This window comes from Serpentinimonas sp. SMBJO2 (genome assembly GCF_056341105.1).
In genome coordinates this window covers 1413997-1641117 of the sequence record NZ_CP150628.1, presented here as the reverse complement: position 1 = coordinate 1641117, position 227121 = coordinate 1413997, and the positions used below count along the sequence as shown (strand labels likewise).

At 67.3% G+C, this 227121-nt stretch carries 201 protein-coding genes, 2 tRNA genes, 1 other RNA gene, 4 pseudogenes and 1 CRISPR repeat array (2 of these 209 cut by a window edge); of the genes and pseudogenes, 120 read left to right on the top strand and 88 right to left on the bottom strand.

Features of this window, described 5'->3' with window-relative positions; all coding sequences use genetic code 11:
* Positions 1 to 409: the 3' portion of a DUF4124 domain-containing protein gene (locus tag AAAZ40_RS07610; RefSeq protein ID WP_476659804.1), read on the top strand. Its footprint begins 206 nt before the window's first position; only the last 409 of its 615 coding nucleotides appear in the window; its start codon lies off the left edge, out of view; it ends in the stop codon at positions 407 to 409.
* 11 nt (positions 410 to 420) lie between these two features.
* Here the strand turns inward: AAAZ40_RS07610 and AAAZ40_RS07605 are convergent, their stop codons facing one another.
* Both AAAZ40_RS07605 and AAAZ40_RS07600 read right to left on the bottom strand, forming a co-directional pair.
* Positions 421 to 753 (bottom strand): RnfH family protein, encoded by a 333-nt coding sequence (locus AAAZ40_RS07605; RefSeq protein WP_476659803.1) that lies wholly within the window; start codon positions 751 to 753, stop codon positions 421 to 423.
* Positions 750 to 1193, bottom strand: a complete 444-nt coding sequence (locus tag AAAZ40_RS07600; protein ID WP_476659802.1) for a type II toxin-antitoxin system RatA family toxin — start codon at positions 1191 to 1193, stop codon at positions 750 to 752. Before AAAZ40_RS07600 ends, AAAZ40_RS07605 begins: the two co-directional genes overlap by 4 nt.
* A gap of 59 nt (positions 1194 to 1252) precedes the next feature.
* On the opposite strand from AAAZ40_RS07600, the gene smpB reads away from it, so the two are divergent.
* Positions 1253 to 1738 carry an SsrA-binding protein SmpB gene (gene smpB, locus AAAZ40_RS07595; RefSeq protein WP_476659801.1) on the top strand — a complete coding sequence of 162 codons (486 nt, stop codon included), beginning with the start codon at positions 1253 to 1255 and terminating at the stop codon, positions 1736 to 1738.
* Positions 1739 to 1795: 57 nt separating this feature from the next.
* Here the strand turns inward: smpB and AAAZ40_RS07590 are convergent, their stop codons facing one another.
* Together AAAZ40_RS07590 and xseA are read right to left on the bottom strand one after the other, a co-directional pair.
* A complete protein-coding gene (locus AAAZ40_RS07590) occupies positions 1796 to 2377 on the bottom strand; it encodes a superoxide dismutase (protein ID WP_476659800.1) in 582 nt (193 codons plus the stop codon).
* 96 nt (positions 2378 to 2473) lie between these two features.
* The gene (gene xseA, locus AAAZ40_RS07585; protein ID WP_476659799.1) at positions 2474 to 3646 is read right to left on the bottom strand and encodes an exodeoxyribonuclease VII large subunit; all 1173 of its coding nucleotides are present in this window, start codon (positions 3644 to 3646) and stop codon (positions 2474 to 2476) included.
* 287 nt (positions 3647 to 3933) lie between these two features.
* Here xseA and AAAZ40_RS07580 point away from each other — a divergent pair, with 287 nt between their 5' ends.
* From AAAZ40_RS07580 to adk, 6 genes are all read left to right on the top strand, one after another.
* Positions 3934 to 4572, top strand: coding sequence for a MotA/TolQ/ExbB proton channel family protein (locus AAAZ40_RS07580; protein WP_476659798.1), 639 nt, complete (start codon positions 3934 to 3936; stop codon positions 4570 to 4572).
* Positions 4573 to 4595: 23 nt separating this feature from the next.
* Positions 4596 to 5018 (top strand): ExbD/TolR family protein, encoded by a 423-nt coding sequence (locus AAAZ40_RS07575; RefSeq protein WP_476661712.1) that lies wholly within the window; start codon positions 4596 to 4598, stop codon positions 5016 to 5018.
* Positions 5008 to 6183 carry a tetraacyldisaccharide 4'-kinase gene (gene lpxK, locus AAAZ40_RS07570; RefSeq protein ID WP_476659797.1) on the top strand — a complete coding sequence of 392 codons (1176 nt, stop codon included), beginning with the start codon at positions 5008 to 5010 and terminating at the stop codon, positions 6181 to 6183. Before AAAZ40_RS07575 ends, lpxK begins: the two co-directional genes overlap by 11 nt.
* Positions 6184 to 6277: 94 nt before the next feature.
* Entirely contained in the window at positions 6278 to 6484 is a 207-nt protein-coding gene (locus AAAZ40_RS07565) for a Trm112 family protein (RefSeq protein WP_476659796.1), read from the top strand.
* A gap of 52 nt (positions 6485 to 6536) precedes the next feature.
* The gene (kdsB, locus tag AAAZ40_RS07560; RefSeq protein ID WP_476659795.1) at positions 6537 to 7394 is read left to right on the top strand and encodes a 3-deoxy-manno-octulosonate cytidylyltransferase; all 858 of its coding nucleotides are present in this window, start codon (positions 6537 to 6539) and stop codon (positions 7392 to 7394) included.
* A gap of 120 nt (positions 7395 to 7514) precedes the next feature.
* Positions 7515 to 8171, top strand: a complete 657-nt coding sequence (adk, locus tag AAAZ40_RS07555) for an adenylate kinase (protein ID WP_476659794.1) — start codon at positions 7515 to 7517, stop codon at positions 8169 to 8171.
* Here the strand turns inward: adk and AAAZ40_RS07550 are convergent.
* Positions 8137 to 9333 (bottom strand): asparaginase, encoded by a 1197-nt coding sequence (locus AAAZ40_RS07550; protein WP_476659793.1) that lies wholly within the window; start codon positions 9331 to 9333, stop codon positions 8137 to 8139. The genes adk and AAAZ40_RS07550 overlap by 35 nt on opposite strands.
* Before the next feature lie 237 nt (positions 9334 to 9570).
* Here AAAZ40_RS07550 and aroE point away from each other — a divergent pair, with 237 nt between their 5' ends.
* The 12 genes from aroE to AAAZ40_RS07490 all read left to right on the top strand — a co-directional run bounded on the left by aroE (position 9571) and on the right by AAAZ40_RS07490 (position 23870).
* Entirely contained in the window at positions 9571 to 10410 is an 840-nt protein-coding gene (gene aroE / locus AAAZ40_RS07545; protein ID WP_476659792.1) for a shikimate dehydrogenase, read from the top strand.
* Positions 10411 to 10466: 56 nt separating this feature from the next.
* Complete coding sequence (tal, locus tag AAAZ40_RS07540; RefSeq protein ID WP_476659791.1) at positions 10467 to 11426, top strand: transaldolase; 960 nt, start codon at positions 10467 to 10469, stop codon at positions 11424 to 11426.
* 11 nt (positions 11427 to 11437) lie between these two features.
* Complete coding sequence (pgi, locus tag AAAZ40_RS07535; protein ID WP_476659790.1) at positions 11438 to 13045, top strand: glucose-6-phosphate isomerase; 1608 nt, start codon at positions 11438 to 11440, stop codon at positions 13043 to 13045.
* A 23-nt stretch (positions 13046 to 13068) separates the two neighbouring features.
* On the top strand, positions 13069 to 15819 hold the full coding sequence (ppc, locus tag AAAZ40_RS07530) for a phosphoenolpyruvate carboxylase (RefSeq protein WP_476659789.1): 2751 nt from the start codon (positions 13069 to 13071) through the stop codon (positions 15817 to 15819).
* 197 nt (positions 15820 to 16016) lie between these two features.
* Positions 16017 to 16286, top strand: coding sequence for a hypothetical protein (locus AAAZ40_RS07525; RefSeq protein WP_476659788.1), 270 nt, complete (start codon positions 16017 to 16019; stop codon positions 16284 to 16286).
* Complete coding sequence (locus tag AAAZ40_RS07520; protein WP_476659787.1) at positions 16276 to 16908, top strand: Fic/DOC family protein; 633 nt, start codon at positions 16276 to 16278, stop codon at positions 16906 to 16908. Before AAAZ40_RS07525 ends, AAAZ40_RS07520 begins: the two co-directional genes overlap by 11 nt.
* Positions 16909 to 16921: 13 nt before the next feature.
* Positions 16922 to 17161 carry a hypothetical protein gene (locus AAAZ40_RS07515; RefSeq protein WP_476659786.1) on the top strand — a complete coding sequence of 80 codons (240 nt, stop codon included), beginning with the start codon at positions 16922 to 16924 and terminating at the stop codon, positions 17159 to 17161.
* Positions 17151 to 18434: a restriction endonuclease subunit S gene (locus AAAZ40_RS07510; protein ID WP_476659785.1), complete on the top strand. Its 1284-nt coding sequence runs from the start codon at positions 17151 to 17153 to the stop codon at positions 18432 to 18434. The genes AAAZ40_RS07515 and AAAZ40_RS07510 overlap by 11 nt, the downstream gene beginning before the upstream one ends.
* Positions 18431 to 18721: a DUF4411 family protein gene (locus tag AAAZ40_RS07505; RefSeq protein WP_476659784.1), complete on the top strand. Its 291-nt coding sequence runs from the start codon at positions 18431 to 18433 to the stop codon at positions 18719 to 18721. Before AAAZ40_RS07510 ends, AAAZ40_RS07505 begins: the two co-directional genes overlap by 4 nt.
* Positions 18714 to 19706 (top strand): virulence RhuM family protein/type II toxin-antitoxin system death-on-curing family toxin, encoded by a 993-nt coding sequence (locus AAAZ40_RS07500; RefSeq protein WP_476659783.1) that lies wholly within the window; start codon positions 18714 to 18716, stop codon positions 19704 to 19706. The genes AAAZ40_RS07505 and AAAZ40_RS07500 overlap by 8 nt, the downstream gene beginning before the upstream one ends.
* A gap of 10 nt (positions 19707 to 19716) precedes the next feature.
* Positions 19717 to 22926 (top strand): type I restriction endonuclease subunit R, encoded by a 3210-nt coding sequence (locus tag AAAZ40_RS07495; protein WP_476659782.1) that lies wholly within the window; start codon positions 19717 to 19719, stop codon positions 22924 to 22926.
* A gap of 158 nt (positions 22927 to 23084) precedes the next feature.
* Positions 23085 to 23870, top strand: coding sequence for a glutathione S-transferase family protein (locus AAAZ40_RS07490; protein ID WP_476659781.1), 786 nt, complete (start codon positions 23085 to 23087; stop codon positions 23868 to 23870).
* A gap of 87 nt (positions 23871 to 23957) precedes the next feature.
* Here the strand turns inward: AAAZ40_RS07490 and AAAZ40_RS07485 are convergent, their stop codons facing one another.
* Together AAAZ40_RS07485 and AAAZ40_RS07480 are read right to left on the bottom strand one after the other, a co-directional pair.
* A complete protein-coding gene (locus AAAZ40_RS07485) occupies positions 23958 to 26546 on the bottom strand; it encodes an ABC transporter permease (protein ID WP_476659780.1) in 2589 nt (862 codons plus the stop codon).
* Positions 26547 to 26684: 138 nt separating this feature from the next.
* The gene (locus AAAZ40_RS07480) at positions 26685 to 28499 is read right to left on the bottom strand and encodes an acetate--CoA ligase (RefSeq protein ID WP_476659779.1); all 1815 of its coding nucleotides are present in this window, start codon (positions 28497 to 28499) and stop codon (positions 26685 to 26687) included.
* A gap of 25 nt (positions 28500 to 28524) precedes the next feature.
* On the opposite strand from AAAZ40_RS07480, the gene AAAZ40_RS07475 reads away from it, so the two are divergent.
* The 8 genes from AAAZ40_RS07475 to AAAZ40_RS07440 all read left to right on the top strand — a co-directional run bounded on the left by AAAZ40_RS07475 (position 28525) and on the right by AAAZ40_RS07440 (position 38130).
* Positions 28525 to 29508: an alpha/beta fold hydrolase gene (locus AAAZ40_RS07475; protein ID WP_476659778.1), complete on the top strand. Its 984-nt coding sequence runs from the start codon at positions 28525 to 28527 to the stop codon at positions 29506 to 29508.
* Between the two features lie 89 nt (positions 29509 to 29597).
* Positions 29598 to 30702 (top strand): peptide chain release factor 2 gene (gene prfB, locus AAAZ40_RS07470; protein ID WP_476659777.1). Its coding sequence is split into 2 segments (ribosomal slippage): positions 29598 to 29678 and positions 29680 to 30702, totalling 1104 coding nucleotides; the frame shifts between segments, so codons are not numbered across the junction.
* 69 nt (positions 30703 to 30771) lie between these two features.
* Entirely contained in the window at positions 30772 to 33504 is a 2733-nt protein-coding gene (gene pepN / locus AAAZ40_RS07465; RefSeq protein ID WP_476659776.1) for an aminopeptidase N, read from the top strand.
* A 48-nt stretch (positions 33505 to 33552) separates the two neighbouring features.
* Positions 33553 to 34602, top strand: coding sequence for a class 1 fructose-bisphosphatase (locus AAAZ40_RS07460; RefSeq protein WP_476659775.1), 1050 nt, complete (start codon positions 33553 to 33555; stop codon positions 34600 to 34602).
* Between the two features lie 25 nt (positions 34603 to 34627).
* Positions 34628 to 34843 carry a DUF3460 family protein gene (locus AAAZ40_RS07455; RefSeq protein WP_476659774.1) on the top strand — a complete coding sequence of 72 codons (216 nt, stop codon included), beginning with the start codon at positions 34628 to 34630 and terminating at the stop codon, positions 34841 to 34843.
* Between the two features lie 61 nt (positions 34844 to 34904).
* The gene (locus AAAZ40_RS07450; protein WP_476659773.1) at positions 34905 to 35771 is read left to right on the top strand and encodes a segregation and condensation protein A; all 867 of its coding nucleotides are present in this window, start codon (positions 34905 to 34907) and stop codon (positions 35769 to 35771) included.
* Positions 35768 to 37402 (top strand): L-aspartate oxidase, encoded by a 1635-nt coding sequence (gene nadB, locus AAAZ40_RS07445; protein ID WP_476659772.1) that lies wholly within the window; start codon positions 35768 to 35770, stop codon positions 37400 to 37402. The genes AAAZ40_RS07450 and nadB overlap by 4 nt, the downstream gene beginning before the upstream one ends.
* Before the next feature lie 74 nt (positions 37403 to 37476).
* Entirely contained in the window at positions 37477 to 38130 is a 654-nt protein-coding gene (locus AAAZ40_RS07440; protein WP_476659771.1) for a hypothetical protein, read from the top strand.
* A gap of 12 nt (positions 38131 to 38142) precedes the next feature.
* Here the strand turns inward: AAAZ40_RS07440 and panD are convergent, their stop codons facing one another.
* The 4 genes from panD to AAAZ40_RS07420 form a co-directional block, all read right to left on the bottom strand.
* Positions 38143 to 38523: an aspartate 1-decarboxylase gene (panD, locus tag AAAZ40_RS07435; RefSeq protein WP_476659770.1), complete on the bottom strand. Its 381-nt coding sequence runs from the start codon at positions 38521 to 38523 to the stop codon at positions 38143 to 38145.
* Between the two features lie 102 nt (positions 38524 to 38625).
* Positions 38626 to 40557 (bottom strand): phosphomethylpyrimidine synthase ThiC, encoded by a 1932-nt coding sequence (gene thiC / locus AAAZ40_RS07430; RefSeq protein ID WP_476659769.1) that lies wholly within the window; start codon positions 40555 to 40557, stop codon positions 38626 to 38628.
* 138 nt (positions 40558 to 40695) lie between these two features.
* Positions 40696 to 41793 carry a quinolinate synthase NadA gene (nadA, locus tag AAAZ40_RS07425; protein ID WP_476659768.1) on the bottom strand — a complete coding sequence of 366 codons (1098 nt, stop codon included), beginning with the start codon at positions 41791 to 41793 and terminating at the stop codon, positions 40696 to 40698.
* Positions 41794 to 41832: 39 nt separating this feature from the next.
* Entirely contained in the window at positions 41833 to 42081 is a 249-nt protein-coding gene (locus AAAZ40_RS07420) for a TIGR04438 family Trp-rich protein (RefSeq protein ID WP_476659767.1), read from the bottom strand.
* Between the two features lie 126 nt (positions 42082 to 42207).
* On the opposite strand from AAAZ40_RS07420, the gene AAAZ40_RS07415 reads away from it, so the two are divergent.
* Positions 42208 to 42531 (top strand): c-type cytochrome, encoded by a 324-nt coding sequence (locus tag AAAZ40_RS07415; RefSeq protein WP_476659766.1) that lies wholly within the window; start codon positions 42208 to 42210, stop codon positions 42529 to 42531.
* Between the two features lie 148 nt (positions 42532 to 42679).
* On the opposite strand, the gene acs is transcribed toward AAAZ40_RS07415, so the two are convergent.
* On the bottom strand, positions 42680 to 44674 hold the full coding sequence (acs, locus tag AAAZ40_RS07410; RefSeq protein ID WP_476659765.1) for an acetate--CoA ligase: 1995 nt from the start codon (positions 44672 to 44674) through the stop codon (positions 42680 to 42682).
* A 164-nt stretch (positions 44675 to 44838) separates the two neighbouring features.
* On the opposite strand from acs, the gene AAAZ40_RS07405 reads away from it, so the two are divergent.
* Entirely contained in the window at positions 44839 to 46389 is a 1551-nt protein-coding gene (locus tag AAAZ40_RS07405; RefSeq protein WP_476659764.1) for a fumarate hydratase, read from the top strand.
* A gap of 14 nt (positions 46390 to 46403) precedes the next feature.
* Here AAAZ40_RS07405 and AAAZ40_RS07400 read toward each other — a convergent pair whose 3' ends face one another.
* On the bottom strand, positions 46404 to 47030 hold the full coding sequence (locus AAAZ40_RS07400; protein ID WP_476661711.1) for a DUF6806 family protein: 627 nt from the start codon (positions 47028 to 47030) through the stop codon (positions 46404 to 46406).
* A 231-nt stretch (positions 47031 to 47261) separates the two neighbouring features.
* On the opposite strand from AAAZ40_RS07400, the gene AAAZ40_RS07395 reads away from it, so the two are divergent.
* Both AAAZ40_RS07395 and mnmC1 read left to right on the top strand, forming a co-directional pair.
* Entirely contained in the window at positions 47262 to 47537 is a 276-nt protein-coding gene (locus AAAZ40_RS07395) for an oxidative damage protection protein (RefSeq protein WP_045535615.1), read from the top strand.
* A gap of 57 nt (positions 47538 to 47594) precedes the next feature.
* Complete coding sequence (gene mnmC1 / locus AAAZ40_RS07390) at positions 47595 to 48869, top strand: FAD-dependent 5-carboxymethylaminomethyl-2-thiouridine(34) oxidoreductase MnmC1 (RefSeq protein ID WP_476659763.1); 1275 nt, start codon at positions 47595 to 47597, stop codon at positions 48867 to 48869.
* On the opposite strand, the gene AAAZ40_RS07385 is transcribed toward mnmC1, so the two are convergent.
* The gene (locus AAAZ40_RS07385) at positions 48857 to 50743 is read right to left on the bottom strand and encodes a PHA/PHB synthase family protein (RefSeq protein ID WP_476659762.1); all 1887 of its coding nucleotides are present in this window, start codon (positions 50741 to 50743) and stop codon (positions 48857 to 48859) included. The two genes, mnmC1 and AAAZ40_RS07385, sit on opposite strands and share 13 nt — an antisense overlap.
* A gap of 200 nt (positions 50744 to 50943) precedes the next feature.
* Between AAAZ40_RS07385 and AAAZ40_RS07380 the strand changes: the two genes are divergently transcribed.
* The 7 genes and pseudogenes from AAAZ40_RS07380 (at position 50944) to AAAZ40_RS07350 (ending at position 58147) form a co-directional block, all read left to right on the top strand.
* Positions 50944 to 52830 carry a nitrite/sulfite reductase gene (locus AAAZ40_RS07380; RefSeq protein ID WP_476659761.1) on the top strand — a complete coding sequence of 629 codons (1887 nt, stop codon included), beginning with the start codon at positions 50944 to 50946 and terminating at the stop codon, positions 52828 to 52830.
* Between the two features lie 46 nt (positions 52831 to 52876).
* Positions 52877 to 53311, top strand: a complete 435-nt coding sequence (locus AAAZ40_RS07375) for a DUF934 domain-containing protein (RefSeq protein ID WP_476659760.1) — start codon at positions 52877 to 52879, stop codon at positions 53309 to 53311.
* Positions 53308 to 54075 carry a phosphoadenylyl-sulfate reductase gene (locus AAAZ40_RS07370; RefSeq protein WP_476659759.1) on the top strand — a complete coding sequence of 256 codons (768 nt, stop codon included), beginning with the start codon at positions 53308 to 53310 and terminating at the stop codon, positions 54073 to 54075. The genes AAAZ40_RS07375 and AAAZ40_RS07370 overlap by 4 nt, the downstream gene beginning before the upstream one ends.
* A complete protein-coding gene (gene cysD, locus AAAZ40_RS07365; protein ID WP_476659758.1) occupies positions 54072 to 55019 on the top strand; it encodes a sulfate adenylyltransferase subunit CysD in 948 nt (315 codons plus the stop codon). The genes AAAZ40_RS07370 and cysD overlap by 4 nt, the downstream gene beginning before the upstream one ends.
* Before the next feature lies 1 nt (position 55020).
* Positions 55021 to 56425 (top strand): annotated as a pseudogene (locus AAAZ40_RS07360) (sulfate adenylyltransferase subunit 1).
* Positions 56426 to 56593: 168 nt separating this feature from the next.
* Positions 56594 to 56923: a ferredoxin FdxA gene (gene fdxA, locus AAAZ40_RS07355; protein WP_476659757.1), complete on the top strand. Its 330-nt coding sequence runs from the start codon at positions 56594 to 56596 to the stop codon at positions 56921 to 56923.
* Between the two features lie 9 nt (positions 56924 to 56932).
* Positions 56933 to 58147 (top strand): NAD(P)/FAD-dependent oxidoreductase, encoded by a 1215-nt coding sequence (locus tag AAAZ40_RS07350; RefSeq protein WP_476659756.1) that lies wholly within the window; start codon positions 56933 to 56935, stop codon positions 58145 to 58147.
* A 106-nt stretch (positions 58148 to 58253) separates the two neighbouring features.
* Here the strand turns inward: AAAZ40_RS07350 and AAAZ40_RS07345 are convergent, their stop codons facing one another.
* Positions 58254 to 58922: a Crp/Fnr family transcriptional regulator gene (locus AAAZ40_RS07345; protein ID WP_476659755.1), complete on the bottom strand. Its 669-nt coding sequence runs from the start codon at positions 58920 to 58922 to the stop codon at positions 58254 to 58256.
* A gap of 237 nt (positions 58923 to 59159) precedes the next feature.
* Here AAAZ40_RS07345 and AAAZ40_RS07340 point away from each other — a divergent pair, with 237 nt between their 5' ends.
* Positions 59160 to 59714, top strand: coding sequence for a DUF302 domain-containing protein (locus AAAZ40_RS07340; RefSeq protein ID WP_476659754.1), 555 nt, complete (start codon positions 59160 to 59162; stop codon positions 59712 to 59714).
* A 121-nt stretch (positions 59715 to 59835) separates the two neighbouring features.
* A complete protein-coding gene (locus AAAZ40_RS07335; RefSeq protein ID WP_476659753.1) occupies positions 59836 to 60255 on the top strand; it encodes a DUF302 domain-containing protein in 420 nt (139 codons plus the stop codon).
* Positions 60256 to 60333: 78 nt separating this feature from the next.
* On the opposite strand, the gene thiD is transcribed toward AAAZ40_RS07335, so the two are convergent.
* Positions 60334 to 61206 (bottom strand): bifunctional hydroxymethylpyrimidine kinase/phosphomethylpyrimidine kinase, encoded by an 873-nt coding sequence (thiD, locus tag AAAZ40_RS07330; protein ID WP_476659752.1) that lies wholly within the window; start codon positions 61204 to 61206, stop codon positions 60334 to 60336.
* A 172-nt stretch (positions 61207 to 61378) separates the two neighbouring features.
* On the opposite strand from thiD, the gene AAAZ40_RS07325 reads away from it, so the two are divergent.
* The 12 genes from AAAZ40_RS07325 to rsxB all read left to right on the top strand — a co-directional run bounded on the left by AAAZ40_RS07325 (position 61379) and on the right by rsxB (position 72964).
* Complete coding sequence (locus tag AAAZ40_RS07325) at positions 61379 to 62506, top strand: FAD-dependent oxidoreductase (RefSeq protein WP_476659751.1); 1128 nt, start codon at positions 61379 to 61381, stop codon at positions 62504 to 62506.
* A gap of 60 nt (positions 62507 to 62566) precedes the next feature.
* Entirely contained in the window at positions 62567 to 62803 is a 237-nt protein-coding gene (thiS, locus tag AAAZ40_RS07320; RefSeq protein WP_476659750.1) for a sulfur carrier protein ThiS, read from the top strand.
* A 16-nt stretch (positions 62804 to 62819) separates the two neighbouring features.
* Positions 62820 to 63692 carry a thiazole synthase gene (locus AAAZ40_RS07315; RefSeq protein WP_476659749.1) on the top strand — a complete coding sequence of 291 codons (873 nt, stop codon included), beginning with the start codon at positions 62820 to 62822 and terminating at the stop codon, positions 63690 to 63692.
* A gap of 29 nt (positions 63693 to 63721) precedes the next feature.
* A complete protein-coding gene (locus AAAZ40_RS07310) occupies positions 63722 to 64873 on the top strand; it encodes a thiamine phosphate synthase (RefSeq protein WP_476659748.1) in 1152 nt (383 codons plus the stop codon).
* Between the two features lie 116 nt (positions 64874 to 64989).
* Complete coding sequence (locus AAAZ40_RS07305; RefSeq protein WP_476659747.1) at positions 64990 to 65454, top strand: cupin domain-containing protein; 465 nt, start codon at positions 64990 to 64992, stop codon at positions 65452 to 65454.
* Between the two features lie 48 nt (positions 65455 to 65502).
* The gene (locus AAAZ40_RS07300; protein WP_476659746.1) at positions 65503 to 66468 is read left to right on the top strand and encodes an ABC transporter substrate-binding protein; all 966 of its coding nucleotides are present in this window, start codon (positions 65503 to 65505) and stop codon (positions 66466 to 66468) included.
* Complete coding sequence (locus AAAZ40_RS07295; RefSeq protein ID WP_476659745.1) at positions 66465 to 67262, top strand: ABC transporter permease; 798 nt, start codon at positions 66465 to 66467, stop codon at positions 67260 to 67262. Before AAAZ40_RS07300 ends, AAAZ40_RS07295 begins: the two co-directional genes overlap by 4 nt.
* The gene (locus AAAZ40_RS07290; protein ID WP_476659744.1) at positions 67259 to 68023 is read left to right on the top strand and encodes an ABC transporter ATP-binding protein; all 765 of its coding nucleotides are present in this window, start codon (positions 67259 to 67261) and stop codon (positions 68021 to 68023) included. Before AAAZ40_RS07295 ends, AAAZ40_RS07290 begins: the two co-directional genes overlap by 4 nt.
* Positions 68014 to 69213 (top strand): NnrS family protein, encoded by a 1200-nt coding sequence (locus tag AAAZ40_RS07285; RefSeq protein ID WP_045535801.1) that lies wholly within the window; start codon positions 68014 to 68016, stop codon positions 69211 to 69213. Before AAAZ40_RS07290 ends, AAAZ40_RS07285 begins: the two co-directional genes overlap by 10 nt.
* Positions 69214 to 69465: 252 nt before the next feature.
* A complete protein-coding gene (locus AAAZ40_RS07280; protein WP_045535802.1) occupies positions 69466 to 70662 on the top strand; it encodes an amino acid aminotransferase in 1197 nt (398 codons plus the stop codon).
* A gap of 156 nt (positions 70663 to 70818) precedes the next feature.
* Positions 70819 to 72225: a polyhydroxyalkanoate depolymerase gene (locus AAAZ40_RS07275; protein WP_476659743.1), complete on the top strand. Its 1407-nt coding sequence runs from the start codon at positions 70819 to 70821 to the stop codon at positions 72223 to 72225.
* On the top strand, positions 72218 to 72964 hold the full coding sequence (gene rsxB, locus AAAZ40_RS07270) for an electron transport complex subunit RsxB (RefSeq protein ID WP_476659742.1): 747 nt from the start codon (positions 72218 to 72220) through the stop codon (positions 72962 to 72964). The genes AAAZ40_RS07275 and rsxB overlap by 8 nt, the downstream gene beginning before the upstream one ends.
* On the opposite strand, the gene bioB is transcribed toward rsxB, so the two are convergent.
* The 8 genes from bioB to AAAZ40_RS07230 all read right to left on the bottom strand — a co-directional run bounded on the left by bioB (position 72949) and on the right by AAAZ40_RS07230 (position 87593).
* Positions 72949 to 74061: a biotin synthase BioB gene (gene bioB / locus AAAZ40_RS07265; protein WP_476659741.1), complete on the bottom strand. Its 1113-nt coding sequence runs from the start codon at positions 74059 to 74061 to the stop codon at positions 72949 to 72951. The genes rsxB and bioB overlap by 16 nt on opposite strands.
* Positions 74062 to 74092: 31 nt before the next feature.
* Positions 74093 to 74848 carry a dethiobiotin synthase gene (gene bioD, locus AAAZ40_RS07260; protein WP_476659740.1) on the bottom strand — a complete coding sequence of 252 codons (756 nt, stop codon included), beginning with the start codon at positions 74846 to 74848 and terminating at the stop codon, positions 74093 to 74095.
* Positions 74845 to 76125 carry an 8-amino-7-oxononanoate synthase gene (locus tag AAAZ40_RS07255; RefSeq protein WP_476659739.1) on the bottom strand — a complete coding sequence of 427 codons (1281 nt, stop codon included), beginning with the start codon at positions 76123 to 76125 and terminating at the stop codon, positions 74845 to 74847. The genes bioD and AAAZ40_RS07255 overlap by 4 nt, the downstream gene beginning before the upstream one ends.
* Positions 76091 to 77494, bottom strand: coding sequence for an adenosylmethionine--8-amino-7-oxononanoate transaminase (gene bioA / locus AAAZ40_RS07250; protein ID WP_476659738.1), 1404 nt, complete (start codon positions 77492 to 77494; stop codon positions 76091 to 76093). The genes AAAZ40_RS07255 and bioA overlap by 35 nt, the downstream gene beginning before the upstream one ends.
* Positions 77495 to 77520: 26 nt before the next feature.
* Positions 77521 to 77895 carry an ArsR/SmtB family transcription factor gene (locus AAAZ40_RS07245; protein WP_476659737.1) on the bottom strand — a complete coding sequence of 125 codons (375 nt, stop codon included), beginning with the start codon at positions 77893 to 77895 and terminating at the stop codon, positions 77521 to 77523.
* Positions 77896 to 77953: 58 nt separating this feature from the next.
* Positions 77954 to 79885: a propionate--CoA ligase gene (locus AAAZ40_RS07240; protein WP_476659736.1), complete on the bottom strand. Its 1932-nt coding sequence runs from the start codon at positions 79883 to 79885 to the stop codon at positions 77954 to 77956.
* Positions 79886 to 80008: 123 nt separating this feature from the next.
* On the bottom strand, positions 80009 to 82612 hold the full coding sequence (clpB, locus tag AAAZ40_RS07235; protein WP_476659735.1) for an ATP-dependent chaperone ClpB: 2604 nt from the start codon (positions 82610 to 82612) through the stop codon (positions 80009 to 80011).
* A 145-nt stretch (positions 82613 to 82757) separates the two neighbouring features.
* Complete coding sequence (locus AAAZ40_RS07230) at positions 82758 to 87593, bottom strand: AAA domain-containing protein (protein ID WP_476659734.1); 4836 nt, start codon at positions 87591 to 87593, stop codon at positions 82758 to 82760.
* A gap of 131 nt (positions 87594 to 87724) precedes the next feature.
* On the opposite strand from AAAZ40_RS07230, the gene AAAZ40_RS07225 reads away from it, so the two are divergent.
* The 6 genes from AAAZ40_RS07225 (at position 87725) to cas2 (ending at position 94732) form a co-directional block, all read left to right on the top strand.
* A complete protein-coding gene (locus AAAZ40_RS07225; protein WP_476659733.1) occupies positions 87725 to 88018 on the top strand; it encodes a type II toxin-antitoxin system RelE/ParE family toxin in 294 nt (97 codons plus the stop codon).
* A 4-nt stretch (positions 88019 to 88022) separates the two neighbouring features.
* Positions 88023 to 88355, top strand: coding sequence for an addiction module antidote protein (locus AAAZ40_RS07220; RefSeq protein ID WP_476659732.1), 333 nt, complete (start codon positions 88023 to 88025; stop codon positions 88353 to 88355).
* A 244-nt stretch (positions 88356 to 88599) separates the two neighbouring features.
* Complete coding sequence (gene cas9, locus AAAZ40_RS07215) at positions 88600 to 91650, top strand: type II CRISPR RNA-guided endonuclease Cas9 (protein ID WP_476659731.1); 3051 nt, start codon at positions 88600 to 88602, stop codon at positions 91648 to 91650.
* Between the two features lie 85 nt (positions 91651 to 91735).
* Complete coding sequence (locus AAAZ40_RS07210) at positions 91736 to 93097, top strand: IS1380 family transposase (RefSeq protein WP_476659730.1); 1362 nt, start codon at positions 91736 to 91738, stop codon at positions 93095 to 93097.
* 365 nt (positions 93098 to 93462) lie between these two features.
* Positions 93463 to 94392 carry a type II CRISPR-associated endonuclease Cas1 gene (gene cas1 / locus AAAZ40_RS07205; RefSeq protein WP_476659729.1) on the top strand — a complete coding sequence of 310 codons (930 nt, stop codon included), beginning with the start codon at positions 93463 to 93465 and terminating at the stop codon, positions 94390 to 94392.
* Between the two features lie 4 nt (positions 94393 to 94396).
* Positions 94397 to 94732, top strand: coding sequence for a CRISPR-associated endonuclease Cas2 (gene cas2 / locus AAAZ40_RS07200; protein ID WP_476659728.1), 336 nt, complete (start codon positions 94397 to 94399; stop codon positions 94730 to 94732).
* Between the two features lie 70 nt (positions 94733 to 94802).
* A CRISPR array of direct repeats spans positions 94803 to 98402; the repeat unit is 36 nt; unit sequence AGTCTACACGATTGGGATATGAGCTCTGGCCGGAAC.
* A gap of 74 nt (positions 98403 to 98476) precedes the next feature.
* Here the strand turns inward: cas2 and AAAZ40_RS07195 are convergent.
* The 4 genes from AAAZ40_RS07195 to AAAZ40_RS07180 all read right to left on the bottom strand — a co-directional run bounded on the left by AAAZ40_RS07195 (position 98477) and on the right by AAAZ40_RS07180 (position 100126).
* Positions 98477 to 98728 carry a hypothetical protein gene (locus AAAZ40_RS07195; protein WP_476659727.1) on the bottom strand — a complete coding sequence of 84 codons (252 nt, stop codon included), beginning with the start codon at positions 98726 to 98728 and terminating at the stop codon, positions 98477 to 98479.
* A 252-nt stretch (positions 98729 to 98980) separates the two neighbouring features.
* Complete coding sequence (locus AAAZ40_RS07190; RefSeq protein ID WP_476659726.1) at positions 98981 to 99181, bottom strand: hypothetical protein; 201 nt, start codon at positions 99179 to 99181, stop codon at positions 98981 to 98983.
* Positions 99182 to 99662: 481 nt separating this feature from the next.
* Positions 99663 to 99869: a hypothetical protein gene (locus AAAZ40_RS07185; RefSeq protein ID WP_476659725.1), complete on the bottom strand. Its 207-nt coding sequence runs from the start codon at positions 99867 to 99869 to the stop codon at positions 99663 to 99665.
* Between the two features lie 23 nt (positions 99870 to 99892).
* Positions 99893 to 100126 carry an HD domain-containing protein gene (locus AAAZ40_RS07180; RefSeq protein WP_476659724.1) on the bottom strand — a complete coding sequence of 78 codons (234 nt, stop codon included), beginning with the start codon at positions 100124 to 100126 and terminating at the stop codon, positions 99893 to 99895.
* 133 nt (positions 100127 to 100259) lie between these two features.
* On the opposite strand from AAAZ40_RS07180, the gene AAAZ40_RS07175 reads away from it, so the two are divergent.
* The 5 genes from AAAZ40_RS07175 to AAAZ40_RS07155 all read left to right on the top strand — a co-directional run bounded on the left by AAAZ40_RS07175 (position 100260) and on the right by AAAZ40_RS07155 (position 101853).
* Positions 100260 to 100454, top strand: coding sequence for a hypothetical protein (locus tag AAAZ40_RS07175; RefSeq protein WP_476659723.1), 195 nt, complete (start codon positions 100260 to 100262; stop codon positions 100452 to 100454).
* A 69-nt stretch (positions 100455 to 100523) separates the two neighbouring features.
* Positions 100524 to 100751, top strand: coding sequence for a type II toxin-antitoxin system RelB family antitoxin (gene relB, locus AAAZ40_RS07170; RefSeq protein ID WP_476659722.1), 228 nt, complete (start codon positions 100524 to 100526; stop codon positions 100749 to 100751).
* Positions 100735 to 101001, top strand: coding sequence for a type II toxin-antitoxin system RelE family toxin (locus AAAZ40_RS07165; RefSeq protein ID WP_476659721.1), 267 nt, complete (start codon positions 100735 to 100737; stop codon positions 100999 to 101001). The genes relB and AAAZ40_RS07165 overlap by 17 nt, the downstream gene beginning before the upstream one ends.
* Positions 101002 to 101263: 262 nt before the next feature.
* The gene (locus tag AAAZ40_RS07160) at positions 101264 to 101446 is read left to right on the top strand and encodes a type II toxin-antitoxin system HicA family toxin (RefSeq protein ID WP_476659720.1); all 183 of its coding nucleotides are present in this window, start codon (positions 101264 to 101266) and stop codon (positions 101444 to 101446) included.
* Between the two features lie 14 nt (positions 101447 to 101460).
* Positions 101461 to 101853 (top strand): type II toxin-antitoxin system HicB family antitoxin, encoded by a 393-nt coding sequence (locus tag AAAZ40_RS07155; RefSeq protein ID WP_476659719.1) that lies wholly within the window; start codon positions 101461 to 101463, stop codon positions 101851 to 101853.
* Positions 101854 to 101995: 142 nt separating this feature from the next.
* Here AAAZ40_RS07155 and AAAZ40_RS07150 read toward each other — a convergent pair whose 3' ends face one another.
* Both AAAZ40_RS07150 and moaD read right to left on the bottom strand, forming a co-directional pair.
* Complete coding sequence (locus AAAZ40_RS07150) at positions 101996 to 102541, bottom strand: molybdenum cofactor biosynthesis protein MoaE (protein ID WP_476659718.1); 546 nt, start codon at positions 102539 to 102541, stop codon at positions 101996 to 101998.
* 2 nt (positions 102542 to 102543) lie between these two features.
* Positions 102544 to 102798, bottom strand: a complete 255-nt coding sequence (gene moaD, locus AAAZ40_RS07145; RefSeq protein WP_476659717.1) for a molybdopterin converting factor subunit 1 — start codon at positions 102796 to 102798, stop codon at positions 102544 to 102546.
* Between the two features lie 83 nt (positions 102799 to 102881).
* Here moaD and AAAZ40_RS07140 point away from each other — a divergent pair, with 83 nt between their 5' ends.
* A complete protein-coding gene (locus AAAZ40_RS07140; RefSeq protein ID WP_476659716.1) occupies positions 102882 to 103412 on the top strand; it encodes a pyridoxamine 5'-phosphate oxidase family protein in 531 nt (176 codons plus the stop codon).
* Positions 103413 to 103471: 59 nt separating this feature from the next.
* Here the strand turns inward: AAAZ40_RS07140 and AAAZ40_RS07135 are convergent, their stop codons facing one another.
* The 4 genes from AAAZ40_RS07135 to AAAZ40_RS07120 all read right to left on the bottom strand — a co-directional run bounded on the left by AAAZ40_RS07135 (position 103472) and on the right by AAAZ40_RS07120 (position 108087).
* A complete protein-coding gene (locus AAAZ40_RS07135) occupies positions 103472 to 104461 on the bottom strand; it encodes an NAD(P)H-dependent flavin oxidoreductase (protein WP_476659715.1) in 990 nt (329 codons plus the stop codon).
* A 38-nt stretch (positions 104462 to 104499) separates the two neighbouring features.
* Positions 104500 to 106290, bottom strand: coding sequence for an acyl-CoA dehydrogenase (locus AAAZ40_RS07130; RefSeq protein WP_476659714.1), 1791 nt, complete (start codon positions 106288 to 106290; stop codon positions 104500 to 104502).
* A gap of 98 nt (positions 106291 to 106388) precedes the next feature.
* Complete coding sequence (locus AAAZ40_RS07125) at positions 106389 to 107321, bottom strand: electron transfer flavoprotein subunit alpha/FixB family protein (protein WP_476659713.1); 933 nt, start codon at positions 107319 to 107321, stop codon at positions 106389 to 106391.
* Positions 107322 to 107337: 16 nt separating this feature from the next.
* The gene (locus AAAZ40_RS07120; RefSeq protein ID WP_476659712.1) at positions 107338 to 108087 is read right to left on the bottom strand and encodes an electron transfer flavoprotein subunit beta/FixA family protein; all 750 of its coding nucleotides are present in this window, start codon (positions 108085 to 108087) and stop codon (positions 107338 to 107340) included.
* A gap of 446 nt (positions 108088 to 108533) precedes the next feature.
* Here AAAZ40_RS07120 and modA point away from each other — a divergent pair, with 446 nt between their 5' ends.
* The 4 genes from modA to AAAZ40_RS07100 all read left to right on the top strand — a co-directional run bounded on the left by modA (position 108534) and on the right by AAAZ40_RS07100 (position 111611).
* A complete protein-coding gene (modA, locus tag AAAZ40_RS07115; RefSeq protein ID WP_476659711.1) occupies positions 108534 to 109298 on the top strand; it encodes a molybdate ABC transporter substrate-binding protein in 765 nt (254 codons plus the stop codon).
* 30 nt (positions 109299 to 109328) lie between these two features.
* Positions 109329 to 110015, top strand: a complete 687-nt coding sequence (modB, locus tag AAAZ40_RS07110; RefSeq protein ID WP_476659710.1) for a molybdate ABC transporter permease subunit — start codon at positions 109329 to 109331, stop codon at positions 110013 to 110015.
* Positions 110016 to 110022: 7 nt separating this feature from the next.
* Positions 110023 to 110694, top strand: a complete 672-nt coding sequence (locus tag AAAZ40_RS07105) for an ABC transporter ATP-binding protein (protein WP_476659709.1) — start codon at positions 110023 to 110025, stop codon at positions 110692 to 110694.
* A 110-nt stretch (positions 110695 to 110804) separates the two neighbouring features.
* Positions 110805 to 111611: a TOBE domain-containing protein gene (locus tag AAAZ40_RS07100; protein WP_476661710.1), complete on the top strand. Its 807-nt coding sequence runs from the start codon at positions 110805 to 110807 to the stop codon at positions 111609 to 111611.
* Here the strand turns inward: AAAZ40_RS07100 and AAAZ40_RS07095 are convergent, their stop codons facing one another.
* Positions 111612 to 112475 (bottom strand): mechanosensitive ion channel family protein, encoded by an 864-nt coding sequence (locus tag AAAZ40_RS07095; RefSeq protein WP_476661709.1) that lies wholly within the window; start codon positions 112473 to 112475, stop codon positions 111612 to 111614.
* A gap of 515 nt (positions 112476 to 112990) precedes the next feature.
* Positions 112991 to 113942: pseudogene (locus tag AAAZ40_RS07090) on the bottom strand (histone deacetylase family protein).
* Positions 113943 to 113974: 32 nt separating this feature from the next.
* Here AAAZ40_RS07090 and AAAZ40_RS07085 point away from each other — a divergent pair.
* The 5 genes from AAAZ40_RS07085 to AAAZ40_RS07065 are packed head-to-tail and all read left to right on the top strand — an operon-like array spanning position 113975 to position 120321.
* The gene (locus AAAZ40_RS07085) at positions 113975 to 114898 is read left to right on the top strand and encodes an AAA family ATPase (RefSeq protein ID WP_476659708.1); all 924 of its coding nucleotides are present in this window, start codon (positions 113975 to 113977) and stop codon (positions 114896 to 114898) included.
* A gap of 21 nt (positions 114899 to 114919) precedes the next feature.
* Complete coding sequence (locus AAAZ40_RS07080; RefSeq protein WP_476659707.1) at positions 114920 to 115909, top strand: DUF58 domain-containing protein; 990 nt, start codon at positions 114920 to 114922, stop codon at positions 115907 to 115909.
* Positions 115900 to 117969 carry a transglutaminase TgpA family protein gene (locus AAAZ40_RS07075; protein WP_476659706.1) on the top strand — a complete coding sequence of 690 codons (2070 nt, stop codon included), beginning with the start codon at positions 115900 to 115902 and terminating at the stop codon, positions 117967 to 117969. The genes AAAZ40_RS07080 and AAAZ40_RS07075 overlap by 10 nt, the downstream gene beginning before the upstream one ends.
* A 2-nt stretch (positions 117970 to 117971) precedes the next feature.
* Positions 117972 to 119159, top strand: coding sequence for a lytic murein transglycosylase B (gene mltB / locus AAAZ40_RS07070; RefSeq protein ID WP_476659705.1), 1188 nt, complete (start codon positions 117972 to 117974; stop codon positions 119157 to 119159).
* A 4-nt stretch (positions 119160 to 119163) separates the two neighbouring features.
* Complete coding sequence (locus AAAZ40_RS07065) at positions 119164 to 120321, top strand: hypothetical protein (protein WP_476659704.1); 1158 nt, start codon at positions 119164 to 119166, stop codon at positions 120319 to 120321.
* Between the two features lie 4 nt (positions 120322 to 120325).
* Here the strand turns inward: AAAZ40_RS07065 and AAAZ40_RS07060 are convergent, their stop codons facing one another.
* Complete coding sequence (locus AAAZ40_RS07060) at positions 120326 to 122875, bottom strand: DNA internalization-related competence protein ComEC/Rec2 (protein ID WP_476659703.1); 2550 nt, start codon at positions 122873 to 122875, stop codon at positions 120326 to 120328.
* Positions 122876 to 123088: 213 nt separating this feature from the next.
* Between AAAZ40_RS07060 and AAAZ40_RS07055 the strand changes: the two genes are divergently transcribed.
* Positions 123089 to 123568 (top strand): RidA family protein, encoded by a 480-nt coding sequence (locus tag AAAZ40_RS07055; RefSeq protein WP_476659702.1) that lies wholly within the window; start codon positions 123089 to 123091, stop codon positions 123566 to 123568.
* Here AAAZ40_RS07055 and parC read toward each other — a convergent pair.
* The 3 genes from parC to AAAZ40_RS07040 form a co-directional block, all read right to left on the bottom strand.
* Entirely contained in the window at positions 123565 to 125973 is a 2409-nt protein-coding gene (gene parC, locus AAAZ40_RS07050; RefSeq protein WP_476659701.1) for a DNA topoisomerase IV subunit A, read from the bottom strand. The genes AAAZ40_RS07055 and parC overlap by 4 nt on opposite strands.
* Positions 125974 to 126052: 79 nt before the next feature.
* A tRNA-Pro gene (locus AAAZ40_RS07045) sits at positions 126053 to 126129 on the bottom strand.
* Between the two features lie 45 nt (positions 126130 to 126174).
* On the bottom strand, positions 126175 to 126633 hold the full coding sequence (locus tag AAAZ40_RS07040) for a MerR family transcriptional regulator (RefSeq protein ID WP_476659700.1): 459 nt from the start codon (positions 126631 to 126633) through the stop codon (positions 126175 to 126177).
* A 196-nt stretch (positions 126634 to 126829) separates the two neighbouring features.
* Here AAAZ40_RS07040 and AAAZ40_RS07035 point away from each other — a divergent pair, with 196 nt between their 5' ends.
* The gene (locus tag AAAZ40_RS07035) at positions 126830 to 127042 is read left to right on the top strand and encodes a (2Fe-2S)-binding protein (protein WP_476659699.1); all 213 of its coding nucleotides are present in this window, start codon (positions 126830 to 126832) and stop codon (positions 127040 to 127042) included.
* Positions 127043 to 127142: 100 nt separating this feature from the next.
* Here the strand turns inward: AAAZ40_RS07035 and AAAZ40_RS07030 are convergent, their stop codons facing one another.
* The 9 genes from AAAZ40_RS07030 to AAAZ40_RS06990 form a co-directional block, all read right to left on the bottom strand.
* Positions 127143 to 127856, bottom strand: a complete 714-nt coding sequence (locus AAAZ40_RS07030; RefSeq protein ID WP_476659698.1) for an ABC transporter ATP-binding protein — start codon at positions 127854 to 127856, stop codon at positions 127143 to 127145.
* 3 nt (positions 127857 to 127859) lie between these two features.
* Positions 127860 to 128639, bottom strand: a complete 780-nt coding sequence (locus AAAZ40_RS07025) for an ATP-binding cassette domain-containing protein (protein WP_476659697.1) — start codon at positions 128637 to 128639, stop codon at positions 127860 to 127862.
* A gap of 4 nt (positions 128640 to 128643) precedes the next feature.
* Positions 128644 to 129477 carry an ABC transporter permease gene (locus tag AAAZ40_RS07020; RefSeq protein WP_476659696.1) on the bottom strand — a complete coding sequence of 278 codons (834 nt, stop codon included), beginning with the start codon at positions 129475 to 129477 and terminating at the stop codon, positions 128644 to 128646.
* Positions 129474 to 130418 (bottom strand): ABC transporter permease, encoded by a 945-nt coding sequence (locus AAAZ40_RS07015; protein WP_476659695.1) that lies wholly within the window; start codon positions 130416 to 130418, stop codon positions 129474 to 129476. Before AAAZ40_RS07015 ends, AAAZ40_RS07020 begins: the two co-directional genes overlap by 4 nt.
* Complete coding sequence (locus AAAZ40_RS07010) at positions 130418 to 131974, bottom strand: ABC transporter substrate-binding protein (RefSeq protein ID WP_476659694.1); 1557 nt, start codon at positions 131972 to 131974, stop codon at positions 130418 to 130420. The genes AAAZ40_RS07015 and AAAZ40_RS07010 overlap by 1 nt, the downstream gene beginning before the upstream one ends.
* A gap of 14 nt (positions 131975 to 131988) precedes the next feature.
* Positions 131989 to 132813 carry a DUF4198 domain-containing protein gene (locus AAAZ40_RS07005; RefSeq protein WP_476659693.1) on the bottom strand — a complete coding sequence of 275 codons (825 nt, stop codon included), beginning with the start codon at positions 132811 to 132813 and terminating at the stop codon, positions 131989 to 131991.
* Positions 132813 to 134945 carry a TonB-dependent receptor gene (locus AAAZ40_RS07000; RefSeq protein WP_476659692.1) on the bottom strand — a complete coding sequence of 711 codons (2133 nt, stop codon included), beginning with the start codon at positions 134943 to 134945 and terminating at the stop codon, positions 132813 to 132815. Before AAAZ40_RS07000 ends, AAAZ40_RS07005 begins: the two co-directional genes overlap by 1 nt.
* A 197-nt stretch (positions 134946 to 135142) precedes the next feature.
* Positions 135143 to 135598 carry a nickel-responsive transcriptional regulator NikR gene (gene nikR, locus AAAZ40_RS06995; protein ID WP_476659691.1) on the bottom strand — a complete coding sequence of 152 codons (456 nt, stop codon included), beginning with the start codon at positions 135596 to 135598 and terminating at the stop codon, positions 135143 to 135145.
* Positions 135599 to 135617: 19 nt separating this feature from the next.
* A complete protein-coding gene (locus AAAZ40_RS06990; RefSeq protein WP_476659690.1) occupies positions 135618 to 136022 on the bottom strand; it encodes a GlcG/HbpS family heme-binding protein in 405 nt (134 codons plus the stop codon).
* Positions 136023 to 136145: 123 nt separating this feature from the next.
* On the opposite strand from AAAZ40_RS06990, the gene AAAZ40_RS06985 reads away from it, so the two are divergent.
* Both AAAZ40_RS06985 and AAAZ40_RS06980 read left to right on the top strand, forming a co-directional pair.
* Entirely contained in the window at positions 136146 to 136844 is a 699-nt protein-coding gene (locus AAAZ40_RS06985) for a Bax inhibitor-1 family protein (protein WP_476659689.1), read from the top strand.
* 177 nt (positions 136845 to 137021) lie between these two features.
* Complete coding sequence (locus AAAZ40_RS06980) at positions 137022 to 137681, top strand: hypothetical protein (protein WP_476659688.1); 660 nt, start codon at positions 137022 to 137024, stop codon at positions 137679 to 137681.
* A gap of 20 nt (positions 137682 to 137701) precedes the next feature.
* Here the strand turns inward: AAAZ40_RS06980 and rlmD are convergent, their stop codons facing one another.
* From rlmD to surE, 4 genes are read right to left on the bottom strand one after another with little or no spacing between them, the layout of a single operon-like run.
* Positions 137702 to 139270 carry a 23S rRNA (uracil(1939)-C(5))-methyltransferase RlmD gene (gene rlmD / locus AAAZ40_RS06975; RefSeq protein WP_476659687.1) on the bottom strand — a complete coding sequence of 523 codons (1569 nt, stop codon included), beginning with the start codon at positions 139268 to 139270 and terminating at the stop codon, positions 137702 to 137704.
* Entirely contained in the window at positions 139270 to 140214 is a 945-nt protein-coding gene (locus AAAZ40_RS06970; RefSeq protein WP_476659686.1) for a peptidoglycan DD-metalloendopeptidase family protein, read from the bottom strand. The genes rlmD and AAAZ40_RS06970 overlap by 1 nt, the downstream gene beginning before the upstream one ends.
* Before the next feature lie 41 nt (positions 140215 to 140255).
* The gene (locus tag AAAZ40_RS06965) at positions 140256 to 141110 is read right to left on the bottom strand and encodes a protein-L-isoaspartate(D-aspartate) O-methyltransferase (protein WP_476659685.1); all 855 of its coding nucleotides are present in this window, start codon (positions 141108 to 141110) and stop codon (positions 140256 to 140258) included.
* Entirely contained in the window at positions 141107 to 141952 is an 846-nt protein-coding gene (gene surE / locus AAAZ40_RS06960; RefSeq protein WP_476659684.1) for a 5'/3'-nucleotidase SurE, read from the bottom strand. The genes AAAZ40_RS06965 and surE overlap by 4 nt, the downstream gene beginning before the upstream one ends.
* Before the next feature lie 215 nt (positions 141953 to 142167).
* Between surE and AAAZ40_RS06955 the strand changes: the two genes are divergently transcribed.
* The 6 genes from AAAZ40_RS06955 to gcvP all read left to right on the top strand — a co-directional run bounded on the left by AAAZ40_RS06955 (position 142168) and on the right by gcvP (position 150534).
* Entirely contained in the window at positions 142168 to 143334 is a 1167-nt protein-coding gene (locus AAAZ40_RS06955) for a cytochrome-c peroxidase (RefSeq protein ID WP_476659683.1), read from the top strand.
* Positions 143335 to 143599: 265 nt separating this feature from the next.
* On the top strand, positions 143600 to 145288 hold the full coding sequence (locus AAAZ40_RS06950; protein ID WP_476659682.1) for an electron transfer flavoprotein-ubiquinone oxidoreductase: 1689 nt from the start codon (positions 143600 to 143602) through the stop codon (positions 145286 to 145288).
* Positions 145289 to 145435: 147 nt separating this feature from the next.
* Positions 145436 to 145654, top strand: coding sequence for a hypothetical protein (locus AAAZ40_RS06945; protein ID WP_476659681.1), 219 nt, complete (start codon positions 145436 to 145438; stop codon positions 145652 to 145654).
* Between the two features lie 143 nt (positions 145655 to 145797).
* Positions 145798 to 147015, top strand: a complete 1218-nt coding sequence (gcvT, locus tag AAAZ40_RS06940) for a glycine cleavage system aminomethyltransferase GcvT (RefSeq protein WP_476659680.1) — start codon at positions 145798 to 145800, stop codon at positions 147013 to 147015.
* A 76-nt stretch (positions 147016 to 147091) separates the two neighbouring features.
* Positions 147092 to 147457 (top strand): glycine cleavage system protein GcvH, encoded by a 366-nt coding sequence (gene gcvH, locus AAAZ40_RS06935; RefSeq protein ID WP_476659679.1) that lies wholly within the window; start codon positions 147092 to 147094, stop codon positions 147455 to 147457.
* Positions 147458 to 147507: 50 nt separating this feature from the next.
* Positions 147508 to 150534 (top strand): aminomethyl-transferring glycine dehydrogenase, encoded by a 3027-nt coding sequence (gene gcvP, locus AAAZ40_RS06930; protein ID WP_476659678.1) that lies wholly within the window; start codon positions 147508 to 147510, stop codon positions 150532 to 150534.
* 16 nt (positions 150535 to 150550) lie between these two features.
* On the opposite strand, the gene AAAZ40_RS06925 is transcribed toward gcvP, so the two are convergent.
* The 11 genes from AAAZ40_RS06925 to gyrA form a co-directional block, all read right to left on the bottom strand.
* The gene (locus AAAZ40_RS06925) at positions 150551 to 152203 is read right to left on the bottom strand and encodes an acetolactate synthase large subunit (protein WP_476659677.1); all 1653 of its coding nucleotides are present in this window, start codon (positions 152201 to 152203) and stop codon (positions 150551 to 150553) included.
* Positions 152200 to 153834 (bottom strand): FAD-dependent oxidoreductase, encoded by a 1635-nt coding sequence (locus tag AAAZ40_RS06920; protein ID WP_476659676.1) that lies wholly within the window; start codon positions 153832 to 153834, stop codon positions 152200 to 152202. Before AAAZ40_RS06920 ends, AAAZ40_RS06925 begins: the two co-directional genes overlap by 4 nt.
* A 37-nt stretch (positions 153835 to 153871) precedes the next feature.
* Complete coding sequence (gene lapB / locus AAAZ40_RS06915) at positions 153872 to 155020, bottom strand: lipopolysaccharide assembly protein LapB (protein ID WP_476659675.1); 1149 nt, start codon at positions 155018 to 155020, stop codon at positions 153872 to 153874.
* The gene (locus AAAZ40_RS06910; protein ID WP_476659674.1) at positions 155010 to 155300 is read right to left on the bottom strand and encodes a lipopolysaccharide assembly protein LapA domain-containing protein; all 291 of its coding nucleotides are present in this window, start codon (positions 155298 to 155300) and stop codon (positions 155010 to 155012) included. The genes lapB and AAAZ40_RS06910 overlap by 11 nt, the downstream gene beginning before the upstream one ends.
* Before the next feature lie 240 nt (positions 155301 to 155540).
* Positions 155541 to 155840: an integration host factor subunit beta gene (locus tag AAAZ40_RS06905; RefSeq protein ID WP_476659673.1), complete on the bottom strand. Its 300-nt coding sequence runs from the start codon at positions 155838 to 155840 to the stop codon at positions 155541 to 155543.
* Positions 155841 to 155847: 7 nt separating this feature from the next.
* A complete protein-coding gene (rpsA, locus tag AAAZ40_RS06900; RefSeq protein ID WP_476659672.1) occupies positions 155848 to 157527 on the bottom strand; it encodes a 30S ribosomal protein S1 in 1680 nt (559 codons plus the stop codon).
* 122 nt (positions 157528 to 157649) lie between these two features.
* Positions 157650 to 159719 (bottom strand): bifunctional 3-phosphoshikimate 1-carboxyvinyltransferase/cytidylate kinase, encoded by a 2070-nt coding sequence (locus AAAZ40_RS06895; RefSeq protein WP_476659671.1) that lies wholly within the window; start codon positions 159717 to 159719, stop codon positions 157650 to 157652.
* A 47-nt stretch (positions 159720 to 159766) separates the two neighbouring features.
* Complete coding sequence (locus AAAZ40_RS06890) at positions 159767 to 160678, bottom strand: prephenate dehydrogenase (protein WP_476659670.1); 912 nt, start codon at positions 160676 to 160678, stop codon at positions 159767 to 159769.
* A gap of 14 nt (positions 160679 to 160692) precedes the next feature.
* Positions 160693 to 161778, bottom strand: a complete 1086-nt coding sequence (pheA, locus tag AAAZ40_RS06885) for a prephenate dehydratase (RefSeq protein WP_231851238.1) — start codon at positions 161776 to 161778, stop codon at positions 160693 to 160695.
* 142 nt (positions 161779 to 161920) lie between these two features.
* A complete protein-coding gene (gene serC / locus AAAZ40_RS06880) occupies positions 161921 to 163027 on the bottom strand; it encodes a 3-phosphoserine/phosphohydroxythreonine transaminase (protein ID WP_476659669.1) in 1107 nt (368 codons plus the stop codon).
* Positions 163028 to 163060: 33 nt separating this feature from the next.
* Positions 163061 to 165784, bottom strand: coding sequence for a DNA gyrase subunit A (gene gyrA / locus AAAZ40_RS06875; RefSeq protein WP_476659668.1), 2724 nt, complete (start codon positions 165782 to 165784; stop codon positions 163061 to 163063).
* Between the two features lie 296 nt (positions 165785 to 166080).
* Here gyrA and ompA point away from each other — a divergent pair, with 296 nt between their 5' ends.
* From ompA to ssrA, 4 genes are all read left to right on the top strand, one after another.
* A complete protein-coding gene (ompA, locus tag AAAZ40_RS06870) occupies positions 166081 to 166815 on the top strand; it encodes an outer membrane protein OmpA (RefSeq protein ID WP_476659667.1) in 735 nt (244 codons plus the stop codon).
* 159 nt (positions 166816 to 166974) lie between these two features.
* Positions 166975 to 167688 (top strand): bifunctional 2-polyprenyl-6-hydroxyphenol methylase/3-demethylubiquinol 3-O-methyltransferase UbiG, encoded by a 714-nt coding sequence (gene ubiG, locus AAAZ40_RS06865; protein WP_476659666.1) that lies wholly within the window; start codon positions 166975 to 166977, stop codon positions 167686 to 167688.
* Positions 167689 to 167698: 10 nt separating this feature from the next.
* Positions 167699 to 168373, top strand: coding sequence for an HAD-IA family hydrolase (locus AAAZ40_RS06860; RefSeq protein WP_476659665.1), 675 nt, complete (start codon positions 167699 to 167701; stop codon positions 168371 to 168373).
* An 8-nt stretch (positions 168374 to 168381) separates the two neighbouring features.
* Positions 168382 to 168770: a transfer-messenger RNA gene (gene ssrA / locus AAAZ40_RS06855) on the top strand.
* Between the two features lie 207 nt (positions 168771 to 168977).
* On the opposite strand, the gene AAAZ40_RS06850 is transcribed toward ssrA, so the two are convergent.
* The 6 genes from AAAZ40_RS06850 to AAAZ40_RS06825 all read right to left on the bottom strand — a co-directional run bounded on the left by AAAZ40_RS06850 (position 168978) and on the right by AAAZ40_RS06825 (position 171565).
* The gene (locus AAAZ40_RS06850) at positions 168978 to 169472 is read right to left on the bottom strand and encodes a GNAT family N-acetyltransferase (RefSeq protein WP_476659664.1); all 495 of its coding nucleotides are present in this window, start codon (positions 169470 to 169472) and stop codon (positions 168978 to 168980) included.
* Positions 169469 to 169741 carry a type II toxin-antitoxin system TacA family antitoxin gene (locus AAAZ40_RS06845; RefSeq protein WP_476659663.1) on the bottom strand — a complete coding sequence of 91 codons (273 nt, stop codon included), beginning with the start codon at positions 169739 to 169741 and terminating at the stop codon, positions 169469 to 169471. The genes AAAZ40_RS06850 and AAAZ40_RS06845 overlap by 4 nt, the downstream gene beginning before the upstream one ends.
* Before the next feature lie 366 nt (positions 169742 to 170107).
* A complete protein-coding gene (locus AAAZ40_RS06840) occupies positions 170108 to 170521 on the bottom strand; it encodes a PIN domain-containing protein (protein WP_476659662.1) in 414 nt (137 codons plus the stop codon).
* Complete coding sequence (locus AAAZ40_RS06835) at positions 170518 to 170769, bottom strand: type II toxin-antitoxin system Phd/YefM family antitoxin (RefSeq protein ID WP_476659661.1); 252 nt, start codon at positions 170767 to 170769, stop codon at positions 170518 to 170520. Before AAAZ40_RS06835 ends, AAAZ40_RS06840 begins: the two co-directional genes overlap by 4 nt.
* 118 nt (positions 170770 to 170887) lie before the next feature.
* Positions 170888 to 171244, bottom strand: coding sequence for a helix-turn-helix domain-containing protein (locus AAAZ40_RS06830; protein WP_476659660.1), 357 nt, complete (start codon positions 171242 to 171244; stop codon positions 170888 to 170890).
* A gap of 18 nt (positions 171245 to 171262) precedes the next feature.
* A complete protein-coding gene (locus tag AAAZ40_RS06825) occupies positions 171263 to 171565 on the bottom strand; it encodes a type II toxin-antitoxin system HigB family toxin (RefSeq protein WP_476659659.1) in 303 nt (100 codons plus the stop codon).
* Between the two features lie 212 nt (positions 171566 to 171777).
* Here AAAZ40_RS06825 and hsdR point away from each other — a divergent pair, with 212 nt between their 5' ends.
* The 7 genes and pseudogenes from hsdR (at position 171778) to AAAZ40_RS06790 (ending at position 183008) form a co-directional block, all read left to right on the top strand.
* Positions 171778 to 174159, top strand: coding sequence for an EcoAI/FtnUII family type I restriction enzme subunit R (gene hsdR, locus AAAZ40_RS06820; RefSeq protein WP_476661708.1), 2382 nt, complete (start codon positions 171778 to 171780; stop codon positions 174157 to 174159).
* A gap of 14 nt (positions 174160 to 174173) precedes the next feature.
* Entirely contained in the window at positions 174174 to 175970 is a 1797-nt protein-coding gene (locus AAAZ40_RS06815) for a class I SAM-dependent DNA methyltransferase (protein WP_476659658.1), read from the top strand.
* A complete protein-coding gene (locus AAAZ40_RS06810) occupies positions 175967 to 177160 on the top strand; it encodes a PDDEXK nuclease domain-containing protein (RefSeq protein ID WP_476659657.1) in 1194 nt (397 codons plus the stop codon). The genes AAAZ40_RS06815 and AAAZ40_RS06810 overlap by 4 nt, the downstream gene beginning before the upstream one ends.
* Positions 177157 to 178305, top strand: a complete 1149-nt coding sequence (locus AAAZ40_RS06805; RefSeq protein ID WP_476659656.1) for a restriction endonuclease subunit S — start codon at positions 177157 to 177159, stop codon at positions 178303 to 178305. Before AAAZ40_RS06810 ends, AAAZ40_RS06805 begins: the two co-directional genes overlap by 4 nt.
* Positions 178306 to 182109 carry an anti-phage defense-associated sirtuin Dsr1 gene (gene dsr1 / locus AAAZ40_RS06800; RefSeq protein ID WP_476659655.1) on the top strand — a complete coding sequence of 1268 codons (3804 nt, stop codon included), beginning with the start codon at positions 178306 to 178308 and terminating at the stop codon, positions 182107 to 182109.
* Positions 182110 to 182272: 163 nt separating this feature from the next.
* A pseudogene (locus tag AAAZ40_RS06795) lies at positions 182273 to 182424 on the top strand (IS3 family transposase); the annotation flags it as partial.
* Between the two features lie 26 nt (positions 182425 to 182450).
* Complete coding sequence (locus tag AAAZ40_RS06790) at positions 182451 to 183008, top strand: hypothetical protein (protein ID WP_476659654.1); 558 nt, start codon at positions 182451 to 182453, stop codon at positions 183006 to 183008.
* 96 nt (positions 183009 to 183104) lie between these two features.
* Here AAAZ40_RS06790 and AAAZ40_RS06785 read toward each other — a convergent pair whose 3' ends face one another.
* Positions 183105 to 183911: an enoyl-CoA hydratase/isomerase family protein gene (locus AAAZ40_RS06785; protein WP_476659653.1), complete on the bottom strand. Its 807-nt coding sequence runs from the start codon at positions 183909 to 183911 to the stop codon at positions 183105 to 183107.
* Positions 183912 to 184631: 720 nt separating this feature from the next.
* On the opposite strand from AAAZ40_RS06785, the gene grpE reads away from it, so the two are divergent.
* The 8 genes and pseudogenes from grpE to AAAZ40_RS06745 all read left to right on the top strand — a co-directional run bounded on the left by grpE (position 184632) and on the right by AAAZ40_RS06745 (position 195507).
* On the top strand, positions 184632 to 185222 hold the full coding sequence (gene grpE / locus AAAZ40_RS06780) for a nucleotide exchange factor GrpE (RefSeq protein ID WP_476659652.1): 591 nt from the start codon (positions 184632 to 184634) through the stop codon (positions 185220 to 185222).
* A gap of 118 nt (positions 185223 to 185340) precedes the next feature.
* Positions 185341 to 187293, top strand: a complete 1953-nt coding sequence (dnaK, locus tag AAAZ40_RS06775; RefSeq protein WP_476659651.1) for a molecular chaperone DnaK — start codon at positions 185341 to 185343, stop codon at positions 187291 to 187293.
* A gap of 118 nt (positions 187294 to 187411) precedes the next feature.
* Positions 187412 to 188547, top strand: a pseudogene (gene dnaJ / locus AAAZ40_RS06770) (molecular chaperone DnaJ).
* 20 nt (positions 188548 to 188567) lie between these two features.
* Positions 188568 to 189932 (top strand): MBL fold metallo-hydrolase RNA specificity domain-containing protein, encoded by a 1365-nt coding sequence (locus tag AAAZ40_RS06765; RefSeq protein WP_476659650.1) that lies wholly within the window; start codon positions 188568 to 188570, stop codon positions 189930 to 189932.
* A gap of 70 nt (positions 189933 to 190002) precedes the next feature.
* Positions 190003 to 191406, top strand: a complete 1404-nt coding sequence (gabT, locus tag AAAZ40_RS06760; RefSeq protein WP_476659649.1) for a 4-aminobutyrate--2-oxoglutarate transaminase — start codon at positions 190003 to 190005, stop codon at positions 191404 to 191406.
* 159 nt (positions 191407 to 191565) lie between these two features.
* Positions 191566 to 192759, top strand: a complete 1194-nt coding sequence (locus AAAZ40_RS06755) for an acyl-CoA dehydrogenase (protein WP_294068170.1) — start codon at positions 191566 to 191568, stop codon at positions 192757 to 192759.
* Between the two features lie 15 nt (positions 192760 to 192774).
* On the top strand, positions 192775 to 193983 hold the full coding sequence (locus tag AAAZ40_RS06750; RefSeq protein WP_476659648.1) for a CaiB/BaiF CoA transferase family protein: 1209 nt from the start codon (positions 192775 to 192777) through the stop codon (positions 193981 to 193983).
* Positions 193984 to 194013: 30 nt separating this feature from the next.
* On the top strand, positions 194014 to 195507 hold the full coding sequence (locus tag AAAZ40_RS06745; RefSeq protein WP_476659647.1) for an NAD-dependent succinate-semialdehyde dehydrogenase: 1494 nt from the start codon (positions 194014 to 194016) through the stop codon (positions 195505 to 195507).
* Positions 195508 to 196040: 533 nt separating this feature from the next.
* Here AAAZ40_RS06745 and hrcA read toward each other — a convergent pair.
* Positions 196041 to 197081, bottom strand: coding sequence for a heat-inducible transcriptional repressor HrcA (hrcA, locus tag AAAZ40_RS06740; RefSeq protein ID WP_476659646.1), 1041 nt, complete (start codon positions 197079 to 197081; stop codon positions 196041 to 196043).
* Between the two features lie 37 nt (positions 197082 to 197118).
* On the opposite strand from hrcA, the gene AAAZ40_RS06735 reads away from it, so the two are divergent.
* The 3 genes from AAAZ40_RS06735 to rapZ are packed head-to-tail and all read left to right on the top strand — an operon-like array spanning position 197119 to position 200560.
* Positions 197119 to 198054: an NAD kinase gene (locus AAAZ40_RS06735; protein ID WP_476659645.1), complete on the top strand. Its 936-nt coding sequence runs from the start codon at positions 197119 to 197121 to the stop codon at positions 198052 to 198054.
* On the top strand, positions 198051 to 199706 hold the full coding sequence (recN, locus tag AAAZ40_RS06730; protein WP_476659644.1) for a DNA repair protein RecN: 1656 nt from the start codon (positions 198051 to 198053) through the stop codon (positions 199704 to 199706). The genes AAAZ40_RS06735 and recN overlap by 4 nt, the downstream gene beginning before the upstream one ends.
* Positions 199691 to 200560 (top strand): RNase adapter RapZ, encoded by an 870-nt coding sequence (rapZ, locus tag AAAZ40_RS06725; protein ID WP_476659643.1) that lies wholly within the window; start codon positions 199691 to 199693, stop codon positions 200558 to 200560. The genes recN and rapZ overlap by 16 nt, the downstream gene beginning before the upstream one ends.
* Here rapZ and mutY read toward each other — a convergent pair.
* The 3 genes from mutY to mutM are packed head-to-tail and all read right to left on the bottom strand — an operon-like array spanning position 200557 to position 204519.
* Positions 200557 to 201639, bottom strand: coding sequence for an A/G-specific adenine glycosylase (mutY, locus tag AAAZ40_RS06720; RefSeq protein ID WP_476659642.1), 1083 nt, complete (start codon positions 201637 to 201639; stop codon positions 200557 to 200559). The genes rapZ and mutY overlap by 4 nt on opposite strands.
* Positions 201640 to 201649: 10 nt before the next feature.
* Complete coding sequence (locus AAAZ40_RS06715) at positions 201650 to 203650, bottom strand: dynamin family protein (RefSeq protein WP_476659641.1); 2001 nt, start codon at positions 203648 to 203650, stop codon at positions 201650 to 201652.
* Between the two features lie 53 nt (positions 203651 to 203703).
* Entirely contained in the window at positions 203704 to 204519 is an 816-nt protein-coding gene (gene mutM / locus AAAZ40_RS06710) for a bifunctional DNA-formamidopyrimidine glycosylase/DNA-(apurinic or apyrimidinic site) lyase (RefSeq protein WP_476659640.1), read from the bottom strand.
* A gap of 80 nt (positions 204520 to 204599) precedes the next feature.
* Between mutM and AAAZ40_RS06705 the strand changes: the two genes are divergently transcribed.
* The 7 genes from AAAZ40_RS06705 to pth all read left to right on the top strand — a co-directional run bounded on the left by AAAZ40_RS06705 (position 204600) and on the right by pth (position 210499).
* A complete protein-coding gene (locus AAAZ40_RS06705; RefSeq protein WP_476659639.1) occupies positions 204600 to 206456 on the top strand; it encodes a tetratricopeptide repeat protein in 1857 nt (618 codons plus the stop codon).
* Positions 206453 to 207013, top strand: a complete 561-nt coding sequence (locus AAAZ40_RS06700; protein WP_476659638.1) for a lipoprotein insertase outer membrane protein LolB — start codon at positions 206453 to 206455, stop codon at positions 207011 to 207013. The genes AAAZ40_RS06705 and AAAZ40_RS06700 overlap by 4 nt, the downstream gene beginning before the upstream one ends.
* A gap of 40 nt (positions 207014 to 207053) precedes the next feature.
* Complete coding sequence (gene ispE, locus AAAZ40_RS06695) at positions 207054 to 207926, top strand: 4-(cytidine 5'-diphospho)-2-C-methyl-D-erythritol kinase (RefSeq protein WP_476661707.1); 873 nt, start codon at positions 207054 to 207056, stop codon at positions 207924 to 207926.
* Positions 207927 to 208023: 97 nt separating this feature from the next.
* Positions 208024 to 208100: transfer RNA gene (locus tag AAAZ40_RS06690), tRNA-Gln, on the top strand.
* Between the two features lie 27 nt (positions 208101 to 208127).
* Positions 208128 to 209111: a ribose-phosphate pyrophosphokinase gene (locus AAAZ40_RS06685; RefSeq protein ID WP_476659637.1), complete on the top strand. Its 984-nt coding sequence runs from the start codon at positions 208128 to 208130 to the stop codon at positions 209109 to 209111.
* 119 nt (positions 209112 to 209230) lie between these two features.
* Positions 209231 to 209854: a 50S ribosomal protein L25/general stress protein Ctc gene (locus AAAZ40_RS06680; protein ID WP_476659636.1), complete on the top strand. Its 624-nt coding sequence runs from the start codon at positions 209231 to 209233 to the stop codon at positions 209852 to 209854.
* A 27-nt stretch (positions 209855 to 209881) separates the two neighbouring features.
* Positions 209882 to 210499: an aminoacyl-tRNA hydrolase gene (pth, locus tag AAAZ40_RS06675; protein ID WP_476659635.1), complete on the top strand. Its 618-nt coding sequence runs from the start codon at positions 209882 to 209884 to the stop codon at positions 210497 to 210499.
* 43 nt (positions 210500 to 210542) lie between these two features.
* Here the strand turns inward: pth and AAAZ40_RS06670 are convergent, their stop codons facing one another.
* The 5 genes from AAAZ40_RS06670 to AAAZ40_RS06650 are packed head-to-tail and all read right to left on the bottom strand — an operon-like array spanning position 210543 to position 214683.
* Positions 210543 to 210809 (bottom strand): YfhL family 4Fe-4S dicluster ferredoxin, encoded by a 267-nt coding sequence (locus AAAZ40_RS06670; protein ID WP_476659634.1) that lies wholly within the window; start codon positions 210807 to 210809, stop codon positions 210543 to 210545.
* Positions 210810 to 210822: 13 nt separating this feature from the next.
* Entirely contained in the window at positions 210823 to 211374 is a 552-nt protein-coding gene (gene coaD / locus AAAZ40_RS06665; RefSeq protein WP_476659633.1) for a pantetheine-phosphate adenylyltransferase, read from the bottom strand.
* Complete coding sequence (gene rsmD / locus AAAZ40_RS06660; RefSeq protein WP_476659632.1) at positions 211371 to 212021, bottom strand: 16S rRNA (guanine(966)-N(2))-methyltransferase RsmD; 651 nt, start codon at positions 212019 to 212021, stop codon at positions 211371 to 211373. The genes coaD and rsmD overlap by 4 nt, the downstream gene beginning before the upstream one ends.
* Positions 212018 to 213400: a M16 family metallopeptidase gene (locus AAAZ40_RS06655; protein ID WP_476659631.1), complete on the bottom strand. Its 1383-nt coding sequence runs from the start codon at positions 213398 to 213400 to the stop codon at positions 212018 to 212020. The genes rsmD and AAAZ40_RS06655 overlap by 4 nt, the downstream gene beginning before the upstream one ends.
* The gene (locus AAAZ40_RS06650) at positions 213397 to 214683 is read right to left on the bottom strand and encodes a M16 family metallopeptidase (RefSeq protein ID WP_476659630.1); all 1287 of its coding nucleotides are present in this window, start codon (positions 214681 to 214683) and stop codon (positions 213397 to 213399) included. The genes AAAZ40_RS06655 and AAAZ40_RS06650 overlap by 4 nt, the downstream gene beginning before the upstream one ends.
* A 202-nt stretch (positions 214684 to 214885) precedes the next feature.
* Here AAAZ40_RS06650 and ftsY point away from each other — a divergent pair, with 202 nt between their 5' ends.
* The 4 genes from ftsY to AAAZ40_RS06630 all read left to right on the top strand — a co-directional run bounded on the left by ftsY (position 214886) and on the right by AAAZ40_RS06630 (position 218683).
* The gene (gene ftsY, locus AAAZ40_RS06645) at positions 214886 to 215956 is read left to right on the top strand and encodes a signal recognition particle-docking protein FtsY (RefSeq protein ID WP_476659629.1); all 1071 of its coding nucleotides are present in this window, start codon (positions 214886 to 214888) and stop codon (positions 215954 to 215956) included.
* Positions 215957 to 216305: 349 nt separating this feature from the next.
* Complete coding sequence (locus AAAZ40_RS06640; RefSeq protein ID WP_476659628.1) at positions 216306 to 216671, top strand: c-type cytochrome; 366 nt, start codon at positions 216306 to 216308, stop codon at positions 216669 to 216671.
* A gap of 16 nt (positions 216672 to 216687) precedes the next feature.
* Positions 216688 to 217971 (top strand): FCSD flavin-binding domain-containing protein, encoded by a 1284-nt coding sequence (locus AAAZ40_RS06635; RefSeq protein ID WP_476659627.1) that lies wholly within the window; start codon positions 216688 to 216690, stop codon positions 217969 to 217971.
* Positions 217972 to 218095: 124 nt separating this feature from the next.
* Positions 218096 to 218683, top strand: a complete 588-nt coding sequence (locus AAAZ40_RS06630) for a c-type cytochrome (RefSeq protein ID WP_476659626.1) — start codon at positions 218096 to 218098, stop codon at positions 218681 to 218683.
* 16 nt (positions 218684 to 218699) lie between these two features.
* Here AAAZ40_RS06630 and AAAZ40_RS06625 read toward each other — a convergent pair whose 3' ends face one another.
* From AAAZ40_RS06625 to AAAZ40_RS06590, 8 genes are all read right to left on the bottom strand, one after another.
* The gene (locus AAAZ40_RS06625; protein WP_476659625.1) at positions 218700 to 220022 is read right to left on the bottom strand and encodes a DUF3422 family protein; all 1323 of its coding nucleotides are present in this window, start codon (positions 220020 to 220022) and stop codon (positions 218700 to 218702) included.
* A gap of 44 nt (positions 220023 to 220066) precedes the next feature.
* Positions 220067 to 220423, bottom strand: coding sequence for a 50S ribosomal protein L19 (gene rplS, locus AAAZ40_RS06620; protein ID WP_476659624.1), 357 nt, complete (start codon positions 220421 to 220423; stop codon positions 220067 to 220069).
* A 156-nt stretch (positions 220424 to 220579) separates the two neighbouring features.
* Entirely contained in the window at positions 220580 to 221329 is a 750-nt protein-coding gene (gene trmD / locus AAAZ40_RS06615; protein ID WP_476661706.1) for a tRNA (guanosine(37)-N1)-methyltransferase TrmD, read from the bottom strand.
* A gap of 32 nt (positions 221330 to 221361) precedes the next feature.
* The gene (rimM, locus tag AAAZ40_RS06610; protein WP_476659623.1) at positions 221362 to 221946 is read right to left on the bottom strand and encodes a ribosome maturation factor RimM; all 585 of its coding nucleotides are present in this window, start codon (positions 221944 to 221946) and stop codon (positions 221362 to 221364) included.
* A gap of 39 nt (positions 221947 to 221985) precedes the next feature.
* Positions 221986 to 222255, bottom strand: coding sequence for a 30S ribosomal protein S16 (gene rpsP / locus AAAZ40_RS06605; RefSeq protein WP_476659622.1), 270 nt, complete (start codon positions 222253 to 222255; stop codon positions 221986 to 221988).
* 154 nt (positions 222256 to 222409) lie between these two features.
* Complete coding sequence (locus AAAZ40_RS06600; protein WP_476659621.1) at positions 222410 to 223381, bottom strand: AEC family transporter; 972 nt, start codon at positions 223379 to 223381, stop codon at positions 222410 to 222412.
* A 37-nt stretch (positions 223382 to 223418) separates the two neighbouring features.
* The gene (gene msrA, locus AAAZ40_RS06595) at positions 223419 to 224012 is read right to left on the bottom strand and encodes a peptide-methionine (S)-S-oxide reductase MsrA (RefSeq protein WP_476659620.1); all 594 of its coding nucleotides are present in this window, start codon (positions 224010 to 224012) and stop codon (positions 223419 to 223421) included.
* On the bottom strand, positions 224009 to 224158 hold the full coding sequence (locus tag AAAZ40_RS06590; RefSeq protein WP_476659619.1) for a hypothetical protein: 150 nt from the start codon (positions 224156 to 224158) through the stop codon (positions 224009 to 224011). The genes msrA and AAAZ40_RS06590 overlap by 4 nt, the downstream gene beginning before the upstream one ends.
* 391 nt (positions 224159 to 224549) lie before the next feature.
* On the opposite strand from AAAZ40_RS06590, the gene AAAZ40_RS06585 reads away from it, so the two are divergent.
* The 3 genes in view from AAAZ40_RS06585 to AAAZ40_RS06575 are tightly spaced (each overlapping or abutting the next) and all read left to right on the top strand, a layout consistent with a single transcriptional unit that may run on beyond the window.
* Positions 224550 to 226367 (top strand): NAD(P)H-dependent oxidoreductase subunit E, encoded by a 1818-nt coding sequence (locus AAAZ40_RS06585; RefSeq protein WP_476659618.1) that lies wholly within the window; start codon positions 224550 to 224552, stop codon positions 226365 to 226367.
* Positions 226364 to 227086, top strand: coding sequence for a 2Fe-2S iron-sulfur cluster-binding protein (locus AAAZ40_RS06580; protein ID WP_476659617.1), 723 nt, complete (start codon positions 226364 to 226366; stop codon positions 227084 to 227086). The genes AAAZ40_RS06585 and AAAZ40_RS06580 overlap by 4 nt, the downstream gene beginning before the upstream one ends.
* On the top strand, positions 227070 to 227121 hold the start of the coding sequence (locus AAAZ40_RS06575) for an NADH-quinone oxidoreductase subunit B family protein (protein ID WP_476659616.1). The gene runs 587 nt beyond the window's last position; the window shows 52 of its 639 coding nt (coding positions 1–52); its start codon is at positions 227070 to 227072; its stop codon lies off the right edge, out of view. The genes AAAZ40_RS06580 and AAAZ40_RS06575 overlap by 17 nt, the downstream gene beginning before the upstream one ends.

Genomic DNA, 227121 nt, shown 5'->3' with positions numbered 1-227121 from the left:
GCGCCGGCCGCCAGCGGGTCCGGTGCCCAGCCTTGCGCTCAATGCCGCGCCCGCAACCGCCCCAGCCGCTGCCCCCACCCGCCCTGCCCCACCCGTGGCTGGCGCAGCAGGCACAGGCCGCTTGAGCGACGAGCAACTGCGCCAGCAAGTCGAGCAACGCAACGCCCAGATCCGGGCCGACAACTGCCAGCGGGCCCGCGCCTCGCTCGAGACCTTGCAAGCCGCCGCCAGCCAGCCCCTGTACATGGTCAACGAGCAGGGCCAGCGCGTGACGATGGATGAGGCCATGCGCCGCGCCGAGAGCGTGCGCCTGCGCCAGATCGTGCGCGACAACTGCCCAGCGGCGCCAGCCGTGGCCGGCAGCCCGCAAGCCGCACCAGCGCCAGCAGCCGCACCCAACCGACCTTGATGGGCTGGGCTTCAGCGCGCCTGGGGTTGGGCGCGCTTGCGGTAGCGCTCGCGCCGCGCCGTTTTGGGGTCCACCCGCAGCGCCCGGTAGCGCTCGATGCGGTCGCCGTCGTGCAAGGGGGTCGAAGCGGGCTCGACGCGGCCCCACACCCCGACCTCGCCCGCAGCCGTGGCTTGCAGCCAGGCCTCGGCGGTGCCGGCGGGCGCGGCGGCACGCAAAGCCCCGGCCGGCCCAAACGCCAGTTGCAGCGCCTGCCCCAGGGTGGTGCCGGCAGGCACCTGCAAGCGCCACTCCTGCACCTTTGAGGGTGCGCAGGCGTGCAGCAGTGTGATCTCAAGCGTCATTCGCCATAGACCTGATCGGCGCGCTTGACGAAGGCATCGACCAGATTGGCCGCGATCTTGTCAAACACCGGCCCCACCAGCGTGGCCAAGGTGTTGCTGGCAAAGCCGTAGTTGAGGGTGAAATCGACGCGGCAGGCGCGCTGGCTGCCGTCGCCCACCGGTTTGAACTCCCAGATGCCGTCGAGGTGTGAGAACGGGCCGTCGATGAGCTCGAGCTGGATGCGTCGGTCTTCGACGTGGGTGTTGCGCGTGGTGAAGCTCTTTTTCATGCCGGCCATCGACATGCCGATGGAGGCCACCATGCCCTGCGCGGTGCGCTCCAGCACCACGCCGGCGCTGCACCAGGGCAAAAATTCGGGGTAGCGCGGCACGTCGCTGACCAGCGCGAACATTTCGTGGGCGCTGTGCCAGAGCAGAACCGACTTGTGGATGCTTTTCATACAATGCAAGGCCGTGCCGGGATTGTAGAGCCGCCGGCCGCCCCGCTTGCCCCCGCCCCATGTCCACCCCCAACAAAAACACCGCCGCCACTGCTGCCCGCATCGCGGAAAACAAAAAAGCCGCCTTCAACTACCACCTCGAGGAGCGCCACGAGTGCGGCTTGGTGCTGCAAGGCTGGGAGGTGAAGGCGCTGCGCGCCGGCAAGGCCCAGCTCACCGAGGGCTACGTGGTGATCCGCGACGGCGAGCTGTACCTGATCGGCTGCCTCATCAGCCCCCTGCGCAGCACCAGCAGCCACTTGCCGGCAGACAGCGCGCGCACGCGCAAGCTGCTGATGCACAAGACCGAAATCCAGCGCCTGATCGGCAAGGTGGAACAAAAGGGCTACACCCTGGTGCCGCTGAACCTGCACTGGAAAAACGGGCGCGTGAAATGCGAGCTCGCGCTGGCCAAGGGCAAGGCCGAGCACGACAAGCGCGACACGCTCAAAGAGCGCGAAGGCAAGCGCGAGGTGGAGCGCGCCATGAAGCAGCGCCAGCGCTGAGCGACTGAACCTCCCGGCCTCTGAGGCTGGAAGGGGCCAGCCCAGCGCGGCCCGCAATCAGGCGAAATTGGCCTGCGCAAAGCGCCAGTTGACGAGCTGGTCGAGGAAGGTTTCGACAAACTTTTGCCGCAGGTTGCGGTAGTCGATGTAGTAGGCGTGCTCCCACACATCGACGGTGAGCAGCGCGGTGTCGGCCGTGGTCAAGGGCGTGCCGGCGGCGCCGGTGTTGACGATATCGACCGAACCGTCGGGCTTTTTCACCAGCCAGGTCCAGCCCGAGCCGAAGTTGCCGACCGCGCTCTTGACGAAGGCTTCGCGGAAAGCGGCGTAGCTGCCCCATTTGGCCGTGATGGCTGCAGCCAGCGCGCCGCTGGGCTCACCCCCGCCACCGGGGCACATGCAGTTCCAGAAAAAAGTGTGGTTCCAGATCTGGGCCGCGTTGTTGTAGATGCCGCCGCTGGATTTCTTGATGATCTCTTCGAGCGTCATGGACTCGAATTCGGTGCCCTTTTGCAGGTTGTTGAGGTTGACGACGTAGGCGTTGTGGTGCTTGCCGTGGTGAAACTCGAGCGTTTCCTGGGAGTAATGCGGCTGCAGCGCGTCAAGGGCATAGGGCAGCGGGGGCAGGGTGTGTTGCATGGGCAAAGGCTCCGGTGGGATTGGTGAACGGTACGCGAGCGGCAACTGTGCGCCTGGGCGCGCAGCCACAGCCACCACGCATTGTAGGCAGAGGCTCTAGTTCCCCGCAGCAGACACGGTCAAATCCAGCTGGCCGTCGGCCAAGCGGGCGCGCAGCGCCTGCCCCACCTGCACGCCGCTGCAGCGCAGCACCGGCCGCCCGCTGGCGTCGCTGAGCAAGGCGTAGCCGCGCTGCAACACGCCATGCGGGTCCAGCGCCTGCAGTCGCGCCGCCTGGTGGTCGAGGCGCAGATGGCGCCGCTCGAGGTCGCGCGCGGCGCTGCTCAGCCAGTCTTGCTGCCAGCGCCGCAAGCGCTGGCGCTGCTGCTCCAGTTGCCCTGCCACGCCTTGCTGCAGGCGCTGCGCACAGCGCTCGAGGTGGCGCAGCTGGGCGCTGCGCTCGGGTGCGCAGAGCTCGGCGGCCGCGGTGGGAGTGGGAGCGCGCAGGTCGGCGACAAAATCGGCCAGGGTGAAATCGGTTTCGTGCCCGACGCCGCAGATCACGGGCATGGGCATTTGGGCGATCTGGCGCACCAGCGCCGGGTCGTTGAAGGCCCACAGATCCTCCAGCGAACCGCCGCCGCGCACCAGCAGCAGCAGCTCGCAGCCACAGCCGGCCTGGAACTGCGCCGCCGCCGCCTGCAGCGCCTGGCACAGGGCCTGCGGCGCCCCCTCGCCCTGCACCCGCGCCGGATACAGGCGCACCGGCAGATGCGGCACGCGCCGGCTCAGGGTGGTGATCACGTCGCGCAAGGCCGCTGCGTCTGGCGAAGTGACGACGCCGATGCGCGTGGGCCAAGCGGGCAGCGGGCGCTTGCGCGCCGGGTCAAACCAGCCCTCGGCCTGCAACTGGGACTTCAGGCGCATGAACTGCTCGAACAGGCCGCCCTGCCCGGCCAGACGGGCCGCCTCGACGATCAGCTGCAGCTCGCCGCGGGCGCCGTAGATGTCGATGCGCCCTTGCAGCTCGACTTGCACGCCGTCGCGCCAATCGAGCGCCGCCGCCGCCGCCGCGCGCTTGAACAGCGCACAGCGCAGCTGCCCGCGCTCGTCCTTGAGGGTGAAGTAGCTGTGGCCGCTGGCGGCGCGCACATAGCCCGAAACCTCGCCCACCACGCGCACCGGATTGAACTGCGCCTGCAGCGCCTCGGACAGGGCTGCCAGCAGCTCGCCCACGGCCCACAGCGGCGCCTCAGCGCCCCTCTGAAAGAGTCCATCAGCCGCGGCCATGCGCGCTCCAAAATTGAAACTGTCCACAAGGGAGCCACACACCACTTAGCTCGACTCGGTTCTCGCCCCGCCTTGCATTCATTTTTCAACCTTTTGATTCAAAACAGCTTTTAAAAAAATTTGCGAGGCCTGAAAAAAATATCGCAGCAACCAAGCCAGACAAATGCAAATCAGCCAGATCGTTACCCACAAACTTATCCACAGGCCCGCTGGACGCTGCGCAGCACGGCGCTGGGCGATAATCAGGGCCCTGCAAGCGCCGCGCCGCGGCCGCAAGGAGACCCGCATTGTTTACGATCATACAAGCCGCCGGCTGGCCGATCTGGCCCCTCATGGCCTGCTCGGTGGTGGGTTTGGCGCTGATCGTCGAGCGCTTTCTGAGCCTGCGGGTGGCCCGCGTGGCGCCCCCCAAACTGCTCGATGAAGCGATTGCGGTCTCGCTCAAGGCCGTGCCCCCGCCCCAGGTGGTGCAACAGCTGGCCCAAAACTCGGTGTTGGGCGAGCTGCTCGCCGCCGGCTTGCAGCAGTTGCACCAAAAACCCGCCAGCACCGAAGCCGAGCTGCGCACCAGTCTCGAGGCCGCCGGGCGTTTTGCCGCCGCCAAGCTGGAAAAACACCTCGGGGCGCTGGCCACCATTGCGTCCGTCGCGCCGCTCATCGGCCTGCTGGGCACGGTGGTGGGCATGATCGAGATTTTTGCCTCTCAGGCCGGGCCGGGCGGCCTCACACCGGGTGGCGGAAATCCGGAGCAGCTCGCGCACGGCATCTCGATCGCGCTCTACAACACCGCCTTTGGCCTGATCATCGCCATTCCAGCGCTGATGTTCTGGCGCTACTTTCGCGCCCGCAACGAAGCGTGGCTGCTGCAGATGGAGGTGGCCGCCGAGCGCTTTGCCCAGCACCTGCTGACGCTGCGCCGCCCCTGAGAGGCTTGGAGCTGAGCATGGCCATCCGCTTTAGCCGCCGCCGCGATCGGGAAGAGCCCGAGATCAACCTGATCCCGTTCATCGACGTGTTGCTGGTGGTGCTGATTTTCCTCATGCTCACCGCCACCTTCAGCCGCTACACCCAGCTGCAGGTGCGCCTGCCCGAAGCCGACGCCGAGGCAGCGCAGACGCAAGCGCACGAGATCGTGGTCGCCATCGGCGCCGACGGCCGCTATGCCGTGGCCGGGCAAGTGCTCGCTGCGCCCAGCGTGCAGGCACTCACAGCGGCGCTGCAACAGGCCGCCCAAGGCCAGACCGAGCCCACGCTGGTGATCAATGCCGATGCGGCCGCCACCCACCAATCGGTCATCAACGCCATGGAGGCGGCGCGCAACGCCGGTTTGCAGCGCATCACCTTTGCCACCCAGCAGCCGCGTGAGCGCTGAACGCCACCGCCCTTTTCCGCCCCCAGCCAGCGCCACCTGGGTGCAGGCGCTGCAGCGCGCCTGGCTCGGGCGCGGCGCACTGGCCTGCCTGCTGTGGCCGCTCTCGCTGCTCACCCGCGTCGCTTGGGCGCTGCGCAGCGCGCTCTATCTCAGCGGCCTCAAGCGCTCCAGCCGGCTGCCGGTGCCGGTGCTGGTGGTGGGCAACGTGGTGGTGGGTGGCAGCGGCAAAACCCCTACGCTGATCGGCCTGGTGCAGCACCTGCAAGCCCAGGGCTGGCGGCCGGGCGTGCTCTCACGCGGCCACGGCCGGCACGGCACGGAGTGCCTGCCGGTGCACGCCGACAGCCGCGCCGACCAAACCGGCGACGAGCCACTGCTGATCGCACTGGCCACGGGCGTGCCGGTGTACGTGGGCCGCGACCGCGCCGCCGCCGGGCGGGCGCTGCTGGCGGCGCACCCCGGCGTCAATCTGCTGTTGTGCGACGACGGCATGCAGCACTGGGCGCTGGCGCGCGACCTCACCGTGCTGGTGTTCGACGCCCGCGGCTGTGGCAACGGCTGGCTGCTGCCGGCCGGGATGCTGCGCCAGCCCTGGCCGGCGCCGGTCTGGGGCGGTGGGCCGCTGCTGATGCTGCAAACCGGGCTGCCAGCCGGCACCCGCCCCGACCCGGCGCTGGCTGCGGGTGCCCCGGCCTTTGCCGCCACGCGCCGGCTGGCCGAACAGGCTTACGACGCCCACGGCCGGCGGCTGGCGCTGCAGCACTGGGTGCAGGGGCCCGCGCACAGCCACGACGAACCAGGTACGGCGGAGGCGGCGGCCCCGGATCCGGCGGCCGTGCGCTGCGCCGCGCTGGCCGGCATCGCCCAGCCCGACGCCTTCTTTGCCCTGCTGCGCCAGCGCGGGCTGGCGCTGCAACACACCCTGGCCCTGCCCGACCACGCCGACTGCGCCACCCTGTTGCAGGCGCTCGCCCCCTATCCCAGCGACCTGGACTGGCTGTGCACCGAAAAAGACGCGGTCAAGCTCTTTGCCGCCCTGCGCCAGCCCGGCGCGCCGGCGCACCGCGTCTGGGCCGTGGCGTTGGAGCAAGAGCCAGACCGGGGGTTTTATGCGGCGCTGGACCGGGCCTTGGGCCGGGTTGCTGCACCTTCGCCCTCGCCCTGAACCTGGCTCCTGCCGGCCACCGCCGGCTTTCGCTCTTGCGGCCATCCCCCAACGCCTGCGCCCTGGCGCGCAGCAAGCGGGTATCATCCCGGCCATGGACGCCAAACTGCTTTCACTCTTGGTCTGCCCGGTCACCAAAGGGCCGCTGGTTTACCGGCCCGAACAGCAAGAGCTGCTCTCGCGCAGCGCCCGGCTGGCCTACCCGATCCGCGACGGCATCCCGATCATGCTGGAAAACGAGGCGCGTCCGATCAGCGCCGAAGAAGCGGCGCGGCCCGACCCGTCCAGCTCTGCGCTTTGATGCGCCCCCCTTGGGCAGCCCCTTGCACAGCAGCCCCTTGCACAGCAGCCCCTTGCATTCCACCTCCTTTCACGTCCTGATCCCGGCCCGGCTCGGCTCGACCCGGCTGCCGCGCAAGCCCCTGGCCGACATCGGCGGCGCGCCGATGGTGGTGCGCGTGGCGCAGCGGGCGCTGGCCAGCCGGGCGCTTTCGGTCACCGTGGCGGCCGACGACCCCTGCATCGTGCAAGCCTGCCAGCAGCACGGCATCGATGCCATCCTGACGCGCCCCGACCACGCCAGCGGCAGCGACCGCCTGGCCGAAGCCTGCACCCTGCTGGGCTGGCCCGACGAAACCTTGGTCATCAATCTGCAAGGCGACGAACCGCTCATGGCCCCCGCACTGTTGGCGGCGGTGGCGCAGCAGCTGCAACAGCGCCCCGACTGCGTCATGAGCACCGCTGCCCACCCCTTGCACAGCGCCGCCGAGTTCCTGACCCCGAACGTGGTCAAAGTGGTGCTCGACGCCCAAGGGCGGGCGCTGTACTTCAGCCGCGCCCCGATCCCCCACTGGCGCGACCGCCCTGTCGAGCTGATTGCCGAACCAGCCGCTGAGCTGCCCGCTGATCCTGTTGCCGCCACGCCCCTGCCCGGGCAGTCCAGCGCAGCGGGTGCCGCACCGGTGCCGCAGCCCGCAGCGCTGCGCCATATTGGCCTGTACGGCTACCGGGCTGGGTTCTTGCGCCGCTTCCCGCAGTTGCCGGCCGCGCCGCTGGAGCAGTGCGAGGCGCTGGAGCAGCTGCGCGTGCTCTGGTACGGCGAGCGCATCGCGGTGCATGTCACCGACCAGGCGCCTGGGCCGGGTGTGGACACCGAGGCCGACCTGCAGCGGGTGCGCGCGTGGTGGGACGCAGGCGCTGGCCGCCTGTAAGCCAGCGTCAAGTGGTGCCGTGCTATCCTTGCATGGTTGAAACCCTTGCAGCCCAAGCGGCAGCGGGCAGGCCGGCAGCGCCGTGCCGATTCGCAATCACGACTCCAACAAAGGAAACCCATGAGACTGATCCTGTTGGGTGCCCCTGGTGCCGGCAAAGGCACCCAGGCAACCTTCATTTGCCAACAGTTTGGCATTCCCCAGATCTCCACTGGCGACATGCTGCGCGCCGCCGTCAAGGCCGGCACCCCCTTGGGGTTGCAAGCCAAAGCGGTGATGGAATCCGGCGGCCTGGTCTCGGACGACCTGATCATCGGCTTGGTCAAAGACCGCATCAGCCAGCCCGACTGCGCCCAGGGTTTTTTGTTTGACGGCTTTCCGCGCACCCTGCCGCAGGCCGACGCCCTCAAGGCCGCAGGCGTGCGGCTCGACTACGTGCTCGAGATCGACGTGCCCTTCGAGGCCATCATCGAGCGCATGAGTGGGCGGCGCTCGCACCCGGCCTCGGGACGCACCTACCACCTCAAGTTCAACCCACCCAAAGTGGCCGGGCTCGACGACCTCACGGGCGAGCCGCTGGTGCAGCGCGCCGACGACCAGGAAGAAACCGTGCGCAAGCGGCTCGAAGTCTATACCGCCCAAACGCGGCCGCTGGTCGATTACTACTCGGCCTGGGCCGCCGCCGAACCCGCCGTGGCGCCCAAATACCGCTCGATCAGTGGCAGCGGCACGGTAGAGGCCATCACCGCCCGCGTGTTCGCCGCTTTGCAGAGCTGAAGCGGGGGCTGGACTGCGGGGGCTTGCCTTCCTGCAGCTCGTTCGCCAGCAAATGCAGCTGCAGCGCCAGCCGCGCTTGCGGCGCTGGCAGTGCGGTTGCAGCAAAGCCGCTTGGGGTGGGTTCGGGCGCGGCGGCGTCCAGCGCTCCACCTGCCTCACCCAGCAACGCCCCCAGCACCCCCCGCGCCGCATCCGGCCCGGCGGGCGCACAGGAGCCGATGCGCGAACAGCGCCAGACCACCACCCCGGCCTGCTCGGCCTGCTGCAGCGCCTGCGCCAGCGCCTCGTGCAGCGTGGCGTTGCCCGTGCCGGCCACCACCAATCCGCGCAGCGGCGCCTCGCAGCCGTCGGTCTGTGCGCGCTGCAGCAGCAGCGCACGCACCAGCGCCCCGCTCTGCGCGCCGTGGCTGCTGAGCCACTCCACCCGCGGCCACGGCGCTGCGGCCAGCAGGCGCGGCAACAGGCGCGGTGACAGTGGCCACACGGTCGGGGCCAGCGCAGCGCCGGCGGTGGCCACATTGGTCGCCAGCTGCCCTTGGGCCTTGGAGGCCGCATCCCCCAACCCACCCTCGCCCGGCCACGGCCGCCAGCGCTGCAAACGCCCGCCGACCAGCGCTGCGAGCGCACCGGCGTCGCCGGCGCCAAAGGCCTCGAGCCGATGCGGGTGCAGCTTGCGCACCTCGTGTCCGGCATAAATTTGCCCCGCGCAGGGCACCAGCACCCCGCGCGCGCCGGGCGTGGCGGCCAGTTGCAGGGCGTCGGCCAGGTTTTGCGCGCCGTCGCTCAGCAAGGCCGTGCTCGGGCGCATGGCTCCCACCAGCAGCACCGGCTTGGGTGGCTGCAGCACCGCTTGCAGCAAAAAAGCGCTTTCTTCCAGCGTGTCGGTGCCATGCGTGACCACCACCGCCAACACCTCGGGCCGCTCGAGCTGGCGCTGCACCGCCTGCAACAGGGCGCGCCAATGGGCCTCGGTCACGTCTTTGCTGTCGATCTGCGCCAGTTGCTGCGCCTCGATGGCCAAACCCGGCGGCAGCGCCAGCCCGGCCAACAAATCCTGCACCGGCAACACCGCCGCACGGTAGTTCAGCGCATCGCCCGGATTTTGCGCGCAACCGGCAATGGTGCCGCCGGTGCCGACGACGGCGATGAGGCGCGGCTTCATTGTCGCACCAGCGCATCCGTGGTCAGACAGCTCGCGCAGCGGCGCGGAGCTGGGGCTGCGGCTGGTGTGGGAGCTGGGTGCAGTCTGCATCGGTTTGACCGGGAACCAAACACTGCCAATGTAGCGCAATTCGTCTGCCAGGCTGGTGCGCTGCAACCAACACACTCAGCGCATCGGCGACAATGCGGCACCTGCCCTGATCGCCTTTTTAGTCGCCACTCCATTATCCGCCTGCGCATGGACCGCTACGCCGTCATCGGCCACCCCATAGGCCACAGCAAATCGCCCACCATCCACCGCGCCTTTGCCGCGGCCACCGGCCAAGTGTTGAGCTACGAAGCCATCGAAGCCCCCTTGGGGGCGGGCCAGTTTGCCGCCACCGTGGAGCGTTTTCGCGCCAGCGGCGGCCGCGGCGTCAACGTCACGCTGCCCTTCAAGCTCGACGCCTGCGCCTACGCCACCGACCTGGCCGAGAGCGCACGCTGCGCCGGGGCCGCCAATGCACTCAAGTTCGAGGGCTCGCGCTGCCTGGCCGAAAACTTTGACGGCAGCGGCCTGGTGCGCGACCTGAGCCACAACCTGGGCCAGCCGCTGGCCGGCCGCACGCTGTTGCTGCTCGGGGCCGGCGGGGCAAGCCGCGGGGCCATTTTGCCGCTGCTGCGCGCCCAGCCGGCGCAGCTGTGGGTGCTCAACCGCAACGCCGCCAAGGCCGCGGCGCTGGTGCGCGAGTTCGTCGCGCTGGGGGCCGATGCCGCAGTGTTGCACGGTGGCGGTTTCGAGGCGCTGGCGCCGCCCCAGGGGTTCGACCTGGTGCTCAACGCCACCTCGGCCAGCCTGAGCGCCGAGGCGCTGCCGCTGCCCGCCCACGCCTTCAAGCCCGAGGGTTTGGCCTACGACATGGTCTATGGCAAGGGTCTGACGCCCTTTTTGCGTCAGGCCCAACAAGCCGGCGTGCGCCGGCTCGCCGACGGCGTGGGCATGCTGGTCGAGCAGGCGGCCGAAGCCTTTGCCTGGTGGCGCGGCGTGCGCCCAGCAACCAAAGAGCTCATCCAGCGCCTGAGCGTGCCCCTGAACTAAGGCCCACCCATCTGCTGCCACTTCGGTCGCGCAGCTGGCCTGCGCCGCACCCCACCATGAACCAGCTCGAAGCCCTCAAACAGCACAGCACCGTGGTTGCCGACACCGGCGACTTTTTGCAACTGGCGCAGTTCCAGCCGCGAGACGCGACCACCAACCCTTCGCTGATCCTCAAATCGGTGCAAAAACCCGACTACGCCCCGCTGCTGGCGCAGACCGTGGCGCGCTTTGGCAGCCGGCCCAGCGACGAGCTCGTCGATCGGCTGCTGGTGCGTTTTGGCTGCGAGATTCTGGCTATCGTCCCCGGCCGGGTGTCGACCGAAGTCGATGCGCGCCTGAGCTTCGACAGCGCCGCCACCATCGCCCGCGCCGAGCGCCTGATGGCACTCTACCAGGCCGAAGGCGTGCCCGGCGACCGGGTGCTGATCAAGATCGCTGCCACTTGGGAGGGCATCGAGGCTGCAGCGCAGCTCGAGCGCCGTGGCATCCGCACCAACCTGACGCTGCTGTTCGCGTTTTGCCAGGCGCTGGCCTGCGCGCAGGCCCGGGTGCAGCTCATTTCCCCGTTCGTGGGCCGCATTTACGACTGGCACAAAAAGCAGGCCGGCAGCCAGTGGGACGAAGCCGCCCGCGCCGGCGCCCACGACCCCGGGGTGCAGTCGGTGCGGCGCATTTTCGAGTACTACAAGCGCTTTGGCATCGGCACCGAGATCATGGGCGCGAGCTTTCGCAACTGCGGCCAGATCGTGGCGCTGGCCGGCTGCGACCTGCTGACCATCAGCCCCGAACTGCTGGCGCAACTGGCGCAACCGGTGGCCAGCGCCGACGCGCTGCCGCGCGCGCTCGACGCCCAAGCCGCGCGCACCCTCGATCTGCAACCGCAGCAGCACGACCAGGCCAGCTTTCGCCTGGCGCTCAACGAAGACGCCATGGCGAGCGCAAAACTGGCCGAAGGCATCCGCGCCTTTTGCGCCGATTCGGTGCGGCTCGAGCAACTGATCGCGGCGGCGCGCTGAAACCACCACCCATGCCCGATCCCTTCCTGCCCCCCCAACAGCGCCGCAGCTGGCAACGCCTGCAAGCGCTGGCGCAACACCCCCTACCGGATCTGCGTACGCTGCTGCAGCAGCCGGGTACGCGCCGCGCCAACCTGCAGTTGCAGGCCTGCGGCCTGCGGCTCGACGCCCGGCGCCAACGCCTTACCGACACCGTGCTCGACGCCCTGTACGACTTGGCCGAGGAGTCGGCGCTGCCGGCCCAGATCGAGGCCCAGCGCTGCGGGGCGCTGGTCAACGCCACCGAAGGCCGCGCCGCGCTGCACCCGGCCCTGCGCGCCCCGGCACAGCCCGGGCACCCCTGGGGCGACGCGCTCACGGCGCAGATCGCCGCCGAACGCGAGCGCTTCCTGCACGCCGCCCAAACCCTGCACCAAGGCCGCTGGCTGGGCCATGCCGGTCGCCCCATCCGCCACGTGGTCAACCTCGGCATCGGTGGCTCCGACCTCGGGCCGCACATGGTCTGCACCGCGCTGGCGGCGCACAGCAGCCCCGAGCTGCAACTGCACTTCGTCTCCAACCCCGACCCTTGGAGCCTGTACCAGACCCTGCGCCCGCTCGATGCGGCGCAAACCCTGTTCGTGGTGCAAAGCAAAAGCTTCACCACCCCCGAAACCCTGCTGCTGGCGGCGGCGGCGCGTGCCTGGCTGAGCCGCCACGGCATCGACGGCCCGGCCCAAGGCGCACACCTGATCGCCGTGACCGCCGCGCCCGAGCTCGCGCACGCGCAAGGCTACCTGCCGCCGCACACCTACACCTTCTGGGACTGGGTGGGCGGGCGCTACTCGGTCTGGTCGGCCATCGGGCTGCCGGTGGCGGCGGCGGTGGGGGCCACGGCCTTTGGCGAGTTCTTGGCCGGCGGTCACGCCATGGACCAGCACTTCTGGCACAGCCCGGCGCGGCACAACCTGCCGCTGCTGCTGGCTTTGCTGGGCATCTGGAACCGCAACTTCCTCGACACCCCCACGCTGTGTCTGGCCGCCTACGCCAGCCGGCTGCAGCACCTGGCGCATTTTCTGCGCCAGCTCGACATGGAATCCAACGGCAAGAGCACCCACATCGACGGCTCTGCGGTGCAAATCGACACCGGACCCATCGTCTGGGGCGGGCTGGGCGTGGAGGGGCAGCACGCTTTTTTCCAACTGCTGCACCAGGGCCGGCACCGGGTGACGCTCGACTTCATCGGCATCGACACCGACGACACGCCCCTGCCCGAAGCCCCGACCCAGCACCGGCTGGTGAACCTGAGCCTGCGCGCCCAGGCCGATGCGCTGGCCCTGGGGCGCGACGCCGCCGCCACCGCCAGCCACATGCTCCTCGAGGGCTGCAGCGAAGCCCAGGTGCAGCGCCTGCTGCCGCACCGCACCTTTGCCGGCAACGTGTCCAGCAACACCCTGTGGCTGCCGGCGCTCACGCCGCACACGCTGGGGGCGCTGGTGGCGCTGTACGAGCACAAGGTGTTTTGCCAAGCCGCCATCTGGGGCATCAACCCCTATGATCAATGGGGCGTGGAGCTGGGCAAGACGCTGGCCAAGGCCATGGAGCGCGCCGCAGACACAGCCCCCCACCTTCCTTCTTGACCCAACGCGCAGCGCAGCACCCGATGACCAACCAACCCCTGATCGACGACATCCGCCTGCTCGGCCGCCTGCTCGGCGACGTGATCCGCGAGCAAGAAGGCGCGCAGACCTTCGATCTGATCGAGCAGATCCGCCAACTGTCTGTGGCTTTCAGGCGCGATGCCGACCAGGCCGCCGACCGCCAGCTCAAAGCCCTGCTGCAAGCCCTGAGCGACGACCAGGCGGTGAGCGTGATCCGCGCCTTCACCTACTTCAGCCACTTGGCCAATCTGGCCGAAGACCGGCACCACATCCGACGCCGCGCGGTGCACGAGCAGGCCGGGCGCATCCAGCGCGGCAGCCTGGCGCACACCTGGGGCCGCTTGCAGCAGGCCGGCGTCGGCCCTGCACAGCTGGCGCAGGCGCTGCAGACCGCCCACGTGGCACCGGTGCTCACCGCGCACCCGACCGAGGTGCAGCGCAAAAGCATTTTGGACGCCGAGCGCCAACTCGCACGCCTGCTGGCCCAGCGCGACACCCTGACCCATGCGAGCAGCCTGGCCGACAACGAAGCGCAGATGCGCGCACGCATTCTGCAACTGTGGCACACGCGTTTGCTGCGCTTTACCAAACTGAGCGTGGCCGACGAGATCGAAAACGCGCTGGGCTACTACCAAAGCACCTTCATCCCCGAGCTGCCCCGGCTCTACCGCAGCGTGGAAGCGGCGCTCGGGGGCCAGCGCGTGCCGCCGTTCTTGCGCCTGGGCCAGTGGATCGGTGGCGACCGCGACGGCAACCCCAACGTGACCGCAGCCACGCTCGAGCTGGCACTGCAGCGCCAAGCCGACCTGATTCTGCGCCACCACCTGACCGAGGTGCATTGGCTCGGCAGCGAGCTCTCGCTCTCGGCCATGCTGCTGCCCGTGCCCCCGGACATGCAGGCGCTGGCCGAGCGCTCGCCCGACACCAACGCGCACCGCCAGGACGAACCCTACCGGCGCGCCCTCACCGGCATCTACGCCCGCTTGGCCGCCACCCTGACCGCGCTCACCGGCGGCCAGGCCACGCGCCACGCCGTGGCGCCGCAAGACCCGTACCCCAACGCCGAGGCCTTTCTGGCCGATCTGCGCCTGATCGACGCCGCTTTGAGCGCCCAGGGATGCGCCGCGCTGGCCGAAGCGCGCCTGCGGCCGCTGCTGCGCACCGTCGAAGTGTTTGGTTTCCACCTGGCCACGCTCGATTTGCGCCAAAGCTCGGATCGACACGAGGCCGCCTTGGCCGACCTGCTGGCGCAGGCGCGCATCGAAACCGATTACAGCGCCCTGCCCGAAACCGCAAAACAGGCGCTGCTGCTGCGCCTGCTCAACGACGTGCGGCCGCTGCGCATCCCCGAAGCGCCCTACCAGCCGCACACCCTGAGCGAGCTGGCCATCTTCGAGGCCGCGCGCAGCGTGCGCCAGCGCTACGGCGCGGCCGCGATTCGCCACGCCATCATCAGCCACACCGAGAGCGTGAGCGACCTGCTCGAGGTGCTGCTGCTGCAAAAGGAAGTCGGGCTGCTGCACGGCACGCTCGACGCCCACGCGCGCGCCGAACTGATCGTGGTGCCGCTGTTTGAGACCATCACCGACCTGCGCCAGGCCAGCGCGATCATGCAGGACTACCTGCGCCTGCCCGGCATCGAACCCATGCTGCGCCGCGCCGGCGCGCTCGAGTATGGCGAGCAAGAGGTGATGCTGGGCTACTCCGACAGCAACAAAGACGGCGGCATCATCAGCAGCAACTGGGAGCTGTACCAAGCCGAAACGGCGCTGGCGGCGCTGTTCGATGGCCTCGGGGCCGAGTTTGGTGCGCCCATCCGGCTGCGCCTGTTTCATGGCCGCGGCGGCACCGTCGGGCGCGGCGGCGGCCCGAGCTACCAAGCCATTCTGGCCCAACCCCCGGGCACCGTGCGCGGCCAGATCCGCCTGACCGAGCAAGGCGAGGTGATCGGCTCAAAATACGCCAACCCCGACATCGGCCGGCGCAACCTCGAAACGCTGGTGGCCGCGACACTCGAAGCCACGCTGCTGCCCGCCGAGCAGCCGGTGCCGGAGCGCTTCTTGCGCGCCGCCCAGCGTCTGTCCGATGCCAGCATGGCGGCCTACCGCGAACTGGTCTATGAGACACCGGGTTTTGCCGATTATTTTTTCAACGCCACCCCGATTCGCGAAATCGCCGAACTGCACATCGGCTCGCGCCCGGCTTCGCGCAAAGCCAACCAGCGCATCGAAGACCTGCGCGCCATTCCCTGGAGCTTCAGCTGGGGCCAGTGCCGTCTCATGCTGCCGGGCTGGTACGGCCTGGGCAGTGCCATCGAGGCGCTGTGCACCGAACTGGGCCAAGCGCAGGCCGCGCGCCTGCTGCGCCAGATGCACCAGCACTGGCCGTTTTTCAGCACCCTGCTGTCGAACATCGACATGGTGCTGGCCAAGGCCGACCTGGCCCTGGCGCGCCGCTACGCCGAGCTGCTGCCCGATGCCGCGCTGCGCCAGCGCATCGTCGAGCGCATCGAGGCCGAATGGCAGCGCACCCAGGCGGCGCTCGCGCTCATCACCGGCCACAGCGAGCGCTTGGCCGACAATCCGGCACTGGCGCGCTCGATCGAGCAGCGCTTCCCCTACATCGACCCGCTGCACCACCTGCAAGTTGAGCTGATCGCGCGCCACCGCAGCGGCAACACCGCCGAAAAGGTCAAGCGCGGCATCCACCTGACCATCAACGGCATCGCCGCCGGGCTGCGCAACACGGGCTGAGGCGTCCACCTGTCTGCGCACAGCCCATCGATCAGGGCCGCCACGCGCACCGTCGTCGGCATCCGCTCGGATACACTGGCGCACCAGGTTGCCCGCAATCTGTCGCGCACGCTGCGCAATCTGGAGGGGCACGGCCCGATCAGGCTGCAACGCAGCCCGGACACCCGTGCCGCACCACCAAACCACAGGAACGGCCCATGGCCAACGGCAAGGACAAGAACAACGGCGGCCATCTCGGCTTCGACGCCGAACTCTTCAAGGCCGCCACCCTGGAAGACATCCGCAAGCACGGCCATGTGCTCACCCCCGGCCGCTATGTCGGGGCGGAGGCGGCCGAGGACGACGGCGAAGCCATCACCGACAAGTTGCAGCGCCTCAGCGCGCAGTGGCGCGCGCAGCAGCAGGAAGCGGCGCGGCTGGATGTGGTGATCGAGACCAACCTGGGGGGGCTGGGGTATGGCGGCTGATCGCTATCAGGCAAGTGGCGCGCAAGCCGAGTGGCAGCCGGGTTCCGGCGACCAAGTGCTGCGCAACCTGCCAGGCATCACCGACCCGGCGCAGATGGACGAGCTCGAGCTGCAGCTGCTGTTGCAGCTCTACGAGCACGTACTGAGCGAAAGGCATTTCCCTGCACGTCGTCTGGACGCGGCCGATCTGAAGGAGTGGCATCGCCTGTGGCTGGGTCATGTGTACGACTGGGCCGGCGAGGAGCGCAGCGTCAACATTGCCAAGGGCGACTTCCACTTTGCGGCGGCGGCGCAGATTCCGCGCCTTCTGACAGAGTTCGAGCGCGACGGACTGCATCGCTACACGTCCTGCGAAGGCCTGGGCGGCGACGCACTGGCCGAAGCCATCGCCGTCTGTCATGTCGAGCTGATCCTTGTCCACCCCTTCCGCGAGGGCAACGGCCGGCTTGCGCGCCTGCTGGCGGACGTGATGGCGGTGCAGGCTGGGCGCGGGCCGTTGGACTACAGCAGCTGGGATGCCGACAAGCCGTCCTATTTCGCCGCCATACAACGCGGCATGGGGAGGGACTATGCACCCATGCAGGAACTGGTCAACCGCGCGCTGGCTTCGGCGCTGGCTTGAGGGCGAGCGACAGATGAGCAAACGTTCTCCGCCCCTCTCGCAGCGCGGCCTCGATCTCAGCGATCCGCTGGCCGGTTTCGATGGCCGTGGAGCTGGCCACGGCGCGAACAATGGCCTGATGAGAGGGCAATTTGCGATGGGCTTTGGCGTTCATGGGCGACATGCCTTGGGTGTTGGCGTGAGTTTACCGGATTCGATGCGCCTGGATGCGGCGATCGAGGCCAACTTGAGGGGGCTTGGGTATGGCCGGTGAGTGGGAAGTGCTCACACTTCACGAGGCTGGCGTTACGCTTACGGATTGTGATCATCGGACGCCACCAGCCGCAGAAGTCGGCTACCCATACGTGGCGATCCCTCAGCTGCGCAGCGGACGAATTGAGTTCAAGGATGCACGCAGGATCTCGCCGGCCCATTTCGCCGAATGGACTCGTAAAGCAAGGTCCGCTGCGGATGATGTCGTCCTATCTCGACGCTGCAACCCCGGCGAAACTGCTTTTGTAGCTCCTGGCTCCGAGTTTGCACTTGGTCAGAATTTGGTCTTGCTTCGTGCAGACGGGACACGAGTCCATACGCCCTTCCTGAGATGGCTTACCAGAGGTCCACAATGGTGGGAGCAGATCGGCAAGTTCATCAATGTAGGCGCCGTGTTCGACAACCTCAAGTGCGCTGATGTGCCCAAGTTCGAGTTGACGATTCCACCCCTCGCAGAACAGCGCGCCATCGCCCACCTTCTCGGCACGCTGGACGACAAGATCGAACTCAACCGCCGCCGCAACCAGACCCTGGAGGCCATGGCCCGCGCCTTGTTCAAGGACTGGTTCGTCGATTTCGGCCCCGTCCGCGCCCGGATGGAAGGCCGCGAACCCTACCTCCCCGCCGACCTCTGGCAACTCTTTCCCGACCGCCTCGACGACGAGGGCAAGCCTGAGGGGTGGAGTGAACGGCCGCTCGATGAGATCGCAGACTTTCTCAATGGCCTTGCCCTGCAAAAATTCCCGGCGACTGATCCTGACGACAGCCTCCCAGTGATTAAGATCGCCGAACTTCGCAATGGCGTCAACGCCAAGAGCGATCGCGCATCGCGTGAGGTGCCAGCCAAGTACATCGTCAAGGATGGCGATTTCCTGTTCTCCTGGTCCGGCAGCCTTCTGGCAAAGTTCTGGACTGAAGGTGAAGGCGCACTCAATCAGCACCTGTTCAAAGTCACTTCCGAGCGCTACCCCATATGGTTTGTCAGCCATTGGATGCATCACCACCTTGAGGAATTCCAAGCCATTGCGGCCTCAAAGGCCACGACCATGTGCCATATCCAGCGAGGTCATCTCAAGGCGGCAAAGACGCTTTGCACACCAGACGATGTACTGGAGAGACTCGGCGTCGTCATGGCCCCTTTTGTCGAGCAATCGATTCACAACGAACTCGAATCCCGCACCCTCGCCCAACTCCGCGACACCCTGCTGCCCAAACTGATCTCCGGCAAGCTGCGCGTCAAGGATGCCGAGACGTTTCTGGAGCGCGCGACATGACTACACCCAATCAGATCGACCTCTGGCGTCAGACGCCCTCCGCTGTTCCTGCCCACCCCGCCACAGGAGCCGCTGCCGATTCCCGATTTCCGCACCGTGGCGGATCGCGACATCAGCCGGCCCAGCAGGCCAAGAACCTCCATTACGGGCTGGATTTCTGCCCAGCCTTTTGGCAATGGCTGCTCGACAACCATGCCGCAAGTCGTGTGTTCAGCATCGACAAGGAGGCCGATGCTTTGCAGCTGTACTCAGGATTTACAACTCCCAGGGAGGGAACCCATGAATGACATCGTGATTTTCGAGTCCGGCGACCAGCCGGTGCAGGTGCGGTTGGAGGGCGAAACTGTTTGGCTAACGCAGCGGCAGATGGCCGAGGCGTTTTCGACCACACCTGAAAACATCTTGATGCACCTGAAAAATATCTTTTCTGACAATGAATTGGATGAGGTGGTAACTACTAAGGAAATCTTAGTAGTTCAAACAGAAGGCAGTCGCCGGGTCAAACGCCAGCTCAAGCACTACAACCTCGACGCCATCATTTCCGTCGGCTACCGCGTCAGCTCGGCACGGGCCACGCAGTTCCGCATCTGGGCGACCAACACCTTGAGGCAACACTTGGTCGAGGGCTATACCCTGAACCAGCAGCGGCTGAAGGAGCGTGGTATCGTGTTCGAGCAGGCGCTGGATCTGCTCTCGCGCACACTGGCCAACCAGCAACTGGTCAGTGCCAAAGGTGAGGCGGTGCTGGGCGTGATCGCCGATTACGCCCGCAGCTGGAGCTTGCTGCAAGGCTACGACGAACAAAGCCTTACCGGGCAGACGGCCAGACAAGGCGACATGCAGGCGCTGAATCTGCATGATGTGCTGGCGGCCATCGACCAGCTCAAGAGGGAGCTGATCGCCAAGGGCGAGGCCACGGAGCTGTTCGGCCAGTTGCGCGGCAACGGACTGGCATCGGCCATCGCCACCATCGAGCAGGGCTTTGGCGATGAGCTGTTCTATTCCAACGTCGCCAGCCGGGCGGCGCATCTGCTGTATTTCGTCATCAAGAATCACCCGCTGGCCGACGGCAACAAGCGTACCGGCTCCTTCCTGTTCCTATGGTATCTGCGCCTGAATCAGCACTTGCTGGCGCGACCGGTAGAGCGGCTGATCAACGACAACACCCTGGTGGCGCTGGCGCTGCTGGTGGCCGAAAGCAAACCCGATCAGAAGGAACTGATGGTGAAGCTGGTGGAGCATTTCGTGTTACTGAAAGAAAGCAACGAATAAAGGAGCAGCGATGGCATTTCTGACCGAAGCCCAGCTGGAATCCGCCCTGCTCGCGCAGCTTTCCCGGCTGGGCTTCGCCTGCGCCTCGGACGATGTCATCGGCCCTGACGGCAAGCAGCCGGAGCGCGATGCCTACAACGATGTCGTGCTCAAGGCACGACTCACCGCCGCCGTGGCGCGGCTGAACCCGGCGCTGCCGCCCGAGGCGCAGACCGACGCCATTCGCCGCCTGACGCAGTCGGAACTGCCCAAGCTGCTGGAGGAGAACCACCGCATCCACCGCCTGCTGACCGAAGGCGCGGATGTGGAGTACTACGCCGAGGATGGCACGCTGACGGCGGGCAGGGTGCGGCTGATCGACTTCGAACGCCCTGCCCACAACGACTGGCTCGCCGTGCAGCAGTTCACCGTGGTGGCAGGCCAGGCCAAGCGTCGGCCGGACGTGGTGGTGTTCCTCAACGGCCTGCCGCTGGCGGTGATCGAACTCAAAGCCCCCGGCGGCGAGAACGCGACGCTGGCCGGCGCCTTCAACCAGCTCCAGACCTACAAACAGCAGATTCAGGCGCTGTTTCGCAGCAATGCGCTGCTGGTGACCTCCGATGGCTTGCAGGCCCGGGTCGGCTCGTTGTCGGCAGACTTCGAGCGCTTCATGCCCTGGCGCACCACCGACGGCACCCGCGTAGAGCCCAAGGGCATGCCGGAGATGGCTACGCTGGTCGAGGGCGTGTTCGAGCAGGGGCGCTTCCTCGATCTGCTGCGCCATTTCACCGTGTTCGGTGAAACCGGCAGCGGATTGGTCAAGATCATCGCCGGCTACCACCAGTTCCATGCCGTCAGGAAGGCGGTGGCATCGACGCTGCGGGCCAGCCAGCATGCGGTGGCCGAGGACCCGGCCATCTACGGCCTGACCAGCGTGCGGGAGCAGCCGCCGGGCGACCGCAAGGCGGGCGTGATCTGGCACACGCAGGGCTCGGGCAAGAGCCTGCTGATGGCGTTCTACGCCGGCCTGCTGGTGCTGGAGCCGCGCATGGCCAACCCCACGCTGGTGGTGTTGACCGACCGCAACGACCTCGACGACCAGCTCTTTGCGACCTTCGCCATGTGCCGCGATCTGCTCCGGCAGACGCCGGTGCAGGCGCAGGACCGCGAGCACCTGCGCACCTTGCTGGGCCGCGCTTCCGGCGGCGTGATCTTCACCACGCTGCAGAAGTTCTCCCCGGCGCCGGACGAGGCCGGTTTCCCGGCGCTGACCGATCGCGCCAACGTCGTGGTCATCGCCGACGAGGCGCACCGCAGCCAGTATGGCTTCAAGGCCAAGGTGGCCAGCCAGACCGGCGAGATCGCCTACGGCTTCGCAAAGTACCTGCGCGATGCCCTGCCCAACGCCTCCTTCATCGGCTTCACCGGCACGCCCATCGAGGCGACCGATGTGAACACTCCGGCGGTGTTCGGCCACTACATCGACATCTACGACATCAGCCGCGCGGTGGAGGATGGCGCCACGGTGCCGATTTACTACGAATCGCGCCTTGCGCGCATCGAGCTGATTGATGCCGAGAGGCCGCGCATCGATGCCGAGATCGAGGCCCTGCTGGAGGACGAGGACGAGCCCAACGCCGAACGCACCAAGCAGAAGTGGAGCACGGTGGAAGCCCTGGTCGGCAGCGACAAGCGGCTCGCGCGGGTGGCCGCCGACCTGGTGCAGCACTTCGAGGACCGGGTGGCGGCGCTCCATGGCAAGGCGATGGTGGTGTGCATGAGCCGGCGCATCTGCGTGGCGCTCTACCACGAGATCATCAAGCTGCGCCCCGATTGGCACAGCAGCGACGACGCCGCCGGGAGCATCAAGATCGTGATGACCGGCGCGGCGTCCGACCCGGTTGCGTGGCAGCAGCACATCGGCAACCAGGCGCGGCGTGATCTCCTGGCCAAGCGCGCCCGTGATCCGCAAGACCCGCTGCGGCTGGCGATCGTGCGTGACATGTGGCTGACCGGCTTCGACGCGCCCAGCATGCACACCCTGTACATCGACAAGCCAATGCGCGGACACGGCTTGATGCAGGCCATCGCCCGCGTCAACCGGGTGTTCCGCGACAAGCCGGCCGGCCTGATCGTGGATTACATCGGCATCGCCCAGAACCTGAAATCGGCACTCGCCCAGTATTCCAGGCCCGACCAGGACAAGACCGGCATCGACGAGCGTGAGGCCGTGGCGGTGCTGCTTGAGAAGTACGAGATCGTGCGCGACATGTTTCACGGCTTCGACTACCGCACGGCCTTGAGCGGCACGCCCAGCGAACGGCTGGCCATGATGGCCGGTGCCATCGAATGGATTCTCGGCAAGCAGCAGCAATGGGCGGCGGCGGAAAAGACAGCAGAAGCCAAGAAGCAGGCGCAACGGCGCTTTGCCGATGGCGTGCTGAACCTGTCGAAGGCCTTCGCACTGGCGGCAAGTTCGGACGAAGCACGCGCCATCCGCGAGGAAGTCGGTTTCTTCCAGGCCATCCGTGCCGCGCTGGTCAAGACGGCGGTGGGTGTCAGCACCACCCGGCAGGATCGTGATCTGGCGATCCAGCAGATCGTCAGCCGCGCCGTGGTTTCCACCGAAATCGTCGACATCCTCGCGGCAGCCGGCCTCCAGACGCCGAACATTTCCATCCTCTCCGACGAGTTCCTGCTCGAAGTGCAGCAGCTGGAGAAGAAGAACCTGGGGCTGGAAGCGCTGCGCAAGCTGCTGGGCGACAGCATCCGCTCACGCACCCGCACCAACGTGGTCGAGACCCGCGCCTTCACCGAACGACTGGAAGACGCCATTGCCCGTTACCACGCCAACGCCATCACCACCGCCGAGGTGCTGCAGGAGCTGATCCAGCTCGCTCGGGACATTCGCGCCGCACACAAACGCGGCGAGGAACAGGGCCTGTCCCTGGATGAGATCGCCTTCTACGACGCGCTGGCGGAGAACGAGTCCGCCGTGCAGGTGATGGGTGACGACAAGCTGCGGGTGATTGCCCACGAACTGCTGGTGTCCTTGCGCGAGAACGTCGCCGTCGATTGGGCCCACCGCGAATCGGCCCGGGCCCGGCTGCGCGTGTTGGTCAAGCGCATCCTGCGCAAGTACGGCTACCCGCCGGATTTGCAGGACGCGGCGGTGCAGACCGTGCTGCAGCAGGCCGAGGTGCTGTCTGCCTCGTGGCAACCGGGGCATGCACGCGCATGAGGCCCCTTGCGGCAGAATGACCGAATCCGATCAAGCCTTGTCCAATGGCAAAAACGACCTGGCTGAACTTCCAGGATAAACTTAATCAGTTGAAGCTTTGCACAGTTTATCTGGCGCAGCCCCTGGGCTCTGTGGGGGGTGGCCAGTTGGGCCTGACGATGATGGACACACCCAGCACTGCACCCACGATCACGGCCCCCAGCCCAACCGCACCCCCCGACCCCAGCCGCCCAGCGCTGGTGCTGCACCACCTCGAGCAGTCGCGTTCGCAGCGCGTGCTCTGGCTGCTGGAAGAGATGGGGTTGCCCTACGAGCTCAAAACCTACGCCCGCCAGCGCGGCAACCGGCTGGCACCGCCCGAGCTCAAGGCGGTGCATCCGCTGGGCAAGTCGCCGGTGCTGGTGCACGGCAGCGAAGTCGTGGCCGAATCGGCTGCCATTCTGGAATACCTGGCCGAAACCTTTGCCGAACGCGCCCAAGGCGACCTGGCGCAGCTCGTGCCGGCGCCCGGCACACCCGAACACCGGCGCTGCCGCTTCTGGCTGCACTACGCCGAAGGCTCGCTGATGCCATGGCTGCTCATGAAATTGGTGTTCCAGATGCTGCCGCGCCAGCCCATGCCGTTTTTCGTGCGCCCGCTGGTGCAGCCGATCGTGCACTACGTCTGCCAGCAGGTGCAGCTCAAGCTCATCGACCCCAACCTGCAACGCGCCCTGCCCTTCATCGAGCAAGAGCTGGCGCAGCGCCCCTGGTTCGCCGGCTCGCACCTGAGCCTGGCCGACTTCCAGATGAGCTACCCGATCGAAGCCGCGCTCACCCGCCTGGGCGGCACCCCTGGCAGCGCCAGCAAAAAATGGCCGCACCTGCACGCCTGGCTCGAGCGCGTGCACGCGCGCGCCGCCTACCAGCGCGCACTCGCCAAGGGCGGGCCGGTGATGTGGTGAGGGCTTGAGCGCTGCCTCGGCTTGGCATGTGTCCATTCAGGCCGGCTGGGCCATGCACCAAACGGTGGCGCAAGATCATGCACTCGTTCACGGCGCCGCCGCGCGCAGCGTCTGCACCACCGGCGTGTGCAGCACGGCGCGCAGCCCGGCCCAGCCGGCGGCCAGCGCCAGCGCGGCTCCGGCCAGTGCGCCAACGGCGGGCGTCCACAGCGCCGGTGTCCAGTCAAAGCCAAACACCCAGCGCGCCAGCGCCCAGTTGATGGCCAGCGCCGCCAGCGCCGCCAGCAGACCGGCCAGCAGGCCGATGCCGGCCAATTCGGCCCGCTGCACGCGCCGCAGCAGGGCGGTTTGGGCGCCCAGGGCGCGCAAAATGGCGTACTCGCGCTCGCGCTCGGCGCGCGTGGCGCCGATGGCGGCAAACAGCACCACCAGCCCGGCGGCGAGCGCAAAGGCAAACAAAAACTCCACCGCGCGGCTGACTTGCGCGAGCACCTGCTGCAGCTGCGCCAGCGTGGCGCTCAGGTCGATGAGCGTGATGTTGGGGAAGGCGCGCACGAGCTCGGCGTCAAAGCCCGCTGCGGCCGGGGCGCGAAAGGCGCTCAGGTAGGTCACCGGCACCTCGGGCAGCTGCGCGACTGGGAACAGCACAAAAAAGTTGGCGCGCATCGACGACCAATCGACTTCGCGCAAGCTGCTGATGCGCGCCTGCACCGGCACGCCGGCGATCTCGAACGTCAGTCGGTCGCCCAGTTGCAGACCCAGATCTGTGGCCAGGCCGTCCTCCACGCTGATGCTGCCCTGCTCCTCGGGCTGCCAGCGCCCGGCGACGATGGCGTTGTGGCTGGGCGCCTGCGCGCTGTGCGAGAGGTTGAACTCGCGCTCGGCCAGGCGGCGGCCGCGGTCGGTGGGCAGCGTCTCGAGGTCGATGGGCTGGTCGTTGATGGCCACCAGCCGGCCGCGAAACATCGGGTACCAGTCGAAGCGCTCGAGGCCCTGTGCGCGCAGGCTGCCCTGAAAAGCCGCGGCTTGGTCGGGCTGGATGTTGATGGCAAAGCGGTTCGGGGCATCGGCCGGTGTCGCCTGCTGCCAGCTGCTGATGAGGTCGGTGCGCAACAGCACCAGCAGCAGCAGCGCCATCAGCCCGATGGCCAGGGCGCTGCTCTGCAGCACCGCATACGCTGGCCGGGCCGCGATCTGGCGCGTGGCCAGGCGCAGCCAAGTCGGGGCCGTGGCTTCGTTGACCCAGCGCCGCAGCAGGCGCACCGCGGCCCAGCTGGCGGCGGCAAACAGCGCCGCCGCCAGCGCCACGCCGCCCAGCGCGATCAGACCCAGCTGCAGGTCTGGGCTCACGGCCAGCAGCAAGGCGGCAAAACCGAGTCCGCCCAAGAGCAGCACACCGAGCGAGGCCGGCTTGATGCCGCCGACCTCGCGCCGGATCACGCGCAGCGGCGGCACCCGCGCCAGCTGCAGCACGGGCGGCAGCCCAAAGGCGAGCATCAGCGTCAGGCCCACCCCCAGACCAAACAGCGCCGGCCAGGCGCTGGGGGGCGGCAGCTCGGCGCGCAGCAGATCGGCCAGCAACAGCACGAAACCATGGTGCAACAGATAGCCCAGCAGCACCCCGATCACGCCCGCCAGCAGGCCGACGAGCATGAACGAAAACGCATAGGCGCGCGCCATGGTGGCCTGTGACAGACCGAGCACGCGCAGCATGGCGCAGCTGTCGAGGTGGCGCGTGGCATAGACCCGCGCCGCAATCGACACCGCCACCGCACACAGCAGCGCCGCCAGCAGCGCCACCAGTCCGAGGAACTGCTCGGCGCGTTCCAAGGTTTGTTGCAGCTCGGGGCGCCCGGTCGCGAACGATTCGAGCTGCGCCCCGCGCACGCCGCTGCGCTCGAGCTCGGCCTGCGCCCACGCGGTGTATTGCTGCACGGCCGCGTCTGGCCCGGCCAGCACCAGCCGGTAACTCACCCGGCTGGCCGGCTGCAGCAGCCCGGTGGCAGCCAGATCGCTGTGGTGCAGCAGCACCCGCGGCTGCAGGCTCATGAAGCCGCCGCCGCGATCGGGCTCGAGCACGATCAGGCGCTCGACCGTCAGGCGGCTGTCACCCAGCCACAGCGTCTGCCCCACTTGCAACCCCAACCCGGCCAGCAGGGCCGGATCGACCCAGACCGAGCCTGGGCGCGGCACCTCGGTGGTGGCCTGCCCGGCGTCGCCCGGCGCCATGCCCACCAGCAGTTGGCCACGCAGCGGGTAGTTGTCTTGCACCGCCTTGAGCGCCACCAGCCGCGCGGCGCCGCCTTGGGCGTCGTCGGCGCGCGCCATGGTCGGAAAGCCCAGATGCTGCGTCAGTTCCAGACCCAGTGCCTGCGCCTGCTGCACGAAGGCCGGTGGCAGGGGCTGGTCGCTGCGCACCACTGCGTCGCCGCCCAGCAGATGGCGCGCATCGCGCTGCAAACCCTGCTGCAACCGGTCGGCAAAAAAGCCCACCGCCGTGAGCGCCGCCACCGCCAGGGCCACCGCCAGCAACAGCAGGTGCAGCTCGCCCGCGCGGGCGTCGCGGCGCAGCGCGCGCCAGCCGATGCTCCAAAAGGAAGCAAGGCGGGTGGCGGGCGGCCGCGGCGGCTGGGGAGGCAAAGGCCCGGAAGCAGGGGCAGGGGCGTGGGGGTTCATGAGCCCCAGAGCCTAACCCAAAGCGCATACCCGAGAGGCTTGCGAGGCTGGAAGGGAATCGGTCCGGCGCGCCTTGACACCCCTGATCACCCCGCCTGCCAACGGGGTGGCGCTGGAGCCGTTGCCGGGGTGGATAGCCTAGCCCCGCTGCTGCGCCCGCTCCTGCTCTTGCAGCCGCAGCAGGCGGCGTTGCACCTTGCCGCTGCTGGTCATGGGCAGGGCGTCGATGAACTCGATCTCTTTGGGGTACTCGTAGGGCGCCAGCCGCTGCTTGACGTGCGCTTGCAGTTCGGCCACCAGCGCCGGGTCGAACTCTTGCTCCGGGTTGATGCAGTGCGCGCGCTGCTGCGCCGCCTCGTGCGCCAGCACCACGTAGGCCTTGACCAGGGCGCCGCGCTGCGCGTCGGGTTTGGGCACTACGGCGGCGTAGAGCACGGCGGGGTGCTTGATGAGGCAGTTCTCGATCTCGCCCGGCCCGATGCGGTATCCGGCCGACTTGAACATGTCGTCGGCGCGGCCTTGGTACCACAGATAGCCGTCGGCGTCGCAGACGGCCAAGTCGCCGGTGCGGCACCAGCTCGAGGCCGGGTCGGCGCTGAACTTGGCGCGCGTGGCGCCGGGATTGTTCCAGTAGCCCAGAAAAAACACCGGATCGGGCACGCCGTGCCGGTCCAGCCGGTGCACCGCCACCTCGCCGATCTCCCCTTCGGCGCATTCGTGGCCTTGCTCGTCGAGCAGCGCCACCCGGTGGCCGGGGTAGGCGCGGCCCATGCTGCCGGGGCGCGCCGGCCACAGGCGCGCGCAGTTGCCCACCACGTAGTTGATTTCGGTCTGGCCAAACATCTCGTTGAGCGTCACGCCGAGCTGCTGGCGGCAGTAGTCGAACACCGCATCGCCCACTGCTTCGCCCGCGCTCATGATGGCTTGCAGGCGCAGCCGGTAGCGCTGGCGCGGTTGCGGGCAGTCTTTCATCATGGCCTTGAGCGCGGTCGGGAACAAAAAAGTGTGCGTGACGCGGTGCCGCTGCAGCAGCGCAAAGGCCGTCGCCGCCGCAAAGCGCCCGTTCCAAGCCACGATCGGGCGACCAAAATACAGCGTCGGCAGCAAGGCATCGAGCAACCCCCCGGTCCAGGCCCAGTCGGCCGGGCTCCAGAACACCGCCTGCGAGGGCGCGCCGGCCGCTTGAGGGTCAAAGCCAAACCAATTCTGGCTGCAGATGAAACCGCTCAGGTTGCCGATCAGCGCCCGGTGCGGGATCAGCGCCCCCTTGGGGTTGCCGGTGGTGCCGCTGGTGTAGATCAGCAGCGCCGGGTCTTCGGCGCGGGAGGGCACCAGCGCGCATTCGGCGCTCGCCGCTTCCTGCACCGCAGTCCAGTCGATCACCTCGGGCTCCAGTGCCCCGGTCAGGCCCAGCACGTGGCGCAGCGCCGGGCACTGGGCGCGCAACGTCTGCACCAGCGCGCCGCTGTGTGGGTCCACCAGTGCCACGCTGGCGGCGCTGTCTTGCAGCCGATACTCCAGCGCCTCGGGGCCAAACAGCTGCGACAGCGGCACCGCCACCGCGCCCAACTGCAGCACCGCGATGTAGGCGACGGCGGTCTCGAAGCGCTGTGGCAGCGCGATCGCCACCCGCTCGCCACGCCGCACCCCGAGCAGGCGCAAGCCGTTGGAGAGCCGATTCGCGGCCTGCTGCAGCTCGGCGTAGCTGTGGTGGCGCGGCTTGGCGCAGTCGGGGCCGTCGGCGATCACGGCGGTCTGGCTGGCGGTCTGCGCCTGCTCGGCCCAGCGCCGCGAGCAGGCTTGGGCGATGTTGAAAAACTCCGGCACCTGCCAGTGAAAATCGGCGTGCAGGGAGGCGTAAGAATCGGCCTGGGGCGGCGGTTTGGCTGCCCGGGTCGCAGTCGATCGTTCAGGTTTGGTGCGTGGCTTGTCCGCTGTTTGACACCTGGGCATGGTTTGTCTCCTGATAATCCCTGCAATGTACCCAATTCGCCACCCCAGCCATAGCCTGTTTTTGCCCCTGCGTGGGCACCACCACCACCTGCGCCAGTGGGGCCAGCACCGGCCCGGCGCCACCCCGCTGCTGCTGTTGCACGGCTGGATGGATGTGTCGGCCTCGTGGCAGTTCATGGTCGATGCCCTGCCCCCAGCCTGGCTGACCGAGCGCCTGATCGTTGCCCCGGACTGGCGCGGCTTTGGCCAATCGCGCCCGCTGGGGTCCGGCACGGCCACCGACCCACTTGCCTACGGCAGCGCCGACCATTACCAGTTCGCCGACTACCTGGCCGACCTCGACGCCCTGATCGCGCACCTCAACGCCGACCTGGGCCGCCCCGCCGGAGCCGCCTTCGACGTGGTGGGCCACAGCATGGGCGGCAACGTGGCCATGCTCTACGCCGGCGTGCGGCCGGCGCTGGTGCGCCGCCTGGTGAACGTAGAAGGCTTTGGCATGCCGGCCAGCCAGCCCGAACAGGCCCCGCAGCGCTACGCGCGCTGGCTCGATGAAATCGACGCGTTGCGCCAAGGCACGCTGGCGCTCAAAAGCTACCCCAGCGCGCAAGCCGTGGCGCTGCGCTTGCGCAAAACCAACCCCCGCCTCGCGCCCGAGAAAGCCGACTGGTTGGCCAGCCACTGGGCCGCGCCCGACGCCAACGGCCAGTGGCAGGTGCTGGGCCATGCGGCGCACAAAATCGTCAACCCGCACCTGTACCGGGCCGACGAGGTGCTGGCGGTCTGGCGCAGCATCCGCGCCCCGCTGCTGGTGGTCGAGGCCCAAGCCGACAGCCTGGGCCAGTGGTACCGCCAAGGCGAATACACCCGCGACCAGTTCCACCAGCGCCTGCAAGCCGCGCAGCCCCAGTGCCGCATCGAGCAACTGCCCGATGCTGGGCACATGCTGCACCACGACCAACCGGCGGCCCTGGCCGCTTTGTTGCAGGCATTTTTTGCCGATGGGGCCTGAACGGGCAGCCGGCGGCGGCCATTGACGCGGCACCAAGGCTTGGCGCATGAGAAAATGCGCGCTTTACCCGAATGCCTACGCCACCGACCATGGATGCCGAACAACAGAACGCCCTCTCTGCCCTGCTTGCCGACCTGAGCGCGCGCACGCTCGAGCTGCGGAGGTATCTTTGACTACGATGCCAAAGCCCTGAAACTGTCCGAAGTCGAAAGCGCGCTCGAAGACCCCACGGTCTGGAACCACCCCAAGCGCGCCCAGGAGCTGGGCAAGGAAAAACGCAGTCTAGAGAATGTGGTGCACGTGCTGGACCAGATCGGGCGCGATCTGGCCGACCACTCCGAGCTGTTCGAGCTCGCCGCCGCCGATGCCGACACCGAGGCCCTGGCCACCATCGAAGCCGAAGCGGCGGGCTTGCGTGCCCAGGTCGAGCAACTCGAATTCCGGCGCATGTTCAACCAGCCCGCCGACCCGCTCAACTGCTTCCTCGACATCCAGGCCGGCGCCGGCGGCACCGAAGCCTGCGACTGGGCCAGCATGTTGCTGCGCCAGTACCTGCGCTACGCCGAGCGCAAGGGCTTTGTCACCACGATCGAAGACGAAACCGCAGGCGACAGCGCCGGCATCAAGGGCGCCAGCATCAAGATCGAGGGCGACTACGCCTTTGGCCTGCTGCGCAGCGAAACCGGGGTGCACCGGCTGGTGCGCAAAAGCCCCTTCGACTCCTCGGGCGGGCGCCACACCTCGTTTGCCTCGGTGTTTGTCTATCCCGAAATCGACGACTCGATCGAGATCGACATCAACCCCGCCGACGTGCGCACCGACACCTACCGCGCCAGCGGTGCCGGCGGCCAGCACATCAACAAGACCGATTCGGCCGTGCGCCTGACGCACCTGCCCACCGGCATCGTGGTGCAGTGCCAAGACAGCCGCAGCCAGCACAGCAACCGCGACCTGGCCTGGCAACGGCTGCGCTCGCGCCTCTATGACCACGAGATGCGCAAACGCATGGAAGCGCAGCAAAAGCTCGAAGACAGCAAGACCGACGTCGGCTGGGGCCACCAGATCCGCTCCTATGTGCTCGATCAGAGCCGCATCAAGGACCTGCGCACCAACGTCGAGATCAGCAACACGCAAAAAGTGCTCGACGGCGACCTGGACCCCTTCATCGAAGCCGCGCTCAAGCAAGGCGTCTGACAAACCCAGCCTCCAACAGGCCGCTCCACCCCCCATCGCCGCCCCCACCGCCCCCTCAAGAAAGCCACCATGACCCTGCGTGAAGGCCCTGCCACCGTGGTGCTGCGCCACGACTACACCGCCCCGGCCTACCTGATCGACCGCGTCGATCTGAGCCTAGACCTGGACCCGGCCAAAACCCGCGTCCTCAACCGCATGCAACTGCGGCGCAATCCGGCCGTGCCGGCGCAACCGCTGCGCCTCGACGGCACCGACCTGAACCTGGCGCGGGTGCTGCTCAACGGCGCCGGCTGCAGCTTCAGGTTCGACGCCGGCCAGCTGGTGCTGGAAAACCTGCCCGCCGGCCCCGAGCCCTTCGAGCTCGAAATCTTCACCACCTGCTGCCCAGAGCAAAACAGCCATCTGATGGGCCTTTACCTGAGCCAGGGCACCTTTTTCACCCAGTGCGAGGCCGAGGGCTTTCGCCGCATCAGCTACTTCCTCGATCGGCCCGACGTCATGGCGCGCTACCGCGTCACGCTGCGCGCCCACCAGGCCACCTACCCGGTGCTGCTGTGCAACGGCAACCTGGTCGAGCACGGCGCGCTCGAGGGCGGGCGCCACTACGCCGTCTGGGACGACCCGCACCCCAAACCCTGCTACCTGTTCGCCCTGGTGGCGGGCAAGCTGGTGCAGCGCGAGCAAAAAATCATCAGCCGCAGCGGCAGCCAGCACACGCTGCAGATTTACGTGCGCGCCGGCGACCTCGACAAGACCGAGCACGCCATGCAGTCGCTCATGGCCGCCATCGCCTGGGACGAGGCGCGCTTCGGCCTGCCGCTGGACCTGGAACGCTTCATGATCGTCGCCACCAGCGACTTCAACATGGGCGCGATGGAGAACAAGGGCCTGAACATCTTCAACACCAAATACGTGCTCGCCAGCCCAGCCAGCGCCACCGACGCCGACTACGCCCACGTCGAGAGCGTGGTCGCACATGAGTACTTCCACAACTGGAGCGGCAACCGCGTCACCTGCCGCGACTGGTTCCAGCTCAGCCTCAAAGAGGGGCTGACGGTGTTCCGGGATCAGGAGTTCAGCCAGGACATGGCGGGCAGCGCCTCGGCGCGCGCGGTCAAGCGCATCGAAGACGTGCGCGTGCTGCGCAGCAGTCAGTTTGCCGAAGACGCCGGCCCGATGGCGCACCCGGTGCGCCCCGACCAGTACGCCGAGATCAACAATTTCTACACCCTCACGGTCTACGAAAAAGGGGCCGAAGTGGTGCGCATGATGCAGACCCTGGTCAGCGACGCGGCGCTGGACCCGCTCGGGCGCGCCGGTTTTGCGCGCGGGCTCAAGCTCTATTTCGAGCGCCACGACGGCCAGGCCGTGACCTGCGACGACTTTGCCCAGGCCATGGCCGACGCCAACCCCGGCAGCGCGCTGGCCGCGCAGCTCGAAGCCTTCAAGCGCTGGTACGCCCAGGCCGGCACCCCAAGGGTGCAGGCCAGCGCCCAGTTCGACCCTGCACTGGGCCAGTACACGCTCGAGCTGCGCCAGCACTGCCCGGCCACGCCGGGTCAGCCACACAAAGAGCCGTTCGTGATCCCGGTGGCGCTCGGGCTGCTGGCGGCCGATGGCCGCGCCCTGCCCTTGCAGCTCGAAGGCGACACCGAGGCCACAGGCACCAGCCGCACCCTGGTGCTGAGCGCGCCGGTGCAGCGCTTCGTGTTCACCGGGCTGGTGGGCCTCGATCGCGCCCCCATCCCCTCGCTGCTGCGCGGCTTCAGCGCCCCGGTGACCGTGCAGACCGAGCTCGACGACGCAGCGCTGCGCACCCTGCTGGCGCACGACAGCGACGCCTTCAACCGCTGGGAAGCCGGCCAGCAGCTGATGTTGCGCCAGATGCTGGATGCCCTGCAGGCCAGCGGCCCGGTGCGCCCCGAGGTGCTCGATGCGGCCACGCTGGAGGCCCTGCGTGCCGTGCTGCGCCACCCTGAGCTCGATCCGGCCTTCAAGGCGCTGGTGCTCACCGCCCCCAGCGAGGCCTACCTGGCCGACCAGGTGCAGCAGGTGGATCCGCCACGCATCCATGCCGTGCGCCTGAGCGTGCGCAGCCAGCTCGCGCAGGCGCTCCACGGCGACTGGGTCTGGGCCTTCGAGGCCCACCCAACCGAGGGCGCCTACCGGCCCGATGCGGCCTCGAGTGCCCGCCGCGACCTGACCGGGCTGGCGCTGAATATGTTGTGCCTGGCTGCGCGCACCAGTGGCGACGCGGTCTGGCCCGGAAAAGCCTACCAGCGCTGCAAGGACGCCGCCCACATGACCGAGCTGCACCAGTCGTTGCAGGCGCTGCTGCACAGCGGCCACGCGCTGGCCGAACCGGCCCTCGAGCGCATGCACCAGCGCTACCGGCACGACGATCTGGTGCTGGACAAATGGTTTGCCCTGCAGGCCAGCGCCCCCGATTTTGACGGCATGCGGCTGGCGCGCGTGCAGGCGCTGCTGCAGCATCCCGATTTCAAACTGCGCAACCCCAACCGCGCACGCAGCCTGATCGGCAGCTTTTGCCACGCCAACCCAGCCGCCCTGCACCGCCCAGACGGCGCCGGTTACGCCTTCTGGCGCGCGCGCGTGCTCGAAATCGACGCCTTCAACCCGCAGGTGGCGGCGCGGCTGGCGCGTGCGCTCGAGCGCTGGCAGCCGCTGGTCGAGCCCTACCGCAGCGCCGCCAAGCAAGCCCTGCAAGCCGTGGCCGCCCACCCCGGTCTGAGCCCCGACGTGCACGAAATCGTCACCCGCGCCCTGGCCGCAGAGGCTTAAACTCGGGCTGCCAAACTGCCGCCCACCCCACCCCCACCCAGCTGCGCCATGAGCCCTCGCACCTCCCTCACCCGTTACCTGATCGAGCAGCAGCGCGTACACGGCAGCATCCCGCCCGAGCTGCGGCTGCTGATCGAGGTGGTGGCGCGCGCCTGCAAGCGCATCGCCATCAGCGTCAACAAGGGCGCGCTGGGCGAGGTGCTGGGCAGCGCCGGCAGCGAGAACGTGCAGGGCGAGGTGCAAAAAAAGCTCGATCTGATTGCCAACGAGGTGTTGATCGAGGCCAACGAATGGGGTGGCCACCTCGCGGCCATGGCCTCCGAAGAGATGGACGGCATCTACGCCGTGCCCAACCGCTACCCCAAGGGCGAATACCTGCTGCTGTTCGACCCGCTCGACGGCTCGAGCAACATCGACGTCAACGTCAGCATCGGCACCATTTTTTCGGTGCTGCGCCGCCACAACGACGACCCGCTGCGCATCGAGCCGGTGGCCGAATCCGACTTCCTGCAACCCGGTTCGCAACAGGTGGCGGCCGGCTACTGCATCTACGGCCCGCAGACCACGCTGGTGCTCACCGTGGGCAACGGCGTGGCCCTGTTCACCCTCGAGCGCGAACAGGGCTCGTGGGTGCTGACCCAGGACGGCGTGCAGATTCCGCCCGAGACCAAGGAATTCGCCATCAACATGAGCAACATGCGCCACTGGGACGCACCCGTGCGGCGCTACATCGACGAATGCCTGCAAGGCCGCGAAGGCCCACGCGGCAAGGATTTCAACATGCGCTGGGTGGCCTCGATGGTGGCCGACGTGCACCGCATCCTGTGCCGCGGCGGCGTGTTTCTGTACCCCTGGGACAGACGCGAACCCGACAAACCCGGCAAGCTGCGCCTGCTCTACGAGGCCAACCCCATGGGTTGGATCGTCGAACAAGCCGGCGGCGCCGCCAGCACCGGGCGCGGGCGCATCCTCGACCTGGTGCCCCACAGCCTGCACCAGCGCGTGAGCGTGATCCTGGGTTCGCGCACCGAAGTCGAGCGCATCGAGCGCTGCCACCTGGAGGATGCGGCCGCTGCGCCGCCTGTTCACCGTTCCTGAAGCCACCCTTTCAAGGCCCCACCCCATGTCCCTCTTTGCCCGCCCGCACTACCGCTCCGACGCCACCGAGTTTCTGGACGCACTCAAGGGCCGTCAGCCCGAGCTCGAGGCGCAACAGCGCCAAGGCCGCGCCTTGCTCTGGGACCAGCCGATTGACCGCCAATTCTGGCAGCAGGCCGACGCCGCCAAGGTGGCCCAAAAGCCCTACGTGTACCAAACCGAGCCCACGCTCAAAGGCTGAGCCTGCAGGCCTTGCCGGCCCTGCTGCACCTCAGGGCCTGTGCTGGGCCGTCTGCACACCGATGAGCCTTGCACCCAGCGACGGCACCGCGCTCGCGCGCCTCTACGGGGAGCCGCTGTTTGCGCTGCCACCCGACCTGTACATCCCGCCCGATGCCTTGGCCGTGTTCCTCGACGCCTTCGAGGGGCCGCTGGATCTGCTGCTGTACCTGATCCGCAGGCAAAACTTCAACATCCTCGACATTCCGATGGCCCAGCTCACGCGCCAATATCTGGGCTACGTCGAGCAGGTGCGCGCCCACAACCTCGAGCTGGCCGGCGAATACCTGCTCATGGCGGCGCTGCTGATCGAGATCAAATCGCGCCTGCTGCTGCCGCCCAAACGCAGCAGCCCCGAAGCCGAAGCCGCCGACCCGCGCGCCGAACTGGTGCGCCGGTTGCTGGAATACGAACAGGTCAAACTGGCGGCGCTGCGCATCGAGGCCCTGCCGCAACACGGGCGCGACTTCTGGTACGCCCAAGCCAGCTTGGCTGCAGCCGCGCCTGCTGCCCCCGTCTGGCCGAGCGTCGATACCACCGAACTGGCGCAGGTCTGGGCCGCCTTGCTGCAGCGCGCCCGCCTGGTGCAAAGCCACCGCATCGAGCGCCCGCAGTTGAGCGTGCGCGCCTTCATGAGCCAGTTGCTGCGCCAGCTGCAGCCGCGCCGCTTTGCCGAATTTGGCGAACTGCTCGAACCCGCGCGCGGCGTGGCGGCGCTGATCGTGAGCTTCATCGCCCTGCTCGAACTCAGCCGCGAAGGGCTGGTCGATCTCACCCAAGCCAGCGCCTATGCGCCCATTTACGTGCGCCTGAGCCCGGGCAGCTGCGCCGGCGCGGACACTGTGTACCATCCACCCCCTGCCCCCACATTGCGCCCGACCGCACCATGACCCAGCCCCCCTCCACCGCCGGCGCCGCCACGCTCGCCTTCGACGTGCTGATCGTCGGCAGCGGCCTGGCCGGCCTGGCCACCGCGCTGCTGCTGCCCAGCCACTTGCGCATCGCCATCCTGACCAAGCGCACCATCGAAGACGGCTCCAGCGGCTGGGCGCAGGGCGGCATCGCCGCCGTGCTGGCGGACGACGACAGCTTCCAAGCCCACATCGACGACACGCTGGTGGCCGGCGCGGGCTTGTGCGACCTGGCCGCCACCCGCTTCACGGTCGAAAACGCGCCCGCAGCCATCGACTGGCTGCGCCAGATGGGCACCCGCTTCACCCTGCACGAGGGCGAGCTGCACCTGACGCGCGAGGGCGGCCACAGCCACCGGCGCATCGTGCACGCCGCCGACGCCACCGGCGCTGCGGTGCAGCAAACGCTGATCGAGCGCGTGCGCGCCGCCCCCAACATTCAAGTGTTCCAGAGCCACAACCTGGTGGACTTGATCCTGAGCGACCGCCACGCCACCACGCCCACTTGGCCCAGCCGGCGCTGCTTGGGCGCCTACGCCTTTGACGAAAGCGCCGAAGAGGTGCAGGCCTTCGTGGCGCCGCACACCGTGCTGTGCACCGGCGGCGCGGGCAAGGTGTATTTGTACACCTCGAACCCCGACACCGCCACCGGCGACGGCATCGCCGCTGCCTGGCGCGCCGGCTGCCGCGTGGCCAACATGGAGTTCATCCAGTTCCACCCCACCTGCCTGTACCACCCCAAAGCCAAGAGCTTTCTGATCAGCGAAGCGGTGCGCGGCGAAGGCGGCCGACTGCTGCTGCCGGCCGCACAAGGTGGGCGCCGCTTCATGCCCGAGCACGACCCGCGCGCCGAACTGGCCCCGCGCGACGTGGTGGCGCGCGCGATCGACTTCGAGATGAAAAAACACGGCCTGGACTGCGTCTATCTCGACATCTCGCACCAGAGTCCGGCTTTCTTGCAGGAACACTTCCCCAACATCCTGGCGCGCTGCGCCGAGCTGGGCATCGACATCACGCGCGAGCCGATCCCGGTGGTGCCGGCGGCCCACTACACCTGCGGCGGCGTGCTCACCGATTTGCGCGCGCGCACCGATCTGGACGGACTGTACGCCGTGGGCGAAGCCAGCTGCACCGGCTTGCACGGTGCCAACCGGCTGGCCAGCAACTCGCTGCTGGAGTGCCTGGTGTTTGCGCGCGCCGCCGTGGCCGACATCGTGGCCGCGCCCGCCGCCGCCCTGCCGCCGGTGCGTCCATGGGACACCAGCCGCGTCAGCGACGCCGACGAACAGGTGGTGATCGCCCACAACTGGGACGAACTGCGCCGTTTCATGTGGGACTACGTCGGCATCGTGCGCACCGACAAGCGGCTCGACCGCGCCGCGCGCCGCATCGCGCTGCTGCGCACCGAAATTCTGGAGTTCTACCGCAGCTTTCACCTCACGCGCGACCTGCTGGAGCTGCGCAACCTGGTCGAAGTCGCCGATTTGATCGTGCGCAGCGCCCAGGCGCGGCACGAAAGCCGCGGCCTGCACTACAGCCTGGACCACCCACACACCCTGGCGGCGGCGCGGCCGACGGTGCTCGACCCAGCCGCCCGGGCGCGCGGCTAAGCGTAAACCCCAGCACCCTTTTCAACCTGCGGGCGCATAATGCAAGGCGTACCTTCCACGCATTCGGAGTCTGCATGTCCAAGCGCCCTTGCCTTGCCCGCACCGCTGCCTGCCTGCTGTTCGCGCTGACCAGTGCTGCGGCGCTGGGACAGAACTCGCCGTTGCAGCTCGAAGACGTGGCGCTCGAAGGCCAGTTGCGCTTCCTGGCCGAACGCCCCGACCCGCTGGCCTACCACTACGAGGCCCACACCACGCTCGATGCGCTGAGCCTGCAGACCGGCGTGGTGACGCTGCGCACCTGCCACCACCAGCTCGATCCGAACCGGCGCGTGGTCGTGGCCTTCAACCGCGAGCGCCTGCAACACCTCGAAATCCTGGAAAGCAGCGGGGTCGGCCGGGCCTGGGTCGAAGGGCACCGGGTCGAGCTGTCCGACGTGCGCCGGGGCGGCCATGTGTGCATCGGGCTGCGCACGCAGGCGCTCGAATCCAGCGGCCCTGGGCGCTGGACGCTGCACGCCGGGCCGCTGATGCGCCGCTACCTCGACGGCTACCTGCCCATGGACGCCAGGCTCAGCCTGCACTGGCAGGACGGCCTGCTGGCGGTCGAGCAGACCTTCCCGCCGGCCCAACCGGGCGTGCGCCTGAGCCAGGACGGCACCGGGGCCACCCTCGACATCACCTTTGCCGGCCGCATGACGGCGGTCTGGCAGCTCAAGCAACTGCGCTGACAGCGCAGCGCTTCAGAGCGCCTGCGTCGGCACGTGGTGGCGCAGGGCGGTCTGGCGGTTGTGTGCGTCCACGAACACCAGTTGCGGCTCGTGGCGGGCGATGCGGTCTTCGTGCACTTGGGCGTAGGCGGCGATGATCACCAGATCGCCCACCGCCGCCCGGCGCGCCGCCGAGCCGTTGAGCGAGATCATGCCGCTGCCGCGCTCGCCCTTGATGGCGTAGGTGACCAGGCGCTCGCCGTTGTTCACGTTCCAGATGTGGATCTGCTCGTTCTCGCACAGGTTGGCGGCTTCGAGCAGGTCTTCGTCGATGGCGCACGAGCCCTCGTAGTGCAGCTCGCAGTGGGTGACGGCGGCGCGGTGGATCTTGGATTTGAGCAGGGTGCGAAACATGGGATGAAACTCCGTGTGGCGCGATAAATGGCCACAAAACCGGCGCGATTGTGACAGAAAGCGTGCCGCTTGCATCGGCCTGGGCGGTTGAGCCCACCCCCTTCAGTCGACCCGCTGCAACGGGATATAGACCTCGCCCCCGGACTGCCTGAAAGCCTGCGACTGTTGCTGCAGCCCGTGCTCGAGCGCCTGCGCTTCGGCCACCCCTTGGGCGGCGGCGTAGTCGCGCACCTCCTGGGTGATTTTCATGCTGCAAAAATGCGGCCCGCACATGGAGCAGAAATGCGCCACCTTGGCCGAATCCTTGGGCAGGGTTTCGTCGTGGAATTCGCGCGCCTTGTCGGGGTCGAGCCCGAGGTTGAACTGATCGGCCCAGCGAAACTCGAAGCGCGCCTTGCTCAGCGCGTTGTCGCGGATCTGCGCCCCCGGGTGTCCCTTGGCCAAGTCGGCGGCGTGGGCCGCGAGCTTGTAGGTGATGATGCCCTCTTTCACGTCCTGCTTGTTGGGCAGGCCCAGGTGCTCTTTGGGCGTGACGTAGCACAGCATGGCGGTGCCGTACCAGCCGATGGTCGCCGCGCCGATGCCGCTGGTGATGTGGTCGTAGCCGGGCGCGATGTCGGTGGTCAGCGGCCCGAGCGTGTAAAACGGTGCCTCGGCGCATTGCTCGAGCTGCAAGTCCATGTTTTCCTTGATGAGCTGCATCGGCACATGGCCCGGCCCTTCGATCATCACCTGCACCTCGTGCCGCCACGCCACCTGCGTGAGCTCGCCCAAGGTGCGCAGCTCGCTCAGTTGCGCGGCGTCGTTGGCGTCGTAGATGCTGCCTGGGCGCAGGCCGTCGCCCAGGCTGAAGGTCACATCGTAGGCCTTCATGATGGCGCAGATGTCCTCGAAGTGGGTGTAGAGGAAGCTCTCGCGGTGGTGCGCCAGGCACCATTTGGCCATGATCGAGCCGCCACGGCTGACGATGCCGGTCAGGCGCTGGGCGGTCAGCGGCACGTAGCGCAGCAGCACGCCGGCGTGGATGGTGAAATAGTCCACGCCCTGCTCGGCCTGCTCGATCAGGGTGTCGCGGAAAATCTCCCAGCTCAGCTCCTCGGCCTTGCCACCCACCTTTTCCAGCGCCTGGTAGATCGGCACCGTGCCAATGGGCACCGGGCTGTTGCGCACGATCCACTCGCGCGTTTCGTGGATGTTTTTGCCGGTCGAGAGGTCCATCACCGTGTCCGCGCCCCAGCGGATGGCCCAGGTCATCTTGTCCACTTCCTCGCTGATCGACGAGCCCAGCGCCGAGTTGCCGATGTTGGCGTTGACCTTGACCAGAAAGTTGCGCCCAATAATCATGGGCTCGCTTTCCGGGTGGTTGATGTTGGCCGGGATGATGGCACGCCCGCGCGCGACTTCGGCGCGCACGAACTCAGGCGTGATCTCGCCTGGCAGGCTGGCGCCAAAGGCCTGCCCGGGGTGCTGGCGCAGCAGCATCTGCGCCATGCGCTCGCCCTTGGGGCCGCTGCGGCGCAGGCTGTCGATGTACTGCTGGCGGTTGAGGTTTTCGCGGATGGCGACAAACTCCATTTCGGGCGTGACGATGCCGCGCCGGGCGTAGTGCATTTGCGTCACGTTGGCACCGGCGCGCGCGCGGCGCGGCTGACGTAGCAGGCTCGGAAAGCGCAACGCCGCGAGCTTGGTGTCGGCGGCGCGCTCGCGCCCAAAGGCGCTGCTCAGGCCAGCGAGCAGCTCGGTGTCGGCGCGCTCCTCGATCCAGCGCTGGCGCAGCGCGGGCAGGCCGCGGCGCAGGTCGATCTGCGCCGCCGGGTCGCCGTAGGGGCCAGAGCAGTCGTACACGTACACCGGCGGGTTGGGCTCGGCCCCAAACGAGGCTGGGGTGTCGGACTGGCTGATGGCGCGCATGGGCACCTGCACGTCGGGGCGCGAGCCCGCCACGTAGATGCGGCGCGAATTGGGCAGCGGCGCGATGGCCGCTTGGTCCACTTGGGCGGCGCTGGCAAGGAAGGGTTCGGCAGGTGCGTTCATGAAAGGGGGATAGGTGTTCTGGATAAAAGTGCAAACGCCAGGCAGAGCGCCATTATCGAAGTCTGGGAGCGGCCACTGCAACCAAGGGCCATTTGCTGCAAAGGGTCAAACCCCTGCTGCCACTCCCACTGCTGCCGCTCAGGCGGCGCCCAGGTGCGGCACCAGCGCCCCGGCGTCGTGGCCGGCCCTTTGTGCCGCCGTGAAGGCCAGCATGCGTTCGATCGGCAAGCGCGCGCGCTCGATCAGCGCGGCCGGCACCTCGATGGCGCCGCTGCCGCTGCGCAGCGCCTGCGCCACCCCGGCCAGGCTGTTCATGGCCATCCAGGGGCAGTGGGCGCAGCTCTTGCAGGTGGCGCTGTCGCCTGCCGTGGGCGCTTCGATGAAGGTTTTGCCGGGGTTGAGGGTGCGCAGCTTGTGCAGCATGCCCTTGTCGGTGGCCACGATGAACTCGCTGGCATCGAACTGCTGCGCGGCGCGCAAAATGGCGCTGGTCGAGCCCACCGCATGGGCCAGCGCCACCACGTCGGCCGGGCTCTCGGGGTGCACCAGCACCTTGGCCTGCGGGTGCTGGTGCATCAGCGCTTGCAGCTCGGTGGCCTTGAACTCGTCGTGCACGATGCACGAACCCTTCCACATCAGCATGTCGGCGCCGGTTTCGCGCTCGATATAGGCCCCTAGGTGCTTGTCTGGGGCCCAGAGGATTTTGTGCCCGCGCGCCTTGAGCGCGCGCACGATGTCGAGCGCGCAGCTCGAGGTCACGAGCCAATCGGCACGCGCCTTCACCGCCGCGCTGGTGTTGGCATAGACCACCACCGTGCGCTCGGGGTGCTGGTCGCAAAAAGCGGCAAATTCGTCGATCGGGCAACCCAAGTCGAGCGAACAGGTGGCGTCGAGATCCGGCATGAGCACGGTTTTCTCGGGCGACAGCAGCTTGGCGGTCTCACCCATGAAGCGCACCCCACTGACCACCAGCGTCTGGGCCGCATGGTCGCGGCCAAAGCGCGCCATCTCCAGGCTGTCGCTCACCAAGCCGCCGGTTTCCTCGGCCAAATCCTGCAAGTCGGGGTGCACGTAGTAGTGCGACACCATGACGGCATTGCGCTCGAGCAACAGCTGCCTGATCTGCGCCTTGAGGGCTTGGCGCTCCTGTGGCGCGGGCTCGACCGGCACCCGCGCCCAGGCGTGGCGGGTGCTGCAAGCGGGCTGCTCGAAATCGACTGCGATGCGTGGTTCCATGGACGGCGATTGTCCTACAGTCCACTCGTTGGTGCCGCCTCAGTGCCCTTGGCCCTTGGTGCCGCCGCTGTGCAGACGCTTTTTGGCCTCCGCCAAACGCTCTGCCTTGCGCTGCTCGTCGGCCTTCATGGCCAAGCGAGTGGTGCGGCCCGACAGGTCAGACCACAACCACCACAGCGCTGCCAGCGCAAAGGGGCTCAGCACCCACCACCAGCTCCAATGCGCCACCGGCTCCACGCCGGCCAGCTTCAAACCGAGCAAAACCAGCGCCAGTATCAGCAGATACATATTCAACTCCTGTAACTTGGGTGGTATCGATTGCAACCAGACGTAATTGCACCATTTCAAGGCTGCGGATATGGATAAAATCGCACCTGCCAGCCTCCCCCGAATTATCCACCCCAGGAGCATCCCATGAAACGCACCTTGTTCGCCCTAGCCGCCGCCACCTTGGTTGCGCTGCCTGCCGTCACCGTCCCGGTGCTGGCCGACGAAGCCGCCTTCGCCCGCGCCAGCGGCTGCATGGCCTGTCACGCCGTCGATCGGCGCATGGTCGGCCCCTCGTTTCGCGATATTTCGGCCCGCTACGCCGGCCAGGCCGACGCCGTGGCGCGCATGACGACCAAAATCCAGCGCGGCGGTTCGGGCGTCTGGGGCCCGGTGCCCATGCCCGCCAACCCGCGCCTGAGCGAAGCCGACGCGCGGCGCCTGGCCACCTGGTCGCTCAGCCACCGCTGAACTGCGGCCACACGCCCCGTTCCGGCCACCACCGGTTTGGGCGCAAACGAACCAAGGGGGCCGTGTGGCCCCCTTGTATTTTGGGCAGTGGACACAGGCCTGCCCAGCCACCACGCGCGCGCCCAAACGCGGGCGCGCGCCAGCCCGATCAGTTGCTCTTGGCCAACTGCTCCAGGATGTGCGGGTTTTCCAGCGTCGAGGTGTCTTGCGTCAGCGCCTCGCCCTTGGCCAGCGAGCGCAGCAGGCGGCGCATGATCTTGCCCGAGCGCGTCTTGGGCAGGTTCTCGCCAAAACGAATCTCTTTCGGCTTGGCGATCGGCCCGATCTCTTTGGCCACCCAGTTGCGCAGCTCGGTGGCCAGCGCCTTGGCTTCGTCGCCAGTGGGCACCGGGCGTTTCAGCACCACGAAGGCCACGATGGCCTCGCCGGTCAGGTCGTCCGGGCGACCGACCACGGCGGCTTCGGCCACCAGATCGGTCTTGCCAACCAGGGCTGACTCGATTTCCATCGTGCCCATGCGGTGCCCAGAGACGTTGAGCACGTCGTCGATGCGGCCGGTGATGCGAAAGTACCCCCGATCTTCGGAGCGCACCGCGCCGTCGCCCGCCAGGTAGTAGCCGCGCAGTTCTTCGGGGAAGTAGCTCTTCTTGAAGCGCTGCGGGTCGCCCCAGATGGTGCGGATCATCGACGGCCAAGGCTTCTTGACCACCAGAATGCCGCCTTGGCCGTTGGGTACGTCGTTGCCCTGCTCGTCCACGATGGCGGTGCTGATGCCGGGCAGCGGCAGCGTGCACGAACCCGGCACCAGCGGTGTGGCACCCGGCAGCGGGGTGATCATGTGGCCACCGGTTTCGGTCTGCCAGAAGGTGTCCACCACCGGGCAGCGCTCGCCGCCGATGTTGCGGTAGTACCACATCCAGGCTTCGGGGTTGATCGGCTCGCCGACCGAGCCCAGCAGGCGCAGGCTGCTCAGGTCCCAGTTCTTGGGGTGCACCTTGGCGTCGGTTTCGGCGGCCTTGATGAGCGAGCGGATGGCTGTGGGCGCGGTGTAGAAGATGGTGCAGCGGTGTTTCTCGATGGTCTGCCAGAAGCGCCCGGCGTGCGGGAAAGTGGGCACGCCCTCGAACACGATCTGCGTCGCCCCCGCAGCCAGCGGCCCGTAGGCGACGTAGCTGTGACCGGTGACCCAGCCGATGTCGGCGGTGCACCAGAACACGTCGTTGGGTTGGAGGTCGAAAGTCCAGTCCATGGTCTGCTTGGCCCACAGCAGGTAGCCGCCGGTGCTGTGCTGCACGCCCTTGGGCTTGCCCGTGGAGCCCGAGGTGTAGAGGATGAACAGCGGGTGCTCGGCGCCCACCATTTCGGGCGCGCAGACGCTGGACTGCGCGGCCATGACCTCGTGCATCAGCACGTCGCGCCCGGCCACCAGGTTGCAGGCGCTGGCGGTGCGCTGGAACACGACCACGTTCTTGATCGATTCGCAGCCGCCCAAGGCCAGACCTTCATCGACGATGGCCTTGAGCGGCAGCTCCTTGCCGCCGCGCATCTGGTAGTTGGCGGTGATCACGGCCACGGCGCCGGCGTCCTGGATGCGCTCTTGCAGCGCCTTGGCCGAAAAGCCGCCGAACACCACGCTGTGCGTGGCGCCGATGCGCGCGCAGGCCTGCATCGCCACCACGCCCTCGATCGTCATGGGCATGTAGATCACGACGCGGTCGCCTTTTTTCACCCCCATGGCCTTGAGCGCGTTGGCCAGTTGGCTCACTTTGGCCAGCAGCTCCTGGTACGTGACCTTGGTCACGGTGCCGTCGTCGGCCTCGAAGATGATGGCGGTCTTGTGCTCGGTCGGGGTGCCGATGTGGCGGTCGAGGCAATTGGCCGAGGCGTTGAGCTCGCCGTCCTGGAACCACTTGTAGAAGGGCTGGTTGGACTGGTCGAGCACCTGGGTGAAGGGCTTGTGCCAGACCAGTTGCTCACGGGCCAAGCGGGCCCAAAAGCCTTCGTAGTCGCGTTCCGCTTCGGCACACAGGGCGTGGTAGGCCTCCATGCCGGACACACGCGCGGCGGCGACGGTGGCGGCGCTGGGCTCAAACACGCGGTTTTCGATCAAGGTGGACTGAACGGCAGACGACGATGCGGACATGAAAAGCTCCTCTGTTGGGTGAAATCGACAACCTATGACTGTGCTCAAGCTCTCTGACGAGGCTCTTACATCCTACCGCATCACCAGAAAGCCGCCGACACGCATATACCCGAATTATTTACACTCAACCCCTTAGCCGAAAATTTTTAACCAGTCACCCGACCATGACCACCATCCGCCCACAAGACCTGATCGATTCCATCGCCGACGCCTTTCAGTACATCAGCTTCTACCACCCGCTCGACTACATCCAGGCCTTGGGCCGGGCTTGGGAGCGCGAACAAGGCGCCGCCGCCAAGGACGCGATTGCGCAAATCCTGACCAATTCGCGCCTCAGCGCCGAAGGCCACCGCCCGATTTGCCAGGACACCGGCATCGCCGTGGTGTTCATGAAGGTGGGCATGGACGTGCGCTGGGCCGACGCCACGCTCAGCCTGCAACAGATGGTCGACGAAGGCGTGCGCCGCGCCTACCTCAACCCCGACAACCCGCTGCGCGCCTCGGTGCTGACCGACCCGGCGGGGGCGCGCAAGAACACGCGCGACAACACGCCGGCGGTGCTGCACGTCGAGATCGTGCCCGGCGACCAGGTGGAGGTGACCTGTGCCGCCAAGGGCGGCGGCTCCGAGAACAAGTCCAGGTTCGCGGCGCTCAACCCTTCGGACTCGATCGTGGACTGGGTGCTCAAAACCGTGCCCGGCATGGGTTCCGGCTGGTGCCCACCGGGGATTTTGGGCTTAGGCATAGGCGGCACGCCCGAAAAAGCCATGCTGCTGGCCAAGGAATCGCTCATGGCCCCGGTGGACATCGACCTGTTGCTCGAGCGCCAGCGCGCCGGGGCGGCCCTGACGCGCCTGGAGGCGCTGCGGCTGGAGCTGTACGAGAAGGTCAACGCGCTGGGCATCGGCGCCCAAGGCCTGGGCGGGCTGACCACGGTGCTGGACGTGAAAATTCTCGACTACCCCACGCACGCCGCCTCGCTGCCGGTGGCCCTGATCCCCAACTGCGCCGCCACCCGGCACGTGCACTTTACCCTGGACGGCAGCGGCGCGGCGCGGCTCGAGCCGCCGCGCCTCGAAGACTGGCCGGCCGTGACCTGGACGCCCGACGTGCAAACGGCCAAGCGCGTGCAGCTCGACACCCTGACGCCGGCCGAGGTCGCGAGCTGGAAGGCGGGCGACAAGCTGCTGCTCAACGGCAAGATGCTCACCGGGCGCGACGCCGCGCACAAGCGCATTGCCGACCTGCTGGCCAAGGGCGAGCCGCTGCCGGTGGACTTTCGCAACCGCGTCATCTACTACGTGGGGCCGGTGGACCCGGTGCGCGACGAAGTGGTGGGCCCAGCCGGCCCGACCACGGCCACGCGCATGGACCCGTTCACGCGCACGATGCTGGAGCAGACCGGCCTGATCGCCATGATCGGCAAATCGGAGCGCGGCCCGGTGGCGGTGCAGGCGATCAAAGACAACCGCAGCGCCTACCTGATGGCGGTGGGCGGCGCCGCCTACCTGGTGGCCAAGGCGATCAAAGCGGCCAAGGTGGTGGGCTTTGCCGACCTCGGCATGGAAGCCATCTACGAGTTCCAGGTGCAGGATATGCCCGTAACCGTGGCCGTGGACAGCTCGGGCGCCAACGTACACGAAAGCGGCCCGGCCGAATGGCGCCAGCGCATCGCCAGCGGCGAGTTCAAGGGCATTGCGCTGGCGGTCGGCTGAGGCGCTGTATCTGTTCAGTGCAAATGGCGCGGCTTGCGCGGCCCGCCATGCCCGCCGGCCGGGCCCGAGCCGCGCGGCGGGCGGCCCAGCTGCATCGAGCTCACCAGCGAGTCGAAGCGGCTGCTGAACAGGCGGTCGATCGAGGCCACTACGTCGCCGAGCTCCGAGGCGTCGAAGTGGCGCTCCATCAGGTTGACCACGTCTTGCACCAGCAAGTCGCGCTGCACCTGCATGATGGCTGCGGGCGTCGGGCCGACGAAGCAGAGCACGAAGTCGTCGCGCGCCTCTTCGTCTTCGGGCGCCTCTTCTTCGTCGAACTCGATGTCGTAGAACGAGACCTCGAGCGCCGCTCCGGCGGCGGCGATCTCGTTGAGGCCCATGCAGGCCTCGTCGATGGCCAGGCGAAAATCCTCATCGCCCTCGACCGTCCAGCAAATCTGCAGCAGGCGCTCTTTGGCCTCGAAGCGGATGCCGGGCTCTTCTTCGTACTGGCTGGCCGCGGCATCGACCAGCGAGCGCGCGCCCACGTACTTCCACAGCGGCTTGAGCGCGTCCTGAATCTGTGGGTAGTCCACCTCCTCGCGCAGGGGAACGTCGCCGTGGACGTGGATCTCGAACGCAGGGGCGTTTTGGCTCATGATGGTGCTCACAGTCGAATGGGGCCTGCCCGCAAAACCCGCAGCGCTTCCCCATCCATGATCTAAAAGCCCGATTGTAAATCCCCATGCTCCGGCTGGCGCACCCTGCCGCCTTGGCCCCTCCTGCCTGGTGCCGCCCATGCCCACTGTGCGCTCATGCAGGCCGCGGGCATGCCGTGGGTGCAAAGCTTGGTAAAGTCGGGGCTGGCTTCACTCCAACTCACCCACACTCCCATGGCACGCACGGTTCACTGCATCAAACTCGGCACCGATTCCGAGGGCCTCGACTTCCCACCCTATCCGGGCGAGCTGGGCAAACGAATTTACGAGCAAGTCAGCAAACAGGCTTGGGCCGACTGGATCCGGCACCAGACCATGCTGGTGAACGAAAACCGCCTCAACCTGGCCGACCTGCGGGCGCGCCAATACCTGGCGCGGCAGATGGAGCAGCACTTTTTTGGCGCCGGGGCCGACCAAGCCGCCGGCTACGTGCCGCCCAGCGGCCCATGATGCGCACCGCTGCCGCTGGCTGCCGCCAACGGCCGCTGTGGCTTGGCAGCCTGTACCTTGCACACCCACGCCGCCCTGGCTGAACGTGCCGGCCACGCGCTGGTCGTCGGTGCCGGCTTGGCCGGCGCGGCCGCCGCCTACAGCCTGGCGCAGCGCGGTTGGCGTGTCGAGGTGCTCGACGCCGCCAGCGCCCCCGCCGCTGGCGCTTCGGGCCTGCCTGCAGGCCTGATCGCGCCCCACGTGTCGCCCGACGATGCGCCGCTGTCGCGCCTCAGCCGCGCCGGGCTGCGCGCGACCTTGCAGCGCGTGGCGGCGCTGTTGCCCCAAGGGCAAGACTGGGCCCCCAGCGGGGCGCTCGAGCACCGGGTCAAGCACAAACGCGCCCTGCCCCCGGCCACACCCGACACCCCGCGCGACGACGACTGGAGCCTGGAGGCCAGCCCAGGCCAGATCGAAGCCGCCGGACTGGCCGACCTCGATGCGCCCGTCAGCGCGCTCTGGCATCCGAGTGCGGCTTGGTTGCGCCCGGCGCAGCTGGTGCGCGCGCAGCTGGCGCACGAGCGCATCGTGTGGCGCGGCGGCGCGGCCGTGGCGCGCCTGCAGCGCACGGCCGCAGGCTGGGCGCTGCTCGACGCCCACGGGCACACGCTGGCGCAGGCCCCACACGTGGTGCTGGCGGCGGGTTTTGCGGTGCGGGCGCTGCTGGACCCATTGCCGGACCAATGGCTGCAAAGCCCGCTGCAGACCAGCCCCGAGGCCACTGCCCACACCCTGCCGCTTCAAGCCTTGCGCGGGCAAGTCAGCTGGGGGCTGCTGAGCGATCTGCCGGCTGCCGCACGCGCCGCCCTGCCCCCGTGGCCAGTGCATGGCTACGGCAGCTTTTTGCAGGGCATGCACGGCCCCAGCGAAGCGCCGCTGTGGATCGTGGGCTCGACGTTCGAGCGCGGCAACACCACGGCAGCCGTGACCGGGGCCGACCACGCCGCCAACCAAGCGCGTCTGCAGCGCCTGCTGCCCCGCTTGGGCGCGCAGATGCCCAGCGCTTTTGCAGCCGCCCAGGGCTGGGCGGCGGTGCGCTGCACCCTGCCCGACCGGCTGCCCGCCGTCGGCGCGCTGGATAGCGCACGCTGGCCCGGCCTGTATGTGCTCACGGGCCTGGGCGCGCGTGGCCTGACGCTGTCGGTGCTGGCCGGCGAGGTGCTGGCCGCGCAGCTGCACGGCGAGCCCTGGCCGCTGCCCGCGCCCTTGGCACGGGCGCTGCTGGCGCAACGCTTCGTGCGCGGCGGCGGCCAGACCACCCGCACCGCCCCTGCAGCGCATCAATCGCCGTAGCGCACCTGCACGTACTGCCCGGGCGCGCTGCCCAGCGCCGGGTCGTGCACCGGCACGCGCGCCGGCACGCGCTGGCCGCTGCCTTGCGCCTTGAACCATGCGTCCCAGGCCGGCCACCAGCTGCCTTCGTGGCGCGGTGCTTGCTCCTGCCACTCGTCTGCGGTGCGCCAGGTTTGGTGCAAGGGGCTGCTCAGCCACTGGTAATGGCGTCGCGGTCGCCCCGGCTCCGAGACGATGCCCGCGTTGTGCCCCCCGCTGGTCAGGGCAAAGGTGACCTCGGCCGACACCAGGCGGTGAATCTTGTAGACCGAGCGCCACGGCGCCACGTGGTCTTTGAGGGTGCCCACGGCAAACACCGGCACCCGGATGTCACGCAGCGAAATCGGCCGCCCCAGGTAGAGGTAGTGGCCCTCGGCCAGGTCGTTGTTCAGGAAACAGGAGCGCAGGTACTGGCTGTGCATCAGGGCCGGCAGGCGCGTCACGTCGGCGTTCCAGACCATGAGGTCATTGGGCAGCTCTTCATGGCCCAGCAGCCAGCGCCGGGTCTGGCTGGACCAGACCAGGTCGCGCGCATGGAGAAACTGAAACGAGGCCGCCATCTGCTGCCCGGTCAGGAAGCCTTTGCTGGCCATCATGTCTTCGAGCAGGCGCACCTGGGCCTCGTCGATCAGCACGCCCATCTCGCCGGGGTCGGTGAAATCGACTTCGGCCGCCAACAGGCTCAGCGAAACCAGCGGCGATGCGGCCGATTCCGGGTTCTGGCTCGACAGCACCGCGTCACCGCCACCGAGCGCGCCGGCAGCCATGGCAGCAAAGGTGCCGCCCAGACAGTAACCCACCAGATGCACCGGCGTCTGGCACTGCCCATGCACGTGGTCGAGCGCCGCCAGCACGCCCTCGCTGACGTAGTCGTCCATGCCCAGCAAGGCGTCGCTGGCATCCGGGTTGCGCCACGAAGCGATGTACACCGTGTGCCCCTGGCCCACCAGCCAGCGCACCATCGAGTTGTGCGGCGACAGGTCCAGGATGTAGTACTTCATGATGCACGAGGGGATGATCAGCACGGGCTCGGCCTGCACCTCGGCCGTGCTGGGGCGGTACTGGATCAGCTCGATCAGGCCGTTGCGCAGCACCACCTCGCCTTCGGTCATGGCCAAGCCCTTGCCCGGTGCCAGATCCACCTGGGGGGCATGGCGGGGTGGCATGCCTTGGCTGCGGCGCAGGTCGTCGAGTGCGAAGTTGAGGCCTTGCAGCAGGGTCTGGCCACGGCTCTCCCACGCCGCCTGCAGCGCCTGCGGGTTGCTCAGCAAAAAGTTGCTGGGCGAGAGCAGATCAAACAATTGGTTGCCATAAAAGCGCATTTGGTGGCGCGAGTGATCCTGCATCCCGCGCAGGTTGCAGGCATCGAACCACCACTGCTCACCCAGCTTGTTGGCGCTGGCCAGGGGCCGCCAAGGCCAGCCCTGCCACTCGGGAGCGGCGTAGCGGCTGTCGTCTTCGATCAGTTCGCTCAGGCTGCTAGGGGTGGCCGCCGCCTGGGCCTCGGGCGTCGCCGCCGCTGGGGTGGCGGCGTTCAAGTGCGGCATCAGCGCTTGCACCGCATCCTGCGACCAGCGCACGCCCGACTCGAGCGCACGGCGCGCCAACCGCGCCTGCGAGCCTGGTGAAAAGGCCAGGTGCAGCGCCCAGTCGGTCCAGGAGAGCGTGAGCGAGATGGGCGAAATGCCGGCAGACCAACGCGCCAACTGCGCCATCATGTGGCTGTCGATGTCGTAGGCACTGCGGCTGGCGGGCGAGATCGACCGACCCTCGCGGCGCTCCAGAGCGCTGGCTTGTTTCAAGGAGGCGGTTTCGTGCATATTGCTGATGTTCATGGGCTTGAAGTTAAGGCAAAAAAATGACTGCACCGTGACTGACCTATTGTGCGCGGTCGCACTGGGAGCGGCCCTGGCCTCCTTCTTTATGATCAAAAGCTATATTTCAATAAAAAAACAGTAGTTTGCAAATATGAAGCCGGGGCCTACAGTCGAACCCATTGGTTGCTGCCCCGACTCTACCGCCTTTGGCCACCTGCATGTACACCTACACCGATTTTGACCGCCAGTTCATCCGCCAGCGCGCGGCCCAGTTCCGCGACCAGTGGCAGCGCCACCGCGACGGCCGCTTGTCCGACGAGGCCTTTAGGCCACTGCGGCTGCAAAACGGCTGGTACATCCAGCGCCACGCGCCCATGCTGCGCGTCGCCGTGCCCTACGGCGAGCTGTCGAGCGCGCAGGTACGGGCGCTGGCACAGATTGCGCGCGTTTACGACCAGCCCGGCGCGGCCGTGTTCCAAGGGGCGGTGGCGGCGCAAAACCGGCTCGGCACGGTGCAGCTGCGCGACGGCCGCGCCATCGCCAGCCGCCTGCCCACCGGTTACTGCCACTTCACCACACGCCAAAACGTGCAGTTCAACTGGATTGCGCTCGAGCACGCACCCGAGGTCATGGAGCTGCTGGCCAGCGTGGACATGCACGGCATCCAGACCAGCGGCAACTGCATCCGCAACATCAGCACCGACGCGCTGGCCGGCATCGCCCCCGACGAGGTGGCCGACCCGCGCCCCTTTGCCGAAATCTTGCGCCAGTGGAGCACGCTGCACCCCGAGTTTGCCTTTCTGCCGCGCAAGTTCAAGGTGGCCATCGTCGGCGCCCGCGAAGACCGGGCCGCGCTGCACTGGCACGACGTGGGGCTGCAGCTGCGGCGCAACGCGGCGGGGGCGCTGGGCTTCAAGGTGCTGGTGGGCGGCGGCATGGGGCGCACACCGGTGATCGCGAGCACGATCTGCGACTTTTTGCCTTGGGACCAGCTGCTCAACTACATGGAAGCGCTGGTGCGCATCTACAACGCCTGGGGCCGGCGCGACAACCTGTACAAATCGCGCATCAAGATTCTGGTGCGCGCCCAGGGCCAGCGCTTTTTTGACGAAGTGCAGGCCGAGTACCAGCGCATCGTGGCGCAAGACGGGGCCCCGCACACCCTCAGCGCGGCCGAGCTGCAGCGCGTCAGCGCCGCTTTTGCGCCGCCTGCGCGCCCCAGCAGCCGCCCTTGCACCGACGAGCGCGTGGCGCGCCTGCTGCGCCTGAGCACCGAAGACGACCTGGAGTTCGAGCGCTGGCTGCAGCGCAATGTGCACACGCACCAAAACCCCGAGCTGCGCGCCGTCACGCTGGCCTTCAAGCGCCTGGGCCAAGCCCCGGGCGACGCCAGCGCCAGCCAGCTCGACGCCGTGGCCGAACTGGCCGAGCGCTTCAGCGCCGGCGAGGTGCGCGTCACGCACCAGCAAAACCTGCTGCTGCCCTGGGTGCGCTGCGACGAGCTGACCGAGCTCTGGCGCGCGGCACGCCGCCTGGGCCTGGCGCAGCCCCACATCGGGCTGCTCACCGACCTCATCGCCTGCCCTGGGGGCGACTTCTGCGACCTGGCCAATGCGCGCTCGCTGACCATCGCCGAAGCCCTGCTGCAGCGCTACCAGGACCTCGACGAGCTGCACGACCTTGGGCCCATCGACCTGCACCTGAGCGGCTGCATGAACTCCTGCGGCCACCACCACAGCGGCCACATCGGCATCCTGGGTGTCGATAAAGACGGCCAGGAGTGGTACCAGATCAGTCTGGGCGGATCGGATGGCAGCACGCTCAGCGGCGCGTCCACGCCCGGCAAGGTGCTGGGGCCGTCATTCACCTCCAGCGAGGTCTGCGACGCGATCGAGGCCATTCTGGAGGTTTACCAAGAACGGCGTGCACCGGGCGAACGCTTCGTCGATGCCCTGCAGCGCCTTGGCCACGAGCCTTTCAAGGCTGCCGCCAACGCCGTGCGCGTGGCCACCGCGCAGTGGCAGGCGCACATGGCCGCACATGCCCAAGCCGCGCACCAAAGACCGGACGGCCCGGCTGTGCGCCGCGCCGCCATGGCGCTTTGAGCCGATCAGGCGCACTCAGCCCCCCCGATTTCAACCGATTTTGCCCATGAAACTCCTCACGCCAACCGAGGCCGCCGCGGCCGCCCCCGACCCCGCCGGCAGCGTGCTCACGCTGGCCCCCGATTTCGATCTCTGGGCCGCGCAGCTTGCGTCAACGCTCGACCTGTCCGCCGTGCAGCGCATCGACTTGCAGTTGCCCAAATTCACCGACGGCCGCGCCTACAGCCAGGCGGTGCTGCTGCGCCGGCGCTGCGGCTACTGCGGCCTGCTGCGCGCCACCGGCGAGGTGCTGATCGACCAGTTGCTGCAATTGCAGCGCTGCGGCTTCGACGAAGCCCTGCTGCGCGCCGACCAAGACCCGGTGCACGGGCAGCGTCTGTTGCAACAGTTTGGCGGCTTTTACCAGGGCGACGCGCTGCAGCCGCGGCCGCGCTTTGCCCGCGCCGCCGCCCACACCACCGCCATCGGAGCACTGGCATGAGCAGCGCCCGCGCTGCCCTGCTGCAGGCCCAGCCCAGCGCCGATTTCGAGGCCAAGCTGGCGCGCAGCCGCGCCCTGCTGCAACAAGCGGCCAGCGAGCACCAGCCGCTGGTGCAGGCCTCCAGCCTCGGGGCCGAAGACGTGGTCATCCGGCACCTGATCGACGCCCTGGGTCTGCCGATTCCGCTGTTTGTGCTCGACACCGGCGCCCTGCACCCCGAGACCCTGGCGCTGCTGGCGCGCACCGAGGCGCGGGCGGCGCAGCCCGGCGCGCAGCCGCTGCGGGTGTACCAGCCACAGCCCGGCGTGGCCGAGGCCTTCGTGGCGTGCGAAGGAACCGAGGCCATGCGCCGCAGCGTGGCCCTGCGCCAAACCTGCTGCGCCATCCGCAAGGTCGAGCCGCTGCGCCGGGCGCTGCACGGCCAGCGCGCCTGGATCACCGGCTTGCGGCGCGAACAATCGGCCCACCGCGCCGAGGTGCCCGCCATCGACCGCAGCGACCTCGACCCCACACACGCCGACCGGCCCAGCGCCGGCCTGATCCAGATCAACCCGCTGGCCGACTGGAGCTGGGGCGACGTCTGGCACCACATCGCCGAGCACGGGTTGGACTACAACCCGCTGCACGACCGCTTCTACCCCAGCATCGGCTGCGCGCCCTGCACCCGCGCCGTCAGCGTGGGCGAAGACTTGCGCGCCGGGCGCTGGTGGTGGGAACAAGACAGCGCCAAAGAATGCGGCCTGCACCAAAGGAGCCACCCATGAACGCACGCCTCCCCCTGCCCCAACCCGGCCACCGCGCCGCGCCCCGGCTCGACAACAGCCAGCTCGACGCGCTCGAGGAAGAGACCCTTTTCATCCTGCGCGAAGTCGCCGCCGTGTTTGAGCGCCCGGCGCTGTTGTTCTCGGGCGGCAAAGACTCGCTGGTGCTGCTGCGCTGTGCCGAAAAAGCCTTTGGCCGTGGCCGCCTGCCCTATCCGTTGCTGATGATCGACACCGGCCACAACTTCCCCGAGGTGCTGGCCTTCCGCGACCAGCGCGCGCGCGAACTCGGGGCCGAACTGATCGTGCGCCGGGTCGAGGATTCGATGGCGCGCGGCAGCGTGCGCCTGGCGCACCCGGGCCAGAGCCGCAACGCGCACCAGTCGGTCACGCTGCTGGAAGCGATCGACGAATTCCGTTTCGACGCCCTGATCGGCGGCGCCCGGCGCGACGAAGAAAAAGCGCGCGCCAAAGAGCGCATCTTCAGCCACCGCAACGCCTTTGGCCAGTGGCAGCCCAAAGACCAGCGCCCCGAGCTGTGGGCGCTCTACAACACCCGGCTGCAACCGTGCGAGCACTTGCGCGTGTTTCCGATCAGCAACTGGACCGAAATCGACGTCTGGCAATACATCGAGCGCGAGCGCATCGCCCTGCCCAGCCTGTACTACGCGCACCTGCGCCCGGTGGTGCAGCGGCGCGGCCTGCTGGTGCCGGTGACCGAGCTCACCCCGCCCAAGCCCGGCGAGACCGTCGAGCACCTGAGCGTGCGCTTTCGCACCGTGGGCGACATCACCTGCACCTGCCCGGTGGCCAGCCACGCCAGCACCGCCGGGCAGATCGTCGCCGAAACCCTCAACGCCCAGTTGAGCGAACGCGGCGCCACGCGCATGGACGACCAGACCAGCGAGGCCTCGATGGAAAAACGCAAACTCGAAGGGTATTTTTGATATGGATGCGCTGCGCTTCATTACCTGCGGCTCGGTCGACGACGGCAAGAGCACGCTCATCGGCCGCCTGCTGCTCGACAGCAAAGCGGTGCTGCAAGACCACTTGGCCGGCATCACGCACAGCAGCCCCAGCCCCGCGCCCGATGAGGCCGACGCGGGCGCGCAGCTCGACCTCGCGCGCCTGACCGACGGCCTGATGGCCGAGCGCGAGCAAGGCATCACCATCGACGTCGCCTACCGCTACTTCAGCAGTGAGCGGCGCAAGTTCATCATCGGCGACGCCCCCGGGCACGAGCAGTACACGCGCAACATGGTCACCGCCGCCTCCAGCGCCGACGCCGCCGTGCTGCTGGTCGATGCCACCAAGCTCGACTGGCAGCGCCCCGACCTGGCCCTGCTGGCGCAAACGCGCCGCCACGCCCTGCTGTGCCACCTGCTGCGTGTGCCCAGTCTGGTGTTTGCCGTCAACAAGCTCGACGCTGTGGCCGATGCCGCGCTGGCCTTTGCCCACATCCGCGCCGCCTTGCTGCGCTTTGCCCAGCAGGCCGGGCTGGCGGCGCACGCCGTGCTGCCGCTGTCTGCGCTCAAGGGCTGGAACGTGGTCGATCGCGGCCACGGCCACGACGGCTGGTGCGGCTACCACGGCCCCACGCTGCTCGAGGTGCTCGAGCAACTGCCCAACACTGCCCCGGCGCCCGAGGCCGCACTGGCGTTGCCGGTGCAGTGGGTGGAAAAACCCGGCGCCGCCGATGTGCAAGCGGCCGAGCTGGCGCAGGCTGGCACGGCTGGAGTTGGCAACCACGAGGGGGCTGCGGCAGCGGCCCCGGCGCACGGGCGGCGCGTCTTTTGGGGCCGGGTTGCGGCCGGGCGCATCCAGGCCGGTGACGAGGTGCAGGTGTTCCCCAGCGGCCAGCGCGCGCGCGTGGTGCAGGTGCTGAACCGCTGCCGCCAGCCCCAGGCCGTGGCCGCCGGGCACAGCGCCGGCGTGCTGCTCGAGCGCGAACTCGACGTCTCGCGCGGCGACTGGTTGCTGGCCAGCCATGGCGCAGATGCCGCCACCACTCCCGCTCAAGCCCAGGTCGGCCCCTACCCAGCACGCCAAAGTTTGAGCGCCACCCTGGCCTGGCTCGACGACGAGGCGCTGCAACCCGGGCGCCTGTACTGGGCGCTGCACCAGCACCGCTGGGTCAAGGCCAAGGTCACGCGGGTGCTGCACCGGCTCGACATCCACACGCTGGAGCAACAGAGCGCCGCGCGACTCGAGGCCAACGGCATCGGCCGCGTTCGAGCTGCAACTGCAAGCGCCGCTGCCGGCGCTGACCTACGCGCAGTCGCGCGCGCTCGGGGCCTTGATATTGGTGGACAGCGCCAGCCACCGCACCGCCGCCGCGGTGTTGCTGGATTGACCACCCCTCGGACTGGCGCACCCCGAAGCCCTAAAATCCGGGCTTTCGTCCTCCTCCTCCTTTAGCCCGCGCCCCGAGCCACCGAGCCACCGAGCCACCGAGCCACCGAGCCACCGAGCCACCGAGCCACCGAGCCACCGAGCCACCGAGTCACCGAGTCACCGAGTCATGACCCACGTAGTAACCGAAGCCTGCATCGCCTGCAAATACACCGACTGCGTCGATGTCTGTCCCGTGGATTGCTTCCGCGAAGGCCCCAACTTCCTCACCATCGACCCCGACGAGTGCATCGACTGCGCCGTCTGCATCCCCGAGTGCCCGGTGAGCGCCATCTACCCCGAGGAAGACGTGCCGCGCGACCAGCAGCACATGATCGCCCTCAACGCCGAACTGGCGCGCCTGCCGGGCTGGAAAAGCATCACCAAGCGCAAGGCGCCGCTGCCCGACGCCGACGCGCACAAGGACATGACCGGCAAGCTGCCCCTGCTCAAACGCTGACATCTCCCCTTGGCCCTCACACCAGCGCCGATCGAAACGCAGGCCCTGATCATCGGGGCCGGGCCGGCTGGGCTTTTTTTGGCCTTTCAGCTCGGGCTGCAAGAGATTGCCTGCCAGCTGGTCGATGTGCTGCCCGAACCCGGTGGCCAGTGCGCCGCGCTCTACCCCGATAAACCGATCTACGACCTGCCCGGCCTGCCGGTGTGCAGCGGCCGCGAACTCAGCCAGCGCCTGCTGCAGCAACTGCGCCCCTTCAAGCCGCCGCTGCACTTGGGCCAGCTCGTGAGCAGCCTGCAGCGCCAGCCCGACGGGCGCTGGCTGGTGCACAGCCGCAGCGGGCAACATGGCGGGCAGCAGTGGCTGGCGCCCACGGTGTTCATCGCCGCTGGCGTCGGCGCCTTTGTGCCACGCAAAGTAGCCCTGCCCGAGCTCGAGCCCTTCGAGCACAGCGCGCCAGCCCAAGTCTGCTACCACGACCCGCCCCCCGAGGCCGCACTGGCCGCTGCACGGCACATCGTGGTGCACGGGGGCGACGCGGCTGCAGTGGAGCTGGCGCTGGCGCTTGAACGGGCGCCACCAACGGGGCCGAACCCCATCACCTTGCTGCACCGCAGCGAGCGCCTGCAGATCGAGCCCGCGCTGCAGGCCACCCTGGACCGAGCGCTGGCCGCGCAGACGCTGCAGCTCGTGCTCGGCCAGCCGGTGGGCATCGTCTGCGGCGCCGACGCCGGCGCGGCTGGGCCGGCTCAGGCGCAGCGGGAACCGGATGCGCCGCTGCCACAAGCGGCTGCAGCACCCGCGCCACGATCGGAGCCGCCGCCCCCAACCCTGCAGGCCCTGCTGCTGGCCACCCCTGGCGGCGGCCAAACCACCCTGCCCTGCGACCTGCTGTTGCCGCGCCTGGGCCTGAGCCCCAAACTCGGGCCGCTGGCCGACTGGGGCCTGGCGCTACAGCGCAAACTGCTGCCCGTGGACAGCGCCACCATGGCCACCGCCGAACCCGGCCTGTATGCCGTGGGCGACATCAACCACTACCCCGGCAAACGCAAACTCATCATCTGCGCCTTTCACGAAGCCACCCTGGCCGCGTTCGCCGCCGCCGCCCAACTGCGCCCCGGCCAGCGCCAGTTGCTGCAATACACCACCACCAGCCCGCGACTGCAGCAGTTGCTGGGGGTGGGGGGTGGTGCGGGGGCAGGATGGCCAGCAGCAGGGCCGGCGTGAGCGGCAAGCCGCCGCAGTTGCGCTCGCTGCTTCTGGGCCCTTGGTCAGGCGTGCTCAAGCGCTCGTGCAGCCCGACGATTGCGACCTCGCTGCCCAACGCGGGGCGCTATTGCTGGGCAAACTCGAGCAGCGCCTTCGGGTCCAGCACCGTCACCCGTTCACGCTCGAGCCGGACCCAACCCCTTTGCTCGAACTTGCGCAACAGCCGGCTCACGAACACGCGCACGCTGCCCAACTCATCCGCCAGGTTCTGGTGTGTGGCCTCGAGCACCGGGCCGCGCTGGATCAACAGCCGCGCCAGCCGCGCGTCGAGTCGTCGGAACGCGACCTCCCCGAGCAGTTCAACCACATCGGCCAGCCGGGCCCCGTACATGTCGAACACGAAGTGGAGAAAGGCAGGGTGCTGCAGGATCAGCTCCTGGAACCAGTGGGCCGGGATGCACAGCAGCGTCGCGTCGGTTTCGGCGCTACCTTGGGCCGCATACGCGGTCGCGCTCAGCAGGCGTCCGCCCGACAGGATGCAGGCCTCGCCGGGGCTGACGCGGTAGAGCACGATCTCGCGGCCATTCGGCGAGGTCTTGGCCACGCGCACGCTGCCTTCGAGCACCAGCAGGAAACCCTCGCACGGCATGGCGGGCTTGAACAGCACGCTGCCCGCAGGGGCCTGGAGCAGCGGTGCGGCGGCCAGCAGCTCAGCCAGCCGTGCCGCCGGCAACTCGGCCAACACCGGAAAGCGGGCGAGCAGCAAAGCGCCCGTGTTCAAGGTGTGGTTCATTGCTTGCTTCGTCGAGGTTCAAACGGTTGCGCACGGGATGGAGCCGCTGGGTCACGCTGACAGGATGGCATGGCAACATTCTTGCAGGATCGCGCGGGGTCAGTCTGCTACCTGGGTTGCAGACCGCAGCCTGCCAAGCCCCCATAATTCAACTCGCATCCCCATGCCGGTCGCACGAGGGCCACGAAGGCCACGACCGCAACCCCACGCTTGATCCAGAACCAACCCGAGACCTCCATGCACGCTCTGACCACGACCCGTTCGATCCGCAAACCGCTCCTGCAAGGCACCGCTTGGCTGCTGCTGGCCATCGCCCTCTGGTTCTTGACCGCAATGGCCAGTGCCCAAGCCCAGACGCAGACTCAGGCACCGGCCAAGCCTGCGATGCCAGCGCTGTTTCTGGAAGACACCAGCCCCAAGGCCTTGGTGCCCACGGTCGCGGCGTTCCGCGAGGCGTTGACGGCTGGCGGCTGGAGCGTGCTCGACGTCACCAACATGGCCGGCATCCTGTCCGAGCGTGGCTTCACGGTACACCCGGTGCTGGTGTTTGACGCCTGCAGCGCCAGGTACAGCGCCGATCTGCTGTCCAGGGACGAAACCCGCTTTGTCGCGTCGATGATTCCCTGCCGCGTCGCGATCTACCAGACCAGCACCGGCAGGGTCATCATCTCGCGCATGAATTCGGTCGCCATGGCCGCAATGGTCGGCGGCCATGCGGGTACCATCATCAGGAAGTCGGGCGAAGAGATGGAGCAAATCATCCGGGCCACGCTGAGGAAGCTCGGCTCCTGAACGAGCGTCGCGCCGAAGCTGCAAGGCTGCAGGCGCGACGGAGGCCGACGCGGGTAACATTGCGCCCTGCGCCCGACCTGCGCCACATGGTCCAGTCCAGCAACCCAAGGGGATCGCCCTCATGAACAGACCCTACGCCTTTGCCGTCGAACTCGCCCAGCCGCTGTCGGCGGCCATCGAGACGCTGCGTGCCGCGCTGGCCGCCGAGCAGATGGGCATCGTCAGCGAAGTCGATGTGCAGGCCACACTGAAGGCCAAACTCGGCATCGACTCGCACCCGCAGAAGCTGCTGGGCATCTGCAGCCCGAAGGTGGCGCACGCGCTGCTGGAGGCCGAGTCCGACATCGCGGCGCTGCTGCCGTGCGGCGGCGGTGCGTCCGAGTCCAGCCCCGGCCGCACGCGCATCGTGCTGCAGGACCCGCGCGTGATCGCCGCGCAGTCGGCCAACACCGAGGTGCACGCGGCCTGCGAACTGGCGCACGCGACGCTGCGCCGGGTGCTCGAGCGGCTCGATGCCGCAGCCCAGTCGGCCACGCCCTGAGACAGGCTATGAGCGTCGCACCCTGCCCGGTGCCGCGCCGTTGAGGATATCCCGCCGAAATTGGCCTCAGCGGCTGGTCTAGCCCTGCAGCCGCCGCAGCGCCAGCGGCGCAAAGCCGTGGTTGAGCGGGCCGTGCCCGGCGCCGATGCGCGCGCCGGCGCCGGCCTCGATGGCGGCGCGCACCCAGGCGTGCGCCGCCTGCACAGCCTGCGCCAGCGACAAGCCGAGCGCCAACTGCGCGGCTATGGCTGCAGCCAGGGTGCAGCCGGTGCCGTGGATGTTGCGGCTGGCGATGCGCGGCCCACGCAAGCGCAGCCAGGCAGCGGGGGGGGTGTCGGCGCAGGCCAACAGGTCGGTCAAATGCGCGCCCTGCAGGTGCCCGCCCTTGAGCAGCACGGCGCGCGCACCCAGCGCCAGCAGGTCGGCGGCGGCGGCGTCCAGCGCCGCTTCGTCGGGCACGGGGTGCCCGAGCAGCAGCGCGGCCTCGTCGAGGTTGGGCGTGACCAGGCTGGCGCGCGGCAACAGTTCGGTGCGCAGCAGGGCCACGGTTTCGGGCTCGATCAGCGCATCGCCGCTGGTGGCGACCATCACCGGGTCCAGCACCACCCAGGGCGGCGCGTAGCGGTCCAGCGCGCGCGCCACCACCCGCACCACCTCGGGCGCGTGCAACATGCCGATCTTGACCGCATCGACGCCGATGTCCTCGAACACCGCAGCCATCTGCTGCTCCAGAAAGCTTGCGGGCACGGCGTGGATGGCGCGCACCCCGAGCGTGTTTTGCGCCGTCAACGCGGTGATCGCGCTCATGCCGTAGCAGCCCAGCGCGGCAAAGGTTTTCAGGTCGGCCTGTATGCCGGCGCCGCCGCCGCTGTCGCTGCCGGCGATGGTGAGCACGCGCGCGCAGCGCCATGGGCGGCTGGAGGGCTGGGCCTTGTCTGGGTCGGGCAACATGAAGATAGTTTGAGCTGCGTCAAGGACGATTATGGGCGCATGGGGGCTGCGTCAGCCCGCTGGCCCGCAGGTTCAATTCATAATCGGCCTGGCTGCAAGCCGTGCTCGCGCTCGAGCGTGGCCCAATCGAACCCCACAGTCGCACCCTTTCAACAACGCCCTCTGTCCCCTTATGCCTGCGAACCGTCCCCTCCCCGCCCCGGTGCTCATCCTGGGTGCAGGCCTACTGGGCCGCTTGCTCGGCCTGGCGCTGGCGCGCAGCGGCCATGCGGTCACGCTGCACGAAGCGCGCAGCGCCGACGACCAAGGCGCTGCCGCCTGGGTAGCCGCCGCCATGCTGGCGCCGCTGGCCGAAGCCGCCGTGGCCGAACCCAACGTGGTGCGCATGGGGTTGTACGCGCTGCCGCGCTGGCGCGAGCTGATTGCCACGCTGGCGCAGCCAGTGTATTTTCAGCAAGACGGCACGCTCATCCTCTGGCACCGCCAGGACGCCGCCGAAGCCCAGCGCCTGAGCCGCGTCTGGGCGCAGACGGTGCAGCAGGTGCCCGAACTGCAGGCCGCGCAAGCGCTCAACGCGCAGCAACTCGCCGCCCTCGAGCCCAGCGTGGTTGGGCACTTCCAGAGCGGGATTTATTTGCCCCAAGAGGGCCAACTCGACAACCACCAGCTGCTGCAGGCGCTGGCGACCGAATTGCAAGCGCTCGGCGCCGACCTGCACTGGCAGCGGCCCACCAGCCTGGCCCAAGCGCAGGACTGGCAGCGCACGCACGGCGGCTGGGTGCTCGACTGCCGTGGCCTGGGAGCACAAGCCGACTGGAGCGCCGCGCAGCAGCCGCTGCGCGGCGTGCGCGGCGAAGTCGCCTGCCTGTACGCCCCCGGCGTCACGCTCCAGCGCCCGACGCGGCTGCTGCACCCGCGCTACCCGCTGTACATCGCGCCCAAGCAAGACCATTTTTTCGTCGTCGGCGCCACCCAGATCGAGTCCGAGGATGTGTCTGAGGTCAGCGCGCGCTCGGCGCTCGAGCTGCTCAGTGCCGCTTACGCCGTACACCCCGGCTTTGGCGAGGCGCGCATCGTCGGGCTGCAAAGCCAGTGCCGCCCGACCCTGCCCGACCACCAACCGCTGGTGCGCGAGTGCGCGCCGCAGGTGCTGCAGATCAACGGCCTGTTTCGCCACGGCTACCTGATCGGGCCGGCGGTGTGCGACGCGGTGCTGGAATACGTGCAGCACGGCCAGCGCGATCTGGCCGATCGGCTTGCATTGCGTTTCGAGCCCTGTGCGCAGGCGCTTGCGGCTTGATGCACACTTCGAGGTGCTCGCCTCGATGCCCGCTTGGGCCGCTCCCTGGACAATCTCCTCATGACCGCCCCATCTGCCGCTCCCTCCGCCCCCGCCCCGCTGCGCGTCTGGCTCAACCAGCAAGCGCTGGAGCTGCCCGCAAGCGCCACACTGGCCGATGCGCTGGCCGCCGCGCGCCCAACCGAGCCCTTTGCTGCCGCCCTCAATCTGCAATTCGTCCCCAAAAACCAGTACGCGCAGACTGCGCTGGCCGAAGGCGACCGGATCGAGCTCATTTCCCCCGTCACCGGCGGCTGAGCCCGCCGCCTGCAGCATGAACCCCAACCCCGCCCCCCCATCCGCCGCCCACACCGCCGCCCCCCCAGCGCCCCCCGCACATGCGGCCCCTGCGGCCCCCGCCGCCGATCCCCTGATCCTCTACGGCCAGCATTTTTCCAGTCGCTTGTTGCTGGGCACGGCGCGCTACCCCTCGCCGGCGCTGCTCGAGCAGGCCGTGGCAGCCGCGCAACCCGCCATGCTCACGGCCGCGCTGCGGCGCCAGAGTGCCGCCAACGCCGAGTCCAGCCGCAGCTTCTGGACGCTGCTGCAAAACATGCAGACGCCGCTGCTGCCCAACACCGCCGGCTGCCACAGCGTGCAAGAGGCGATCGGCACCGCCGAAATGGCGCGCGAGCTCTACGGCACCGACTGGATCAAGCTCGAAATCATCGGCGACGACTACACCCTGCAGCCCGACACGCTCAACCTCGTCGGCGCCGCCGACCAGTTGCTGCGGCGCGGCTTCAAGGTGCTGCCCTACAGCACCGAAGACCTGGTGCTGTGCCAGCGCCTGGTCGATGTCGGCTGTGAGGCCGTCATGCCCTGGGCGGCCCCGATCGGCACCGGCAGGGGGCCGCTGAACCCGCTCGCGCTGCGCACCCTGCGCGAGCGCCTGCAGGTGCCGCTGCTGATCGACGCCGGCCTCGGGCTGCCCTCGCACGCCTGCCAGGTCATGGAGTGGGGCTACGACGGCGTGCTGCTCAACACCGCGGTGGCGCTGGCGCTCGACCCGGTGCGCATGGCGGCGGCGTTTGCGGCGGCGGTGCGTGCCGGGCGCGCCGCCTTTCTGGCCGGGGCCATGCACCCGCAGGACTGCGCCCAGCCCAGCACGCCGGTGCTGGGCACGCCCTTTTGGCACCAGGCCTGAAAGGCGTCAGAACGCTCGCGCCCGCGCCGATGCACCCCAACCCCGCCGTGGCCTCCACCCCCGCCGCCCCCGCCCACCTCGACGCCTTGGTGCGCCAGCACGCCGCTTTGGCCATCGAAGCCCAGGCCGACCCCAGCGCCCTGCCCGCCAGCCACAGCGCCCACGACCTCGCCTGGGCCTTGGCGCGCCGACTCGGCTTCATCGAGGCCGACGCGACCGTGATCGCACAGGCTTGGGCCAGGCGCAGCGCACGCGAAGGCCGCTGGCGCGCCGACTGGCCCGACGATCCGCTGGACTTTGGCCTTGATGCCGAACCTGCCAGCGCCCAGCGCCCAAAGCCGCCAGACCCTCAACACCCGCCACCGCACGCCAGCGCCACCCGAGCAGGCACACCGCACGCCAAACTCGACCCCGACCCGCAAGCCGAGCCCACGTCCTTCGCCCCCTGCCCGCTGGCGCTGGGTCTGTACGCCGTGCTGCCAGATGCCGCCTGGGTGCAACGCCTGGCCGCCGCTGGCGTGCCGACGCTGCAACTGCGCTACAAACCCGACCCCGCCCTGCCCGCAGCCGAACGTGCCGCCGCCGTCGCGGCCGAGGTGCGCGCCGCCGTGGCCGCCATCGGGGCAGCAGGCGCGCCAGCCCACGCAGCCACCAGCGGCCCCGCCCAGCGCAGCAAGCTGCACCCAGCCGCGCCACCCCAGCCGCGCCTGTACATCAACGACCACTGGCAAGCCGCCATCGAAGCCGGTGCCTACGGCGTGCACCTGGGCCAGGAAGACCTCGACGCCCTGCCCGCAGCGGCGCTGCAGCAGATGCGCGCCGCCGGGCTGCGCCTGGGCATCAGCACCCACGGCTACGCCGAACTGCTGCGCGCTGCCGCCCTGCGCCCGAGCTACATTGCGCTGGGCGCCGTGTTTCCCACCACCCTCAAAGCCATGCCCACCGCGCCCCAGGGTAGCGCGCGGCTGCGCGCCTACGCGCAGTTGCTCGCGCGCCTGCAGCCACCGCTGCCCAGCGTGGCCATAGGCGGCATCGGCCTGGAGCAACTGCCCGCCATCGCCGCCAGCGGCGTCGGCGCCTTTGCCGTGGTGCGGGCCCTGACCGCCAGCCCCGACCCCGTCACCGCCGCCCAGGCGTTGCAGCGGCGCTGGGCTGAACTCAGGCCCCTGACCGGCGCTTGATTCCAAACCACTGCCAGCAGATGCCCGATCAGGCGGCTTGGCTGCGAATTGCTTATAAACATTATTGCGACTGACTCGCATTTGCCTTACAATGCGGTTGAAGCAGCACCTTGTCTATGCCGTCCACCAACCCGCCAACCATCGTGGTCAATCCCGCCGAATTGCCGCGTCAGCCGGTGCACGCCGGGGCCGCGCAGCGCTGCATCCTGCTGTCGTCCTTGCAACCCGGTGGCATCGCCGCGCTGACCGAAATCCCGCCCCACGGCCGCATCGCACCCCACGGCCACGCGCACCCCGACTTGGTGCTGCTGCTGGTGGTGCGCGGCCCGGTGCTGTATGCCGACGGCGCGCACTTTGACGCCGCCGCGCTGCGCCTGCACGAAGCGGGCACCCTGCTGCTGATTCCGCGTGGCAACACCCACTTCCTGGCCGCGCAAGAAAACGGCGCGCTGCTGTGGGCCATTCCAACGCTGCGTGCCGCGTTGCCTGCCAGCCTGGTGGCGCGACTGTCCGCGCTGGAGCACGACCCTGGGCCCGACCTCGAGCCCACCGCCGCGCGCACCGACGCGGCGCAGCCCTGATGCGCCACGCGCTGCAGCCATTTGCCTTTAACCCCCAGGAGCCATCCCATGAGCTTGTCCCGCCGCCACCTTCTGGCCAGCAGCGCGCTGCTGGCATTGCCTGCGTTGCCCGCATTCGCCCGCCCCAGCGAACTGGTGCTGTGGGGCCCACCTTCCACGCCCAGCGCGGTGCTTGCCGTGGCGGTGCAACAGGGCTTTCTGTCAACGGTCGCCGGCCAGCTCTCGGTGCGCATCTGGCGCGACCCCGACGAGCTGCGCGCCGGGCTCGCCGCCGGCACGATCCAGACCTCGATCGTGCCGACCGTGACGGCGGCCAACCTGCACAACCGCGGCTTGGGGCTGCGCCTGCTCAACGTCATGACCGAAGGCCTGAACACCCTCGTCGCAGCCGAGCCGATGGCCGACCTGAACGCGCTGCGCGGACGCTCGCTCGCCCTGCCGTTCATCAACGATTCACCCGGGTTGGTGTTTCGCCGGCTGGCCCGTGCCGATGGGCTGGACCCGGCGCGCGACCTGCGCATTCAGCCCGCCGGCACCCCGGCCGAGGCGGCGCAACTGCTGCTGGCCGGGCGTGTCGATGCCGCGATGCTGCCCGAGCCAGCGGCCAGCGCCGCCCTCATCGGCGCTGCGCGCGCTGGCCGCACGCTGGTGCGCGCCTTCGACGTGCAAGCCGCCTTCGGTCGGCACTTTGGTCATGCCAGCGTGCCCCAAGCCGGGTTGGCGCTGCGCGACGGCTGGCGCACCGAGCACCCGCAAGCGGTCGAGGCCCTGCAAGCCGGTCTGGGGCGCGCCGTCGCCTACGCGCGCGCCAACCCAGCCGCGGCGGCCCAAGCCGCAGCCGGCGTGCTCGGCCTGCCGGCCCCGGTGATCGAGCAGTCGATTGCCCACTCGCTCCTGGTCGCGCACCGCGCACGCCAGGCGCGACCGGCGCTCGAGACCTATCTGCGCGTGGTGGCCGAAGGCGATATCGGTCTGATCGGCGGCCGCCTGCCCGCCGATGACTTTTACCTATGACTTGGCTCGGTCGGCTGGGCAACTTTTTGTGGTCGGGCTGGGCCGGGCTGGCGGGGCTGTGCCTGCTGGCTGCGGCTTGGCAGGCCGGGCATGAGGCCTACGGCAGCTTCATCCTGCCGGCCCCGGTCGCGACGCTACAGCAGATCGGCGCGACCCTGAGCGACCCGCTTTTTGCCGAGGCAACCAGCACCACCGCGCTGCGCGCCGCGACCGGCTTTGCAGTCGCCGCCAGCATAGCCACCGTGGTCGGCATCGCCGCCGGTTACTCGATGGCCACGCTGCTCGCCGCGCGGCCCCTGATGACCGTGCTGCTGGGCGTGCCACCCATCGCTTGGATCGTGCTGGCGATGATCTGGTTTGGCGCCAGCGACGGCACGGTCGTGGCCACGGTGGTGATCGCCGCAACGCCGATCGTCTTTGGTGCCGCCGCCCAAGGCATCGCCACGCGCGAACGCGGGCTCGACGACATGGCGCGCGTCTTTGGCGCTTCGGCGCTGCAGCGCTTTTACCACCTGTCGCTGCGCCATTTGGCTGCGCACCTGTTCCCAGCGCTCGCGGTGGCGCTGGGCACTGCGGTCAAGGTGGCGGTGATGGCCGAGCTGCTGACCAACACCGGCGGCATCGGCACCGAACTGGCCAACGCGCGCTCGCGCCTCGACGTCACGGCGGCAATGTCGTGGGTGCTGATCGCCGTTGCGCTGCTGCTGCTGCTCGAGTACGCGCTGCTGCAACCAATCCGCTCCCAGCTCGAGCGCTGGCGCAGCGCCGCCCAACCCTGGGGGGTCAAGCGTTGAGTCGGCCGCCCGCACTGGTGCTCGAAGGCATCGGCCACGCCTACTTTGGCCGCTACGTGCTCGAAGACGTGCGGCTGCACCTGCACGCCGGCGAGGTCGCGGCGCTGCTCGGGCCTTCGGGTTCGGGCAAATCGACGCTGCTGGCGATCGCCGCAGGCATCCTCGACCCGCTGCGTGGCACGCTGGAGCGCGGCTACCGCCGGCACGCGATGGTCTTTCAGGAACCGCGCCTGCTGCCCTGGGCGACTGCGGCCCAGAACATCGCCTACCCGCTGCGGCTGTCCGGACTGGGGCGAGCGGCGCGGGACGCGCGCGTGGCCGAGGTCGCGGCGCTGGCGCATTTCGACCCCGCCGACCTCGGCAAGTACCCGGTCGAGCTCTCGGGTGGCATGCGCCAGCGCGTGGCGATCGCGCGGGCGCTGGCGCCAGCGCCCGACTTCGTCTATTTCGACGAACCCTTCACCGCGCTGGACCCGGGCTTGCGCCGTGCGATGCAAGATTTGGTGATCGAAGCCGCCAGCCGCCACGGCTTTGGCGCGCTGTTCGTGACCCACGACGTGCAAGAAGCGGTGCGCATCGCCCACCGCGTTTTGGTGCTCGACGCCGGTGGCCGTGGCTTGGCCGGCGAGCGTGTCGTGCCCGGCGTTCCCGGCGCACGCGATGCGCGCACAGTGTTCGAGACCGCCCACGGCTGGCTGGCCCACGATGCGTTGTTTCAAGCCGTCGAGGGCAGCGACGAAAGGACGGCCGGATGGAGTTGAAACCGCGCCTGCAACGCATGGGCGCGGGCCTGACGTTCGAGGCCTTGCGCCTGTTCTTCCCGCTGGCGGCGTTGCATGCCGCGCTCTGGCCGCTGCTGTGGGTGCTGCTGCTGGGCTACACCTTACCCAGCGCTGCCGGCATGCCAGCGGCGCTGTGGCACGGCAAAGAGATGATCTACGGCGCCTTTGGCGCGGCGCTGATCGGCTTCGTGCTCTCGGCCATGCCAGAGTGGACCGGCACCGCCCGCCTGAGCGGGCGCGCGCTCTGGGCGCTGGCCAGCGCTTGGTTGCTGGCGCGCCTGATTGGGCTGTGGGGCGCCGAAGCGCTGCTGCCGCTGGCTGCGGCCCTGGACGCCTTGCTCTACGGTGGCTTGGCGGCCTATGCGAGTTGGCTGGCGTGGAGGCGACCGGTGGCGCGGCTGTGGGCCTTTGCCGGCTGGCTGTGGGCCTTTGCTGCGGTGGCGCTGGGGCTGCGTTTCGCGTTCTGGCACGACGACGTCGCGCTGGCCTCGGCGGCGCTGCACGCAGCGGTGCTGGTCTTTCTGGCACTGATGGCGCTGTCGCTGGCGCGCATCTTGCCAGCGGTGCTGAACCTAGTGCTGGACCCGACGCAGGCCAGCACGCCGTTTCGGCCGCACCCGGGCCGACGCAACCTCGCGGCCGGCTTGGTCGCGGTGGCGCTGGCGGCGCATTTGCTCGGCCTGTCGAACGCGGTGCAGGCCTTCTTGCTGCTGGGCGCTGGCGCGGCCTTCCTCGACCGGATTGGCGACACCTTCATCGGCTGGCGCTTTTTCAGGCCCGAGGTGCTGGTGCTGGCCGGCGCGGCCGCACTCGCTGGCATCGGCCTGATTCTGATGGGGCTGGGGCGCCTGGGCAGCGGCGCGGCGGCACTGGCCGGGCTGCACGTCACCGTCATGGGCGGCTTGGGCTTGGCGGTCATCGGTGTGCTGGCGGTGGCCGGGCGGCTGCACACCGGGCAGTCGGTGCAGCTGCCGCCCAGCGCCGTCGCCGCCGCCCTGCTGCTGGTGGCGGCGACGGCGCTGCGTGCGGCTCCGGCGCTGGGCATGGACGCGACCTGGGCCTACGCCGCCGCCTCGGTGCTGTGGGCAGCGAGCTTTCTGCTCTGGCTCACGGGCTACCTGCCCGCCATGGCCGACCCGGCCCGGCGCGCGCACGACAAATGCGGCTAGTGTGGTGGTGCGCGCTTGATGGGACAAATAAAACCGATGGATTTTTGGCCCTGCTTAGGCGCAAACCACAGCCATAGTGCCACTATGGCGCGGATTTGCAACGACAGCAGGGACGAAAAGGCGCGGTTTTATGTTCCAGATAGCGCGCAACGCCACACTAGGGCCGTAGGCACCGGCGCCGCAACCACGCGCCGCAGCCACTGCCCAGCGCAGTAAAATTCGCGCCACCCTCAACCCACTGCCCCTACCACCATGTCCCTTTTTGCCGCCGTCGAAATGGCCCCGCGCGACCCGATTCTGGGTCTGAACGAGCAGTTTGCCGCCGACCCCAATCCGCACAAGGTCAACCTCGGCGTGGGCGTCTATTACGACGACAACGGCAAACTGCCGCTGCTGCAGTGCGTGCAGCAGGCCGAGCGCGCCATGCTCGAACACCCGGCCGCGCGCGGCTACCTGCCCATCGACGGCATCGCCGCCTACGACAACGCGGTCAAGGCGCTGGTCTTTGGCGCCGACAGCGAGCCCGTGCGCAGCGGCCGCATCGCCACCGTGCAGGCCATCGGTGGCACCGGTGGGCTCAAAATTGGCGCCGACTTTCTGCGCAAGCTCAAGCCCGGCGCCCAAGTGCTGATCAGCGACCCGAGCTGGGAGAACCACCGCGCCCTCTTTACCAGCGCCGGCTTCGACGTCGGCAGCTACGCCTACTACGACGCCAAGCGCCTGGGCATCGACTTCGAGGGTATGCTCGCCAGCCTGCAAGCCGCCAGCCCCGGCAGCATCGTGCTGTTGCACGCCTGCTGCCACAACCCCACCGGCTACGACCTCAGCCCCGAGCAGTGGGACCGCGTGGTGGCGGTGCTGCAGGCGCGCGGCCACACGCCCTTCCTCGACATGGCCTACCAGGGTTTTGGCCACGGCATCGCCGAAGACGGCGCCGTGATCCAGAAGTTCATCCAATCCGGGCTCGACTGCTTCGTCGCCACCAGCTTCTCCAAGAGCTTTAGCCTCTACGGCGAGCGCGTGGGCGCGCTGTCGGTGCTGTGCCAGAGCAAGGACGAAGCGGCGCGCGTGCTGTCGCAGCTCAAACTCGTGATCCGCACCAACTACTCCAACCCGCCCACCCACGGCGGCGCGATCGTGGCCGTGGTGCTCAACGACCCGACCCTGCGCGCCCTGTGGGAGCGCGAACTGGCCGAGATGCGCCTGCGCATCCAGTCGATGCGCGCGCGCCTGGTGGCTGGCCTCAAAGCCGCCGGCGTGCAGCGCGACATGGGCTTCATCACGCAGCAGATCGGCATGTTCAGCTACTCGGGCCTGAGCAAAGAGCAGATGGTGCGTCTGCGCAGCGAGTTCGGCGTCTATGGCACCGACACCGGCCGCATGTGCGTGGCCGCGCTCAACAGCAAAAACATCGATTACGTCTGCCGCTCGATTGCCGCGGTGCTCTAATGGCTGGCGCATGCAAGCGCCCCTCGAACCTGCCCTCTGTGGTTGCTTGTGCCGCTTTCGTCGCTCGCCCACCCGTGTTGTCGCTGAAAGGTCAGGACAAAATCAGCGCGGCCTGATATATTGTGCTGCACTGCACTATTTTTACGAGGTGAGCCGATGCTGTACCAGATTTATGAAAACCAGCGCTCGCTGATCGAGCCCTTTTCCGACTTTGCGCAAATGACCGCCAAGTTGTTTGCCAACCCGCTCTCGCCGCTGGGCCAGGTGCCGATGGCGCAACGCATCGCCGCCGCCTACGACCTCGTGCACCGCTTGGGCAAGGACTACGAAAAGCCCGAGTTCGGCATCCGCCACGTGGACATCGAGGGCCAGCACGTGGCGATCGACGAGCGCATCGAGATCGACAAGCCCTTTTGCGAGCTGCGCCGCTTCAAGCGCTTTTCTGACCACCCGGCCACGCTGACCCGGCTCAAAACCCAGCCCGTGGTGCTGATCGTGGCACCGCTGTCGGGCCACTACGCCACGCTGCTGCGCGACACCGTGCGCACCATGCTGCGCGAGCACAAGGTCTATATCACCGACTGGAAGAACGCGCGCATGGTGCCGCTGTCCGAAGGCGATTTTCACCTCGACGACTACGTCAACTATGTGCAGGAGTTCATTCGCCATCTGCAGCAAAAATACGGCAACTGCCACGTCATCAGCGTTTGCCAGCCGACCGTGCCGGTGCTCGCGGGGGTCTCGCTCATGGCCAGCCGGGGCGAACTCGCGCCGCTGTCCATGACCATGATGGGCGGCCCGATCGACGCGCGCAAATCACCCACTTCGGTCAACAACCTGGCAGCGCAGCGCAGCTTCGAGTGGTTCGAGAACAACGTCATCTACCGCGTGCCGGCGAGCTTTCCCGGCGCTGGGCGGCGCGTCTATCCGGGTTTTTTGCAGCACAGCGGCTTTATCGCCATGAACCCGGACCGCCACGCCAGCAGCCACTACGACTACTTCCGCGACCTGATCAAGGGCGACAACGAGAGCGCCGAAGCACACCGCCAGTTCTACGACGAGTACAACGCCGTGCTCGACATGGACGCGCACTACTACCTCGAAACCATCAACACCGTGTTCCAAGAGTTCAAACTCGTCAACGGCACTTGGGATGTGCGCAACGAACAGGGCGCGCTCGAGCGCGTGCGCCCGCAAGACATCAAGCACACCGGCTTGCTGACCATTGAGGGCGAGCTCGACGACATCTCGGGCTGTGGCCAGACGCACGCTGCGCACGGGCTGTGCACCGGCATCGAAGACCCGGAGCAGCGCCACTACGAGGTGCCGGGCGCCGGGCACTACGGGATTTTCAGCGGCCGGCGCTGGCGCGAGCAGGTCTATCCGGTGGTCAAGGCCTTTATTGTCGAGCACGAACCGAAGTCGGCCGCGGGCATCGAGGCGGCGCGCTTGGGCGCGGCAGAACTCGACGACGGCGATTCGGATGAGACCGCTGCCGCCCCCGCCGAACCCTCCAGCGCCCCACGCCGGCGCACGGTGCGCAAACCCGCTGCCGGTGGCTGACAACCTGGTCGAACGCCTCGATGCGCTGTTGCCGCAGACGCAGTGCCGCCGCTGCGGCTACCCAGACTGCCGCAGCTACGCCCAGGCCTTGGCCGCCGGCACTGCCGAAATCAACCAGTGCCCACCGGGGGGCGAGGAAGGTGTGGCGCGCTTGGCCGCCCTGCTGGGCCGCCCCGCCCTGCCGCTGAACACGGCCCACGGCCTCGAGGGCCCCATGACGGTGGCGGTGATCGACGAGCAGTGGTGCATCGGCTGCACCCTGTGCCTCAAAGCCTGCCCGACCGACGCCATCGTGGGCGCGCACAAGCGCATGCACACCGTAATCGACGCCTATTGCACCGGCTGCGATCTGTGCCTGCCGGTGTGCCCGGTGGACTGCATTCAGATGGTTCCGGTGGCGGCCGCAAATGGCGCTCAAGGCGATCAAGGTATCCACGGCACGGCCTCCACGGCCACCGGCTGGGCCGCCTGGAGCCCGGCGCAAGCCGAGCAAGCCCGCCAGCGCTACATTGCCCGCCAAGCGCGCCTGCAGCGCACCGAAGCAGCACACCAAGCGCGCCTGCTGGCCAAAGCCGAGGCCAAACTGGCCGACCTGCCCGCGCACTCCAAACACACCGACCCGGTGGTGCTGGAGCGTAAACGCGCGCTGATCGAGGCGGCGCTGGCGCGCGCCAGGGCGGCTCAGGCCGCCAGGGCACAGGAGCGGCCACTCAGCAGCGGGAATCAACCAGCGGCTTGATTCGGTGCCGGCTGCAGCGCCTCGGGCGCGGCACCGTGCGCGCGCAGCCCCAGGCGGGCAAACAAGGCGCGGTCGCGCGCCGCTTGCGGGTTGGCGGTGGTGAGCAGCCGATCGCCATAAAAAATCGAATTGGCCCCGGCGGCAAAGCACAGCGCCTGCAGCGCGTCGTCCATCTGCTCGCGCCCGGCCGACAGCCGCACCAGCGCACGCGGCATGGTGATGCGCGCGGCGGCGATGGTGCGCACGAATTCGAACGGATCGATCGGCGCGGCGTCGGCCAAGGGGGTGCCGGGCATGGGCACCAGGTTGTTGATCGGCACCGACTCGGGGTAGGGTTCGAGGTTGGCCAGCTGCGCCAGCAAGCCGGCGCGTTGCGTCCGGGTTTCGCCCATGCCGACGATGCCGCCGCAGCAGACCTTGATGCCGGCCGCGCGCACGTGCTCGAGCGTGTCGAGCCGGTCCTGGTAGCTGCGCGTGCTGATGATCTGGCCGTAGAAATCGGGCGCGCTGTCGAGGTTGTGGTTGTAGTAATCGAGGCCGGCGTCTTTGAGCTGCTGCGCCTGCTCGGCCTCGAGCATGCCCAGCGTCATGCAGGTTTCGAGCCCGAGCGCGCGCACGCCCTGCACCATTTCGGTCACGCGCTGCAGATCGCGCATTTTGGGGCTGCGCCAGGCCGCGCCCATGCAAAAGCGGCTCGCGCCCTGGGCCTTGGCGGCGCTGGCGGCTTGCAGCACCTCGTCGAGCGGCAGCAGCTTGCTGGCCTCGACGCCGGTATCGAAATGCGCCGACTGCGGGCAGTAGCCGCAGTCTTCAGCGCAGCCGCCGGTCTTGATCGACAGCAGGGTCGAGAGCTGCACCGCGTTGGGGTCGAAATGCTGCCGGTGCACCTGCTGCGCCTGGTGCAGCAGGTCCAGAAAGGGCAGTTCGAACAGGGCTTCGATGGCGGCCACCGACCAACGCGGTGGGGTCTCGGTTGGGCCCGCTTGGGCGGGTTGGGCCGTGGTGGCAACGGCCGCCTGGCGGGCGTCTGCACCCGGCGCAGAGCCGCCTGCACGGCGCAGGGCAGAGACATCGATCGGGGTGGCGCAAGTGCTCATGAGGTGGGTTCGTGGGGCGGAAAGGTAAGGCTCAGGCCTGCGCGGGTGGCAGGCCAAACAGGCTGCGCAGCGCGGCGTCATCCAGGTGCGTGGCCGCTGCTTGGGCCATGGGCACCGCGCCCGTGGACGCCAGGCGCGGCAGCACGCCCAGGCACGGGCTCTGGTGGCGGCGGGCAAACTCGTGCCGCAGCGTGGCGATGTTCTCGGTCAGGAAAGGCATGTCGGGGTCCAGCGTGTTGGCCACCCAGCCGCCCAGGCGCAGGTCGCGCGCACGGATGGCTTCTGCCGTGAGCAGCGCGTGGTTGATGCAGCCCAGGCGCAGCCCCACCACCAGCACCAGCGGCAGGCCGAGGGCGCGCATCAGGTCGGAGCTGTCCCAGTCGGGGCCCAGCGGCACGCACAGGCCGCCGGCCCCTTCGGCCACCACACAGTCCACCTGCTGCGCCAGCGCGTGGGCGCCGTCGCGCAGGGTGGCAAAGTCGATCTGCCGACCCTCGAGCGCGGCCGCAATGTGCGGGGCGCAAGCGGTGCGCAGCTGCAGCGGCCCCACCTGCTCGGGGCGCACCCCGGAGCCTGCGGCCCACAGGGTCTGCACGTCTTCGTTGAGCCAGCGGCCGTCCACCTGCTCCATGCCCGAGGCCACCGGTTTGTAGCCGGCGGCGCGCAGGCCTTGCGCGCCCAGCCAGTGCAGCAAGCCGGCGCTGACGCGGGTCTTGCCGACTTCGGTGTCGGTGCCGGTGACGAAGCAGCCTTTCAGCGGCTGGCCCGGGGTGGGTGGGAGGGTCATGAGGGCAGTTCCTGCAAACACGCGGCCAGTGCCGCCAACAAACGGTCGAGTTCGGCCTGCGTGTGGCTGGCGCTGAAGGTCAGCCGCAGGCGCGCGCTGCCCTCGGGCACCGAGGGCGGGCGAATGGCCGGCACGCGCAGGCTGCGGGCCTGCAAGGCGGCGTCCAGGCTCAGCGCGCGTGCATTATCGCCGACGATCAGCGGCTGGATCGGGGTGCGCGACTCGAGCAGGTGCGGCCGCAACGGCGCCCCGGTGGCGCCTTGCCCATCAGGCCCAACCCGAGCGCCTCGAACACCCTCCCCGCCCGGCCCGCGCTCCATGGGCGCCAGCAAGGCTTGCACGCCGGCGCGCCAGCGCCCGATCAGGGCCTCGAGGTGTGCGCGGCGCGCGGTGCCTTCGGCGCCTTCGATCAGATCCAGGCTGCTTTGCAGGGCCTGCGCCAGCGCGGGCGGCAGCGCCGTGGTGTAGATGTAGGTGCGGCCGCGCTGCAGCAGCCACTCGACGATGCTGGGGTGCGCAGCCACGAAAGCCCCATAGACGCCCGCCGCCTTGCCCAGCGTGCCCATATAGATCAGGCGCTCGCTGCGCAGCCCAAAGTGCTCCAGGCTGCCATGTCCGCGCGCGCCCAGTACGCCAAAGCCGTGTGCGTCATCGACGATCAGCCAGGCATCGTGGCGCTCGGCCAGTTGCAGCAGTGCGGGCAGGTCGGCCAGGTCGCCGTCCATGCTGAACACCGCATCGGTGACGATCAGTTTGAGCGCCGTGTTGCAGCTTTGCAACTGCTGCGCCAGCGCGGCCAGGTCGGCATGAGGATAGCGCTGCACTGCGGCTTTGGACAGACGCGCGCCGTCGATCAGCGAGGCGTGGTTGAGCTGGTCGCAAAACAGCGTGCTCGAGGCGTCGCCCAAGGCCGTGAGCAGCGCCAGGTTGGCGGCGTAACCGCTGCCAAAGAGCAGCGCGCGCGCGCCCGGAATGTGCGCCGCTGCCCAAGCCGCCAGCCGTTCTTCGAGCGCCGCATGGGCCTGCGTGTGGCCGCTCACCAGATGCGAGGCGCCGCTGCCCACGCCCCAGCGCCGGGCCCCGTCGGCCAGCGCCTGCGCCAGCGCCGGGTGGTTGGCCAGCCCGAGGTAGTCGTTGCTGCAAAAAGCCAGCAGCGGGGCCTCGGCCCCCAGCACCTGCAGCTGCGGCTGGCACGGAGTGGTCTGGATGCGCAGGCGCCGCCGCAGCGCCGCGGCGTCGAGTTCAAGCAACCGACGGTTCAGGTGTGCGATCAGCATCGGGGGGTGGTGCGGCGCCGGAGTCGGCAGCCGCCGCAGGGTTCAACGTCTCGTTCAGGGTCTCGATCAGGCGCGCGCCCAGCCAGCGCGCCAGCGCCGCGTCGAGCACGTAGGGCGGCATCAGATAGACGGTGCGCCCGATCGGGCGCAGCAGCAGCTCGTGCTGGCGCCCGACCAGGTGCAGGCGCTCGGCAAAGCGCGCCGGCGCGTGTTCGGCGCGCACATCAAAAGCCCAGATCATGCCGCAGCGGCGCAGGTGCTCGAGGCGCGGGTCGTGGGCCAGCGGCGCCAGTGCCGCATCGAGCACCGCCGCCACGCGGGCGTTGTCGCCCAGCACATCGCGCTGCTCGAAGCGATCGAGCACCGCCAGCGCGGCGCGGCAGGCCAGCGCGTTGCCGCTGTACGAGTGCGAGTGCAGGAAGCCGCGCGCCACCTCGTCGCTCAGGAAGGCGCGGTAGACGGCATCGCGGCACAACACCACCGACAGCGGCAGGAAGCCGCCCGTGATGCCCTTGGAGAGGCACAGCAGATCGGGCCAGATACCCGCTTGCTCACAGGCAAGGAAGCTGCCGGTGCGGCCAAAGCCGACGGCGATTTCGTCGGCGATCAGGTGCAGCTGGTAGCGCTCGCACAGCGCGCGGGCGCGGCGCAGGTAGTGCGGGTGGTGCATGGCCATGCCGGCCGCGCCCTGCACCAGCGGCTCCACGATCAGCGCCGCGATGTGGGCGTGGCGCTGCGCCAGCAGGGCTTCGAGCGCGGCAGCGGCGCGCTCGGCCACGGCGGCGGCGTCCTCACCCGGCTGCGCCAGGCGCGCATCGGGCGTGGGCACGAGGTGCGCGCCGCCATAGAGCAGCGGCGCGTAGGCGTGGCGAAACACCGGCACGTCGGTCACGGCCAGCGCACCCAGCGTCTCGCCGTGGTAGCCGCCCTGCAGGCAAACGAACTCGCGCTTGTCCGGCTGGCCGCAGTTGCTCCAGTGGTGCATGCTCATCTTGAGCGCGATTTCCACCGCCGATGCGCCGTCGCTGGCAAAGAACAGGTGCCCGAGCTCGCCGCCGGTGCGCGCGCTCAGGCGCTCGGCCAGCTCCACCGCCGGCGCGTGGGTGCAGCCGGCGAGCATCACGTGCGGCAGCTCGTCGAGCTGGGCCTTGATGGCGGCGCCGATGCCGGGGTCGGCGTGACCGAACAGGTTCACCCACCAGCTGCTGCTGGTGTCGAAATAGCGCCGGCCCTCGTGGTCGTGCAGCCACGGGCCGCTGGCGCGCGCCACGGCCAGCGGCGGCACGGCGGCGGCGCGCTGCATCTGGGTGCAGGGGTGCCAAACGCTGGCCAGACTGCGCTGCTGCCAGTCGGTGTGGGGGCTGGGCATGGTGGTGGGATCGGGCAGCGGCGCCGTCACGGCATGGTGGGCGGCGTGAGGCGCTGCGCCAAGGGCACCGAGGGCGGATCATCGAGTTCGATCGCGATCTGGGTGCAGACGTTGCGGCACAGGCTGACGGCACGCGCGCTCTGCACGCGGTAGATCACCTGCGTGCCCTCTTTGCGTTTGGCCAGCACGCCGGCGCGGTAGAGCATGTTCAGGTGCTGCGACAGATTGGGCTGGGTGGTGTCGATTTCGGTCAGCAGTTGACCCACGGATTTTTCCTGCTCGCACAGGGCGCTCAGGATGCGCAGGCGGATGGGCGTGGACAGGATGCCGAACAACTCGGCGGCGCGCTCAAACACACGCGCATCGTCGGCACCGGCCGCGGCTTCAATGGGGGTTTGCATCAGAATGAACCGATAGTTGCTCGAGTGACAGATGATAACCCCGCGCAACCTCGGCCCTTCAGCCCAGCAGATCGCGGATCTGCTGCAACACCGCTGGGTCGTCCATGGTGCTCAGGTCGCCGGGGTCGCGGCCCTCGCACACCGCCTGCATGGCGCGGCGCAGCAGCTTGCCCGAGCGCGTCTTGGGCAACGCAGCGACGAAACAGACCCGCGCCGGGCGCGCCACGGCCCCCAACTGGGCATCCACGATCTGCATCAGGGCTTGCTCTTGCTCCCGAGCCTGCTCGGCCGAAGCCGCCAGCGCCGGGTTCTTGAGCACCACAAAAGCCACCGCCACCTGGCCCTTGAGCGCGTCGGCGCGGCCCACCACCGCCACCTCGGCCACGTTGGAGTGGCTGGCGATGGCCTCTTCGATCTCGCGCGTGCCCAGCCGGTGGCCGGCGACGTTGATCACGTCGTCGGTGCGGCCCAGAATGAAGTAGTAGCCCTCGGCGTCGCGCAGGCCCCAGTCGAAGGTGTTGTAGAGGCTGCGGCCCTGGATGCTGGACCAGTAGGTTTTGAGGTAGCGCTCGTCGTCGCCCCAAACGGTTTGCAGGCAGCCCGGCGGCAGCGGCCCCTCGATGGCCAGCACGCCCTTGCGGTTGGGCTCGGTGATGTCGGCCCCAGTGAGCTCGTCGATCAGGCGCACGTCAAAGCCATAGACGGCGCGCCCCGGCGAACCGATCTTGCCCACCGCCGTGGGTTCGACGCCGCTGCACAGCGCCAGAATCGGCCAGCCGGTCTCGGTTTGCCAGTAGTTGTCGATGATGGGTTTGCCGATGGCGGCACCGATCCAACTGGCGGTGGGCTCGTCCAGCGGCTCGCCGGCCAAAAACAGGGCCTTGAGGCTGGAGAGGTCGTGGCGGCTCAGGTAGGCCGGGTCCTGCTTTTTGAGCACGCGCGCCGCCGTGGGGGCCGAGAACATCACGCTCACGCGGTATTTTTCCACCAGCTGCCACCAGATGCCGGCGTCGGGGCGGGTCGGGAGCCCCTCGTACATCAGGGTCGCCATACCGTAGAGCAGCGGGCCGTAGATGATGTAGCTGTGCCCCACCACCCAGCCGATGTCCGAGGTGGCAAAGAAGGTCTGCCCCGGCTCGCCAAGGTAGATGTGGCGCATCGAGGCCGCCAGCGCCACCGCGTAGCCGCCGGTGTCGCGCTGCACGCCCTTGGGCTTGCCGGTGGTGCCGCTGGTGTAGAGGATGTAGCTCGGCTCGCCGCTCTCGAGCCACACGCACGGCACCTGGGCGTGCAACCAGCGCTCGCGCGCGGCGGCGTAATCCACATCGCGCCCCGGCACCGGGTGCAGCTCGGCCAGGCCGCGGTTGACCATCAGCACCTGTTTGGGCGGGTGCTGGCTCAGGCGCAGCGCGTCGTCCAGCAGGGGCTGATAGGGCAGCACCTTGCCGGCGCGCATGCCGGCGTCGGCGCTGACGATCAGGGCTGGGCGCGCGTCGTCGATGCGGCTGGCCAGCGCGTGGCTGGCAAAGCCGCCAAACACCACCGAGTGGATGGCCCCGATGCGCACGCAGGCCAGCATGGCAAAGGCGGCTTCGGCGATCATGGGCATGTAGATCAGCACCCGGTCGCCCTTGCGCACGCCCAGATCGAGCAGGATGGCGGCCATGCGCTGCACCTCGGCGTGCAGCTCGCGGTAGCTGTAAACCCGCTCGGCCCCGGTTTCGGACGAAACGCAGATGAGCGCGTTTTGCTCGGCGCGCTCGGCCAGGTGCCGATCGACCGCGTTGTGGCACAGATTGGTGCGCCCACCCACGAACCAGCGCGCAAATGCCCGGTTGCGGGCGTCGCAGACTTGCTCGAAGGGCTGCTGCCAGTCGATCAGTTGCGCCTGCTCGGCCCAGAAGGCCTCGCGCTCGTCGATCGAGCGGCGGTAAAAATCGGCGTAGCGGCTGCTGGAGGAAGTGGCGTCGGCGGGGTGGCGGGCGGGCATGGGGTCTCCTGTGGCGGTCAACGCGGCGGTTGCCTTGAGCGGCTGGGCAAGCATAACCTCACGATTTTGACCGCACGGCTTGCGTGTGCCTGACGCCCGACCCGACACGGCGCCGCCCCCTCCTCACGGTGCCAGAAGCGCAAACTGGAACTGCCCTGGGGCCTGGATCGGATCGACATCGACGCCGACCGTGCTCTTGGGCGCAAAGCGCCCTTCGAGTATCTGGCGCGACAGCGGGTTTTCGATCCGTTGCTGGATCGCGCGCTTGAGCGGCCGGGCGCCAAACACCGGGTCGAAGCCCACCTTGGCCAGCTCGGCCAGCGCCGCCTCGCTCACCTGCAAGCCCAATTCGAGCCGCGCCAGGCGCTCGGTGAGCACCTGCAACTGAATGCGGGCAATGCGCGCAATGTGCCCAGCGTCGAGGCCGTGGAACAGCACGGTTTCGTCGATGCGGTTCAGGAACTCGGGGCGGAAATGGTGTTTCAGTTCGCCCCACACCGCCTCCTTGATGTCGTCGGGGTCTTGCCCGACCATGGCCTGGATCAGCGGCGAGCCGATGTTGCTGGTCATGACGACGACGGCGTTCTTGAAGTCCACCGTGCGCCCCTGGCCGTCGGTCAGGCGGCCGTCGTCGAGCACTTGCAGCAGCACGTTGAACACGTCCGGGTGCGCTTTTTCCACCTCGTCGAGCAGGATCACGCTGTAGGGCTTGCGCCGCACGGCTTCGGTCAGGTAGCCGCCTTCCTCGTAACCCACGTAGCCCGGCGGGGCCCCGATCAGGCGCGCCACCGAGTGCTTCTCCATGAACTCGCTCATGTCGATGCGGATCAGGTGTTCCTCGGTGTCGAACAGAAACGCCGCCAGCGCCTTGCACAGCTCGGTCTTGCCGACGCCGGTGGGGCCCAGGAACAGGAACGAACCCAGCGGCCGGTTCGGGTCGGACAGGCCCGCGCGGCTGCGTCGGATGGCGTTGGCCACGGCCACGATGGCCTCGTCCTGCCCGACCACGCGCTGGTGCAGCTTGTCTTCCATCTGCAGCAGCTTGTCGCGCTCGCCCTGCATCAGCTTGGCCACCGGGATGCCGGTGGCGCGCGCCACCACTTCGGCAATTTCCTCGGCCCCCACCTGGGTGCGCAGCAGCCGCGGCCCGCTGGCGCTGCCGTCGCCGGCGGCTTCCTTGGCCTGGGCCTCGCGCAGGCGTTTTTCGAGCTCGGGCAGGCGCCCGTACTGCAGTTCGGCGACCTTGTTGAAGTCGCCCTTGCGCGTCCAGTCCTCGATCTGGATCTTGATCTGCTCGATGTCCTTGCGCACCTGGTCGGAACCCTGGGCGCTGGCTTTTTCGCTCTTCCAGAGTTCCTCGAGATCGGCGGCCTCGCGCTCGAGCTTGACGATTTCCTCTTCGATCAGGGTCATGCGCTTCTGGCTGGCTTCGTCCTTTTCCTTGCGCACCGCCTCGCGCTCGATCTTGAGCTGAATCAGGCGCCGATCGAGCCGGTCCATGGCCTCGGGCTTGGAGTCGATCTCGATCTTGATTTTGGCTGCGGCTTCGTCGATCAGGTCGATCGCCTTGTCGGGCAGGAAGCGGTCGGTGATGTAGCGCTGGCTCAGTTCGGCGGCGGCGACGATGGCCGGGTCGGTGATCTCGACCCCGTGGTGTACCTCGTACTTTTCTTGCAGGCCGCGCAGAATGGCGATGGTGGCCTCGACCGTGGGTTCATCGACCAGCACGCGCTGGAAACGGCGCTCGAGCGCGGCGTCCTTTTCGATGTACTTGCGGTATTCGTCGAGCGTGGTGGCGCCGATGCAGTGCAGCTCGCCGCGCGCCAGCGCCGGCTTGAGCATGTTGCCGGCGTCGATCGCGCCCTCGGCCTTGCCCGCGCCCACCATGGTGTGCAGCTCGTCGATGAACAGGATGATGCGGCCTTCGTCGGCGGCCACCTCCTTGAGCACCGATTTCAGGCGCTCCTCGAACTCGCCCCGGTACTTGGCCCCGGCCAACAGGCCGGCCATATCGAGCACCAGCACCCGCTTGTCCTTTAGGCTTTCGGGCACCTCGCCAGCCACGATGCGCTGCGCCAGCCCCTCGACGATGGCGGTCTTGCCCACACCGGGCTCGCCGATCAGCACCGGGTTGTTCTTGCTGCGCCGCTGCAGCACCTGGATGGCGCGGCGGATTTCGTCGTCGCGCCCGATCACCGGGTCGAGCTTGCCGGCGCGGGCGCGCTCGGTGAGGTCGAGGGTGTATTTTTTCAGCGCCTCGCGCTGGCCTTCGGCTTCGGGGTTGTCAACGCTCTGGCCACCGCGCACGGCGTCGATGGCGGCCTGCAAGGCACTGCGGTTCAGGCCGGCCTTGCGCGCGGCGTCGGCCAAGGCGATTTTGCTCTCGCTCAGGGCCAGCAAAAAAAGCTCGCTGGCCACGTATTGGTCGCCGCGCTTGATGGCCTCCTTTTCCGCCGCCTGCAGCAGGCTGACGGTGTCGCGCCCGACCTGCACCTGCTCTTGCCCCTGCACCGAGGGCAACTTGGCCAGCGCCTCGTCGGCGGCCTGGGCCAGCGCCGGCACGCTGACGCCGGCGCGCTGCAGCAGCGCCTTGGGGCCATCGGGCTGGCGCAACAGAACCGCCAGCAGGTGCGCCGGCTCGATGTAGGCGTGGTCTTGCCCAAGGGCCAGCGTCTGCGCTTCGCTCAGGGCTTGTTGCAGTTTGGTGGTGAGTTTGTCGATGCGCATGGGGCGGCCTCGCTGAGGGTTTCGGATGCGATGCAGTTGAGGCTGGGGGGTGGGATTTCAAGCCTTCGGCCGTCGTATTGGTCGCCAACGTTGGCGGCCAGATCGGGTCGGCTTTGATTTGCTAAAAACACCCACTCATGCCAGACTACGCACCATCATCGTCCAAGGATCGGATGAGGCGGATCAGTCCGCCTTTGACAGCGATCTTCCCTTGCCGGGTGAGATTGGCGAGTTCATCCAGCAAAGCCTTGCGGACGTTCTTGCCCAGCCGCTGGAAACCCTTTGACTTCGCCATTTCTCGCAGAAAAACCTCAAGCGGGGCGACGCCTCCCGCACGATCAAGAATCGACTCAATCTGCCCGTGCTCGAAACCAATTGATCCCGATGGCCAAGCGACGGTATCGAGTTCGGCCTGCCCGGTCGCCACAGCCAAGGCCTGCTGCGCCGCCTCAGTTTGCTCCTCCTCCTTGAAGCCTTCGGCGATGATGGCGTCAAGCTCATGGATCAAGTGCATGTCGGTGGCAGGAGCCTCGGCAGCCGAGAACGCTTCTTGCGGAATGCCCAACTCAACGAGCTGCTCAAAGACCGGGCGCATGGCCTGCTCCGGGTTGCGGTAAAACGCGCTGCCCCGAATGCGGACGAACTGCCAGCCAAGGCGCTCCAGAACGGTTTGACGCTCCAAGTCGTCTGAGAGCTTGTCCAAGGGATGCCAGCGGTCGCCGTCGCACTCAATGGCCAGGCGCTTGCCGCCGCCCTCAACGACCATGTCAATCCTGAAGTAGCCAACCTGCCATTGCGTCCGCACAAGGTAGCCAGCACCTGTAAGCCGCTTGAGCACCTCGCGCTCAAAGGGCGACTCGGTCTTGTGTTCCTCCCTGTCGAAAGCACGTAAAGTCGCCTGCGGGTCCTTGACGTGGCGCAGCAACTGAAAGCGCAGATCATCCGACTTCAGGTTCAGGTTTGGGTCGAAGGAATGCACAACCCAAAGTTGGTCGCGGGCGCGGCTCGCCGCGACGTTGTAGCGCTTCTTGGTCTGCTCGTAGGCACCGACGCCTGTCATCCTCAGCGTCCCCTCATCGGATGAACTGTCGACCATGGACAAGAAGATCACGTCGCGCTCGTCGCCCTGGAACTCGCCCGAAATGCCCACTTGGATGCGGCGCTGCTCCAGCTCGACGCCATCAATCTCTTTGTGAAGCATCGTCTGGATCAAGGCGGCCTGCGAATCGCCAATCATGGTGATGATGCCTATCGTTTTACCCGCGTAGGCCGGATGCCGGATCATTGCCTTGATGGTAGCGATGATGTCTTCGGCCTCCCTCCTGTTGATATCGTTCTCGCGAAAGCCACTCACCCGGCGCGCGACACAGGCGGGCTTGAGGTTCGTCGAGTTCGCCTCGCGCAGCGGCTGTATCTTGCCCTCATAGGATAGCTGGTTGCTGAACGCGATGATCTCCGGGACGCAACGGAAGTGCTCAACGAGCTGAACCGTGTCGCCAAACGACTGGCGACCGATGTCGTAGATCGAGCAGAGGTTGTCGTAGAGGTGCGCGTTGGGAATGCCTTGCAACATGGTCTTAATCAAGTTCTGCAAAGTCGCTTGATTTTTGCCAACGCCCAGCGGCGTGACCTGCTCTTGGTCGCCAACCACAACGACCTGCTTTCCCAGGTAAACCGGAATCAGGGCGTTGAAATCGGCTTGGCTTGCCTCGTCGATGATGACGACATCAAAGCGCGTTGTCCGCGGGTCGAATCGTTCCGCCATGATCGAGATCGGCATGATCCAAACGGGTACCGCTTCAGAGCAGCGAACCATCAGTTTACGACTCTCTGACAGCAAAGTCTGGTGCTTGTCCGCCTTTTTTGTGTGTGCCAGGCGCTTGGTAGTGTCCAGCCAGCCGACCAGAGCTCGGCGGACAGCGTGGTTCCCTTGCAACCTCTCGAGCTGCCTGCCCCACGCCTTGCACTCAATGAGCGATTGCGTGATTTGGCGCAGGGTGTTTCGGGTTTTGTCGATCTCGTGTTGAAGATCGTGGGCGTCGAGTTTGTCCCGTTCAGCGAGTTCATCATGGAGCTGGCGCCATGTCCATGCCGTCTTGTAGTCGCCGGGAATGGACCCGCCGTCATGCGGCCGGACGCGATGCGCGATCTGCTCGGCCCAGCCCGGCGCGAAAAGCCGCATCTTTGCGAGCAAGGCGTCGCGCTCCTCGACAAGTGGCTTGACCGAATGCAAGCGCCGCGCGTATTCCAATGCCGACGTGTAGCCTTCCAGGTCGAGCGAGCGGGCCGCCGCCACAAGCCTGCCGGTACAGCCAAGGTCAGGGGCCGAAGGGTCCACTTGGGCCGAGAGGGTGGCGAGGCGCTCGAACCAAACCTCGCATTCCCTCAGCCTGCGTCGGGCTACCTCATTTGCCAGCAACTGCGGCAACATTCCGCAGGCAAGCCGCTCCATGAGCAGATATTCAAAGGTCGGGCTCGCCTCGCGTGGCTGCGCGGCGAGCAATTCGTCGAGCTTCAGGCCTGCGGCTTTGAGCTTGGCAGCCAGAGGCTCCCACACCTTGGAATGCCAGTCGAGGCAGCGCCGTATTTCCGGGATCAACGCCCGGCAAGACAACTCGGGGGCCGGTGCCAAGGAGGCAAACACAGCGCCAGATCGGGCCCCAACGAGGGCGTTCCAAAGGTCCTCCAATTCGAGCCTGGCGGCCTCCAAGCCAGCGAGCCGACCGATGGCGTCGAAGTGATCAGGATGCTTGGGCTGCCCTGCTGTTACCGAAACCGTCTTGATGAGCTGACGCCATTCCGAGCGAGTCATGAGATGCAAGAAACCGAGCTTACCGCCGCCAGACAAGTGCTCCCTGATCTCGGTCGTCACTTGCAACTGCTTTTGGACCGGCATGGATTCAGAAAGTCGCGGGCGATGGTGCAAAACCAGTACGTGTTTTCCGTTGGCCTCGGCGGCCCTCTCGATGGACGCAACGAGCAGCTCCCACGCCTCACGTTCTGAGCCGCCGCGCAAGCCAGCAACGATGGCATGTGGCCGCCATGCTTGACGAAGCAGATCGTCGGAAAACTCGGCTGCAAACTCCTTGGCGATCTCCTCCAATTCGGCGCTTGCTCCGTTTGTCTGCCGCCAGAGGTCGGCACCTTCGGAGATGTCGCGCGTGAGCAAATCGCGGTGCTCGGCAACCATGACCCGGAACTGGCGCTCCGAAGGCAGCGCCGCGAGGTCTGGCAGCGGGCAGCGGGCGTCTCGCTCCTCTTGGGCCGTGTGGGTCGCACCCAAGGCATAGAGGCGAACAAGCTCCTCCTCCGTGAGAGCGATGTCGGCACCCAGCTTTACCGGAGACGGCAACCAGGAATGTTCGGCTTCGTTGGCTGCCACGAACTTGGCCGCGTCGGAAGGTGCGTAGCGCTTGCCGCCGACCGGTATTTCCCGGTATTCGTTTTCCAACGCCTCCTTGAGCTTGTGGGCGAGCTCCCGCGACGTGGAAAGCAGCTTGCGGCGTTCTTCGGCCAAGGTCTGCGCTTTGCCAGTCAGCGTCTCGGCGGTGTCGCTGGTGAGCCGCTCGCTGATCGAGCCGATCGACAATTCGATCTGGCCCCGCTCTTTGTGGTCGCTGCCAAGCACCGAAACGCACAGCGGGCGCAGCGTCTCCGGCACCTTGTCGCGCAATACCCGCAGGGCCTTGGCCGTCTGCGCAGTCACGAGGATGGACTTGCCCTGAGCGAGCAAGTGGCCGATCAGGTTGCCGATCGTGTGCGTCTTACCAGTCCCCGGCGGCCCCTGCACGATGACGGAGCCACTACGCGCCAGCCGGCGGATGATCTGCAACTGTTCCGCGTTGGCCTCTTTGGCCAGAAGGATGTCGTCGTCATGGATAGCGGGTGCAACTGCGGCGCGAGCTGCAGTTTCCTCGCAAGCGAGCGAGTCGCCCAAGTCTGCGCCTGGCGACGTCGCCTCCGTCCCAGTGATCTGGCCCAGGGCAGGCGGGAACAGCTCCCGGCTGTCGATGTCGTCGAGGATGGCGTCAACTGCGTTGGCGATCCCGAATACCCGCTTGCGCAGCACCAACATGGGATCGCGCCAAAGCCTTGGCACCTCGCTCGGGGAACCGCCCGGCGCGTCGAGGAACTCGCCGTTCAGCGGCGAAACCGTTTGGATGAAGGCGCGCAGGAACGCTTCCGTGTCGCCCCATCCGAATGGATGGCAACTGGAAGCATCGAGCTCGCTTTTGCGGTTGCGGATGGCGACCGGCTCGACTTCTTTCAGGTCAAGACAAAGGGAGACGTACAGCTCGGGCTCGCGCTCCGCCTCATGAATGGTGAACTCGGGGACGTTCGGATTGAACCGAAGTTCAACCCGCTTGAGCAATATCGGATGGTCGATCGACACCTCGCCATCCTCGTCAGAAACGGTACGCCATGACAGACGACCGTCGGCGGCGAGCAATTCCAGTTGCTCCCCATCCTTCTCAAGCGTCGAGTGGATGTCATAGAAAGCCTCGAAGAACCACATGGCCCGGCGAGCGGCGCGCTCCGGAGCGGCCCATGCGTCGCGCGCGGCCACCCAAGCCTCCCAATCGGCCAAGCGCTCCTCGTCGTCCTCGAAGTGGACAGTGATGGTCTCCTGCGTGCCTTCGCCATCTACGTTCGGGACGGTTATGTTTTGGCTGTCGGCAACGTTGGCAGGCTTGGCCGGATCGTCCCAGCCTGGCAGCAGCCAAGGCTCAACGGTCGCAGGCGGCTTCGGGCAACGCGTGAGGTTCGGGCGCCTGACCCGAATGAGAATATCGGAGATTTCTTGGGGGCTGTCGTCGAGCACCGGGCGTGTGAACCGGATCGACTCATGGGCAGGCATCTCTGCAAGCCGGATCGTCTTGGGCTGCTCGCCGATTGATCGGACCGGTCGGAAACGCAGCTGGTTCACCTCTTTCAGGAAGCTGTAGAGCTGCCGCACCTTGGTTCTTGTAGCATCGTTCATGGTCTTGCCCCTGCTTGCTCAGACATAGTCTACGCGCAGTGTAGCGCCCGGAGTTGCTTGACAGCGGCAGCGTTACCTGAAACTGCACAAGGAAATGCAGCCACACGTAGCCCATGGGCTACAATGCACCGATGCGTGTCGAAAAGACCCACGAGTACCGCGCTTGGATCGACAAGCTCGCCGATCAAGCCGGTCGGGCGCGCGTGCTGATGCGCGTCGACCGACTGATTCATGGCAATCCGGGCGATTACCGTCACTTGAGCGAAGGTGTCTGCGAACTTAGGATCGACACCGGCCCAGGGTACCGGGTTTACTACGCCCAACGGGGTGAGCGTTTGTTGCTCTTGCTCGTTGGCGGCAGCAAGTCGACACAGACGAAAGACATTGCCAAGGCCCTGCAATTGAACCGTGACCATGGAGCATGAGCGCATGACCAGCCCCGCCGCCAAGCCTAAAAAACCGAAAGTCAGCACCACCGCCTACGACGTGGCCGAGCACCTGCGCACGCCCGAGGAGATGGCTGCCTACCTGGACGCCTGGCTGAGCGAGGCACCCGACGACGCGGCTGGCATTGCACGCGCGTTGGGCAATGTGGCGCGTGCACGGGGCATGTCGCTGGTCGCCAAAGAGGCTGGTTTGAGCCGTGAAAGCCTGTATCGGGCGCTCAGCGCCGACGGCAACCCGAGCTTTGCCACCGTACTCAAGGTTGCCAGGGCCTTGGGCGTACGCCTGCACGCGCAAGCCGCGCAGCAGCCTGCTTGATCGATCAGGCTGCGCTCAGGCCGCGTCCCACTTCGGCCTCAATGAGCGTGCACACCCATCTTCAAGCCGGTCGCTTTGAGTACCGCGTTCAGGGATAACGAAAAAGGGCCGCGTATAGCGGCCCTTCCATTTGGTGCATCTTTCAGCTTGTTAGCGTCCAGAGCTCATATCCCAATCTAGAATTGGTGTAGTATTGTACCATAACTTTTACGGACAAGAGCCTTGATCAAGGTAGGGGAACAGCATGCAGCAAAATTTTCGCTACCGGCTCGCGCTGGACCTCGGCAGCACTTCGCTCGGTTGGGCGCTGCTGAAGTTGAGCAACAATCAGCCTGCGGCACCTGTCGCGGTCATCAAGGCGGGTGTGCGCATCTTCAGCGACGGGCGCAACCCTAAGGATGGGTCATCGCTCGCAGTATCCCGCCGTGAGGCCCGTTCTATGCGCCGTCGCCGCGACCGCCTGCTAAAGCGCAAGGCTCGCATGATGCGAACCCTGATTGAGCACGGCTTCTTCCCCAGGGACGAAGGCGGGCGCAAGGCACTGGAATCGCTTAACCCCTACGCGCTACGCGCCAAAGGTCTGAACGAAGCGCTCAAGCCGGAAGAGTTCGCGCGCGCACTTTTCCATATCAACCAGCGCCGCGGCTTCAAAAGCAATCGGAAAACAGACAAGAAAGACAACGACAGCGGCGCCCTAAAGTCATCCATCAAACAACTGCACGCAGCGCTAGACCCATCTGGTGCGGATGGGAAGCCCCGCACGGTGGGCGAGTACCTTCACCGCCGATATCAAGCGGGTCAGACGGTACGAGCTCGCTTTCGTGAGCGTCGCGTAATGAAGGATGACGGGAAAACGCGGGTTGACAAAAGCTACGATCTTTACATAGATCGCGCCATGATTGAGGCTGAGTTTGATGCCCTGTGGTTGAAACAGTCGGCGCTGGACCCACACCAGTTCAACGAGCGAGCACGCACCGATCTCAGGGACTGCCTGCTGCACCAGCGAAATCTCAAGCCCGCCATACCGGGGCGCTGCACCTTGCTTCCAGAAGAACATCGGGCACCCCTTGCGCTACCCAGTCAACAGCGCTTCCGTATCTACCAAGAAACCAACAATCTGCGCTTGCTTCGTGATGGCCTTCGAGAGGAACCCTTGTCACTGGAGCAGCGCAACACCCTGGCAGATGCACTGGAACGCAACAGCAAACTCAGCTTTACGAAGATAAGAAGCATGCTCGGTCTCGGAGGCGCGGTTCGGTTCAGCCTCGAAGACCCAAAAAGACAAGAACTCAAAGGCAATGCCACCAGTGTCATTCTGAGCAAAAGGGAACACTTCGGTCAAGCGTGGTTTGGCTTCTCTGCCGTCGAGCAAGATGCCATTGTCATGCAGTTGGTGAGCGAGGAAAACGAGTCCAGACTTACCCAATGGCTGGAAATGAACACAGGAGTGGACGCGGTGAGAGCCGAAGCCATTGCCTGTGCAGCCCTGCCGGAAGGTTATGGCAGCCTATCCACTAAAGCACTGGATCGTATCCTGCCCGAGTTGCAACGCGCGCTTATCAGTTACGACAAAGCGGTATTGGCAGCAGGCTTTGATCACCACAGCCGACTCAACACCTTTGGCGAGATTCCCAACCGAACCTTTGACACCGGCGTGCAACGCATAAACCCAGCCACCGGTGAGATTCAAAACCTCCATGCATTGAAAGAATTACCCTACTACGGTGAGTTCTTGCAGCGTCATGTAGGGTTTGCCAAAGATAACCCAAAGAATGACGAGGAGCGCTTTGGCAAGATCGCCAACCCTACTGTCCATATCGGTCTGAACCAGATTCGCGTAGTTGTCAATGCGCTCATCAAGCGCTACGGTCATCCGTCAGAGGTGATCGTGGAGGTCGCGCGCGAACTTAAGCAAAATCTGGAACAGCGCAAGGAAGAAAATGAACGCCAAGCAGCGAACCAGAAGCGCAATGCTGAGCTGCGCGAGATGGCAGCATCCATTCTGCAAGTTGCCCCAGAGCGCGTGCGCCATTCCGACATTCAAAAGCTGATTCTCTGGAAGGAATTGAGCTTTGACCCAGCCGATCGGCGCTGCCCGTACAGCGGCGTCCAAATCAGCGCCACCATGGTCCTGAGCGAGCAGGTTGAAATCGAGCATATTCTTCCTTTTTCCAAGACTTTGGACGACAGCCTCGACAACAAGACGGTAGCGCTCCGAATAGCCAACCGCATTAAGGGAAATCGAACCCCATGGGAGGCGCGTGCAGACTTTGAAGCCCAGGGTTGGTTTATGGACGATGTGCTGAAGCGCGTCCAACAGATGCCCAGGAACAAGCGCTACCGGTTTGCCGAAGACGGCTACGAGCGTTGGCTGCGAGACGATAAAGATTTCCTTGCAAGGGCGCTCAACGACACGCGCTATCTGAGTCGGGTGGCGCGAGAGTACTTGAGTCTGATTTGCCCACAAGCGACTCGCGTTATCCCTGGCCGCATGACCGCAATGCTGCGCGCCCAGTTTGGCCTCAACAACATACTCGGTCTTGACGGTAAAAAGAACCGCGACAACCACCGACACCATGCTGTCGACGCCTGCGTGATCGGCGTTACCGACCAAGGCATGCTCCAACGTTTTGCGCAGGCCAGCGCAAGTGCCTCTGATCGACAACTGAACCGGCTGGTTGAGAATATGCCACCGCCTTGGGAGACTTACCGCGAGCATGTAAAGCGAGCTGTTAATTGCATCTGGGTCAGCCACAAGCCTGATCATGGCCACGAGGGGGCCATGCACAACGACACCGCTTATGCTCTACTGGGTAATGGGGTAGTGAGATACCACAAGTCCGTTGACGGCAAACGTGAAAATGTCACTGAGGCACTCAAGGTTATCGAATTTACTTGCGAGAAGGCACAAGAAAGACATGGCTTGCAGCCTGACGGTTCACTGCGGCCCTACAAAGGCTACAAAGGCGACAGCAACTACTGCATAGAGATTGTCCGTGATGAAAATGGCAAATGGCACGGAGAAGTCATTTCAACTTTTGATTCCTATCAATTGGTGCGTTTGCACGGATTATCGCGTTTGCGCCACCCAACACTGAGTATGAGTGGTAGGCCGCTCGTGATGCGCTTAGTCAATGGTGACATTATTAAGCTCGCAATTGACGACAGCATGTCTGTGATGCGAGTTGCATCAATAAGTTCTGCTGGACGCCTGAGTCTTGCTGCGCATAATGAAGCAAACGTCGACGCCCGCAATCGAGACAAAACAGGATCATGGCGCTACACATACACCTAAATCCGTGCCCCACACCCCCACTTCCTATCTCAACTCCATGATTTTGTGAGATAATCTGCGCTGTAGTGGTTTCACCCAAGCGAACATGCCGCAGTTTCAGGTACGTCAATCGGCCCAGCACACGCTGACCTCTTACTCCGGTCTGGCCCTGATTGGGCAGTGTTGCGAGGCGGCGCAAGTCGATCTGGTGGTCGACCCGCAGTTGCCGGTGTCGCAGGGCATGAAGACCTCCGACATGGTCAAGGCCCTGACCGGCTTGCTCAGCCTGGGCAAGAGCGACTTTGAAGCCATAGAGCCGTTTCGGGGCGATCGCTTCTTCAAGCAAGCCCTGGGCCTGTCCAAAGTACCCAGCAGCGTCTGGATGCGCCAGCGCCTCGATGTCAAGGCCGAAGCCTTGCGCGAGCTGCTCGACGAGCTCAGCACGCGGCTGCTCGAGCGCACGCAGGCACCCATCACGCCCCACAAGGGCTTTGTGCGCTTTGAGGTCGACACCTTTGTCATGAACAACAGCGACAGCAAGAAAGAGCACGTCAGCCGCACCTACCAGGGTGTGGATGGCTACTGCCCGATTGCCGGCTACCTGGGCAACGAAGGCTGGAACGTCGGGCTCGAGCTGCGTGCGGGCAGCCACCATTCGGCGCTCGATACCGAGTACTTCTACGAGCGCGCCTTTGCCCGGCTGCAGCGCTTGGTGCCCAGCGCTCAGGCGCTCCTGATGGTCGAAGACAGCGGCTTTGACAGCGCGCGCCTGCTGCTGGCCAAGCTCGCCCAGCGCCAGCGCTGGATGGCGCAGGATCGGGTGCTGGAGTTCATTTGCAAGTGGAACCCCAGACGCCAGGACAAGGCCGCCTGGGTGGCGCAGGCCGAACAAGCGGGGGCGTTTGAGCAACTGCGCGCGGGCAAGCGCGTGGCCGTGCTCGATCTGACGCGCGAGCGCGCCTGGGGCCAGGACAGGCGTGCGCTGCGGCTGATTGTGCGCGTCACCGAGCGCACCATAGACCGCAAGGGCCAGCATCTGCTCATGCCGCAGATCGAACTCGAAGGCTGGTGGACGAGCCTGACGCTGGCGCCCGAGGCGGTGATCGAGCACTACCGCTACCACGGCGCGCACGAGCAGTTTCACTCCGAGATCAAGTCCGACCTGGATCTGGAGCGCCTGCCCTCGGGCAAGTTTGCCACCAACGATGCCTTGTTGCACCTGGGTGCCTTTGCCTACAACTGCCTGCGCCTGATCGGGCAGTTGGGGCTCACGGGCGAGCTTGCTCCCATACGCCACCCAGCCAAGCGCCGGCGCATCAAGACGGTGTTGCAGGAGGTGATGTACCGCGCGGCCCGGTTTGTGGCGCACGCGCGCCGCCTGGTGCTGGACTTTGGCTGCACCTTTGCCGACCATGTGCGCGTGTTTGCCGCGCTGCAGCAGCGGCTGCTGCGCGCTGCCAGCCCTTGAGCGGCACACCGAGCCGCATCGAACCGTTCTGAGGCTGCGCGCAAACGCGCCAGCAAGGAGCAGACACGTCTGTACGCGCGCAGGTGCCCCCAAACTGGGCGTATCTGGGCAGTTTGGGGCTGTATTGGGCAGCAAAAATCCACCCGTGTGATGCCGTTTGCTCAAAAAGTGAGCGGGCAGACGCGCTGCGCTGGGCTCAGGGGGAGGCAGGATCATGCTGCTTGGCCTGGAAGGAGGGGGTGGCTGGGTGGGGGCACGGATTCAGGATACAAGCAAGCAGGCTCTCTGCAGAAGGCTCTAGCAAGGAAAGTTAGCATATCCCCCATCGGGGAACTGCGGGACCCCGGCTTCAAGGGGTAGCGCATATGATCGGCCGCATCATAGAGGTGGCCGATGACCGGCGTCACCTGTCCATGCACCGAGGCTTCATGGTAGTTCAGGGCACCGAGGGTGAACGCAAAGAGCTTGGGCAGGTACCTCTGGACGACATTGCCGCCGTCATCGCCAACGCGCATGGTCTGAGCTACACGAACAACCTACTGGTGGCCTTGGCAGAACGCGGCAGCCCCTTTGTGCTCTGTGCAGCAAACCACAACGCTGTGGGCATGCTGCTGCCCATCGAAGGCAATTTCGAGCAGGCGCGCCGAATCGAGGCACAAATCACGGTCAGCCTGCCAACCCGCAAGCGGTTGTGGGCGGCCATTGTTCGTGCCAAGCTCGAACAACAAGCCGCCGCACTGCAAGCAGCCGCAGCTCCCAGCGCGCCGCTTTCAACCCTAGCAAGCAAGGTCAGGAGTGGCGACCCGGACAACCTGGAGGCCCAGGGAGCGCGTCGATACTGGACCTTGCTGTTCGGCCCAGAGTTTCGCCGTGACCAGAACGCCCCAGGTACCAACGCTATGCTCAACTACGGATACACCGTCCTTCGTGCAACCACAGCGCGCGCCTTGATTGCTGCGGGCCTGCACCCCAGTATCGGCTTGCACCACAGCCACGACAACAACGCCATGCGGTTGGTTGACGATGTGATGGAGCCCTTCAGACCCGTCATCGACCTCAAGGTCTGGCAGCTTAGGCGCAACCACCAAGATCAAGTTACCCCTGACACCAAGCGTGCTTTGGTGCGCACGCTGTACGACGACATGCAAAGTGATACAGGCGCCACACCTGTCATGGTGTGCGTGCAAAAGCTTGCAACCTCGCTGGCCATGGTCTATCTGGGTCAACGTGACAAACTCGACCTACCACTGCCCGGTCTGCCTTTGGCGCTCGCGTCTGCCCTGCATGGCGAATGAAGCCATGAACCTCATGCTGACAGGATACCGGCTGATGTGGATGGTGGTAATGTTCGACCTGCCTGTGATAGAGAAGGTCGAACGCAAGGCGGCAACCGAGTTCAGAAATACTCTGCTGGACATGGGGTTCGAGATGAGCCAGTTCAGCGTGTACATGCGTTCTTGCACCAGCCCAGCGCAAGTAGACACCTACTGCAAACGGGTCGAAGCTGCCCTGCCACAAGGCGGCAGGGTAAGCATCTTGCAGTTTACTGACAAGCAGTACGAGCGCATCATCAGCTTTCATGGTCAGGCGAAGCAGCCAGCCCCAAAAACACCCGATCAGTTCGATCTTTTCTGAGTTAAGCGATGTTTTTCAAGCCCAAAAAACTGGCAAAACCACTGACAAGTCAACGAGTTACCGAAAACGGAGTCTACACGATTGGGATATGAGCTCTGGCCGGAACTGGCGAGCTCATAACATCATCGCCGCCGCCAGTCTACACGATTGGGATATGAGCTCTGGCCGGAACTCGGTGTTCAACACATCGTGCCGATGATGGAGTCTACACGATTGGGATATGAGCTCTGGCCGGAACCTGCGCCACCATTCCCGGCGTGTCCTTCCAAGTCTACACGATTGGGATATGAGCTCTGGCCGGAACCTTGGGCAGGTGCATGTAGCCCGGCCCAGGAGTCTACACGATTGGGATATGAGCTCTGGCCGGAACCTGCGCTTGATGCTGCGCCAGCGCCTGCACAGTCTACACGATTGGGATATGAGCTCTGGCCGGAACCTGATTTCCATGCTCACCTCTGCGGTGATAAGTCTACACGATTGGGATATGAGCTCTGGCCGGAACCATGCGGGCATACTCGGTCAGGTGTTCGACAGTCTACACGATTGGGATATGAGCTCTGGCCGGAACCACGGCCCAGCCGTCACGGGTTTTCAGTGGAGTCTACACGATTGGGATATGAGCTCTGGCCGGAACGCTTGATGCGCTTAGGCCGATGCCGTCTTGAGTCTACACGATTGGGATATGAGCTCTGGCCGGAACGATATGTCCAGGCGGGCGCGGCCACCGTGGAGTCTACACGATTGGGATATGAGCTCTGGCCGGAACGTGCCGGTCTTCGAAACCGTCGCGCGGGGAAGTCTACACGATTGGGATATGAGCTCTGGCCGGAACTCAGCGTATGTCACGCCAGCTCCCCCGCCTAGTCTACACGATTGGGATATGAGCTCTGGCCGGAACCTGCTTGGAGCGTATATTGGACGCGGCAGGAGTCTACACGATTGGGATATGAGCTCTGGCCGGAACCGTGACGAAAAAGACTTGAATTATCGTAACAGTCTACACGATTGGGATATGAGCTCTGGCCGGAACGGAGATGCTGGATGCGTGGGCGCAAATGACAGTCTACACGATTGGGATATGAGCTCTGGCCGGAACATGGCAATCAGACGCAGGTCATTCATTGCAAGTCTACACGATTGGGATATGAGCTCTGGCCGGAACACCACGAGTTGGCGCGCAGGGCCGAAGACTAGTCTACACGATTGGGATATGAGCTCTGGCCGGAACCCTACGGGCCTTGGGTAGCCTTCAGCCCGTAGTCTACACGATTGGGATATGAGCTCTGGCCGGAACACCGAAGCCGCGCGTGCGACCGAAGCCGCTAGTCTACACGATTGGGATATGAGCTCTGGCCGGAACCACGCGCTGGACCCGCAGTTGAAGGTGAAAAGTCTACACGATTGGGATATGAGCTCTGGCCGGAACTCAAAAGTCGGCTTGGGCTGGAGCTTGAACAGTCTACACGATTGGGATATGAGCTCTGGCCGGAACCTCCACGGTCTGCACGGCGCGCTTGGGGTGAGTCTACACGATTGGGATATGAGCTCTGGCCGGAACAGCGCGAAGGTGCCGATGCGCTGGTGCGCGAGTCTACACGATTGGGATATGAGCTCTGGCCGGAACTTGAGCGCCTTGCTGGCAGCAAAGTCGATCAGTCTACACGATTGGGATATGAGCTCTGGCCGGAACCACAGGCATCGAGCGCAGCCCGGCAGCGCTAGTCTACACGATTGGGATATGATCTCTGGCCGGAACCTCCATCCGTGTTGAAGTGTACGTGCCGGGAGTCTACACGATTGGGATATGAGCTCTGGCCGGAACTGGTCAGGCGCTTCGCGCAAGCGAAAAACAAGTCTACACGATTGGGATATGAGCTCTGGCCGGAACCGAAACGTCATCCCATTGGCCCGCATCAGGAGTCTACACGATTGGGATATGAGCTCTGGCCGGAACGAGGCCCGGGCGCTGGAGATCGAGCGCCGGAGTCTACACGATTGGGATATGAGCTCTGGCCGGAACTGAAGCCAGGTCGCTATACCAGTCGGCAAAGTCTACACGATTGGGATATGAGCTCTGGCCGGAACGTACCCCAAAACCTGAACGCCGCCTGCCAAAGTCTACACGATTGGGATATGAGCTCTGGCCGGAACGCACAACAGCGACGAGCCTATTGGCGTTTGAGTCTACACGATTGGGATATGAGCTCTGGCCGGAACTCTGCCCTGCACCAGCCATGTGGCCGCATAAGTCTACACGATTGGGATATGAGCTCTGGCCGGAACCGCCGCGCCGCCCGGCTGCTGGCCGTGCTCAGTCTACACGATTGGGATATGAGCTCTGGCCGGAACATGCGGCAAACACCGGCTCGAGCAGGCTGTAGTCTACACGATTGGGATATGAGCTCTGGCCGGAACTCGATTGCGGCTAGGCTTTGAATCGCCAAGAGTCTACACGATTGGGATATGAGCTCTGGCCGGAACATGAGTGACTGGCTTAGCAGTTTGGTTTAGAGTCTACACGATTGGGATATGAGCTCTGGCCGGAACTGCGCCATGTCTGTCCTGTGCACACCCAGGGAGTCTACACGATTGGGATATGAGCTCTGGCCGGAACGTGCCAGCCGTCCAGCACCTGGCCCTCGAAAGTCTACACGATTGGGATATGAGCTCTGGCCGGAACCTGCAGTGCATCGTGTACTGGAGGCAGGCAAGTCTACACGATTGGGATATGAGCTCTGGCCGGAACAGCGCTGGGGCTTGACCATCGACTATGGCCAGTCTACACGATTGGGATATGAGCTCTGGCCGGAACCAAGCGGCTGTTTCGTGTCTGCTCGAGGAAGTCTACACGATTGGGATATGAGCTCTGGCCGGAACCACGTCGCACAGATCGCCGTCGCTCCCGTCAGTCTACACGATTGGGATATGAGCTCTGGCCGGAACATTCGTGCGAGCGGGAATGTTTCGAGTATTAGTCTACACGATTGGGATATGAGCTCTGGCCGGAACCAGCCCTCGCAGACAAAAACCGGCTCGCCCAGTCTACACGATTGGGATATGAGCTCTGGCCGGAACGTGCGCATCATCGCCACCTGGGCACCGGCGAGTCTACACGATTGGGATATGAGCTCTGGCCGGAACACAGAAGGCGGCCACACGGTGGCGACCCAGAGTCTACACGATTGGGATATGAGCTCTGGCCGGAACTTGAACTGATAAATCCTGTTCTTCACCATTAGTCTACACGATTGGGATATGAGCTCTGGCCGGAACGCATCCTCGACCGCCATGAACGCGGTGGCAAGTCTACACGATTGGGATATGAGCTCTGGCCGGAACCACGCACGGCTGCGCGTGACGGGCAGCCTGAGTCTACACGATTGGGATATGAGCTCTGGCCGGAACGCGCTTGCACGTCGGGTCGAGCCAATGGCCAGTCTACACGATTGGGATATGAGCTCTGGCCGGAACCAGCGTTGTGGTAGACGTCCGCATCTGCTCCAGTCTACACGATTGGGATATGAGCTCTGGCCGGAACCGAATCAGCCAGCCGATGTTGGTGCGCGTCAGTCTACACGATTGGGATATGAGCTCTGGCCGGAACGATCTCGCCCAGGTGGAGCCGGCGCCGACCAGTCTACACGATTGGGATATGAGCTCTGGCCGGAACCCGCCACGCCGGTGCCACGGGCCTTGAGCAAGTCTATACAATCGTCCGGGATGGGACAATTAGGCAGCGCAGCCTCATGGGCCATGCTCCCGCTGCTCCCATTCGGTGCGCATGGCGGAAAATTCAGCTTGCAATTGCTCGCGTTCAACCTGAGGGAAGCAGTTGCGTGCTGCCCTGGCAAGAGTCAGGATATCAGTGACGGTCTTTTGGTCGTTTTCATCGTACATCACGATTACCTTGGCGCGTGAAGCATGAGCGGGCAGCTTGTCGCTGTGCAGCACCAGCCGGTGATCGACAATGGGTGCTTCAATTTCAATCGCTTGCATAAGTTGCTCCTTGGTCAAACATACCACGGGGTTTGACTGTCCATGACAACGCCAATTTCCGCATCATAAAGCGTATCCACATCCTGTGCAAAGATGCCGGATCGAGTCTCACGCACTTCGCCCGTCTCTTGCAATCGCAGGACATTGCGGCGCTGCAGGTTGACGCTGGCTCTGTTCAGGCAAGATGTGGACGAATGACCTGACACGTCTCAAGATCCCATCCATAAGCGCAGCAGTGAATGACTTTACAAATCATGACGTTAAGCGCGTAACCCGTACTACATCAACCTCTTGCTTGAACAGAGCCTTGACGCTGTAGCGCTGGAGCTTTCTCATCAGCCAGCGCTCGGGGCCATCCTTTTCGATGGCGTGAATCGCCCCTGCCGTGGAATGGTTGCGCGGCCCCGGCACGAACAACTCCACGGGATCGTAGCCGCTCTCGCGCCGGATCATCGATTGAAACTGCGGCGCATACTTGCCCAAGTCCTGCCACAGCCCGGCAAGCCGGGCCCAGTCTGCACCGAGATGGTTCGCGCATCTAGTGTGGTGTTGCGCGCTTGAGGGGACAAATAAAACCGATGGATTTTTGGCCCTGCTTAGGCGCAAACCACAGCCATAGTGCCACTATGGCGCGGATTTGCAACGACAGCAGGGACGAAAAGGCGCGGTTTTATGTTCCAGATAGCGCGCAACGCCACACTAGCGGCCAGCTCAGAGACGCCCCGCAAGTGCTGCGGCAGGCCATGCGGCTGCAGCGAACCCGACGCGTCGGTACACACATGCGCCAAAAACCGGCTGTTTTGCCGGAACCAAATGGTGCAGGCTCAATATGCCGGGTGCCAGTCTACACGATTGGGATATGAGCTCTGGCCGGAACCGTGCTGCACGCAGTACGCGCGCAAGCGCTAGCCGACAAGTTGCAAGATTAAATGGGTCACTCCCCCTTGGCATCACTGCGGGTGATGAGAATACGGATCAATTCAGGTTCACTGTCTACATCAAAATGGCAACACAAAGCATCGCGCAACTGTTCACAGAGGCTTGACAAAGTATCGGCCTCGGTGAAGATGTCAGCACCCACTGCCCTGGCAGAAAAACCGCCTTCTGCAGCTTTTTCAACGATGAAGTGGATTTCGGGCATTGTTATAGACCAGACAAGCGGTATCATTGGACAGTAGCTTCGCGCCGGATCATCGATTGAAACTGCGGCGCATACTTGCCTAGGTCGTGCCACAGCCCGGCCAGCCGGGCCCAGTCTGCGCCGTACGGGCGCGCGCGTGCAGCAGCCAGCTCAGCAACACCGCGCAAATGCTGCGGCAGGCCGTGCGGCAGCAGAAGACCCGACGCGTCGGTACACACATGCGCCAAAAACCGGCTGCTTTGCTCACAATCGTTCATCGAAGCCCCCTTGAGGGCGCATCATACGCCGGTGCGCCTACCGGTGCATGTCAAGCAAGTTGTCGCCTCATTCATGCAGCCAGGGGCTGATTGGGTTCGTGTTCGAGCTGTTTGACGACGGCATCGGCCCGCCATGGCCGCCATCGGCGAGGTGCCGGTCGAAAGCACCCAGCGGCGCTTTGTCAGCTCCACCGCGCCCGACGGCAGCCGCTGGGAGCGCAACAGCGAAGCCACCCTGGCGGCGCTGCTGCGCAGCACCAAGGGCTCCCCCGCTCACGCGGGGATTGACCGCGGCCGCCCCTGCGCGCGCATGATGCGCGCCGGGTAGCGCCCCGACTGGTCAAGACAGGCGCTTTGTGATACAGTGAATGCACGTATCTAAACCGGAGGTTTTGACATGGCCACTTCGATTCGCCTCGCTCCTGAAACGGAGCAAAGGCTTGACTACCTCGCCTCTCACACCGGGCGCACAAAGGCGTATTACTTGCGCGAAATCATCGAGCGGGGCATCGAGGAAATGGAGGACTACTACCTTGCTGCTGGCGTTCTTGAGCGTGTCCGCAAGGGGCAGGAACAGATGCATTCTGCGGCTGACGTGAGGAGAGACCTTGGCCTGGACGATTGATTACACCGACACGGCCAAAGCACAGCTTTGCCGGCTCGACAAGCAAACGGCGCGGTGCATCGTGGACTACATGGATGAGCGCATCGCCGGACTTGAGGACCCGCGCAGCACGGGCAAGCCCTTGACCGGCCCCCTTGGCGGGCTTTGGCGCTACCGGGTGGGGGACTGCTGCGTGATTTGTGACATTCAGGACGGCGCTTTGCGCGTGCTGGTGGTGCAGGTTGACAACCGGCGCGAGATTTACCGATAGCGCTCAGTTTGACTCCCCCGCTCACGCGGGGGTTGACCCCACGCGCTCACCGGCATTTCCACCGCCACCTCGGCTCCCCCGCTCACGCGGGGATAGTTTTGTCCAACGAGGTATGAGCCTGAAGTGGCGATCAGGGTCGATCATTTTCCACATGGTGATCGACATGAACGACTCTGCCCTGGGCACCATTGTCCGATGCCAATTGTCCTGATCCTGGGTGAAGCACCAGGATCATGACAGTTTGGTGGGTATAATAACCACCATGAACAGCAAGCAAGTCATCAAGCTGCTAGAAGCTGAGGGCTGGATGCTGGCCCGGGTCAAAGGTTCGCACCACCAGTTCAGGCACGCCAACAAGCCCGGACTGGTCACCGTCAGGCATCCGGACGGGGACATCCCGAAGGGAACGCTGAACAGCATCAAAAAGCAAGCGGGCTGGAAATGAACAGGAGTCATACCGTGCGATACCCTGTAGTTCTGCATAGCGACGACGGCACCCGTTGGGGTGTCACCGTGCCCGATCTTCCGGGCTGCTTCTCTGCTGGCGACAGCATGGACGAGGCGCTGGAAAGCGTGGTTGAAGCCATTGATCTGCACCTCGAAGGCATCACCGAGGACGGTGGCGATGTGCCCGTTCCCCATCCCGTGGGCAAGCATCGCACCAATCCCGACTTCGAAGGCGGCATCTGGGCGCTTGTCGAGATCGACACCAGCAAGTACGACGGCCGGGCAGAGAAGATCAACATCACCATCCCCCGGCGCATCCTCGCCAAGGTCGATGACTATGCCAAGTCTCACGGACTGACCCGCTCCGGTTTTCTCGTTCAGGCTGCGGAACGTGCAATTCGCTGAACGTGGAGTTTTCATGGCATCGATCGGCGGCCTTGCTCTGAGGTCAATCCCTGCGTATGCGGGGGGAGCATGAGCAAATCAGGCTGTGCCAGACAGCGGCTAGGTTGCGCGCGCGCAATCTGCGCCAGCGGCTGAGCGCGGCTCAGGCCGGGCCCGCCGCGTTATCCGCTTCGATGCCCCACTTGGCCAGCGCCGCGTCGTCGCTGGCGCGCGCATCGACCCAGCGCGCACCGGCGGCGCTGTGCTCTTTTTTCCAGAACGGCGCCTGGGTCTTGAGGTAGTCCATGAGGAACTCGCAGGCGGCAAAGGCCTGGCCGCGGTGCGCCGCCGTCACCGCCACCAGCACGATCTGCTCGCCCAAGCCCAGCCGCCCCACGCGGTGCAGCACGCGCGCGCCCAAAATCTCGAAGCGCTGCTGCGCCTGCTCGATCATCGCCTCGATGGCGCGCTCGGTCATGCCGGGGTAGTGCTCGAGCTCCATGAAAGCCTGGGGTAGCGTCGGCGAAGCAGCCGCCGGCCCCGCGCCAGCGCCCAGCGTGGGGGCCCATTCCCTGACCAAACCCACGAAGGCGCACGCGGCGCCCACCCGCGTGTCGGCGGCGTGCAGGGCGGCCACTTCGGTGCTCAGGTCGAAATCCTCGGTCTGGATGCGCACCCGGGGCTGTGTGGTGGCAGGCTGCGGCTCCACCCTCAGCCCCCCGTCACCGGAGGGAAGAAGGCCACTTCGTCGCCGTCCTTGAGCGCGGCGGATTCCGCCACCATCGCCTGGTTGAGCGCCGCGCGCACCGCGCGCCCACGCGCCAACGCCTCGGCATGGACGCCACCGCGTGCGATCAGCTCGTCGCGCAAGTCGGCCACCGTGGCCGCTGCGGTGCACAGCCGCAACTCTGTGGTGCCCAGCGCTTCGCGCAGGGCTGCAAAAAACCGGATCTGGATGGTGTGCATGGCTGGATTGGGCGCGCCCAAGGCGCCGGGCAAGGCTGCAACTGACCATTGTAGCGGCGCAAAATAGCGGCTACACTGCCGCCGTGAGCCTCACCGAAGCCGACCTCCATCTGCTGCAAGCCTTGTTGCGCTCGCAGCGCCTGGCCGCGCTGGCCACCCTGCACCGGGGTGAACCTGCGGTTTCGATGGTGCCTTTTGTGCTGCTGCCACCATGCGGCAGCGCGGTGGTGCATGTGAGCCGGTTGGCCACCCACACCAAAGACATGCTCGAGCAACCCGCCGTGGCGCTGCTGTTCGTGGCCGAAGCGCAGGTGGCCGAAACACAGGCGCAGGAACCGCAGCAGCCGGGTGGCGCACCACAGGATGCCCATAACCCGCTGGCCCGGCCGCGCCTGAGCCTCAAGGGCCGCGCCCTGCCCTGCCTGCCCGAGTCGCCGCGCTACGCCGCCGCCCGCGCCGCCTACCTCGAGCGGCTGCCCGAGGCGCGCGAGCTGTTCGAGTTTCCAGACTTTGCGCTGTTTGCAATCGAACCGGTGTCGGCGCGCTTTGTAGCCGGCTTTGGCCGCGCCCACTCGCTCACCGCCGAACGCTGGCGCGCCGTGCTGGCGGCATAGCGCGCCGTGCGGGCGGTAGGCCTTGCCGATCAAGCACCCCACTCTGATCTATACAAGGCTCAAGCCAGCAGCCGCTGACGCGCCTGCGCGTACTCGCGCTTGATCTGCGCCACCCGCTCGGCGGCAGGCAGCACGCGGTCGATCGCGCCGATGCCTTGGCCGCAGCCCCAGATGTCTTTCCAGGCCTTGGCGGCGGCACCGCCGAAGTTCATCGCGCTCGGGTCGCTCTCGGGCAGGTGGTCGGGGTCGAGCCCGGCGGCCACGATCGAGGCCTTGAGGTAGTTGCCGTGTACGCCGGTGAACAGGTTGCTGTAGACGATGTCGTCCGAATTGCTGTCAACCACGCACTGCTTGTATGCGGCGCTGGCGCGCGCTTCGTCGGTGGCGATGAAGGCCGAGCCGATGTAGGCAAAATCAGCCCCCATGGCCTGCGCCGCCAGCACCGCGCTGCCGCTGGCGATGGCGCCCGAGAGCGCCAGCGGGCCATTGAACCACTGGCGGATTTCTTGCACCAGCGCAAACGGGCTTTTCACGCCCGCGTGCCCACCGGCCCCGGCGGCCACCGCCACCAGCCCGTCGGCACCCTTTTCGATCGCCTTGTGCGCAAAGGCGTTGTTGATGATGTCGTGCAGCACCACCCCGCCCCAGCTGTGCACGGCCTGGTTGAGGTCGGCGCGCGCGCCCAAGCTGGTGATGACGATCGGCACCCGGTACTTGGCGCACAGCGCCAGATCGGCCTCGAGCCGGTCGTTGCTCTTGTGCACGATCTGGTTGATGGCAAATGGGGCGGCCGGTTGTTCGGGGTGCGCACGGTCGTGCGCCGCCAGCGCCTCGGTGATTTCGGCCAGCCATTCGTCGAGCTGCGACGCCGGGCGCGCGTTGAGCGCCGGCATGGAACCGACGATGCCGGCGCAGCACTGCGCGATCACCAGCTTGGGGTTGCTGATGATGAACAGCGGCGCACCGATGACCGGGAATGGCACGCGCTGCAAGGCACCCGGCAGCGGCGATTGGCGGGTGGGGTCGGGGTGGGAAGCGGTGTTGGACATGCAATGGGGCTCGTCGGTCGTGTCTGGTCGGTCGTCAATCAAAAGGCGTCGGGGCTGATCTCGGTCACGGCGGCGTGGCCGGCGACGATGCCGTCGCGCTGGCTACCGGCGCGGCTGAGCAGGTGGTCGGCGTAAAAGCGCGCGGTCAGGACCTTGGTGCGCATGAATTCGGCCTCGCGCCCCGCAGCCAGCTCGCGCTCGGCCACCAGCAGCGCACGCGCCAGTTGCCAGCCGGCCACCAGGTTGCCGCCCAGCATCAGGTAGGGCACGCTGCCGGCAAACACCGCGTTCGGGTTGCCCTTGGCGTGTTCGAGCACAAAGGCCACCACGTCCAGAAATGCCAGCCGCGCCGCCTGCAGCCGCTGTCGCACCGCCAGCGCGTGGGCGCTGCCGCTGGCTTGCAGCTCGGCCTCGGTGGCCTCGATCTGCGCCGCCACGGCGCGCGCCGTGCGGCCGCCATCGCGCAGCGTCTTGCGGCCCACCAGGTCGTTGGCCTGGATCGCCGTCGTGCCCTCGTAGATGGTGAGGATGCGCGCGTCACGGTAGTACTGCGCGGCCCCGGTTTCTTCGATGAAACCCATGCCGCCGTGCACCTGCACGCCCAGCGAGGCCACTTCGATCCCCATCTCGGTGCTGTAGCCCTTGACCAGCGGCACCAGAAACTCGTAAAAGCTGGCGTTTTGCGCGCGCGCGGCGTCCTCGGGGTGGTGGTGCGCGCCGTCGTAGGCGGCTGCGGCCACGCTGGCCATGGCGCGGCAGCCCTCGGTACAGGCGCGCATGGTGAGCAGCATGCGCTTGACGTCGGGGTGTACGACGATGGGCGCGGCTTGGGCCGAACTGCCATCCACCGGGCGGCTTTGCAGGCGCTCGCGCGCGTAGCCGACCGCCTTTTGGTAGGCGCGCTCGGCCACCGCAATGCCCTGCAGCCCGACGGCAAAGCGGGCCGCGTTCATCATGATGAACATGTACTCGAGCCCGCGGTTGGCCTGGCCCACCAGGTAGCCCTCGGCACCGCCGTGGTCGCCAAACTGCAGCACCGCCGTCGGGCTGGCCTTGATGCCCAGCTTATGCTCGATGCTGACGCAGCGCACGTCATTGCGCGCCCCAGGCTTGCCTTCGGCGTCGAGCACAAATTTGGGCACGATGAACAGGCTGATGCCCTTCACACCCTCGGGCGCGCCGGGGATGCGCGCCAGCACCAGGTGCACGATGTTCGGCGTGTAGTCGTGCTCGCCGTAGGTGATGAAAATCTTGGTGCCAAACACCTTGTAGCTGCCGTCGGCCTGCGGCTCGGCGCGGCTGCGCACCAGCGCCAGATCCGAACCCGCCTGCGGCTCGGTCAGGCACATGGTGCCGGTCCATTCACCGGCAATCATGGGCGGCAAATAAAGCCGCTGCTGCTGCTCGGTGCCCGCCGTCAGCAGGGCCTCGATGGCGCCGTCGGTGAGCAGCGGGCACAGGGCAAAGCTCAGGTTGGCGGAATTGAACATCTCCACGCACGCCGCCCCAATGCTTTTGGGCAAGCCCTGGCCGCCAAACTGCACCGGGTGCTGCAAACCCTGCCAGCCGCCCTCGGCAAACTGCCGAAAGGCCTGCCTGAAGCCCGGCGTGGTGCTGACCTTGCCATCGTGGTACGACGACGGATACCTGTCGCCCTCCCAGTTCAGGGGCGCGATCACCTCCTGGTTCAGGCGCGCGCATTCTTCCAGCACGGCCTGCGCCGTCTCCAGCCCGGCGTCTTCGAAACCGGGCAGGCGCGCCACCTGCTCGAGCCCGGCGAGGTGCTGCAGATTGAACATCAGGTCTTTGACGGGGGCGACATAGCTCATTTTTTAGTCTCCGTTTAACAGCAGATGGGCACCGTTGACGCCATGTTGAAGGCAGATACAAAAAAGGCATCGAAACCGATGCCCTTGGCCGAGCGCGCTTACAGCGCCTTGACCAGCTCCGGCAGCGCCTGGAACAAATCGGCCTCGAGCGCGTAGTCGGCCACGGCAAAGATCGGCGACTCCGGGTCTTTGTTGATGGCCACGATCACTTTCGAGTCCTTCATGCCCGCCAAATGCTGGATCGCGCCCGAGATACCGACCGCGATGTAGAGCTGCGGCGCCACGATCTTGCCCGTCTGGCCGACCTGCAAATCGTTGGGCGCATAGCCGGCATCGACGGCGGCGCGGCTGGCGCCGATGGCGGCACCGAGCTTGTCGGCCAGCGGCGTGAGCAGGGCATTGAACTGCTCGGCGCTGCCCAGCGCCCGGCCACCGCTGACGATCACCTTGGCCGCCGACAGCTCGGGGCGGTCGTTTTGCGCCAGTTCGCTGCCCACGAAGGTGCTCAGCCCGCTGTCGGCCACGGCCGCCACGGCCTCGATGGTGGCGCTGCCACCCGTGGCAGGCGCAGCGTCAAAACCGGTGCCGCGCACCGTGAGCACTTTCACGGCGTCGGTGCTTTGCACCGTGGCCACCGCGTTGCCGGCGTAGATCGGGCGCTCGAAGGTGTCGGGGGCCAGCACCTTGGTGATTTCGCTCACCTGCGCCACGTCGAGCAGGGCGGCTGCGCGCGGGGCCACGCTCTTGCCGCTGGCGGTGGCGGCAAACACGATGTGGCTGTAGCCCGCAGCCAGCGCCAGCACCTGGGCCGCCAGGTTTTCGGCCAAGCCGTGCGCCAGCGCGGGGCCGTCGGCGTGCAGCACCTTGGCCACCCCGGCAATCTGGGCTGCGGCTTGGGCGGCAGCGGCGGCGTTGTGGCCGGCAACCAATACGTGCACCTCGGAGCAGCAGGCGGCAGCGGCGCTGACGGCGTTGCGCGTTGCGCCCTTGAGTGTGGCGTGGTCGTGTTCGGCAATGACGAGTGCGGTCATGGGGTCGGTCTCCTGTTCAGATCACTTTGGCTTCGTTGCGCAGCTTGTCCACCAGTTCGGCCACGTTGCCGACCTTGATGCCGGCCTTGCGCGCCGCCGGTTCGGCCACCTTCAGGGTTTTGAGGCGCGGCGTGGTGTCCACCCCCAGATCGGCTGGTGTCAGCGTGTCGAGCGGCTTTTTCTTGGCCTTCATGATGTTGGGCAGCGTCACGTAGCGCGGCTCGTTGAGGCGCAGATCGGTGCTCACCAGCGCCGGCAGGCTCAGGCTCAGGGTCTCGAGCCCGCCATCGACCTCGCGCGTCACGCGCACCCGGCCATCCACCAGCTCGACCTTGGAGGCAAAGGTGGCTTGGGGCAGCTTGGCCAGCGCCGCCAGCATCTGGCCGGTCTGGTTGGCGTCGTCGTCGATCGCCTGCTTGCCCAAAATCACCAGACCCGGCTGCTCGCGCGCCACCAGCGCCGCCAGCAGCTTGGCCACCGCCAGCGGCTGCAGCTCGTCATCGGTCTGCACCAAAATGCCGCGATCGGCCCCGATCGCCATGGCCGTGCGCAGCGTTTCGGTGCACTGCGTCACACCGCACGACACCGCCACCACCTCGGTGGCCACGCCTTTTTCTTTCAGGCGCACCGCTTCCTCGATGGCGATCTCATCGAAGGGGTTCATGCTCATCTTGACGTTGGCGATATCGACACCGCTGCCGTCGGCCTTGACGCGCACCTTGACGTTGTAGTCCACCACGCGCTTGACCGGGACCAGAATTTTCATGCCTTGCTCCTGTGTGATTGAGTGTAAAACCGCGCGCCCACCAGCGCCCGCTGCCCACTGGGGGCGCCAGCGCCGTCACTTGACGTTAACGTAAACGTCAACATTGTACGCACGCAAAAAAAACGAACGACCGTTCTTTTTTGCGGCATTATAGAGCGGTTCGTGGCCGTGATGTCAAGCGATTGACCCTGCGCGTGAGATGCCTTGCCTCGCCAGCCCTTGTGCAGCGCATCATGACCTATGCGAGCGTCTGCGCTGCGGGCCTGCACGGGGCCTGTCGATGTGGATACAGCAGCGCAGAGGGCACGCGCAAGCGTTATGTACCGTGGTATATTACGCCTCGGGCATAGCGGACCGGCCGTCTCGCCCGCCTCTGCAAGCCCCAACCTGCAAACCCTCCCCAGCAACCCCCACCATTGGCCCCAACCGGACCCAAGCCAGTACCCATGCGCGCCCTCCTCTGCCGTCTGTTTTGCGTACTGGGCATTATGGCCGCCAGCGCCGGCGCGCACGCCGGGCAGATCACGGTCTCGGCGGCTGCCAGCCTGACCAACGCCTTCAACGACATCGGGCGCGCCTTCATGGCGCAGCAATCGGAAGTGCGGGTGGCGTTCAACTTTGGCGCTTCGGGGGCGCTGCTGCAGCAGATCGACCGCGGCGCGCCGGTGGATGTGTTTGCCAGCGCCGACGAGTTCACCATGGACTTGGCGCAGCAGCGCGGCCTGATCGTGGCCGCGCAGCGGCGCGATTTCACGCGCAACCTGCTGGTGCTGGCGGTGCCGGCCGACAGCCGCCTGCACCTGAGCGGCCTGCCCAACTTGACCCAAGCCGCCGTGCGCCGGGTGGCGATCGGCAACCCCGACAGCGTGCCAGTGGGGCGCTACACCCAGCGCGCGCTCGAGGCCGCTGGGCTCTGGCCGGCGGTGTCGAGCAAGGCGATTTTTACCCTCAACGTGCGCCAGTCGCTCAACTACGTGTCGCGCAGCGAGGTCGAGGCCGCCTTCGTCTATGCCACCGACGCCGCGCTCATGCCCGATCGGGTGCGGGTGGCGTTCCAGGTGCCCACCAGCACGCCCATCACCTACCCGATTGCGCCCACGGTGCGCGGCGCCAGCTCGGCCAACGCCGCCGCGGTGCAGCGCTTCATCGCCTTTGTGCTCTCGCCTGCAGGCCAAGCGATTCTGCAGCGCCACGGCTTTCTGCAACCCTGAGCGCGGCGCAGCGCCCACACCTGCGGCCCCATGGAAGCGCTCGACGACGTTTGGATCGTGTTGCGCCTGTCGCTCAAGGTGGCGCTGTGGGCCACGGCGATCACGCTGGTGCTGGGCGTGGCGCTGGGCTGGTTGCTGGCGCGCAAGCGCTTTGTCGGGCGCGAGCTGCTCGACACCCTGTGCACCCTGCCGATGGTGCTGCCGCCCACGGTGCTGGGCTACTACCTGCTGGTGCTGGTGGGCAGCCGTGGCCCCATAGGCGCGTGGCTGTATGAACACTTTGGCATCAACCTGATTTTTACCTGGCAAGGCGCGGTGCTGGCGGCGGCGATCGTGACCTTTCCGCTGGTGTTCAAGCCGGCGCGGGCCGCCTTCGAGGCCGTTGAGGGCCAGTATGAGCAGGCCGCACGCGTGCTGGGTGTGTCGGAATGGGCGCTGTTTTTGCGCGTCACGCTGCCGCTGGCGTGGCGCGGCATCATGGCCGGGCTGCTGCTGGCTTTTGCGCGCGCGCTGGGCGAGTTTGGCGCCACGCTGATGATCGCCGGCAACATTCCGGGTCAAACCCAGACGCTGTCGATAGCGGTCTATGAGGCCGTGCAGGCCGGGCAAGACGACGTGGCCCACGTGCTGGCAGCGATCACCTCCATCGTCTGCATTGCGGTGCTGCTGTCGGCCACGCGCCTGATGCCGGGGCGCGTCGCGCACCACCAGAACTGAGCCCGCCATGCTGCTCGACTTTCATCTGCGCAACCGGCTGCAATCGGGCACGCGCGTGTTCACGCTCGACGTGCAGCTCAAGTCGCAGGCGCAGCGCCTGGTGATTGCCGGGCCGTCGGGATCGGGCAAGAGCCAGACCCTGAAGGCGATTGCCGGCTTGGTGCGCCCGCAATCCGGCCACGTGCGCATCGACGGCCAGACCCTGTACGACGCCGCCAGCGGCGTTTTCTTGCCGCCGCAAGCGCGCCGGCTGGCCTATGTGTTTCAGGATTACGCCTTGTTTGCGCACCTGACGGTACGCCAGAACATCGCGTTTGCGCTCGCCCGTGGCTGGCTGAACCCGCGCCGGCGGGCGCGCCATCCGGCGGTGGAGTATTGGATCGAGGCTTTTGATCTCGGTGCCCTGGCGCACCAGTACCCGCACGAGCTCTCGGGCGGGCAGCGCCAGCGCACCGCGCTGGCGCGCGCGCTGGTGGCCGAACCGCGCGCCTTGCTGCTCGACGAGCCCTTTGCCGCGCTCGACGCCGACCTGCGCCAGACCATGCGCGCCGAACTCGACGCGTTGCAGCGCCGCCTGCAAGTGCCGATGGTGCTCATTACCCACGACCCGCAAGACGTGGCCCTGTTTGGCGACGAGGTGCTGCGCCTGCACGAGGGCCGATCGGGCAGCGCCCCATGAGCCCGCGCAAGCCAGGCGCCGAGCGCGCCGCGCCCAGTCGGCGCACCCAAGGCGCGGCACCGGCGCTGCCTGACCCCACCGCCCCGCTGCAACTTCAGGGGCTGGTGTGGATGACGGCGGGCGAGCGCAACTTCGGCGGCCCCGGCCGCATCGCCTTGCTCGAATACATTGGCACCTGGGGCTCGATCACGCGCGCAGCCAAGGCGGCGCAGCTGAGCTACAAGGCCGCCTGGGACGCCATCGACACCATGAACACCCTGGCCGGCGAGCCGCTGGTGCAGCGCCTGACCGGCGGCAAGGGCGGTGGCGGCACCCGCCTGACGCCGCGGGGCCTGCAACTGGTGACCAACTACCGCCGCCTCGAGGCCGAGCACCGGCGCTTTGTCGAACACCTGAGCCGCCAGGCCTGCGGCATGGCCGACGACTACCTGCTTTTGCGGAGCATGACCATGAAAACCAGCGCGCGCAATCAGTTTCTGGGGCGCGTGGCGCGCATCGTCACAGGGGCCGTCAACGACCTGATCGAACTCGACATCGGCGCCCCCCAGCCCTTGGTCGCGCTGCTCACGCGCGAGAGCACGCAAAGCCTGGGGTTGCAGATCGGGACCGAGGCCTTTGCGCTCATCGAGGCCTCCTCCATCATCCTGATGTGCCCTGACGACGCCGCCGCCGACAGCGACGGCGCCGCTGCCAAGCCCAGCCGGGCGCGTTTTTCGGCCCGCAACTGCCTGAGTGGCACGATCATGCGCATCACACCCGGCGCCGTGAACGCCGAAGTGGTGCTGCAACTGTCTGGCAGCGCCAGCCTGGCGGCCATCATCACGCAGCAGAGCTGCAGCGACATGCAGCTCGCCGTCGGCCAGCGCGTCAGTGCCCTGTTCAAGGCCTCGAGTGTGATCGTGGGCGTGAACGACTGATCAGCGCGGCGCCGTCGCCAGGGGCGCTGGCGTACTCGGCAGGTGCAGCACCCGCTGCGGAAAGGGAATGGTGATCCCGTGGCGCTCAAACGCCGCCAAAATGGCGCAGTTGATCGACGAGCGCAGGCGCAGCGGTCCATTTTCGGGATCTTCGATCCAGTAGCCCAGGGTGAACTCGAGCCCATCGGGGCCAAAAGCCGACAGAAACGCGCCCGGACCAGGGTCGCTCAACACCCGGCTCTGGGTTTGGGCCGCTTCGCACAGCAGGCGCGAGACGAGATCCACATCGCTGCCATAAGCCACGCTGACCACGGTCGATTGCCAGACCTTGGGGTCGGCCAGCGACAGGTTTTCCACCCGGTTGGTGAGCAAGATCTCGTTGGGCACGATCGATTCGCGCCCGGCCAAGCTGCGAATCACGGTGAAGCGCGCCTTGATGTCGGTGATGCGGCCCTCGAAGTTATCCACCCGGATCATGTCGCCGATGCGCATGGAGCGTTCGGTCAGGATGACGAAACCGCTGACGTAGTTGGCCGCCAAGCGCTGCAGGCCAAAACCGATGCCGACCCCGATGGCGCCGCCCAGCACCCCGAGCGCCGTCAGGTTGATACCCGCCGACGACAGGGCCACAATCAGCCCGACGAACAGCAGCAGCGCCCGAATGGCGTTGGCCCCCGCCTTGCGCAGCGACAGCGATTCGCCGCCCTGCACCTGATGCAGCAGCCGCGCTTCGATGGCCGACGAAATCCACAGCACCACGATCAACACCAGCGCTGCGCTCAGCGCCCCTTCGATCAGGGTGCGCACCGAAACCGTGCTGCCGCCCAAGGTCCAGGTGATCTGGTCGAGCTCGTGCAGCACCATGGGCAGCAGACCGCTGACCCACAGCACCAGCATCAGCCACACGCCCCACGACACCGTGCGTTCGATCGGAACCAGCCAGCGCGCCTGCGCAAACGCGACTTGCAACACCCGCACCGTGACCCGAATCAGCACCAGCGCCAGCAGCACCGGCAGGGCGATCTGAAACAAGGCCAAGGGCTGAAAGCGCATCAGCGCCACCGAGCCGGCATAGGCAAAAAGCAGCCACAGCAGCGGGAACAAGACGCCGTCGATCAGACGCCGTCCGAACCAGACCGAACCCTTGGCCTGATCGGGGCTGGGGTCGGGCACACCCATCGAGCGGCTGGCACGCCGCAACAACCAGACCGCACACAGCGCCAGCAGCAGGGCCACCAGCAGGCACAGCAACTCCAGCAGCACATTGTTTTGCTGGAACGCCCCGATCCAGACAAAAAAGCCCACCGGCTCGGGCACCGGGGTGGCAGGGGCGGCAAGCGCCGGGTTGATTGCTGCGCTCAAACTCACCAACCAGGTACTCACAGATCGGCCAGCACGCGAATGTGCGCTTCCACGCTGCGCGCCAGTGCGCTCAGGTTGTAGCCGCCCTCGAGCACGCTCACGATGCGGCCCTGCGCGTGCCTGTCGGCCACGGCCCGCAGGCGCTGTGTGATCCAGACGTAGTCTTGCTCCACCAGCCCGAGCTGACCCATGTCGTCTTCGCGGTGGGCATCGAAGCCGGCGCTGATGAAGATCATCTCGGGCCGGTGCGCCTCCAGGCGCGGCATCCAGAACGCTGTCGATCAGCTCGCGCACCTCGCTGCCGCGCGTGTAGGCGGGCACCGGCAGGTTGACCAGATTATCGGCCTCGGCGTGCGGCCACTCGGGGTAGAACGGGTGCTGGTAGTAGCTGCACATGAGGATGCGCGGGTCGCCGGCGACAATTTCCTCGGTGCCGTTGCCGTGGTGCACGTCGAAGTCGATCACCGCCACGCGCTGCAGGCCGTGGCGCTCGAGCGCGTACTTGGCCGCCAGCGCCACGTGGTTGAAGATGCAAAAGCCCATGGCGCGGTCGCGGCAGGCGTGGTGCCCGGGCGGGCGCACGGCGCAAAAGGCGTTTTGCAGCTCGCCGGCCAGCACTGCGTCGGTGGCGTTGAGCGCCGCGCCCGCGCCCAGCAGCGCCGCTTCGTAGGTGTGCAGGTTGATGGAGGTGTCGGGGTCGAGCTGCACCCGGCCCGGGCCGCCGGCGCGCACTTCCTCGCGCAGCTCGTCGGTCATGCCGCGCAGCGACGCCACGTACATGCGCGAATGCGCGAGTTCGAGCTCCGCCTGCGAGGCTGGGCTGGGGTCGCGGCGCTCGAGCGCGTCGGCCAGCCCAGTGATGAGCAGGCGGTCTTCGATCGCGCCCAGGCGCTCCGGGCATTCGGGGTGGCCCGGGCCCATGTCGTGCTTGCGGCAGGCGGGGTGGGTGTAGTAACCGGTCGGTTTCATCCTTGTCTCCATTTTCCGTTATCGTAGCCACCATGCACGAACCCCAATCCCTCGTCGCGCCGCTGCTGCGCCAACTCGAAACGGTCATCGTGGGCAAAGCCGGCGTCATCCGCGACGCCGTCACCTGCCTGCTTGCCGGTGGACACCTGCTGATCGAAGACTTGCCCGGCGTCGGCAAAACCACGCTGGCCCACGCGTTGGCGCACAGCTTCGGGCTGCAGTTCTCACGGGTACAGTTTACTTCGGACTTGATGCCGAGCGATTTGATGGGCGTTTCGGTGTTCGAGCGCGAGCGCGCCGAGTTTGTGTTCCACCCGGGTCCGCTGTTTGCCCAGGTGCTGCTGGCCGACGAGATCAACCGCGCCAGCCCCAAGACCCAAAGCGCGCTGCTCGAGGCCATGGAAGAAAAGCAGGTTTCGGTCGAGGGCGCGACGCGGCCGCTGCCGCAGCCCTTTTTTGTGATCGCCACCCAGAATCCGCACGACCAGTTGGGCACGCACGCGCTGCCCGAATCGCAGCTGGACCGCTTTTTGATGCGCCTGCGTCTGGGCTACCCCAGCCGCCCGGCCGAGCGCCTGCTGCTGCGCGGCCAAGACCGGCGCGAGCTGCTCGACACCCTGCCCGCCCTGCTCGACAGCGCCGGCCTGGCCCGGCTTCAGGCGCAGGTGCAGGCGGTGGCCCTGAGCGATGCGGTGCTCGACTACCTGCAAGACCTGCTGGAGGCCAGCCGCAACGGGCGCTGGTTTGCCCAGGGCCTGAGCCCGCGCGCTGGACTGGCGATCTTGCGCGCCGCCCAAGCGCGTGCGCTGCTGGAGGGGCGCAGCTACGTCGCTGCCGACGATGTCGCCGCCATCTTGCCGCAAACCGCAGCGCACCGGCTGCAGCCGCTGGGCAGCTCCGGGCGCGGCGCCTTCGAGCAGGTGCAGGCCATGATCGAGGCCACGGCGCTGCGCTGAGGGGCCTGGAGGCAAGATCTCATGCCCGCCTTGGTCCAACCCGCCGTGGTGCCGCGCTTGCGCGCCTGGTGGCTGCGCCGCTTGCCGCCACAAGACCAAACCGCGCTGCACCAGCACAACCTCTACCTGCTGCCCACCCGTGCCGGCTGGATGCTGGGCTTGACGCTGCTGCTGTTGCTGTTGGGCAGCATCAATTACCAGCTCAACCTGGGCTACCTGCTCACTTTTTTGCTCGCCGGCAGTGCCGCGGCTGGGGTCTGGGTGGGGCACCGCAACCTGGCCGGGCTGGAGCTGAGCCTGCACCCCGGTGCGCCGGTGTTTGCTGGCCAGAGCGCAGCGGTTGAAGTGCACTTGCGCAACCCCTCGCGGCGCGCGCGCTATGCCGTGGGGCTGCAGTGGCTGGGCAGCGGCGCTGCAGCCAGCGACGTGTGGGCCGATGTCGGCCCCCAGGAGCAGCACAGCGTGCAGCTGGCCTACCCCACGCAGCAGCGCGGCCGCCTGCCGCTGCCGGCGCTGCGGGTGCAGACCGTGTATCCGCTCGGCACTTTCAAGGTCTGGCACTGGTGGCGGCCGGCGGCGCAGCTGTGGGTCTATCCGGCCCCCGAGACCCCGGCGCCGGCGCTGCCGCTGGCCGCCACACACGAGGACGGCCCCGCCAGCGGCCCCCACGCCGCCCAGCGCAGCGGCGAAACCGATGGCGCCCGCCCCTACCGGCGCGGCGACCCGCTCAAGTGGGTGCTGTGGAAAAAAGCCGCGCGCTTGGCCGGCGGTGGGCAGGCGCAGTGGGTCAGCCGCGACTTCAGCCACCCCGCCGCGGCCGAACTGTGGCTGGAGCACGCGCGCTGCCAGCTGCACGACGAAGAGGCACGCCGCTCGCGCCTGTGTGCCTGGGTGCTGCAAGCCGACGCCCTGGGGCTGCGCTACGGCTTGCGCCTGCCGGGCTGCGACATCGCGCCCGAGCAGGGCGCGGCGCAGCGCCAGCGTTGCCTGGAGGCACTGGCATGCCGCTGACGCAGCTGGCCCCGCACTTGGCGCAGCCTTCCTGGCTGACCTTGGCGCTGGCCCCGCGCACCTGGCCGCGCGAGCTGCGCGACACGCTGTTCCTGCTCGGCGTGGTGGGCTGGATCGTGCTGCTGCAAAGCGCGCACCAGCCGCTGTGGGCCAGCGCGCTGGCGCTGCTGCTGCTGCTCGGGCGCGCCGTGTTGGCGCTGCGCGGCCAGCCCCTGCCCGGCCGCGCCGTGATGCTGGCCCTGCTGCTGCTGGTGCTGGCCGGCACCTGGCTGCACCACGGCCGCCTCTGGGGCGCCTTGGCCGGCAGCACCCTGATCGTGCTGCTGCTGGCGCTCAAAACGCTCGAGCTGCGCGCCCGCCGCGACGCGCTGGTGGTGTTTTTCCTGGGCTTTTTCACCCTGCTCACGCTGCTGCTGCACTCGCAGTCGCTGCTCACCGCGCTGGGCATCGTGCCGGCGCTGCTGGGCTTGCTCACCGGCCTGGTGCTGGCGCATCTGCCGCTGGGGCGCCCGCCGCTCACCCAGGCGCTGCGCCAGGCCAGCGCCCTGGTGCTGTTCGGAGCGCCGCTGATGCTGCTGCTGTTCGTGCTGTTTCCGCGCTTTGGCCCGCTGTGGCACATCCCCACCGACGCCCAGATGGGCCGCAGCGGCCTGACGGGGCAGATGCAGGTGGGGCAGATCGCGCGCCTGGCGCTCGACCCCAGCGTGGCCTTGCGCGTCGAATTTCTCGACGGCCGCCGCCCGCCCCAGAATCAGCTCTATTTCCGTGGCCCGGTTTTGAGCCGCTTCGACGGCCAGCAGTGGCTGCCCCAGTACGGCGAGCACAGCCTGCCCGAGCACGCCAGCGCCGCCTTGCAGACCGAGCTGCACCGCGCCGGCGCACCGCTGCGCTACCGCCTGACCATGGAACCCAGCCACCAGCCCTGGGTGCTGACGCTGCAGACCACGCCGGAACTGCCGCCCATCGGCACCCAGAGCGCGCGGCTCACGCCCGATCTGCAATGGATCCTGCCGCGGCCCCTGACCGAAGTCACCCGCTTCGAGGCCGTGGCTTGGCCCGAGCTGCGCCACCGCCCGCTGCACCCCGCCGCCACGCTGGCAGCGAACCTGCAACTCCCCCCCGGTTTCAACCCACGCACGCGCCAGCTGGCGGCCGAACTGCGCCAGCAGCTGGGGCCCGACGTCAGCGCGCCGCAGTTGATCGACGCCGTGCTGCTGCGCCTGCGCACCGGCGGCTACCAGTACACCCTGGAGCCGGGCCTGTTCGGCCGCCACAGCGCCGACGAATTCTGGTTCGATCGCCGCGAGGGCTTTTGCGAGCACATCGCCTCGGCCTTCGTGGTGCTGATGCGCGAGCTGGGCATCCCGGCGCGCATCGTCACCGGCTACCACGGCGGCGAGCTCAACCCCATCGACGGCTTCTGGACCGTGCGCCAGAGCGACGCCCACGCCTGGGCCGAAGTCTGGCTCGATGCCCAAGGCTGGACGCGCATCGACCCCACCGCGCACGTGGCGCCGGCGCGCACCGCCGACCTGCAGCGGCTGCTGCCGCCACCGGGGCCCATCGCCGCGGCCCTGATCCAGATCGACCCCGATCTGCTGACCCAGATGCGCGCCCTCTGGGAGGCCACCAACAACCGCTGGAACCAGTGGGTGCTCGACTACGGCCAGAACCGTCAGCTCGAGCTGCTGCGCCAGCTCGGCTTTGCCGCCCCGCACTGGCAGCAGCTGCTGTACCTGCTGGTGGGCCTGCTGTGCCTGGCCACCCTGGCCGCCGCGGCTTGGCTGCAGTGGTTGCGGCCGCGCCCCGACCCCTGGCTGCGCCTGCTGCAACGCGCCCGCAAGGCCGTGGCCCAGGCGGGTGGCGTGGTGCCAGCCCCAGCCACCCCGCGCCAGCTCGCCGCTGCGCTGCCCACAGACTGCCCCACCGCCACTGCCACCGCCTGGAGCCATTGGCTGCTGCGGCTCGAAGCCCAACGCTTCGACCCGACCCAGCAGATCGACCTGCGCGCTTTGCGCCGACAATGGCGGCAGTTGCCCCCTTTGCCCCGAACCCCCTGAACATGCCCCTCGACCCAGCCCTTGCCACTCTGGAACCGGCGCCCAGCCAACGCCAGCGCCGCCGCTTCACTCTCGCGGCCCTGGGCGCTGCCGCGCTGCCCAGCGCCCTGCTGCCGGCGCGGGCTCTGGCCACCCCCAGCCGCCACTCGGGAACCGCCCTTTCGGCCCATGTACCCGTGCCGACCGTGCCCACCCCGGCAGCGCCCGCCGCCCCCGGCAGCTTCGCCCAGCACGCCGCCGCGCTGGCCTTTGCGCGCCAGCTCGACGCCGAGCAGGGCTGGAACGACGGCTGGGCCGAGCGCTGGATCGGGCACGAAGCCCGGCACCGGCCGCAGATCGTGCGCCTCATGACGCCGATGCCGCGCGGCACCCTGCGCGACTGGCCGGCCTACCGGGCGCGCTTCGTTGAACCGGTGCGCATTCAGGCCGGGTTGCGCTTCTGGCAGCAGCACGCAGCCAGCCTGGAGCGCGCCGAGCGCGAGTTTGGCGTGCCCGACTGGCTCATCGTCGGCATCATCGGCGTCGAGACGCTCTACGGCCGCCACATGGGCACGCACCGCGTGCTCGACGCGCTGGCCACGCTGGGTTTCGACTTCCCCCCCGAGCACCCGCGCGCGGCCCAGCGCAGAGAGTTTTTCCGCTCCGAACTGATCGCCTTTCTGCGTTTGAGCCGCGAGCACCCGCGCCCCCCCGACTCCTGGCGCGGCAGCTTCGCCGGCGCCATCGGGCTGCCGCAGTTCATGCCCAGCAACTGGCCGCGCTTTGGCGTTGATTTCGACGCCGATGGCCGCATCGACCTGATCGACAGCGCGCCCGACGCCATCGGCTCGGTGGCCCATTTCTTGCGCGAACACGGCTGGCAGCCCGGCATGCCCACCCACTTCCCGCTCACCTTCGACCCGGCGCGGCTCGATTTGCCCACCCTGCTCGCGCCCAGCATCCGCCCCAGCTTCACGCTCGAGCAGTTGCAGGCCCTGGGCGTGCAACCCGCTGGCGCCGCGCTGCAGCACGACGGCCTGCTGGCGCTGGTCGAACTGGAACAAGGCGACCCGGCGCGCGGCGGCCAACCCGCCAGCCACTGGCTGGGCACGCAAAACTTTTTTGCCATCTCGCGCTACAACCCCAGCAGCTACTACGTCATGGCGGTGATCGACCTGGGGCAGGCGGTGCGGGCACGGCGCCGGAGTTGAATCCATGCCCACAGCCACCCCCACCCCAGTCGCTGCCCCTGCGGCTTCGATCCACCAGAGCCCGATCGATCAGCGCATCGACTGGCTGTTCGACCTGGCGCAGCGCCACGGCGAATCGTTTCGCGGCCCCGAGGCCTGGCTGGAGCGCCAGCGCTACCGGGCGCAGCACCCCAGCGCCATCGCCGCCCTGATGTGCATGGACGGGCGCGTCAACCTCGCGCTGGCCACCCAGCTGCCCGCAGGCATCATCACCCCCTTTCGCAACCTGGGCGGCATGTTCAACCTCGGCTGGCCCTACCTGAGCCAGTTGCTGATCGATTTCGTCAACAACCAAACGCAGAGCGGACGCCGGGTGTTGCTGCTCATCACCTACCACTGGTCGCGCGGCGAGCGCAAGCGCGGTTGCGCCGGTTTTCGCTACCGCCGCGACGACAGCATGGCGCACGCCTGGGCCATACACGCCCAGGTGTCGGCATTGTTTGGCGCCGCGCACCAGAGCGTCTATCCGATCGTCTGCGGCTTCGAGACCGACGAAGAAGCCCTGCTGCTGCACGGCCCCGACGGCACCGTGCTCGATCTGGCCGCCTTTGCTGCCGCGGCCACCCAGCCCGAGCCCGATGCCCGCACCCAGCCGCCGGCCGGCACCGAACCCGACCCCCTGGCGCTGGAAGCGCAACTGGTGCGCACCCTGCCCGGCCTGCCGCGCCCGGTGCGCGCCGACCTGCTGCCGTTGCTGCTGGGCAACCTGACCCACGTGGCCGGCGTGCGCCAGCAGCACGGGCGGGCGCTGGCGATCGAACACCGCGAATGGGTGCTCTGCCTTGGGCGCGGCTTTGACTTTTTGCACACCCCCAATTTGGCCCTGATGATCGGCCCCTACAGCCCAGACCTGGCGCAACCCATCCGCACCGCCGCCGACATCATCCACAGCAACATGCGCGCCGGGCGCATCCCCCCCGACGGTTTTTTGCTGCTGACCTCCATGCCCTACGAAAACCAAGGCGTCGAGCGCGCCGGTGCCGAGTTGCGCGCGCGCTTTCTGGCCCATTTCGCCAGCCAAGTGATCACCGCGGCGCACCCCGATCTGGCCCGCCTGATGCACCGGCGCTGCGCCGTGCTCGACTGGCCGGCGCGCCGGCTCGACGTGCTGCCACCGCTCTGAGAACCTAGGGCGGCGCGGGCAGTGCGCGGTGCCCATCCGGGTGCTGCCAATAGCGCTGGCGCTGCTGGCGCTGGCAGTGCAGTTCGTCCGGGCGCTGGCTGCTGCCCCAAGCGGCCCCGCACAGGGGTGTGGCCACCCACGGGATGGCGCGCTCCTGCAGCCGCGCCAGCACCTGCGGGTGCGGGTGGCCATAGCGGCTGCGGTGCGCGGCCTGGATCACCACCCACTGTGGCTGCAGCGTGTCGAGCCAGACCGGCCCGCTCGAGGTGCGGCTGCCGTGGTGCGCGGCCAGCAGCACCCCGGCGCGCAGATCGGGCTGCGCCAGCGCCAGGCGGGTTTCCTCCTCGATGTAGATATCGCCCGGCAGCAGCAGCGAAGCCGCTCCAGTCCCCACTTGCAGCACGCACGACATGGCGTTGTCGGGGCGGCGCGCGGCGTAATGGTCCGGGCCCGGGTGCAGGATACGAAACGGCACCCCGTCCCAGACCCAGCTCTGGCCCGCCAGGCAGCGCTGGCTGTCCAGGCCCCACGGCCGGGTGTCAAAAGAGGTCAGCCATTGCGCCTGCGGGTGCGCGCGCGCCAGCGTGGCGATGCCGCTGGCGTGGTCGGTATCGATGTGGCTGATCAGCACCTTGGTGGGCGCTTCGCCGTGGCGCCGCAACAGCGGCAGCAGCACGCGCTGGGCGGCGTCGCTGTGCGGCCCCATGGGCGGCCCGGTGTCGTAAACCAAGGTGTGGTTTTGGGTGCGCACGATCACCGCCGTGCCCTGCCCGACGTCGGCCGCCAGCCATTCGAAGTGCCCCGGCGGCGGGCGCGCCGGGCTGTAGGCCAGCGCCGGCCAGATCAGCAGCAGCCCCCAGGCGCGCAACGACCACGGCCAGCGCAGCACCAGCAGCAGCCCGCCCAGGGCGGCCAACAAGGCCAGCAGCAGCGGCAACGCCGGGCGGCTGATGCTGGCCCAAGGCCACTGCTGCAAGGCTTGCAGCCACAGCATCAGCGCATCGACCATCCAGCCCGCCAGCAGCCACAGCGGCCACAGCAGCACCCCGGCCAGCGCCAGCGGCGTGACCAGCAGCGTGACCCAAGGGATGGCGGGCAGGTTGGCCAGCAAGCCCACCAACGAAAACTCGCCAAACCACAGCAGCAGCAATGGGGCCAAGGCCAGCGTCATGAGCGCCTGCGTGCGCACCAGCCCCTGCACGTAGTGGCGCCCGTTGCGCCCGTCGGTGGGCAGCGGCTGGCCGCTGGCAAACAGGACCGCCACCGCCACGAAACTGAGCCAGAAACCGGGGCTGAGCAAGGCCCACGGGTCCAGCAGCACCACCATCTGCATCACCGCCAGCCACATGAAGGGCCACGGCCACTGGCGGCCGCTGAGCTGCAACAGCACCAGCGTGGCCAGCATCAGCACGGCGCGCTGCGCCGGCACGCCCCAACCCGAAAACAGCGCGTACAAGAACCCCAGCGCCAGCCCGCCCAAGGCCGCCGCCACCGGGGTGGGCACGGCCAGCAGCAGCGCCGGCAGGCGCCGCCCAACCAAGCGCCAGAGCAGGCCGATGAGCGCCATCGCCATCCAGGCAAAGAGCGTGATGTGGGTGCCCGAGACCACCATCAGGTGCGTGACGCCGGTGACGCGAAAGGTCTCCCAGTGCGCCTGCGGGATGGCGCCCTGATCGCCCACCACCAGCGCCGCCAGCACGCCGGCCGTGGCTGCGGGTTGCACGCGGTCGAGCATGCGGTCGCGCACCCACTGGCGCGCCTGCTGCACCGGAAAATCCCAGCCGTGACCGAGCAACTGCGGCGCTGGCGTGCCCGGCCCGGCGCGCACGCTGCCGGTGGCGTGGATGCCCTGCTCCCACAGCCGCAGCTCAAAATCGAAGCCACCCGGATTGGCCAAGCCGTGCGGGCGCTGCAAGCGCGCCGTCAGGCGCCAGCGCTGGCCGGCGCGCAGCTCGGGCAGTCCGGCGACGCCTGCTTGCGCGTCCGCCTGCACCGGCGGCCCACGCCCAGGGCGCGGCGCAAACCACGCCAGCCGCAGCCGCTGCGGCACCGACACCGTCTGCCCGGCTTGGCCGGGTGGTGCGGCTTGGCCCGCTGATGTGGCTTGCTGGCCCGCTGGCCCGGCGTGCCTGCTGCGGCCACCGGCCTCGGCCAGCGAGGCCTGCCGCACCACAAACTCAAACTGCCAACCCAGTTCGCCCTGGCGCGGCAAACCGGCCACGTAACCTTCGAGCACCAGCTCGCGCCCCTCGAGCTGCGCATCCAGCGCCCCGGCCTGAAACCACAGCGCCCGGCCGCCCGTGCTGGCAAACAACAGCCCGGCACCGACCAGCAGCCAGCCCAAGCTCCACAGCCTTTGCCTGGCGCCCCCCAGGTCCGGCTGGCGGCCCCACAGCAGCGCGCCCAGACACAGCGCCGCAGCCGCCAGCGCGCCATAAACCCCGCCCGACCACAGCAGCGGCTGCTGCAACTGCAGCCACGCGCCGCCGATGCCGCCCAGCATCAGCGGCAAGCCCAGCGCCAGCGCCGGATGCATCGCCACGGGTCTGTCCATCCCTGTTGCTCCCCTGCTCTTGGTTGCCGATGCGGCGCGCACGTACCCGCGCGCATCCCCGCCTGCCTCTGGGCGCATCATATCGCCCTAGAATTGCCGTGCGCCGCCACCCCGGGCGCAAGCGCGGCCGCTGCCTTCAAACGCCGCCGCTGCTTTGCCGCGCACGATTCGCACCACCGCCATCCAGCCAACCCACTTTTGCCCAAGCCCCCCATGAGCGTCTATCACACCCTGCAAGCGTTGAACATCGAACTGCCGCCCGTGGGCACCCCGGCGGCGGCCTACCTGCCCTTCGTGCAAACCGGCAACCTGGTCATGCTCAGCGGCCACATCGCCAAACGCGGCGGCCAGCCGTGGGTCGGGCAGCTGGGCCTGAACCTGAACACCGCCGAAGGCCAAGCGGCCGCGCGCGCCGTGGCCATCGACCTGCTGGGCACGCTGCACGCGGCTTGCGTGGCCGCCGGCACCGACCTCAACGGCGTGCGCCGCATCGTCAAGGTGATGGGGCTGGTGAACTCGACCGACAGCTACACCGAACAGCACCTGGTCACCAACGGCTGCTCGCAGCTGCTGGCCGAGGTCTTTGGCGCGGCCGTGGGCGCACACGCCCGCAGTGCCTTTGGCGTGGCCCAGTTGCCGTTTGGGGCCTGCGTCGAAATCGAGATGATCGCCGAGCTGGCGCCCAGGCCCTAAAGCACGCGCAGCACCCGCTCGGGCTTGAAGCCAAAGTTGCCCGGCTTGCCCTTGCCGCCCCTGGGCCCATGGGCGTTGTGCAGGCTGCGCACCTCCAGCGTCTCTTCACGCGGCTTGGCGCCCCGGCCCGTGCCCTCGATGCGCACGCTGCGCGTGTAGGGTTGCGCACCCACGAGTCGATCGCTCGCCTCGAGGCGGAGCAGCTGCAGGCCGCGCCCGCCTTTGGGCTGATGCCGCAGCTGGGCCAGATCGAAGCACAAGATGCGCCCCGTCGCCGACACCGCGCACACCTGCTGCGCCCCGGCCACCGGCGCCGGCGGACACAGGGTTTCGCCCTCGGCCAGCGCCAAAAAAGCCTTGCCGGCGCGCTGGCGCGAGACCAAATCTTCGGTTGCGGCCAGCAGACCGTAGCCGCCCGAGCCGCACAACAGCCACTGCAGCGACGCCGCTGCCGCCAGATAGTGCTGCGGCTGGGTGCCGCTCTCGAGCTCGATCAGGCTCGTGATCGGCTGGCCATCGCCACGGGCGCCGGGCAGGCTGCTCACCGGCACGCTGTAGGCGCGGCCGTTGCTGCCCAGCACGATCAGGTGGTCGACCGTGCGGCACTCGAAGGCGCCATAGAGCGCGTCGCCAGCCTTGAAGGCAAAACCGCCGGCCTCGTGGCCGTGGCCGCTGCGGGCGCGCACCCAGCCCTTGGCCGACACCACCACCGTCACCGGCTCGTCGATCAGCCGGACTTCGGCGCTGGCCTTGCGCTCGGGCTGGATCAGGGTGCGGCGCGCGTCGCCAAAGGCCTTGGCGTCGGCCTCGATCTCGCGCACCAGCAAGCGGCGCAGGCTGGCCGGTTGCGCCAGCACCTCTTCGAGCCGGCCCTGCTCGGTGCGCAACTCGCTCAGCTCCTGCTCGATGCGAATCGCCTCGAGCCGCGCCAGTTGGCGCAAGCGGATGTCCAGAATGTCATCGGCCTGGCGCTCGCTCAGGGCAAAACGCGCCATCAGCGCCGCCTTGGGTTCGTCGCTGCTGCGAATCAGGGCGATCACCTCGTCGATATTGAGCAGCACCAGCGCGCGCCCCTCCAGAATGTGGATGCGCTCGAGCACGCGCTCCAGCCGGTGCTGGCTGCGCCGCGTCACGGTCTGCTGCCTGAACGACAGCCACTCGCTCAGCATCTGGCGCAGGCTCTTGGGCAGCGGCTTGCCGTCCTGGCCCACCAGCGTCAGGTTGATCGGCACCGAGCACTCGAGGCTGGTGTGCGCCAGCAGGGCGGCGATCAGCTCGTCTGGGGCCAAGCGGCTGCTCTTGGGCTCGAACACGATGCGCACCGCCGCCTCTTTGCTCGATTCGTCGCGCACGGTGTCGAGCAGCGCCAGCAGGCTGGCCTTGAGCTGCGTCTGCTCGGGGCTGAGCGCCTTTTTGCCGGCCTTGACCTTGGGGTTGGTGATCTCCTCGATCTCCTCCAGCACCCGCTGCGCGCTCACGCCCGGCGGCAGCTCGGTCACCACCAGCTGCCACTGGTTGCGCGCCAGGTCTTCGATGCGCCAGCGCGCGCGCACTTTCAGGCTGCCGCGCCCGGTGCGGTAGGCTTGGGCAATGTCTGCCGCCGGGCTGATGACCTGCGCCCCACCCGGAAAGTCGGGCCCGGGCAGCAGGGCCAACAGCTCGTCTTCGCTCAGATCCGGGTTTTTGATCAGCGCCACGCAGGCACTGGCCACCTCGCGCAAGTTGTGGCTGGGGATTTCGGTCGCCATGCCCACCGCAATGCCGCTGGCGCCGTTGAGCAGCACAAAGGGCAGCCGGGCCGGCAGCTGGCGCGGCTCCAGAGTCGAGCCGTCGTAGTTGGGCACAAAGTCCACCGTGCCGGCGTCGATCTCGTCGAGCAGCAGCGTGCTGATGCGCGCCAGCCGCGCCTCGGTGTAGCGCATGGCGGCGGCGCCATCGCCGTCGCGGCTGCCAAAGTTGCCTTGGCCGTCGATGAGCGGGTAGCGCTGCGCAAAGTCTTGCGCCATGCGCACCAGCGCGTCGTAAGCCGCCTGGTCGCCATGCGGATGAAAGCGCCCCAGCACATCGCCGACCACGCGCGCGCACTTGACCGGCTTGGCCGCCCCCGCCGCCGCCCCAGCGCCACCGGCGCCACTGTGCCCCAGACCCATGCGCTGCATGGCGTACAGAATGCGCCGCTGCACCGGTTTTTGCCCATCGCACACATCGGGCAGCGCCCGCCCCTTGACCACGCTCAGCGCGTACTCGAGGTAAGCGCGCTCGGCGTAGTCGGCGAGGCCGTCGGGGTCATGGGTGCGGATCGGGTCTGGTGCGCCAGGCTGGGTGAAGCCGGCTTCGGGGGCGGGTGCGCTGGGCTCGGTGGATGGCGTGGGCTCGTTTGGGTTCATGCGCTGATTTTCGCGCATGGCGGTGCAAGCCTGCGCCCATGCTCGGGCAGCAGAAAAAAAGCCCGGTTCCTTGCGGTACCGGGCTTTGATCGTGGCTTGGTCGGCGTGGCGGGATTCGAACTCGCGACCCCTTGCACCCCATGCAAGTGCGCTACCAGGCTGCGCTACACGCCGAAGCCGACATTCTAGCATGCCGTCGAGGCCGCCAGCGTGGGTGGGCTAGGGGCCCTGGCTGGGCTGGGCCAGCAAACGCCGAATCGCCAGCAGTTCGGCGCGCACGGCGGACCAGTTGCTCAAGGCCGGGGTGGCGCCCACCGCAGCGTCTGCGCAGTCGGCGTGCTCGGGTGCGTCGTGGTCTTCGTGCTCCGGCTCCATGGGCGCCAGGGTGGAAACCCCGCTGCGGCGCAGCTCGCGCTCATGCTGCACCTGCTCTTGCAAGCGGTTGCGCGCGCCCTGGATGGTGAAACCCTGCTCGTACAGCAGCTCGCGGATGCGCCGGATCATCAGCACCTCATGGTGCTGGTAGTAACGCCGGTTGCCGCGCCGCTTCATGGGGCGCAGTTGCGTGAACTCCTGCTCCCAGTAGCGCAGCACGTGCGGCTTGACGCCGCAGAGTTCGCCCACCTCACCGATGGTGAAGTAGCGCTTGGCCGGGATGGGCGGCAGCTCCGTAGTCATGGCGTATCAGCGTGGTAAATCGTAAAGCTGTGAATCTACCCCAAGCGCAGGCCAAAACATCGGTTGCCGGGCCCAGAAAAACCCGCAGTCTGCACAAAATCCCCGATGGCCATGACGCTGCAAGGGTTATCAACAAAATGTTTGCGGACTTTAGTGCGAATCATTATCATCCATCCAATCCCTCAGGAGCCCTCCCATGATCGTCTGTGTATGCCGCCGGGTCAGTGACAAGACCATCGCCGCCTGCGCCCAGCAAGGCGAAGGCTTCGACGCCATCCAGTTCGAGCACGGCGTGGGGACCCAGTGCGGCCAGTGCGTGCACACGGCGCAGCGCATCTGGTCGGAGTGCCACCCAAGCCAGCGTTTGTTGCATTTGCACCAAGAGCTGGCCGCGGCAAGCCCGCGTTAACCCCCTGCACAGACGGCACCCTAAGGCACGAACGCTCACAGCCCACACACACCGTCGAGATTGATCACCATGTGGCTCGGCTTGTTGCTCCCCTTGCTCATCACCACCGCAGTGGCCTGGTGGCTGCTGCGGCGCTGACCGCTTTCAGCTGCCCGCCCTCGAGCCACAGCACGCGCTGCGCCAGACGGCGCACCAGGCTGCGGTCGTGCGCCACCAGCAGCACCGCCGCCCCTGCACCCGCCAGCAGCTGCGGCAGATCGTCGAGCAGCGCCAGCGTGGTGACGCTATCCAAGGCCGAAAACGGTTCATCGAGCAGCAGCACCTCGGGTTGCGCCAGCAGCGCACGCGCCAGCACCACGCGCTGGCACTGGCCGCCCGAGAGCTGATGCGGCCGGCGCTGCTGCGCGCTGGCGGGCAGACCCAGCCGCTCCAGCATCTGCGCGGCGGTGGCGCGCCGCTGCCCGGGCGCGCCCAGCCCAAAGCCTTGCAGCGGCTCCAGCGCGCTCTCGAGCGCGCTGCGGTAGGGGCTGAGCGCCAGTTGCGGCTCTTGCCAGACGTATTGGATCGCGCGGCGTTGCGCGCGCGTGCGCGCGCTGGGCAGCACCTGAGCGCGCCAGCGCAGCTCGCCGCTATCAAAGGGCTGCAAGCCGGCCAAGCAGCGCGCCAAGGTCGATTTGCCGCTGCCCGAGCGCCCCAGCAAGCCGACGACCTCGCCCGGCGCCAGCTGCAGCGCAACGCCATCGAGCACCGGCGCCTGCCCGGCATAGGCGCAGCGCAGCGCTTGGGCCGAGAGCACGGGTTGCGGCGCCACCATCTGCTAGCCTCCCGCTTGCAGCACTTGGGCGGCGCGCAGCAGGGCTTGCCCAGCGGCGCTGGCCGGGGCGCGCATGAACGCTGCCACCTGCGCCGTTTCGACCAAGCGCCCGTGCTCGAGCACCGCGATCTGCTCGCAATGCTGCGCCACGATGCGCAAGTCGTGCGTGATCAGCACCAGCGCGCAGCCGGTTTGCTGCTGCATCAGCGCCAGCGCCTGCAGCACCTCGGCCGCTGTGTCTGAGTCGAGGCTGCTGGTGGGCTCGTCGGCCCAGACCAGTTGCGGGCGCAGCAGCAAGGCCATGGCGATCAGCACGCGCTGCTGCATGCCGCCGCTGAGCTGGCCGGCGTGCTGGCGCAGCACCGGCTGCGCCTCGAGCCCGACTTGCTCGAGCGCCGCCACGATCTCGGCCGGCCCGGCGCCTACCCGGGCCGCGCATTGGCGCAATTGCCAGCCGACCGACAGCATCGGGTCGAGCAAGGCCCCGGGGCTTTGAAAGATCAAAAACTGCCCTAGGCCACGCTGCCGGTGGCGCTGCGCCGGGCTGAGCCGCAGCAGATCGGCGCCCTGCCACGCGATGGCCCCCGAGGCCACGCGCAACGGCGGCGCCAGCAACCCCATGAGGGTGTGTGCGAGCAGCGATTTGCCGGCCCCGCTGCTGCCGACCACGGCCAGCCGCTGGCCAGCCTGAATGCGCAGGCTGAGCGCATGCAACAGCGTGGTGACGCCAGACTGCACGCTCAAGCGCTGGATGTCGAGCAAGGGTGGGTGCGGCGCTTGCATGGGCTCACCAGCGCAGCACGGCGCGGCTATCGATCTGGGTGCGCAAGCCCTCGCCCAGCAGGTTGAAAACCAGCGCCGTGAGCAGCAGCGCCAGCCCCGGGCCCCAGAGCAAATGCGGCGCGGTCTGGAAAAACGGCCGCGCTTCGCTCAGCATCAGGCCCCACTCCGGTGTCGGGGGCTGGGCCCCGAGCCCTAGAAAGCTCAGGCTGGCAAAGGCCAAGATCACGCCCGCCGTCTCGAGGCTGGCCAGCACCGCCAGCGGCCCAAGCAGCGGCGGCAGCACGTGGCGCAGCACCAGGCGCGGCAGCGACAACCCAGCCGCGTGTGCCGCGCGCACGTAGTCGCGCGCCAGCGCCTCCAGCGCCATCACACGCACCAGCCGCGCCATGGCCGGCGTCCAAGCGATGACCAGCGCCAGCAGCAGCGTCAGCAGCGCCGGCCCCAGCACGCCGATCACGGCCAGCGCCAGCACCAGCGTGGGGAAGGCCAGCAGCACGTCGGCGCTGCGCATGAGCACGGCGTCGATCCAGCGCCAGCGCGCCGACTGCGCGCTCACGGCCGCCGCCAAGCCCCAGACCAAGGCCAACAGACACAGCGCCGCCGCCGCCAGCAGCGCCGCCCCAAGCGACACCCGCGCCGCCCAAACCACCCGCGACCAAACGCAGCGCCCCAGCACATCGGTGCCCAGCCAATGCTGCGCCGACGGCGGCTCGAGCCGGCGCAACCAATCTTGGGCCAGCGGGTCGTGCGGCGCCCACAGGCCGGGCCAAAGCACGCCGCTGAGCAAGAGCAGCAGCAGCGCCAGCCCGGTGTACAGACCCCAAGGTTTGGCGCTCATGGCTGCAGCCCTAGGCTGGCGCGCAGGCGCGGGTCGAGCGCGGCGGCGAGCAGATCGGCCACCAAGTTGACCAGCACATAGACCACCCCCATGGCCAGCAGATAGGCTTGCAGGATGGGGAAGTCGCGCTCAGCGATGGCCTCGAGCACCAGCCGCCCCAGCCCGGGCCAGCCAAAAATGTGCTCAACGATCACCACCCCGCCCAACAGCGCGCCAAAAGTATGGGCCCAGAGCGTGATGCTGGGCACTAGGGTGCCGGGCAAAATGCGCGTCAGCAGCAGTTGCGCCGGCCCCAGCCCTTGGGCCAGCGCCAGCTTGAACGGCGCTGCGCTCATGACTTGCAGCGCTCGCTCGCGGATGAGCCGGCTGGCCGGTGCCGCCACCCCCAACGCCAGCACCGCCGCCGGCAGCCACAGATCGCGCAGCTCCCCTTGGCCCAAGACCCGCACCCAGCCCCACTGGACGGCAAAAAAGTGCAAGGCCAGCAAGGCCAGCCAAAAGCCCGGCAGCGCCACCAGCAGCAGCGTCAGCACGCGCCAGCTGGCCGCCGCCCAAGGGCTGCGCGCCAAGGCCGCGGCCAGCCCCAAGCCCACAGCCAGCGGCATGGCCAGCGCCAGCGCGCTGAGCGCCAGCAGCAGGCTGGGGCCAAAGTGGGCCATGATCTTGGGGCCCACCGGGCGCCCGCTGGCGATCGAATGGCCCCAGTCGCCCTGCAGCACCGCTTGCAGCCAGCGCCAGTAGCGCTCGGCCAGCGTGCCGTCGAGCCCGAGTTGCTGGCGCAAAGCCGCCGCGTTTTCTGGGGTGAGCACGATGCCGGCGCGCATGGCTTCGAGCGCCACCGGGTCGCCCGGGGCCAGCGCCACCAGGGCAAAAGCCAGCATCGACATCGCCAGCAGCAACGGCGGCAACCACAGCAGGCGCTGCCTGATCGCCGCCCGCATCAGCGCGCCCCGCTTGGCAGCAGCGCGGCGCCGTAGTCGATCCAGTCGCGGTGCTCGGACATCGTCAGCCGCACCCCGGGGCGCGAGAGCACGAACTGCGGCACCAGCAGGATCGGGATGGCAGCCAGCGCCTCGTCGATGACGCTGCGGTGCGCGCGCCGCACCGCCTCTAGGCGCTGGGCGGCGTCGGTGCTGGCGCGGGCGGCGTCTAGGGCCCGATCCAGCGCCGCCCCAGCTGCCATGTGGCGGTAGCCGCGCCAGGGCGTTTGGCTGTGAAACAGGTTGTAGAGCAAAAAGGTGGGGTCGAGGTTGGTGTTGCCCCCCAGTTCCACAAACAGATCGCCCGCCCCCGGCTCCAGAAAGCGCTGGCTGTACAAGGCGGAATCGTCAACGGCCACGATCTCGAGCGCGATGCCCACCGCGCGCAACATCTGTTGCAGCAGTTCGGGGAACGGGGCCACGGCGGCCAAGTTGGGGAACGCCGCCACCAAGCGCAGGCGCAGCAGCTCGCCGTTGCGCCGGCGCAGGCCGTCGGGCCCGAGCGTCCAGCCGGCCGCCTCCAGCAGGGCACGCGCTTGCACCGGGTCGTGGCCCCAGCCCTGCACGTGCGCGCCTAGGCCAAACATCCAGTCGGGCAGCAGGCCGCGCGCCACCACCCCATGACCGCCGTAGAGCACCCGCGCCACCGCCGCCCGGTCTATGCTCAGCGCCAGCGCGCGGCGCAAGCGCGGGTCTGCGAGCCGGGCAAAGGGCGGTTGGCCGTGCAGGTTGACGAGCAAAGCCAGATACGACACCGGGCGCGAGCGGTGCAGCTGCACCGGCAGCGCCGGGCTGAGCCCGAGCAGCATCTGCGGGCTGACTTCAGAGACCAGATCGACCTCGCCCGCCACCAGCGCCATCAGGCGGCTTTGGCCGTCGGGCACGAAGCGAAACTTCATGCGCGCATGGGGCGCACGCGGGCCCCAGTAGGCGTCGTTGCGCACCAGTTCCAGCACCTGGCCGGGCTGGTAGCGCGCAAAGCGCCACGGCCCGGTGCCCGCCGGCGCGCTGCTGCGGTCGCTGTGCGGCGAAAAAAACGACGCCGCGCGGTGCGACATGTTTTCGATCACTAGGTTGGAATCGGTGCGCGAGCGAAAGCTGAAGCTGCGCGCGTCGAGCGCGCGCAAGCTGGCCGGGTCGATCTGCAAAAAATCGGTGCGCCGCTGCGCCATGAATTGCAAGGCGGCGATGGCGGCGGCGCTGTCGAGTGCGCTGCCGTCGTGGTGCCGCAGACCGGCGCGCAGCGTGACCCGGTACTGGCCCGCACGCACCTGCCAGCGCTCGAACAACAGCGGCTCGGGCTCAAACTGGGCGTTGGGGCGCACCCCGGTTTCGGCGATCTGGGCATGGGGGCCGCGCAGGGTGAAGTTGAAGCGCTCGGGGTCGGTGTTGTAGCGGTCGGGGCCGGCGGCGACGCGCAAGACGCGCTGCGGCGCCGCAGCTTGCGCCCACCAGGGCAGCGCCGCACCGGCGGCCAAGGCTTGCAGGGCCAAGCGCCGCTGGGGGTTGCGGGGCAAAAGAGAGTCCTGGGTCATGGGAGTTGGAAGGCCAGCGTGGCAAAGCGGCTGCGCCAAGGCAGGCCGGGGGCAAGGGGCGCTTGCAGCACCGTGGTGGCGACGAGCTGGCGGCCGCGGCTGCGCACAGGCAAGCGCACCCGGCCCTGGGCGTCGGTGCGCAGCACGCGCTCGCCTTTGCGGTCGTAGCAGCGCAAGGCCACAGCGGCCAGCGGGCGGCCGTCGAGGCGCAGCTCGAGCGGCAGCTCGGCGCGCGGCCGCAGGCGCGTCGGGTCGCGCAGCGGCAGCAGCTCGAGCCGCTGCCCCAGCGCGCGCAGCGGGCGCCAGGTGCTGGCCGCGCCGACGCTGCCGGCCGCACGCACATAGGCCTTGGCCTCTTTGGCGTAGCGCTCGCGCCACGGCTCGCCGCGTGCCCGCTGTGCGCTCCAGAGCGCGCGCAGCTCGGCGCTCGGCTGCACTTCGTCTAGGTAGCGCTCCACGCCCTCGGGCGCGATCTCGATCAGGCGCGCGGCGCAAGCCAGCTGCACGCACACCAAGCCGGGCTCAAGGGGCCCGATGTGGGTGATGGCGCGGGCGCGTTGGCGCCGCCAGCCCCAAGCGCGCCGCACCAGGCCGCTGACCGTGCTCAGGCGCAGGCTGCGCTGGCGGCGCTGCTTGGGCGCCACCAGCGCTTGCAGGCCATGGCCCGCCGACAGCTGCAGCTGCAGCGGCTGGTGCAGCACGGGGCGCAGCTGCAGCGGTTGCACCCAAGTGTCGTGGGCCCAAGCGGGGGATGCACCAGCCAGCCACAGGGCCAAGCCCAGCAGCAGCCCCAAGGAGGGTGTGTGGTCGGCGGCGCGCATCAAAACAGCACCCGGTACGAGATTTCGAGCGCCCGTGGCTCGCCGAGCAGCGCTTGTGCGCCGCCGCCCGCAGAACGCGAGAGGTACACCCGGTCGGTGGCGTTGCGCAGGTGCAGCGCCAGCTCGCCGGTGCCGATCCAGTGCGCCACGCTCAAATCGAGCGCGGTGTAGGACGGTAGCACCACGGTGTTGGCGTTGTCGCCCCAGCGCTGGCCCACGTGGCGCACTTGGGCCTGCAGCCGCCACAGGGCGCTGGGCTGCCACGCCAGGCGCAGATTGGTCAGTTGCTCCGGGGTGTCGGGCGGCAGCAAACCGGCCCGCGACACCGCCGTGCCGGCCACGTTTTCGTAAAACTGGTCAAACTGCGCTTGCAGCCGGGTGCCGTTGAGACCTAAGCTCCAATGCGGATCGAGGTGCCACAGCAGGTCAAACTCGAGGCCGCGGCTGCTCTGTTGCCCGATCTGCACGGTCTGGCCCGGCCGGTTGGGGTCGCGGGTCAGGATGTCGGAGCGCACGGTGTCAAACCACGCCAGCGTGAACTCCCCTTGGCCTTGGGCCAGCAAGCCCTTGACCCCAAGCTCGTGGTGGCGCGCCCGGGTGAGCTCGAAAGCGCGCTGCGCCGGTGCCAGGTTCACCACCTGCGCCGGCGGCTCGAAGGCGCGCGCGGTTTGCGCGTACAGGTTCAGCCCAGGGCGCCATGCGTACACCGCCCCCAAGCGCCACGAATTGGCGCTCCAGCGCCGCTGAAACTGCACGCCCGAACGCAATTCATGCGCGTCGAGCTCGATGCGGTCGTGCCGCCCAGACCAAGACAGGCGCCACTGCGGCGCCAACTGCGTCAGGTTCTCGAAATACAGCGCCTGCTGGTCGAGCACGCTGCGGCGCAGCGGCATAAAGGGCGAAATCGAGACAAACGGCAGCGGCTGCGGGGCCAAAAAATCGAGCGCCACGGGCGGCGCGGCAAAGGGTGCGTTGTTGTTGCGCTGGTGGCGGTTGCGCGACCAATCCCAACCCACGAGCAAGCGGTTGGCGCGCCCCAGCAGCTGGTGCTCGAACGCGACTTCGGTGCGGTTGCCCAGCAGCGCCTGATCGTGCTCGATGTGCAGAAAGTCGCCCAGATCGACCCGGCCGGTGCTGGGGTTGAAGCGGTGCAGCTCGGCGTTGCGCCACAGGCGCTGTTCATCGTTGGCATAGGTTTCGTTGCGCACACGCACCGTCGGCGACCACTGGTAGTCTAGGCGCGCGCGCAACCAGCCGACGCGCTTGCGCATCGTGCTGTCAGCCACGTTGAAGTTGCGCTCGCGCACCCGTTGGTCGAGCCGACCGGCCACCAAGGGGGTGCCAAAATACCACTGCCCTTCGTCGTCGCTGAGCTGGGCGGCCAGCGTCAGGCGCAGGTCGGGCCGCAGCTGCAGCCCGACTTCGGCCAGCGCGTGCACGTAACGGTAGCCGGTGCGCTCGACCCAACCGGATGAGCCGCGCTCAGCGTCGATGGCGTTGAAGGCCAAGCGGTAGGCCCAGCCGTTGTGCAGCGTGCCGCCCAAGTCTAGGCCTAGGTTGTGCGCCTGCCAGCGGTCGGTGGCCACGAACAGTTCGCGCCGCGGCACCCCATCGGCAGACTTGGCGACAAAGTTCACGGCGCCGGTCACCGTGCCCAGCCCATGCAAGACCGAGGCCGGCCCTTTGATCACCTCGATGCGGTCGTAAACAAAGGTGCCCCGGGGCGACATGGCCAAACCCGGGTAGCGCAAACCATCGAACAAAAACGGCACGCTCAGCGCCTGCGCAAAGCCGCGCATGGTGACGCAGGTAAAACCAAAGCACTGCCCGCTCAGCACCCCAGGCGCCGTGGCCAGGGCTTGTTGCGTGGTGCGCAAGCCGCGCTCGTGCATCTGCTCGCTGGTGATGAGGTAAATGGCGGCTGGCGTTTCGAGCGGCGTCAGCCCCAAATGGCTGGCTGCGCTGGCCGGCAGCTTCAAGCCGAGCTGGGCGCTGCTGCGCTCGGCCGGCGCGGCAACCACCAGGGCCGGCAGCTCGGGTTCGGCGGCGCCGGCGCAGGCCGCTGCGCCTATCAGGGCCAAAGGCCAGAAGCGGCGCCGCTTGCGGGCACCCGGTGTGTAGATCGTGCGCATCCTATTTGCCCTAGGAATATTTGCCCAGTCATGCTTGACCCCATGCCAAGCACCCAATGGTTCATCGTGTGATGATTTATAAAATTGTCACACAAATAGGGCGCGCACAAACCCCGGGTAAACCCGAAGAAGTTGCATAGGGGGCTTGGGCTGCGGCAGCGCTAGGGTTCTTGCAGGCGCACGCTGCGCCGCCGGCGCTAGGGCGCAGGCTTGAGGTGCGCGTGCCCGTGCGTGTGCCCGTGATCGGGCTCCAAGCTCGCCGGCACCAGATGCAAGTGGCCGTGGCTGACGCCGGGCTGGGCAATCAGCGACTGCGCAAAAGCGCGCACCGCCGCCGTGGGGCCGCGCAAAATGGCGGTCTCGATGCAGTGCTGGTGATCGAGGTGGGCGTGTAGGGTGGCGACCGTGTACTCGTGGTGCGCGTGCTGCAGGTCGGTCAGGCGCGTGGACAACTGACGCCGGTGGTGGTCATAGACGTAGCTCATGACCGCCACACAAGGCTGTTCGGGGTGCTCGCGCAAGCGCGCGGCCCCTAGGTCGTGGCGCAGCAGGTCGCGAAAGGCCTCCGAGCGGTTGGCGTAGCCGCGCTCGAGCACCAAGGCGTCGAAGGCGTCGGCCAGCTCGTCGTCGAGCGACATGGTCAGGCGCTTCATGGTGGCCGCCCCGCGCCTCTCAACCCAGCGCGGCGATGCCGGCCTTGGCAATCTGCGCGTCTTCGGGCGACTTGACGCCGCTCACGCCCACCGCACCCAAACACTGCCCGTCTTTGAAGATCGGCACGCCGCCTTCGAGCATACCCTGCAGCGTGGGCGCGCTCAGAAACGAGGTGCGCCCTTGGTTGATCACGTCTTCGTAGGCCTTGCTCTCGCGCCGCCCCAGCGCAGCGGTGTGCGCTTTGGCTAGGGCGATTTGCGCCGAAATCGGCGGCGCGCCGTCGAGCCGCTGCAGCCACAAGGCGTGGCCGCCGTCGTCCACGATGGCGATGGTCACCGCCCAATGGTTTTTGTGGGCTTCGGCCTCGGCGGCGGCAGCCACGGCCTTGACGTCGGCCAGATCGAGTACGGGTTTGCTTTTCATGAACTTTCCTAGCAGTGGTGGACTCCATGCAAGACCTGCAGCCGGCGCTGGTTTTGCACCAAACCCGCATTATCGGCCCGCTGGCGCTAGAATCCACTGCAAACCTTATAGGAGTTTTGCCACATGAACCAACCCCAACCCGCCCACTCTTGGGGCCGCTTCGGTGCCCCCGTCGTATCGGCTGAGCAGCGCAACCGCGTGCTGCGCAACACCTACTGGCTGCTCGCCCTGAGCATGCTGCCCACGGTGCTGGGCGCATGGGTGGGCATGGCCACGGGCATCACTGCCCCGCTAGGCGGCATGACCGGTTTGGTGGTGTTCTTGGCCGGGGCCTTCGGCTTCATGTACGCGATCCACAAGACCAAGGATTCCGCCCTTGGCGTACCGCTGCTGCTGGCCTTCACTTTCTTCATGGGCCTGATGCTCTCGCGCCTGTTGGAGATGGTGCTGGACTTTCAGAACGGCACCAGCTTGGTGATGACGGCTTTTGCCGGTACCGCCGGCGTGTTTGTGGTCATGTCCAGCCTCTCGACCGTGATCAAGCGCGACCTCGAAGGCTTGGGCAAGTGGCTGTTCATGGGCGTGCTGGTGCTGATCGCTGGCATGGTGATCAACATTTTTGTCGGCAGCCCGATCTGGATGGCGGCCCTGAGCACCATGGCGATCGGCGTTTTCAGCGCGCTGTTGCTGGTGGACCTCAAGCGCATCGTCGATGGCGGCGAGACCAACTACATCATGGCCACCCTAGGCATTTACCTGAGCCTGTTCAACATCTTCCAAAGCCTGCTGATTTTGCTGGGCCTGATGGGCGGCGAGGAGTGATCTTCGGCACAGGGGGCGTGCGGGCTTGCTCCCGCCTGCCCTCTGCTTGCACCCAGACCGCACCGGCGGTGCGCCTCATGGGCAATCTCGGTGCAACTCGAATGATAAATTTAGGGGGCCTGTGCCCCCTTTTTTCTTGGCCTGTGCGCGGCATTTAGGCCGACAATGCGTTCCACCATGCCCATCCATCCTGCAATCTCACCCCTGCGCCGCTGGGGATGGCTCGCCGTCCTGTCCTCGCTTTTGCTGCTGAGCGGCTGCGAGATGCTGGGGCTTGAAACCCCCGGCATGGCCACGCAGCGCCAAGCCGCCGAGGCGCGCGCCGTAGGCGCTGCCTGCCGCCACGCGGTGCGCAGCATCGAAGACTGCTTTGCCTCCAACCCGCGCATGTCGAGGGCCGAGATATTTGAGGGTTGGCGCGAAATGGACCAGCACATGCGCGACAACGAAATCCCGGGCATGCCGCAACAACCTGCGGCAGCGCCGGCCAGCCCGACCGAGCAAATACTGCCCGTGACGCCAGCTGCGGCAGTGGCGCCGGCTCCCGCTGCGCCTCCGGCGGCTGCCCCACGCGCTCCGGGCACCCCGGCTGCAGTGGGCGCCGCTCCGGTTGCCCCGGCGCCTGTTGCTCCGGCTGCCACCCCACGCGCCCCGGCTGCCGCTGGTGCCGCCCCGGCTGCCCCGGCACCCTCGCCGGCACAGCGGCCTACAACACCAGGCACGCCCGGCGGGGCCACACCGGGTACGGTCGCCTTGCCGCCGCGCCCCGGGCTGACGACGCCCCCCGCGCCCGCTGCGCCCAACCCTGCAACGGCCCCTGCAGCACCGGCGCGCTAGGCGAGAATCTTGGTGGCGCCTCAGCCGCCAGCCACGCGCTCGAACACCGCCATGCTCTCCACGTGTGCGGTGTGGGCAAACATGTTCACCACCCCAACCGCCGTGCAGCGGTAGCCCGCTTGGTGCACCAGCAGGCCGGCGTCGCGCGCCAGCGTGGCCGGGTTGCAGCTCACATAAACGATGCGCTGCGGCGGGCGCCACTCGGGCGCGCCTGCGGCTGCGCCGTATGCGGCGGCGTCATTGGCCGCACCGGCGGCCTGCGCCTGCTGCCAGTCGGCCAGCGCCTTGACCAGTGCAAAGGCGCCCTCGCGCGGCGGGTCCACCAGCCATTTGTCGGCCACGCCGCAAGCGCACAGCTGCTGCAGCGTGAGCTCGAACAGGTTGCGCGCCTCGAAGCGGGTGGGGGCCAGCCCACCGCGCAGGCTTTGGTTCTCAGCCCAGTTGCTTTGGGCGCGCGCCACCAGCGCCGCGCTGCCCTCGATGCCCAGCACCTCGCGCGCTTGGGTGGCCAGCGGCAGGGTGAAGTTGCCCAAGCCGCAGAACCAGTCGATCACGCGCTCGTGCGCTTGCGGCGCCAGCAGGCGCACGGCACGCCCCACCAGCACGCGGTTGATGTGCGGGTTGACTTGGGTGAAATCGGTGGGCCTAAAAGGCATGCGCAGCCCGAACTCGGACAGGGCGTAGTCTAGGCGTGGCAGCTCGGCGGACTCATCCAGCAAATGCACGCTGTCGGGGCCCTTGGGCTGCAGCCACCACTGGATCGGGGCCTCGGGCGTGCTGTGGCTGAGCGCAAAGGCGCGCAAACGGGCGCAGTCGGCTGCGCTCAGGGGTTGCAGGTGGCGCAGCACCAGCGCCGTGAGCGCATCGCCCACCGCCAGCTCGATCTGCGGGCAGGTTTCGCGCGCGTCCATGGCCCCGAACAGCTCGCGCAAGGGCAGCAGCAGCGCGCTCACCTGCGGCGCCAGCACCGGGCAGACGCGCATATCGGCCACATAGCGGCTCTTGCGCTCGTGAAAGCCCACCAGCACCTGCGCTTTTTTGGCCACATAGCGCACCGACAGGCGGGCGCGGTAGCGGTAGCCCCAAGCCGGGCCGACGATCGCCGACAGCAGCGTTTCGGGTCGCACCTTGGCCAAGTGCCACAGGTTGTCTTCTAACACGCGCTGCTTCATCGCCACCTGCGCCCCGGGCTCTAGGTGCTGCATCTTGCAGCCCCCGCAGGCCCCGGCGTGCAAGCCAAAATGCGGGCAACGCGGTGGCACGCGCAGGGCCGATTCGCGGTGGATGGCGAGCAGATCGGCCTGCTCCCACTGGTTTTTGCTGCGCCGCGTGTGCGCGCTCACCCACTCGGTGGGCAAAGCGCCGTCGATGAACACCACCTTGCCATCGGGGCGCCGCGCCACGCCTTGGGCATCGAGGTCCATGGCATCGACGCGCAGCCAAGCGGAAACCGGCAGCGCGGTGGGCGCCGGCGCAACCGGCGCCGGGCGGGCAGCAGCTAGGGCAGCAGCCGGCTCGGCTTCGGGCTCGGTGCGATCGTGGGCGCTGACAAGATTTGAGTGGGCCGCTGGGGCCAGAGCGTGCGCCATCAACGCCGAGGCAGAAAAGCGGCCGGATCGACCGGACGACCTTGGCGCCGCACCTCAAAGTGCAGCTTGACCCGATCGGCGTCGCTGCTGCCCATGTCGGCGATGCGCTGCCCCTGGCGCACCATCTGGTCTTCGCGCACCAGCAGCGCCTGGTTGTGCGCGTAGGCGGTGAGGAAGGTGTTGTTGTGCTTGATGATGACCAGATTGCCGTAACCGCGCAGACCCGCGCCGGCATACACCACGCGGCCCGCCGCCGCCGCCAGCACCGGGTCGCCCGCGCGGCCAGCGATGCCGATGCCCTTGTTGCGGGATTCGTCAAAGGACTCGATCACTGGCCCGGCAGCGGGCCAGATCAGGCTGATGGTTTCCGCTGCTCCGGCGGCTGGCGCAGGGGACGCCGCCACCGGGGCCGCCTCGCCGGGTGCTGCGCGGGGCTGCTCTGGAGCAACAGGTTGGGCCGGGTCGGTGAGCGGTCGGCCTTGGACGCTGGGGGTGGCCACCGGCGCCGCCGTGGTGCCGGCTGCGCCAGGAGCAGGGGTGGCCCCGGCTGGCGCTGCAGAAACCGCCACGGGCGGCGCCACGCGCAGCACCTGCCCGACCTCGATCCGGTCTGGGTTGGTGATGCCGTTCCAAGCGGCGATGTCGCGCCAACTCTGCCCCGTTTCGAGGCCGATGCGGATCAAGGTGTCGCCAGGGCGCACCGTGTAAAAGCCGGGCAGCCCGGCGTTTTCGGCTCCGGGTGGCAACGGGGCCGCGGCCGCCCGCGCTGCGGGCTGCGGGCTGCGCTCGGTCACGGGAGCGCGTTGGGCCGTGGGTGCGGCGCAACCGGCCAGCACCAGCGCCAGCGCCGCCACACCGCCCCAAGCGACCACGCGCCCCAAGCCCGTGCCCGCCCGGCGCGTACCGTCCTGCCCAAACCCAGCGGACTCAACCCTTGCATTCATACCCGTACCTCATCAAAAGCCCAATCGGGCCGATGCACTCATCAGCCCACACCCGATTTTAGGGGGACAAAGCGCACCGCATCGAGCACCTGCCGGTTCCAACCCTGCGCCGTGCGCTCGATCAACACCAGATGCTGCTGGCCCGGGCTGAGTTCCGTGGGCGCCACCAAACGGCCACCGATGGCCAACTGCTCGAACCAAGCGCTGGGCAACTCGGGCCCCGCGGCGGCGACGATGATGCCCGCATAGGGGGCTCCAGCCGGGTACCCGGCCATGCCGTCGCCCAACAGCAGATGCAGGTTGGGCAGGCGCAGTTCGCGCAGGTTCTCGCGCGCGCGCTCGTGCAGGCTGCGCAGGCGCTCGATGCTATAGACCTCGTGGCACAGCAGGCTCAGCAGCGCCGCCTGGTAGCCGCAGCCGGTGCCCACTTCCAGCACCCGCCCCAGCGGCAGCGGCCGACCGGTGCACAGCAGCTCCAGCATGCGCGCCACGATGGTGGGCTGCGAGATCGTCTGCCCCAAGCCGATCGGCAGACTGATGTCTTCGTAGGCTTGCGAGGCCAGCGCCGTATCGACGAAGCGGTGCCGCGGCACGGTGGCCATGGCGCGCTCCACCGCCGGGTGCTGCAAACCTTGGGCCACCAAGCGGCGCACCAGCGCCAGCCGCACCGCTTCCGAATCGAGTCCGCCGCCTTGAGGGGCTGGCGCAGGCGCGGCGCCGTACTTGCCCGCACTGCCCGCACTGCCAGATTTGGCCGCCTGGGCACCCGCAGCGCTGCGGGCCGCAGGCTGGGGCGTCAGACCCGGAATCTGGGCCGGAAAAGCCGGGCGCGTGGCCGGGCGCGCCGCAGCGCCCGAAGCCGGGCCCTTGCCCGCACCCGGTCGAGAGCGGTTCATGGCTGCGCCGGCTCCGCGCCGGGCGCGGGCATGGCCAGCGGCTGCGCCGCCGGTGCCAGCGGTTGCGCCCGCGACCACTGCGCCACCGACTGACCCCAGTAAGCCAAGCGGGCGTGGTCGGTGAGGTCGATCTGCAGCGGCGTGACGGTGACGTAGCCGTGCTCGGCGGCATAAAAATCGGTGCCCTCGGCATCGTCCTTGGCCGGGCCGGCGCTGCCGATCCAGTACATGGTGTCGCCGCGCGGATTCACTTGGGTGATGACGCGCTCGGCCGCATGGCGCCGACCCAGCCGCGCCACCTTGAAGCCCCGCAACTCGCTCAAAGGCAGGCACGGCACGTTGACGTTGAGCAACCACGGCTCGGCCGGGTGCTGCGCGCCAGACTGCGCCTGTAACGAAGGCAGCAGGTGCCGCACCAGTTCCTGCGCCTTGGCGGCCGCCGCGTCGAGGTGGCGCCAGCCCTTTTCGGTCTGCGAAAAGGCAATCGCTGGCACGCCAAACAGGTAGCCCTCCATGGCCGCGCCCACAGTGCCCGAGTAGATCGTGTCGTCGCCCATGTTGGCGCCGTTGTTGATGCCCGAGACCACCAGATCGGGCGTGTAACCCAGCAAGCCGGTCAGGGCGATGTGCACGCAATCGGCCGGGGTGCCGTTGACGTAGCGAAAGCCGTTGGGCGCCCGGTGGATGTAGAGCGGCGAGTGCAGCGTGAGCGCGTTGGATTTGGCGCTGTTGTTGTGCTCGGGCGCCACCACCTCGACGCTGGCGACCTCGCACAGGGCCTCGTACAAGGCCACGATGCCCGCCGCTTGGTAGCCGTCGTCGTTGGACAGAAGAATCTTCATTGCGCTCGATTGTAGAACGTCACCGCCGCCGAAGCCGGTGCGTCAAAGCCGGCACTGGCGTCGCCCAAGTTAATGTGGAAGTGGAGGGTGTGCTACGAATATTTGCACACTTTTTGCAACGATTGCTTACAACTTTGATCTGCGTCAAAAACCTTTTCAACCTAGGGTTTATGCTGACCTCAGTCACTTTCCCAACCCCCCTAGGAGCGTTTGCCATGAAGATTCAGGTTATCGCCGCCGCCGTCGCGCTTGCCGTGAGCGGTTACGCCGCCGCCTCATCCAACACCCAAGCGCCGGTGCGCGTCGCTTCTGCCACCACGGGCGCGGCCGGAGCAACGGCTCCTGCGCGCGCGGCGGCCCCAGCCACCCCGGCTCGCGCCACGCCAGCGCGCGCCACCGTGCCGCCCATCCCCCCGGCGCCAGCGGCAGCCACCGACCCCTTCAGGCACCTCTACGCCCCCATCCGGCCGGCACCGAATGTCAACCTAGGCAAGGTCGAGCTGGGCAAAAAACTGTTCTTCGAGCCGCGTCTGTCCAAATCCGGCTTCATTTCGTGCAACTCGTGCCACAACGTCATGCGCGGTGGTGCCGACCACCTGCGCACCTCGGTCGGTGACCGCTGGCAGGAAGGCCCGATCAACTCGCCCACCGTGTTCAACTCGGCGCTCAACCTGGCCCAGTTCTGGGACGGTCGCGCCGCCACCCTGCGCGAACAGGCCGGCGGCCCGATTGCCAACCCGGGCGAAATGGCGTTCACGCACGAACTCGCCATCGACGTGCTCGAGTCCATTCCGGCCTACGTGCGCGAGTTCCGTCTGGTGTTTGGCCAAGAGGGCATCACCATGGACATGGTCACGGCTGCACTGGCCGAGTTCCAGACCACCCTGATGACCCCGAACTCGCGCTTTGACCAGTGGCTGCTGGGCGACACCACCGCGCTCAACGCCAACGAGCTCAACGGCTACCGCCTGTTCAACGAAGTCGGCTGCGTCGCCTGCCACAACGGCCCGAACCTGGGCGGCAACGCGTTTCAGAAAATGGGCGTGGTCGAGCCCTACCACAGCCGCGCCGATGCCAGCGTCATCGGCCGCGCTGCGGTGACTGGGCTGGACGCCGACCGCTTCAACTTCAAGGTGCCCACCTTGCGCAACGTGGACATGACCTACCCCTACTTCCACGACGGCGGGGCCGACACCCTGACCCAGGCCGTGGACGTGATGGGCCGCCTGCAACTGGGTCGGCGCTTTACCGACCGCGAGAACGCCGACATCGTCGCCTTCCTCAAAACCCTCACCGGCGAGCAGCCGCGCATCGCCCTGCCGCATCTGCCGCCTTCGAGCGACGCCACCCCGCGGCCGCGTCCGTTCGCGCGCGACCGCTGAGGCGCCCTGCCGCCGCGCAGCCCCCGCTGGGGGCTGTGAGCGGCTTGGCCTCGAGTGTCTGCACCCGACACGCACACACCGCCACCCCACCGTGGCGGTATTTTTATGCCCAAAAATCAGGGTATGCCCGCAGCAGCGGCCCCTGAGTCGCACAAACGACGGCCATCCAGGCCCCACGCCGCCTACAATGGCGCACCCTCGGATCTGACAGTTTGCCGTAAGTTCAGGCACGCGCCCGTGCCGCCTTCAATCACCGCCATACCGCATGAAAACCCCCGCATCGCTACTGGAACAACACGGCCCACGCGAGGCCATGGAATACGACGTGGTCGTGGTCGGCGGCGGCCCGGCCGGGCTGGCCTGCGCCATCCGCCTCAAGCAGTTGGCGGCCGAAAAAGGGGCCGAGCTGAGCATCTGCGTGCTGGAAAAAGGCTCGGAGCCGGGCGCGCACATCCTGTCCGGCGCGGTGATGGACCCGCGCGCCCTGAGCGAGCTGCTGCCCGACTGGAAGGAACGCGGCGCGCCCTTGCACCAGCGCGTGAGCGGCGACGACGTGCTTTTTTTGAAAGAGAAATCGGCCACCCGCACGCCGGACTGGCTGGTGCCGCGCAATTTTCACAACCACGGCTGCTACGTGATCAGCCTCGGGGCGGTGTGCAAGTGGCTGGGCGAGCAGGCCGAAGCGCTGGGCGTGGAGATTTTTCCCGGCTTTGCCGCAGCCGAGGTGCTGTACACCGAATCCGGCGCGGTCAAGGGCGTGGCCACCGGCCACCTGGGCTTGGGCAAGGACGGGCAACCGGGGCCCGACTTCCAGCTCGGCATGGAGTTGCACGCCAAATACACCGTCTTTGCCGAGGGCGCACGCGGCCACTTGGGCAAGCAGTTGATCGAGCGCTTTGCGCTCGATGCAGGCAAAGACCCGCAAGCCTACGGCATCGGCATCAAGGAGCTGTGGGAAATCCCGCCTGAGCAGGCCAAGCCGGGCCTGGTGGTGCACACCGCCGGCTGGCCACTGGACAGCCGCACCTACGGCGGCGGCTTTTTGTACCACCTCGAGGGCAACCGGGTCACGCTCGGCTTCGTGGTCGGGCTCGATTACGCCAACCCCTGGCTGAGCCCGTTCGAAGAAATGCAGCGCTGGAAGACCCACCCCAGCATCTGCGCCCACATTCAGGGTGGCAAGCGCATCGGTTACGGCGCGCGCGCCATCACCGCCGGCGGCCTGCTGAGCCTGCCCAAAACCGTGTTTCCCGGCGGCGCGCTGGTGGGCTGCGAAGCCGGCTACCTGAACGCCGCCCGCATCAAGGGCAGCCACGCGGCCATCAAAAGCGGCATGATGTGCGCCGAAGCCGCTTTTGAGGCGGTGCAAGCCGGCCGCAGTGGCGACGAACTCAGCGCCTACCCGGCCGCGTTCGCGCAAAGCTGGCTCCACCAGGAGCTGGACCAGGCGCGCAACTTCAAATCCTGGTTCAAAAAAGGCAACACCGTGGGCGCGCTCATGACCGGTGTCGAGCACTGGTTTTTGCCCAAGATCGGCCTCAAGCGCCCGCCGTGGACGGTGCACCGCCACGCCCCCGACCACAGCTTGCTGCGCCCGGCCGCCGAGTGCGCGCGCATCGACTACCCCAAACCCGACGGCAAGCTCACCTTCGACCGCCTCTCCAGCGTCTTTGTGAGCAACACCAACCACAACGAGCACCAGCCGGCGCACCTGACGCTGCGCGACGCCACCGTGCCGGTGCAGGTCAATCTGGCGCGCTACGCCGGCCCCGAGAGCCGCTACTGCCCGGCCGGGGTGTACGAGTTCGTTGCGGCCGAGGGCGGCGGCGAGCGCCTGCAGATCAACGCCCAGAACTGCGTCCACTGCAAGACCTGCGACATCAAGGACCCGACGCAAAACATCGTCTGGGTCACGCCCGAAGGCGGCGGCGGGCCCAATTACGCGGGCATGTAACCCCCTGAGGCCCTCACGAGGGCTTCAAAATTCTGTGTTAGGGTACACGGCGGCCACGGTCTGGATGGCCCGGCTTCAAACCTGGGAACCCGAACCGGGCGCATTGGATCAACCCCCGCAGCTGTTTTGCAACCCTCAGGAGTCAACATGGACCTCTCTAAAATTCTGGACAAGGCCTATCATGGCCTGCCCATGTCCGAAGTCGCCGAAGCCCCGGTCGATGCGCTGTATGGCGTCTCGGTCGCCGACGCAGAAAAACTCAAAGCGGCCTTTGGCATCAAGACCGTGCGCGATCTGGCCACGAACAAGTACTTCCTCGCGGCGCAGGCCATCGTCGACGAGGCCGACGACCTCGAGGAGGATTGAGGCGACTGTTGGATTGCCCACCCAGCGCCCAGGCCGAAGGCCTCATGGGCGGCTTGGCTGGGTGCAGCGTTTGCGGGAGCGCCATCCGGACAGTGGCCCGTGCCCGCTGGCTGCGACTGCTTTCTGCGCTACAGTCATGCGCCATGAGTGCACCCCAACCCACCCCAGACACCCCATCCGCCTGGGCTGCTTCGCCCCCTGGTGACCCCGCCACAGCCGCAGTCCCTTCAGCCCCCGCCCTGCAACGCACCCCACTGCACGCGCTGCACCAAGAGTTGAATGCGCGCCTGGTGCCCTTTGCCGGCTACGAGCTGCCGGTGCAGTACCAAGGCAGCGGCCTCGGGCTGCTGGCCGAGCACCTGCACACCCGCGCCCACGCCAGCCTGTTCGACGTCTCGCACATGGGGCAGGTGCGCCTCAGCGGCCCCGACGCCGCGGCTGCGCTCGAAACCCTGCTGCCCATGGACGTGCTCGGCCTCGGGCTGAACCAGCAACGCTACGGTCTGCTGCTGGCCGACGACGGCGGCATCCTCGACGACCTGATGTTCGTGAATCGCGGCGACCACCTGTGGCTGGTGCTCAATGGGGCCTGCAAGGCCGCCGATCTGGCCTACCTGCAAGCGCGCCTGGGCCAGCGCTGCGCCATCGACGTCCTGCCCGAGCAGGCGCTGCTGGCGCTGCAGGGCCCGCTGGCCGCCACGGCTTTGCAACGGCTGCTGCCGGGGACTGAAAAGCTGGTGTTCATGCAAGGCGCGGCGCTGCATTGGCAGGGCCATGCGCTCTATGCCACGCGCAGCGGCTACAGCGGCGAAGACGGGTTCGAGATCTCGCTGCCCGCAGCCGCTGCCGCCGCCTTGGCGCGCGCGCTGCTGGCGCAACCCGAAGTCAAGCCGGCGGGCTTGGGGGCGCGCAATTCGCTGCGCCTCGAAGCCGGGCTGTGCCTGTATGGGCAAGACCTCGATGCCGGCACCACCCCGGCCGAGGCGGCACTGGGCTGGGCGATCCAGAAAGTGCGGCGCAGCGGCGGCGCGCGTGCCGGCGGCTTTGCCGGCGCCGAGCGCGTGCTGGCCGAGCTCGAAGGCCGCCAGCCGCTGGCGCGCCGGCGCGTCGCGCTGCTGGCCAGCGAGCGCGTGCCGGTGCGCGAACCCGCGCCCCTGCAAGACGCCGCCAGCGGCCAAACCATCGGCCAAGTGAGCAGCGGGCTGCTCAGCCCGAGCCTGAACCAGCCGATTGCCATGGGCTACGTGCCGCCCGAATACGCCGCCGTCGGCAGCCAGCTGCACGCTGTGGTGCGTGGCAAAACCGTGCCCATGACGGTCAGCGCCCTGCCCTTCGTGCCCACACGCTACCATCGCGGCTGAAATCGCCGCTGAACTTTCGTTCGTCCCCACCCGGGTCTGCGCGACCCAACCCCCACCCCCGAATGGAGCACCCCCCATGAGCTTGAAATACACCCCCGATCACGAATGGCTGCGCCTCGATGGCGACTGCGCCACCGTCGGCATCACCGCCCACGCCCAGGACGCGCTGGGCAATGTGGTGTTTGTGGAGCTGCCCGAAGTCGGCGCGCAGTTGGAGCAAAAAGCGGTCGCTGGCGTGGTCGAGTCGGTCAAGGCCGCCGCCGACCTCTACATGCCGGTGAGTGGCACCGTGCTCGAAGTCAACGAAGCGCTGCGCGCCGACCCGGCCCTGGCCAACACCGACCCAATGGGCGCGGGCTGGTTTTTCAAGCTGCGCCTGAGCCAACCGGCCGAGCTCGACGCCCTACTCGACGAAGCCGCCTACGGCCAGCTGACCCAGTAAACACCACCCCAACCCGCAGCCGCACCGCCCCATCCCCCTGCCCGCCCGCGATGACCCACCCTGTCCTACCCAGCTTGAGCGAGCTCGAGCAGCCGACCGAATTCCACGCCCGCCACATCGGCCTGAGCGCCGCCGATGAGGCGCAGATGCTCGCTTGCATCGGTGCGGATTCGCGCCGCGCCCTGATCGGCGCCATCGTGCCGCCTGGCATCGTGCGCGCCGAGCCCATGCAGCTGCCGCCGGCCGTGGGCGAGGCCGCGGCGCTGGCCGAGCTCAAGGCCATCGCGCAGCAAAACCAGGTGCTGCGCAGCTTCATTGGTCAGGGCTACCACGGCACCCACACGCCGGGCGTGATTCTGCGCAACATCCTCGAAAACCCGGCCTGGTACACCGCCTACACCCCCTATCAGGCCGAGATTTCGCAGGGCCGCATGGAGGCGCTGCTCAACTTCCAGACCCTGGTCTGCGACCTCACGGCGATGGACATCGCCAACGCCTCGATGCTCGACGAAGCCACGGCCGCCGCCGAAGCCATGACGCTGGCCAAGCGCTCGGTCAAGGCCAGCGGGCACACGATTTTGGTCAGCGCCGACTGCCACCCGCAAACCATCGAGGTGCTGCAGACCCGCGCCGCACCGCTGGGCCTGGTGGTGCAACTGGTGCATTCCGAGCCCGAGTGGCTGGCCGCGCTGCAGCAAGACGACTACTTTGCCGCCCTGAATCAATACCCCAGCAGCAGCGGTTGGCTGGCCGACTGGCAGGCCAGCGCCGACCTGATCCACGCCAAGGGCGCGGCGCTGCTGCTGGCCACCGACCTGCTGGCGCTGGCCGTGCTCAAGGCCCCGGGCGAGATGGGGGCCGACATCGTGTTTGGCAGCAGCCAGCGCTTGGGCATGCCGATGGGCGCGGGCGGCCCGCACGCCGCCTATCTGGCCTGCCGCGAGCCCTTCAAGCGCTCGCTGCCCGGCCGCTTGGTGGGAGTGAGTGTGGATGCCCACGGCCACCGCACCTACCGGCTGGCGCTGCAGACGCGTGAGCAGCACATCCGGCGCGAAAAAGCCACCTCGAACATCTGCACCGCCCAGGTGCTGCCGGCCGTCGTCGCCAGCATGTACGCGGTCTATCACGGCCCGCAGGGCCTGCGCCGCATCGCCGAGCGCGTGGCGCGCTACACCGCCATCCTGGCCGCTGGGCTCGAGCAACTCGGGGCGCGCCTGGTGCACCACAGCGCCTTCGATACCGTCACACTCGACCTGGGCAGCGCCGCAGCCGCCGAGCAACTGCACCAGCGCGCCGTGGCCGCCGGCATCAACCTGCGCCGCTACGTGGGCGAGCGCGCCGCCTGGGTGGGCATCAGCCTCGACGAAACCTGCACCCGCGCCGATTTGCACCAGCTCTGGGCCTTGCTGGCCGACGGCGCGCACGCGCTCACCTGCCTGGGTGCGCTGGAACACGATACCACGGCGCGCATTCCGCCCGCGCTGCGCCGGCGCAGCGCCATCCTCACGCACCCGGTGTTCAACCGCCACCACAGCGAAACCGCGATGCTGCGCTACATCCGCTCGCTGTCGGATCGCGATCTGGCACTGGACCGCAGCATGATCCCGCTGGGCTCGTGCACCATGAAGCTCAACGCCACCAGCGAGATGATCCCCATCACCTGGCCCGAGTTTGCCCAACTGCACCCCTACGCCCCGGCGGCGCAGATGCAGGGCTACCGGCTGCTCGACGAGCAACTGCGGCACTGGCTGTGCCAAGCCACCGGCTACGCGGGCATCAGCTTGCAGCCCAACGCCGGCTCGCAAGGCGAATACGCCGGCCTGTTGGCGATCCGCGCCTGGCAGGCCGCGAACGGACAGGGCCAGCGCGACATCTGCCTGATTCCGCAGTCGGCGCACGGCACCAACCCGGCCACGGCGCAGATGGTGGGGCTGCAAGTGGTGGTGACGCGCTGCGACGCCGCCGGCAATGTGGACATGGCCGATCTGCAAGCCAAGTGCGAGCAATACAGCGCGCGGCTGGCGTGCGTGATGATCACCTACCCCAGCACCCACGGCGTGTTCGAGACCTCGGTGCGTGAGCTGTGCGCGCTGGTGCACCGCCACGGCGGCCGGGTGTACATCGACGGCGCCAACCTGAACGCGCTGGTGGGCCTGGCGGCGCCGGGCGAGTTCGGTGGCGACGTGAGCCACCTGAACCTGCACAAGACCTTCTGCATCCCGCACGGCGGCGGCGGCCCCGGCGTCGGCCCGGTGTGCGTGGTGCCCGATCTGCTGCCCTACCTGCCCGGCCACGCCAGCGCCGCCGCCGTCGGCGCCTACACCGGCAGCGCGGCTGCGCAGCAGCCAAGCGTGGGGGCCATCTCCTCGCCAGCGCCGGGCCGCCCCAAGCTGGCGAGCGCCCCCTCGGGGGGCAGCGCGGCTGCGCAGCAGCCAAGCGTGGGGGCCATCTCCTCTGCGCCCTTGGGCAACGCTGCGGTGTTGCCGATCTCGTGGATGTACATCCGCATGATGGGCGCCGACGGCCTGCGCGCCGCCACCGAGAGCGCCATCCTGAGCGCCAACTACATCAGCCGCCGCCTGGCCCCCCACTACCCCACCCTGTACGCCAGCGACAGCGGCCACGTGGCGCACGAGTGCATCCTGGACTTGCGCCACTTCAAGGAAAGCTGCGGCGTGATGGCCGAAGACGTGGCCAAGCGCCTGATCGACTACGGCTTTCATGCGCCCACGCTGAGCTTTCCGGTGGCCAACACGCTCATGGTCGAGCCCACCGAGAGCGAGCCGCTGGCCGAAATCGAGCGCTTCATCGCCGCCATGATCGCCATCCGGGCCGAAATCGCCCAGATCGAATCCGGCCACTGGCCGCGCGACGACAACCCGCTCAAGAACGCCCCGCACTGCGCCGCGCAACTCACGCGCAGCGACTGGCCGCACCCCTACCCGCGCGAAGTCGGCGCCGCCTTGCACGGCAGCGCCTTGGCCGGCAAGTACTGGCCCCCGGTCGGGCGCGTGGACAACGTCTATGGCGACCGCAACCTGTTCTGCACCTGCCCGCCGCTGGAAGAGGTGCAATGATGGGCGATCGGCCTGACTAGGGCGCCACGGCCCGCTTGACGCCGAGCGCCAGCGGCCGTGGCAAGTGGCGCAGCGAGCGCAGCAGATAGGGCAACAGGCGCAGCTTCAGACCGCTGACCGAGCGCGGCACCACGGCTTCGATCAGGTGCGGGCCCGGTGTGGCCAAGGCGTGTTCGAGGGCAACCAGAAATTCCTCGGTGCTGCTGGCCCGGCGCGAGGGCACGCCCATGCCTTGCCCCAGCGCCACGAAGTCCAGCGCCGGCTGGCTCAGGTCGAACTGCTGCTGCGCGACGCTGCCGCCGGCCTCGGCGCCGACGCGCTGCAGCTCCATGTTCAAAATCGCATAGCTGCGGTTGTTGAAAACGATGTTGATCACATGCAGTTGCTCGCGCGCCATGGTCCAGAGCGCTTGCAGGGTGTACATGGCTGAGCCGTCGCCGTGGAGCGCAATCACCGGCCGGTCCGGGCAGGCCAGCGCCGCCCCCACGGCGCATGGCAGGCCCTGCCCGATCGCGCCGCCGGTGAGGGTCAGCAGGTCGTGCGCCGGCGCCCCAGCGGTGTAGAGCGGCAGCAGCAGACCGGAGGTTTGCGCTTCATCGACGACGATGGCGCGCTCGGGCAGCAGGTGCCCAAGCGCTTTGCAGACCTTGTCGGCGTTGAACTTGCCGCTCGGGCGCGTGGGGCGCTGGACTGGCTGCAAGGCGGGCGTGGCTTGCGCCGCGCCTGCGGTGTGCACCAGTTGCTCTAGGCTGGCAGCCACGTCTTGCTCGGCGCTGCACAGGGTGTGCACGGTGCAACCATCAGGCACCAAGCGGCTGGCTTGACCGGGGTAGGCAAAGAACGAGACAGGCTCTTTGGCGTCGATCAGGATCAAATGCGCGAGCCCGCGCAATTGCACCGAGGCCAGTTCGGCCAAGTAGGCGATGCGCTCGATTGCGGGCAGGCCGGCCCCGCGCTGCAGGCGGGTTGGGAAGGTTTCGGCAAACAGCTCCACCCCGGCGTGTGCGGCCAAGCGCGCCGCCGCCAGCAGGGCCGGCTGGCGCAGTGCGCGCCCACCCAGCAGCAGCGCCTTGCGCCCCGGGCCTTGCAGCACGCGGGCCAAGCGCTCGAGGCTGGCGGTGCTGGCCAAAGGTGGCGCGGCAGCCAAGGCCAAGGCTTGCGGCTGCGCGCCCTCGCTCCACGACACATCGGCGGGCAGGATCAGGGTGGCCACGGCACCCGGCGGGCCGATGCAGGCGGCCAGCGCCTCGGTGGCGTCGTGGCACAGCGCTTGGGTGCTGGCCGAGGTGCGCACCCAAGCCGAGGCGTTGCGCGCCACGGTTTCGATGTCCGACTGCAAGGGCGCGTCGTGCTGCACGTGGCTGCGGGCGTGGTCGCCGACGATGTTGAGCAGCGGCACCCGCGCCTTGCGGGCGTTGTGCAGGTTGGCCAGCCCGTTGCCCAAACCGCAACCCAGATGCAGCAAGGTGGCGGCGGGTTTGTCGGCCATGCGCGCGTAACCGTCGGCGGCCCCGGTGGCCACGCCCTCAAACAAGGTGAGCACGGCGCGCATCTGCGGTGTGCGGTCGAGCGCGGCGACGAAGTGCATCTCCGAGGTGCCGGGGTTGGTGAAACAGGTGTCGATCCCGGCATCGACCAGGGATTTGAGCAAGGCTTGGGCACCGTTCATGGCGTGGCTTCTTGGTTGATGTGGCGCGCCGCGGCACGCGCCGTCAGGATGCAGGCGGGCAAAAAGGTGCCCTCGAGCGAGCGTTTGCCACAGGCCCCGCCGCCACCGAATCCGGCCACCTCGCCCACGGCGTACAGTCCGGGCAGCGGCTGGCCGTGCGCGTCCAGCACCCGGCTGTGCAAGTCGGTCTGCAAGCCGCCCAGGCTTTTGCGGCTGATGAGCCGCAACTGGATCGCGATGTAGGGCCCGGCCCCGCGCTGGCTCAAGGGGGCGGGCGCACAGGTGCGCAGCCGATCGGGCCCCCAAAGGCGGGCGTGCAGAATGCGGCGGATCTGCTCGTCGTTGCAGTGCGCCAGCCCGGCGCTGAACTGGGCGTCGTAGGCGGCGACGGTGGCTTCTAGGGTGCCGGGGGCCAGATCTGGGTTGCCGGCCAGCGCGTTCATGCGCTGCGCCAGCTCGGGCAGCGTGTCGGCGGCGATGAAATGCGGGCTTTCGGCCAGCATCTGGCGCACCAGCCGGTGGTTGCCGAGCAGGGTTTCGCGCAGAAACGCCAGCCAGCGCCGCTCGCGGATCTGCAGGTTGTGTTCGGCGCCCGAAATCGCCAGCTCCTTGGCGGCGATGCGCCAGTTGAGCAACTGCCACGTGTAGCCGCGCGGCTGCGCCGCCACCCGCTGGCACAGGTCGTGGGTGTCAAACCCCGTGACCAAGGGTTGTGGCCCGATGCGCCGCCCAGAGCTGTCGAGCCAGAGCGCCGATTTGCACGGAATGAGCGAGAGCCCGTGGCCGGCAAAATGCGGTTGCGGGTGCGGCACCCCGGCGGCGTAGTTCCACATCCGCTCGGCGTGCGTGACTAGGCCACCCAAGGCCTGCACGCGCTCATGCAGCGCGCCGTCGGCATAGGGGTGGGCGCCGTTGAGCAGTTCGCTCGGTGCAGCCGCGCCCGTGGCAGCCGTGGGCCAGTGGCGGCGCACCTGCTCCAGGCTGCCGTTGATGCCGCCGGTGGCGAGCACCACCTGATCGGCCTCGAAAAACTGCTCGGCGCCGCTGTTTTCGTCGATGGCGAGGGCGCCGTTGATGCGGCCCGCCTGCTGCGTGAGTTCGGTGACGCGCTGCCGGTGCAGCAACTGCAGCCGTGCCGCGCCACTGCTGCGCCCGGCGTGCTGCAAGGCGGCGATCACGGTTTGCGTCAGGTGCGCGGCGGTGCCCCACAGCACGTGGTAACGCGGCAGGCTGTTGCCCTCGCCGTACTGGCCGCGCTCGACCCAGTTGACAGCGGGCAGAAAGCGCAGGCCCTGCCCGAGCAACCACTCATAGACCTCGGGCGTGCTGCGCTGCACGTAGTGTTCGGCCCAGCGCCGCGGCCACAGCTCGTTGGCATCGAGCTCGCCAAAGCGCAGCCAGTCTTGCAGCGCGCGCTCGGGGCTGTCGGGGATGCGCTGGCGCCGCTGCAGCGGGGTATCGACCAGGCACATGCCGCCAAAAGCCCAACGCGCCAGGCCGCCCAGGCGCTGCGGGGTGTCGCGGTCGAGCAGCGTGACGCTGCGGCCAGCGCGCAGGCACTCCAAGGCCGTGACCAAACCGGCCAACCCGGCGCCGACGATCAAGATTTGGCTGCGTGGCTGGCTGGGCATGGTGGGGCTGCAGGCTGGGTGGCTGGGTGGCTGGAGTTCAGATCTCTTCGATGCGCAGGGGCGGGTAGCTGTCCCAGCTCTGGCAGCCGGGGCAATGCCAGAAATACTGGCGCGCCTCAAAGCCGCAGCCGGCGCAGCGGTAGCGCTTGAGTGGCTCGCAGGCGCGTTCGAGCGCGGGCTTGACGAGCTTTTGTTCTGCAGGCGATCCCCAGTGCGCGCCCCCCAGCCACAGGCTGGCGGCCACCAGCGAGGGTTCGCGGCGCAGGTGTTCGAGGTAGAGGGCGCGCGCGGCTTGTGCATCGTCCTCGAGGCTGACCAGGGCTTGGGTGACGTCGAGCGAGGCGGCGTGCTGCTCGCTCCACTGCTGCAGCAGGGCGCGCACGGCTTGCGTGTGCCCCAGGCGCTTGCCCCACAGCGCCAGGTTGTGCGCCACCAGCGGCAGATGCCCCGGCGCATGCTGCACCATGCCCTGCAGGGCCGCCCAGGCCCCTTCGGTTTGCTGCAGGCTGTGGCGCAGATCGGCCAACTGCACCCATGCCCGCGCCGATTCGGGGATGCGCTGCACCAGTTGCTCGAGCAGCACCAGCGCCTCGGTGGTGTGCTGCTGCTGGCGCAAGGTGGCGGCTTGCTCGCAGCGGTAATGCGCCAGCCGCAATTGAAAGCTGCCGCGACCGGCGTCTTCCAGCAGCTCGGCCATGGCAGCGGCCTGCTCCCAGTCGCGCGTGCGCTCGTAGATCGCCAGCCGCGCCAGCCGGGCGTCGGTCTGCAGCGGCGTGCCTTCGAGCCGCAACAGCGCCGCCTCGGCCCGGTCGAGCAAGCCCGCCTTCAGAAAATCCTGAGCCAGCGCATGGCGCGCGCGTGCGCTCTCGTGCGCCGACAGATCGGCACGCGCCAGCAGGTGTTCGTGTACCCGCACGGCGCGGTCGTAGTCGCCGCGGCGGCGAAACAGATTGCCGAGCGCAAAATGCAGCTCGGAGGTGTCGGGGTCGTTTTGCACGGCCTCGATGAAGGCATCGATGGCTTGATCGTGCTGCTCGTTGAGCAGGTGGTTCAGACCACGAAAGTAGGCCTTGGGTGCGCGCCGGTTTTCCAGCCGCATCTGGCGCAAGTCGAAGCGCGACGCCAGCCAGCCCAGCGCAAACGCCGCCGGCAGGCCCCAGAGCAGGCTGATCAGGTCAAATTCCATGGGGGGGCAGTTCGCCGCCGCTGGCTTTGGTTTCGGCTTGGTTGGCCGGTGGCGCCGCTGCCGCCCGCGCGGCGCGGCGCGCCCGCAGCCACAGCGGGGTCATGACCGCCACACCCAATGCCAGCCCCAGCACCAGGGCGGCCAAGACCACCAGCACCAGCGGGGCGTCCCAATAGGCGCCAAAAAACCAATGCACGCGCACGGCGCCTTGGTTGTTGAGCGCGAACGCAAAGACGACAAAAAAAAGGGCTGCCTTGAGCAGCCACGAGAGGTAATTCACGCTTGCCCCCAGTGGTGAGCAAGATTGTAACGGGCCGACCAGCCCGTCACACCTGCACCCTCTGCGCTAGTGTGGTGTTGCGCGCTTGAGGGGACAAATAAAACCGATGGATTTTTGGCCCTGCTTAGGCGCAAACCACAGCCATAGTGCCACTATGGCGCGGATTTGCAACGACAGCAGGGACGAAAAGGCGCGGTTTTATGTTCCAGATAGCGCGCAACGCCACACTAGGGCTGGGTTTTATGTGGCAGGGGTGCCGCCCCCGGCATCGACCTGCTCGCGCAGGGCCTTGCCGGGTTTGAAATGCGGCACGCGCTTGGCCTCGATGGCCACGCTCTCGCCACTGCGCGGGTTGCGCCCGATGCGCGCCGCGCGCTCGCTGAGCGTGAAGCTGCCAAAACCGCGCACTTCCACGCGCTGCCCCTGGGCCAAGGCTTGCGCGATGGCCGACAGGATGGTTTTGACGGCCAATTCGGCGTCGCGCTGACCCAACTGAGCAAAGCGCTCGGCCAAGGCTTGCACCAAATCGCTGCGCGTCATGGCCGCATCAACCGTTGTTGTCGAGTTTGGCGCGCAACAAGGCCCCCAGGCTGGTGGTGCCGGCGTTGCCCGCGTTTTGCTGGCTCAGGTTGGCCATGGCCTCTTGCTGCTCGGCCATGTCCTTGGCCTTGATCGAGAGCTGGATGTTGCGCGTCTTGCGGTCCACGTTGACCACCACGGCCGTGATTTCGTCGCCCTCTTTGAGCACGTTGCGCGCGTCTTCGACCCGGTCGCGGGCGATTTCAGAGGCCCGCAGGTAGCCGACCACGTCGGAGCCCAGATCGATCTCGGCCCCTTTGGCGTCCACGCTCCTGACCTTGCCGACCACGGTCGCGCCCTTGTCGTTCATCGACACAAAGGTGGTGAACGGATCGCCGTCGAGCTGCTTGATGCCCAGGCTGATGCGCTCGCGCTCGACATCGACGCCCAACACGATCGCCTCGACTTCCTGGCCCTTCTTGAAGTTGCGCACTGCGGTTTCGCCGGGTTCGTTCCACGACAGGTCGGACAGGTGCACCAGGCCGTCGATGCCGGCCGCGAGGCCGACGAACACGCCAAAGTCGGTGATCGAGCGGATCGGGCCCTTGACGCGGTCGCCGCGCTTGGTGGCTTCGGCAAACTCGTGCCACGGGTTGGCGCGGCACTGCTTCATGCCCAGCGAGATGCGGCGCTTGTCTTCGTCGATCTCGAGCACCATGACCTCGACCTCGTCGCCCAGCGCCACCAGCTTGTTGGGGGCGATGTTCTTGTTGGTCCAGTCCATTTCGGAGACGTGCACCAGCCCTTCGATGCCGGGCTCGAGCTCGACGAAGGCACCGTAGTCGGCGATGTTGGTGATCTTGCCGAACATGCGCGTGCTGGCCGGGTAGCGGCGCGCCACGCCCATCCAGGGGTCGTCGCCCATTTGCTTCAGGCCCAGGCTGACGCGCTGTTTTTCGGCGTCGAACTTGAGCACCTTGGCCGTGACTTCCTGGCCCGGCTGCACCACCTCGGACGGATGGCGCACGCGGCGCCAGGCCATGTCGGTGATGTGCAGCAGGCCGTCGATGCCACCCAGATCGACGAAGGCGCCGTATTCGGTGATGTTCTTCACCACGCCGTGCACGATCGCGCCTTCGCGCAGGGTTTCGAGCAGCTTGGCGCGCTCTTCGCCCATCGAGGCTTCGACCACGGCGCGGCGCGACAGCACGACGTTGTTGCGCTTGCGGTCGAGCTTGATGACCTTGAACTCGAGCGTCTTGTTCTCGTAGGGGGTGAGGTCCTTGGTCGGGCGGCTGTCGACCAGCGAACCGGGCAGGAAGGCGCTGATGCCGTTGACCATGACCTTGAGGCCGCCCTTGATCTTGATGCTGGTGGTGCCGGTGACGAAGTCGCCCGATTCGAGCGCGCGCTCGAGCGCCATCCACGACGCCAGGCGCTTGGCCTTGTCGCGGCTCAGGATGGTGTCGCCGTAGCCGTTTTCGACCGCTTCCACGGCCACCGAGACGAAGTCGCCGGCCTGGACTTCGAGTTCGCCCTGATCGTTCTTGAATTCGGCGATGGGCACGTAGGCTTCGGATTTGAGGCCGGCGTTGACCACGACGTGGTTGTGCTCGATGCGCACGACTTCGGCGGTGATGACCTCACCCTGGCGCATTTCGGCGCGCTTGAGCGATTCTTCAAAAAGGGCGGAAAAGGATTCAGACATGGGGCTTCCTGGGCCGCGTGCGCCTCGCGAGGGAACCATTACAAGGCATGCGGCGGATACAAAAACGCAGGGCCAGCGGGCGCTGCGGGTTTCATGGTTGTGAACCCTCGGGCCTGCGGCTGTCAGAGGCAGCCGGCGGGGCCGTTGGGGCCTGAGTTGCACGCCTGCCACCAGTCGAGCACCTGCTGCACCGATTGCTCGATGCGCTGCTCGGAGTTGTCCAGTAGGCGGGCTTCCTCGGCTGGCTTCAAAGGCGCGGCGCTGCGCGAGCGATCGCGCTCATCGCGCGCCTGAAGGTCAGCCAAAAGGTCTGCCATTGTAGCAGGGATGCCTTGCGCCATCAGTTGCTGCTGCCGCCGCTGGGCGCGCTGCTCGGCGCTGGCGGTGAGGTAGACCTTGAGCGCGGCGTCGGGAAAGACCACCGTGCCCATGTCGCGCCCGTCGGCCACCAGGCCGGGCAGGCGCCTGAAGCTGCGCTGCAGCTCCAGCAGCGCCGCGCGCACCTCGGGCAGCGCGGCCACGCGCGAGGCCGCCATGCCGGCGGCTTCGCTGCGCAGGGCAGCGCTCACTTCCTCGTCCCCCAGCCACACTTGCTGGCCCTCGAAGCGCAGCGGCAGGTCGCGCGCCAGCTGGCCCAGCGCCGCAGCGCCGCCCGGCTGCTGCAAGGCCGGCGTGCGGGTGTCGATGCCGGCGCGCGCGGCCGCCAGGCCCAGCAGCCGGTACAGCAGGCCGGAATCGAGCCGGTGGTAGCCCAGGCGCTGCGCCAGCTCGGTGGCCAGCGTGCCCTTGCCCGAGGCCGTGGGCCCGTCGATGCACAGCACCGGGATGTGGGCCGCGTCGGTTTGGCAGACCGCGAACAGGGTCTCGAAAAAATCGGGGAAGGTCTTGGCGACGCACTTCGGGTCTTCGATCCGCACCTTGAGGCGCGCCGGGTTGAAGGCCGCCAGGGCAAAGCACATCGCCACCCGGTGGTCGTCGTAGGTGTGGATGCTGGCGCGGCGCCAGCCGCTGCCGTCGGCGGGCAGGGGCTCGATGCGCAGACAGTCGGCGCCCTCCTCGACCTGGGCCCCGAGCTTGCGCAGCTCGCAGGCCATGGCGGCCAGGCGGTCGGTCTCTTTGACGCGCCAGCTGGCGATGTTGCGCAGCACGCTCGGGCCGTCGGCGTACAGCGCCAGCACGGCCAGCGTCATGGCGGCGTCGGGGATGTGGTTGCAGTCGAGGTCGATGGCGCGCAGCGGCCAGCGCCCGCGGCGCACGCACAGCGCGTTGGGCTGGCCCGCGACTTCGGCGCCCATGGCGCGCACGGCATCGACGAAGCGGATGTCGCCCTGAATCGAATCCAGCCCCACGCCCTCGATGCGCAAGCCCTCGCTGCCCGGGCTGGGCGGCGCGATGGCCCCGAGCGCCAGAAAGTAGCTCGCCGACGAGGCATCGGCCTCGACGTGCAGCGCGCCGGGCGAGCGGTACTGGCTGCCCGCCGGGATGACAAAGCGCTGCCAGCCCTCGCGCTGCACCTGCACGCCAAAGCGCGCCAGCATGGCCAGTGTGATGTCGATGTAGGGCTTGGAGATCAGCTCGCCCTGCACCTCGATCACCATCGACTGCCGAGCGCTCACCAGCGGCAGCGCCAGCAGCAAGGCGGTGAGGAACTGGCTCGAGACGTCGCCGCGCACCCGAATGGCCTCGCCCAGCCGCAGCGCATGCCGCGCGCCGTCGCCCACGCGCAGCGGTGGGTAGCCCTGCTGGCCCAGACACTGCACCGGGCAGCCGAGCTGGCGCAGCGCGTCGAGCAAATCGCCGATGGGACGCTCGTGCATGCGCGCCACGCCGGCAAGATCGAACTGCGCGCCCTGGGTGGCCGCCAGCAGCGCCAGCGCCGCTGTCAGCGGCCGCATGGCGGTGCCGGCGTTGCCCAGAAACAGTTGCGCCTGGCGCTGCACCAGCTGGCCGCCCAGCCCGTGCACTTGCAGCGTCTGCGCGCCCGTGGCGTCGATGCGGCAGCCCAGGGCGCGCAGGGCCGCCAGCATGACTTGCGTGTCGTCGGATTCGAGCACCTCGTGCAGCGTGGTGCAGCCGGCGCTGAGCGCGGCCAGCAGCAGCACGCGGTTGGAGATGCTCTTGGAGCCCGGCAGCCGCACCCGGCCAGCGGCGCTCATCAGGGGGGGCAAGTCGAGAAAGGCGGTCTGGTACATGGTGAACGATGGGCTGCGGTGCGGTGGCTGCCTGCGCTGGCGACGCCCTAGGGCCGATGCGCGGGCTCTGTGCCTGGGGCGGCGGGTGGTGTGCAGCCTGACGCCGGCTGCCACTGGCTGCGCAACGCGCTGGCGTGCGCGATCAGCTTTTGCAGGGCGCTGCCGTCGCTGTGCTGCATGGCCGCCTCGAGCGCGTCGAGCGCGGCCCGAAACTGGCGCGACTGCGCCAGCACCTCGGCCGCGTTGGCCTGCAAAATGTCGCGCCAGACCACCGGGTCGCTGGCGGCGATGCGGCTGAAATCCCTGAACCCAGGGCCGGCCAGCTCCAGCCACTGCCGTCCGGCGCGCTGCTGCCCGAGCGCATTGACGGCCGCAAAAGCCAGCAGGTGCGGCAAGTGGCTCACGGCGGCGTAGGCGGCGTCGTGGTCTTGGGCGTCCATCAGGCGCACCTGCGCCCCCAGCGCCTGCCAGAGCTGCTGCGCGCGCGCGCTCTGCTGCGCTGCGGTTTCGGGCAGCGGCGTCAGGATCACTTGGCAGCCCCGGTACAGCTCGGCGTCGGCGTGCTCGATCCCGGCCACCTCCTTGCCGGCGATCGGGTGCGCGGGCACGAACTGCGGCAAATGCGTGCCCAGGGTGCGCCGGGCCGCCGCCACCACGTCGGCCTTGGTCGAGCCCACGTCCATGAGCAGCGCCTGCGCCCCGAGCAGGTGGCGAATGGCCTTGAAGGTGTCTTCGGTGGCCGCCACCGGCAGCGCCAGCAGCACCAGGTCGGCCCCCGAGACCGCCAGCAGCGCCGACGGCGCTTCGACGTCGATCACACCCAGCGCCCGCGCCCGGCTCAGGGTGAGGGGCGATTTGCTGTAGCCGACCACGCGCCGCACCAGGCCGGCGCGCTTGAGCGCCAGCGCAAAGGAGCCGCCCATGAGGCCGCAGCCGATCAGACCGAGTTGTTCGAACATCGCCACCGCCCCCTTCAATCGGCCACCGGGTAGGCCCCGAGCAGTTGGTAAAAGGCACACAAGCCCTGCAACTGCTGCAAGGCCGCAGCCACGTTCGGCTGCGTAGGGTGGCCGGCGAGGTCGATGTAGAAGTAATACTCCCACTGGCCCGATTTGGCCGGGCGCGATTCGAAGCGCGTCATCGACACACCGTGCTGCTTGAGCGGCACCAGCAGATCGTGCACGGCACCGGGGCGGTTGGGCACCGACAGCACCAGGCTGGTGCAGTCGCGCCCTGAAGGCGGTGGCATGGCCATGGTCTGCGGCAGGCAGATCACGGCAAAACGGGTGCGGTTGTAGGCTTCGTCTTGCACCGCGTGCGCCACGATGTGCAGGCCAAACTGGGCCGCGGCGCGCTCGCTGGCCAGCGCCGCCCAAGCCGGGTTGGCGGCCGCCAGCCGCGCGCCCTCGGCGTTGCTCTCGACCGCGCGCCGCTCGGCCTGCGGCAGGTGCCGCGTCAGCCATTGTTGGCACTGCGCCAGCGCCTGCGGGTGCGCCAGCACGGCCTCGATGCCCTCGAGCGCGTTGCACTGGCGCAGCAGGTTGTGGCGGATCAGCAGGCTGACCTCGCCCACCACGTGCACCGGCGAGCGCAAAAACAAGTCGAGCGAGCGCGTGACCACGCCTTCGGTGCTGTTTTCGATCGCCACCACGCCAAACTGCGCCGTGCCGGCGGCGGTGGCGTGAAAGACTTCGTCGAAGCTGCTGCAAAAAATCAGGTTGGCGGCGCTGCCAAAATACTCCACCGCCGCCTGCTCGCTGAAGGTGCCCGCCGGCCCCAGCACCGCCACCCGCTGCGGTGCCTCCAACGCCAGGCAGGCCGACATGATCTCGCGCCAGATCGCGCCCACGTGCTGGTTTAGCAGCGGGCCGGGGTTGCGCGCCTGCAGGCGCTCGATCACCTGCGCGACCCGGTCCGGGCGGAAAAAAGGCGAGCCCTCGGCGCGCTTGATCGCCCCCACCTGCTCGGCCACGCGCGCGCGCTGGTTCAAGAGCGCCAACAGCTGGGCGTCGAGCGTGTCGATCTGCAGCCGCAGGTCGGCCAGCGCTGGGGTTTGCACGACCGGGTTTTCAGCGACCGGGCTTGGCAGACCTGCCGGGCCAGCAACAGGCGCGGCGGCTGTTGGATCGGCTGGCCCTGAAGCAGCCGCGCTCGAAGAGGCAGGGTGAGGCAGGCTCATGGGGTGTGGTCTGCGGTGGGGTTTATGACTGGCGCTCAAACTCGCGCAGCCACTCCACCAGCGCTTGCACGCCTGCCAGCGGCATGGCGTTGTAGAGGCTGGCGCGCATGCCGCCCACCATTTTGTGGCCCTTGAGCTGCAGCAGCCCGCGCTCGGCCGCTCCGGCCAAAAAGGCGGCGTTGCGCGACTCGTCGCGCAAGAAAAACGGCACGTTCATGCGCGAGCGGCAGGCCGGATCGACCCGGTTCAGGTACAGCTGCGAGCCGTCGATGCAGTCGTAGAGCAACTGCGCCTTGGCGATGTTGCGCGCCTCCACGGCGGCCAGCCCGGTCAACTCGCCCTCGCGCTGCGCCTTGATCCACTGCAGCGTCAGGCCGGCGATGTAGATGGCGTAGGTCGGCGGGGTGTTGAGCATCGACTGGTTGGCAGCCTGCAGCCGGTAGTCGAACACGCTTGGGCAAATCGGCAGCGCGTGGCCCAGCAGATCTTCGCGCAGCACCACCAGCGTCAGGCCAGCCGGGCCGATGTTTTTTTGCGCCCCGCCGTAGGCCAGCGCCACCCGGCTCCAGTCCAGCGAGCGCGACAGCACGTGCGAAGAAAAATCGATCGCCAGCGGCGCCTCGCTGCCCAAGGCGTGCAAGTCGGGAAGCTGGTGAAACTCGACCCCGTGCACGGTCTCGTTGCTGCACAGGTGCACGTAGCTGGCCTGTGGGCGCAGCCGCCAAGTGGCGGGGTTGGGGATATGGGTGTAGCCGTCCGCCTTGGCCACCACCTGCGCGTCGCCGTATTTCAGCGCTTCCTCGGCCGACTTCTGGCTCCAGCTGCCGGTGACCACGTAATCCATCTGCCGCTGCGGCTTGAGCGCGGCCAGATTGAGCGGCAGCACCGCGTTTTGCGCCTGCGCCCCGCCCTGCAAAAACAGCACGCGGTAGTGGGGCGGAATGGCCAACAACTCGCGCAGATCGGCCTCGCATTGCTCGATGATGAGGCCGTAGTCGCGGCCGCGGTGGCTCATCTCCATCACGCTCATGCCGCTGCCGCGCCAGTCGAGCATTTCGGCGGCGGCCTGTTGCAGCACCGATTCGGGCAGCGTGGCCGGGCCGGGGGAAAAGTTGTAGGGGCGGCTCATGGGCAATGGGGGCTAGAGGGTGGGCGCTGCGGCTCAAGCGCTGGGGTTGGTGCTGGGGTCGGCGTCGGGATCGGTGGCATCCGGGCTGGCGTCGGGGCTGGCGTCTGGATCGGCGGCCGGTTCGGTGGCGGCGTCGTTTTCCACCACGCGCTGCAAGCCGCTGAGCTTGGCGCCGGCGTCGGTGGCGATCAGCGTCACGCCTTGGGTGGCGCGGCCCATTTCGCGGATTTCGGCCACCCGGGTGCGCACCAGCACGCCGCTGTCGGTGATGAGCATGATCTCATCGTCGGGGTGCACCAGCGTCGCTGCCACCACGCGGCCGTTGCGCTCGCTTTGCTGGATGGCGATCATGCCCTTGGTGCCGCGGCCATGGCGCGTGTATTCGCTGATCGCGGTGCGCTTGCCGTAGCCGTTTTCGGTCGCGCACAGCACGCTGGCGCGCGCCGCCGGGGTGGTGGCGCTGGCTTGCGCGCCGCCCGCTTCGTCGGGTGCCTCGGCCACCAGCATGGCGATCACGCGCTGGCCTTCTTCGAGCATCATGCCGCGCACCCCGCGGGCGTTGCGGCCCATCGGGCGCACGTCGTTTTCGTCGAAGCGCACCGCCTTGCCGCCGTCCGAGAACAGCATCACGTCGTGGCGGCCGTCGGTGAGCGCAGCGCCGATCAGGAAGTCGCCCTCGTCCAGATCGACGGCGATGATGCCGGCCTTGCGCGGGTTGGAAAACTCATCCAGCGCCGTCTTTTTCACCGTCCCCATGGCGGTGGCCATGAACACGTATTGATCGGCCGGGAAGCGCCGGTGGGCCCCGGTGAGCGCCAGCGCGACGTTGATCTTTTCGCCCTCGGCCAGCGGGAACATGTTGACGATCGGGCGCCCGCGGGCGCCGCGCGAACCCGAGGGCACCTCCCAGACCTTGAGCCAGTACAGGCGGCCGCGGTTGGAAAAGCACAAAATCCAGTCGTGCGTGTTGGCAATGAACAGCTGGTCGATCCAGTCGTCCTCTTTGGTGGCGGTGGCCAGCTTGCCGCGCCCGCCGCGCTTTTGCGCCCGGTACTCGTTCAGCGGCTGGCTCTTGATGTAGCCGCCGTGGCTGAGCGTGACCACCATGTCGGTCGGGGTGATCAGGTCTTCGGTTGACAGGTCGTGGGCGCTGTGCTCGATGGTGCTGCGGCGCGCGCCCAGCTTGGTCTGGCCAAACTCGGCCTTGATCGCGTCCAGCTCCTCGCCGATGATCACCGACACGCGCTGCGGCGTGGCCAGAATGTGCAGCAAATCGTCGATCTCGGCCATCACGGCGCGGTACTCGGCCACGATCTTGTCTTGCTCGAGCCCAGTCAGGCGCTGCAGGCGCATCTGCAAAATCTCTTGCGCCTGGGTCTCGGAGAGCCGGTACAGGCCATCGGGCTGCATGCCCAAGTCGCGCTCGAGCGCGTCCGGGCGGTAGTCGTCGGCGTTGACGCGGCTGCCGTCGGCGTGCGTGCGCGTGAGCATCTGGCGCACCAGCGCGCTGTCCCAGCGCCGCGCCATCAGTTCGGTGCGCGCAATCGGCGGCGTGCTCGACTCGCGGATGATGCGGATGAACTCGTCGATATTGGCCAGCGCCACCGCCAGCCCCTCGAGCACATGGCCGCGCTCGCGCGCCTTGCGCAGCTTGAACACGGTGCGCCGCGTCACCACCTCGCGCCGGTGCTGCAAAAAGACCTCGATCAACTCCTTGAGGTTGCACAACTTGGGCTGGCCGTCGATCAGGGCCACCATGTTGATGCCAAAGGTGTCCTGCAGCTGGGTCTGCTTGTACAGGTTGTTGAGCACCACCTCGGGCACTTCGCCGCGCTTGAGCTCGATCACCAGCCGCATGCCGGACTTGTCGCTCTCGTCCTGGATGTGGCTGATGCCCTCGATCTTTTTCTCGTTCACCAGCTCGGCCATGCGCTCTTGCAGCGTCTTCTTGTTGACCTGATACGGCAGTTCATCGACCACGATGGCCTGGCGCTGGCCGCGGTCGATGTCCTCGAAGTGGCATTTGGCGCGCATCACCAGCCGCCCGCGACCGGTGCGGTAGCCCTCGCGCACGCCGTGCACGCCGTAGATGATGCCGGCGGTGGGGAAATCGGGCGCCGGGATGATCTCCATCAGGTCATCGACGCTGGCCTCGGGGTGGCGCAGCAGGTGCAGACAGGCATCGACGACTTCGTTCAGGTTGTGCGGCGGGATGTTGGTCGCCATGCCCACGGCGATGCCGGTCGAGCCATTGACCAGCAGATTGGGCAGCCGCGCCGGCAGCACCAGCGGCTCTTTTTCGCTGCCGTCGTAGTTGGGGCCAAAGTTCACCGTCTCCTGGTCGATGTCGGCCAGCATCTCGTGCGCGATCTTGGACAGGCGAATTTCGGTGTAACGCATGGCGGCGGCGTTGTCGCCATCGACCGAACCGAAGTTGCCCTGGCCATCGACCAGCAGATGCCGCAGCGAAAAGTCCTGGGCCATGCGCACGATCGTGTCATAGACCGCGCTGTCGCCGTGCGGGTGGTACTTACCGATCACGTCACCGACGATGCGCGCCGATTTTTTGTAGGGCCGGTTCCAGTCGTTGCCCAGCTCGTGCATGGCAAACAGCACGCGCCGGTGCACCGGTTTCAGGCCGTCGCGCGCATCGGGCAGCGCCCGGCCCACGATCACGCTCATGGCGTAGTCGAGGTAGCTGCGCCGCATCTCCTCTTCGAGGCTGATGGGCAGGGTTTCTTTGGCAAACGAAGTCATGGCGCGGCAAGGTTGGCAACGGGAAGGCAATCCGCGATTTTAGGCGCTGGCGCTGGCGGCTCGGAAACCTCGCGCATACGCCCAAGATCGGCCCTTGCCGCCCCTGGAGCCTAGTAAAAACCCTGATCATGTTGCTGCCCTGCAACATTGGCGACTCCTGCGGCGGCTTCGTGGTGCCGGTCTGGCGCACAATCAGAAGCGCCATGCAATTTGCTTGTGGCACAATGTGTGCACCTTCGGGCGAGGCAGTCGTGCTTCGGTTGAATTCCAGTCTACCCACTTCTACGAGGAATGCAATGAAAAAACTGAACAATGTCGCTGCCTTGTTTGCCGCAGTTGCCCTGACCGCCGTTGCTGCCTTGCCGGCACACGCGCACAACCACGGCGCCCCCGCCACCGCCACGATCGACAACTGGCGCGCCACCGACGGCTCCGTCTGGCGCAGCGCCGACCGCCTGTGCTGGCGCAACGCCAGCTGGACGCCGGCCACGGCTGCTCCGGGCTGCGACGGCTGGATCGTGCCGCAACCGGCTCCGGCGCCCGCCCGGGCCCCGGCTCCTGCTCCGGCACCTGCACCCGCCCCAGCTCCTGCGCCAGCACCTGCTCCCGCTCCGGCTCCAGCACCGGCGCCTGCGGCCGCCCCGGCCCCGGCCCCTGCTCCAGCCCCAGTGGCCGCTGCGCGCGTCACCTTCTCGGCCGATGCCTTCTTCCCCTTCGACAGCGCCGTGCTGCAGCCCGAAGGCCGGGCTCGCCTCGACGACTTGGTGGACAAGATCCGCCCGATCAACCTCGAAGTCATCATCGCCGTTGGCCACACCGATTGGACTGGTCCCGCCGCTTACAACCAGCGCCTGTCCGAGCGCCGCGCCGAAGCCGTCAAGGCCTACCTGGTGACCCAGGGCATCAGCGCCGACCGCGTCTACACCGAAGGCAAGGGTGAAGCCCAGCCTGTGGCCGACAACCGCACCCGCGAAGGCCGGGCGCAGAACCGCCGCGTCGAGATCGAGGTGGTGGGCACGCGCCGCAACTGATCGCAGTCTGCCGGCCAAGCGCCCCACGACCGACTCCAAAACCGCCCTTCGGGGCGGTTTTTTCATGGCGTGACCTCGCCCTTGGACCTGTGGTTCGCAGCACCCACGCTGCAAGACTTGGTTTTTGCAGGCACCCGCAAGCCCAGCCATAATCTGGCCATGGACACACCCCTCAACGCCGACCCGGCCGAACTGGCCAAATTCTCCGAGCTCGCGCACCGCTGGTGGGACCCCGAGAGCGAATTCCGCCCGCTGCACCAGATCAACCCCTTGCGCTTGGGCTGGATCGAAGCCCTCGTCCCCTTGAGCGGCAAAACCGTGCTCGACGTGGGCTGCGGTGGCGGCATCCTGGCCGACGCCATGGCGCGCAAGGGCGCCCAGGTGCTGGGCATCGACTTGGCCAGCAAAGCGCTCAAGGTGGCGCAGTTGCACGCGCTCGAGGCCGAAACCCCGAACGTCAGCTACCGCGAAATCAGCGCCGAACAATGGGCGCAGGAGCGGCCCGCGCACTACGACGTGGTGACCTGCATGGAAATGCTCGAGCACGTGCCCGACCCGGCGTCGGTGGTGCAAGCCTGCGCGACCTTGGTCAAGCCCGGCGGCTGGGTGTTTTTCTCCACCCTCAACCGCAACCCCAAGTCGTTCCTGTTCGCCATCATCGGCGCCGAATACGTGCTCAAGCTGCTGCCCAAAGGCACGCACGAATACGCCAAGTTCATTCGCCCCAGCGAACTGGTGGGCCACTGCCGCGCCGCCGGCCTGCAAGCGCAAGGCATGCGCGGCTTGCAGTACAACCCGCTCACGCGCCGCTACTGGCTCGACGCCGACACCAGCGTCAACTACCTCGTGGCCACACAAAGGCCCGCCGCTTAAAGCCCGCCGCATGAAATTTGCCCATGTACGCGCGGTGCTGTTCGACCTCGACGGCACCCTGATCGACAGCGCGCCCGATTTGGCCTGGGCCGCCGACCAACTGCGCCGCACGCGCGGGCTGGAGCCGCTGCCGCTGGCGCACTACCGCCCCGCCGTCGGTGCCGGGGCGCGCGGGTTGATCCACGCCGCGCTAGGACTGGGGCCCGAACACCCCGATTTCGATGCGCTCAAACACGAGTTTTTCGACACCTACCAAGGCTGCATGCACCAGCGCACCCAAGCCTTTGAGCAGGTGAACGAAACGGTTGCTGCGCTGCTCCAACGCGGCATGGCGTGGGCCGTGGTCACCAACAAGATCGAGCGCTTCGCCCTGCCCATTACCGCCGCGCTGCCGTTGTTCGCCAGCGCCGGCACGGTCATCGGTGGCGACACCACGGCGCACCCCAAACCGCACCCGGCCCCGCTGCTCGAAGCCGCGCGTCGCTTGGGCTACGCCCCCGCGCACTGCATCTACGTGGGCGACGACCGGCGCGACATCGAAGCCGGCCGCGCCGCCGGCATGGCCACCGTGGCGGCCCTGTACGGCTACATCGGCCACGCCGACGACCCCCACACCTGGGGAGCAGACGCCACCATCCAGGCCCCACTCGAACTGTTGAACTTTCTGCAATCGGGTGTACACTAAGCCGTACTGGGGCTGCATTGGTTTCGACGTGGGAACGGATGCGCTGCGGGGCATGTCGAGGTTCTGTCACCTCGTAAATCAGCAGAAAAAAAGCAACTGCAAACGACGAACGTTTCGCACTCGCCGCTTAACCCGGCGAGCCTTGCAACAGTCGGCCAATGGGCTGGGCAAGGGCGGCAGCGGTAGCAATACCGTTGGCGTCCCGGCTGCAAGGTAATTCACATCGGCTGGCCAGCGCGCGGGCAACTTGCGCTCTGGTAAGACCCAAGGTTGCTGGCAGGGTGTGCAGCGTGTCGCTGCGCGGCACACCTGGCGAGACCCAAATCAGACGACTACACATGTAGAACTGCACACAGATGGCTTGCGGACGGCGGTTCGATCCCGCCCAGCTCCACCACATACCCAAAATCCCAACCCTCATCGGTTGGGATTTTTTCTTGCCTGTTCGCGCCGGTTTCCGCATACTTGTGCGGGTTCCTCCGAACGCCTGCAACTGTGCAACCTGCTGTTGGCCGGAGCAGCCTCGGCCCCGACGGCACTCGCCGATGCCAGCTGCTTTGAAGGCCTGCGTGAAAGCCAAGCTCGGCATATGCCGCAGGCTGGGTCAAGCCTTGACGGAGTTCAAGCGCAGCATCAGCGTCATCGGATGGTGCGGTGACGCCTGGAAGCCGTAGTGCTCGTAGAACTGCTTGGCGCGGTCGTGGAGGGCGTGGACGAGCAGCGCCCGGACACCGGCGTGCTGCGCAACGCTCACCGCACGACCGACGGCGTCCTGCAGCAGGGATGCTCCAAGCTTGATGCCCTGCGCCCGATGGTCGACGGCCAGCCGGGCCAGAACCATCACGGGCACTGGATCGGGCATGTTGCGGCGCACGCTGCTGCTTGCCGCCTGATGTGCCACCACGCCTGCGGCCAGCGCGTGGTAGCCGTAGACGCGCCCTTGCCTGTCCGTGACAACGAAGGTGCGGCTGGCACCGCTCAATTGGTTGGTCAGTGCCCGGCGCTTGAGCCATTCATCGAGACTGGCTTCACCGCAAGCGAAATCGTCCAGAATGTGGGCGGCGGCGAGCGGAATCGGTGCGCTCAAGAGCAAGCTCATGCCGCGCCGGCGCTCCAGGGTGCCTTGACGGCCATGAGACGTTCAAGCCCGGGGTTGGGGCTAGGAGGTGCGTCGAGCAGCGCGGTGAACTGCTTGAACTTGTCGGCGTCCAGGCTGAAAAAGACCTGATCCAGCACCACGGACTGCGCGCGCTCGCAGGCCGCTTCGAGCATGAAGTCCGAGCGGTTCTTGCCAAGTAGGCTGGCCGCGTGATCGATCAGATCGCGCTGTTCGGGCAAGGCCCGCAGATTGATGGCGGCGTCACGCATGGGTTTCTTCTATTCGCGCATACACAAAAGATACACGGATTGTGGCGCACCGTGTAGCCGTTGTCAATACGCGGCGCGTCACATGCCGCAGGTGCGGGAGCCGACTGGTAGCCAGTACGACGCTTGAAAACTTGCTCTCCGGGGTTGTTCCAGTTCGGACGAATGTCCACGGAAACGGCCAAATGATCCAAATCCGGGACTGGAGACTTGCGGACGGACTACGATTCAGATGACGGACGCGGGTTCGGTTCCGCGTTCCACCACCACCTACCCAAAATCCCAACCCTCATCGGTTGGGGTTTTTTTGCCTGTTCCCCCAGTGTTGGCCGTCTCAGACGCGCCGCACTGCGGGCTGGCCCGGCAGCCTCATGTAAGCCAAGGGTCCAGCAGCGGCAGATCCGGGTGTTGAAAATCCTTGAGGTTGCGCGTGATCAGCATCAAACCATGGGTCAGCGCAGTAGCCGCCAGCAGACTGTCGATGGCGGGCAACGGGCGTCCAGCCTGTGCCATCAGACGCCCCCAGCGATCCGCTACGGCGGCATCGACAGGCAGGATGCGTCCGGCGAAGAAAGTTGGCAGGTCAACCTCCAGCCAGTCGAGCAGGCGGCGCTTGCGATCTCCTTCAGGCAGGCCCTCGATGCCCTTGCGCAACTCACCCAGCGTCAGGACAGAAAGGTAGAGCGTGCTGGCCGGGCGCTCGGACATCCAGCGCACCACCCTGGCATCGGGATCGCGGCGGCGCAGTTCCGACAGCACGTTGGTGTCGATCAGGTAACTCAAAGCAGCACCTCGCGGGTCGTGCTGGCATCCCGGCGCAGATCGATGTCATCGCTATCGAACAGCGGCGAGCGCTGCATGAAATCGACCAGCGATTGGCCCGCGCCAGTCAAGCGTTCGTATTCGGCCCAGGACAGCACCACCGCGACCTCGCGGCCATGCCAGGTGATCGCCTGCGGTCCGGCCCGCCCCGTGTCCCGGACAAGCTCGGACAGGTGGGTTTTTGCTTCTTGGATTTGCCAGGTGCGCATAGGTGCCCCCAATCAATTCAACCAGTCTGGTCAGAAGTTTAGCCGTTTCAGATCCAAAACCATCACCAGAACGGGGTCGGAACAGGTGTGCGAATTTTGGCACAGCGTGTAGCCGTTGTCAGTCAATCAGCACATCGGCCGGGATGCCCAGGCTCTTGTGCAGTCGTCGGATCATGGCCAGCGTCAGTGGGCGCTTGCGGTTCAGGACTTCGTAAACGCGGTTGCTCTTGCCAATGATGGGCTCGAGGTCTTTGACGGACAGACCACTCTGCTCCATGCGGAATTTGATGGCTTCGACCGGATCAGGCGCAGTGATGGGCACGTGCTTGGCCTCGTAGGCTTGCACCAGCGTGGCCAGGATGTCCAGGCGATCACCCTCCGGCGTGCCCAGATCAGGGTCGGATTCCATCAAGGCCGAAATCTCCTCGAGCGTGGCCTTGTAGTCGGCTTCGGTGCGGATGGGGCGGATGTCCATGTTTTCCTCCGTGGCCGGTCAGGCCGAATCGATGGTTGCTGCGTCCACTGCGTCGTACTCCTTGTGGGTGCCGACGAACTTCAGGTAGACGATCTGCAACTTGTAGGCAACGGCCACGATCAGCCGGTAGTCATTGCCGTTGATGTTGCACACCACGCGACGGTTCTTCAGCACGCTGGCGCTGCGGTACTGCGCCTTGATGTCAGCGGGCTGGCTCCAGGTCGCACTCGTGGCTTCCTCGTACCAGGCCTTCAGCGGCTGCTCGGCGTCTGGATGGCGCTCCCAGAAGGCTCGAAGGGTGGACACGGCAATCACTCGCATGGCTTGCAGTATAGTCCCATTTTGGGACTATTCGCGCCGCTGCGCGAGCAGCAACTCTTGCTGCTGCGCAAGGATGCGAGGAGGGTCGGAATTGTTTTGACTCATGTAAGATGCCCGAGCCAAAGCGATGGGCCAAACACCGCTCCCCAACATGCCGTAGCGGCGATGACTCACAAACAGAACAGGCAGCCTCGATGACGGCAACGACACAGATCATGACCGAGGCCGACACCTGCCGCGAGCTGGTCACACCCAAGCTCGTCGAGGCCGGATGGGGCAATGCGCCGCACGTGATCGGCGAGCAGCGTACCTTCACCAATGGCCGCATCATCGTCACCGGCGGGCGTGTGCGCCGTGGCAAGCAGAAACGTGCGGACTACCTGCTGTACTACCGGCGCGACTATCCACTGGCCGTCGTGGAAGCGAAAGAACTGGGGCTGCCGGCGGAATCTGGGGTGCAGCAGGCCAAAGAATACGCCGAGATGCTCGGCCTGAAGTTCGCCTACGCCACCAACGGCCATCGGCTCATCGAGATCGACTATACCTCCGGCACCGAGCGCGAGGTGGATCGCTTTGCCACGCCCGCCGAACTCTGGCAGCGGCTGACCGCCGCCACCGCGCTGCCCGATCCGGCCACACCCCACCTGCTCGAACCCTTCAACCTGGTTTCGGGCAAGGTGCCGCGCTACTACCAGCAGATCGCGATCAACCGAGTGATCGAGGCCATCCTGCTTGGCCAAAAGCGCGTGCTCGCCACGCTGGCCACCGGCACCGGCAAGACCTGCGTGGCGTTTCAGCTGTGCTGGAAGTTGTGGAACAGCCGCTGGAACCGCACCGGCGAATACCGGCGCCCGAAGATCCTGTTCCTGGCCGACCGCAACATCCTGGTCGATGACCCGATGGCCAAGATGTTCGCGCCCTTTGGTGATGCGCGCCACAAGATCGCCGGAGGCGACGTGAGTCAGAGCCGGGACATGTACTTCGGCCTCTATCAGGCGCTGTCCACCGCCAACGAAGACGTGTTCCGCCAGTACCGGCCGGACTTCTTCGATCTGATCATCATCGACGAATGCCATCGCGGCTCCAGCCGCAACGACAGCAACTGGCGTGCGGTACTCGATCACTTCGCGCCCGCCGTGCAGTTCGGCATGACGGCCACGCCGCTGCGCGAGGAATCGCGCGACAGCTACGAATACTTCGGCAATCCGGTCTACACCTACAGCCTGCGCCAGGGCATCGAGGATGGCTTTCTCGCGCCCTATCGCGTGCATCGCGTGATCACCACGGTGGATGCCGCCGGCTGGCGACCGTCCAAGGACGAACTCGACCGCTTCGGTCGCCCGGTGCCGGACGACGAGTACCAGACCAAGGATTTCGAGCGCATCATCGCGCTGCGTGCGCGCACCCAGGCCATTGCCAAGCACCTCGCCGACTTCCTCAAGGGCACCGACCGCTTCGCAAAGACCATCGTGTTCTGCGTCGATCAGGAGCACGCAGCCGAAATGCGCCAGGAGCTGGTCAACCTCAACAGCGATCTGGTCAAGCAATACCCCGACTACGTCTGCCGCGTCACCGCCGACGAAGGTGCCATTGGCCTGACTCACTTCGAGCATTTTCGGGACGTGGACAAACCCTCGCCAGTGATCCTGACCACCTCGCAATTGCTTACGACCGGCGTCGACGCCGAGATGGTCAAGAACGTGGTGCTGGCGCGCGTGGTCGGCTCCCGCTCCGAGTTCAAGCAGATCATCGGGCGCGGCACGCGATTGAAGGTCGATTACGGCAAGGAATACTTCAACATCATCGACTTCACCGGCACCGCCACCCAGCATTTTGCCGATCCGGATTTCGATGGCGATCCCGCGCGCATCGAGGAAGCAACCATCGATGAGGCTGGCGAAACCGTCGAGTCGGTCATTGAAACGCCCCCCGGCGTGGAACCGCCGGCCGACTACACCGTAGATGCCACGAACACCGACGAAGGCCAGGGCGAAATCCTGACCGAGACGCCGGAGGAGCCACGCAAGTTCTACGTCGACGGCGGCGACGTCGAGGTGATCGGCCACCTAGTCTACGACCTCGACACCGACGGCAAGAAACTGCAAGTGGTCAAATACACCGAATACTCGGGCCGCACCGTTCGGACCCTGTACCCGAGCCGCGATGCGCTGCAATCCGCCTGGGCCAGCTCCGACACCCGCACCGAAGTGCTGCGTGAGCTGACCGAGCGCGGCATCAGCTTCGAGGAGCTGGCGGCCAGCGCCGACCAGCCCGATGCCGACCCCTTCGATCTGCTGTGCCATCTGGCCTGGAACGCGCCGCTGCTCACCCGCCGCCAACGCGCGGAACAGGCCAGAAAGGCAGCGCAGGATCTGTTCGGCCAGTACGGCGGTGCAGCCCGCGAAATCCTCACGCTGCTGCTCGACAAGTACATCGAACGCGGCATCATCCAGTTCAACGCCCTGTCCGAGCTGATGAAGGTGCAACCCTTCGACCGCTTCGGCAGCCCCTCCGAAATCGCCAACCAGCATTTCGGCGGCATCAAACCCTTCAAGGAAGCCGTCTCGCGCCTGCAGACGGCCCTTTACCAATGACGAGAACCTCCTGAATGGCCGCAACCGAAAAGAAGACCCGAAGCAAACGTGCCAAGGCACCGCTGACCACGCGCGACAACCTGTCGGCGCTGATCGGCAGCGCCCGCAAGATCCTGCGCAAGGACAAGGGCCTCAATGGCGACGTCGACCGCCTGCCGCTGCTTACCTGGGTGATGTTTCTCAAGTTCCTCGACGACCTCGAAGTCGTGCATGAGGAAGAAGCGGAGATCGACGGCAAGCCCTACCACCCCATCATCGAGCCCCCCTACCGCTGGCGCGACTGGGCCGCACGCGAGGACGGCCTGACCGGCGACGAACTGCTGGCCTTCATCAACCAGGACGAATGCCACCGCGCCGACGGCTCGCGCGGCGCGGGCCTGTTCGCCTATCTGCGCGGCCTGGCCGGCAGCGGCGAGAAAGGCAGCCAGCGCGAGGTCATCGCCAACGTGTTTCGTGGCGTGCAAAACCGCATGGTCAGCGGCTACCTGCTGCGCGACATCATCAACAAGATCAACGGTATTCACTTCAGCAGCAGCGAGGAAATCCACACCCTCTCGCACCTGTACGAATCGATGCTGCGCGAGATGCGCGACGCAGCTGGCGACTCGGGCGAGTTCTACACCCCGCGCCCGGTCGTGCGTTTCATGGTGCAGGTCACCGACCCGCGCCTGGGCGAGACCGTGCTCGACCCGGCCTGCGGCACCGGCGGCTTTCTGGTGGAAGCCTACGACCACATTGCCCAGCAGGTGACCAATCCGGACCAGCGCCGCACCCTGCAGCGCGACACCCTCTATGGCCAGGAGGCCAAGCCGCTGCCCTATATGCTGGCGCAGATGAACCTGCTGCTGCACGGGTTGGAAGCGCCGCAGATCGCCTACGGCAACACACTGGAGCGGCGCATCACCGAGATCGGCCACAGCGAGCGGGTGGACGTGATCCTCACCAACCCGCCCTTCGGCGGCGAGGAAGAAGCCGGCATCAAGGCCAACTTCCCGGCCAACATGCAGACGGCCGAAACCGCGCTGCTGTTCCTGCAGTACATCATGCGCAAGCTGCGCTATGCCGGGCATGGCACCGAGCAGGGAGGCCGCGCCGCCGTCGTCGTGCCCAACGGCACGCTGTTTGGCGATGGCGTGTGCGCCGTCATCAAAGAGGAGCTGCTCAAGGAATTCAAGCTCCACACCATCGTGCGCCTGCCGCAAGGCGTGTTCGCGCCCTACACCGACATCCCGGCCAACCTGCTGTTCTTCCAGCGCGGTGGCCCCACTGACGAGATCTGGTACTACGAACTGCCCCAGCCCGAGGGCCGCAAGAAATACAGCAAGACCGCGCCACTGCCCTTCGAGGCCTTTCAGCCGGTGCTCGACTGGTGGCACGCCCGCAAGGAAGGGCCGCAGTCCTGGCGCGTGGACTTCGCCGCCAAGCGCGCCGCCGCCATCGACGCCGCCACACCGCACTGGCAACGGGCCGAAAGCCAGCGCAATGCCACCATTGCCCTGGGCAAACCCATTCGGGAATTGGAGCAGGCCATTCAGGCCGCCGCCAACGGCCAGAAGGCAGAGCTGCAAGACCGCCTGAAGGCACTCAAGAATGAACAATCTGCCCACGAGCAGGCCGCCAAGGCAGCACAAGCCGAGGGCGACGCCCTGTACTGGCCGATCTTCAACCTGGATCTGAAAAATCCGAACGCCAAGGCCGAGCTGGAACATGCCGATCCCAAAGACCTGATCGCCGTCATGCGCAGCCACGAGGCTGAAGTCATGCGCCTCTTGGGCGAGATCGAAGCCTTGGTAGCCGAGGTACAGGCATGACCGATCGCAGCACGCCAGCCATTCTGGATCAGGCAGACTACGCTGCCGTTCATGGCGACATCGTCGCGCTGTTGGAGGCTGCCCGCCGCGCCGCTGCACGCAGCGTCAATGCCCTGATGACGGCCAGTTATTGGGAGATCGGGCGGCGCATTGTCGAGTTTGAACAGGGCGGCAGAGATCGGGCCGAGTATGGTGAAGCGCTGCTTGCTCGCTTGGCAACCGATTTGACAGCCCTTTTCGGGCGTGGCTTTAGTCGGCAAAATTTGCAGCAAATGCGTCTGTTTTATCTGGCTTGGCCCACGGACAAGATTTGCCAGACACTGTCTGGCAAATCTGCCGCGCCTCAGATTGCGCAGACGCTGTCTGCCAAATCGACCGCTGCACCAATTCTCCAGACGGCGTCTGGGCAATCCCCGGATCTATCTGCACTGGCCCAAGCCTTCCCGCTGCCTTGGTCGGCCTATGTGCGCCTGCTTTCGGTCAAAAACCCGCAGGCTCGTGCCTTCTACGAAACCGAAACGCTGCGTTGCGGCTGGTCGGTGCGCCAGCTCGACCGGCAGGTGAACAGCCAGTTTTACGAACGCATCGCCCTCTCGCACAACAAGGCGGCGATGCTCCAAAAGGGGGAAGTGGCCGAACCCGGTGACGCCCTCACCCCCGAGCAGGCCATCAAAGACCCCTTCGTGCTGGAGTTCCTCAATCTCAAAGACGAGTATTCCGAATCCGACCTTGAGGACGCACTGGTCCAGCACCTTGCCGACTTCCTGCTGGAGCTGGGCGACGACTTCTCTTTCGTGGGCCGTCAGCGTCGCCTGCGTTTGGACGACAACTGGTATCGCATCGACCTCTTGTTCTTTCACCGCAGCTTGAAGTGCCTGCTGGTCATCGATCTCAAAGTTGGCCAGTTCAGTTATGCCGATGCCGGGCAGATGCACATGTACCTCAATTACGCCCGCCAGCACTGGATGAAGCCCGGCGAAAACCCGCCCATCGGGCTGATCCTGTGCGCAGGCAAAGGCAGCAACGAAGCGCATTACACGCTCGAAGGTTTGTCCAACAAGGTGCTGACGGCTGAATACCGGACGGCGCTGCCGGATGAAAAATTGCTGGCCGAAGAACTGGAAAAAACGCGGCGTAAGCTGGAAGTGCGGCGGATTGCGCGTGGTGGCGATGCGGAGGGCAGCGTATGAAGGCGTGGCCCAAAGTCGCGTTGGGGGATGTGTGCATCTCCGTTGAGCGATTCGTAACGCCAACTGCGGGAACGGCTTATCGCCAGCTGGGCGTTCGTCTTTGGGGAGAAGGTGCTTACGAGCGCGAGACAATCGACGGTGCCGACACCAAGTATTCCAAGCTCAACCGAATCGAAGCTAACGATCTGGTCGTCAACAAGATCTGGGCCAGGAACGGAAGCGTGGCAGTAGCCACACAAGAACTCGCAGGAACCCATGTCAGCGGGGAGTTTCCGACATTTGCGCTGGACAAGGGCCGGACAGACCCGCGATGGATACGACTTATCACGAAATGGCGTGGTTTCTGGAATCTTTGTGATGAGAAGGCACAAGGCACGAGCGGGAAGAACCGGATCAAGCCGAGCCAGTTCTTGGCAATTCGGATTCCACTGCCGCCGCTTGCCGAACAACAAGCCCTTGTCAGCCGTCTCGATACACTGGCCTACAAGGTTCGGCAGGTCAACGAACACCTCGACGCCATCGAGCGCGACGCCGACCGGTTGCTCGCCGTGCGCTTTCGTGACGCCATTGCCGGTGCGCCCGTGCGGCCGATGGCCGAGGTGGCACCATTGGTGCGGAGGGAAATTGCCATCGAACTTGAAGGCAGCTATCCGGAGCTGGGAATCCGCTCCTTTGGCAAAGGCACGTTCCACAAGCCGCCACTCTCCGGCGCCGGTGTGGGTACCAAACGACTGTTCAGCATCGAACCCGGTGACCTTCTCTTCTCCAACGTGTTCGCTTGGGAAGGTGCCATCGCCGTTGCTCAGCCGGAGAATGCGGGCCGCTTCGGCTCTCATCGCTTCATTACCTGTCGCGTTGATCCCGATATCACTTCGCCGGAGTTCCTGCGCTACTACTTCCTCACCGATGACGGTCTGGGAAAGATTGGCGAGGCATCGCCTGGCGGAGCAGGCAGAAACCGGACACTGGGTCTCGAAAAGCTGATGGCGATTGAGGTTCCGATTCCATCCCTCGCCACGCAGCGAACTTTCGAAACCTTACAAACCAAAGTGGCAGAACTCAAAGCCCGCCACGCCACCATCCGCCAAGCCAACGACGCACTGATCCCGGCGACGCTGGAACGCGTGTTTTCCGAGGCCCACTGAATGCAGTTCGTCCGCCACGGCCCCGACATCCCCGAGCGCCTGCTGCAGGCGCACGAAGATGGTCGCGTCGTGTTCTTCTGCGGCGCAGGCATTTCCTACCCGGCGCGCCTGCCGGGCTTCGCCGGGCTGGTGAAGAAGGTCTATTCAGCCCTGGCGGTCACGCCCACTGCGGTGCAGCAGTCGGCGATCAAGGCCGGGCATTTCGATACCGCCATCGGCTTGCTGGAAGACAACATCGTCGGCCGTCGCAAAGAGGCCCTTGTTCGGAAGGCGCTCGCTGAAATTCTCACCCCGAATCTCACCGCCAAAAACGCGATGGTGACCCATGAGTCGTTGCTGACACTGAGCAAGTGTCGCACCGGCCACACCCGCCTCGTCACCACCAACTTCGACCGCCTGTTCGAGGAGGTGATTGCCGCGAAGTCGCTGTCCATCGAGCGTTTCAAGGCCCCACTGTTGCCTGTGCCCAAGAATCGCTGGGATGGCCTGGTGTACCTGCATGGCCTGCTCAGCGCTGCGCCGACCGCGAGCGAACTGGACCGGCTGGTCGTCTCAAGCGGCGATTTCGGCCTGGCCTATCTCACCGAGCGCTGGGCAGCCCGTTTCGCTAGCGAGTTGTTCCGCAACTACACCGTGTGCTTCGTCGGCTACAGCCTCAACGACCTGGTGCTGCGCTACATGATGGATGCCTTGGCTGCCGACCGTCTGCTGGGCGAGTCGCCGCCGGAGATGTTCGCCTTCGGCAGTTTCTCCAAAGGCAAGGAAGAGGAACGGATCAACGAATGGCGTACCAAGAACGTCACGCCCATTCTCTACCGCGAGCACAACCGGCATGCCTATCTGCACAAGACCCTGCGCGCCTGGGCCGAGACCTATCGCGACGGCGTGCGCAGCAAGGAACATATCGTAGTCGAATGCACCATCGCTCGACCGATGAAGACCACGAAACAGGACTACTTCATTCCCCGCATGCTTTGGGCGCTGAGCGATCGGGAAGGCCTGCCCGCAAAGCGTTTTGCCGAGCTTGACCCGGTGCCGTCGCTGGATTGGCTGGAGCCGCTGAGCGAGGACCGCTACCGGCATGCCGACTTGGGCCGCTTCGGTGTCCCGCCCAGGGCGACCGTAGATGACACGCTCGCCTTCAGCCTGACCCGCCGACCTTCGCCGTATCCGCTCGCGCCGTTGATGTGTGTCGTCGATGCCGGTGCGCGCGGCAGCCGCTGGGACAAGGTGATGGAGCATTTGGCAAGCTGGATGATCCGTCATCTGGATGACCCGGCCCTGCTGCTTTGGTCGGTCAAGCACGGAGGGCAGCTTCATGAACATCTCGTCCAGCTGATAGAAGAACGGCTTAGCTACCTGGCCAAATTGGAACGCGACGGCAACATCACCAAGTTGGCGCGTATTCGTGAGGGCGCACCCAACGCGATCCCCGGCCCGCTGATGCGCACCCTTTGGCGGCTGCTGCTGACCGGGCGCGTGAAATCGTGGCTGCGCGACTTCAACCTGTACCGCTGGCGCGACCGCTTCAGGCGCGATGGGCTCACCGCTACCCTGCGCCTGGAACTGCGCGAGATGCTGTCACCGCGCGTATCGTTGCGCGAGCCGTTCCGCTTGTCCGCTGAGGACGGAGAAAGCCGCGAGCCAGAGCGCATCAAGGATCTGGTGGAATGGGAGATCGTGCTGTCGACGGATCACGTCCATTCCAGCCTGCGCGATCTGCCCGAGGATGAGCGCTGGACCGCCGCATTGCCGGAACTGCTGTCCGATTTCAGCGCCCTGTTGCGCGACGCGCTTGATTTGATGCGCGAGCTTGACGGTGCCGGGGACAGGAGCGATCTGTCCTTTAGGCACCAGCCCTCGATCAGTGAGCACCCGCAGAACCGGGACTTCCACGACTGGACCGCGTTGATCGATCTGACCCGGGATGCGTGGCTCGCCACGGCTGCGCAATCGCCGGCGCGGGCAGCGCTCATGGCGCAGACCTGGTGGCACACGCCCTATCCGCTGTTCCGGCGCCTCGCCTTCTTTGCTGCCGCACAGGGCAACGTGATCCCCAAACGCCAAGCGCTCGACTGGTTGCTGGCGGACGATCACTGGTGGCTGTGGTCGGTGGCAACCGAACGGGAGGCCATGCGCCTGCTGGTGGCGATGGCGCCGCACCTCGATGCGGTGATGCTGCGGGAACTGGAACAGGCTGTGCTCGCCGGTCCTCCACGCGACATGTTCAAGGACGACATCGAACCGGAGCGCTGGACCCGTATCGTGGAACGCGCAATCTGGCTGCGGCTGGCAAAAATGGCTGACGCCGGCGCGGCCTTGGGTGCTGAAGGCGGTGCCCGACTCAGCGGGCTTTCGGCACAGTATCCGGAGTGGAAGCTGGCAGAGGATCAGCGCGATGAGTTTCCTTACTGGATAGAGAGTGGCTGGGTCGGTGACAGGGATCCATGGCGGGATTTCGTATCAATACCTCGCAGCAGGCGCGGAGTATTGAATTACTTGATCGCAAACCCGGTGCTGTCCGAATCCAAAGAAGATGACTGGCGAGAGCGGTGCAAAGATAGCTTCCAAGCTACGGCATACGCCTTGTGTCATCTGGCAAGACAGAATATTTGGCCAAACGATCGCTGGCGGGATGCTTTAAAGGCGTGGTCAGATGAGGCGCTGCAAAGTCGCTCCTGGCGTTACATGGCGCCGATCTTGGCCACCGCACCTGACGAGGTACTGCAGACGCTCGACCATGGTGTGAGCTGGTGGCTGCAGTCCATCGCCAAGACCTTCGAAGGCCACGAAACCCTCTTTTTCGTGCTCGCTCGCCGTATCCTGGCGCAAGATCATCAGGGCGGCGTCGATACCGACGACCCCGTCATGCGCGCCATCAACCACCCCGTGGGGCACGTCACCGAGGCACTTCTGCGCTGGTGGTATCGACGCTCGCTGGAGGATGGACAAGGCCTGCCGGAAGAGATCAAGCCCACGTTCACCGAGCTTTGCGATACCCGGATCGACAAATTTCGGCATGGCCGCGTCTTGCTGGCGGCCCATGTCATCGCGTTGTTCCGCGTCGACGGGGATTGGGCTACGCGACACCTGTTGCCGCTTTTCGACTGGCAGCGCTCGGAAGCCGAAGCACGTGCGGTGTGGAGAGGCCTCCTGCGGTCAGCGCGCCTGCACCGCCCACTGATGGAATTGCTCAAGCCGGCCTTCCTCGACACCGCGCGCCACTATGCGGCTTTGGGCAAGCACGACGGGCAGTACGCATCGCTGCTGACATTCGCCGCCCTCGATCCGGGTGAAACCTTCACCACCGCCGAGCTGGCGGCCGCCACTCGCGCACTGCCACCAAATGGTTTGCACGATGCAGCACAGGCATTGGTGAGAGCGCTGGAGGCTGCTGGCGAACAACGGGCCGACTACTGGACAAACCGGGTTGCACCGTATCTGCATGCCATCTGGCCCAAGACGCGAGACAAGGTTTCACCTGCCATCGCCGAAAGCCTCGGCCGCCTTTGCGTGGCAGCTCAGGATGCGTTCCCCGAGGCCTTGACGCTGCTGCGCGCCTGGTTGCAACCACCGGCCCACCCGAACGATCTGGTGCATCGGCTACGCGAAGCAGGTCTCTGCGGCAAGTTTCCGGAACAGGCACTGGACTTCCTGAGTCTGGTGATAGGGGATCAAACCCAATGGCCGCCCAGTGACCTCGGCGCCTGCCTTGACGCGATGCGCATAGCCGCACCGGAACTCGAGGCTGATCCGCGCTTTGAACGGTTGATGGCGTACCTTCGCCTGCATGGGCGGGGCTGATGTGGTGTCTTTGTGGCATGCGTCAGTTATCCGAAAATCCCGGATAACTGGTCCCCGCACCCGCAAGCTCGCTGGAATTCGCGCCTGTTCGCACTTTGGATAGAATCACAAGCCTATATATCGATTATATCGTTTTTATCGATACTTGGAGCTGAACCAGCGCATCAAGCCAGGCAAGCCACAGCAAAACGCGCATCTGGGAACGCGTATCTGGGAATGGATGCATCAATACAATCACCAACGCCCGAACATGGCCTTGGGCGGCATCACACCCCGAAACAGCGGTTGGCCATGACCGCACAGCCCTACTTCTGAACGCCCCTGATTCCGGCGGGATTGCCATGGCAACGAAAAAACCCACCCAAGCCACTCCCGGTTGGAGTGACGTCAAAACCAAGTTGGCCGACTTCGACCGCGCCGGCCTGTTGGGGCTGGTGCAAGACCTGTACGCGGCCAGCAAGGACAACAAGGCGTTTCTGCACGCCCGCTTTGGCTTGGGCGCCGATCCGCTGCAGCCCTACAAGGACGCGATCATCTGCTGGATCAACCCGCCGGACTATCGCCGTCCCATCTCGGTCAGCAAGGCCAAGAAGGCGATCAGCGATTACAAGAAGGCGCTGGGCCAGCCCGAGGGCTTGGCCGAACTCACCGTGTTCTACTGCGAGCAAGTGTTCGATTTTCTGGCCGGTTGCGGCATCGACGACGCAGGCTTTTTTGACGCCCTGGTGCGGATGTTCCAACAGGCGCTGAAATACGTGCTGGCCTTGCCCAAAGCGCAGCAAGCGGCTTTGCTGGCTAGGCTCGACCTGGTGCGCCAGCTCGGGCACAGCGTCGGTTGGGGCGTCGGCGATGACTTTGACCACTTCTGGGCCGAGGCCGGGTTGGCGGGTAGCGCATGAAACAGCGCCAGCGGCGGATTCATCTTGAACCATCCGTGCCTGCGGGCCGCCATCTGGGTGCTTGAGCTGCGGCAACCCGCACGCGTGCCACCCAATTCAGCGCCCCAGAAACACCGCCGGGCGCCGCTGCGCAAAGGCGGCGCGCCCTTCGGCAAAGTCGGCGCTGCGCTGGGTGCGGGCCTCGCGTTCGCACCAGCCCGTGGTGTTGTGCTCGCCCAAGGCGATTTCTTGTAGGCTTTGCTTCATGCCCTGCAAAGCCAGTGGAGCCAGTTGCGCCAGGTGGTGGCACCAGCGCGCCACCTCGGTGGCCAGCGCCTCGGGTGCCACCAAGGCATCGAGGTAGCCCAGGCGCAGCAGTTCGTCGGCGCTCAAGGGTTGCGCCAGCAAGAAAATGCGCCGCGCCGCACCCAGCCCGAGCCGCGCCACAAAACGCTGCAAACCGCCGGCGCAGTAATGCAGCCCCAGGGCGGCCGCCGGCATGCGCAGTTCCATGCCCTGCACCCCGAGCCGAAAATCGCACGCCAGCGCCAAATCGGTGGCGCCGCCATAGACGCTGCCATTGAGCGCGCACAGCGTCACCGGGCGCACGCGCGCCAGCGCTGCACACACGCGCTCAAAGCCTTGCGGCCCTTGGCTGGCATCGGCCTCAAAGCCGCCCATGTGGTAGCCGGCGCTGAACACCGGCCGCTGCGGCTGCACCCGCGCCGCCAGCGCCAGCACGCGCACGCCTTCATCGGCCTCCACACTGGCCAGGTGCTGCAACAGCACCTGCAAGTCGGCATCGCTCAGGCTGTTGCGTTGCGCCGGGCGGTTCAGGGTCAGGGTGGCCACTCCAGCCTCGATGTGCAACATGGGGCTGGAGGCGGCGGGCCAGTCGGAGGCGTGGGCGTGGTCGGGCGGCATGGCAGGCATTGGTGTGCGCCACGCATCATAGCCCGCGTTCCGGCCCTTGGCGGCGGCCCTTGGCGGCGGCGGGCGGGCCGGGTGCGCTCGCAGCGCCATTGCAGCCGCAGGACGCCTAAGCAAGAGCGCATCCGCCCCCTTGGCAGCGGCGGGCGGGCCGGGTGCGCTCGCAGCGCCATTGCGGCCGCAGGACGCCCAAGCAAGTGCGCATCCGACCCCCTTGGCGGCGGCGGGTGGGCCGGGTGCGTTCGCAGCGCCATTGCGGCCGCAGGACGCCTAAGCAAGAGCGCACCCGGCCCCCTTGGCGGCGGCGGGCGGGCCGGGTGCGTTCGCAGCGCCATTGCGGCCGCAGGACGCCCAAGCAAGTGCGCACCCGCCCCCTTGGCGGCGACCCCTGGCGGCGGCGGGCGGGCCGGGTGCGTTCGCAGCGCCATTGCGGCCGCAGGACGCCTAAGCAAGAACGCATCCGGCCCGCCCGCCGCCGCCCCCGCGCGCGCGAGAAAATCGTGGTCTGAGGACGGTTTTCGATTTGCCCTGCCCCGCCCCTTAGGGCACAATCGGCGCGGCTGGAGCAAAACCTGCCCGCGCCCAGTCGGGATTTTTGCCCTCTGGCCCTTGAAAGCGCGATCCCGCGCCCCATACTCAGGCAGAGCCACTCGCTCCCACCTTTTACTTGCACCAAAGCCGCGTCGCGCGCCACACCACCCCGCACCAGCCGCCATGTCAGCCCATTCAGACCCCACCTACCAACGCCCCGAACCCAGTGCCCCCGAGCCCAGCGCCGCCGACGCTCCGGTTTCGCCCGAAGAAGCCGAGGCCGCTGCGGCCGCCGACGCTGCCGCCATGCAAACCAACCAGGCGCTGGAGCTGGCGCGACTGCAAGCCCAAAATGCCGAACTGGCCGAGCAGTATTTGCGCAGCAAGGCCGAGATGGAAAACCTGCGTCGGCGCACCGACGAAGAAGTGAGCAAAGTGCGCAAATTTGCCGTCGAAGCCTTTGCCGAAAGCCTGCTGCCGGTGCTCGACAGCCTGGAAGCCGGGCTGGCGGTGCAAGAGGCCACGGCGCAACAGATACGCCAAGGGGCCGAGGCCACGCTGCAGCAACTGCAAAGCGCGCTGGCGCGCCACAGGGTGCAGCCGATCGCACCCGAGGCCGGCAAGCGCTTCGACCCCCACCAGCACCAAGCCATCGGCGTGGTCGCGGCCCCCGGGCAAGAACCCAACACCGTGGTGGCGGTGCTGCAAAAAGGTTACCTGATCGCCGAGCGCGTGCTGCGCCCGGCCATGGTCACCGTCACGGCCCCCAGATAAGCCGTTTTTCTTTCCCCCCAAACGGACAGCCAGACCGCAGCGCTTGAAATCCGGCCCATCGGCCACATCTGTGCTGCAGTCGTTTTCATTTCAGCATTTCAGACTCTAGGAGCCACACATGGGCAAAATCATCGGCATCGACCTGGGCACCACCAACTCGTGCGTCTCGGTCATGGAAGGCAACAGCACGCGCGTGATCGAAAACAGCGAGGGCGCACGCACCACGCCCTCCATCGTCGCCTATCAAGAGGACGGCGAGATTCTGGTCGGCGCCTCGGCCAAGCGCCAGGCCGTGACCAACCCCAAGAACACGGTCTATGCCGTCAAGCGCCTGATCGGGCGCAAGTTTGAAGAAAAAGAGGTGCAAAAAGACATCGCTCTGATGCCCTACAGCATCGTGCGCGCCGACAACGGCGACGCCTGGGTGGAGGTGCGCGGCAAGAAGCTGGCGCCGCAGCAGGTGAGCGCCGAAATCCTGCGCAAGATGAAGAAAACCGCCGAAGACTACCTCGGCGAAAGCGTCACCGAAGCCGTGATCACGGTGCCGGCCTACTTCAACGACAGCCAGCGCCAGGCCACCAAGGACGCCGGGCGCATCGCCGGGCTGGATGTCAAGCGCATCATCAACGAACCCACTGCCGCCGCGCTCGCCTTTGGCCTCGACAAGCACGGCAAGGGCGACCGCAAGATCGCGGTGTACGACCTGGGCGGCGGCACCTTCGACATCTCGATCATCGAGATTGCCGACCTCGACGGCGAAAAACAGTTCGAAGTGCTCTCGACCAACGGCGACACCTTCCTGGGCGGCGAAGACTTCGACCAGCGCATCATCGACTACATCGTGACCGAGTTCAAAAAAGAACAAGGCGTCGATCTGACCAAGGACGTGCTGGCGCTGCAGCGTCTCAAGGAAGCGGCCGAGAAGGCCAAGATCGAGCTCTCCAACTCGACCCAGACCGACCTCAACCTGCCCTACATCACCGCCGACGCCTCGGGCCCGCGGCACCTCAACATCAAGCTCACCCGCGCCAAGCTCGAAGCGCTGGTCGATGAACTGATCGAGCGCACCATCGCGCCGTGCCGCACCGCCATCAAGGACGCTGGCGTGAGCGTGGGCCAGGTCGACGACGTGATTCTGGTCGGCGGCATGACGCGCATGCCCAGGGTGCAGGAAAAGGTCAAGGAGTTCTTTGGCAAAGAGCCGCGCAAGGACGTCAACCCCGACGAGGCGGTGGCCGTGGGCGCCGCGATCCAGGGCCAGGTGCTCTCGGGCGAGCGCACCGACGTGCTGCTGCTCGACGTCACGCCGCTGTCGCTGGGCATCGAGACCATGGGCGGCGTGATGACCAAGATGATCAGCAAGAACACCACCATCCCGACCAAGTTCGCGCAGGTGTTCTCCACCGCCGACGACAACCAGCCGGCGGTGACGATCAAGGTGTTTCAGGGCGAGCGCGAGATCGCTGCCGGCAACAAGCTGCTGGGCGAATTCAACCTCGAGGGCATCCCGCCGGCACCGCGCGGCCTGCCGCAGATCGAGGTCAGCTTTGACATCGACGCCAACGGCATTTTGCACGTCGGCGCCAAAGACAAGGGCACCGGCAAAGAGAACAAGATCACGATCAAGGCCAACTCGGGCCTGACCGAGGCCGAGATCCAGGCAATGGTCAAGGACGCCGAACTCAACGCCGCCGAAGACCACAAAAAGGTGGAGCTGGTGCAGGCGCGCAACCAGGCCGACGCCTTGGTCAGCTCGGTGCGCAAGAGCCTGAAAGAGTACGGCGACAAGCTCGATGCGGCCGAAAAAGAGTCCATCGAAGCCTCGATCAAGGCGGCTGAAGAAGCCGTCAAGGGCGAGGACAAGGCGGCCATCGAAGCCCGCAGCGCCGACCTGATGAGCGTCAGCCAGAAGCTGGGTGAGAAAATGTACGCCGATCAGCAAGCCAGCGCTGCGGCGGCCGGGGCAGCGGGCGCGGCCGGGGCTGACGGCGACGCAGCAGGCGCGGGTGGCTCGCGCGCCGCCGCCGACGACGTGATCGACGCCGAAGTGAAAGAAGTCAAGAAGGATTGATCCACCGCTGTGCTCAGCCGCGCCCCGTGCGCGGCCACGCAGCAGGCGCGCCGCCGCGACTCCGGGCCTGCACCGCCCGGGCGCGGCGTTTGCGCTGCATGAATAACCGGGTACCCAAATGGCCAAACGCGATTTTTACGAGATCCTGGGCGTGCCCAAGAGCGCCAGCGACGAAGACATCAAGAAAGCCTATCGCAAGCTGGCGATGAAACACCACCCCGACCGCAATCAGGGTGCAGCGGCCAAGGCGGCCGAAGAAAAATTCAAAGAGGCCAAAGAGGCCTACGAGATGCTGAGCGACCCGCAAAAGCGCGCCGCCTACGACCAGTATGGCCACGCCGGAGTCGATCCGAATATGCGCAGCCCCGGCGGTGGGGCCGAGGGTTTTGGCGGCTTTTCCGAGTCCTTCGGTGACATTTTTGGCAACATTTTGGTGGCCAGCGCGCCGGGGCCGGGCGCGGGCGGCAGGTCTATCGTGGCAGCGACCTATCGTACGCGATGGAGATCACGCTCGAAGAGGCGGCCAACGGCAAGGACGCCGAAATCCGCATCCCGAGCTGGGACGACTGCGGCACCTGCAACGGCAGCGGCGCCAAGCCGGGCACCAGCGTCAAGACCTGCCCGACCTGCAACGGCGCCGGCGTGGTGCAGATGAGGCAGGGTTTTTTCAGCGTGCAGCAAACCTGCCCGCACTGCCACGGCAGCGGCAAGATCATCCCCGAGCCCTGCACCGCCTGCGGCGGCCAGGGCAAGGTCAAGAAGTTCAAGAAGCTCGAAATCAAGATTCCACCCGGCATCGACGACGGCATGCGCATCCGCTCCAGCGGCAACGGCGAGCCCGGACGCAACGGCGGCCCGGCGGGCGATCTGTACATCGAAATCCGGCTGCGCAAGCACGATCTGTTCGAGCGCGAGGGCGACGACCTGCACTGCCACGTGCCGGTGAGCATCACCACCGCCGCGCTGGGCGGCGAGATCGCCGTGCCCACGCTGACCGGCAAAGCCCACATCGACATCCCCGAAGGCACCCAGCACGGCAAGACCTTTCGCTTGCGCGGGCGCGGCATCAAGGGCGTGCGCTCGAGCTACCCAGGCGATCTGTACTGCCACGTCAATGTCGAAACCCCGGTCAAACTCACCGAACACCAGCGCCGGCTGCTGCGCGAGCTCGACGAATCGTTCCAGAAAAACGGCAACAAACACAGCCCCAACGACAAGGGCTGGTTCGAGAAAGCCAAGGCTTTTTTCTCCTGATTCTGTGATCAAATGGGCGCATGAGCGTCCAAGTCACTTTCCTGGGCGGCGCCGGCACGGTCACCGGCTCCAAGTTTTTGGTGCAGCACGCGGGCCGCAGCCTGCTGGTCGATTGCGGCCTGTTTCAGGGCTACAAACAGCTGCGGCTGCGCAACTGGGCGGCGCTGCCGGTGGCCGCCGGCGGCATCGACGCCGTGGCCCTCACGCACGCGCACCTCGACCACAGCGGCTATCTGCCGCTGCTGGTGCGCCAGGGCTACCGCGGCCCGGTCTGGTGCACGCCGGGCACGCGCGACCTGTGCCGCATCCTGCTGCCCGACAGCGGCCACATCCAGGAAGAAGACGCGCTCTACGCCAACCGCAAGGGTTTTTCCAAACACCAGCCGGCGCTGCCGCTCTACACCGAGCAAGACGCGCGCAAGTGCCTCAAGCAGCTGCGAACCGTGGCGCCGCTGCGCCTGTTCGAACCGCTGCCGGGCTGGCAGGCACGTTTTCATGGGGCCGGGCACATTTTGGGCGCTTCCAGCCTGTGCCTCGAAGTCGGGGGGCGGCGGCTGCTGTTTTCCGGCGACCTCGGGCGCTGCGACGACCTGCTCATGTTCCCGCCCGAAGCGCCACCGGGGGCAGACGCGGTGTTCGTCGAATCCACCTACGGCAACCGCGAGCACCCCAGCGAGAACCTAGTCGATGAAATGGCCGAGCCGCTGCAGCGCGTGGCGGCACGGGGCGGCACCGTGGTCGCCCCGGTGTTTGCGGTCGGGCGCGCGCAGGCGCTGCTGCACGCCATCGTCGTGCTCAAGCAGCAGGGGCGCATCCCCGCGTCGCTGCCGGTGTACCTCGACAGCCCGATGGCGATCGAGAGCACCGAGCTGTTTGCCCAGCACCTGGGCGAGCACCGCCTGAGCGCGGCCGAATGCAGCGCCATGGCGCGCGCCGCCACCATGACGCGCAGCGCCGACCAGTCCAAGGCCATTGCGCAACAGCACGGCCCGAAAATCATCCTGTCCGCCAGCGGCATGGCCACCGGTGGCCGCGTGCTGCACCACCTGCAGCTGTATTTGGGCGACCACCGCAACCTGGTGCTGCTCACCGGCTTTCAGGCCGCCGGCACGCGCGGGGCCACGCTCGCCCAGGGTGGCAGCAGCCTGCGCATCCACGGCCAGGACTGGCCGGTGCGCGCCGAGGTGCTGCAACTGCACGCCTCCTCGGCACACGCCGACGCGCCACAGCTGCTGAACTGGCTGCGCGCCATCCCCGGCCAGCCGCAACGCGCCTTCGTCATCCACGGCGAGCCCGATGCCGCCGACACGCTGCGCCGCCGCATCGAAACCGAGCTGCGCTGGAGCGCGCTGGTGCCCGAACACGGCTCGACCTGGGAAGTGTGAGGCCCATCCGCCCGAGCGCACGCCGCCCTTCGATATTGCAATCCGCCCTTGGCCCAACCCGCAGCCCCGCATGAACACCCCGCCCAGCACCGCACCCGCCACCCCCGCCACCCCCGCCACCAACGCCGCGCTGATGGCGCGCCGCCGTGCCGCCCTGCCCGCCGGGCTGGGCCAGACCTACGAGGTGTTCGTCGAGCGCGCCGACAACGCCGAAGTCTGGGACGTGCAAGGCCAGCGCTACATCGACTTTGCGGGCGGCATCGCCGTGCTCAACACCGGGCACCGGCACCCGCGCGTCGTGCAGGCGGTCAAGACCCAGCTCGAGCAGTACCACCACACCTGCTTTCAGGTGCTGGCCTACGAGCCCTACGTGGAACTGGCCGAGCGCCTGATTGCGCGTGCGCCGGGCGACTTTGCCAAAAAAGCCTTCTTTCTTTCGACCGGGGCCGAGGCGGTGGAAAACGCGGTCAAGATCGCGCGCGCCGCCACCGGGCGCTCGGCGCTGATCGCCTTTGGCGGCGGCTTTCACGGCCGCACCCTGCTCGGGATGGCACTGACCGGCAAGGTGGCGCCCTACAAAAGCGGCTTTGGGCCTTTCCCGGCCGAGATTTACCACGCCGAATTCCCCAACCCGCTGCACGGCGTGAGCGTGGCCGACGCGCTGCGCTCGCTCGACCACCTGTTCAAGTACGACGTCGAGCCCGCGCGCGTGGCCGCCATCCTCCTCGAGCCGGTGCAGGGCGAAGGCGGCTTTTACGTCGCCCCGCCCGAGTTTGCCCAGGCCCTGCACGCGCTGTGCAAGCGCCACGGCATCGTGTTCATCGCCGACGAAATCCAGACCGGGGCCGGCCGCACCGGCACTTGGCTGGCGTGCGAACAGTGGGGGCCGCAGGCCTGCCCCGACCTGATCACCATGGCCAAGTCGATGGCTGGCGGCTTTCCGCTGTCGGCCGTGATCGGCCGCGCCGACCTGATGGACGCCCCCGCTCCCGGCGGCCTGGGCGGCACCTACGCCGGGCACCCGCTGGCCTGCGCGGCCGCGCTGGCGGTGCTCGACGTGTTCGAGCAAGAGCAACTGTTGCCGCGTGCGCAAGCCGTGGGGGCGCGGCTGCGCGCCGGCTTGCAGGCGCTGGCGGCGGTACACCCCGAAATCGGTGATGTGCGCGGCCTTGGGGCCATGCTGGCGATCGAGCTGTTTGCGCCCGCGCCCGCTGCAGATTGTGCCGCACACCCCGCCACCCAGCCCGGCCAGCGCCAGCCCGACCCCGAGCTCACGCGCCGCGTCTGCGCCGAAGCGCTGGCACGCGGACTGGTGCTGCTCTCGTGCGGCCTGTACGCCAACGTGATCCGCATCCTGGTGCCGCTCACCGCCTCCGACGCCCTGCTCGACGAAGGGCTGGCGTTGCTGGGTGCGGCGCTGGTGGCGGCCAAGAGCGCGGCGCAGCCCTCCAGCCGCGCCACACCGGGCAGGTAGGGCAAGCCGCGCACGGCTTCGCGCTGCGCCAATCGTGCGCACCAAAATCGATGGCTTGGAGGCGACACGACAGGTCGCCACATCGGTGCCTCAAGCGCTAAACTTGGCCCGTCGGTGCGCCGGGCGACGGCGTGCAGCGACCCCACCTGCGAGCCCCTCATGCCCACTCCATCCTCCAGCCCCCGCTTCGATTGGTCCGACCCCTTTTTGCTCGACAGCCAGCTCAGCGCCGACGAGCGCGCCGTGCGCGATGCCGCCTACGCCTATTGCCAAGCAAAACTGCTGCCGCGGGTGCAACTGGCGTTTCGCAACGAAAGCACGGACCGATCCATCTTCAACGAAATGGGCGCGCTCGGTCTGCTGGGGCCCACCATACCCGAGGCCTACGGTGGCGCCGGGCTTGATTATGTGAGCTACGGGCTGGTGGCGCGGGAGGTGGAGCGCGTGGATTCGGGCTACCGCTCGATGATGAGCGTGCAAAGCTCGCTGGTGATGGTGCCGATCCACGAATTTGGCACCGAAGCGCAAAAGCAGCAATACCTGCCCAAGCTGGCCCGCGGCGAGTGGGTGGGCTGCTTTGGCCTGACCGAACCCAACCACGGCTCCGACCCCGGCAGCATGGTCACCCGCGCCAGGAAAGTGCCCGGCGGTTACGCGATCAGCGGCGCCAAGACGTGGATCACCAACTCCCCGATCGCCGACGTATTCGTGGTCTGGGCCAAGGACGATGAAGGCGCCATTCGCGGCTTCATCCTGGAAAAAGGCTGGAACGGCCTGAGCGCCCCGGCCATTCATGGCAAGGTGGGCCTGCGCGCCAGCATCACCGGCGAGATCGTGATGGAGGACGTGTTTTGCCCCGAAGCCAACGCCTTTCCCGAGGTGCGTGGCCTGAAGGGCCCCTTCACCTGCCTGAACAGCGCCCGCTACGGCATCGCTTGGGGCGCGTTGGGCGCGGCCGAAGACTGCTGCGCCCGTGCGCGCCAGTACGTGCTCGAGCGGCAGCAGTTCGGCCGCCCGCTGGCCGCCAACCAGCTGATTCAGAAGAAGCTGGCCGATATGGTGAGCGAAATCGCGCTCGGCCTGCAAGGTTGCCTGCGCCTGGGGCGCCTGAAAGACCAAGGCCAGGCGGCGATCGAACTCACCAGCCTGCTCAAGCGCAACAGCTGCGGCAAGGCGCTCGACATCGCCCGCACGGCGCGCGACATGCTCGGCGGCAACGGCATCAGCGACGCATACGGGGTGGCGCGGCATCTGGTCAACCTCGAAGTGGTCAACACCTACGAGGGCACGCACGACGTGCACGCCCTCATCCTTGGGCGCGCCATCACCGGCATCGCCGCTTTTGCCAACTGAACAGCCCAACGCCCCATGCCCCCTGCCCCCTTCAGCGCCAGCCCCGCCGCCACGCCTGTGCGACCACTCGAGGGCGTGCGCGTGCTCGACCTCTCGCGCGTGCTCGCCGGCCCCTGGGCGGCACAGATACTGGCCGACTACGGCGCCGACGTGATCAAGGTCGAGCGCCCCGGCTGCGGCGACGACACCCGCGCCTGGGGTCCGCCCTGGTGGGGCGAAGGCGAGCAGCGGCTATCGGCCTACTTCGTCTGCGCCAACCGCGGCAAGCGCTCGGTGGCCATCGACCTGACCCAGCCCGAAGGCATCGAGCAGGTGCGCGAGCTTGCGCGCGAGGCCGACGTGCTGATCGAAAACTACAAAGTCGGCCAACTGGCGCGCTATGGGCTGGATGCGCCCAATCTGCAAGCCCTCAACCCGCGCCTGATCTACTGCTCCATCACCGGCTACGGCCAGACCGGCCCGCTCTCGCCCCGAGCCGGTTACGACTTCGCCATCCAGGCCGAAGGCGGCCTGATGAGCATCACCGGCAACCCCGACGGCGAGCCGCAAAAGGTGGGGGTGGCGGTCACCGACCTGCTCACTGGCGTCTATGCCTGCAGCGCCATCCTGGCCGCGCTGCACGAGCGCGGGCGCACCGGGCGCGGGCGCGTGATCGACGCCGCCTTGTTCGACGTGCAAGTGGCCATGCTGGCCAACCAGGCCAGCAACCAGCTCATCGGCGCCACCCGGCCCAGCCGCATGGGCAACGCGCACCCCAACATCGTGCCCTATCAGGTTTTTGCCACCCGCGACGGCCACCTCGTGCTGGCCGTGGGCAACGACGCCCAGTTCAACCGCCTGTGCGAGGCCATCGGCCAGCCGCTGCTGGCGCGCGACCAGCGCTTTGGCACCAACCCGGCGCGGGTGCAACACCGCCAAGAGCTGATCGAGCTCATCGGCCCAGTGCTGCGCCAGCGCGACACCGCCGACTGGCGCACGCATCTGGATGCGCTGGGCATCCCGTGTGCGCCCATTCTGGACGTGGCGCAGGTGCTCGAGCACCCGCAAGTGGCGGCGCGCGGCCTGATCCTGCCCGCGCAAGCGGCGCCGGAGGATGGCGCGCTGGGCACCCCGCCGGCGCTGGCGCACCCGATCCTGCTCGACGGCCAGCGCCCCTGCGCCGCACTGCCCCCACCCGCGCTCGGCCCCGAGCACACGCACTGGCAGCCGCTGCCTGGCACCTGAACCCCCCCAAACGAGCGAGCCCGTCACCCCATGCCCACCCCCACCTCCTGCCCCCTGAGCCTGCTGCACGACCCCAGCCTGCTCAAAACCGACGCCCTGATCGACGGCCGCTGGGTGCCCGGCAGCCAGCGCTTTGACGTGCACGACCCGGCCACCGGGGCCAAGCTGGCCGATGTCGCCAACCTCGGGCCGGCCGAGGCCCAGCAGGCGATCGACGCCGCCCACACCGCCTGGCCGGCCTGGCGCAACCAGACCGCCAAGCAGCGCAGCCAGATTTTGCGGCGCTGGTTCGAACTGCTGCTGGAGCATCAGGACGATCTGGCGCGACTCATGACCGCAGAACAAGGCAAACCCTTGGCCGAAACCCGGGGCGAAGTCGCTTATGGGGCCAGCTTCGTCGAATGGTTTGCCGAAGAAGCCAAGCGCGTCAATGGCGAAACCCTGCCCCAGTTCGACCCCAACCGGCGCCTGCTGGTGCTCAAGCAGCCCATCGGCGTCTGCGCCGCCATCACGCCCTGGAACTTTCCGCTGGCCATGATCACGCGCAAAGTGGCGCCGGCGCTGGCGGCGGGCTGCCCGGTGATCGTCAAACCGGCCGAACTCACGCCCCTGACCGCGCTCGCCGCCGCCGAACTGGCCCAGCGCGCCGGCCTGCCACCGGGCGTGCTCAACGTGCTGAGTGCCGACAGCGCGCGCTCGATCGCCATCGGCCAGGTGCTGTGCGCCAGCGACACCGTGCGCCACCTGAGCTTTACCGGCTCCACCGAAGTCGGGCGCATCCTGATGGCGCAGTGCGCGCCGACGGTGAAAAAGCTCGCGCTCGAACTCGGCGGCAACGCCCCCTTCATCGTCTTTGACGACGCCGACCTCGACAGCGCGGTCGAAGGCGCGCTGGCCAGCAAATACCGCAACGCCGGCCAGACCTGCGTCTGCGCCAACCGCTTTTATGTGCAAGCCGGCATCTACGAGGCTTTTTTGCAGAAATTCGCGGCCCGTGTCGGCACGCTGCAAGTGGGCAGCGGCTTTGCCGAAGGCGTGGCCATCGGGCCGCTGATCGAGCCCGCCGCGCTCGACAAGGTGCAACGCCACCTCGACGACGCGCAGGCCCAGGGGGCGCGGGTGCTGGTGGGTGGGCAGCGCCTGAGCGCGCTGGGCAGCGGCCAGTTCTTTGCCCCCACCGTGCTCGCCGACTGCCACGCCGCCATGCTGTGCGCACGCGAAGAGACCTTCGGCCCGCTGGCCCCGGTGTTCCGCTTCGACACCGAGCAAGAGGTCATCGCCGCCGCCAACGCCACCGAATTCGGGCTGGCGAGCTACTTCTACAGCCGCGACGTGGGCCGCATCTGGCGCATGAGCGAGGCGCTGGAGTACGGCATGGTCGGCGTCAACGTCGGCATCTTGGCCACCGAGCACGTGCCCTTTGGCGGCATGAAACAGTCGGGCCTCGGGCGCGAGGGCTCGCACCACGGCATCGACGAATACCTGGAGCTCAAGTACGTCTGCGTGGGCGATGTGCTGCGTTGAGCGTTGCGGCGCTTGCAGCAGCTCTGCCGGGCGCGGCTTCACCGACCTTCGGCCTCCCCCTCGTCGGTCTGGAAGTTTGGGCAGATGGTGGGCCTCCCGTGAGTCGAACACGGCACCAACGGATTATGCGTACCAGCTATGGCTTTCGCCACCCCTTTCGGGTTTGTGGTCTGGACTGTCTCTTGTCGTTACGACCTGCCCGTACAGTCTCTACACGTCCTCCCCCAAGGGGGAGTTTCGCTCGGGATTGCCACGCCAGCAAGGCAGAGGTTTCCCCGAATTTGAGCAGTTCTACCGGCAGGCAGAGTGAACTTACCCACCGGCAACCCACATTCGCGCCGCCCGTATTCTTGCGAACCGCAGGGCGGCGCAGCTTAAGTCCGCTGCTCTAACCAAGCATGAGCTAGAGGCCCAGAGATCTGGAGTTTACTGCATCCCCAAGCGCCCAGACAAGCGCCCAAGGAAGCGCCGGCACAGGCGCCCATGCGCCCACCGGCACAGGCACGCGCAGGCCCATGCTGGGCGCCAGCTGCTCACGGCGGGCTGCGAAACTCCTGGCGCGGCTGGCTCAGGGCGTTGCCCAGCAGCTTGGCGGTGATGTCCACGATCTGGATCATGCGCTCGTAGGGCATGCGCTGCGGGCCGATCACGCCCAGGGTGCCGACCACGGCGCCATCGACGGTGTAGGGCGCGCTGACCACCGACAAATCCTCGAACGGCACGCCTTGGCTGTCGCCGCCGATGAAGATCCGCACCCCGTCGGCCTGGTGCGAGACGTCGAGCAGCCGCATGAGCTGGGTTTTTTGCTCAAAGATATCGAATAGCCGCCGCAACTGCCCCAAGTCGTGCGAAAAATCGCTCACCGACAGCAGGTTGCGCTCGCCGGCCACCAGCACCGCGTCTTGCTGCGCCTCGCTTTCGGTACCCAGCTCAACCGCTTGCAGCATCAGGGCGGCGATCTCACCACGCAGGCGCTCGACTTCGGTGCGCAGGCGGTCGCGCACCTCGCTCAGCGTCAGGCCGGCGTAGTGGGCGTTGAGAAAATTGGCCGCTTCTTGCAGTTGGCTTTGTTCAAACTCGGGCTGGGTGTGGATGACGTGGTTTTGCACCTCGCCATCGGGCGAGACCAGAATCACCAGCACGCGCCGCTGCGACAGGCTCAAAAACTCGATGTGCCTGAAGACGCTGGCGCGCTTGGGCACCCGCACCACGCCCACGAAATGCGACAGGCTGGAGAGCAGCTGCGCCGCCTGGTTGAGCACTTGGCGCGGTTGCTCGCCATGCAGGGCAGCGGCCGGCATGGACTCCACGGCGGGGAGCTCGTCGCGCCGGGCGGTGAGCATGGTATCGACAAACAGCCGGTAGCCGCGCGCGGTGGGCACCCGGCCCGCCGAGGTGTGCGGGCTGGCGATCAGGCCGAGATCCTCGAGGTCGCTCATGACGTTGCGGATGGTCGCGGGCGAGAGCTCCAGCCCGGCCGCACGCGACAGGGTGCGCGAGCCCACCGGTTGACCGTCGGCGATGTAGCGCTCGACCAGGGTTTTGAGCAGGTGCTTGGAGCGGTCATCGAGCATGAGGAAGATTTTAATGGGCTTGTGCTTTAATTTGCACATGAATCAGCACGCCTCAACCCCTGCTGCACCGCCGCTGGCTGCCCTGCCGCCTGCGGCAGAGCTGCGCTTCCACCACGTGGCGGTGATCGGCAAATACAACGCACTGGGTTCGCGCGGCATCATCGACACCTTGGCGCATTTTTTGCTCAAACAGGGCTGCGCCGTGAGCCTGGAGCGCGAAACCGCCCTCAACACCGGGCTGGAAACCTACCCGGTGCTCGACGTGAGCGAGATCGGCCGGCACTGCGATTTGGCGCTGGTGCTCGGGGGCGATGGCACCATGCTGGGCATCGGGCGCCAGCTGGCGCGCCAGCAAGTCCCTCTGGTGGGGATCAACCAAGGCCGACTGGGCTTTATCACCGACATCCCGTGGCAGGGCTACGCCCCGGTTTTGCAAGCCATTCTGCACGGCCAGTACGAGCAAGACCGGCGCGCGCTGATGCACGCCAGCGTCTGGCGCGACGGCTCGTGCGTGTTCGAGACCATCGCCATGAACGACGTGGTGGTCAACCGCGGCAGCGCCCCCAGCATGGTGGAGCTGCGGGTCGAGGTCGATGGCCATTTCGTGGCCAAGCAGCGCGCCGACGGCCTAGTGATCGCCACCCCCACGGGTTGCACCGCTTACGCCTTGTCGGCCGGTGGGCCGCTGTTGCACCCGGCCATCGACGGCTGGATCATGGCCCCGATCGCGCCGCACACGCTCACCAACCGCCCGATCGTGCTGCCAGCCAGCGGCGAAATCGCGGTCGAGGTGGTCTCGGGGCGCGACGCCAGCGCACACTTTGATATGCAGAGCTTCACCAGCCTGCTGCATGGCGACCGCATCGTGGTGCGGCGCGCGGCGCACCAACTGTGCCTGTTGCACCCGCTGGGCTGGAGCTATTTTGACACCCTGCGGCGCAAGCTGCACTGGAACGAAGGGGGCGTGGGTTGAGCTGGCAACGCATGGCGCTGCGCGATTTTGTGATCGTGCGCGAACTGGAACTGGATTTGCAGCGAGGCTTTACCGTGCTCACCGGCGAGACCGGGGCCGGCAAGTCGATCCTCATCGACGCCCTGCAGTTGGCGCTGGGCGCGCGCGCCGACGCCGCGGTGGTGCGCGAGGGCGCGGCACGCACCGAGGTGGTGGCCGAATTCGAGCCCACGGCGGCGGCCTGCGAGTGGCTGGCCGAGCAGGGCTTCGAGGGCGAGCCGGGCGAGCCCTTGCGGCTCAAGCGCCAGCTCGACACCCAAGGCCGCAGCCGCGCCTGGATCAACGGCAGCACCGCCAGCGCGACCCAGTTGCGCGAGCTGGGCGAGCTGCTGCTCGACATCCACGGCCAGCACGCTTGGCAGCGCCTGACGCGGCCCGAGGCCGTGCGCCAGCTGCTCGACGACTACGCCCGCATCGACGCACGCGCCTTGCGCCAGCTCTGGAGCGACTGGCGCGCCGCGCAGCGCAGCCTCGAGCAGGCGCACACGCAACAAAGCCAGCTGCAACAAGAGCGCGAACGCCTGCAGTGGCAACTCACCGAGCTCGAGCGCCTAGCCCCGCTGCCCGGCGAATGGGAAGAGCTCAACTTGCAGCACGGGCGGCTGGCGCACGCGCAAGCGCTGCTGGAGGCGGCGCAAACGGCGCTGCACTGCTTGAGCGAAGACGAAGCCAGCGCCCGCACCCTGCTCTACCGCGCCGCGCAAGCTCTGCAAGCGCAGCAACACGTGGAGCCGCGCTACCAGGGCCTGGCCGAGCTGCTGAGCAGCGCGCTGGCGCAGGTCGATGACGCCTGCCACGACCTGCAACAGCACGCCCAGCGCACCGAACTCGACCCAGCGGCGCTGCAGGCGCTGGACCAACGCCTAGGCCTGTGGCTGGCGCTGGCGCGGCGCCTGCGCTGCGAGCCACAGGCGCTGGCCGAGCGGCTGCAGGCCGGCCGCCAGGCGCTGGCCGAGCTCGAGCGCAGCGCCGATCTGGCCGCGCTGGAGCAGGCCGAACACCAGGCCCAGGCGCGTTTTGGCTCCGAGGCCGAGCGCCTGCGCCGCCTGCGCCTCGAGGCCGGGGCGCGGCTTGGGCACGCCATCACGCAAGCCATGCAGGGCCTGGGGATGGCCGGTGGGCGCTTCGAGGTGCGGCTGCAGGCCCTGCCCGAGCCGCAAGCGCACGGCCTCGACCAAGTCGAGTTTTTGGTGGCTGCGCACCCCGGCAGCACCCCGCGCCCAGTGGGCAAGGTAGCCTCTGGGGGCGAGCTGTCGCGCATCGCGCTGGCGATCTCGGTCTGCACCAGCGAGGTCGGCAGCGCCCCGACGCTGATCTTTGACGAAGTGGACAGCGGCATCGGCGGCGCGGTGGCGCACACCGTGGGCCAGCTCATGCGCCGCTTGGGGAGCGATCGGCAGGTGCTGGCCGTGACCCATCTGGCGCAAGTGGCGGCCTGCGCGCACCAGCACCTGCGCGTGAGCAAAGGGCAAGACGCGCAAGGCAGCAGCAGCCAGATCGAGCCCCTGGACGGTGCGCAGCGGGTGGCCGAAGTGGCGCGCATGCTCGGCGGCCAGCAGCTCACCGACACCACCTTGGCGCACGCTCAGGAGCTGTTATGCAACTCGTCCTGATCACCGGCATGTCGGGCTCGGGCAAATCGGTGGCCCTGCACGCGCTCGAAGACGCCGGTTTTTACTGCGTGGACAACCTGCCACCCGATCTGCTGGAGCCGCTGGTCGCCTTGCAGCAGGCCGAAGCCACCGAGCGCGTGGCGGTGGCCATCGACGTGCGCAGCGCCCGCGCGCTGCCCACCCTGCCCTTGCGGCTGCGCCAGCTGCGCGCCCGTGGCCTGCCGCTCACCGTGCTGTTTCTCGACACCAGCACCGAAACGCTGGTGCGCCGCTTCTCCGAAACCCGGCGCCTGCACCCGCTCTCGCTCAAAGACAGCAGCGACCAGCGTCGCGCCTTGGCCGATGCCATCGAGCTCGAGCGCGAGCTGCTCAGCGACCTGCGCGAGCAGGCCCAAGTGCTCGACACCAGCCAACTCAAGGCCGCGCACCTGCGCAGCACGGTCAAGGCGCTGCTGCAACTGCCCCCGGCCCGCTTGACGTTGGTGTTCGAGTCCTTCGCCTTCAAGCGCGGCGTGCCGATGGATGCCGATTTTGTGTTCGACGTGCGCATGCTGCCCAATCCGCACTACGAACCCGAACTGCGCCTGCTAACTGGGCGCGACCCTGCGGTGGCGCAGTTTTTGCAGGCCGAAGCCGAAGTGACGGCGATGCAAGAGCAGATCGAGGCTTTTCTGAGGCGCTGGCTGCCGCGCCTGGAGGCCGACCACCGCAGCTACGTGACGGTGGCCATCGGCTGCACCGGCGGGCAGCACCGCTCGGTCTATCTGGTGGAACGCTTGGCGCAGGGCTTTGCCGAACTGGCCAGCGTGCAGGTGCGGCACCGCGAACTCGACGCCTTGCAGCACCACCCTTAAACTTGAAAGCCCGTGCCTGCACCGGCAGCAGGCGGCAGGTGTTCGAGCAACCACGTGCGGATCGGGGCTGGCAGCGCCACCGGCGGCTGCCCCAGCGACTGCAGCCAGCGCCCCGGCCCCCATGCGGGCTCTGGCGCATCCACAGCCCACTGCCACTGCACCGGGTGCAGGCGCAGTTCGCGGTGCGTCAGGCTGTGCGAGATGACCGGATGCAGGGTGGGCGCTTGCCCCGCGCGCACACCGGGTGGCGCTTGCAGCGCGGCCTGCTGCGTGGCCAGCACCGGCGGCGCGTACAAGCCGGCCCAAATGCCCCGCGGCGGGCGCTGCTGCAACCAAATGGCCCCATCGGCGCGGCGAAGCAGCAGCAGCCACCAGTCTTCGAGCCGACGCGGGCTGCGGCGCGACTTGTGCGGCAGCTCGGCCACGCGCTGCTGCGCCAGCCCTTGACACAGCGCAGCCACCGGACATTCGGGGCAGCGCGGCTTGCTGCGGGTGCAGATTTGGGCCCCCAAGTCCATCAGGCCCTGGGTGTAGGCGGCCATGTCAGTGGCGCTGGGATTTTCGGGCAACAGCCCTTGGGCCTGTTGCCACAGCGTGCGCTGGGTGGGCGCGTGCGCCAGATCGCCCCCAAAGGCCAGCAGCCGCGCCAGCAGGCGCTTCGCGTTGCCGTCCAGAATCGAAACCCGCTCGCCAAAGCAAAAGGCCGCTATCGCCGCCGCCGTGCTGGCCCCGATGCCAGGCAATCGCTGCAGCTCGGCCGCGCTGCCCGGCCAGCGCCCACCTTGTTGCACCACCAGTCGTGCACAGGCATGCAAGTGCCGCGCCCGGCTGTAGTAGCCCAGCCCGCTCCAATGCGCCAGCACCTCGTCAGACTCGGCCTGCGCCAGCGCCCACAGATCGGGGAAGCGCTGCACAAAGCGCTCGTAATACGGGCGCACGGTAGCGACTTGGGTTTGCTGCAGCATGATCTCCGACAGCCAGACCCGGTACGGATCGCGCGTGCCCTGCCACGGCAGGTGGTGGCGGCCCAAGCGCCGCTGCCACGCCACCAGCGCGTCAAAAAACAGCGCTTGCGCCACCGGGCCTGCTTCAGCTCGTCGCCGAGGACAGCGCAGGTTCAACCCGCGCCAAGGGGGCGACCGAGGCGGCAGGGTCTGGCACCAGCGAAAGCTCCTCGGCATCGGGCCGAATCACCTCGGTGCACAACTGCAGCCAGCGCGCCTGCTCGGCTTCGATCTCGGCCTGGCGGGCCAGCAGCTCGTTGATGCGCTCATCCAAGCTGCCCGCAGCCTCTTGGATGCGGTGCACGGCCTCGAGGCGGCGAGCAAAATTGCGCCGCCGCTCGCGCAGTTGGCCATCGAGCTGCGAGGCTGCGGTTTTGCTCCAGATTTCGGCTTCGCTCGACGCTTCCTCGTAGAGCTTGCGCAAGCTCGACAGCACCGCTTTGGCCAGCCGCTCGCAAAACCCCGCTTGGGTGAGCCGCAGCAGATTGGTCAGGCCCAAATACTGCAAATGCGCGTTCTCGATGCCGTCGATCGCCCGCACAAAGCGCGACAGATCCAGCCGCTGCGGCGCCTGCAAAGTAAAACCATATTCGGCGTTGAGGCTGCGAAACATGCCCGCGAGCATTTCCTGCACCTCATTGGCCCAGTGCTGCGCTTGGGACAACCCGTTGCGCAGACGCGCGAAGGTGTCTTTGTAGATCGTTTTCACGCCCAGTTTGACCCCGGGCTTTTTGAGCGCTTGGGCAAACTCGGCCACTTCGGCCTTGATCTGGTTGCTGCCCAGCTGGGCAAACAACAGCCGCAGCGTCTTGAGGTGCACCGAGCGCACGGCTTGGATGCGCAGCGCGCTCTGGTCAAATTCGGCTTGTTCGAGCTCGATGCGGGCGCGCATTTGCCGTATCACCGTCGCGTTTTTGCCGCGCAGGGTTTGCAGCTCTTGCACCTGTTCTTCGAACTCGTGGCTGCGCACCTGCAGCTGGCGCTCGACTTCGGTGCGCAACTGCTGCACCGCCTGCTGCAAAGCCGACTGCAACAGGCGCCGCCTTTGCCCCAGCACGTCATCGGCCAGCGCCCGCTCCAGCTCGGGCAGGCGGCTTTGCTGCAACAGCTGCGCATCTTGGCGCACCTTGGCCAGCAGACCCTTGTGGGCCGAGACCGCAAACACTTGCTGTCCTTGCAGGCCCAGCACCTCGGCGCTGTGCAGGCGCTGGCGTTCGATCTGCGCCTCCACGGCTTGCGGGCTGCTCAACTCGTCCCAGAGCACATCGATTTTGTTGAGCACCACCAGCCGCGACTCGCCGCGCTCGGCCGAGGGGGCTAGGTGTTCGCGCCAGATCGCCAGATCGGACTTGCTCACCCCCGCGTCGGCCGCCAGTATGAACACCACGGCATGCGCTTGGGGCAGCATACCGACCGTGAGCTCGGGTTCGGTGCCGATCGCGTTCAGGCCCGGCGTATCGACGATCACCAAACCCTGCTTGAGCAAGGGGTGCGCCATGTTGATGAGGGCGTGGCGCCAGCGCGGCACCTCCACCAAGCCATCGGGGCCCGGCACCGGGTTATCTTGGGGGTTGTCTTCGTGCCAGAAACCGAGCGCACGCGCCTGCTCGACCGGCACCCGCAGCGTCTGCGCCACCTGCTCGATGGCTTGCGCGAGTTGCTCGGGTTGGTTGACGTCGAGGTCGATGCGCTGCCACTGCTCGGGGGCGCTGCGCCACTCGAGCAGCGATTGCGCCTGCATGCGGGTCTCGATCGGCAACAGGCGCAAACAAGGTGGCAAGCCGGCTTCGTAGCCCAGTTCGGTCGGGCACATGGTGGTGCGTCCAGCGCTGGCGGGCATGATGCGCCGCCCGTAGCCGGCAAAAAAAATGGCGTTGATCAGCTCCGACTTGCCGCGTGAAAACTCGGCCACGAAAGCCACCATCACCCGGTCGCTGGCAAATTGGGATTGCAGATGGGCCAAGCGCGCGCGCGCGCCGTCGTCGAGCAGGTCGTGGCCGCCGAGCCACTGCCCGATCCGGGCCAGATCCTGCGCCCGCTGCTGGCGCCAGCGGCTGTGCAGATCAAATTGCTGGATGAATTCCATGGGGGCAATATAGCACTGGCGGCCTGCTCAGGCTGCCCCAGAACCTGCACAGATCAGGCTTTTTGACAATGCACGCAGTAATAGCTCGAGCGCTGAGCCTGGCGCAGCAGCCGAATCGGGCGACCACAGACCCGGCATGGCTGCCCGGCACGGTCATACACTTGGGTCTGCAGTTGGAAGTAGCCGCTCTGCCCGTCGGCGTTGGAGTAGTTGCGCAAGCTGCTGCCCCCGGCTTGCAGCGCCTGTTGCAGCACCTGCACGATCGCGACGTGCAGCCGCTGCACCCGCGCGCGGCTCAAGCGCGCCGCCACCGCCGTGGGGCGGATGCCGGCCACAAACAGCGCCTCGCAAGCGTAAATGTTGCCCACCCCCACCACCACCGCGCCCGCCAGCAGCACCTGCTTGATGCTGGCGCGGCGCTGGCGCAAGGCGGCATAAAAGGCCTCGGGCTCAAAGTCGCCCGAGAGCGGCTCCACCCCGAGACGGCCCAAGAGCTTGCGCGCCACCGGGTCGGATTCGCCCTCGGCATAGACCACCGCCCCGAAACGGCGCGGGTCGTGCAGGCGCAGCACGCCTCGGTTGGTGTGCAAATCAAAATGGTCGTGCGGACCCCGGGGTGGCAGAGCCGTGGCCAGACGCAGGCTGCCCGACATCCCCAGATGCAACATCAACAAGCCCTGATCCAGATCGAGCAACAGGTACTTGCCGCGCCGTCGCACCGCGCGCACGCACCGTTGCAGCAGCGCCTCGGGCGCCACCCCCAGAGGCCAACGCAGCGCCTTGCCCATTTCGATGCGCTCGATGCGGGCGCCCTGCAGCCGCTCGGCAATGCTCAGGCGCGTGGTTTCGACTTCGGGCAGTTCGGGCATGGTGCAGGCTTGGGTAAAAGGTTGAGGCCACCCACGGATCGGGCTGGCGGAACGCGGCTGGCAGAACGCAGTTGCAGCGCATGAATTATCATGGGATCATGCGCTTGGCCTTCCCCCCTGCCCCTACTCCTGCTGCCGCCCTTGTGGGCCAAGCCATCCGACGGCGGTTTGGCTGGGTCGCCGCTCTGGCGGCCCTGCTGCTGCTCGGTTTTGGGCACGGCCCGGCGGCCGCGCAACCGGCCAGCCAGCCGAGCGCACCCGCGCTCGAGCTGCAGTTTCCCGGCCCGCCCACCGCGCTCGATGCCGACACCTTCTACCAGCTGCTGCTCGCCGAATTCAAATTCCAGCGCGGCGACCCGGGCGGCGCGCACTCCCTCATGCTCGACGCCGCCGTGCGCCTGCAGCGCCCCGAGCTGTTCAGGCGCGCGGTTGACATGGCGCTGCAAAGCCGGGCCGGCAATTCCGCCTTCAACGCCGCCCGCGATTGGTCGCGCGCTTTTCCAGACAGCGATGAGCCGTTGCGCTTTCAGCTGCAGATCTTGCTGGCCCTCAACCGCCCGGGCGAAATTGGCCCGGTGCTGCAGCGCCTGATTCAGATGACCCCGATCGAGCGGCGCCACGACATCATCAGCGCCATCCCGGCCACGCTGGGCCGCCTGAGCGACCGCGCTGCCGCCCGGCGTGTGGTGCATGAAGCGCTGCAAGCGGCGCTGGCCGACCCCGCCACCGCAGCCACCGCGCACGCCGCCTTGGGGCGCATGGACTTGCTGCAGGGCAACCACCGGGCGGCGCTGCAAGCCGCGCAACAGGCGCTGCAGCTGCAGGCCGATTCGGTGCACGGCGCCACCTTGGCACTGGATCTGTTGCCACACCAAAGCGTACTGGCCGAAGCGCTGCTGCGCGCCTACCTCGAGCGCACCGACGCCGCCGGCGCGGCCCAGCGCCACGACCTCCACCTCGCCTACGTGCAGAGCTTGCTCGAGCTGCGGCGCGTCTCCGACGCCCAGCGCGAGCTGCGCCTGCTGACCGAGCGCGCCCCCGATCTGGCCCCGGCTTGGCTGCTGCAAGGCATTTTGCAGACGAATTCGCGCCGGCCCGGCCCGGCCCGCACGGCCCTGCTGCGCTACCTCGAACTGGCCCCCGGCCAGCCAGCCGAACAAGCGGCTCGTGGCCGCACCCAAGCCTACCTGCACCTGGCCCAACTGGCCGAATGGCAGCGCGATTGGGCCGCCGCCCAAGCTTGGCTCGAGCGCATTCCCAACCCCGAGGAAGCTGGTTTTGCGCTGCAACTGCGGCGCGCGCACCTGCTGGCGCGCCAAGGCCAGGTCGAGGCGGCGCGCCAGCTGCTGCGCGAGCAACCCGAGCCAGACGACGCCCAAGCGCGGCGCAAGCTGGTGGCCGAAGCCCAGCTGCTGCGCGACATCGGCCAGTACGAACAGGCGCTGCAAATCTACGGCCAAGCGATGCAGCAATTCCCCGACGACCCCGACCTGCTCTACGAAAAAGCCCTCACCGCCAAGCGCGCCGGCCAGTACGAGGCCATGGAGCAGATGCTGCGCCTGCTGATGCAGCGCCACCCCGACTACCACCACGCTTACAACGCGCTGGGCTATTCACTGGCCGACCGCAACCTGCGCCTGCAAGAGGCGCGCTCGCTGATCGAAAAAGCGCTGGCGGTTGACCCCAACGACGCCTACATCCTCGACAGCATGGGCTGGGTCGAGTTCCGCTTGGGCAACCACGCCGACGCGCTGCGCTTGCTAAAAATGGCTTTCGAGCGCCTGCCCGATGCCGAGATCGCCGCCCACCTGGGCGAGGTGCACTGGGTGCTGGGGCAGCGTGAGCAGGCGCTGGCCGTTTGGCGCCTGGGGCTGCAGATCAACCCCGATAACGACACCCTGCTGCAAACCCTGCGCCGGCTGCAGGCCCAGCCATGAACCGATCCACCCCGTTGCGCCGCCGCCGGTGCGTGCTTGCACTGGGTTTGGGTGCGCTGACCGCGCTCGCGGGCTGCGCCAGCCCGGTGCCCCTGCGCCCAGCCGCCCAAGACCAGCCAACCGATGAGCCCCTCTGCACCACGCAGCCCACGCCCGAACCCGAGCGCACCCACTGGAGTGGACGCTTGGCGCTGAGCATCGAAACCGAACCCGTGCAGCACTTCAGCGCCAACTTTGAGCTCTGGGGCAACGCCGACAGCGGCAGCCTCAGCCTATCAAGCCCCCTAGGGCAAAGGGTGGCGCACGCCCAGTGGGACGCCCAGCAGGCGCTGCTGCTGCACAACGGGCGCACCAGCGTTTTTGCGCACATGGACGAGCTCAGCGCCGCCCTGACTGGTGTCGCGCTGCCGCTGCCGGCCCTGTTTGCTTGGCTGCGCGGGCAGCAGGTCCAGATCGAAGGCTGGCAGGCCGATCTGTCGCGCCATGCCCAAGGCCGCCTGCAGGCGCGGCGCTGGCTGCCCACGCCGGCGGTCGAGCTGCGCTTGATCCTGCATTGAGACTCAGCCTCCGCCTCCATTTAGCGCCCTCCTTATGACCCTGCGCCAGCTGCTCGACGTGCCGGCTCCGGCCAAGCTCAACCTGTTTTTGCACATCGTGGGCCGGCGCGCCGACGGCTACCACCTGTTGCAGTCGGTGTTCATGCTCATCGACTGGTGCGACACCCTGCACTTCGAGCGCCGCAGTGGCGGCCAGATCAGCCGCTTGGACCTCAACCCAGACCTCAAGCCCGAGCAAGCCCTGCCGGCCAACGACCTCGTGCTGCGCGCCGCGCGGGCGCTGCAAAGCGCCACCGGCTGCACGTGGGGTGCACAGATCGCGCTCGACAAACAGATACCGCAGCAAGCCGGCTTGGGTGGCGGCTCGTCGGACGCCGCCAGCACCTTGCTCGCGCTCAACCGCCTCTGGGGCTTGGGGCTGAATGGGGCCGATCTGCAGCGCATCGGCCTCACACTCGGGGCCGACGTGCCGTTCTTTCTGGGCGGGCGCAACGCCTGGGTTGAAGGCATCGGTGACACGCTGCAGCCCATCGATCTGCAGCCCGCACGCTACCTGGTGCTCAAACCCCCCAGCGGGGCCTCGACCCCGGATATTTTTGCGCACCCGGCCCTAAAAAGGGATACACCCCGAGCTAAAATCGCCGACTTTGCTGCAAACCCCACGGCTGGGCTGTTTGGTAACGATTTGCAGCCCGTGGCCATCGAGTTGTGCCCCGACATCGCTCTGGGCCTGCGCTGGATGGCCGAGCACGGGCTCGAAGCGCGCATGAGCGGCTCGGGCAGTGCGGTGTTTGCGCCCTTGGCGCCAGGCGGCAACGCGCGATACCGCGTTGCCGACCTGCCCGGACACTGGGTCGCTAGGTGTTGCAGCAATTTGCAGGAACATCCGCTGTTTGGGTGGTGCGAGCGCTGATAGCGGTTTTTACGGCTATAATCGCAAGCTCTGTTCAGCACGAAGCTACAGTTCCAGCACTGCATTCGGTGGCAAGCCTTCGGTTTGTTACCCGTGTAGGGGAGTCGCCAAGTTGGTTAAGGCACCGGATTTTGATTCCGGCATTCGAGGGTTCGAATCCTTCCTCCCCTGCCAAATACTTCTATCTGCGCCGGTTTTTCCATGCAAATTCAAACCCCCGTGCACGCACCGGATTTCATGATCTTTACCGGCAACTCCAACCCGGTATTGGCGGCCGAAATCGCGCAGCACCTCCAGTCGCCGCTCGGTGCGGCCAGCATCGGGCGCTTCTCCGACGGCGAAGTCACGGTCGAGATCACACAAAACGTGCGCGCCCGCCACGTGTTCGTGATCCAGTCCACCTGCGCGCCCACGAACGAAAACCTGATGGAGCTGCTGATCATGGTCGATGCGCTCAAGCGCGCCTCGGCCGTCAGCATCTCCGCCGTCATCCCCTATTTCGGCTACGCACGCCAAGACCGGCGTCCGCGCTCGCGCCGGGTGCCGATCAGCGCCAAAGTGGTGGCCAACATGCTGCAAGTGGTGGGCGTCAACCGCGTCCTGACCATGGACTTGCACGCCGACCAGATTCAGGGCTTCTTCGACATCCCGGTCGACAACATCTACGCCTCGCCGGTGCTGCTGAGCGATCTGCGCGCCAAGAATTACGAAAACCTGCTCGTGGTCTCGCCCGACGTCGGTGGCGTGGTGCGCGCGCGCGCGCTGGCCAAGCAGCTCGACTGCGACATGGCCATCATCGACAAGCGCCGCCCCAAGCCCAATGTGTCCGAAGTCATGCACGTGATCGGCGACATCGAAGGCCGCAACTGCGTCATCATGGACGACATGATCGACACCGCCGGCACCCTGACCAAGGCCGCCGAGGTGCTCAAGGAGCGCGGCGCCAAGAGCGTCTATGCCTATTGCAGCCACGCCATTTTTTCCGGGCCGGCGATCGAACGCATCGCCAAGGGCGGCGCGCTCGACGAGGTGGTGGTGACCAACACCATCCCCCTGAGCCAGGCGGCGCAGGCCTGCCCCAAGATCCGCCAACTCTCGGTGGCGCCGCTGATGGCCGAAACCATGGCGCGCATTGCCACCGGCGAGTCGGTGATGAGTTTGTTTGCCGACACCGACAGCGACTAATCCCCGCCAGCGGCAACGGCAAGCACCGTCAGCGCCAGCGCCCGCTTCCTGGGCGCGAGGCGTTTTTTTCAATCAGGGTTCAGAGCTGGTCGCGGCCGGGCCCTAGCAGGAGTCAGAGCATGAAATTTGTCGCTTTTGAGCGCAACACGCAGGGTACGGGTGCGAGCCGCCGTCTGCGCAACTCGGGTCGCACGCCGGCCATCGTCTTTGGTGGTGAGCAACAGCCCATCGCCATCGAACTCGACCACAACGCCCTGTGGCACGCGGTGCACAAAGAGAGCTTCCACGCCAGCGTGCTGGACATGGAGCTGGGCGGGGCGGTGCACAAGGTGCTGCTGCGCGACGTCCAGTACCACCCCTTCAAACCGCTGGTGCTGCATGTGGATTTTCAGCGCGTCGATGACAAGACGCGCCTGCACAAGAAGGTGCCGCTGCACTTCATCAACGCCGACACCTCGCCGGCCGTGAAGATCGACCGCTGCACCGTCAACCACGTGCTCACCGAAGTCGAGATCGAGTGCCTGGCGATCCAATTGCCCGAGTTCATCGAAGTCGATCTGGGCCAAGCCGTCAAGGGCCAAGCCATCCACGCCAACGACCTCAGGCTGCCCCCAGGCGTCAAGCTGGTCACGCATGGCAAACCGAACCCGACGCTGGCCACCATGGTCGAGCCGGTGGAAGAAGTCATCGTGGCGCCGGTGGCCTCTGCGGCTGGCGACAAAAAAGCCAAGAAGAAGAAGTAACCCGCAGCCGTCTGCGCGGCTGCGCTCATGTACAAGCTGTTGGTGGGCCTGGGCAACCCCGGGCCCGAATACCACGATACGCGCCACAACGCCGGCGCCTGGTGGCTGGAAGCGGCGGCGGGCGCGCTCAAGGCCGAGTTGCGCCCCGAGCGCAGCTTTTTTGGCCGCGCCGCCCGCACCCAAGTGGGCGAGCACACGCTTTGGCTGCTCGAGCCCAGCACCTACATGAACCGCAGCGGCCAGGCGGTGGCGGCGTTGGCACGTTTTTACAAGATCGAGCCGCAGCAGATTCTGGTCGCCCACGACGAACTCGACCTGCCCCCCGGCGAGGTCAAGCTCAAACGCGGCGGCGGTCACGCCGGCCACAACGGCCTGCGCGACATCCACGCCCAACTGGGCAGCGCCGATTATTGGCGGCTGCGCATCGGCATCGGGCACCCCGGCCACAAAGCCGAGGTCGTGCACTGGGTGCTCAAAAAACCGGCCCCCGAGCAGCGCAGCGCCATCGACGCGGCGATCGAGCGCTCGCTGGCCTCCCTGCCCGATCTGCTGGCCGGCCAAGTGGAGCGCGCCACTGCGGCCATACACACCACCAGACCGGTGCGCCCCAAGCCGCCGCGCCTGCCGCCGCCAGCTGCGCACTAGAAATTCAAAGCCTGTCAACCCCCCTTGGAGCCTTCAGGGGACGTCAAGCGCCGCAGGGGCTGGTGGCCGCCGTCAAGCGCCGGTATTTGCGCTCCAGGCTGCTGCGGTCTTCGATGTGCTGCGGGTGCACCGGAATGCACTGCACCGGGCAGAGCTCGACACACTGGGGCTGCTCGAAGTGGCCCACGCATTCGGTGCAGCGCGCCGGGTCGATCTGGTAGTGCTCAGGGCCCATCGAAATCGCCTGATTTGGGCACACCGGTTCGCAGACGTCGCAGTTGATGCACTCGGCGGTGATCGTCAGGGCCATGCGCGCCGCCCTTTCAATGCAGCGCGGCGCTGTGGGCGCTGCGCAACTGCGCCGCCACCGCCGGGTTGACCAGCGCCGAGACGTCGCCGCCCAGTTTGGCGATCTCGCGCACCAGGGTGCTGGAGATGCACTGCAGTTCCGGCTGTGGCAGCACGAACACGGTTTCGACCGTGGGCAGCAGCTTGCGGTTCATGGCCGCCATCTGGGCCTCGTAGTCGAAGTCGCTGGCGTTGCGGATGCCGCGCACCACCGCCGTGGCACCGTGCTGGCGGCAAAAGTCCATGATCAGCCCATCGAAGGGCAGCACGCGCACCTGGGGCCATTCGGCCAGACTCTGGCGCGCCAGGCTCAGGCGCTGCTCGAGCGTGAACTGGGTTTTCTTGTGGTGCGCCGCCGCCACGGCCACGATGAGCTGGTCGAACAGGCGCGCAGCGCGCGCGATCACGTCTTCATGCCCCAGGGTGAGCGGGTCGAAGGTGCCGCCATAGACCGCCAGCCGCGCCTCAGTGGCGGGCTTGGCAGCGGCTTTGGCGGTGGTGGCTTTGGTGGATGCAGAGCGGCTCATGGGGCTGCATTATGCGCCGCAGCCAGCAAATGGTAGTGCACCTGCCCGGCCCGGCCCTGGCGTTGCAGGCGCAGACCCAAGGGCTCGAGCATGGCGTCGCTCCAAGGCAGCGGGGCCTCGAGGTAAACGAGGCCGTCTGGCGCCAGCAGCGGCCGCGCCAGGGCCAGGGCGCGCAGGTACACGCCGCCCGCCGTCGCAGCGGCAAAAGGCGGATCGAGAAACACCACATCCCACGCGCCCGGCGTGGCCGCCGCCATCCAGGCCAGCGCATCGGCTTGCTGCACTTGCACCTGCACCGCGCCGAGGTGCTGCACGTGGGCGCGCAGCGCCTGCACCAGCGCCGGGTCGCGCTCCAGCAGGCAAACCGCGCTCGCGCGGCGCGAGGCCGCTTCCAGACCCAGCGCCCCGGTGCCGGCAAAGGCGTCGAGGCAGCGCAAGCCGTACAGGTCTTGCCCCAGCCAATTGAAGAGCGTTTCACGCACCCGATCCGGCGTCGGGCGCAGACCCGGATGGTTGGCTACCGCCAGCTTGCGGCGCTTGTACAGGCCGCCGATCAGGCGCACCGTGCCCGCGGGCCGGGAAGATGCACGCGCGCTTGGGCGGGTGGCTGGCTGACCGGCTGGGCCCGCGGGCTGCGGCCGCCTCATGGCGCTGGGCTCCCAAAAAGCACCGTCACCATGCGCTCGGGTTGCAGCACGCGCTGCGCCGCACGCCGCACCTGGGCCGCATCCAGCGCCGCCACCTGCGCGCTCCAGGTCTGCAAGTGGTCCAGCGGCAGCTCGTGCCAGGCGATGGCGGCGACTTGCTCGAGCTGTTCGCGGTTGCTGTCGAGGCGCAGCGCAAAGCCGTTGATCAGCGTCGCTTGCGCGTGCGCCAGCTCTTGCGCCGTGGGGCCTTCGGCCACGAAGCGCTGCACCTGTTCCTGCACCAGCTCAAGCGCAGCGCGCGCACGCTGCGGCTCGGTCGTGGTAGCCACCTGGAAAGCTCCGGCGTGGCGGCCCGGTACGAAGCGGCTGTGGATGTCGTAGGTCAGGCCACGGCGTTCGCGCACCTCTTGCATCAGGCGCGAGCTAAAGCCGCTGCCGCCCAGAATGTGGTTGGCAACCATGAAGGCCATGAAGTCCGGGTTGCGCCGCGACAGGCCCGGCTGGCCGAGCAGAATCTGCGTTTGCGCTACCGCAAAGGCCTGTTCGATGCCGCGCGCTTGTGTGAGCGCAGGCACTTCGGGCACGGCGGGCAAAGCGCTGCAGCCGTGTGCCTGCCAGCCTGCCAGCAGTGCCTGCACCAACGCGTCGGCGCGCGCGCGGCTGATGTCGCCCACCAGGGTCACGCGCGCCAGGCAAGCCTGGGCGTGGCGCTGCCAGAAGGCGCGCACGTCGGTGGCCTCGATCGCGGCCCAGGTCTCGGGCCGGGCCAACTGGCCGTAGGGGTGGCTGCCATAGACCGCCTGGGTGAACAGTTGCTCGGCCAGCACATCGGGTTCGGTCTGGCTGTGACGCCAGCGCGCCACCCAGCGCTGGCGCTCGCGCTGCCAAACCGGTGGCGCAAAAGCCGGTACCGCCAGCTGCTGCGCCAACAGGTCTTGTGCGGCTTGCAGCAAGTCGGGCTGGCTCAGGCTGCGCAAGCGCAAGGAAAGGCGGTCGCGCGTGGCGCTGGCGCTGAACTGCGCGCCGAGGTCGGCCCAGGCTTCGGCCAAGGCGTTTTCGTCCAGCTCTGGGCGGCTGCCGTACGCGAGCGCGCCCGAGCGCAGCAACGCCGCCGTGGCCGCCGCCAAGCCGGCTTGGTGCGCTGGGTCGCGCCGGTTGCCGGCGTCGAGGTCGATTTGCACGTCCAGCATCGGCAAGCTGGCGTTGCTGACCAAGAACACCCGCGCCCCGCTGGGCTGCACCCAATGCTCGATCGTCGGTGCCGCCCAGGCCGGGGCTAGCGCCAACACGCACCAGGCCAGGGCAGCGACCAGCCAGCCGCGCAGAAGGGAGCACACAGCCGCGTCCGCCACGGTTTCTGACATGCTGTGCGCTTTCATGGTTGCACCTCGGGCAACAACACGCCCACGGTGAGCTGCTGCGCGGCAAAGTGGCGCGCCGCCACTGCCTGCACCTGCTGCGGCGTAATGGCTTGCAGGCGCGCCTGCAAACGCTCGGCGCTGTCGCTCGGCCAGCCCTGCGCCCAATAGCTGCCCAGCAAGCGCGCCTGGGCAAAGAGCGAGTCGCGCCCGAACACTTCGCGCGCCAGCCACTGGTTGCGCACGCGGCGCAATTCGGCTTCGCTCACGCCCTCGCGTGCCACGCGGGCAATCTCGGCCTGCAAGGCGGCCTCCAGCTCGGCCGGGCTGACGCCGTCCGCGGGTGTGCCCAGCAGCAGGAACAACTGTGGCCCGCGCCCGAGGTATTGAAACGAAGCGCTCACGTCCACCGCCAACCGGCGCCCACCCTGCCCTTGCACCAACTGGCGCTCCAGGCGCGCGGCGCTGTGGCCGTCGAGCACCCCAGCCAGCAACAGCAGGGCCAGCGCGTCGACGCTGTCGGCGTCGGTCGCGTCGGGGTGCGCCAGTTGCGGCACCCGGTAACCCAACACCACCAAGGGCCGGTCGGTGCGGCCCCGGTACTCGATGCGGCGCTGGCCGCGCTGCGCGGGCTCGGTCTGGGGTTTGCGCTCCGGCACGGCGCGTGCCGGGATCGCGCCGTAGTAGCGCTCGGCCCAGGCCCGCACCTGAGCCACGTCCACGTCGCCCACCACCACCACCGCCGCGTTGCCAGGCACGTACCACTGGCGGAAAAAAGCGCGCGCGTCGTCGGGCGCAAGCGACTGCAAATCGCTCATCCAGCCGATGATCGGGCGGCGGTACGGGTGCGCCAGCCAGGCGCTGGCCATGAACACTTCAAAAAAGCGCGACTGCGCCGACTCCTCCACCATTTGGCGCCGCTCTTCCTTGATGACTTGCATCTCGCGTTGAAAAGCCGCGTCGGGCCAGACGTTGTTCGCAAAGCGGTCCGCTTCCAGACGCATCACGTCGGGCAGGCGCGCCGCCGGAACTTGCTGGTGGTAAGCGGTCACATCGCGGCTGACGAAGGCGTTGTCGCTCCCGCCCATGGCCGCCACCAGGCGCGAGATTTCGCCCTCCGCCACCGTCGGCGTGCCCTTGAAAAGCATGTGCTCGACCACGTGCGCCACGCCCGAGAGGCCATCGACCTCGTCCATGGAGCCGGCGCGCAGCCAAAGCGAATGCAGCACCGTGGGGGCGCGCCGATCCGGCAGCACGATCAGCGTCAGGCCGTTGGCCAGGGTGAACTGTTGCGTTTGGGCCATGGACGGGAGCGGGGCCAGCAGCAGTGCGACCAGCGCCGCCCACGCCGCCAGCGACCCGAACCCACGCCAGCGGCACAAGGCCAAGCGCTGCGACCAAACAGGTTTCATAGAATGCATGGTGGGGATTGTCCATCAGAGACGGCCCCGCAGAGCCGGCGAGCGTTTTTACACACGCTTTGGCATTGATACCCAAGCGAGCCCCATGTTCAGTTACCTGAAGAAAAAATTTTTCTCTGGCACCACAGAGCCCGCCGCGCCGGCCGATGCGCCCCCGCCGCAGGCTGCAGTGCCCAATGCAGGCGCGCTCGAGGCGCCGCAAGCGCCCAGCGCCACCGCACCCGAAGCCGACCTTAGCCGCCCATCCTGGTTCGAGCGCCTCAAGTCGGGCTTGCGCAAGACCGGCAGCAGCATCGGCAGCGTGTTCATCGGCACCCAGATCGACGAGGCGCTGTACGAAGATCTCGAAGCCGCGCTGCTGCAAGCCGACACCGGCGTGCAGGCCACCCAGTATCTGCTCGACGATCTGCGCCTGCGCGTCAAGGCCAGCAAAACCACCGATCCGGCCGCCGTCAAGGCGCTGCTGGCCGCGGCGCTGGCCGACCTGCTGCGGCCCTTGCAGCAGTCGCTGCCCATCGGCGCCCAGCCCGACGGCCCCACGGTGCTGATGATCGCCGGCGTCAACGGCGCCGGCAAAACCACCACCATCGGCAAGCTCACCTGGCACCTGTCCAACGCCGGCGCCAGCGTGCTGTTGGCCGCCGCCGACACCTTCAGAGCCGCCGCACGCGAGCAGCTCGGGGTCTGGGCGGCGCGCAACACGGTCGAAGTCATCAGCCAGCAAGGCGGCGACCCGGCGGCAGTGAGCTTCGACGCCGTCACGGCCGCCCGGGCGCGCGGGCGCGACGTGGTGATCATCGACACCGCCGGCCGTCTCCCGACCCAACTGCACCTGATGGAGGAGCTGAAGAAAATCAAGCGCGTGATCCAGAAAGCCGACCCCAGCGCGCCACACGAGGTGCTGCTGGTGATCGACGGCAACACCGGGCAGAATGCGCTGGCGCAGGTCAAGGCCTTTGATGCCGCGCTCGGCCTGACCGGGCTGGTGGTGACCAAGCTCGACGGCACCGCCAAAGGCGGCGTGCTGGCCGCCATCGCCACCTGGGGGCGCGAGCGCGGCGCCGTGGTGCCGGTGTACTTCATCGGCGTGGGCGAACAGTTGGCCGACTTGCAAACTTTTGATGCGCAAGAGTTCGCCCAGGCCCTGCTGCACTAACTTTCATGATGCGGGGCAGCGCCCCGGATCATGGAAGACTTCCACACTAACCCGGCGCCTGGTGTGCAGGCCAAGCCGCCTTATAGCCCCAGCGCATACCTTCAGAACGCAATATTCGATACCTGAGCGCGCATCTGCCCACCGCGCGCTCAGATAATGCGACCATGCGGCGCCAGCGACCCTGCCTTTACAAGGGTTTTGGAGCAGAGGGAAAACACCGATGCCAAAAGCCCATTTTTTGTAGGTTTTGTATCGAGCAGAACCCTAAAATCGCAAAAAAACTGTGCATCAGCATTCAATGATGCTGCCTCCGGCGCACCCGTTTTCACCCACCAAGGAGACTGTCCCCATGAAAACCCTCGTTCAGTTGCTTGCCGTGGGCCTGCTCGGCACCGCCGCACTCGCAGCCCAGGCCCAGGCACCCGCTGCGGCCCCGGCAGCCACGGCCGCACCCGCCGCCGCACCCACCCAACCCCCCAGTGCGATGCAAATCCGCGTCTGGGCCTCGACCTGCATGTCCTGCCACGGCACGGCGGGCCGCGCCCAGCCTGGCATGGAATCGCTGGCCGGCATGAACCGCGACGAGATGATCCGCAAGATGCAGGGCTTCAAGACCGGACGCAGCCCAGCCACCATCATGCACCACCACACCCGCGGCTACAGCGACGAGCAGATCGCCGCCATCGCCGGTTATTTTGCCGCCCTGCCGCGCTGAACAAGGAGCAACTGCCATGCAACGCCGTCATTTTGTCCAAAGCCTCAGCGCCGCCGGCGCCCTGGGCTCCGTCAGCCTCCTGAGCGCTTGCGCCACTGCGCCCGGCGCCAGCGCCCCCCACGTGGTCGTCGTCGGTGGCGGCTATGGCGGCGCCACCGCCGCCAAATACGTGCGCCTGTTCTCGGAAGGCAAGGTGCGCGTGACGCTGATCGAGCCCAACGCCAACTTCGTCTCCTGTCCGATCTCGAACCTGGTCATCGGCGGCCAGCGCGACATCGCCTTTATCACCCACAGCTACGCCAACCTGCAGCAGCGCCACGGCGTGCAGGTGGTGCGCGATCGCGTCAACGCCATCGACCCGGCGCGGCGCGTGGTGCGCTTGGCCGGCGGCAGCGAAATCGGTTACGACCGCCTGATCGTCTCGCCCGGCATCGACTTCATGTGGGAAGCCCTGCCCGGCATGGCCTCGGCTGAGGCCAAGGCGCGCGTGCTGCACGCCTGGAAGGCCGGCGAACAAACCGTGGCGCTGCGGCGCCAACTCGAAGCCATGCCCGACGGCGGCGTCTATGCCCTCGCCATCCCGCCGGTGCCCTACCGCTGCCCGCCCGGCCCGTACGAGCGCGCCTGCCTGGTGGCCAATTACTTCCAGAAGGCCAAGCCGCGCAGCAAGGTCATCATCTTCGATGCCAACCCCGAGATCCAGTCCAAGCGCGGTCTGTTCACGCGCGTGTTCCAGCAAAACTTCCCCAACCACATCGAGTACCGGCCCGGCCACACCCTGCTCGATGTCGATGCGGCCACCAACACGCTGCGCTTCGAGGTGCAGGAAAACTTCCGCGCCGCCGTGGCCAATGTGCTGCCGCCGATGCGCGCCGCCGACCTGGCCGTCAACAGCGGCCTGGCGACGGTGAACCGACGCTGGTGCGAAGTCAACTTCCTGAGCTACGAATCGATCGCCGTGCCCAATGTGCACGTGCTCGGTGACGCGATTCAAATCTCGCCCGGCATGCCCAAATCGGGCCACATGGCGAACCAGCATGGCAAGGTCTGCGCCGGCGCCGTGGTCTCGCTGCTGTTGGGCCAACCGGTGCCCTCCATGCCCATCGTGGCCAACACCTGCTACAGCTTCGTCAACGACACCGACGCCATGCACGTGGCCAGCGTGCACCGCTGGGACGCGCAACAGCGCACCATGCTGGTGGTGCCGGGTTCGGGCGGGGTGTCGCCGGCGCCCAACGAAATGGAAGGCCGCTACGCCATCGGCTGGGCGGTCAACATCTGGGCCGACATGCTCGGCTAAAGAGCGTCCCCGCGCTGCCTGCACCCGGCGCCACGTGCGCTGGGGTGCAGGCTGTTTCAGCCTCTTTCCCCCTCCTGCCATGATTGCCACTGCTCGCTCCGCTGCCCGCCGACTGGGTGCCCTCTTGGCTGCCACCAGCTTGGCCCTGTCACCCGCCCTGCTCTGGGCCCAGCCGGCCGCCGACCAGGTACGGGCGCAGCGCCTGCACATGGCTTCGTGCTTCATTTGCCACGGAGCCCAGGGTGAATCGACGAGTGAGCTCTTTCCGCGCCTGGCGGGCCAGAATGCCGAGTACATCGCGGCCCAATTGCGCGCCTACCAGACCGGGCAGCGCCAGCACACCGCCATGGCCAACGCCGTGGCGCGCCTGACGCCCGAAGACATGATGGCCCTGGGCCGCTTTTACGAAGCCCTGCCGGCCATGACCCAGCCGGTGCGCGACGCCAGCCTGGCTGCCGTGGGGCGTTACATCCACCACTACGGCAACCGCTTCTCGGGCCTGCCGTCCTGCGCCAGTTGCCATGGTGCCGACGCCCGCGGTGCCGCCACCCTGCCACGCCTGGCAGGCCAAATACCCGAGTACCTCGTGCACTCGCTCAAGCAGTTCAACACGCGCCAACGCACCGACGCCAACCTGGCCATGCACATGGTCGCCGAGCGCATGACCGAGCTCGAAATGGCCGCCGTGGCCGAATACCTGAGCGCCCGCTGATCTGCACGCCGCCGCCTCACTGGGCGGTGTGCAGCTTTTGGTGAATGCGCCGCACGGTGCGCCAGACGGCGTAGAGCACCACCGGAATCAGCGCACCGACGGCGATGTTGGGCTGAATCGGCACGCCCGCCGACTCGATCGCCTTGGCGCCGTACAGCAGCAGGCTGATGATGTAGTACGAAATGGCCGCGATCGACAAGCCCTCGACGGTGGACTGCAAGCGCAGTTGCAGGGCCTGGCCGCGGGTAAGCTTCTCCAGCAGCTGCTGGTTTTGGCCTTCGGTGGCGATATCGACCCGCGTGCGCAACAAGGCGCTGGCGCGCGACACGCGTTCCGAGAGCGTGTTCAGGCGCAGCTCGGTCGCCGCCACCGTGGCCATGGCGGGCGCGAGGCGCCGGCGCATGAACTCGCCCAATGTCTGGGTGCCGGGGATGGGCGACTCGCGCAGCTCGGCGATGCGCTGCTCCACCAGGTTGTGGTAGGCGCGCGTGGCCGAAAACCGGAACGAATGCTGGGCAATGGCTTTTTCGACTCCGGCCGCCAGCGTCACCAAGGCGTCGAGCAGGGCTTGGTCGGAGCGCTCGCTGTGCTCGAGGTCGGCCGTGATCTGCGCCAACTGGGCTTCGGCCAGAGCCAGTTCAGGCCCCAGCGCCTTGGCCACCGGCAGGCCGCGCAAGGCCATGAGGCGGTAGGTTTCGACTTCGAGCAGGCGCTGGGCGATGCGGCCGGCGCGGGTCTCGGACGTGTGCGCGGTCGCATAGACCAACACGCGCTCAAAGCCGTTGTCGCGCAGCTTGAAGTCGGTCACCAGCAGCGAATGCGACTGGTTGCCCATGACCGAGGCCGCCAGCGTGTGCTCACCGAGCGCGTCGCGCGCCTGTGCCAGCAGCAGCTGCGCCCGATCGGGATCGCCCAACAGCAAGGCCAGCTCGATGGCGCAGAAAGTGCGCCCCGGCAGCCGCGCCAACCAACCGGCCGGCAGCACCTGCTGCGCGCTCCAGTGGTCTGCAGCAAACCAGTCGGCGTTGGCATGGGTCTGCGACTGCACCACCGAATAGCGCGTGAATTCGGCGTGGCGCTCCCACTTGAGGGTGTAACCGGGCAGCATCAGGCGCAGAAAATTGCCCTGCAAGTCGTCCAGGCACAGGTGGCCCTGCCCCGGCAACTGACGCAAGGCATCGAGTTCGTCCTGACGGCCGACGCCGTCGTTGAACAGCGCCACATACAGCACCGCCGCCGGCAAGGCGATCCGCGCCGGCGGGCGCGCATGCACCTCATCGTGCAGCTGGCGGCGCAGCGCATCGTCGGGTGGCAACAGCCGCTGCTGGATGGGCCCCACGATGCGCTTGGGTAGCTGGCTTGCGCGCTAAAGGCAGGGCGCGATCAGGCGCCGAGCTTTTCCTTGATGCGCGCCGACTTGCCGCTGCGCTGGCGCAGGTAGTAGAGCTTGGCGCGGCGCACGGCGCCACGGCGCTTGACTTCGATGCGGTCGATGCGCGGGCTGTAGAGCGGGAAGGTGCGCTCCACGCCTTCGCCGTTGGAGATCTTGCGCACGATGAAGCCCGAGTTCAGGCCACGGTTGCGGCGCGCGATCACCACACCCTCGTAGGCCTGCACGCGCTTGCGTGTGCCTTCAACGACGTTGACGTGCACGATCACCGTGTCGCCCGGGGAAAAATCGGGGATTTGCTTGTTGAGACGAGCGATTTCCTCTTGCTCGAGGATCTGGATCAGGTTCATGGCTTCCTAAAACACCGATCGTGGTCGCGCTGCACTAAAGGCCCCAAGCCCAGGCACGGCATGAGCCATGCTGGGCTGGCCCGAGCGCACTGCGCGCTCTAAGGACCATGGGGCGGCCGACCAGAGGATCGAAAGCCCTTGATTATAGCATCCGGATCAGGTTTGATCGGCGTCACGCTGCGGGCTTACCGATGCCGCCGGACACAGATCGGGCCGCAGGCGTGCGGTGGCTGCGCGGCGCTGCTGCGCCCGCCAGGCCTCGATGCGCGCATGGTGGCCCGACAGCAACACCTCGGGCACTGCGGCCTCGCCCAGCGGACCGCTCCAGCGCTCGGGCCGGGTGTAATGCGGGCAGTCGAGCAAGCCGTCGATGGCCGGGTTGAAGCTGTCTTGTAGGTGGCTTTGCGCGTCGTTGAGCACACCGGGCAACAGCCGCGCCACGGCGTCGAGCAGGGCCAGCGCCGCCAGCTCGCCCCCCGAGAGCACAAAATCGCCCAAACTGATCTGGCCATCCACACACTGGTCGATGAAGCGCTGGTCAATCCCTTCGTAGCGCCCGCACACCAAAATGCCGCCGCTGCCCTGCGCCTGCTCGGCCACCAAAGCGTGGTCGAGCCGCCGGCCCTGCGGCGCAAACAACAGCGTGGGCCCCAATGGCAGGCCCAGCTGCGCGCGCTCGCTTCGGATCGCCTCCCAGCAGCGGCGCAAGGGCTCGGCCAGCATCACCATGCCGGGGCCGCCGCCAAAGGGGCGGTCGTCCACACGCCGGTAGGCGCCGTCGGCGAAGTCGCGCAAGGGCCACAGACGCAACTGCAAGGCCCCCGACTCGTAGGCCCGGCTCGTGATGCCGTGGCGCATGAAGGGCTCGAACAGCTCGGGGAACAGGGTGATGAGGTCAAAGCGCATGGCCACGGCGCCCTGCACGGCGGCAGCGGCGCTCAATAATCCAGTTGCCAATCGACCGTGATGCGCCGCGAAGGCAGATCGACCGCATCGACGTAGGCGGCGACAAAGGGAATCAGGCGCTCGGCCAGCTTGCCCTCGGCCAGGTATTCCAGACACAGCACGCTGTGCGGCCCGGTGCTGAGCAGATCGCGCACCACCCCGAGCGCCTCGCCTTGGCGGTTGACCACCTCGAGCCCGATCAGATCGACCCAGTAATACTCGTCATCGGACGCAGCGGCCGGGAAATCGGCGCGCGCGACCAGGATGCGCGCACCCTTGAGCGCCTCGGCGGCGTTGCGGTCGGGCACCTCGGCCAGTTGCGCCACCAGACCGTCGGCGTGGCGCTTGATGCCGTGCACCTGCACCTGCACACTGCCTTCAAAAGCGTCAAAGCCCCTGGCAAAAGGGGCTTCGGGCGGCAACAGGTACCAGCGCCAAGCGTGCAGCAAGGCATCGGGGGTGGCGCTGTGGCTGTGCAGCCGCACCCAACCCTTGATGCCCCACGCCTCCTGTATGCGGCCCAATTCGACCGCATCAGCGGGCAGCGGTGCGGGCTTCAGTGCGGCAAGTGCGGCCATGGGTCCAAGGGCAACGCCAGCGGCCGAACCCCAGCCCGCTCAGACCGCTGGCGCCGATGGCGCAACGGCTTTGGCGGCCTGCTTGAACAGGCGCACTGCCGTGTCAGAGGGCTGCGCGCCCACACCCAGCCAGTAGTTGAGGCGGTCTTGCGCCACGCGCAGCGGCTGTTCGCCACCGGTGGCCAGCGGGTTGTAAAAACCGATGCGCTCGATGAAGCTGCCGTCGCGGCGGCTGCGTTTGTCGGCCACGACGATGTTGTAAAACGGGCGCGCCTTGGCGCCGCCACGAGAAAGTCGAATGACGACCATGGTTGAATCCTTCGGGTGGGGCACAAGCCCCCCACAATAAAGCCTCGCAACGCCTGAGACACGCGACTGGCCACCCGACCAGCGAAGCGTTGGGAACTTGGTATTCTAACACCACAAACCCCCATGCACCCGATTTGCCTCCCAGCGCCAGAGATCAAACCCCCACCAGCCACGACAGCAGCAGCATCCAGCCGCTCAGGGTGAGCAGCGCCAGCAGGGTCGAGACGCCCATGGCGGCGGTGGTCAGGTCTTGCACCACCTGGTAGCGCTGGGCAAACAAAAACACATTGGCTCCGATCGGCAGACCGGCGGCCACCACCAGCACCACCAGCGCCAGGCCATCGATGCCCAAAGCCCAGGCGCTGGCCCCCACCATCAGGGGCAACAGCAGGTTTTTGCTCACCGCCAGTGCCAGCGCGGGGCCCCAGTGGCCGCGCAGGCTCAAGCCCGCCAGACTCACTCCCACCAGCACCAGCGCCAGCGGGCCAAAGGCGCTGCCCAGCAGCTGCAGCGGCAGCTGCACCACCCCGGGCAGCGTCCAGCCGGTCTGGGCAAACAGCAGGCCGCAGAGGATGGGCAGCGGCACCGGATGGATGAGCGCGCTTTTCATGGCCGACACCGCGATCAGGGCGACGCGCCGTGGCGTCAATGGGGAGGAGCGCTGGGCTCGCGCCTCGCGCGCCTGCGCCAGCTCGAGCATGATCGTCGCCGCCGTGAGCAAGACCAGCGAATGCACAGAAATCAGCGTCAGCAGCGTCACCAGCCCGGCTTGGCCATAGGCCAGCTTGACCAGCGTGATGCCGATCATCACCAGATTGCTGAAGGTGCCCGCCAAGGCCAGCACCACGCTGCGGCAGCTCAAACCACGCAGCAGCACGCTGAGGCCAAACAACGCCCCGACGGCCAAAAAATAAGCCCCCACCGGGCGCAGGTCGAGCTCGTCGATCTGCACCGTGCTCATGGTGTGAAACAGCAGCGCCGGACCCAGCACCAAAAACACGAGGTTCGACAGATCGGGCACCGACTCGGTGCGCATCCAGCGCCGCTGCCCAGCCAGGTAGCCGACCGTGATCAGCAAAAAAACCGGGGTCAGCGACAAAAAAACGGGGTGCTCGGTCAAACTCACCCCTGCAGTGTAGCCCGCGCTTCAGGCCCAGCGCGTTTCAGCGCAGCCACTGGGCAAACTGCTGGCGCACGTGGCGCAGCTTGGGTGCGGCCACCGCCAGGCAGTAGCCGTTGTGCGGATGGCGGGCAAAGAAGCGCTGGTGCTCGGCTTCGGCGGCGTCAAAGCGCTGCAGCGGCGCGAGCTCGGTCACGATCGGCGCCCCAAAGGCGTCGGCGGCTTGCAGCTCGTCGATCAACGCGCGCGCCACCCGCTCTTGTTCGGGCTCGGTCCAATAGATGGCGCTGCGGTACTGGCTGCCGACATCGGCCCCCTGGCGGTTCAGGGTGGTGGGGTCGTGGGTGGCGAAAAAGATTTCCAGCAAGGTGCGCAGCCCCACTTGCGCCGGGTCAAACACCAGGCGGATGGCCTCGGCGTGGCCGCTGCGGCCGCTGCACACCTGCTCGTAAGTGGGCTGGGGCCAGTGGCCGTTGGCATAGCCAGACTCCACCTCGAGGACACCGCGCACGGGCTCAAACACCGCCTCGGTGCACCAAAAGCAGCCGCCGGCCAGCACGACGCTGCGCGCAGCACCCGGCTCGTGGCCTGCGCCGTCGCTCGCATCGAGGGCGCGGGGTTCAGATATCGCGGTCATTTGATCAAGCTCAAACCCTTGCGGGCCGGCGCAGTAAAGAATGGTTCGGCTGGCGCGCGCTCGCGGGGCCAAAGATTTTCCTTGGTTGAACCAAAGGTTAAACCCATGCCCAGCCGATCATCAAAGCGGAAGGTCGATTTCCACATGAGCAGAGGATGTATCTTTCGCCCCCTTCGGCTTCCAAAATAATATGTGCCTTATCAATGAGTTGAAAAACACGCTAGGGGTAAACACGGATTGCACCCAAACTGGCCCCCTTGTTGCAAGTCCCTAGTGCAGTGTCTCGCAAATGGCTTGACAGGATGAAGCCGATGGATTCTTGCGCCAGGCAAGGCGCAAGCCCGCAGCCATATGGTGCATATGGCAAGGGCTTGCAACGCGGCATGGCGGAAGAAGACGCGGTTTCATGTCGAGGTATTTGCGAGACACTGCACTATGCACGGTCACAGCCCTGGACAAGCTGGGACTGGCTGGCTTCAGGGCCCGCCAGCCGATGCACGCTACGCCACCGCCCATCCTGAAACAGAAAGGAATTTTATGGAGCAAGCCATTCAATCGATGCTCGCGCGCTACGGCCACGACCGCACGCGCCTGCTCGACATGTTGTGGGATTTGCAGTGGCAACACGGCCATATCCCTGAACCGGCGCTGGCGCCGCTGGCCGCTGGCCTGAACCTGTCGGTGCCCGATGTGGTGGAAACCGCATCGTTCTACCACTTCTTGCGCCTGCAGCCCTCGGGCAAGCACTGCATCTACCTGTGCAATTCGGTGCTGGCCAAGCTCAATGGCTTTGACGCCGTGTACGCCGCGCTGGAGCAGGAAACCGGTGAGCGCTTCAACCAGCCGCGCGCCGAGGCCTTGTTTGGCCTCTTTGAGACGCCGTGCGTGGGCCTGAGTGACCAGGAACCGGCCATGTTGCTCGACCGGGTGGTGTTCACGCGCCTGACGCCAGCCAAGGTGGCCGACATCGTCGAGCAGCTCAAACAGGGGCGCACGCCGGAGCAGATCGCCAACCCGGCCGGGCTGCCCACCGACCAACTGGCTTACGTCGAGTCGCTGGTGGAAAGCAACGTGCGCACCCAGCGCCCAATGTTCTTTCGCAACAAGCTCGACTTGGCCGACATGCTGGCGCGCATGGTGGCCGAGCCGCCGCAGTGGGTGCTCGACGAGGTGGTCACCTCCAAGCTGCGCGGGCGTGGCGGGGCTGGTTTTTCTACCGGGCTGAAGTGGCGTTTGTGCCGCGACGCCGAGGGCGAGCAGAAGTACATCATCTGCAACGCCGACGAAGGTGAGCCCGGCACCTTCAAGGACCGGGTGCTGCTGACGCGCTCGCCCAAACAGGTGTTTTTTGGCATGTTGGCGGCCGGCTACGCGATTGGCGCCACGCAAGGCATTCTGTACCTGCGCGCCGAATACTATTACCTCAAGGACTACCTGGAAGCGCAGTTGCAACAGATGCGGGCGCGCGGCCTGCTCGGGCGCAGCATAGGCGGCAAAGCGGGTTTTGACTTCGACATCCGCATCCAGATGGCGGCCGGTGCCTACATCTGCGGCGACGAGTCGGCGCTGATCGAGTCCTGCGAAGGCAAGCGCGGCACGCCGCGCCTCAAGCCGCCGTATCCGGTGCAAAAGGGTTTCCTGGGCATGCCCACCAGCGTCAACAACGTCGAAACCTTTGCTGCCGTGAGCCACATTTTGTCTGAAGGGGCCGACTGGTACCGCAGCCTGGGCACGCCGGACTCCACCGGCACGCGCCTGCTCAGCGTGGCCGGCGACTGCAGCAAGCCGGGTATTTACGAGGTCGAATGGGGCATCACGGTCAAGGAGGTGCTGCGCATGGTGGGCGCGCACGGCGCGCTGGCGGTGCAGGTCAGCGGCCCGTCGGGCGAGTGCATTTCGGCCGCCCAGGACGGTGAGCGCCGGCTCGGCTACGAAGACCTGGGCTGCAACGGTGCCTTCACCGTCTTCAACAAGAGCCGCGACCTGCTCTGGATCGTGCGCGAGCACATGCAGTTCTTTGTCGATGAATCGTGCGGCATTTGCGTCCCGTGCCGGGTGGGCAACGTCGATTTGCTGCACAAGATGGAGCGCATTTGCGCCGGGCGCGCGCACCAGCAAGACTTTACCGACATCGTGCAATGGGGCAACTTGGTGCGCAAGACCAGCCGCTGCGGCCTGGGCGGCACTTCGCCCAAACCGATGCTCAACACGCTGGAGCGCTTCCCCGAGATCTACCAGGCCAAGCTGGCGCAGCCACACGGGCCGCTGCTGCCTTCCTTTGACCTCGACGCCGCCCTGGCCGCCTACCCGCGCAGCCAGCCCGCCCCCACCCCTGCCACGGAGCTGACAACATGAAAGTCGAAATCACGATCGACGGCCAGCCGGTGCAAACCGAACTCGGTCGCACCCTGGTCGATGTCGCCCCCGAAGTGGGCGTCTTCATTCCCACCTTGTGTTACGTCAAGGGCGAGGCGTGCCTCGGCACCTGCCGCGTCTGCTCGGTCAAGGTCAATGGCGCGGTCAACTCGGCCTGTACGGTGCGCGTGGCCAACGGCATGGAGGTTGAGGTCAACGAACCCGAAATCACCGACATGCGCAAGGCGCTGGTCGAGTTCCTGTTCGTGGAAGGCAACCACAACTGCCCGAGCTGCGAAAAGAGCGGGCGCTGCCAGTTGCAAGCCGTCGGCTACGAGACCGACATGATGGTGTCGCGCTTCCCCTACCGCTTCCCGGTGCGCGACAACTCGCCCGGCAGCGACAAGATCTGGCTCGAGCGCGACCGCTGCATCTTCTGCCAGCGCTGCGTCGAGTTCGTGCGCGACCAGGAAACGGGGCAGAAAATCTTCTCCATCCACGGCCGCGGCAGCACGGCGCGCATCGACATGAACGTGGAACTCGCCAACCGCATGAGCGACGAGCAGGTGCAGCAGGCGGTGGATTTGTGTCCGGTGGGCACGATCTTGAAGAAGCGCGTCGGCCACGACGTGCCCATCGGTCAGCGCAAGTTTGAGGTGCAAACCTTGCGCGCCCGTACCCTCAACATTCCAGGAGCCAAAAATGAGCCTCGTGCTTGAAGCCTTGTCGAAGCAGGAGTTTGCACACAACCTGC

Bases quoted from the DNA above. Each gene is read 5' to 3' on its own strand.
- AAAZ40_RS07605 (WP_476659803.1), bottom strand. From the start codon at position 753: ATGACGCTTGAGATCACACTGCTGCACGCCTGCGCACCCTCAAAGGTG.
- AAAZ40_RS07600 (WP_476659802.1), bottom strand. From the start codon at position 1,193: ATGAAAAGCATCCACAAGTCGGTTCTGCTCTGGCACAGCGCCCACGAA.
- smpB (WP_476659801.1), top strand. From the start codon at position 1,253: ATGTCCACCCCCAACAAAAACACCGCCGCCACTGCTGCCCGCATCGCG.
- AAAZ40_RS07590 (WP_476659800.1), bottom strand. From the start codon at position 2,377: ATGCAACACACCCTGCCCCCGCTGCCCTATGCCCTTGACGCGCTGCAG.
- xseA (WP_476659799.1), bottom strand. From the start codon at position 3,646: ATGGCCGCGGCTGATGGACTCTTTCAGAGGGGCGCTGAGGCGCCGCTG.
- AAAZ40_RS07565 (WP_476659796.1), top strand. From the start codon at position 6,278: ATGGACGCCAAACTGCTTTCACTCTTGGTCTGCCCGGTCACCAAAGGG.
- adk (WP_476659794.1), top strand. From the start codon at position 7,515: ATGAGACTGATCCTGTTGGGTGCCCCTGGTGCCGGCAAAGGCACCCAG.
- AAAZ40_RS07550 (WP_476659793.1), bottom strand. From the start codon at position 9,333: ATGAAGCCGCGCCTCATCGCCGTCGTCGGCACCGGCGGCACCATTGCC.
- aroE (WP_476659792.1), top strand. From the start codon at position 9,571: ATGGACCGCTACGCCGTCATCGGCCACCCCATAGGCCACAGCAAATCG.
- tal (WP_476659791.1), top strand. From the start codon at position 10,467: ATGAACCAGCTCGAAGCCCTCAAACAGCACAGCACCGTGGTTGCCGAC.
- pgi (WP_476659790.1), top strand. From the start codon at position 11,438: ATGCCCGATCCCTTCCTGCCCCCCCAACAGCGCCGCAGCTGGCAACGC.
- ppc (WP_476659789.1), top strand. From the start codon at position 13,069: ATGACCAACCAACCCCTGATCGACGACATCCGCCTGCTCGGCCGCCTG.
- AAAZ40_RS07525 (WP_476659788.1), top strand. From the start codon at position 16,017: ATGGCCAACGGCAAGGACAAGAACAACGGCGGCCATCTCGGCTTCGAC.
- AAAZ40_RS07520 (WP_476659787.1), top strand. From the start codon at position 16,276: ATGGCGGCTGATCGCTATCAGGCAAGTGGCGCGCAAGCCGAGTGGCAG.
- AAAZ40_RS07515 (WP_476659786.1), top strand. From the start codon at position 16,922: ATGAGCAAACGTTCTCCGCCCCTCTCGCAGCGCGGCCTCGATCTCAGC.
- AAAZ40_RS07510 (WP_476659785.1), top strand. From the start codon at position 17,151: ATGGCCGGTGAGTGGGAAGTGCTCACACTTCACGAGGCTGGCGTTACG.
- AAAZ40_RS07505 (WP_476659784.1), top strand. From the start codon at position 18,431: ATGACTACACCCAATCAGATCGACCTCTGGCGTCAGACGCCCTCCGCT.
- AAAZ40_RS07500 (WP_476659783.1), top strand. From the start codon at position 18,714: ATGAATGACATCGTGATTTTCGAGTCCGGCGACCAGCCGGTGCAGGTG.
- AAAZ40_RS07495 (WP_476659782.1), top strand. From the start codon at position 19,717: ATGGCATTTCTGACCGAAGCCCAGCTGGAATCCGCCCTGCTCGCGCAG.
- AAAZ40_RS07490 (WP_476659781.1), top strand. From the start codon at position 23,085: ATGATGGACACACCCAGCACTGCACCCACGATCACGGCCCCCAGCCCA.
- AAAZ40_RS07485 (WP_476659780.1), bottom strand. From the start codon at position 26,546: ATGAACCCCCACGCCCCTGCCCCTGCTTCCGGGCCTTTGCCTCCCCAG.
- AAAZ40_RS07480 (WP_476659779.1), bottom strand. From the start codon at position 28,499: ATGCCCAGGTGTCAAACAGCGGACAAGCCACGCACCAAACCTGAACGA.
- AAAZ40_RS07475 (WP_476659778.1), top strand. From the start codon at position 28,525: ATGTACCCAATTCGCCACCCCAGCCATAGCCTGTTTTTGCCCCTGCGT.
- pepN (WP_476659776.1), top strand. From the start codon at position 30,772: ATGACCCTGCGTGAAGGCCCTGCCACCGTGGTGCTGCGCCACGACTAC.
- AAAZ40_RS07460 (WP_476659775.1), top strand. From the start codon at position 33,553: ATGAGCCCTCGCACCTCCCTCACCCGTTACCTGATCGAGCAGCAGCGC.
- AAAZ40_RS07455 (WP_476659774.1), top strand. From the start codon at position 34,628: ATGTCCCTCTTTGCCCGCCCGCACTACCGCTCCGACGCCACCGAGTTT.
- AAAZ40_RS07450 (WP_476659773.1), top strand. From the start codon at position 34,905: ATGAGCCTTGCACCCAGCGACGGCACCGCGCTCGCGCGCCTCTACGGG.
- nadB (WP_476659772.1), top strand. From the start codon at position 35,768: ATGACCCAGCCCCCCTCCACCGCCGGCGCCGCCACGCTCGCCTTCGAC.
- AAAZ40_RS07440 (WP_476659771.1), top strand. From the start codon at position 37,477: ATGTCCAAGCGCCCTTGCCTTGCCCGCACCGCTGCCTGCCTGCTGTTC.
- panD (WP_476659770.1), bottom strand. From the start codon at position 38,523: ATGTTTCGCACCCTGCTCAAATCCAAGATCCACCGCGCCGCCGTCACC.
- thiC (WP_476659769.1), bottom strand. From the start codon at position 40,557: ATGAACGCACCTGCCGAACCCTTCCTTGCCAGCGCCGCCCAAGTGGAC.
- nadA (WP_476659768.1), bottom strand. From the start codon at position 41,793: ATGGAACCACGCATCGCAGTCGATTTCGAGCAGCCCGCTTGCAGCACC.
- AAAZ40_RS07420 (WP_476659767.1), bottom strand. From the start codon at position 42,081: ATGTATCTGCTGATACTGGCGCTGGTTTTGCTCGGTTTGAAGCTGGCC.
- AAAZ40_RS07415 (WP_476659766.1), top strand. From the start codon at position 42,208: ATGAAACGCACCTTGTTCGCCCTAGCCGCCGCCACCTTGGTTGCGCTG.
- acs (WP_476659765.1), bottom strand. From the start codon at position 44,674: ATGTCCGCATCGTCGTCTGCCGTTCAGTCCACCTTGATCGAAAACCGC.
- AAAZ40_RS07405 (WP_476659764.1), top strand. From the start codon at position 44,839: ATGACCACCATCCGCCCACAAGACCTGATCGATTCCATCGCCGACGCC.
- AAAZ40_RS07395 (WP_045535615.1), top strand. From the start codon at position 47,262: ATGGCACGCACGGTTCACTGCATCAAACTCGGCACCGATTCCGAGGGC.
- AAAZ40_RS07385 (WP_476659762.1), bottom strand. From the start codon at position 50,743: ATGAACATCAGCAATATGCACGAAACCGCCTCCTTGAAACAAGCCAGC.
- AAAZ40_RS07380 (WP_476659761.1), top strand. From the start codon at position 50,944: ATGTACACCTACACCGATTTTGACCGCCAGTTCATCCGCCAGCGCGCG.
- AAAZ40_RS07375 (WP_476659760.1), top strand. From the start codon at position 52,877: ATGAAACTCCTCACGCCAACCGAGGCCGCCGCGGCCGCCCCCGACCCC.
- AAAZ40_RS07370 (WP_476659759.1), top strand. From the start codon at position 53,308: ATGAGCAGCGCCCGCGCTGCCCTGCTGCAGGCCCAGCCCAGCGCCGAT.
- cysD (WP_476659758.1), top strand. From the start codon at position 54,072: ATGAACGCACGCCTCCCCCTGCCCCAACCCGGCCACCGCGCCGCGCCC.
- fdxA (WP_476659757.1), top strand. From the start codon at position 56,594: ATGACCCACGTAGTAACCGAAGCCTGCATCGCCTGCAAATACACCGAC.
- AAAZ40_RS07345 (WP_476659755.1), bottom strand. From the start codon at position 58,922: ATGAACCACACCTTGAACACGGGCGCTTTGCTGCTCGCCCGCTTTCCG.
- AAAZ40_RS07340 (WP_476659754.1), top strand. From the start codon at position 59,160: ATGCACGCTCTGACCACGACCCGTTCGATCCGCAAACCGCTCCTGCAA.
- AAAZ40_RS07335 (WP_476659753.1), top strand. From the start codon at position 59,836: ATGAACAGACCCTACGCCTTTGCCGTCGAACTCGCCCAGCCGCTGTCG.
- thiD (WP_476659752.1), bottom strand. From the start codon at position 61,206: ATGTTGCCCGACCCAGACAAGGCCCAGCCCTCCAGCCGCCCATGGCGC.
- AAAZ40_RS07325 (WP_476659751.1), top strand. From the start codon at position 61,379: ATGCCTGCGAACCGTCCCCTCCCCGCCCCGGTGCTCATCCTGGGTGCA.
- thiS (WP_476659750.1), top strand. From the start codon at position 62,567: ATGACCGCCCCATCTGCCGCTCCCTCCGCCCCCGCCCCGCTGCGCGTC.
- AAAZ40_RS07315 (WP_476659749.1), top strand. From the start codon at position 62,820: ATGAACCCCAACCCCGCCCCCCCATCCGCCGCCCACACCGCCGCCCCC.
- AAAZ40_RS07310 (WP_476659748.1), top strand. From the start codon at position 63,722: ATGCACCCCAACCCCGCCGTGGCCTCCACCCCCGCCGCCCCCGCCCAC.
- AAAZ40_RS07305 (WP_476659747.1), top strand. From the start codon at position 64,990: ATGCCGTCCACCAACCCGCCAACCATCGTGGTCAATCCCGCCGAATTG.
- AAAZ40_RS07300 (WP_476659746.1), top strand. From the start codon at position 65,503: ATGAGCTTGTCCCGCCGCCACCTTCTGGCCAGCAGCGCGCTGCTGGCA.
- AAAZ40_RS07295 (WP_476659745.1), top strand. From the start codon at position 66,465: ATGACTTGGCTCGGTCGGCTGGGCAACTTTTTGTGGTCGGGCTGGGCC.
- AAAZ40_RS07285 (WP_045535801.1), top strand. From the start codon at position 68,014: ATGGAGTTGAAACCGCGCCTGCAACGCATGGGCGCGGGCCTGACGTTC.
- AAAZ40_RS07280 (WP_045535802.1), top strand. From the start codon at position 69,466: ATGTCCCTTTTTGCCGCCGTCGAAATGGCCCCGCGCGACCCGATTCTG.
- AAAZ40_RS07275 (WP_476659743.1), top strand. From the start codon at position 70,819: ATGCTGTACCAGATTTATGAAAACCAGCGCTCGCTGATCGAGCCCTTT.
- bioB (WP_476659741.1), bottom strand. From the start codon at position 74,061: ATGAGCACTTGCGCCACCCCGATCGATGTCTCTGCCCTGCGCCGTGCA.
- bioD (WP_476659740.1), bottom strand. From the start codon at position 74,848: ATGACCCTCCCACCCACCCCGGGCCAGCCGCTGAAAGGCTGCTTCGTC.
- AAAZ40_RS07255 (WP_476659739.1), bottom strand. From the start codon at position 76,125: ATGCTGATCGCACACCTGAACCGTCGGTTGCTTGAACTCGACGCCGCG.
- bioA (WP_476659738.1), bottom strand. From the start codon at position 77,494: ATGCCCAGCCCCCACACCGACTGGCAGCAGCGCAGTCTGGCCAGCGTT.
- AAAZ40_RS07245 (WP_476659737.1), bottom strand. From the start codon at position 77,895: ATGCAAACCCCCATTGAAGCCGCGGCCGGTGCCGACGATGCGCGTGTG.
- AAAZ40_RS07240 (WP_476659736.1), bottom strand. From the start codon at position 79,885: ATGCCCGCCCGCCACCCCGCCGACGCCACTTCCTCCAGCAGCCGCTAC.
- clpB (WP_476659735.1), bottom strand. From the start codon at position 82,612: ATGCGCATCGACAAACTCACCACCAAACTGCAACAAGCCCTGAGCGAA.
- AAAZ40_RS07230 (WP_476659734.1), bottom strand. From the start codon at position 87,593: ATGAACGATGCTACAAGAACCAAGGTGCGGCAGCTCTACAGCTTCCTG.
- AAAZ40_RS07225 (WP_476659733.1), top strand. From the start codon at position 87,725: ATGCGTGTCGAAAAGACCCACGAGTACCGCGCTTGGATCGACAAGCTC.
- AAAZ40_RS07220 (WP_476659732.1), top strand. From the start codon at position 88,023: ATGACCAGCCCCGCCGCCAAGCCTAAAAAACCGAAAGTCAGCACCACC.
- cas9 (WP_476659731.1), top strand. From the start codon at position 88,600: ATGCAGCAAAATTTTCGCTACCGGCTCGCGCTGGACCTCGGCAGCACT.
- AAAZ40_RS07210 (WP_476659730.1), top strand. From the start codon at position 91,736: ATGCCGCAGTTTCAGGTACGTCAATCGGCCCAGCACACGCTGACCTCT.
- cas1 (WP_476659729.1), top strand. From the start codon at position 93,463: ATGATCGGCCGCATCATAGAGGTGGCCGATGACCGGCGTCACCTGTCC.
- cas2 (WP_476659728.1), top strand. From the start codon at position 94,397: ATGAACCTCATGCTGACAGGATACCGGCTGATGTGGATGGTGGTAATG.
- AAAZ40_RS07195 (WP_476659727.1), bottom strand. From the start codon at position 98,728: ATGCAAGCGATTGAAATTGAAGCACCCATTGTCGATCACCGGCTGGTG.
- AAAZ40_RS07190 (WP_476659726.1), bottom strand. From the start codon at position 99,181: ATGATCCGGCGCGAGAGCGGCTACGATCCCGTGGAGTTGTTCGTGCCG.
- AAAZ40_RS07185 (WP_476659725.1), bottom strand. From the start codon at position 99,869: ATGCCCGAAATCCACTTCATCGTTGAAAAAGCTGCAGAAGGCGGTTTT.
- AAAZ40_RS07180 (WP_476659724.1), bottom strand. From the start codon at position 100,126: ATGAACGATTGTGAGCAAAGCAGCCGGTTTTTGGCGCATGTGTGTACC.
- AAAZ40_RS07175 (WP_476659723.1), top strand. From the start codon at position 100,260: ATGGCCGCCATCGGCGAGGTGCCGGTCGAAAGCACCCAGCGGCGCTTT.
- relB (WP_476659722.1), top strand. From the start codon at position 100,524: ATGGCCACTTCGATTCGCCTCGCTCCTGAAACGGAGCAAAGGCTTGAC.
- AAAZ40_RS07160 (WP_476659720.1), top strand. From the start codon at position 101,264: ATGAACAGCAAGCAAGTCATCAAGCTGCTAGAAGCTGAGGGCTGGATG.
- moaD (WP_476659717.1), bottom strand. From the start codon at position 102,798: ATGCACACCATCCAGATCCGGTTTTTTGCAGCCCTGCGCGAAGCGCTG.
- AAAZ40_RS07135 (WP_476659715.1), bottom strand. From the start codon at position 104,461: ATGTCCAACACCGCTTCCCACCCCGACCCCACCCGCCAATCGCCGCTG.
- AAAZ40_RS07130 (WP_476659714.1), bottom strand. From the start codon at position 106,290: ATGAGCTATGTCGCCCCCGTCAAAGACCTGATGTTCAATCTGCAGCAC.
- AAAZ40_RS07125 (WP_476659713.1), bottom strand. From the start codon at position 107,321: ATGACCGCACTCGTCATTGCCGAACACGACCACGCCACACTCAAGGGC.
- AAAZ40_RS07120 (WP_476659712.1), bottom strand. From the start codon at position 108,087: ATGAAAATTCTGGTCCCGGTCAAGCGCGTGGTGGACTACAACGTCAAG.
- modA (WP_476659711.1), top strand. From the start codon at position 108,534: ATGCGCGCCCTCCTCTGCCGTCTGTTTTGCGTACTGGGCATTATGGCC.
- modB (WP_476659710.1), top strand. From the start codon at position 109,329: ATGGAAGCGCTCGACGACGTTTGGATCGTGTTGCGCCTGTCGCTCAAG.
- AAAZ40_RS07105 (WP_476659709.1), top strand. From the start codon at position 110,023: ATGCTGCTCGACTTTCATCTGCGCAACCGGCTGCAATCGGGCACGCGC.
- AAAZ40_RS07100 (WP_476661710.1), top strand. From the start codon at position 110,805: ATGACGGCGGGCGAGCGCAACTTCGGCGGCCCCGGCCGCATCGCCTTG.
- AAAZ40_RS07095 (WP_476661709.1), bottom strand. From the start codon at position 112,475: ATGGTGCTGCACGAGCTCGACCAGATCACCTGGACCTTGGGCGGCAGC.
- AAAZ40_RS07085 (WP_476659708.1), top strand. From the start codon at position 113,975: ATGCACGAACCCCAATCCCTCGTCGCGCCGCTGCTGCGCCAACTCGAA.
- AAAZ40_RS07080 (WP_476659707.1), top strand. From the start codon at position 114,920: ATGCCCGCCTTGGTCCAACCCGCCGTGGTGCCGCGCTTGCGCGCCTGG.
- AAAZ40_RS07075 (WP_476659706.1), top strand. From the start codon at position 115,900: ATGCCGCTGACGCAGCTGGCCCCGCACTTGGCGCAGCCTTCCTGGCTG.
- mltB (WP_476659705.1), top strand. From the start codon at position 117,972: ATGCCCCTCGACCCAGCCCTTGCCACTCTGGAACCGGCGCCCAGCCAA.
- AAAZ40_RS07065 (WP_476659704.1), top strand. From the start codon at position 119,164: ATGCCCACAGCCACCCCCACCCCAGTCGCTGCCCCTGCGGCTTCGATC.
- AAAZ40_RS07060 (WP_476659703.1), bottom strand. From the start codon at position 122,875: ATGGACAGACCCGTGGCGATGCATCCGGCGCTGGCGCTGGGCTTGCCG.
- AAAZ40_RS07055 (WP_476659702.1), top strand. From the start codon at position 123,089: ATGAGCGTCTATCACACCCTGCAAGCGTTGAACATCGAACTGCCGCCC.
- parC (WP_476659701.1), bottom strand. From the start codon at position 125,973: ATGCGCGAAAATCAGCGCATGAACCCAAACGAGCCCACGCCATCCACC.
- AAAZ40_RS07040 (WP_476659700.1), bottom strand. From the start codon at position 126,633: ATGACTACGGAGCTGCCGCCCATCCCGGCCAAGCGCTACTTCACCATC.
- AAAZ40_RS07035 (WP_476659699.1), top strand. From the start codon at position 126,830: ATGATCGTCTGTGTATGCCGCCGGGTCAGTGACAAGACCATCGCCGCC.
- AAAZ40_RS07030 (WP_476659698.1), bottom strand. From the start codon at position 127,856: ATGGTGGCGCCGCAACCCGTGCTCTCGGCCCAAGCGCTGCGCTGCGCC.
- AAAZ40_RS07025 (WP_476659697.1), bottom strand. From the start codon at position 128,639: ATGCAAGCGCCGCACCCACCCTTGCTCGACATCCAGCGCTTGAGCGTG.
- AAAZ40_RS07020 (WP_476659696.1), bottom strand. From the start codon at position 129,477: ATGAGCGCCAAACCTTGGGGTCTGTACACCGGGCTGGCGCTGCTGCTG.
- AAAZ40_RS07015 (WP_476659695.1), bottom strand. From the start codon at position 130,418: ATGCGGGCGGCGATCAGGCAGCGCCTGCTGTGGTTGCCGCCGTTGCTG.
- AAAZ40_RS07005 (WP_476659693.1), bottom strand. From the start codon at position 132,813: ATGCGCGCCGCCGACCACACACCCTCCTTGGGGCTGCTGCTGGGCTTG.
- AAAZ40_RS07000 (WP_476659692.1), bottom strand. From the start codon at position 134,945: ATGCGCACGATCTACACACCGGGTGCCCGCAAGCGGCGCCGCTTCTGG.
- nikR (WP_476659691.1), bottom strand. From the start codon at position 135,598: ATGAAGCGCCTGACCATGTCGCTCGACGACGAGCTGGCCGACGCCTTC.
- AAAZ40_RS06990 (WP_476659690.1), bottom strand. From the start codon at position 136,022: ATGAAAAGCAAACCCGTACTCGATCTGGCCGACGTCAAGGCCGTGGCT.
- AAAZ40_RS06985 (WP_476659689.1), top strand. From the start codon at position 136,146: ATGAACCAACCCCAACCCGCCCACTCTTGGGGCCGCTTCGGTGCCCCC.
- AAAZ40_RS06980 (WP_476659688.1), top strand. From the start codon at position 137,022: ATGCCCATCCATCCTGCAATCTCACCCCTGCGCCGCTGGGGATGGCTC.
- rlmD (WP_476659687.1), bottom strand. From the start codon at position 139,270: ATGGCGCACGCTCTGGCCCCAGCGGCCCACTCAAATCTTGTCAGCGCC.
- AAAZ40_RS06970 (WP_476659686.1), bottom strand. From the start codon at position 140,214: ATGAATGCAAGGGTTGAGTCCGCTGGGTTTGGGCAGGACGGTACGCGC.
- AAAZ40_RS06965 (WP_476659685.1), bottom strand. From the start codon at position 141,110: ATGAACCGCTCTCGACCGGGTGCGGGCAAGGGCCCGGCTTCGGGCGCT.
- surE (WP_476659684.1), bottom strand. From the start codon at position 141,952: ATGAAGATTCTTCTGTCCAACGACGACGGCTACCAAGCGGCGGGCATC.
- AAAZ40_RS06955 (WP_476659683.1), top strand. From the start codon at position 142,168: ATGAAGATTCAGGTTATCGCCGCCGCCGTCGCGCTTGCCGTGAGCGGT.
- AAAZ40_RS06950 (WP_476659682.1), top strand. From the start codon at position 143,600: ATGAAAACCCCCGCATCGCTACTGGAACAACACGGCCCACGCGAGGCC.
- AAAZ40_RS06945 (WP_476659681.1), top strand. From the start codon at position 145,436: ATGGACCTCTCTAAAATTCTGGACAAGGCCTATCATGGCCTGCCCATG.
- gcvT (WP_476659680.1), top strand. From the start codon at position 145,798: ATGAGTGCACCCCAACCCACCCCAGACACCCCATCCGCCTGGGCTGCT.
- gcvH (WP_476659679.1), top strand. From the start codon at position 147,092: ATGAGCTTGAAATACACCCCCGATCACGAATGGCTGCGCCTCGATGGC.
- gcvP (WP_476659678.1), top strand. From the start codon at position 147,508: ATGACCCACCCTGTCCTACCCAGCTTGAGCGAGCTCGAGCAGCCGACC.
- AAAZ40_RS06925 (WP_476659677.1), bottom strand. From the start codon at position 152,203: ATGAACGGTGCCCAAGCCTTGCTCAAATCCCTGGTCGATGCCGGGATC.
- AAAZ40_RS06920 (WP_476659676.1), bottom strand. From the start codon at position 153,834: ATGCCCAGCCAGCCACGCAGCCAAATCTTGATCGTCGGCGCCGGGTTG.
- lapB (WP_476659675.1), bottom strand. From the start codon at position 155,020: ATGGAATTTGACCTGATCAGCCTGCTCTGGGGCCTGCCGGCGGCGTTT.
- AAAZ40_RS06905 (WP_476659673.1), bottom strand. From the start codon at position 155,840: ATGACGCGCAGCGATTTGGTGCAAGCCTTGGCCGAGCGCTTTGCTCAG.
- rpsA (WP_476659672.1), bottom strand. From the start codon at position 157,527: ATGTCTGAATCCTTTTCCGCCCTTTTTGAAGAATCGCTCAAGCGCGCC.
- AAAZ40_RS06895 (WP_476659671.1), bottom strand. From the start codon at position 159,719: ATGTACCAGACCGCCTTTCTCGACTTGCCCCCCCTGATGAGCGCCGCT.
- AAAZ40_RS06890 (WP_476659670.1), bottom strand. From the start codon at position 160,678: ATGTTCGAACAACTCGGTCTGATCGGCTGCGGCCTCATGGGCGGCTCC.
- serC (WP_476659669.1), bottom strand. From the start codon at position 163,027: ATGAGCCGCCCCTACAACTTTTCCCCCGGCCCGGCCACGCTGCCCGAA.
- gyrA (WP_476659668.1), bottom strand. From the start codon at position 165,784: ATGACTTCGTTTGCCAAAGAAACCCTGCCCATCAGCCTCGAAGAGGAG.
- ompA (WP_476659667.1), top strand. From the start codon at position 166,081: ATGAAAAAACTGAACAATGTCGCTGCCTTGTTTGCCGCAGTTGCCCTG.
- ubiG (WP_476659666.1), top strand. From the start codon at position 166,975: ATGGACACACCCCTCAACGCCGACCCGGCCGAACTGGCCAAATTCTCC.
- AAAZ40_RS06860 (WP_476659665.1), top strand. From the start codon at position 167,699: ATGAAATTTGCCCATGTACGCGCGGTGCTGTTCGACCTCGACGGCACC.
- AAAZ40_RS06850 (WP_476659664.1), bottom strand. From the start codon at position 169,472: ATGAGCTTGCTCTTGAGCGCACCGATTCCGCTCGCCGCCGCCCACATT.
- AAAZ40_RS06845 (WP_476659663.1), bottom strand. From the start codon at position 169,741: ATGCGTGACGCCGCCATCAATCTGCGGGCCTTGCCCGAACAGCGCGAT.
- AAAZ40_RS06835 (WP_476659661.1), bottom strand. From the start codon at position 170,769: ATGCGCACCTGGCAAATCCAAGAAGCAAAAACCCACCTGTCCGAGCTT.
- AAAZ40_RS06830 (WP_476659660.1), bottom strand. From the start codon at position 171,244: ATGGACATCCGCCCCATCCGCACCGAAGCCGACTACAAGGCCACGCTC.
- AAAZ40_RS06825 (WP_476659659.1), bottom strand. From the start codon at position 171,565: ATGCGAGTGATTGCCGTGTCCACCCTTCGAGCCTTCTGGGAGCGCCAT.
- AAAZ40_RS06815 (WP_476659658.1), top strand. From the start codon at position 174,174: ATGGCCGCAACCGAAAAGAAGACCCGAAGCAAACGTGCCAAGGCACCG.
- AAAZ40_RS06810 (WP_476659657.1), top strand. From the start codon at position 175,967: ATGACCGATCGCAGCACGCCAGCCATTCTGGATCAGGCAGACTACGCT.
- AAAZ40_RS06805 (WP_476659656.1), top strand. From the start codon at position 177,157: ATGAAGGCGTGGCCCAAAGTCGCGTTGGGGGATGTGTGCATCTCCGTT.
- dsr1 (WP_476659655.1), top strand. From the start codon at position 178,306: ATGCAGTTCGTCCGCCACGGCCCCGACATCCCCGAGCGCCTGCTGCAG.
- AAAZ40_RS06790 (WP_476659654.1), top strand. From the start codon at position 182,451: ATGGCAACGAAAAAACCCACCCAAGCCACTCCCGGTTGGAGTGACGTC.
- AAAZ40_RS06785 (WP_476659653.1), bottom strand. From the start codon at position 183,911: ATGCCGCCCGACCACGCCCACGCCTCCGACTGGCCCGCCGCCTCCAGC.
- grpE (WP_476659652.1), top strand. From the start codon at position 184,632: ATGTCAGCCCATTCAGACCCCACCTACCAACGCCCCGAACCCAGTGCC.
- dnaK (WP_476659651.1), top strand. From the start codon at position 185,341: ATGGGCAAAATCATCGGCATCGACCTGGGCACCACCAACTCGTGCGTC.
- AAAZ40_RS06765 (WP_476659650.1), top strand. From the start codon at position 188,568: ATGAGCGTCCAAGTCACTTTCCTGGGCGGCGCCGGCACGGTCACCGGC.
- gabT (WP_476659649.1), top strand. From the start codon at position 190,003: ATGAACACCCCGCCCAGCACCGCACCCGCCACCCCCGCCACCCCCGCC.
- AAAZ40_RS06755 (WP_294068170.1), top strand. From the start codon at position 191,566: ATGCCCACTCCATCCTCCAGCCCCCGCTTCGATTGGTCCGACCCCTTT.
- AAAZ40_RS06750 (WP_476659648.1), top strand. From the start codon at position 192,775: ATGCCCCCTGCCCCCTTCAGCGCCAGCCCCGCCGCCACGCCTGTGCGA.
- AAAZ40_RS06745 (WP_476659647.1), top strand. From the start codon at position 194,014: ATGCCCACCCCCACCTCCTGCCCCCTGAGCCTGCTGCACGACCCCAGC.
- hrcA (WP_476659646.1), bottom strand. From the start codon at position 197,081: ATGCTCGATGACCGCTCCAAGCACCTGCTCAAAACCCTGGTCGAGCGC.
- AAAZ40_RS06735 (WP_476659645.1), top strand. From the start codon at position 197,119: ATGAATCAGCACGCCTCAACCCCTGCTGCACCGCCGCTGGCTGCCCTG.
- rapZ (WP_476659643.1), top strand. From the start codon at position 199,691: ATGCAACTCGTCCTGATCACCGGCATGTCGGGCTCGGGCAAATCGGTG.
- AAAZ40_RS06715 (WP_476659641.1), bottom strand. From the start codon at position 203,650: ATGGAATTCATCCAGCAATTTGATCTGCACAGCCGCTGGCGCCAGCAG.
- mutM (WP_476659640.1), bottom strand. From the start codon at position 204,519: ATGCCCGAACTGCCCGAAGTCGAAACCACGCGCCTGAGCATTGCCGAG.
- AAAZ40_RS06705 (WP_476659639.1), top strand. From the start codon at position 204,600: ATGAATTATCATGGGATCATGCGCTTGGCCTTCCCCCCTGCCCCTACT.
- AAAZ40_RS06700 (WP_476659638.1), top strand. From the start codon at position 206,453: ATGAACCGATCCACCCCGTTGCGCCGCCGCCGGTGCGTGCTTGCACTG.
- AAAZ40_RS06685 (WP_476659637.1), top strand. From the start codon at position 208,128: ATGCAAATTCAAACCCCCGTGCACGCACCGGATTTCATGATCTTTACC.
- AAAZ40_RS06680 (WP_476659636.1), top strand. From the start codon at position 209,231: ATGAAATTTGTCGCTTTTGAGCGCAACACGCAGGGTACGGGTGCGAGC.
- pth (WP_476659635.1), top strand. From the start codon at position 209,882: ATGTACAAGCTGTTGGTGGGCCTGGGCAACCCCGGGCCCGAATACCAC.
- AAAZ40_RS06670 (WP_476659634.1), bottom strand. From the start codon at position 210,809: ATGGCCCTGACGATCACCGCCGAGTGCATCAACTGCGACGTCTGCGAA.
- coaD (WP_476659633.1), bottom strand. From the start codon at position 211,374: ATGAGCCGCTCTGCATCCACCAAAGCCACCACCGCCAAAGCCGCTGCC.
- rsmD (WP_476659632.1), bottom strand. From the start codon at position 212,021: ATGAGGCGGCCGCAGCCCGCGGGCCCAGCCGGTCAGCCAGCCACCCGC.
- AAAZ40_RS06655 (WP_476659631.1), bottom strand. From the start codon at position 213,400: ATGAAAGCGCACAGCATGTCAGAAACCGTGGCGGACGCGGCTGTGTGC.
- AAAZ40_RS06650 (WP_476659630.1), bottom strand. From the start codon at position 214,683: ATGGCCCAAACGCAACAGTTCACCCTGGCCAACGGCCTGACGCTGATC.
- ftsY (WP_476659629.1), top strand. From the start codon at position 214,886: ATGTTCAGTTACCTGAAGAAAAAATTTTTCTCTGGCACCACAGAGCCC.
- AAAZ40_RS06640 (WP_476659628.1), top strand. From the start codon at position 216,306: ATGAAAACCCTCGTTCAGTTGCTTGCCGTGGGCCTGCTCGGCACCGCC.
- AAAZ40_RS06635 (WP_476659627.1), top strand. From the start codon at position 216,688: ATGCAACGCCGTCATTTTGTCCAAAGCCTCAGCGCCGCCGGCGCCCTG.
- rplS (WP_476659624.1), bottom strand. From the start codon at position 220,423: ATGAACCTGATCCAGATCCTCGAGCAAGAGGAAATCGCTCGTCTCAAC.
- trmD (WP_476661706.1), bottom strand. From the start codon at position 221,329: ATGCGCTTTGACCTCATCACCCTGTTCCCCGAGCTGTTCGAGCCCTTC.
- rimM (WP_476659623.1), bottom strand. From the start codon at position 221,946: ATGGCCGCACTTGCCGCACTGAAGCCCGCACCGCTGCCCGCTGATGCG.
- rpsP (WP_476659622.1), bottom strand. From the start codon at position 222,255: ATGGTCGTCATTCGACTTTCTCGTGGCGGCGCCAAGGCGCGCCCGTTT.
- msrA (WP_476659620.1), bottom strand. From the start codon at position 224,012: ATGACCGCGATATCTGAACCCCGCGCCCTCGATGCGAGCGACGGCGCA.
- AAAZ40_RS06590 (WP_476659619.1), bottom strand. From the start codon at position 224,158: ATGTGGAAATCGACCTTCCGCTTTGATGATCGGCTGGGCATGGGTTTA.
- AAAZ40_RS06585 (WP_476659618.1), top strand. From the start codon at position 224,550: ATGGAGCAAGCCATTCAATCGATGCTCGCGCGCTACGGCCACGACCGC.
- AAAZ40_RS06580 (WP_476659617.1), top strand. From the start codon at position 226,364: ATGAAAGTCGAAATCACGATCGACGGCCAGCCGGTGCAAACCGAACTC.